At 59.0% G+C, this 230,686-nt stretch carries 196 protein-coding genes, 1 tRNA gene and 1 pseudogene (1 of these 198 cut by a window edge); 119 read left to right on the top strand and 79 right to left on the bottom strand.

Going from position 1 to position 230,686, the window contains the following annotated elements:
• On the top strand, positions 1-365 hold the 3' end of the coding sequence (locus B150_RS0100990) for a hypothetical protein (protein ID WP_020398005.1). It extends 580 nt beyond the left edge of the window; only the last 365 of its 945 coding nucleotides appear in the window; its start codon lies off the left edge, out of view; its stop codon occupies positions 363-365.
• Between the two features lie 25 nt (positions 366-390).
• On the opposite strand, the gene B150_RS0100985 is transcribed toward B150_RS0100990, so the two are convergent.
• Complete coding sequence (locus B150_RS0100985) at positions 391-1,692, bottom strand: hypothetical protein (RefSeq protein ID WP_020398004.1); 1,302 nt, start codon at positions 1,690-1,692, stop codon at positions 391-393.
• 113 nt (positions 1,693-1,805) lie between these two features.
• Here B150_RS0100985 and B150_RS0100980 point away from each other — a divergent pair, with 113 nt between their 5' ends.
• Positions 1,806-2,006, top strand: coding sequence for a hypothetical protein (locus tag B150_RS0100980; RefSeq protein ID WP_155859900.1), 201 nt, complete (start codon positions 1,806-1,808; stop codon positions 2,004-2,006).
• On the opposite strand, the gene B150_RS19130 is transcribed toward B150_RS0100980, so the two are convergent.
• The 7 genes from B150_RS19130 to B150_RS19120 all read right to left on the bottom strand — a co-directional run bounded on the left by B150_RS19130 (position 2,000) and on the right by B150_RS19120 (position 11,583).
• Positions 2,000-3,130, bottom strand: coding sequence for a glycosyltransferase family 4 protein (locus B150_RS19130; RefSeq protein WP_020398002.1), 1,131 nt, complete (start codon positions 3,128-3,130; stop codon positions 2,000-2,002). The two genes, B150_RS0100980 and B150_RS19130, sit on opposite strands and share 7 nt — an antisense overlap.
• A 5-nt stretch (positions 3,131-3,135) precedes the next feature.
• Positions 3,136-4,152, bottom strand: coding sequence for a UDP-2,3-diacylglucosamine diphosphatase (locus B150_RS19125; RefSeq protein WP_020398001.1), 1,017 nt, complete (start codon positions 4,150-4,152; stop codon positions 3,136-3,138).
• A 384-nt stretch (positions 4,153-4,536) separates the two neighbouring features.
• Positions 4,537-5,100 (bottom strand): CBU_0592 family membrane protein, encoded by a 564-nt coding sequence (locus B150_RS0100965; RefSeq protein WP_020398000.1) that lies wholly within the window; start codon positions 5,098-5,100, stop codon positions 4,537-4,539.
• Positions 5,097-6,113, bottom strand: a complete 1,017-nt coding sequence (locus tag B150_RS0100960; protein WP_020397999.1) for a substrate-binding periplasmic protein — start codon at positions 6,111-6,113, stop codon at positions 5,097-5,099. The genes B150_RS0100965 and B150_RS0100960 overlap by 4 nt, the downstream gene beginning before the upstream one ends.
• Positions 6,114-6,115: 2 nt before the next feature.
• Positions 6,116-7,345: a hypothetical protein gene (locus B150_RS0100955; RefSeq protein ID WP_020397998.1), complete on the bottom strand. Its 1,230-nt coding sequence runs from the start codon at positions 7,343-7,345 to the stop codon at positions 6,116-6,118.
• A 232-nt stretch (positions 7,346-7,577) separates the two neighbouring features.
• Entirely contained in the window at positions 7,578-10,211 is a 2,634-nt protein-coding gene (locus tag B150_RS0100950; protein ID WP_035921934.1) for a TonB-dependent receptor plug domain-containing protein, read from the bottom strand.
• Between the two features lie 424 nt (positions 10,212-10,635).
• On the bottom strand, positions 10,636-11,583 hold the full coding sequence (locus tag B150_RS19120; protein WP_162139635.1) for an N-formylglutamate amidohydrolase: 948 nt from the start codon (positions 11,581-11,583) through the stop codon (positions 10,636-10,638).
• A 185-nt stretch (positions 11,584-11,768) separates the two neighbouring features.
• On the opposite strand from B150_RS19120, the gene B150_RS19115 reads away from it, so the two are divergent.
• The 3 genes from B150_RS19115 to B150_RS19110 all read left to right on the top strand — a co-directional run bounded on the left by B150_RS19115 (position 11,769) and on the right by B150_RS19110 (position 15,681).
• Complete coding sequence (locus tag B150_RS19115; protein WP_020397995.1) at positions 11,769-14,057, top strand: patatin-like phospholipase family protein; 2,289 nt, start codon at positions 11,769-11,771, stop codon at positions 14,055-14,057.
• Between the two features lie 121 nt (positions 14,058-14,178).
• Positions 14,179-14,254 (top strand) — tRNA-Val (locus B150_RS0100935).
• A 194-nt stretch (positions 14,255-14,448) separates the two neighbouring features.
• Entirely contained in the window at positions 14,449-15,681 is a 1,233-nt protein-coding gene (locus tag B150_RS19110) for an alginate export family protein (RefSeq protein ID WP_155859899.1), read from the top strand.
• A gap of 62 nt (positions 15,682-15,743) precedes the next feature.
• Here B150_RS19110 and B150_RS0100925 read toward each other — a convergent pair whose 3' ends face one another.
• From B150_RS0100925 to B150_RS0100915, 3 genes are read right to left on the bottom strand one after another with little or no spacing between them, the layout of a single operon-like run.
• Positions 15,744-15,923, bottom strand: a complete 180-nt coding sequence (locus B150_RS0100925; protein WP_020397993.1) for a hypothetical protein — start codon at positions 15,921-15,923, stop codon at positions 15,744-15,746.
• Positions 15,924-15,935: 12 nt separating this feature from the next.
• Complete coding sequence (locus B150_RS23140) at positions 15,936-16,109, bottom strand: hypothetical protein (protein WP_020397992.1); 174 nt, start codon at positions 16,107-16,109, stop codon at positions 15,936-15,938.
• Positions 16,087-16,311: a ChaB family protein gene (locus B150_RS0100915; protein WP_020397991.1), complete on the bottom strand. Its 225-nt coding sequence runs from the start codon at positions 16,309-16,311 to the stop codon at positions 16,087-16,089. Before B150_RS0100915 ends, B150_RS23140 begins: the two co-directional genes overlap by 23 nt.
• A gap of 464 nt (positions 16,312-16,775) precedes the next feature.
• Here B150_RS0100915 and B150_RS0100910 point away from each other — a divergent pair, with 464 nt between their 5' ends.
• Positions 16,776-17,114 carry a hypothetical protein gene (locus tag B150_RS0100910; protein ID WP_020397990.1) on the top strand — a complete coding sequence of 113 codons (339 nt, stop codon included), beginning with the start codon at positions 16,776-16,778 and terminating at the stop codon, positions 17,112-17,114.
• A gap of 242 nt (positions 17,115-17,356) precedes the next feature.
• On the opposite strand, the gene B150_RS0100905 is transcribed toward B150_RS0100910, so the two are convergent.
• Both B150_RS0100905 and B150_RS0100900 read right to left on the bottom strand, forming a co-directional pair.
• A complete protein-coding gene (locus B150_RS0100905; protein WP_020397989.1) occupies positions 17,357-19,021 on the bottom strand; it encodes a SulP family inorganic anion transporter in 1,665 nt (554 codons plus the stop codon).
• Between the two features lie 52 nt (positions 19,022-19,073).
• Positions 19,074-19,721 (bottom strand): carbonic anhydrase, encoded by a 648-nt coding sequence (locus B150_RS0100900; protein WP_020397988.1) that lies wholly within the window; start codon positions 19,719-19,721, stop codon positions 19,074-19,076.
• 163 nt (positions 19,722-19,884) lie between these two features.
• Here B150_RS0100900 and B150_RS0100895 point away from each other — a divergent pair, with 163 nt between their 5' ends.
• From B150_RS0100895 to B150_RS19105, 3 genes are all read left to right on the top strand, one after another.
• Positions 19,885-20,823, top strand: coding sequence for a hydrogen peroxide-inducible genes activator (locus tag B150_RS0100895; RefSeq protein ID WP_020397987.1), 939 nt, complete (start codon positions 19,885-19,887; stop codon positions 20,821-20,823).
• A 129-nt stretch (positions 20,824-20,952) separates the two neighbouring features.
• The gene (locus B150_RS0100890; RefSeq protein ID WP_020397986.1) at positions 20,953-21,297 is read left to right on the top strand and encodes a hypothetical protein; all 345 of its coding nucleotides are present in this window, start codon (positions 20,953-20,955) and stop codon (positions 21,295-21,297) included.
• A 4-nt stretch (positions 21,298-21,301) separates the two neighbouring features.
• Positions 21,302-22,861 carry a methyl-accepting chemotaxis protein gene (locus B150_RS19105; RefSeq protein WP_020397985.1) on the top strand — a complete coding sequence of 520 codons (1,560 nt, stop codon included), beginning with the start codon at positions 21,302-21,304 and terminating at the stop codon, positions 22,859-22,861.
• Positions 22,862-22,870: 9 nt separating this feature from the next.
• Here B150_RS19105 and B150_RS19100 read toward each other — a convergent pair whose 3' ends face one another.
• A complete protein-coding gene (locus B150_RS19100; RefSeq protein WP_020397984.1) occupies positions 22,871-24,127 on the bottom strand; it encodes a PepSY-associated TM helix domain-containing protein in 1,257 nt (418 codons plus the stop codon).
• A gap of 9 nt (positions 24,128-24,136) precedes the next feature.
• A complete protein-coding gene (locus B150_RS0100875) occupies positions 24,137-26,287 on the bottom strand; it encodes a TonB-dependent siderophore receptor (RefSeq protein ID WP_020397983.1) in 2,151 nt (716 codons plus the stop codon).
• Positions 26,288-26,520: 233 nt separating this feature from the next.
• Between B150_RS0100875 and B150_RS0100870 the strand changes: the two genes are divergently transcribed.
• The 3 genes from B150_RS0100870 to B150_RS19095 all read left to right on the top strand — a co-directional run bounded on the left by B150_RS0100870 (position 26,521) and on the right by B150_RS19095 (position 30,002).
• Positions 26,521-27,435 carry a PhzF family phenazine biosynthesis protein gene (locus B150_RS0100870; protein ID WP_020397982.1) on the top strand — a complete coding sequence of 305 codons (915 nt, stop codon included), beginning with the start codon at positions 26,521-26,523 and terminating at the stop codon, positions 27,433-27,435.
• A 98-nt stretch (positions 27,436-27,533) separates the two neighbouring features.
• The gene (locus B150_RS0100865; protein ID WP_155859897.1) at positions 27,534-28,697 is read left to right on the top strand and encodes a DUF547 domain-containing protein; all 1,164 of its coding nucleotides are present in this window, start codon (positions 27,534-27,536) and stop codon (positions 28,695-28,697) included.
• 111 nt (positions 28,698-28,808) lie between these two features.
• Positions 28,809-30,002 (top strand): DUF547 domain-containing protein, encoded by a 1,194-nt coding sequence (locus B150_RS19095; RefSeq protein WP_020397980.1) that lies wholly within the window; start codon positions 28,809-28,811, stop codon positions 30,000-30,002.
• A gap of 32 nt (positions 30,003-30,034) precedes the next feature.
• Here the strand turns inward: B150_RS19095 and B150_RS0100855 are convergent, their stop codons facing one another.
• On the bottom strand, positions 30,035-30,811 hold the full coding sequence (locus B150_RS0100855; RefSeq protein WP_020397979.1) for a type 2 periplasmic-binding domain-containing protein: 777 nt from the start codon (positions 30,809-30,811) through the stop codon (positions 30,035-30,037).
• Between the two features lie 179 nt (positions 30,812-30,990).
• Here B150_RS0100855 and B150_RS22005 point away from each other — a divergent pair, with 179 nt between their 5' ends.
• The 3 genes from B150_RS22005 to B150_RS0100840 all read left to right on the top strand — a co-directional run bounded on the left by B150_RS22005 (position 30,991) and on the right by B150_RS0100840 (position 35,130).
• Positions 30,991-32,913, top strand: coding sequence for an ATP-binding protein (locus tag B150_RS22005; RefSeq protein WP_020397978.1), 1,923 nt, complete (start codon positions 30,991-30,993; stop codon positions 32,911-32,913).
• A gap of 133 nt (positions 32,914-33,046) precedes the next feature.
• On the top strand, positions 33,047-33,712 hold the full coding sequence (locus B150_RS0100845; RefSeq protein WP_020397977.1) for a glutathione S-transferase family protein: 666 nt from the start codon (positions 33,047-33,049) through the stop codon (positions 33,710-33,712).
• Positions 33,713-33,954: 242 nt separating this feature from the next.
• Positions 33,955-35,130 (top strand): pyridoxal-phosphate-dependent aminotransferase family protein, encoded by a 1,176-nt coding sequence (locus tag B150_RS0100840; RefSeq protein WP_020397976.1) that lies wholly within the window; start codon positions 33,955-33,957, stop codon positions 35,128-35,130.
• A gap of 52 nt (positions 35,131-35,182) precedes the next feature.
• On the opposite strand, the gene B150_RS0100835 is transcribed toward B150_RS0100840, so the two are convergent.
• Genes B150_RS0100835 through B150_RS0100820 form a run of 4 tightly spaced genes read right to left on the bottom strand, consistent with a single transcriptional unit; the run spans position 35,183 to position 37,840 of the window.
• Positions 35,183-36,889, bottom strand: coding sequence for an alpha/beta hydrolase family protein (locus B150_RS0100835; RefSeq protein WP_020397975.1), 1,707 nt, complete (start codon positions 36,887-36,889; stop codon positions 35,183-35,185).
• Positions 36,889-37,098 (bottom strand): hypothetical protein, encoded by a 210-nt coding sequence (locus B150_RS0100830; protein WP_020397974.1) that lies wholly within the window; start codon positions 37,096-37,098, stop codon positions 36,889-36,891. The genes B150_RS0100835 and B150_RS0100830 overlap by 1 nt, the downstream gene beginning before the upstream one ends.
• Positions 37,099-37,148: 50 nt before the next feature.
• Positions 37,149-37,361 carry a helix-turn-helix transcriptional regulator gene (locus tag B150_RS0100825; protein WP_020397973.1) on the bottom strand — a complete coding sequence of 71 codons (213 nt, stop codon included), beginning with the start codon at positions 37,359-37,361 and terminating at the stop codon, positions 37,149-37,151.
• Positions 37,358-37,840, bottom strand: coding sequence for a hypothetical protein (locus tag B150_RS0100820; protein ID WP_020397972.1), 483 nt, complete (start codon positions 37,838-37,840; stop codon positions 37,358-37,360). Before B150_RS0100820 ends, B150_RS0100825 begins: the two co-directional genes overlap by 4 nt.
• Before the next feature lie 304 nt (positions 37,841-38,144).
• On the opposite strand from B150_RS0100820, the gene B150_RS0100815 reads away from it, so the two are divergent.
• Positions 38,145-38,828, top strand: coding sequence for a glutathione binding-like protein (locus B150_RS0100815; RefSeq protein ID WP_020397971.1), 684 nt, complete (start codon positions 38,145-38,147; stop codon positions 38,826-38,828).
• A 222-nt stretch (positions 38,829-39,050) separates the two neighbouring features.
• Positions 39,051-39,608 carry a DUF1697 domain-containing protein gene (locus B150_RS0100810; RefSeq protein ID WP_020397970.1) on the top strand — a complete coding sequence of 186 codons (558 nt, stop codon included), beginning with the start codon at positions 39,051-39,053 and terminating at the stop codon, positions 39,606-39,608.
• On the opposite strand, the gene B150_RS0100805 is transcribed toward B150_RS0100810, so the two are convergent.
• A complete protein-coding gene (locus B150_RS0100805) occupies positions 39,605-40,720 on the bottom strand; it encodes a fatty acid desaturase family protein (RefSeq protein WP_020397969.1) in 1,116 nt (371 codons plus the stop codon). The two genes, B150_RS0100810 and B150_RS0100805, sit on opposite strands and share 4 nt — an antisense overlap.
• 308 nt (positions 40,721-41,028) lie before the next feature.
• Between B150_RS0100805 and B150_RS0100800 the strand changes: the two genes are divergently transcribed.
• The 3 genes from B150_RS0100800 to B150_RS22000 all read left to right on the top strand — a co-directional run bounded on the left by B150_RS0100800 (position 41,029) and on the right by B150_RS22000 (position 45,500).
• Complete coding sequence (locus B150_RS0100800; RefSeq protein WP_020397968.1) at positions 41,029-41,943, top strand: glutaminase; 915 nt, start codon at positions 41,029-41,031, stop codon at positions 41,941-41,943.
• 124 nt (positions 41,944-42,067) lie between these two features.
• Positions 42,068-44,308 carry a xanthine dehydrogenase family protein molybdopterin-binding subunit gene (locus B150_RS0100795; RefSeq protein ID WP_020397967.1) on the top strand — a complete coding sequence of 747 codons (2,241 nt, stop codon included), beginning with the start codon at positions 42,068-42,070 and terminating at the stop codon, positions 44,306-44,308.
• Between the two features lie 70 nt (positions 44,309-44,378).
• A complete protein-coding gene (locus tag B150_RS22000) occupies positions 44,379-45,500 on the top strand; it encodes a sensor histidine kinase (protein WP_020397966.1) in 1,122 nt (373 codons plus the stop codon).
• 2 nt (positions 45,501-45,502) lie between these two features.
• Here the strand turns inward: B150_RS22000 and B150_RS0100785 are convergent, their stop codons facing one another.
• Both B150_RS0100785 and B150_RS0100780 read right to left on the bottom strand, forming a co-directional pair.
• Positions 45,503-45,934, bottom strand: a complete 432-nt coding sequence (locus B150_RS0100785; RefSeq protein ID WP_020397965.1) for a group I truncated hemoglobin — start codon at positions 45,932-45,934, stop codon at positions 45,503-45,505.
• Between the two features lie 3 nt (positions 45,935-45,937).
• Positions 45,938-46,822 (bottom strand): DUF3034 family protein, encoded by an 885-nt coding sequence (locus tag B150_RS0100780; protein WP_020397964.1) that lies wholly within the window; start codon positions 46,820-46,822, stop codon positions 45,938-45,940.
• Positions 46,823-46,948: 126 nt separating this feature from the next.
• On the opposite strand from B150_RS0100780, the gene B150_RS0100775 reads away from it, so the two are divergent.
• Entirely contained in the window at positions 46,949-48,847 is a 1,899-nt protein-coding gene (locus tag B150_RS0100775; RefSeq protein ID WP_020397963.1) for a PAS domain S-box protein, read from the top strand.
• Positions 48,840-49,265: a response regulator gene (locus B150_RS0100770; RefSeq protein ID WP_020397962.1), complete on the top strand. Its 426-nt coding sequence runs from the start codon at positions 48,840-48,842 to the stop codon at positions 49,263-49,265. The genes B150_RS0100775 and B150_RS0100770 overlap by 8 nt, the downstream gene beginning before the upstream one ends.
• An 81-nt stretch (positions 49,266-49,346) precedes the next feature.
• Here the strand turns inward: B150_RS0100770 and B150_RS0100765 are convergent, their stop codons facing one another.
• Entirely contained in the window at positions 49,347-50,408 is a 1,062-nt protein-coding gene (locus tag B150_RS0100765; protein WP_162139634.1) for a hybrid sensor histidine kinase/response regulator, read from the bottom strand.
• 436 nt (positions 50,409-50,844) lie between these two features.
• Between B150_RS0100765 and B150_RS0100760 the strand changes: the two genes are divergently transcribed.
• Positions 50,845-52,044, top strand: coding sequence for an acyl-CoA dehydrogenase family protein (locus B150_RS0100760; protein WP_020397960.1), 1,200 nt, complete (start codon positions 50,845-50,847; stop codon positions 52,042-52,044).
• Between the two features lie 17 nt (positions 52,045-52,061).
• Entirely contained in the window at positions 52,062-53,177 is a 1,116-nt protein-coding gene (locus B150_RS0100755) for an acyl-CoA dehydrogenase family protein (protein ID WP_020397959.1), read from the top strand.
• Between the two features lie 95 nt (positions 53,178-53,272).
• Here B150_RS0100755 and B150_RS21995 read toward each other — a convergent pair whose 3' ends face one another.
• Positions 53,273-53,983, bottom strand: a complete 711-nt coding sequence (locus B150_RS21995; protein WP_020397958.1) for an energy transducer TonB — start codon at positions 53,981-53,983, stop codon at positions 53,273-53,275.
• A 374-nt stretch (positions 53,984-54,357) separates the two neighbouring features.
• Between B150_RS21995 and B150_RS0100745 the strand changes: the two genes are divergently transcribed.
• Positions 54,358-56,505 (top strand): methyl-accepting chemotaxis protein, encoded by a 2,148-nt coding sequence (locus tag B150_RS0100745; protein WP_162139633.1) that lies wholly within the window; start codon positions 54,358-54,360, stop codon positions 56,503-56,505.
• Between the two features lie 72 nt (positions 56,506-56,577).
• Here the strand turns inward: B150_RS0100745 and B150_RS19075 are convergent, their stop codons facing one another.
• Together B150_RS19075 and B150_RS0100735 are read right to left on the bottom strand one after the other, a co-directional pair.
• The gene (locus B150_RS19075) at positions 56,578-57,066 is read right to left on the bottom strand and encodes an Hsp20 family protein (RefSeq protein ID WP_020397956.1); all 489 of its coding nucleotides are present in this window, start codon (positions 57,064-57,066) and stop codon (positions 56,578-56,580) included.
• A 148-nt stretch (positions 57,067-57,214) separates the two neighbouring features.
• A complete protein-coding gene (locus tag B150_RS0100735) occupies positions 57,215-58,084 on the bottom strand; it encodes a LysR family transcriptional regulator (protein WP_020397955.1) in 870 nt (289 codons plus the stop codon).
• A 117-nt stretch (positions 58,085-58,201) separates the two neighbouring features.
• Here B150_RS0100735 and B150_RS21990 point away from each other — a divergent pair, with 117 nt between their 5' ends.
• On the top strand, positions 58,202-59,152 hold the full coding sequence (locus tag B150_RS21990; protein WP_020397954.1) for a peptidyl-alpha-hydroxyglycine alpha-amidating lyase family protein: 951 nt from the start codon (positions 58,202-58,204) through the stop codon (positions 59,150-59,152).
• Positions 59,153-59,156: 4 nt separating this feature from the next.
• Entirely contained in the window at positions 59,157-60,053 is an 897-nt protein-coding gene (locus B150_RS0100725; protein WP_081611249.1) for a DMT family transporter, read from the top strand.
• A 151-nt stretch (positions 60,054-60,204) separates the two neighbouring features.
• On the opposite strand, the gene B150_RS0100720 is transcribed toward B150_RS0100725, so the two are convergent.
• A complete protein-coding gene (locus B150_RS0100720; RefSeq protein WP_020397952.1) occupies positions 60,205-62,298 on the bottom strand; it encodes a TonB-dependent receptor domain-containing protein in 2,094 nt (697 codons plus the stop codon).
• 316 nt (positions 62,299-62,614) lie between these two features.
• Here B150_RS0100720 and B150_RS0100715 point away from each other — a divergent pair, with 316 nt between their 5' ends.
• The 3 genes from B150_RS0100715 to B150_RS0100705 all read left to right on the top strand — a co-directional run bounded on the left by B150_RS0100715 (position 62,615) and on the right by B150_RS0100705 (position 66,050).
• Positions 62,615-64,516, top strand: a complete 1,902-nt coding sequence (locus B150_RS0100715; protein ID WP_155859895.1) for a hypothetical protein — start codon at positions 62,615-62,617, stop codon at positions 64,514-64,516.
• 151 nt (positions 64,517-64,667) lie between these two features.
• Complete coding sequence (locus B150_RS0100710) at positions 64,668-65,639, top strand: DMT family transporter (protein ID WP_020397950.1); 972 nt, start codon at positions 64,668-64,670, stop codon at positions 65,637-65,639.
• 6 nt (positions 65,640-65,645) lie between these two features.
• Complete coding sequence (locus B150_RS0100705) at positions 65,646-66,050, top strand: hypothetical protein (protein WP_020397949.1); 405 nt, start codon at positions 65,646-65,648, stop codon at positions 66,048-66,050.
• A 17-nt stretch (positions 66,051-66,067) separates the two neighbouring features.
• Here B150_RS0100705 and B150_RS0100700 read toward each other — a convergent pair whose 3' ends face one another.
• Complete coding sequence (locus B150_RS0100700; protein ID WP_020397948.1) at positions 66,068-66,856, bottom strand: hypothetical protein; 789 nt, start codon at positions 66,854-66,856, stop codon at positions 66,068-66,070.
• A gap of 645 nt (positions 66,857-67,501) precedes the next feature.
• Here B150_RS0100700 and B150_RS0100695 point away from each other — a divergent pair.
• The 11 genes from B150_RS0100695 to B150_RS0100645 all read left to right on the top strand — a co-directional run bounded on the left by B150_RS0100695 (position 67,502) and on the right by B150_RS0100645 (position 76,525).
• Positions 67,502-67,990, top strand: a complete 489-nt coding sequence (locus B150_RS0100695) for a hypothetical protein (protein ID WP_155859894.1) — start codon at positions 67,502-67,504, stop codon at positions 67,988-67,990.
• Positions 67,991-68,003: 13 nt separating this feature from the next.
• Positions 68,004-68,246 carry a hypothetical protein gene (locus B150_RS0100690; RefSeq protein WP_020397946.1) on the top strand — a complete coding sequence of 81 codons (243 nt, stop codon included), beginning with the start codon at positions 68,004-68,006 and terminating at the stop codon, positions 68,244-68,246.
• A 250-nt stretch (positions 68,247-68,496) separates the two neighbouring features.
• Positions 68,497-68,700: a hypothetical protein gene (locus tag B150_RS0100685; protein WP_020397945.1), complete on the top strand. Its 204-nt coding sequence runs from the start codon at positions 68,497-68,499 to the stop codon at positions 68,698-68,700.
• A 212-nt stretch (positions 68,701-68,912) separates the two neighbouring features.
• Entirely contained in the window at positions 68,913-69,425 is a 513-nt protein-coding gene (locus tag B150_RS0100680) for a hypothetical protein (protein WP_020397944.1), read from the top strand.
• 4 nt (positions 69,426-69,429) lie between these two features.
• Entirely contained in the window at positions 69,430-70,101 is a 672-nt protein-coding gene (locus B150_RS0100675; RefSeq protein WP_020397943.1) for a PspA/IM30 family protein, read from the top strand.
• An 86-nt stretch (positions 70,102-70,187) separates the two neighbouring features.
• Positions 70,188-70,838: a YqiJ family protein gene (locus B150_RS0100670; RefSeq protein WP_020397942.1), complete on the top strand. Its 651-nt coding sequence runs from the start codon at positions 70,188-70,190 to the stop codon at positions 70,836-70,838.
• Between the two features lie 133 nt (positions 70,839-70,971).
• On the top strand, positions 70,972-72,765 hold the full coding sequence (locus B150_RS0100665) for a flotillin family protein (protein ID WP_020397941.1): 1,794 nt from the start codon (positions 70,972-70,974) through the stop codon (positions 72,763-72,765).
• Between the two features lie 97 nt (positions 72,766-72,862).
• Complete coding sequence (locus tag B150_RS0100660) at positions 72,863-73,282, top strand: hypothetical protein (RefSeq protein ID WP_155859893.1); 420 nt, start codon at positions 72,863-72,865, stop codon at positions 73,280-73,282.
• Between the two features lie 22 nt (positions 73,283-73,304).
• Positions 73,305-73,931: a LysE family translocator gene (locus B150_RS0100655; RefSeq protein WP_020397939.1), complete on the top strand. Its 627-nt coding sequence runs from the start codon at positions 73,305-73,307 to the stop codon at positions 73,929-73,931.
• A 52-nt stretch (positions 73,932-73,983) separates the two neighbouring features.
• Positions 73,984-74,550 carry a LemA family protein gene (locus B150_RS0100650; protein WP_020397938.1) on the top strand — a complete coding sequence of 189 codons (567 nt, stop codon included), beginning with the start codon at positions 73,984-73,986 and terminating at the stop codon, positions 74,548-74,550.
• A gap of 55 nt (positions 74,551-74,605) precedes the next feature.
• Positions 74,606-76,525 carry a DUF2207 domain-containing protein gene (locus B150_RS0100645; RefSeq protein WP_020397937.1) on the top strand — a complete coding sequence of 640 codons (1,920 nt, stop codon included), beginning with the start codon at positions 74,606-74,608 and terminating at the stop codon, positions 76,523-76,525.
• A gap of 6 nt (positions 76,526-76,531) precedes the next feature.
• Here B150_RS0100645 and B150_RS0100640 read toward each other — a convergent pair whose 3' ends face one another.
• Together B150_RS0100640 and B150_RS0100635 are read right to left on the bottom strand one after the other, a co-directional pair.
• Positions 76,532-77,320, bottom strand: a complete 789-nt coding sequence (locus tag B150_RS0100640) for a hypothetical protein (protein ID WP_020397936.1) — start codon at positions 77,318-77,320, stop codon at positions 76,532-76,534.
• A gap of 59 nt (positions 77,321-77,379) precedes the next feature.
• Positions 77,380-78,129, bottom strand: a complete 750-nt coding sequence (locus tag B150_RS0100635; protein WP_020397935.1) for a class I SAM-dependent methyltransferase — start codon at positions 78,127-78,129, stop codon at positions 77,380-77,382.
• 159 nt (positions 78,130-78,288) lie between these two features.
• On the opposite strand from B150_RS0100635, the gene B150_RS0100630 reads away from it, so the two are divergent.
• Positions 78,289-80,364 carry an alpha/beta hydrolase family protein gene (locus B150_RS0100630; protein ID WP_020397934.1) on the top strand — a complete coding sequence of 692 codons (2,076 nt, stop codon included), beginning with the start codon at positions 78,289-78,291 and terminating at the stop codon, positions 80,362-80,364.
• Between the two features lie 87 nt (positions 80,365-80,451).
• Positions 80,452-82,644: a TonB-dependent receptor gene (locus B150_RS19065; protein WP_020397933.1), complete on the top strand. Its 2,193-nt coding sequence runs from the start codon at positions 80,452-80,454 to the stop codon at positions 82,642-82,644.
• Here the strand turns inward: B150_RS19065 and B150_RS0100620 are convergent.
• Positions 82,641-83,498, bottom strand: a complete 858-nt coding sequence (locus tag B150_RS0100620) for a substrate-binding periplasmic protein (RefSeq protein ID WP_155859892.1) — start codon at positions 83,496-83,498, stop codon at positions 82,641-82,643. The genes B150_RS19065 and B150_RS0100620 overlap by 4 nt on opposite strands.
• A gap of 228 nt (positions 83,499-83,726) precedes the next feature.
• On the opposite strand from B150_RS0100620, the gene B150_RS0100615 reads away from it, so the two are divergent.
• The 4 genes from B150_RS0100615 to B150_RS19050 are packed head-to-tail and all read left to right on the top strand — an operon-like array spanning position 83,727 to position 88,435.
• Complete coding sequence (locus tag B150_RS0100615) at positions 83,727-84,506, top strand: TetR/AcrR family transcriptional regulator (protein ID WP_020397931.1); 780 nt, start codon at positions 83,727-83,729, stop codon at positions 84,504-84,506.
• A gap of 5 nt (positions 84,507-84,511) precedes the next feature.
• Complete coding sequence (locus tag B150_RS19060) at positions 84,512-86,626, top strand: alpha/beta hydrolase (RefSeq protein ID WP_020397930.1); 2,115 nt, start codon at positions 84,512-84,514, stop codon at positions 86,624-86,626.
• Between the two features lie 51 nt (positions 86,627-86,677).
• The gene (locus B150_RS19055; RefSeq protein WP_020397929.1) at positions 86,678-87,487 is read left to right on the top strand and encodes a methyltransferase family protein; all 810 of its coding nucleotides are present in this window, start codon (positions 86,678-86,680) and stop codon (positions 87,485-87,487) included.
• 6 nt (positions 87,488-87,493) lie between these two features.
• The gene (locus B150_RS19050) at positions 87,494-88,435 is read left to right on the top strand and encodes a CE1 family esterase (RefSeq protein ID WP_020397928.1); all 942 of its coding nucleotides are present in this window, start codon (positions 87,494-87,496) and stop codon (positions 88,433-88,435) included.
• Between the two features lie 209 nt (positions 88,436-88,644).
• Here the strand turns inward: B150_RS19050 and B150_RS0100590 are convergent, their stop codons facing one another.
• The 3 genes from B150_RS0100590 to B150_RS0100580 all read right to left on the bottom strand — a co-directional run bounded on the left by B150_RS0100590 (position 88,645) and on the right by B150_RS0100580 (position 90,785).
• On the bottom strand, positions 88,645-88,995 hold the full coding sequence (locus B150_RS0100590; protein ID WP_020397927.1) for a Pepco domain-containing protein: 351 nt from the start codon (positions 88,993-88,995) through the stop codon (positions 88,645-88,647).
• 17 nt (positions 88,996-89,012) lie between these two features.
• Entirely contained in the window at positions 89,013-90,029 is a 1,017-nt protein-coding gene (locus tag B150_RS0100585) for a hypothetical protein (protein WP_020397926.1), read from the bottom strand.
• Positions 90,030-90,098: 69 nt separating this feature from the next.
• Complete coding sequence (locus B150_RS0100580; RefSeq protein ID WP_020397925.1) at positions 90,099-90,785, bottom strand: GntR family transcriptional regulator; 687 nt, start codon at positions 90,783-90,785, stop codon at positions 90,099-90,101.
• Between the two features lie 257 nt (positions 90,786-91,042).
• On the opposite strand from B150_RS0100580, the gene B150_RS0100575 reads away from it, so the two are divergent.
• The 11 genes from B150_RS0100575 to B150_RS0100525 all read left to right on the top strand — a co-directional run bounded on the left by B150_RS0100575 (position 91,043) and on the right by B150_RS0100525 (position 107,784).
• Complete coding sequence (locus B150_RS0100575; protein WP_081611245.1) at positions 91,043-93,280, top strand: TonB-dependent receptor; 2,238 nt, start codon at positions 91,043-91,045, stop codon at positions 93,278-93,280.
• A gap of 141 nt (positions 93,281-93,421) precedes the next feature.
• The gene (locus tag B150_RS0100570) at positions 93,422-94,981 is read left to right on the top strand and encodes an amidohydrolase family protein (protein WP_020397923.1); all 1,560 of its coding nucleotides are present in this window, start codon (positions 93,422-93,424) and stop codon (positions 94,979-94,981) included.
• A gap of 24 nt (positions 94,982-95,005) precedes the next feature.
• On the top strand, positions 95,006-96,094 hold the full coding sequence (locus B150_RS0100565) for a YkvI family membrane protein (RefSeq protein ID WP_020397922.1): 1,089 nt from the start codon (positions 95,006-95,008) through the stop codon (positions 96,092-96,094).
• Positions 96,091-97,725 (top strand): N-acyl-D-amino-acid deacylase family protein, encoded by a 1,635-nt coding sequence (locus B150_RS0100560; protein WP_020397921.1) that lies wholly within the window; start codon positions 96,091-96,093, stop codon positions 97,723-97,725. The genes B150_RS0100565 and B150_RS0100560 overlap by 4 nt, the downstream gene beginning before the upstream one ends.
• 18 nt (positions 97,726-97,743) lie before the next feature.
• Positions 97,744-98,790 (top strand): N-acetyltransferase DgcN family protein, encoded by a 1,047-nt coding sequence (locus B150_RS0100555; RefSeq protein ID WP_020397920.1) that lies wholly within the window; start codon positions 97,744-97,746, stop codon positions 98,788-98,790.
• A gap of 2 nt (positions 98,791-98,792) precedes the next feature.
• Positions 98,793-99,770, top strand: a complete 978-nt coding sequence (locus tag B150_RS0100550; RefSeq protein WP_020397919.1) for a dipeptide epimerase — start codon at positions 98,793-98,795, stop codon at positions 99,768-99,770.
• A gap of 61 nt (positions 99,771-99,831) precedes the next feature.
• Positions 99,832-101,775 carry a serine hydrolase domain-containing protein gene (locus B150_RS0100545; protein ID WP_155859890.1) on the top strand — a complete coding sequence of 648 codons (1,944 nt, stop codon included), beginning with the start codon at positions 99,832-99,834 and terminating at the stop codon, positions 101,773-101,775.
• 24 nt (positions 101,776-101,799) lie between these two features.
• Positions 101,800-102,969: a dipeptidase gene (locus B150_RS0100540; protein ID WP_020397917.1), complete on the top strand. Its 1,170-nt coding sequence runs from the start codon at positions 101,800-101,802 to the stop codon at positions 102,967-102,969.
• Between the two features lie 17 nt (positions 102,970-102,986).
• Positions 102,987-104,282 carry an alpha/beta hydrolase family protein gene (locus B150_RS0100535; RefSeq protein ID WP_020397916.1) on the top strand — a complete coding sequence of 432 codons (1,296 nt, stop codon included), beginning with the start codon at positions 102,987-102,989 and terminating at the stop codon, positions 104,280-104,282.
• An 11-nt stretch (positions 104,283-104,293) separates the two neighbouring features.
• The gene (locus tag B150_RS0100530) at positions 104,294-105,874 is read left to right on the top strand and encodes an alpha/beta hydrolase family protein (protein ID WP_020397915.1); all 1,581 of its coding nucleotides are present in this window, start codon (positions 104,294-104,296) and stop codon (positions 105,872-105,874) included.
• A 2-nt stretch (positions 105,875-105,876) separates the two neighbouring features.
• Entirely contained in the window at positions 105,877-107,784 is a 1,908-nt protein-coding gene (locus tag B150_RS0100525; RefSeq protein WP_020397914.1) for a serine hydrolase domain-containing protein, read from the top strand.
• 86 nt (positions 107,785-107,870) lie between these two features.
• Here the strand turns inward: B150_RS0100525 and B150_RS0100520 are convergent, their stop codons facing one another.
• Positions 107,871-108,623, bottom strand: a complete 753-nt coding sequence (locus tag B150_RS0100520) for a hypothetical protein (protein ID WP_020397913.1) — start codon at positions 108,621-108,623, stop codon at positions 107,871-107,873.
• A gap of 187 nt (positions 108,624-108,810) precedes the next feature.
• Between B150_RS0100520 and B150_RS21985 the strand changes: the two genes are divergently transcribed.
• A complete protein-coding gene (locus B150_RS21985; protein ID WP_020397912.1) occupies positions 108,811-109,413 on the top strand; it encodes a CGNR zinc finger domain-containing protein in 603 nt (200 codons plus the stop codon).
• Entirely contained in the window at positions 109,382-110,299 is a 918-nt protein-coding gene (locus B150_RS0100510) for a cyclase family protein (protein WP_020397911.1), read from the top strand. The genes B150_RS21985 and B150_RS0100510 overlap by 32 nt, the downstream gene beginning before the upstream one ends.
• Here the strand turns inward: B150_RS0100510 and B150_RS0100505 are convergent.
• Together B150_RS0100505 and B150_RS0100500 are read right to left on the bottom strand one after the other, a co-directional pair.
• Positions 110,296-110,994 carry a DUF4336 domain-containing protein gene (locus B150_RS0100505; RefSeq protein ID WP_020397910.1) on the bottom strand — a complete coding sequence of 233 codons (699 nt, stop codon included), beginning with the start codon at positions 110,992-110,994 and terminating at the stop codon, positions 110,296-110,298. The two genes, B150_RS0100510 and B150_RS0100505, sit on opposite strands and share 4 nt — an antisense overlap.
• The gene (locus tag B150_RS0100500; protein WP_020397909.1) at positions 110,987-111,652 is read right to left on the bottom strand and encodes a TetR/AcrR family transcriptional regulator; all 666 of its coding nucleotides are present in this window, start codon (positions 111,650-111,652) and stop codon (positions 110,987-110,989) included. The genes B150_RS0100505 and B150_RS0100500 overlap by 8 nt, the downstream gene beginning before the upstream one ends.
• A 182-nt stretch (positions 111,653-111,834) precedes the next feature.
• Here B150_RS0100500 and B150_RS0100495 point away from each other — a divergent pair, with 182 nt between their 5' ends.
• Both B150_RS0100495 and B150_RS0100490 read left to right on the top strand, forming a co-directional pair.
• Positions 111,835-112,551 carry an FMN-binding negative transcriptional regulator gene (locus tag B150_RS0100495; protein ID WP_162139632.1) on the top strand — a complete coding sequence of 239 codons (717 nt, stop codon included), beginning with the start codon at positions 111,835-111,837 and terminating at the stop codon, positions 112,549-112,551.
• Positions 112,552-112,663: 112 nt separating this feature from the next.
• Positions 112,664-114,040, top strand: a complete 1,377-nt coding sequence (locus B150_RS0100490; RefSeq protein WP_020397907.1) for an aspartate aminotransferase family protein — start codon at positions 112,664-112,666, stop codon at positions 114,038-114,040.
• 101 nt (positions 114,041-114,141) lie between these two features.
• Here the strand turns inward: B150_RS0100490 and B150_RS0100485 are convergent, their stop codons facing one another.
• On the bottom strand, positions 114,142-114,441 hold the full coding sequence (locus B150_RS0100485; protein WP_155859889.1) for a hypothetical protein: 300 nt from the start codon (positions 114,439-114,441) through the stop codon (positions 114,142-114,144).
• Positions 114,442-114,607: 166 nt separating this feature from the next.
• Here B150_RS0100485 and B150_RS0100480 point away from each other — a divergent pair, with 166 nt between their 5' ends.
• The gene (locus B150_RS0100480; protein WP_020397905.1) at positions 114,608-116,338 is read left to right on the top strand and encodes an N-acyl-D-amino-acid deacylase family protein; all 1,731 of its coding nucleotides are present in this window, start codon (positions 114,608-114,610) and stop codon (positions 116,336-116,338) included.
• A 6-nt stretch (positions 116,339-116,344) separates the two neighbouring features.
• Here the strand turns inward: B150_RS0100480 and B150_RS0100475 are convergent, their stop codons facing one another.
• The 5 genes from B150_RS0100475 to B150_RS0100455 all read right to left on the bottom strand — a co-directional run bounded on the left by B150_RS0100475 (position 116,345) and on the right by B150_RS0100455 (position 122,626).
• Positions 116,345-118,063, bottom strand: coding sequence for a hypothetical protein (locus tag B150_RS0100475; protein ID WP_020397904.1), 1,719 nt, complete (start codon positions 118,061-118,063; stop codon positions 116,345-116,347).
• Positions 118,064-118,131: 68 nt separating this feature from the next.
• Positions 118,132-118,806, bottom strand: a complete 675-nt coding sequence (locus B150_RS0100470; RefSeq protein WP_020397903.1) for an SDR family NAD(P)-dependent oxidoreductase — start codon at positions 118,804-118,806, stop codon at positions 118,132-118,134.
• 182 nt (positions 118,807-118,988) lie between these two features.
• A complete protein-coding gene (locus tag B150_RS0100465; RefSeq protein WP_020397902.1) occupies positions 118,989-120,911 on the bottom strand; it encodes an autotransporter domain-containing protein in 1,923 nt (640 codons plus the stop codon).
• Positions 120,912-121,024: 113 nt separating this feature from the next.
• Positions 121,025-122,047 (bottom strand): GlxA family transcriptional regulator, encoded by a 1,023-nt coding sequence (locus tag B150_RS0100460; protein ID WP_040565161.1) that lies wholly within the window; start codon positions 122,045-122,047, stop codon positions 121,025-121,027.
• A 234-nt stretch (positions 122,048-122,281) separates the two neighbouring features.
• Positions 122,282-122,626: a DUF3703 domain-containing protein gene (locus B150_RS0100455; RefSeq protein WP_020397900.1), complete on the bottom strand. Its 345-nt coding sequence runs from the start codon at positions 122,624-122,626 to the stop codon at positions 122,282-122,284.
• Between the two features lie 179 nt (positions 122,627-122,805).
• Between B150_RS0100455 and B150_RS0100450 the strand changes: the two genes are divergently transcribed.
• The 4 genes from B150_RS0100450 (at position 122,806) to B150_RS21980 (ending at position 129,239) form a co-directional block, all read left to right on the top strand.
• Positions 122,806-123,900, top strand: a complete 1,095-nt coding sequence (locus tag B150_RS0100450; RefSeq protein WP_020397899.1) for a bifunctional nicotinamide-nucleotide adenylyltransferase/Nudix hydroxylase — start codon at positions 122,806-122,808, stop codon at positions 123,898-123,900.
• A gap of 48 nt (positions 123,901-123,948) precedes the next feature.
• Positions 123,949-125,349 (top strand): nicotinate phosphoribosyltransferase, encoded by a 1,401-nt coding sequence (locus tag B150_RS0100445; RefSeq protein WP_020397898.1) that lies wholly within the window; start codon positions 123,949-123,951, stop codon positions 125,347-125,349.
• Between the two features lie 120 nt (positions 125,350-125,469).
• The gene (locus B150_RS0100440) at positions 125,470-126,021 is read left to right on the top strand and encodes an NADPH-dependent FMN reductase (protein ID WP_051078119.1); all 552 of its coding nucleotides are present in this window, start codon (positions 125,470-125,472) and stop codon (positions 126,019-126,021) included.
• A 278-nt stretch (positions 126,022-126,299) separates the two neighbouring features.
• Positions 126,300-129,239 (top strand): DUF4347 domain-containing protein, encoded by a 2,940-nt coding sequence (locus B150_RS21980; RefSeq protein WP_020397896.1) that lies wholly within the window; start codon positions 126,300-126,302, stop codon positions 129,237-129,239.
• 61 nt (positions 129,240-129,300) lie between these two features.
• Here B150_RS21980 and B150_RS0100430 read toward each other — a convergent pair whose 3' ends face one another.
• From B150_RS0100430 to B150_RS0100415, 4 genes are all read right to left on the bottom strand, one after another.
• Positions 129,301-129,975: a DUF4386 family protein gene (locus B150_RS0100430; protein WP_162139631.1), complete on the bottom strand. Its 675-nt coding sequence runs from the start codon at positions 129,973-129,975 to the stop codon at positions 129,301-129,303.
• 108 nt (positions 129,976-130,083) lie between these two features.
• The gene (locus B150_RS0100425; RefSeq protein ID WP_020397894.1) at positions 130,084-130,602 is read right to left on the bottom strand and encodes an anti-sigma factor; all 519 of its coding nucleotides are present in this window, start codon (positions 130,600-130,602) and stop codon (positions 130,084-130,086) included.
• Positions 130,599-131,234, bottom strand: a complete 636-nt coding sequence (locus tag B150_RS0100420) for an RNA polymerase sigma factor (protein WP_020397893.1) — start codon at positions 131,232-131,234, stop codon at positions 130,599-130,601. Before B150_RS0100420 ends, B150_RS0100425 begins: the two co-directional genes overlap by 4 nt.
• 1 nt (position 131,235) lies before the next feature.
• Entirely contained in the window at positions 131,236-131,568 is a 333-nt protein-coding gene (locus tag B150_RS0100415; protein WP_020397892.1) for a hypothetical protein, read from the bottom strand.
• A gap of 285 nt (positions 131,569-131,853) precedes the next feature.
• Here B150_RS0100415 and B150_RS0100410 point away from each other — a divergent pair, with 285 nt between their 5' ends.
• Positions 131,854-132,924 carry a S66 peptidase family protein gene (locus B150_RS0100410; protein ID WP_162139630.1) on the top strand — a complete coding sequence of 357 codons (1,071 nt, stop codon included), beginning with the start codon at positions 131,854-131,856 and terminating at the stop codon, positions 132,922-132,924.
• A 39-nt stretch (positions 132,925-132,963) separates the two neighbouring features.
• Here B150_RS0100410 and ggt read toward each other — a convergent pair whose 3' ends face one another.
• On the bottom strand, positions 132,964-134,748 hold the full coding sequence (gene ggt, locus B150_RS0100405; RefSeq protein ID WP_020397890.1) for a gamma-glutamyltransferase: 1,785 nt from the start codon (positions 134,746-134,748) through the stop codon (positions 132,964-132,966).
• A 226-nt stretch (positions 134,749-134,974) separates the two neighbouring features.
• On the opposite strand from ggt, the gene B150_RS0100400 reads away from it, so the two are divergent.
• On the top strand, positions 134,975-135,856 hold the full coding sequence (locus B150_RS0100400) for a TolB-like translocation protein (RefSeq protein WP_025897392.1): 882 nt from the start codon (positions 134,975-134,977) through the stop codon (positions 135,854-135,856).
• Between the two features lie 95 nt (positions 135,857-135,951).
• Here the strand turns inward: B150_RS0100400 and B150_RS0100395 are convergent, their stop codons facing one another.
• The 7 genes from B150_RS0100395 to B150_RS0100365 all read right to left on the bottom strand — a co-directional run bounded on the left by B150_RS0100395 (position 135,952) and on the right by B150_RS0100365 (position 148,426).
• The gene (locus B150_RS0100395; protein ID WP_020397888.1) at positions 135,952-139,218 is read right to left on the bottom strand and encodes a WD40/YVTN/BNR-like repeat-containing protein; all 3,267 of its coding nucleotides are present in this window, start codon (positions 139,216-139,218) and stop codon (positions 135,952-135,954) included.
• A gap of 208 nt (positions 139,219-139,426) precedes the next feature.
• Positions 139,427-141,466 (bottom strand): TonB-dependent receptor plug domain-containing protein, encoded by a 2,040-nt coding sequence (locus B150_RS0100390; RefSeq protein WP_020397887.1) that lies wholly within the window; start codon positions 141,464-141,466, stop codon positions 139,427-139,429.
• 187 nt (positions 141,467-141,653) lie between these two features.
• Positions 141,654-144,116 carry an ATP-dependent helicase HrpB gene (gene hrpB, locus B150_RS0100385; RefSeq protein ID WP_020397886.1) on the bottom strand — a complete coding sequence of 821 codons (2,463 nt, stop codon included), beginning with the start codon at positions 144,114-144,116 and terminating at the stop codon, positions 141,654-141,656.
• 156 nt (positions 144,117-144,272) lie between these two features.
• Complete coding sequence (locus tag B150_RS0100380) at positions 144,273-145,826, bottom strand: serine hydrolase (protein WP_020397885.1); 1,554 nt, start codon at positions 145,824-145,826, stop codon at positions 144,273-144,275.
• Between the two features lie 22 nt (positions 145,827-145,848).
• Positions 145,849-146,511: a DUF4412 domain-containing protein gene (locus B150_RS0100375; RefSeq protein WP_025897903.1), complete on the bottom strand. Its 663-nt coding sequence runs from the start codon at positions 146,509-146,511 to the stop codon at positions 145,849-145,851.
• A gap of 35 nt (positions 146,512-146,546) precedes the next feature.
• A complete protein-coding gene (locus B150_RS21975; protein WP_020397883.1) occupies positions 146,547-147,500 on the bottom strand; it encodes an OmpA family protein in 954 nt (317 codons plus the stop codon).
• A complete protein-coding gene (locus B150_RS0100365; RefSeq protein ID WP_155859887.1) occupies positions 147,497-148,426 on the bottom strand; it encodes a hypothetical protein in 930 nt (309 codons plus the stop codon). The genes B150_RS21975 and B150_RS0100365 overlap by 4 nt, the downstream gene beginning before the upstream one ends.
• Before the next feature lie 186 nt (positions 148,427-148,612).
• Here B150_RS0100365 and B150_RS19035 point away from each other — a divergent pair, with 186 nt between their 5' ends.
• Positions 148,613-149,290: a hemerythrin domain-containing protein gene (locus B150_RS19035; RefSeq protein WP_020397881.1), complete on the top strand. Its 678-nt coding sequence runs from the start codon at positions 148,613-148,615 to the stop codon at positions 149,288-149,290.
• Positions 149,290-150,309, top strand: a complete 1,020-nt coding sequence (locus tag B150_RS0100355) for a hypothetical protein (protein WP_020397880.1) — start codon at positions 149,290-149,292, stop codon at positions 150,307-150,309. The genes B150_RS19035 and B150_RS0100355 overlap by 1 nt, the downstream gene beginning before the upstream one ends.
• Here the strand turns inward: B150_RS0100355 and B150_RS19030 are convergent.
• On the bottom strand, positions 150,306-151,355 hold the full coding sequence (locus B150_RS19030; protein WP_020397879.1) for a LysR family transcriptional regulator: 1,050 nt from the start codon (positions 151,353-151,355) through the stop codon (positions 150,306-150,308). The two genes, B150_RS0100355 and B150_RS19030, sit on opposite strands and share 4 nt — an antisense overlap.
• Here B150_RS19030 and B150_RS0100345 point away from each other — a divergent pair.
• Positions 151,341-152,000: a glutathione S-transferase family protein gene (locus tag B150_RS0100345; protein WP_020397878.1), complete on the top strand. Its 660-nt coding sequence runs from the start codon at positions 151,341-151,343 to the stop codon at positions 151,998-152,000. The two genes, B150_RS19030 and B150_RS0100345, sit on opposite strands and share 15 nt — an antisense overlap.
• A 420-nt stretch (positions 152,001-152,420) precedes the next feature.
• Here B150_RS0100345 and B150_RS0100340 read toward each other — a convergent pair whose 3' ends face one another.
• Positions 152,421-153,332 carry a LysR family transcriptional regulator gene (locus B150_RS0100340; protein WP_020397877.1) on the bottom strand — a complete coding sequence of 304 codons (912 nt, stop codon included), beginning with the start codon at positions 153,330-153,332 and terminating at the stop codon, positions 152,421-152,423.
• Between the two features lie 122 nt (positions 153,333-153,454).
• Between B150_RS0100340 and B150_RS0100335 the strand changes: the two genes are divergently transcribed.
• The 5 genes from B150_RS0100335 to B150_RS0100315 all read left to right on the top strand — a co-directional run bounded on the left by B150_RS0100335 (position 153,455) and on the right by B150_RS0100315 (position 159,289).
• Positions 153,455-154,162 (top strand): pirin family protein, encoded by a 708-nt coding sequence (locus B150_RS0100335; RefSeq protein WP_020397876.1) that lies wholly within the window; start codon positions 153,455-153,457, stop codon positions 154,160-154,162.
• A gap of 138 nt (positions 154,163-154,300) precedes the next feature.
• On the top strand, positions 154,301-155,548 hold the full coding sequence (locus B150_RS19025; protein ID WP_020397875.1) for an alginate export family protein: 1,248 nt from the start codon (positions 154,301-154,303) through the stop codon (positions 155,546-155,548).
• A 178-nt stretch (positions 155,549-155,726) separates the two neighbouring features.
• A complete protein-coding gene (locus tag B150_RS0100325) occupies positions 155,727-156,401 on the top strand; it encodes a hydrolase (protein WP_425311189.1) in 675 nt (224 codons plus the stop codon).
• 66 nt (positions 156,402-156,467) lie between these two features.
• Positions 156,468-158,312 carry an amidohydrolase gene (locus B150_RS0100320; RefSeq protein WP_020397873.1) on the top strand — a complete coding sequence of 615 codons (1,845 nt, stop codon included), beginning with the start codon at positions 156,468-156,470 and terminating at the stop codon, positions 158,310-158,312.
• A gap of 170 nt (positions 158,313-158,482) precedes the next feature.
• On the top strand, positions 158,483-159,289 hold the full coding sequence (locus B150_RS0100315) for an alpha/beta fold hydrolase (RefSeq protein WP_425311188.1): 807 nt from the start codon (positions 158,483-158,485) through the stop codon (positions 159,287-159,289).
• 90 nt (positions 159,290-159,379) lie between these two features.
• Here B150_RS0100315 and B150_RS0100310 read toward each other — a convergent pair whose 3' ends face one another.
• The 4 genes and pseudogenes from B150_RS0100310 to B150_RS23565 all read right to left on the bottom strand — a co-directional run.
• Entirely contained in the window at positions 159,380-160,135 is a 756-nt protein-coding gene (locus B150_RS0100310) for a sulfite exporter TauE/SafE family protein (protein ID WP_020397871.1), read from the bottom strand.
• A 2-nt stretch (positions 160,136-160,137) separates the two neighbouring features.
• Complete coding sequence (locus B150_RS0100305) at positions 160,138-163,167, bottom strand: sensor histidine kinase (protein ID WP_155859886.1); 3,030 nt, start codon at positions 163,165-163,167, stop codon at positions 160,138-160,140.
• Positions 163,157-163,801: a response regulator transcription factor gene (locus B150_RS23570; protein ID WP_026168110.1), complete on the bottom strand. Its 645-nt coding sequence runs from the start codon at positions 163,799-163,801 to the stop codon at positions 163,157-163,159. The genes B150_RS0100305 and B150_RS23570 overlap by 11 nt, the downstream gene beginning before the upstream one ends.
• Positions 163,802-163,942: 141 nt before the next feature.
• Positions 163,943-164,230 (bottom strand): annotated as a pseudogene (locus B150_RS23565) (winged helix-turn-helix domain-containing protein); the annotation flags it as partial.
• A gap of 762 nt (positions 164,231-164,992) precedes the next feature.
• Here B150_RS23565 and B150_RS0100295 point away from each other — a divergent pair.
• From B150_RS0100295 to B150_RS0100285, 3 genes are all read left to right on the top strand, one after another.
• On the top strand, positions 164,993-165,724 hold the full coding sequence (locus tag B150_RS0100295; protein WP_162139629.1) for a TetR/AcrR family transcriptional regulator: 732 nt from the start codon (positions 164,993-164,995) through the stop codon (positions 165,722-165,724).
• A 302-nt stretch (positions 165,725-166,026) separates the two neighbouring features.
• Complete coding sequence (locus B150_RS0100290) at positions 166,027-166,986, top strand: transporter substrate-binding domain-containing protein (protein ID WP_162139628.1); 960 nt, start codon at positions 166,027-166,029, stop codon at positions 166,984-166,986.
• A 105-nt stretch (positions 166,987-167,091) separates the two neighbouring features.
• Positions 167,092-167,883, top strand: a complete 792-nt coding sequence (locus B150_RS0100285; RefSeq protein ID WP_155859885.1) for a type 2 periplasmic-binding domain-containing protein — start codon at positions 167,092-167,094, stop codon at positions 167,881-167,883.
• Here the strand turns inward: B150_RS0100285 and B150_RS0100280 are convergent.
• Positions 167,880-168,467: a hypothetical protein gene (locus B150_RS0100280; protein ID WP_020397865.1), complete on the bottom strand. Its 588-nt coding sequence runs from the start codon at positions 168,465-168,467 to the stop codon at positions 167,880-167,882. The genes B150_RS0100285 and B150_RS0100280 overlap by 4 nt on opposite strands.
• A 423-nt stretch (positions 168,468-168,890) precedes the next feature.
• Here B150_RS0100280 and B150_RS0100275 point away from each other — a divergent pair, with 423 nt between their 5' ends.
• The 3 genes from B150_RS0100275 to B150_RS0100265 all read left to right on the top strand — a co-directional run bounded on the left by B150_RS0100275 (position 168,891) and on the right by B150_RS0100265 (position 170,612).
• Positions 168,891-169,316 carry a hypothetical protein gene (locus B150_RS0100275; protein WP_020397864.1) on the top strand — a complete coding sequence of 142 codons (426 nt, stop codon included), beginning with the start codon at positions 168,891-168,893 and terminating at the stop codon, positions 169,314-169,316.
• Positions 169,317-169,489: 173 nt separating this feature from the next.
• Positions 169,490-170,329, top strand: a complete 840-nt coding sequence (locus tag B150_RS0100270) for a universal stress protein (protein ID WP_162139627.1) — start codon at positions 169,490-169,492, stop codon at positions 170,327-170,329.
• Between the two features lies 1 nt (position 170,330).
• Complete coding sequence (locus B150_RS0100265; RefSeq protein WP_020397862.1) at positions 170,331-170,612, top strand: hypothetical protein; 282 nt, start codon at positions 170,331-170,333, stop codon at positions 170,610-170,612.
• Positions 170,613-171,228: 616 nt separating this feature from the next.
• Here the strand turns inward: B150_RS0100265 and B150_RS0100260 are convergent.
• A complete protein-coding gene (locus B150_RS0100260) occupies positions 171,229-171,642 on the bottom strand; it encodes a hypothetical protein (protein ID WP_020397861.1) in 414 nt (137 codons plus the stop codon).
• A 531-nt stretch (positions 171,643-172,173) separates the two neighbouring features.
• Here B150_RS0100260 and B150_RS0100255 point away from each other — a divergent pair.
• A complete protein-coding gene (locus tag B150_RS0100255) occupies positions 172,174-172,905 on the top strand; it encodes a hypothetical protein (protein ID WP_155859884.1) in 732 nt (243 codons plus the stop codon).
• A gap of 6 nt (positions 172,906-172,911) precedes the next feature.
• Here B150_RS0100255 and B150_RS0100250 read toward each other — a convergent pair whose 3' ends face one another.
• The gene (locus tag B150_RS0100250; RefSeq protein ID WP_020397859.1) at positions 172,912-173,604 is read right to left on the bottom strand and encodes a helix-turn-helix transcriptional regulator; all 693 of its coding nucleotides are present in this window, start codon (positions 173,602-173,604) and stop codon (positions 172,912-172,914) included.
• A 290-nt stretch (positions 173,605-173,894) separates the two neighbouring features.
• Between B150_RS0100250 and B150_RS21970 the strand changes: the two genes are divergently transcribed.
• The 4 genes from B150_RS21970 (at position 173,895) to B150_RS0100230 (ending at position 177,001) form a co-directional block, all read left to right on the top strand.
• Positions 173,895-174,893: a YdaU family protein gene (locus B150_RS21970; RefSeq protein ID WP_020397858.1), complete on the top strand. Its 999-nt coding sequence runs from the start codon at positions 173,895-173,897 to the stop codon at positions 174,891-174,893.
• Positions 174,894-174,931: 38 nt separating this feature from the next.
• Positions 174,932-175,474: a DUF6362 family protein gene (locus B150_RS0100240; protein WP_020397857.1), complete on the top strand. Its 543-nt coding sequence runs from the start codon at positions 174,932-174,934 to the stop codon at positions 175,472-175,474.
• A 125-nt stretch (positions 175,475-175,599) separates the two neighbouring features.
• Positions 175,600-176,352 carry a hypothetical protein gene (locus tag B150_RS0100235; RefSeq protein ID WP_020397856.1) on the top strand — a complete coding sequence of 251 codons (753 nt, stop codon included), beginning with the start codon at positions 175,600-175,602 and terminating at the stop codon, positions 176,350-176,352.
• Positions 176,339-177,001: a hypothetical protein gene (locus B150_RS0100230; protein WP_020397855.1), complete on the top strand. Its 663-nt coding sequence runs from the start codon at positions 176,339-176,341 to the stop codon at positions 176,999-177,001. Before B150_RS0100235 ends, B150_RS0100230 begins: the two co-directional genes overlap by 14 nt.
• 160 nt (positions 177,002-177,161) lie before the next feature.
• On the opposite strand, the gene B150_RS23410 is transcribed toward B150_RS0100230, so the two are convergent.
• The 5 genes from B150_RS23410 to B150_RS0100205 all read right to left on the bottom strand — a co-directional run bounded on the left by B150_RS23410 (position 177,162) and on the right by B150_RS0100205 (position 183,787).
• Entirely contained in the window at positions 177,162-178,313 is a 1,152-nt protein-coding gene (locus tag B150_RS23410) for a flagellin (protein ID WP_020397854.1), read from the bottom strand.
• 284 nt (positions 178,314-178,597) lie between these two features.
• Positions 178,598-180,337 carry a hypothetical protein gene (locus B150_RS0100220; protein WP_020397853.1) on the bottom strand — a complete coding sequence of 580 codons (1,740 nt, stop codon included), beginning with the start codon at positions 180,335-180,337 and terminating at the stop codon, positions 178,598-178,600.
• Positions 180,334-181,245: a hypothetical protein gene (locus B150_RS0100215; RefSeq protein WP_020397852.1), complete on the bottom strand. Its 912-nt coding sequence runs from the start codon at positions 181,243-181,245 to the stop codon at positions 180,334-180,336. The genes B150_RS0100220 and B150_RS0100215 overlap by 4 nt, the downstream gene beginning before the upstream one ends.
• 128 nt (positions 181,246-181,373) lie before the next feature.
• A complete protein-coding gene (locus B150_RS0100210; protein WP_020397851.1) occupies positions 181,374-183,128 on the bottom strand; it encodes a hypothetical protein in 1,755 nt (584 codons plus the stop codon).
• A 92-nt stretch (positions 183,129-183,220) separates the two neighbouring features.
• A complete protein-coding gene (locus B150_RS0100205; RefSeq protein WP_020397850.1) occupies positions 183,221-183,787 on the bottom strand; it encodes a hypothetical protein in 567 nt (188 codons plus the stop codon).
• A 249-nt stretch (positions 183,788-184,036) separates the two neighbouring features.
• Between B150_RS0100205 and B150_RS0100200 the strand changes: the two genes are divergently transcribed.
• Positions 184,037-184,609 (top strand): PAS domain-containing protein, encoded by a 573-nt coding sequence (locus B150_RS0100200; protein WP_020397849.1) that lies wholly within the window; start codon positions 184,037-184,039, stop codon positions 184,607-184,609.
• A gap of 12 nt (positions 184,610-184,621) precedes the next feature.
• Here B150_RS0100200 and B150_RS0100195 read toward each other — a convergent pair whose 3' ends face one another.
• Entirely contained in the window at positions 184,622-185,563 is a 942-nt protein-coding gene (locus B150_RS0100195) for an AraC family transcriptional regulator (protein WP_020397848.1), read from the bottom strand.
• 618 nt (positions 185,564-186,181) lie between these two features.
• Here B150_RS0100195 and B150_RS0100190 point away from each other — a divergent pair.
• Complete coding sequence (locus tag B150_RS0100190) at positions 186,182-186,742, top strand: PAS domain-containing protein (protein ID WP_020397846.1); 561 nt, start codon at positions 186,182-186,184, stop codon at positions 186,740-186,742.
• A gap of 12 nt (positions 186,743-186,754) precedes the next feature.
• Here B150_RS0100190 and B150_RS0100185 read toward each other — a convergent pair whose 3' ends face one another.
• Complete coding sequence (locus B150_RS0100185; protein ID WP_020397845.1) at positions 186,755-188,089, bottom strand: S41 family peptidase; 1,335 nt, start codon at positions 188,087-188,089, stop codon at positions 186,755-186,757.
• Between the two features lie 11 nt (positions 188,090-188,100).
• Entirely contained in the window at positions 188,101-188,613 is a 513-nt protein-coding gene (locus B150_RS21960) for a MarR family winged helix-turn-helix transcriptional regulator (protein WP_020397844.1), read from the bottom strand.
• 513 nt (positions 188,614-189,126) lie between these two features.
• On the opposite strand from B150_RS21960, the gene B150_RS0100175 reads away from it, so the two are divergent.
• The 5 genes from B150_RS0100175 to B150_RS21955 all read left to right on the top strand — a co-directional run bounded on the left by B150_RS0100175 (position 189,127) and on the right by B150_RS21955 (position 193,384).
• Positions 189,127-190,005, top strand: a complete 879-nt coding sequence (locus B150_RS0100175; protein ID WP_020397843.1) for a TIGR02285 family protein — start codon at positions 189,127-189,129, stop codon at positions 190,003-190,005.
• A gap of 183 nt (positions 190,006-190,188) precedes the next feature.
• Positions 190,189-190,650 carry a helix-turn-helix domain-containing protein gene (locus B150_RS19000; RefSeq protein WP_020397842.1) on the top strand — a complete coding sequence of 154 codons (462 nt, stop codon included), beginning with the start codon at positions 190,189-190,191 and terminating at the stop codon, positions 190,648-190,650.
• A complete protein-coding gene (locus B150_RS0100165; protein ID WP_020397841.1) occupies positions 190,598-191,896 on the top strand; it encodes a DNA-packaging protein in 1,299 nt (432 codons plus the stop codon). Before B150_RS19000 ends, B150_RS0100165 begins: the two co-directional genes overlap by 53 nt.
• The gene (locus B150_RS18995) at positions 191,893-192,816 is read left to right on the top strand and encodes a phage portal protein (RefSeq protein ID WP_020397840.1); all 924 of its coding nucleotides are present in this window, start codon (positions 191,893-191,895) and stop codon (positions 192,814-192,816) included. Before B150_RS0100165 ends, B150_RS18995 begins: the two co-directional genes overlap by 4 nt.
• A gap of 49 nt (positions 192,817-192,865) precedes the next feature.
• Complete coding sequence (locus B150_RS21955) at positions 192,866-193,384, top strand: WG repeat-containing protein (RefSeq protein ID WP_025898050.1); 519 nt, start codon at positions 192,866-192,868, stop codon at positions 193,382-193,384.
• Here B150_RS21955 and B150_RS0100150 read toward each other — a convergent pair.
• Positions 193,381-194,283 carry a response regulator gene (locus tag B150_RS0100150; RefSeq protein WP_020397838.1) on the bottom strand — a complete coding sequence of 301 codons (903 nt, stop codon included), beginning with the start codon at positions 194,281-194,283 and terminating at the stop codon, positions 193,381-193,383. The two genes, B150_RS21955 and B150_RS0100150, sit on opposite strands and share 4 nt — an antisense overlap.
• Positions 194,284-194,635: 352 nt before the next feature.
• Here B150_RS0100150 and B150_RS0100145 point away from each other — a divergent pair, with 352 nt between their 5' ends.
• The 11 genes from B150_RS0100145 (at position 194,636) to B150_RS0100095 (ending at position 207,839) form a co-directional block, all read left to right on the top strand.
• Complete coding sequence (locus B150_RS0100145) at positions 194,636-195,187, top strand: PAS domain-containing protein (protein WP_020397837.1); 552 nt, start codon at positions 194,636-194,638, stop codon at positions 195,185-195,187.
• 100 nt (positions 195,188-195,287) lie between these two features.
• Positions 195,288-195,839 carry a DUF6438 domain-containing protein gene (locus B150_RS21950; protein ID WP_020397836.1) on the top strand — a complete coding sequence of 184 codons (552 nt, stop codon included), beginning with the start codon at positions 195,288-195,290 and terminating at the stop codon, positions 195,837-195,839.
• Positions 195,840-195,973: 134 nt separating this feature from the next.
• On the top strand, positions 195,974-197,098 hold the full coding sequence (locus tag B150_RS18980; RefSeq protein ID WP_020397835.1) for a calcium-binding protein: 1,125 nt from the start codon (positions 195,974-195,976) through the stop codon (positions 197,096-197,098).
• Positions 197,099-197,337: 239 nt separating this feature from the next.
• Positions 197,338-199,590 (top strand): M10 family metallopeptidase, encoded by a 2,253-nt coding sequence (locus tag B150_RS0100130; RefSeq protein WP_020397834.1) that lies wholly within the window; start codon positions 197,338-197,340, stop codon positions 199,588-199,590.
• A gap of 141 nt (positions 199,591-199,731) precedes the next feature.
• A complete protein-coding gene (locus B150_RS0100125) occupies positions 199,732-201,720 on the top strand; it encodes a calcium-binding protein (RefSeq protein ID WP_020397833.1) in 1,989 nt (662 codons plus the stop codon).
• 107 nt (positions 201,721-201,827) lie between these two features.
• Positions 201,828-202,577, top strand: a complete 750-nt coding sequence (locus B150_RS0100120; protein ID WP_020397832.1) for a 4'-phosphopantetheinyl transferase family protein — start codon at positions 201,828-201,830, stop codon at positions 202,575-202,577.
• 138 nt (positions 202,578-202,715) lie between these two features.
• Complete coding sequence (locus B150_RS0100115; protein WP_020397831.1) at positions 202,716-203,543, top strand: flagellin; 828 nt, start codon at positions 202,716-202,718, stop codon at positions 203,541-203,543.
• A gap of 123 nt (positions 203,544-203,666) precedes the next feature.
• Entirely contained in the window at positions 203,667-204,509 is an 843-nt protein-coding gene (kdsA, locus tag B150_RS0100110; RefSeq protein ID WP_020397830.1) for a 3-deoxy-8-phosphooctulonate synthase, read from the top strand.
• A 5-nt stretch (positions 204,510-204,514) separates the two neighbouring features.
• Positions 204,515-205,030 (top strand): KdsC family phosphatase, encoded by a 516-nt coding sequence (locus B150_RS0100105; protein ID WP_020397829.1) that lies wholly within the window; start codon positions 204,515-204,517, stop codon positions 205,028-205,030.
• Positions 205,027-205,776: a 3-deoxy-manno-octulosonate cytidylyltransferase gene (kdsB, locus tag B150_RS0100100; RefSeq protein WP_020397828.1), complete on the top strand. Its 750-nt coding sequence runs from the start codon at positions 205,027-205,029 to the stop codon at positions 205,774-205,776. Before B150_RS0100105 ends, kdsB begins: the two co-directional genes overlap by 4 nt.
• Positions 205,773-207,839 carry a capsular polysaccharide biosynthesis protein gene (locus tag B150_RS0100095; protein ID WP_020397827.1) on the top strand — a complete coding sequence of 689 codons (2,067 nt, stop codon included), beginning with the start codon at positions 205,773-205,775 and terminating at the stop codon, positions 207,837-207,839. The genes kdsB and B150_RS0100095 overlap by 4 nt, the downstream gene beginning before the upstream one ends.
• An 83-nt stretch (positions 207,840-207,922) precedes the next feature.
• Here B150_RS0100095 and B150_RS0100090 read toward each other — a convergent pair whose 3' ends face one another.
• Positions 207,923-208,915, bottom strand: a complete 993-nt coding sequence (locus B150_RS0100090) for a sulfotransferase (protein WP_020397826.1) — start codon at positions 208,913-208,915, stop codon at positions 207,923-207,925.
• Positions 208,916-209,126: 211 nt separating this feature from the next.
• On the opposite strand from B150_RS0100090, the gene B150_RS18975 reads away from it, so the two are divergent.
• Positions 209,127-210,236, top strand: a complete 1,110-nt coding sequence (locus tag B150_RS18975; protein ID WP_020397825.1) for a DUF5694 domain-containing protein — start codon at positions 209,127-209,129, stop codon at positions 210,234-210,236.
• 48 nt (positions 210,237-210,284) lie between these two features.
• Here B150_RS18975 and B150_RS0100080 read toward each other — a convergent pair whose 3' ends face one another.
• Entirely contained in the window at positions 210,285-210,698 is a 414-nt protein-coding gene (locus B150_RS0100080; protein WP_020397824.1) for an FAD synthase family protein, read from the bottom strand.
• 197 nt (positions 210,699-210,895) lie between these two features.
• Here B150_RS0100080 and B150_RS23350 point away from each other — a divergent pair, with 197 nt between their 5' ends.
• The 5 genes from B150_RS23350 to B150_RS0100055 all read left to right on the top strand — a co-directional run bounded on the left by B150_RS23350 (position 210,896) and on the right by B150_RS0100055 (position 217,119).
• Complete coding sequence (locus B150_RS23350) at positions 210,896-212,902, top strand: LicD family protein (protein ID WP_211205915.1); 2,007 nt, start codon at positions 210,896-210,898, stop codon at positions 212,900-212,902.
• A 199-nt stretch (positions 212,903-213,101) separates the two neighbouring features.
• Entirely contained in the window at positions 213,102-214,007 is a 906-nt protein-coding gene (cysD, locus tag B150_RS0100070; RefSeq protein ID WP_020397822.1) for a sulfate adenylyltransferase subunit CysD, read from the top strand.
• Complete coding sequence (gene cysN, locus B150_RS0100065) at positions 214,007-215,929, top strand: sulfate adenylyltransferase subunit CysN (RefSeq protein WP_020397821.1); 1,923 nt, start codon at positions 214,007-214,009, stop codon at positions 215,927-215,929. The genes cysD and cysN overlap by 1 nt, the downstream gene beginning before the upstream one ends.
• A gap of 77 nt (positions 215,930-216,006) precedes the next feature.
• Positions 216,007-216,513, top strand: coding sequence for a DinB family protein (locus B150_RS0100060; protein WP_020397820.1), 507 nt, complete (start codon positions 216,007-216,009; stop codon positions 216,511-216,513).
• 48 nt (positions 216,514-216,561) lie between these two features.
• Positions 216,562-217,119 carry a hypothetical protein gene (locus tag B150_RS0100055; protein WP_020397819.1) on the top strand — a complete coding sequence of 186 codons (558 nt, stop codon included), beginning with the start codon at positions 216,562-216,564 and terminating at the stop codon, positions 217,117-217,119.
• A gap of 61 nt (positions 217,120-217,180) precedes the next feature.
• On the opposite strand, the gene B150_RS0100050 is transcribed toward B150_RS0100055, so the two are convergent.
• Positions 217,181-218,134 (bottom strand): pepsin/retropepsin-like aspartic protease family protein, encoded by a 954-nt coding sequence (locus tag B150_RS0100050; RefSeq protein WP_155859882.1) that lies wholly within the window; start codon positions 218,132-218,134, stop codon positions 217,181-217,183.
• A gap of 160 nt (positions 218,135-218,294) precedes the next feature.
• On the opposite strand from B150_RS0100050, the gene B150_RS18970 reads away from it, so the two are divergent.
• Positions 218,295-219,191, top strand: coding sequence for an alpha/beta hydrolase fold domain-containing protein (locus B150_RS18970; RefSeq protein WP_020397817.1), 897 nt, complete (start codon positions 218,295-218,297; stop codon positions 219,189-219,191).
• Between the two features lie 2 nt (positions 219,192-219,193).
• Here the strand turns inward: B150_RS18970 and B150_RS21945 are convergent, their stop codons facing one another.
• Both B150_RS21945 and B150_RS0100035 read right to left on the bottom strand, forming a co-directional pair.
• The gene (locus B150_RS21945; RefSeq protein WP_020397816.1) at positions 219,194-220,777 is read right to left on the bottom strand and encodes an LTA synthase family protein; all 1,584 of its coding nucleotides are present in this window, start codon (positions 220,775-220,777) and stop codon (positions 219,194-219,196) included.
• 38 nt (positions 220,778-220,815) lie between these two features.
• Positions 220,816-222,102: a capsule biosynthesis protein gene (locus B150_RS0100035; protein ID WP_020397815.1), complete on the bottom strand. Its 1,287-nt coding sequence runs from the start codon at positions 222,100-222,102 to the stop codon at positions 220,816-220,818.
• Positions 222,103-222,662: 560 nt separating this feature from the next.
• On the opposite strand from B150_RS0100035, the gene B150_RS0100030 reads away from it, so the two are divergent.
• The 6 genes from B150_RS0100030 (at position 222,663) to B150_RS0100005 (ending at position 230,683) form a co-directional block, all read left to right on the top strand.
• The gene (locus tag B150_RS0100030) at positions 222,663-223,679 is read left to right on the top strand and encodes a KpsF/GutQ family sugar-phosphate isomerase (protein WP_020397814.1); all 1,017 of its coding nucleotides are present in this window, start codon (positions 222,663-222,665) and stop codon (positions 223,677-223,679) included.
• Positions 223,680-223,682: 3 nt separating this feature from the next.
• Entirely contained in the window at positions 223,683-224,495 is an 813-nt protein-coding gene (locus tag B150_RS18960; protein WP_155859881.1) for an ABC transporter permease, read from the top strand.
• A complete protein-coding gene (locus B150_RS21940; protein WP_020397812.1) occupies positions 224,492-225,214 on the top strand; it encodes an ATP-binding cassette domain-containing protein in 723 nt (240 codons plus the stop codon). The genes B150_RS18960 and B150_RS21940 overlap by 4 nt, the downstream gene beginning before the upstream one ends.
• On the top strand, positions 225,211-226,344 hold the full coding sequence (locus B150_RS0100015; protein ID WP_020397811.1) for a KpsE/RkpR family capsule polysaccharide export protein: 1,134 nt from the start codon (positions 225,211-225,213) through the stop codon (positions 226,342-226,344). The genes B150_RS21940 and B150_RS0100015 overlap by 4 nt, the downstream gene beginning before the upstream one ends.
• Positions 226,337-228,031 (top strand): polysaccharide biosynthesis/export family protein, encoded by a 1,695-nt coding sequence (locus B150_RS0100010; RefSeq protein ID WP_020397810.1) that lies wholly within the window; start codon positions 226,337-226,339, stop codon positions 228,029-228,031. The genes B150_RS0100015 and B150_RS0100010 overlap by 8 nt, the downstream gene beginning before the upstream one ends.
• Before the next feature lie 282 nt (positions 228,032-228,313).
• On the top strand, positions 228,314-230,683 hold the full coding sequence (locus B150_RS0100005; protein ID WP_020397809.1) for a calcium-binding protein: 2,370 nt from the start codon (positions 228,314-228,316) through the stop codon (positions 230,681-230,683).
• The last annotated feature ends 3 nt before the right edge of the window (positions 230,684-230,686 follow it).

Raw genomic sequence — 230,686 nt, 5'->3', positions numbered from 1 at the left:
TCTTTGTGCTTGCCGCCGCGATTATTGCGGTGCTCACAAGTATCACGGCTTGCTGCGTGGCGGGTGTGTTGAAACTGATGGCTCCGGAACTCGCGCTTTTTACTGATTTTGAGTTGATACCCAATTGGATGGTGTATGTGTTCCGAATCCCGGTTATCGGGGCAAGATACCGCGTGCATGAACTCGTTATGGACCAGTCCGGTTATGATCCCGCCTTCATTCAGGAAGTTCTGTACTGGACTGACGCCATTATGACCCCGGTCGCAATGTGGTTACTCGTGTTTGTGCACGCAGGTGCAAACGCAACACTATACCGCATGTATCGGCGAGATGGCCTTCCTGTAAGGGGTGGGGTGCCGCGCTAGTTTTGGGCGCTGCTCCTTTCGATACCTACTGGCACTCCTGCATCCCGCGCTCCAGAATCCGGAAAGTCAGAAAGGCATGTTCGGCCCTGACAGCGAATGTCTTTGCTTCCTTTGGGGAAAATTCGAGAAAGAGCCCTAGCTTGAATTCCACCTCGCCATGGTAAAAATCTAAGCGTCCCTTGGCGACGGGGGTATTTAGTTCAATATCTCCGAGCGTCCAATTGCCATAGTCTTCCTTGATCAAGGTGGCCGTAAAGATGCGAGCGTTGATCTTGAAGCTCATGTCATCGTCCTCGAACCCCGACCCAAGGTATTTGAATTGGCTGACCTCGATCTTCAGGTTGCGCATGTCACTGTCAAATAAAGCCTCCACACTGCCGTGGCTGGGCCCGACGGGGCCGGAGGAATAACATGCGAGGCTTGGGCTTTTCTTTTGCGTCAGCGCCTGAGCTAAAGTGGGTTCTACCCGTCTTATGACATCAATTAACCGTCCTCTCTCGCGCTTATTCAAGCTTGGACGATCAGAATTGCTGCGCTTTCGCCCCTCATGATAAGCGAGGGCGGCGACACATGCTTTTGACACCATATGGGTTGGCCGCGCGCTGATGCCCCGCTCCTGAAGGTAGGGGGCAATGCGAAAATGGTCTGCGGGGCCTATGCCTTTGAGGGCGTCAAAGGCGCGGCGGGTTGAGGTTCTGTTGCCGCTTAGGCCGGTCCAGTGCTGGGCGCGGGCAAGGCCTTGGTTCACTGCAATCAGGTAGGCTTTTTCAAGCACGCTATGGGGGCGGTTGTCCCAGCTTGTCAGCTTCCGGAAGGAAAGTTTTGCGGTGAAAAAGCCGCCAGTGGTCACCTCTATATCTATGGCGCTAATGGGCGTCAGCGCGCGGCCACCTGTGCCGATAAGGATAGACTGCAGCTCCATGGCGATATCCGGGCGGTTATTGAGAGGCGGCAGGGGTGCCTTGCGGGAGATGTCGAAAATCACCTCTCGTGCCGCCCGCTTGACCCCGTCGCTCAGGCTTGGGATTAGCGACGAGCCACGAATGGGGGCCGACCTGCGTACTTTATCCGGCACCTTGCGCCGAAGGGCCGCGAACGTGGCATCGCCTGGCCGTAGTGAGCCGTTTGGCTCAAGCCTCTGGTCCACTTGGAACGCCATCAGCGCTTCCAGAGATTCGCGCCGCCTGCCGTCGCCGGTGAACTGGCCATAGGGGTAGTAGGCCTGACCATTTGCCCTCTTGGCGGTGAAAAGAGCGAGTTCGACGAGAGCCACATCTTCAACGTCATTTTGCCCCGCATTGCCGACACTTCTTTTGATATTGTCCACGCATCCACTCCTTCTCAATGTCGAAGGGGAGTTTACATGAAATTACGATAAACGTAAATATTTGATGCTCGATTTTGGCAGATGAGCGCATAATCGGGGCAGGTTGCCGCAGCGTGCTGGACCTGAGCTGCTGGTTTGATATCGCTTGGAACATGACTTATGACGCAGACAAAGCCATTGATTTCAGCTTCCGCCTTCTGGCCCTTGTGTGGCTTGCGGGCGTGATATGTTTGGCCGCCGCACTATACATGGAAAGTGAGGCGGAAGAACCTTGCACCTTCGCTGACCAGCACTTTGGTCGGTGTTCCTATTGAAGTTTGGTGTGGGGTATGCTGTGGCGCGCGAGCGTGGCTGCATCATCCATGTGTGCAGCATTATCATGCGCGTCAGCGGGTAGCGATAGCGCATTCAGGAATTGGTCGGTGACTGTATCCCAATCGTAGGTAAGGGCGAAGGCCGCGCATTCCCGCCGTTCGCACGATAGCGCCCGGTCTGTCGCTACGCTCAGGTCATCATCAAGCGCCGCGATGGGTTGCGGCCAGTCGCCGTTTGGTCCTTTCCCCATGCGACCAACTACATCGAGCGGGCCTTGCACCGGGTATGCGGCAACGGGCGTACCGCAGGCGAGGGCCTCAATCATGACAAGGCCGAAGGTATCCGTCTTGGACGGGAACACAAAAACGTCCGCGCTGGCGTAGGCGGCTGCCAGTTCCTGCCCGAATTTGGCGCCAAGAAACTTCACGTCAGCATACTCGGCCCGTAGGCGTTTGAGCGCGGGCCCGTCCCCCACCACCACTTTGGTGCCGGGCACGGTGGTGCGCAGGAATGCCTCAATATTCTTCTCAACCGCAACACGGCCAACATAAAGCTGGACGGGGCCGGAATAGTCCCAGGCTTTTGGCTGGTCGGGTGAAAACTGCGTGGTGTCCACACCGCGGGTCCAGTTCACGATGCGGCGGAAGCCTTTTTCGCGCAGCAGCGCACGCACAGTAGGCGTGGCGACAAGTACCCCGTCGCTTTTGCCGTGGAAGCGACGGAAGACGGGGTATAGCCAGTCAGCTTTAATCAGCGGCACCCGTGCTTCGATATATTCGGGGAAGGCGGTGTGATAGGCGGTGGTGAACGGCTGGCCGTTCTTGATGCACCAGCGCCGTGCCGCCCAGCCAAGCGGGCCTTCAGTTGCGATATGCACAGCATCCGCGCCCCAGCGTTTCATGATCGCGCCAAGACGAAACGGGATGTTGAGGCTGAGGCGGATTTCAGGATAGCTCGGGCACGGCACGGTGCGAAACAGCTTGGGCGTCAACATATAGACTTTATGCCCGCGTGCCTTCAGGTGGTGCTTGAGCGTATCAAGCGTACGCACCACACCGTTCACCTGTGGGTGCCAGGCGTCCGAGACGATGCAGATTTTCAGCGGCCGGTCCGGCATAGGCATCCGGGCTATTCTGCCGCCACAGGGGCGGGTGCGTGGGGGCCCTTGGGCGCCTTTTCCTTGCGGCCCTTCTTGCCTTTGCCCTTGCCGCGGTTTTTCTTTTCCTCGCGCGCGGCCACTTCGTCGGCCCAGTGCAGGATTTCAAACCGGCCGTCGTCATATTCCACAAGCGCGGTGCAACTTTCGACCCAGTCGCCATCGTTCATATAGTCGATACCGTCAAAGAAGCGGCGTTCAGCGTGGTGGATGTGGCCGCAGATCACGCCGTCCACACCGCGGCGACGTGCTTCGCCCGCCACGGCTTCCTCGAACCGGCCGATATATTCAACCGCGTTCTTGACCTTCTGTTTGAGGTATTTGGACAGCGACCAGTAGCTATAGCCCATCTTGCGCCGCATCCAGTTCACCCAGGTGTTGAGCTTCAGGAGCATCACATAGGCACGGTCACCAACGTGGGCGAGCCATTTGGCGTATTTCACAACGCCGTCAAACTGGTCGCCGTGCAGGACCCAGTATTTTTTGCCGTTGGCGGCCTCGTAAACCATGTCCGGCACCAGTTCGACACCAGCCATATTGTGGCCCTCGAACCCGCGCAGGGCTTCATCATGGTTGCCGGGGATATAGATGACTTCCGTACCCTGTTTGGCCATCTTGAGCACACGGCGGATCACGTCGTTATGCGTGGTATCCCAGTACCAGGTGCGCTTCAGTTGCCAACCGTCGATGATGTCGCCCACAAGGAACAGCTTGTCGCAACTGACGGACTTGAGGAAGTCAAGCAGCAGGTCGACCCGCGCGGCACGAGTGCCGAGGTGTGTATCCGATATAAAAACAGCGCGGTAATGACGCGCTTTTTTCGGAATATCGGAATGTTCACGGGAGCCGGGAGTGGGAGCCCCTCCGGGTGAGGAAGGCTGGGAGGGTGCCTTTCGCCCGAAGGGTTCTGGGGAGATATCCCGGAGGAAAAGGGGCTCGCCCGATGAGGGAAGCACCTGAAGAAGCAAGTTTTCTGCTACCTTTTTCATGCCTCGCTTTATGCGCGCGCATGGTGACATTTGCATTGCACGATTGTGACTGTTTCTTGAAAAGCGACTCTAATTTGATTCGCGCGCGGGATTCCCTAGCCTGAGTAGTCTGGCGCGACTCATATCGCTGAAATCGGTAGATTTTTTTGCTCAGAAAACGCTTGATAAAAGCTATTCTTTACATGGGGTTAGGTTCGATTAACTGAATCTCAAGGTTTCGTGAGCTACCCTACACTTGGAAATTGCAGCCCAAGCAATTATCTTTGTCTGTAGCGGGTAGCCCCGCTAATGCCCTCCGTGGGCGTTTCCTCCCTGAGCCTGGGCCACGCGAAAGCGTGGCCTCTTTTTTTGCGCAGTCTTTGCACACATGCCGCACACAGGCGGCTAGCTGATCAAGTGGATCTCACGGAAGCGCCGCACCGCACCGTAAAGCGAAATAATCCCCCAGCATACCTCAAGTGTGAACACCGGCCAGTTTGCGTCAAGCCACAGCTGCGGCAGCATGGCCGTGCTGGCATAAAGGTTCCAGAGCAGATAATGCCTGAGCAGCATTCTGCCTGCGCTGAACATCAGATAGACAGCGGAAAAGGCGAAGGCCGAAGACCAGCCCATCACGGTAATGCCCAGCCCGCCGTCTGTCCAGAACGCGCCCGCAATCGCAAGGGCAAATAGCGCCATCACGCTGTGGAAAAAGCGCGGGCCGCAACTGAGATGATCAAACTTCACGTCGCGCAAGAGGCAAAAGCTGATAATCGCCCAAAAGCCATTGATGACGATCGCCTGCCATGACTGGGTGAAGGCCGAGCTGATAACAAGCGCGACCGCGGCAAGCAGGTTGCCGGTATAATAGACGCGTTGGCGCCACTCCGCGTTCAGGGAAATATAGGCGTGATTGGCAAGGTAAAGCACCGTGCCAAACCAGCCGAGCACAGTCACAAGCATAGTCATTGCAGTTCAATGTGCATGTTGCGCACCAGCAGCTCCTTGCCTGTGTGTGGGCCGTTCAGCACCACCACACGGCTGACATCCATCATGTTTTTATATATGCGGTCGGTCGCGGACGGCATCCTGATCTTTTCGCTCCATTCCGTGACCAGCACCTTTGTGCCTTGTGGCAAGGTATAATATTCAGCGGCGCCGTTTGTGCCCCGCACCTCACCAAGGATGGCGGGGTAGCCTTCCGCTGACACGAGCACGGCAACATCAACGGCCACAGGCAAGCTGGGGTTCGCCGGTTGCAGGCTATCAAGGCCCAGGCTTGCGGCTTTCTCAAGCGCGCGGTTCACCTTTGCGATGGCCTGTTCCCCCGCCGGTGTTTTGGCCGCGATCACATGCAGGCTTGAAGTATCTGTCATGTCAGGTAGGGGGCGGATCAGTTGCAGCCGGTCCGGATAGTGGCTGAGGAGAAGCGCGGTCATGACGCCCTCTGTCATGGGCAGCAGGTCAATCTCATGATTGAAAAGCGCGGTCAATGCGTCCCGCTCTGACGTGTAGAGCTTGGCATCCACGAGCAGCGTGTCGATTTTGCTGCCGTAGCTATAGCCCGCAACGCGGCCCTTTCGCGCGGTTTGCGGTTTCAGGTCAGCGACCGCCGCATCGGGCGTGTATTGGCGGTTATAATAAAGGTGGCTGGTGACGCTGAAAATGGGTGCGGAGAACAGAACCTTCTCTTCCCGCTCGGGCGACCGGAAATAGGGGAAGGAGAGCAATTCCTCTTTTGCGGACACCTGCGCGAGCGAAAGCTCGTAGGGCAGGTAGCGCCAGTCGGCCTCCACGCCTTCAAGGTAGAGCAGCAGTTCAAGCATGCGTGCGGCGGAGCCAGGCTCGTCACCCTTGGCACTGATATAAGGCGGCCAGATATCGGTGACCACGGTGACGCGCTCATCCGCTGCGTGACCTGCGGAAGATACAAATGCAAAAAGGGTGGCAATGAGCAGCCGGGTTTTGGGGAAATGGGTCATGGTCAGCGCCTTTTTGCGTGCCGGTAAAGAAGGACAAGAACGAGCGTCAGCCCGAAGCCGAGGCTGAACATCACGTCGGCGTCAATCTCTGCAATGAAGCGCAGGAAGATGGAGGTGTTTTCGTCATTATAATCAAGCGCGGGGCGCGACATCATCTCGCGGCTGAATTCGGTGAGGTAGAGCGAGAGCTCGAACACCGCAAAAAAGCTCAAGGTGACGAGCAACAGGTCGGTCAGCACTGAACTGCGTTCGCGGCGCCTGTTCTCGGCTTCCTCAAGCCGGGCGGAGCAGACCTCGATCATACGTTGGCCGTTTTTGACAATGTCGTCGAAGTTCCAGCACTCAAGGATATCTTCCACCATCTCGCGTTTGCGGCGGCTCAGGTATTTCAGGTGTTCGTGGTAGTCAATCTGGTGGAGCCGCGTGGTGACCCGGCTATGCGCCAGCTTTTTCTCGGCATCACTCACACGCCCGCCATTATAGGCAACGTCGATCGCTTCCTTGAGCTGCGCGTTACAGCTGTCCTGCGCAGTGTAATAATACTGCGCCAGCACCATGCTGTCCGTGCAGGCGGGCAGGTCTGCGGCGTGCCGCACCACATAGTTCAGCCATGTCATGGAAAAAGCGCGTTTGCCCGCGATCAGCTCCCCTGCGTCTGACGGGCGGTAGGTGTGTTCCAGCCACTTGCTGACCAGCTCCTGCCAGTCCTTGCGCCTAAGGGCATCGTCGTCCGCATGAATGAAGCGCGAGGTCCAATAGATTTTGGGCTCATGGTCCTGCAAATCCTCGAACCGGAGGCAGCTTTGCGCGCTTGCCGCTGCCACCGTGCGTAGTTCTGCCAGAAAGGCCGGATAAGCACTTTTGATGACCGCGCGGGCTTTTTCCTGCGCCGTTTTGGCGAGTGCGGCTGCATCGGTGCTGAAGGGCAGCGAAAAATGCGCTTCTGCAATGCCCACGCTATTCGGGAAGACATGGAGCCTGAGGGTCGCCCCGTCCGCATCAGCCTGCCAGGTGAAAAGGCGAATGTCGCGCGTGTCGCGCTCTATCACCTCATAGTCGGCTTGTGCAGTCGGTCCCGTGCTACCCCCATTGCCGGAAGGGTCCAGGATGGCGGTCACCCGCGCCATCAGGGCCTGATATTCGGCGGACGCCTGATCTGTGCCGGTCTTGAGCGAAATCGGAATATGGACGGGTGTTACGGTGCGGAAATCTATCTGGTCGGTATTTGTCATCGGCCTGTCGAGGTCATTTGAGCGGAAAAGACGGCAATACGGACTGTCTGTGATCCGCGAACGCCCCCTGTGATCCGTGCAGTTTTGACCGAACGGGCGGTGATGTACACCCCCTCAGCCACAGTTTTTTGGATGTGCGGCCACTGCGCGACCACCGTGCGAAGGCTGTGCGGGATTTGTGCAATAAAAAAGGGGCGCCGGAGCGCCCCAGAGTGCCTGTTGGGAAACGTGCTTAGAAAGAGAAGCGCGCGCGGGCGTAGTAGAAGCCGCCGTTGAAGCCCATCGGTGAGGTCACCGGATAAGCCGCACCTGCTTCGCCGCCCCACGGGTTGGTGTCCGGGTATGCGTCGAAGAGGTTGTTGGCACCCACGACCAGCTCGAGGTTCTCCATCACATTGTAACCGAATTCGAGGTCGAACGTGACTTCAGAGCCTGCGTTGATCGGCAGGTCACACGCGTCAAGGTGTGCTTCGAAGTAGCTGCCATAGTAGTTACCGCGCGCCAGTACACGCCACTTGTCGGTGGAGTGCGTCAGCGTTGCGTTACCACGCCAGTTCGGCAGGTTTTCTTCAAGCAGCTGCACACGACAGCCATCAAGCGTCGTCGGGTTGAAGTCGGTTACTTTCGTCTTCGTGTAGTTACCCGCGAACGACAGGTTCGTCTGGCCGTCATCCGTGAAGTTCAGCGGAATAGTGGCCACAACGTCCACGCCCTGGGTGCGGGTGTCGAAGTCGTTCACGAAGAAGCGGAAGGCAGCGAGGTCAGCCGCGAAGGAAACGCCGGAATCGACAAGCGCGTCACGCTCTGCCTGGGTGAGCGTGATGCTCGCAGACTGCGTGATACGGTCGGTCACTTCAATGTTGAAGTAGTCAACCGTGATGTTCGCGGCGCCGAGGTCAGCGACGAAACCAAGGGTGAAGCTCTTCGATTCTTCCGGACCAAGCGCATCCGCGCCTTTACTGATAGCAACCGGGTTGGTCGGCGGGATCGTACCACGCTGTGCGAGCTGGAGACCGTTTTCGGTCTGCTCGAACACCGTCGATACGTTGATCACTTGCTGTTGACCAACGGTTGGTGCACGGAAGCCGGTGGAGTAGGAACCGCGGAGGCGGAACTCATCCGTCACTTTATAAAGTGCGGACAGTTTGAAGTTGGTGGTGGAACCAAAGTCCGAGAAGTCTTCCCAGCGTAGCGCTGCACCAAGGATGAGGTCTTCGGTCACGTCAGCCTCGAGGTCGAGGTAAAGCGCGATGTTCGAACGGTCCCATGTGCCAGCGATCTGCGGGCCAAAGCCGGAGAAGCCGTTGGAGCCGAGGCCGAAGCCCTGGTTGAAGCTGATCACTTCGCCATCCGCGTTTTCACGCTCGAAAGGCTGAGCGAGAATGCCGATATCGAAGGATTCCGGCTGGCCGGTGCGTACTTCGAACTGCTCTTCACGCCACTCGAAACCAGCAGCCACGTTCAGCGGTGAGTAGAAACCAACTTCAAGCGGGTAGGAAACGTCTGCGTTGAAGTTTTTCTCAAGCTGAATGTAGGAACCAAGCTGGAATTCGGTCGGCGTTGACGGGCCGAGGCTCGGGTTGATGGTGTTCGAGATGAAGAAGTCAGCCTGGTTGCGGCCTGCATGAACGCTCACGTCGTAGGTCATGCCGTTGTCCATCTCACCGCGGAAGCCCATGGCACCAGCGATATCATTGAGCTTGCCACCGAACTGCGGCGTGAAGCCGCCCGGGAACATCTCGTTGAAGATAAAGCAGTTCGGGTCAGCATTGATGGCTGCAAGCGCCGCTGCTTCACCGGCAGAACCGATCACAAGCGGGTTCGGGATCGTGCCTGTGGTGGCTTCGCCTTCGTTGAAGTTGTAGCCGCCCGGGCAGGTCACGCCGTCATCTGGCGCAAGGTCACCCACGAGGCGGGTGGTGCCGCCGTCGTTCGAGTTCACGCCGCCACGGGTGTTCGGGTTACGGTAGAAGAAGCCGCCTTCAACTTCACGCTCGGCATAGTTACCGAATGCGTAAACTTCAGAGTTGTCACCGGTCTCGATGCCGAAGTTCATGAAGACTTTCCAGTCGTTCCGCACTTCAGGCTGGCCCCAGATCTGGGCATAGGGTTCACGAACGTCGGTGTTGCCGGCGTCAATGAGGCCCTGCGCGTCGGTACGCTGTACGCTGCGGCTGGTCGGGTCTTGCTGACGCCATTCAGCCGAGAAGTTCACGAAACCGCTGTCGGTGACCGGCAGGCCGATGTTGCCTGCGAACTGAAGCTGGTCACCGTCGCCCTCATATGTCGAGCCGTATTTGGCTTCAAGCGAACCGCCTTCGTTGTCGTCGCGCAGCACGAAGTTCATCACGCCTGCGATGGCGTCCGAACCATACTGTGCGGCAGCGCCGTCGCGCAGCACTTCAACGCGCTTCAGTGCGATTGCCGGGATAACGCCGATGTCCGGGCCTTGGGCGCCGTCAGACAGGCCGCCGCCAAGGAAGGCGATAACCGCCGCACGGTGGCGACGTTTACCGTTCAGCAGAACGAGTGTCTGGTCAGGCGCGAGGCCACGCAGGTTGGCCGGGCGAACAAGCGTTGCCGCGTCCGAAATCGGCTGCGTGTTGACGTTATAGGAAGGCACGACCGTGCGCAGCAGGTTCGACATATCGCCGTCGCCCTGGTTGGCAAAATCGTCCCCGCTGATAACGTCAACGGGTGCCGGTGTGTCGGCGGCCGACCGCGCTGCACGACGCGAACCGGTTACGACAACTTCTTCAATTGCCAGTGTATCAGTACTGGTATCGGCTTCCTCCTGAGCGAACGTTGCGCCCGTGAAGGATGCAGCTACAGCAACGCAAGACGTGCCAAGCAGCAGTTTTTTCATGATATCCACAGAACCCCTCCGTGTGTTTTGGTATGGTATCAGGTGTTTTTCCCGTGACCCCCCGGTCAGCGGTGAACGCACTCGATACCCCCAAAGACGAATAGCCCGCGGGGCTTGGGAACAAAAAATTCGGAAAATTGCGTTTTTTTGACAATCCCGCTTTCAGATATTTCAAACTGTGCTTTTTGAAACACATGATATGAAAAGCGGTTTCATGTGAAATTAAATTTCCATACAGAGTCTTTATTGAAATAATATGCGCTTCGATAAACCTAAGTTTAATCGCGATCCGACGGAAAATTCTCGTGTTTGTTGTAACAAAAATGAATAGCCAAACTATGATTTGATCCTACCTGTAACAGGCACAGAGAAGCCGAAGCTGACGCTCATCCGCACTCATGAAAAACTTAGTGACGTGAGGGAGTTATTCAGCCGCCCGTGGCAGGTTGCTGCGCTCATGCTGGGGCAGGAAGCGTGCGAAGTCGTGGATCAGCATTTCACTGAACCAGCCGAGCCGTTCTTTCACTTCCGCAAACTCGTTGCGGGGTTCCAGCGTTTCTTCATTCATATAGAGGCCACGGCTCAGTTCAATCTGCAGCGCGTGAATGCCCCGGTTGGGGCTGCCGTAATTCTGCGTCGAGAAACCACCCGAATAGGGCACGTTGCGCCGCACGCTGAAACCGGCGCGGATCAGCAGTTCTTCGGCCAGCGACGTCAGCTCCCGCGCGCAGGATGCACCCCAGCAGTCACCAAGCACAATATCAGGGCCAGTTGGTCGGCCACGCCGCCGTGCGCCTTGCGCCTCAGAGGGCATGGAATGGCAGTCAATCAGCACCGCATAACCAAACTGGCGCTGGCGCGCGTCCAGCAGATCTTGCAGTTTGTTATGGTATGGCTTGTACACACCATCAATACGGCGGAAGGCCTCCCGCGCGGGGAGTTGATTTTTGTAGATCGACAGCCCCTCAGCCACCAGTTTGGGGATGATGCCAAGCCCGGCTTTCACCCGGTGGCTGATATCCAGAAGCCGCTCATCAAGGGGCGGGTTGAACATCTCGGGGTCCAGCTCCATCTCACCACGGTTAAGGTCAAGGAACGCGCGGGCGTGGGTGGCCACAAGGAGGCTGGCGCCGTGGTTGGGCACCGTATCCATCAGGTGGTCGACAAAGGCATCTTCCGACATGCGCAGGCTATGCGCGCCAATTCTGGCGGCGTCAATCATGCCTTGCGGGTAATGCCGGCCGCTGTGTGGTGCGGCAAAAATGAAGGGCTTTGGTGCGCCTTTCGGGGATTTGAGTATATAGGCCGGTGGCGTGCCCTCGCTTGTGGCCGCCAGGCTTGATGGGCCCGGTATGTCCAAATCCTTGGTCATGCGCATACGCTAGCGCCTTTCTCTGACCCTGTCACCGTCAAGTTTGTGTGATGGCGGTCAATAAGGCACGCCCACGTGAAAGCAGTGTGACAGCCGGAGCCTCCGTGCTAAGAAAAGAAAAACGACAGCCCTAAGGGCTTGCGCCGAAGGTGATTTTGGAAACACGGACTTCCTCGGGGGATAGTATGGTTGCGGCACCCGGATATTTGCGGGCCTTCCTTGTCAGTGCGTTTGCGCTTCTTTGCTTGCTTGCGGCAGGCACCGCTTTTGCGGATGAAGCCGCACATTCCCCTGAGGGCGACACACCAGACAGCAAGGCCGAACAGCAGGAGCGGGAGCGGCCACGCATTGGCCTTGTGCTCGCCGGTGGCGGCGCGCGCGGCGGTGCCCACATCGGCGTGCTGAAGGTGCTTGAGGAACTGCAGGTGCCGGTCGACTATATCGCGGGCACCAGTTTCGGTGCCATTGTGGGCTCCTTCTATGCGGCAGGGTATGATGCGCATGAGCTTGAAATCGCGCTCAGCCAGATGGACTGGAACAACCTCCTCAGTGACCGTGCGCCGCGCTCCGGCCGCAGTTACCAGCGTAAGCTCGACGACGAGGAAACCGCGCTTGATTTCGAATTCACCGTGGGGCCGGACGGCCTATCTCTGCCTGCGGGCCTTGTGCGCGGTAACCAGCTACGGCTGATGCTGCGGCGCTTCCTCTCGCGCGTGAGCCACGTACGTGATTTTGATGACCTGCCCATCCCGTTCCGCGCCGTCGCGACCGACCTTGAAAGCGGGGCCGAGGTGGTGATGGGTGACGGCGATATCGCCTCCGCCGTGCTGGCCAGCATGTCAGTGCCCGGCCTTTTTCCGCCACTGAACCGTGAGGGGCAGTTGCTGGTGGATGGTGGCCTCGTGAACAATATGCCGGTCAGCGTGGTGCGCGACATGGGGGCTGATATCGTCATCCTCGTAGACATCGGCACCCCGCTCGCGGAGCGGGATGAGATCACCTCGGTGCCCAAGGTGTTCAGCCAGCTTCTCTCGCTCCTCACGCTCAAAGGGCGGCAGGCGCAGCTTGACCTGATGACCGCGCAGGATTTCCTCCTGCGCCCTGATGTGGTTGAAATCGGTTTGACCGATTTTCACCGCACCATGTCTGCGGTGCCGGAAGGTGAAAAGGCGGCCGATAACGCGGCCGAGGCGCTCAAGGTGCTCGCGCTTGATGATGAAGCCTGGGCGGCCCACAAGGCGGCACGCAAACCCATCAGCCATGTGCCGGTGATTGATTTCATCACAGTGCAAAACAGTTCAAGCCTGCCGACACAATATGTACGTTCCCTCATTCGCCAGAAAGAGGGGCAGGAGCTGAATGAAGCCCGTCTGTCGGACGACCTGACCCGCATATACGGCACCGGCTATTTTGACCGCGTTGAATACCAGTTGGTGGAAGACGAAGGCGATATCGGCATCCGCGTTGAAGCGGCGGAGCGCGCCGTGGGCAAGAAGTTCGTCAAATTCGGCATGTCGCTGAGCGACGATTTCTCCGGCAACAATAATTATAATCTTGCCGCCAGCTACACAGCCCTTGGGCTGAATGACCTGGGTGCCGAATGGCGCGTGCGCGCGCAAGTGGGCGACGAGATGGGCATCGGGACCGAGATTTACCAACCCATCGACCTGTTGCAGCGCTATTTTGTCACCGGCGGTGTCGCGGTGGCCAGCGTAGTGCGCGGCATCACCAATGACCGCGGCATCACAGTGGCTGATGCCCGCGTGACGGACGCGAAGGTGGTTGCCGGTATTGGCCGCAACCTCTCGAACATTGGCCGCCTGACCGTGGGGGCGGAGCGGCAGATCGCCCGCGCCAAAATCAAAACGCCGGAACTGGTGTTCCCGGCTTTCTCCATCCATTCCACCAACTTCTTCGCCCGGCTTGAAACCGACACACTCGACGATGTGAACTTCCCCCACTTCGGCAACCAGTTCTATCTGGACTATAAGGACGGCCGCACCATCCTTGGCGGGGAATCGACGGTGAACACGCTCGAGGGGCTCTATACTCAGACCATTTCCTCCGGCCGTAACACATTCACCGCGCTGGTGAACGGGGGCTTCGCATTTGGTGGCGACGAAACAGAGGCGGATAACTTTTCCCTCGGCGGCTTCCTTAACCTCTCAGGGCTGAGCGCAAACCAGATCAGCGGCAAATATTACGGTGTTGGTGCTTTTGTCTATTACCGGCAGCTCAATGACGGCGGGGTGTCCTCGTTATTTGGTGTGCCGGTTTATGCCGGTTTCTCGCTTGAGGCGGGCAACACATGGAACAATGCGGACGATATCAGCCTCAGTACGCTGCGCTATGGCGGCAGCGTCTTTGTGGGCGCGGACACGCCGTTTGGTCCGCTTTATCTTGGCTCGGGTTACACGCGCGGGCAGGCGAATGACCAGTTCTCCGCCTTCATGTATCTCGGCCGTCCGTTCTAGGTGAACGGCTACCGGGCCATGCATAAAAAAATGGTCTTGCGTGCTTTGTGCCTGCGGTGTAAACACGCACCCGTCCCGCCCAAAACGGCAGCACGCCGGGGCGCGGCCCTTGAAATGGTACGGTCGGTTAGCTCAGTTGGTAGAGCGCATCGTTGACATCGATGAGGTCGTTGGTTCGAACCCAATACCGACCACCATTCAATTCCCTCTTTATAGTTAATAATTTCTAACAGTTCCCGTGATTGGGAATGAAATCATATCATCAATAAATTTTTAGGAATTTCGTCCTACCGTTATCGCAAGGCATTGGGCGAGATGGGAACGGAAGAACCGGCACGCTGTCTCGTAGTGTACATCTGTAAAACGGCCCAGAAGGGGCGGGAGAGTGCACGTGAAGAGATGTATCCGCAAAACGATTGTCGGTCTGGTGATGGGGCCTGTCACAGCATGTTCCGCTTTTGCGGAAGATGTGGACGATCTTTCCGAGCTTTTTCAGAAAGGCGATGCCAGCCTCGATTTTCGTTACCGGCTTGAGCTGGTGGAGGATGACGCCTTCACGCGCGATGCTACCGCTTCCACGCTACTCACCCGGCTATCGTATGGCACCGCAAGCTACCGCGGTTTCAGCGCATTCATCGAGGCGGAGAATATCACGCCGGTGGGGGGCCAGTCATACAACAGCACCACAAACGGCAAGACGCACTTCCCCGTGGTCGCAGACCCTGAGACGACTGAACTCAATCAAGCCTACCTCGCTTACCGTTCGGCGGTGGTGGCGCTCAAGTTCGGCAGACAGGGCATCAATCACGGCAACCAGCGTTTCATTGGCACCGTCGGCTTCCGTCAGAATGACCAGACCTATGACGCGGTGAGCGCGAGCCTCACCCCGCTGCCGAGCCTGAAGGCGGATTACAGCTTTGTCTGGCAGGTGAACCGCATTTTCGGGCACGAACATCCGCTCGGCACGCTTGATAGCAAGTTGCACTTCGTAACAGCCGACTATAGCGGGCTCTCTGTGGGCAAGCTGTCGGCCTATGCCTATCTGTTCGACTTCAATGATATCAGTACGCTCGGGCTCTCGAGCGCCACCTATGGCGTGCGCTTCGCGGGTGAGCAGAAGTTCGCGGACAAGATGACCGTGGGCTATGAGGCGGAATACGCGCGGCAGAAAGACCATGGCGATAACCCGCTTGACTATAGCGCCGACTATTGGCGGCTGGGTGCCAGCTTTGGCAGGGGGGCGATCAAGCTGGATGCCGCGCTTGAGGAACTCGGGTCGGACGGTGGCATCAGCTTCAAAACGCCACTTGCTACCCTCCATAAATTCAACGGCTGGGCCGACAAGTTTTTGACCACGCCCGCCGCAGGCCTCAGAGACCTGGAAGTGGGTGCCACGTTCAAGGTGCCAGGCGAGGGTGCGCTTGCAGGCCTTACCTTTCGCGTGGCTTACCATGACTTCCGTGCCGCAAGCGGCAGTAGCCATTATGGCAGCGAATGGGATTTCCTCATCTCGAAGAAAATCAGTAAGTCTGTCAGCCTGTCTGCAAAAGCCGCCTTCTATGAAGCCAAGAGCTTCGCACGCGACACCAAAAGAATGTGGCTGACAGCGTCCCTCAGCTTCTAAGGCCGCGCAGGAAGCTTTTGATCAGAAAGTCCGCCATTTCCTTGGGGTCAGTGCTTTGGTATTCAGTGCGAACCGTGCTTCAGCTTTTCGCCAGCCATCCAGTCGGCGACGGTTTGTTCAATCACCTCACGCGGGGCGTCGTATTTGGCTTCAATCTCATCGATAAGGGCATCGCCGTCCTTGTGCCTGGCGTCATCGCCTTCCTTTTCGAGGTGCTGCAAAATCTTTTTTTTCACATCCATTGCCTTGGCTCCTTAAAAGTCCTGCCAGTCCATGGTCATGACCTTGAGGGCACCGATGATGGCCCATTTAGGTCGTTTGCCAGTGAACAGCAGCAGGTCCGTACCAGCCTTGGGCTGCGGTTTCGGAAGGCCCCCGTAATGCGGGTGCTGCTCGGTTATACGTCTACTTGCGCTGCCAGTTGCCATTTGTCTTCTCGTATTTCTGTTTCACGGCTGACCATGCCACCTTGTGTGATACTTCTTCGCGGCTCTCGTCGCCTCGGCGGTCGCTCGCATCCTTGTAATCGTCCCAAGCGCTGTTGAACGCTTCCTTGTAAATTTCCTGTGCGTGCTTTGGCAGGTTGTCTTTCACCCCGTCCGGTAGCTCGCTTGTAGATTTGTAGGGCATCGTCCCCTCGTTTCATTCATTCACTCATTTCCAATCGATGAGCTGACGGTAATCCCGACCGCGTCAGCGCGCGATTGGCCGAAATCGGAAAATCATAAATGAAACATCAAGACGGTATTCTTGCCTTCACGCGCTGAAGGTTTGGTGCCCGCTGGGTCGCTAAAATTTTAGTGAATGCTAGGGAAACTGCGGCTTTCAGCTTATGGTTAATAACTTCTTTATGCGAAATTTATGCGTGCAGGCCCATCAACGAGTCGAAACTTTACGGGGCGGCACGTCAAAGTGCATCGTGTCAGGTGCAGGGAATTTGGCCACACGGCACAACACCTTCAGGCCAAAGCACCGGATGACAGCACGAATGTCTGGCGGGGGCTAACTCGTTCCAAAGCAGATTGCTTCGGGTCCGGCCAGGCGGGGTCAACGGTCAGTATGGGAACTGACCTCGGTACTAGAGAGAAATCATCATGTTCTGGAGCGGTCTGGGTTCGGTAGCCTTTGTGGTATTTGCCATCGGCTTCCTGGTTTTTCCGGCATCAGGGCTTGTTTCGGTGCCAGTATATTTTCTGATGGCAGCGCCGGTGATTTCCTATCTCGGCTTTGAACTCAAATTATATTCGGATGGTCTTCAGCTGCGGTACTCCCTTGAGGGTCCGGCGGCAGCAACAAGCCTGCGTGGTCAGATAGAGAGCATGGCAGGGGCGTATGAAGGCAAAAGCCCGTCAGTCCTTTTCATCCCGGTTACCTACTGGGGTCCTATTTTAGCAGTACTCGGTCTTTATTCGGGGGCCAACCTGGGGTTCTAGGGCGTTCTTCCTCACGCCCATGGGCGCCAAAAATCAAAAGCCACTCCGGGTTGGGCGGAGTGGCTTTTTTCTTGCGCGGAACAGGCGCATGTCCCGCACAAAGCCCGCACACTTCTCGCACAGGTTCCGCGCATCTATGACTGGCGGGTCGCGCGGATTTACCTGATTTTAAGAAGCGTGCGGGTAAAAGAAAAACCACCCCGGTTGGGCGGGGTGGTTTTCCCGTTCAGGAGGCCCAGCTCTTATCGAGCAGGCGCAACGTGGGCCTCCATGGGCAGCTGGTTGGTATCGACTTCACTTGACTTGCCGATGTCTTTGAGCGCGCGTTCAAGCGCGTCCTGGCGGTTATCACGCCAATGGTCGCCCGGCAGGTCCTTCGTGACATCAAGCCCTTTGAGAACACTGCGTACCGCGTCATTGACACCGGCGATATAGAGGGTTTTGCCGGCGTCGGTTGCGTCCTCGATGATGGTTTCAACAGCCTTGGCAGCCGAGAGATCGAGGAACGGCACGCGGGAGAAATCAAGGATCAGTACCTTGGTTTCGCCGTCAGCGCGCTCACGCACGTGGTGACCGAGGTCAGCTGCGGCGCCGAAGCTGAGTGGGCCACCGAAGTCAAACAGCGTGATCTTGTCGCCGCCGCGGGCCAGAAGTTCACGCTCAAGCGGGTTCGGGATGTCGCTTGACGCAACATTGAAGTTCTTGAGCTGCACTTCGGAAAGTTGCTTGATGAAGGCAAGCGCCGCCAGCACAACACCCACAGCAACTGCGGTGATGAGGTCCACGAATACCGTCAGGCCAAGTACAACAGCCATCAGGGCCAGATCCCAGCGCGGGCCTTTGTGGGCACGCTTGAGGTAGGACCAGTCGATGATGTCGTAGCCAACTTTCACGAGGATACCAGCAAGTGCTGCGTGCGGGATCAAGGACGCCACAGGTGCAAGCACCAGCGCAACCGCCAGAAGCACAAGGCCGTGAACCATGCCGGAAATCTTGAACTGACCGCCGGAGCGGATGTTCACAACCGTCCGCATGGTGGCACCAGCGCCCGGTACGCCGCCAAAGAGACCAGCGATGGAGTTGCCGATACCCTGGCCGATAAGTTCCTTGTTCGAATCGTGCCGCGTGCGGGTCATGTTGTCAGCCACCAGGGATGTGAGAAGGCTGTCAATGGCACCCAGAAGGGCAAGAAGGAACGCCGCTTCAAGAACGATGAAGAAGGTGTCGCCCGTGAACGTCGGCATGATGAAGGACGGCAGGCCGGTTGGCACGTCACCAAGGATCGGTGCACCGGAGATGATCACGCTTACAATGGTGGCAACCGTCAGCGCTGCAAGCGGTGCTGGCAGGTATTTGCCAATCTTCTTCGGCCAGAAGAAGACGATCGCAAGCGTCATCAGGCCGATGCCGAGCGCAACAAGGTTGGGATTCATCACCGCGCTTGGGACGGCGGTGAGCGCAGGGATGGTACCACTGCCCTCCGGCTCATGCCCAAACAGCCGTGCCATCTGAAGCGCGATGATGATCACCCCGATGCCGGACATGAAGCCCGACACAACAGGATACGGGACAAGCCGGATAAACTGCCCGAACTTGAAGATACCGAAGAGGATCTGGAGAAGGCCTGCCAGCACCACAGCCGCGAACACGAGCGCCGGGTTACCGGATAGGCTTGCGAAAACGCCAGCAAAAACCACGACCATCGGACCCGTGGGGCCTGAGATCTGGCTGCCGGTGCCGCCAAAGAGGGCGGCGAAAAAGCCAACAATGATTGCACCATAAAGGCCCGCAATGGGCCCTGCGCCTGATGCCTCACCGAAGGCGAGCGCGAGAGGAAGTGCGACGATACCGGCCGTCAGGCCGCCCATCACGTCTCCGCGCAGGTTCGATGTGTTGATAAAGCTCATGACTATCCTTTACTGCCCGATAGGGACAATCTGTTTGAGGGAAGCGCGGCGCTTAAGCTGCCGCGGCGTCCGCTTTCAGGGTTTCAGCGAGGGGCGCAAATGCGTCCTCTTTCTCGTCGTATGCGAGGATTTCGCCGTGTTCGATGTCGTAAATCCAGCCGTGCAGGCGGATACGGCCAGCGGCAATGCCAGCTGCTACAAGCGGGTGCGTCTTCAGGTGCTGAAGCTGCAGCAGAACGTTCTGCTCGGTCACCGACTTGAGGAACTCGGTGTTGTCATCCTCGGAGGTTTTTTCGCGTGCCACATGCACAGCGGCCTTCGAATGGGACAGCCAGTTGCACACATGCGGCAGGCTTTCTTTCAGCGGCTCGAGGTTCATAACGCCTTTCATGGCGCCACAATCGGTGTGGCCACAAACGACGATTTCGCTGACCTTGAGAACGCCAACAGCATATTCGATCGACGCGGTCATGCCGCCGGTGTGGTTGCTGTGCGGCGGTACGATATTGCCCGCGTTACGGCAAATGAACAGCTCACCAGGATAAGCTTGGGTAATCATGCCTGGGTCAACGCGGCTGTCAGCGCAGGTGATCATCAGAACTTCCGGGCTCTGGCCCGAGGAAAGCTCTTTGAAAAGGCCGAGGTGTTGGGGGTAAACCTCTTCCTTGAAACGCAGAACACCTTCAACAATCTTCTTCATATAACCCTCTCCATCATGTTGTTTTGGCAAACATGCGCACAAACTTGGGGAGGTGCGCCTTGCCCATCGCCGGGATTTAGGAGGCGGAGGTGATAAAAACAATTGTATGAATTTCGTGTTTTGTGATAGATAAAAGCTATCACATGATCAGGGCGGAAAAGTCATGGCTGTCGGGCACCCGACCTTCAAGCAGTTGCAGTATTTCCATGCCATCTGTGTGGCCAAGAGTTTTCGCAAGGCTGCGCAGCGCCTTGGCGTGTCTCAGCCCACCATCACCGCGCAGGTCTCAGCACTTGAAGATGCACTCGGGCTTATCCTTCTCGAACGGTCTCGTACCGGTGCCTTTCCAACCGCAGCTGGGCGCGCAATCCTTCCGCATGCGGAACGAACCTTGGAAGAAGTGCATGCCATCCGCGATATCGCGCGCTTCTCGCTCGACAGCGCTTCGGGCATTCACCGGCTCGGCGTGCCGTCAACGCTCGGTCCCTATTTCCTGCCCGATGTGATTTCTGACATTCACAGCGAGTATCCGTCCCTCAGGCTATATGTGCGGGAAGAACCGCCGCGCGATCTCGAGAACGGACTTCTGGATGGACGATACGACCTGATCCTTACCACACGGCCGCTCGAGGTGACGGGGATTACCGAAGATCTGCTGTTTGGTGAGCCTTTCCTTCTGTGCGCACCACCCGAGCATCCACTGGCGGCACAGGGCAAGGTGCGGCCGGAAGACATCGCTGGCGAGCGTTTGCTTGCAATTGAAGAACGCCACCGGCTGTTCGAGCAGATGCAGGCCATTGCCAACCGCTATGGTGCCCGCCTGATGCGCGACTATGAAGGCACAAGCCTTGATACGGTGCGGCAGATGATTGGCACCGGCATTGGCCTCGCGTTCCTGCCCGCGCTTTATGTGCGGTCCGAGATCGGGCCACGGAACGATGTCGAGGTGCTTGAGCTTGACGAAACACCGACCGACAGGGAGGTGGTGCTGGCCTGGCGGCCATCGGCGCCGCAGCGGCAACTATACCGTACCATGGCCGCCTTCCTGCGCGCCCAGTGTCGCAAGAAGCTTGGCCACATACTCCATGTGGCAGAAGGCTAAATGTCCCGCCTTGTCTCTATTTCCAATCCGTTAACCAAAGTTGCCGTATAACTGGAGCGGGGTCGAGTCTGACCATACAGGCTGCCGCGCGGGAAGGTTCAGCGGTCTGTGCAGGATTGGATTCGATAGATGAGGGATTTTTATCCCACTTTTGTGCTGACCGCGTTTGTTCTGGTCGTCATCACGGTGCTCAGCCTGATGCCGCCGGAGCGCGGTCCTGTACTGGTGCTTTTTAATCCGCTTGAAACGGAAGATAGCCATATTGGCGCGATCATCAGGGCGGATGCGCTGCTGGTTGGGCCGGGTCGTTTGCCGGGGTCGTTTCTGGTCGCAAGTGATGACGGCAACTTGCCTGCGCGCCTGATGGCGAGTGGTGCCCTCATGGTTGTGAACCCATACGGCGCAGCGGGTTGCGCACCTCGTGTCCGGCGTAGTGGTGCTTTTGCTGCCGCCGATGGTATGGATTTGGAGTAGGGATATGAATTCACTTGATAAATTGCGCTCAAGCGCCGTTGGCGCCTTGGCTCTTGGTCAGTTACTGCATGTGCCGCTCGTTTTGGTGCTTGGCTTTGTAATCGGTGCAGAGGGCACCATCATCAGCGCCCTTCTATCACTTATTATTGCGGGGGCAGGGTACGGTCTGTACCGCGCGCAAGGTATTGCGGCGCCGGTCCGCTACATGATTGCGGCAGGCTACGTGCTGCAGGCAGCGGTGCTTGTGTTTGTCTTTCGCGGCCATCCGTGGCAGATCGACATGCACATGTATTTCTTCGCAGCCCTGGCGATGGGCACCGCGCTGTTTGACTGGCGCGCCATTATTGTGGCGGCTGGTGTTACAGCGGTTCACCACTTGCTCCTCAACTTTGTTATGCCTGCATGGGTGTTCCCGGAAGGGGCCAGCTTCCTGCGCGTCGTGCTGCATGCGGTTATCGTGGTGTTTGAGACCATCGTGCTGATGTGGCTTTCCTTCCGTCTCGCGCGGTCGTTTGAAGAAGCGGACAATGCGCAGGCAGAAGCAATCGCACAGGCACGTCATGCAGAAGATGCCATGCGCACCGCAGAGGAAGCCAAAGCCGCGTCTGATAGAGCGCTTGAGGAAGCCCGTGCCGTCGCGGCGGAAAATGACCAACTGCGTGAGCAGCGCAATGCAGCCCGAGCCCGCAATATTGCGGATGCCCGTGCGCAGTTGAATGCGCTTGCGGATGAGTTTGAGGATGTGATCGGCTCCCTTGCGGGCGATATCATCGAATCCACTAGCGTACTTGAGCGTGAAGGGGCCGAGCTTGATAGTGCCGCAAATCAGGCGCACGGCATGGTCGATGCAGCGGTCAATGCCACCAATAATGTGAACGCAAACGCAAGCGCGGTTGCCGCCAGTGCCGAACAGATGGCGGCGTCAGTGAGTGAGATCAGCCAGCAAGTATCCCGCAGCCGGGATATCGCAGGCAAGGCGCTCGAGCATGTCACCACCAGCAAGGAAACCATCCACCGGATGGCGGAATATGCTGACAAGGTGACAAGTATTATCGACATCATCAGCGATATTGCAGCGCAGACTAATCTGCTTGCGCTCAACGCCACGATTGAGGCGGCGCGCGCGGGCGAAGCGGGCAAGGGCTTTGCTGTGGTGGCAAGTGAGGTCAAAAGCCTCGCCAACCAATCAGGCAGTGCCACGCAGCAGATCGCCGAGCAGCTATCCGCCATGCAGGAAATCAGTGCGCAAGTGGTAAAGCTGATTGAGCGTGTCGCCACAGATATCGAGAAAATCTCCGAGAATTCAGTTGGCATATCCGCCGCTGTTGAGGAGCAGGATGCCGCCACGCGGGAGATTGCCCGCGCCGCCCAAACCGCAAGCGGGGAAACCTCGACCGCCGCCGATCAGGTGAACAGCATCAGCACGGTTGTGTCCGGTGTCGGTAAGTCGGTTGCGTCCACCTTCGCATCCACGCGGCAACTGGCGGAACGCACGGACGAGCTGGCAGCCCGCTGCCAGGACTTTGCAGCGCAGATCCGCGCGCGGGAAATCGTGGTCGAATAGAAAACTTGGCTAGATGGCGGCCGCAATATTATAGGCCGCCATCACAATGCCCAGCAGCGTGAGCGCAAGGGCGGGCAACCGGAACCGCCCCATGCCGCGCCACATATCCCCTATCATGCTTGGGTTTGTGGCATGGGCTGGCCGGTCTGCGGGCCGGAGGCGCATGGAGAAGATCATCACGCCGGTAACGGCAAGGCCCGTAAGCACCGCGCCCGCGAGAAACCAGAAAAGTCGCACCGCGAGACTGTAAGGGTGGCCCTGCGCCCAAGTGCCGAAGTGAAGTGGGTCCGCGCCTTCGGAAATGCGCTGATGCACACTGAGGTCCTCACCCTTCTGGATTTGTACAACCTCGCCTGATTCCGCATCCATCAGCACCGCGTTGGCGCGTTCGCGCACGAGCACAGCCTCGCCTTGCCCCATCACCACTACGCCGCCGCGTTTGCCAGCAGGAAAATAAACCGAGGTAACCTCAAGCGCGGGGTAGGCGGCCTTTGCATCTGCGATGATCTGGTCAAGGGTGCTACCGTCCACATTAGCTTCGGCAACGGGGCGGATAGGCCTTAGCGCAGCAGGTGCGCCGCCGCCGCCCCATTCCACCAGATACCAAAGCCCGGTTATGCCAATCAGCGCAATGAACCACAGGCTCCATAGGCCGGCGAAGCGGTGCAGGTCACCGGTGAAACGGCGGGCGTCACCGACCCTTTTGCCTCGGCCCGGCAGGCGCAGGCGTGGCAGGCGGAAGAAACCGCGCCACCATTTTTTATAGACCCAGAAGGCGGTGATCAGCGATGCCAGCATGGGAATGGACAGGATGCCCACAAAGGGCAGGCCATATTTAACCGGCACCATCAAATGGCGGTGCAGTTCGCGGAACAGGCGCTGAGTGTTGAACCACTGGCTGGTGCCTTGCACCTCGGCCGTATAGGGATTTACATGCACGCGGAAGCGTTCGCCCTCAGTATCGACGGCGATGGCTTCTGCGGCGAAGAAAAAGTCATATGGAGCACTGATGCGTTCAATGCGGGCGTTCGGCACAGTTGTCTGGATGCTTGCATACATCTGCCCCCAGCTTGCGGGGGGCGCATCTTGCTGCGATGCCCGCATTTCAGGGAACAGGAGCCAGTCTATTTCGTGCGACAGGGTCGCAAGCGTGCCGGTGGCGAGCACGAAGGTGAGAAACAGGCTCACCTTCAAGCCGGCCCAGTGGTGGACAACCCACCACCACGACCGTTTTTTCACGCTTTTGCCGGACACAGACTGGCCCATTTCAGTTCCCTAAAGCTTCCACTTAAGTTCGATAAAGGCGGTGCGTGGTTCACCAGGGAAATGGCCGTCCCGCGCAATAAAGCCAGACGCTGCATATTCCTTGTTGAAGATATTATCCACCCGCAGCATGACCGAAACACGGTCCGTCAACTGATGGATCACCGACGTATCGAAAATCGTATAAGCCTTCACGGACTGGCCGTCGATACTTACCCGCTTCGACACATATTCCGCACCGAAAGCGAAGGTGGTATTGATGGGGGCAAACTCATAGCGTGTCCAAAGGCCGGCCTGGTGTTTGGGTGCGTTCGCGAAACGGTCACCGACCGCGTTCGAGAGAGACTGGCCTTCAACCGTGCCGGTGATTTTGGTGTCGTTATAGCCATAGTTGGCGGTCAGTACCCAATAGTCTGTCAGGTCTGCGGCGAGCTCAATGTCGAAGCCCTTGGCAGTGACTTCACCGATGGGAGCCATGTCATCCACGCCGTCTGTGCTGTCGCCATTCGGGTCAAGCTGCAGAAGGTTCTGGCGTTTGATCTGATAGGCGGCGGCACTGGCCTGCAGGCGGCCATCCAGAAGTGCTACCTTGATGCCGGCTTCGATCTGCTCACCCGTGATCGGGTTGAACGGCCCCCCGGCGAGGGGGTCCTGGCTGCTGATCGATTGCGGTTCAAAGCTTTCGGACCAGCTGGCGTAGAGCGAAATATCTTCCTGCGGCTGATAAATCAGGCCCGCGCGGAAGGAGATTTCATTGTCGTCATAGTTTGCGCCGCCAATGGTGTCTTCGTCCTTGTAGCTGTCGTACCGGAGGCCGCCCACAAGCGTGAACTGTTCCGTCAGGCTCAACTGGTCCTGAATATAGAAGCCGTATTTGGTGCTCTGGCTGTCTGTTTCGCGGAGGGGCAGGGCATCAAGGTCATAGAAGTCGGCGCCTGAAAGGCCGTACACCGGGTTGTCGAGCGCGAGGATCGGCACATCGTTGCGGCCCACCGTATGCGCCCAGAAGTTCGCGTTCTCGCGGTACCAGTCACCGCCCACGAGAATCTTGTTTTCCATGCCGCCAATGGTGTGGGCATAGGTTGCCATACCCGAGACAGTGAAACCGTCGGTCTTGCGTTGCTGGTCGCGAAGTTCACGGAGCGAGCTGTCCATCACGCCGTCATCATCAGTATCGATCAGGCCGCGCGGCTCATGGTACTGCTGGCGTTCAAGCGCATCGAAGTAGCGCACGCCAAACTCGGTCGTCACACCCTCGGCTGGTTCGGCCTGGAAGCGCGCCTGATAAACGGTTGCCTTGAGGTCAAGGAAGTCGGTCGCCTCGTTCGCGTTCCAGCTGATGTCTGTGAGGAAGTTGCCTTCGTCGTCCGTCGGTACACCGCGCAGGCGGGCGCCCTGCATGTCCTGGTCATAGTGGGTGACCTGTGTGATGAGGCGTGCGGTCTCGCCCATCTTGAATGTGAGGCCCGCATCAAGGATCAGGGACTGGTCTTCCGTGTTGTTGCGGAACGGGTCCATGGTCTCGTAGAACGCGCCCACACGGCCAAGGATGGTGCCGGACTTGTTGAGCGGGCCAGACACATCACCCGACGCACCGTAACGGTTATAATTGCCTGCGGTAACTGCGGCCTGTGCTTCAAGCTCATCGGTCGGTGTCTTGGTCACATAGTTGATCAGGCCACCCGGCTCACCCGGGCCATAGAGCATGCCGGCCGGGCCCTTCAGCACTTCAACACGTTTGATGTTGAACAGCTTGGGCACCGAGAAGGCAATGAACGGGTTGCCGCGCAGGCCGTCATAAAACACCTGATCCTGCCGGAAGCCACGGAAGGTTACGCCCGAGTAGCTGAAGGTCGTGATACCCGCGATGTTGCGGTAGAGGTCCGTCATGTCGCGCGCGCCCTGGTCGGCAATCAGCGCTTCGTTGATGATGGTCACCGCCTGTGGGATGTCCATCGGGTCACCCGCGCCGCGGGCAACGCCGGTTTCCGATACGCGGTAAAGCGCCTGTGCGCGCCCGGTGACGACGATTTCCTCAACGTCGTCGTCGCTCGCGTCATAGCTTTCTGAGGATTGGGCTTGGGCCGTAATGGGGAAGGCGGCAGCGATAAGCGCAGCGACACTGGCCGAGCGCAGGAAATTCTGTGGTGAATGAATGGTCATAAATATACTCCCTGATTGGGAGTGCTAATAATAAGAATAATTCGCAATTGCAATGAAGATTCTGCGAATGGCTCGCAAAAAAGTGTGATGCGCATGCAGGTTGTGCAGGTGGCGGGGAGGGCGGAAAGCCATACATTCATGAAAATTTGCATGAATATAAGAAAAGAGCGCCGCTGTTTCATCTGGTTTCATGGCCCTATATGGGTTTTATCCCGCCGGCATGACACTGATAAATGAAGAAAGTTCATGAGATGAAAAAGCAAGAGATTGAAATTGGCGTCGTAAACGCCTTTGTGAAAAACGCCGCTGGCGGCAACCCTGCCGGTGTGGTGCTGGGCGCGGATGGGCTGCAGGAAGCGGAGATGCAGGCGCTGGCGGCAGCAGTGGGCTATTCCGAAACTGCCTTTGTATCAAGCCATGCTGATGGTGGTTTCCAGCTCGATTTCTTTACACCGAACCGGCGTATTGCGGACTGTGGGCATGCCACGGTCGCCGCCTTTTCGCATATGGCCGCAAAGGGCATTGTTGCGGACGGTGAAACCATCAAGCACACGGTCGATGGCCCCCGCAAGGTGGTGATCAAGGATGGGCAGGCCTTTATGGAACAACTCGCGCCGCGCTATCTTGATGCGCCGGACTGGAAGGGCGTGACCACCGGTGAAGTTCTCGCGTCGCTTGGCCTTGAAGGCGCGGATTTGCTGGATGGCCACGCACCTGTGGTGGTGAACACCGGCAACAGCTTCATGCTCGTTGGGGTGCGCTGCGCCGCAACTCTGGCCGCCATCACACCAGTGCAGGCCAAGATTGAAGCGATCAGCGATACACTCGACCTCATAGGCTATTATGTCTTTACGCTCGAGGCGGACAGCGCAGACGCAAGCACGCGCATGTTCGCCCCGCGTTACGGCATCCCGGAAGAATCGGCGACCGGCATGGCCGCCGGGCCGCTTGCCTGCCTGCTCCATGACCGGTTGGGCGCAACGGGGCCGGCGCTCACCATTGAACAGGGCCGCTATATGGCACCGTCCTCGGTCAGTGAAATTCATGTGGCGCTCTCGGTCGGTGATGATGGCCATATCACAGGGCTCATGGCCGGTGGGCGTGCGCTGCCGGGTGATGTGAAGGTGGTTGAAGTGCCACACGCCTGAGGGCTTAAGGCAACCATATAGGGAATAAAATACTTCCTATGGTGTAGTTATTGGTGCATCCTTGCTCCCTGCATATCATCTGAACCGGGGGGCGAGGTATGGCACTCAAACATTCAATTTTAGCACTGGGCATAATGTGTGCGGCGCCGTTTGCCGCACAGGCATCTGAGGTGCCGTTTGACCAGTTCCTACATCAGGCCGCGGCGCAAGAAGCGGTGAGCATAAATTACGACGACTGGTCTTATGTGTTGCGTACCACCGTTTTTGAGGGTGGCCGGTCGGACAGAACGCATGCGGCGCCACCTGCCCCGGGTATTGGCCGCCGCATTGTTAAAGGCAATACATCGAGTACTCGGTTCGAGGGTAACCGCCTTTATTTCCCGGCCTTCAAAGGGCAAAATCTTGTCACGCTCAAACATATCAGGGCCGAGCTCGAAGCTATGCCGGGAGCTGTTCCCCTGGTGGAGTGGACCAAAAACCAGCAACTGGCCTATTGGCTGAACCTATACAATATCAAGCTTGTGGAGCTGCTGGCGGAGCACTATCCAGAGCAGGAACTGAGGAGCCTCCTGTATGGTGGCGGTAGTCGTTCTGGCCTTCTTGACCAACCGGCGCTGAAGGTCGCCGGTGTGCGCCTTTCCCTCAACAATATCCACCATGACATCATTCTGGCAAACTGGCAGGACCCCCTCGTGATGTATGAGTTGTTTCACGGCTTTGTGGGCAGCGCAAACATTAGGTCTGAGGCCTACAGGGCGGATACTGTCTGGGACCAGTTGCGCGAAAATGCCGTGGAATTTATCAATTCCAACCGTGGTGCGCGAATGGATGGTGACATCCTCCGTGTGGCCGAAATTTACCGCGAGAATCTGGAGCTTTTTCCGGGCGGCCCCGACGAGCTTAAAGCGCATATCGTATCACTTGCCGATGCAGATTATGCCCCTCGTTTTGCTGCGGCGCGGACAGTCGTCGCGAGCACGCGTGACTATTATATAGCAGACCTTTTTCAGGGGTATGAGCGTGACCTGAACCCCAATGCCGGGAACTCTGCCGCGATTGTGGAAGCGCTGACCGGCTCATCAAATGCGGATGTTGCGGAGTGGATGTCGGCTACCATGGACAGGCAGTACTTCAGCGCAGCACCCGGACATGTGATGGAATATCTCGGCAAGGTCCGTGAACGCAACGAGGCCCGCGAAGGCAATGTGAATGTTGAAGAGTATGAAGGAAGTGAGAAAACAGAAGCACCTGTGCCGGAATGATTTCCTTTACTTTGAAGCATTGAATGAAAGCAAAAAGTGCGTTTTACTACGCACAGAATAATAAAAAGCGCATCCAATTGCCCGAGACCAGCAAGAGACGTGAGGATACAGATGGAAGTCGAAGATAAATCCCGCCTGCAAGCGGCCTTGAGGGGGCTTGCCGTTTCATCCGTGATTGGCATTGCCGTGGCGCTTATCGCCATGCCGTCTGCCCGTGCCGGAGTGCCCGAACCTTTCGCCGCCCACGCCGAGCAGGAGCAGGTGGACATCACTTATGATGACCTGAGCTATATTCTGCGCTCAACCGTGTTTGATGCCGGACGCTCTGACCGTAAGGCGGCGCCAAGGCCCAAGCCTGAAGCCGGGCGTTTGATCGTGAAGGTCAACACCTCAAGCACGCGACTTGAAGGTAACCGGCTTTATTTTCCAGCGTTTGAAGGTAATAACCTCAAAGCCCTTTTCCAGTTGAGGCGTGAACTTGAGGCGCTGCCCGGCGCCGTGCCGATGGCAGAATGGACCAAACGCCAGCAACTGGCTTACTGGCTGAACCTTTATAATGTTACCGTGATGTCGGAACTGGCGGAGCGCTACCCCGAACAGGAAATCCGCAAGGTGATGGCGAAACTGCGCAAACAGAAGATCCTGCGCGTTGCCGGGCGCAAGCTGTCACTTGATGACATTCGCTATGACATTCTTTTTGAGAAATGGCAGGATCCACTTGTAATGTATGGGTTATGGCAGGGTTATGTCGGTGGCCCGAACATTCGGCGCGAAGCCTACACGGCCGAGAATGTTTATGAGCTTTTGGCGGACAATGCGGCCGAATTCATCAACTCGAACCGTGGCACGCGCCTCAAGGGCGACCAGGTCTATATCTCCAGCTATTATGCCGAAAACCTTATGCTGTTCCCGGACGGGGAAGAGGGGTTGAAGCGGCATCTTGTTGAATTTGCAGACCCTTATTATGCCTCCCATGTCCATAACGCGGCTGAGCTATCGATGACGACGGACGATTATTATATCGCCGACCTCTTTGAAGGCGTGCCCAACGATGTGAACCCCAATGCCTCCAACTCCGCTGCACTGCAGACGGCGATGGGTGGGCCTGAATGGTCGGACTTCGCGTCCTCAGGCGCGGCAGCTGCTGCAGGTTGGGGCAAGGTACCGCCGCATGTGCTCAAATACATTGGTGAAATCCGCAAGAAAAAATCCTCGCGCAAGGCCAATGTGGAAGTTGAGGAATATGCCGGTGAGCCTGAAGAGCCGGAAGAGGCCGAGGCGCCAGGTGGCGATACACCCAACTAATGTCATGTCGGGCGAAGGGGGTACCGCGTGGCTTAATAGTCCGGCACCTGGTCGCCTACGATGTCCTTATAGGGCGTTACATATGGCTCAGTCGCTTTGGCGATTGAGCCATTTTGCTGCGCGCGGGCGAGGCAGGCGTTGAACTCGTCGCGCTTTTTCTGGTCACGGAAGTTCATGCGGTCGCCATTTGCATCAAAAAGCGCGGTGAACTTCATGCGCGGCCAGTGGTCATCGCCATATTCGCCGCCGGTTTTCGTTGCGCGCCCCATATAGTCGATCGCGAAGATCAGGCCGTCGGTGATAAAGGCATCTGCGTCACCGTTCACAAGGGCCTGCGTGGTGGCGAAGCCAGGTGGTGCTTCCCAATAGCTGCCGAGTTTTGGCATGGCTGCAGCGAGGCTCGGGAACATGGTGGTCGCCCCGCCAAAGCCGAGAATGCGCAGGCCTTCAAGGTCATCGATCGACTTGATGTCAAAGCCACGGTCTGCGCGGTAGGCGACGCCGTTGCGGCTATGGATATAGCTGTCGGACGGAAAACCACTCACGCCAGCGTCGTCCCACACGAGGGCGACAGCATCGAAGCGTTTATTGTCCTCGAACTCAAGCCAGTGCTGGCCCCAGCGGAATTGCTCAAACTTCACCTTCTCACCGCATTCGGCATAAACTGCGCGAATGGCGGCGGCACTGCGGCCGTCTACTTGCTCATTGAAATGGCCGGAAAGCGTCGGTACCGCAATCGTGACTGTTGCGAATACCTGCGCGGACAGCGCGGATGAGAGAAGGAGAGCAGCTGAGAAGCGCTTTATCATAATTGGAATGCCTGACCTTGCTTTGCCTGAAAGGGACACATTTACAGCTTTAACTGAATTAATGTTACCGGCAGCTTAATAAATGGCAACCATGGCAACGATATGTTTACTGGTTGCGGCAATATTGAAGGACCGCTAGCGTGTCATGACCGCTTCGTAGGGGACTGTGGGAGACATATGTGCGCCTTTTTGGCTCGACACTGAATGACATACCAATTCGGTATTTTGTCCCGTTCGGCTTTCTTGTCGCAGCGCTCGTTACCGCTGTCATCTATGTTTTTGTTGCGAAGCCAGAGGCGGAAGAGCGCGCCTATGATCTGACCGAAGCTTCCTTCAGCCGCGTGATATCTGACATGCAAGGGCGCTACAATACCCTGCTGTCGCAAGGTAACAAATTCAGCGTCAGCCAGGATATTTTCATTACCGCTGATGATCCGTCAGTTTTGGCGCTCGCCGTATTGGATGATGCGGGTGTGGTGCGTTTCTCATCGGACGCCTCCCAAATTGGTCAAAATCTCTCGGTGCTTGGTCACGGGGCGGACGCGAAGCAATACCGCCGCGCACTGCTCACGGGCCAAATCGTCGAAGTGCGGGACGCAGCCAATAAAACCATTACCGGCTATGCTGGCCTCGGTTTCCTCGAAGACGGTCGCATGACCAAAAACGGGCTCGTTTATGTGCAAAGCACGGCGTCACTTGCGGAAGAAATCCAAGACGCATCGCTGCACCTTGTGACCATCATGGGTGTGACGCTGTTTGCGCTCACGCTTGTTATGCTGGTCCTCACCTGGCTCAAGATTGACCGCCGGCTCGTCAAACTGATGGCGGCATCGCGCAAGCTATCGTCCGAGGAGGGCGACATTAATTTTGATATCCACGGGCAGGATGAATTTGGCCAGATTGCCGAACAATTGAAGCTGACATCCCGCATTCTCGCGCACAAGCATGCGCGCATGACGGAAGCCATGGCGAAGGCCAATTCGGCCAATGACGCAAAGTCTGAATTCCTATCGAACATGAGCCACGAAATCAGGACGCCGATGAACGGCGTGATCAGCGGCCTCAATCTGCTCATGAGTTCCAAGGACGAGGATGAGAAGAGCGAGCTTATGCAGGCGTCGCTTTCAAGCGCACAGGCGCTCCTGAATATCATCAATGATATCCTTGATTTCTCGAAACTTGAAGCCGGTAAGCTTGCGGTGCATCCGGCGCCCTTCCTGCTCGCACGCATGCTCCGGGATATTCACATCCTGATGAAGCCAGTGGCAGGCGATAAATCCAACAGGCTGGTGCTTGAAATGGGTGAAGGGTGTGATGCCTGCATCGTGGCGGATGAAGTACGCCTGAGGCAGGTGATCAACAATCTCGTCGGTAACGCCATCAAATTCACCGAAGGCGGCATGGTCACAATTCGTGTGTCGCTGAATGAGGCTGCTGGCAGCCATTCGCTTGAGGTGCGTATTTCGGACACCGGGGCCGGCATATCTGAGGCGGATCTTGAGCGGCTGTTCCGCCGTTTCAGCCAGCTTAAAAATGCGGTGGAGAAACGTGCGGGCGGCACCGGCCTTGGCCTTGCCATCAGCCAGCAGCTTGTGACCCTGATGGGTGGACAGATCGGCGTGGAAAGCGCGATTGGTGAAGGCAGCACATTCTGGTTCCGCATCCCCGTTGAGCTGCGCGAAGTGTGCGAAGTGCCCAAGAATAGCATGGATGCTCTTGCAAAGAGCGAGCGCAAGCTGCGCATCCTGCTGGCGGAAGATGTTGTCATCAACCAGATGCTGATCACCAAAATGCTCAAGACCTTGGGGCATGAGGTGGTGCTTGCTGACGACGGCGAAAAAGCCCTTGCACTACTTGATACAGACCAGCATTTCGACCTTGTGCTGATGGACAACCAGATGCCCAAACTCTCGGGCATGGAAGCCACCAAAATGGTGCGCGAACGCACGGACGCGCGGGCCGAGATTCCAATCATCGCGCTCACGGCTGATGCCATGATGGAGCAGCGCGAAGCCTTCTTCAAAGCAGGCGTGAACGGTTTTGTCAGTAAACCCATCGAGATCGATAAACTCCGCTTCGAGATTGCCCGCGTTATCGCGTAAACTGCACGCCGGATACATGGCTGTTCAGCGCGTGGTGCAAATTTGGATGCTGCCGTTCCATTTTTCTTGCCTTTAAATACGCACCCGGTTGCCGAGATATGTATCTCCCATTCAGATCAAGCGGAGGACAGTTATGGCAATCACCTGTTATTTTGGCAGCGGCAGCCCGTTTTCGTGGCGTGTTATGCTCGCGATGGAAGTCAAAGGCATCGACTATAAGGCTGTGGAGCTGCATTTCTCGAAAGGCGACACCAAGACGGCGGAACATCTGGCGCGTAACCCACGCGCAAAAGTACCGGTGCTGGTGGATGGCGACCTGACGATCTACGAATCCACAGCCATTCTCGCCTATCTTGACCGCGCTTACCCGGATACGCCCATCTTCGGCCGCGACAATAAGGAAAGTGCACTGGTGTGGCAGCGCATGGCAGAAGTTGAAAACTATTTTGGTCAGGCGCTGACGGCAAGCCTGGGGCTGATTTTCCGTGGTGAGGCCAAGGGCCGCGAAGCCGAAATTCAGAGGGATCTCTCCCGACTGGAGAACGAGCTGGATATCGTTGAAGGCTGGCTCGCGGAAAGTGACTATCTCGCCGTTGACGCTATCAGCGCGGCAGACATGACGCTCTACCCCCTTCTGGCGCTACTCGAACGTGTTGGTCCCAGACTGACCGCTGACCATAAAGTTGGTTTCCTGCCGCTCCGCGAGAAATACGGCCACCTTGCGGCGTTCATGAAACGCATTGAGGCAGTGCACGGCTACGACCGCACCTATCCGCCGCACTGGCGCGAAGCAGCCTGATAACACTCTGTTCCCTGTATGGTCGTGGTCGTTTCGCGGCCATACAGGCACGGGCCAGACGGCCCCAATTGTGCCCCCTTCCTCACCTATTCCTGAATGCGCGATTGCGCAGGTCAGAATTTTCGGGCTAGAAATATGCACGAAGGCGCCTAGTTCACCGCCTGTGCCTTATTCTTGCTGTTCTGTGTCACAGGCATTTCACATTCGTTCCCGAAAGTTCCGGAATAAACGAGGAGCACGCAATGAAATCATTCATGCCCCCGAAACGCACGTTGATGGGCCCGGGCCCAAGTGATGTGCATGAACGTATCCTGGCGGCCATGGCGCGCCCCACCCTTGGTCACCTCGATCCTGCCTTCCAGGGCATGATGGAGGAGATCAAAGGCGGCTTGCGGGCACTGTTCCGTACTGAAAACGCCCTGACTTTCCCGGTCTCCGCCCCCGGTTCCGCCGGTATGGAAACCTGTTTTGTCAACCTCATCGAGGAAGGCGACACGGTTGTTGTGATCCGCAACGGTGTGTTCGGTGAACGCATGCGCGAAAATGTTGTGCGCGCGGGCGGCACACCTGTGATGGTCGACGTGGAGTGGGGCAAAGCCCCGGACCTTGACGTAGTCGACAGCGTGCTCGCGGACCACCCGGAGGCAGGTATTCTCGCCTTCGTTCACGCGGAAACCTCAACAGGCGTACGCGCGGACGCCGCCGCCTTGTGCGACATTGCGAAAAAACATGACTGCCTGACCATCATGGATGCGGTCACAAGTGTTGGCGGCATCCCGGTGGAGATTGACGCCTGGGGTGTGGATGCGGTTTATACCGGCAGCCAGAAATGCCTGTCGTGCACGCCGGGCTTGTCGCCTGTCTCCTTCTCGGAAGCAGCGCTTGAGCGTGTTCGCTCCCGCTCCACCCCGGTGGCGAGCTGGTTCCTCGACCTCTCGCTCGTGATGGCATATTGGGACGGCACCGGTGGCCGCTCTTACCACCACACCGCACCCGTGAACCCGCTTTACGGCCTTCATGAAGCATTGGTGATGATCTTTGAGGAAGGGCTGAACGAGAGCTTTAATCGCCACGCCAAAATGCACAAAGCGCTCGCCGCAGGCCTTGAGAGCATGGGCATTGAATTTGTGGTCGATGAAGAACACCGCCTACCGCAGTTGAATGCGGTGAAGGTCCCTGCGGGCGTGGATGAAGCCAGTGTGCGCAAGCACCTTCTGGAAGCGTACGACCTTGAAATCGGCGCGGGGCTTGGCCCGCTTGCGGGTAAAATCTGGCGTATCGGTCTGATGGGCACCTCAGCCCGGCAGGAGAATGTTGAGCTTTGTATCACCGCCCTCGCTGACGCCCTTAATCGGCACCAGCACAAGGCGGATGCCGACAAGGCGCTCAAGGCCGCGCGGGACGTGCTGGCGGCTTGACGCCGAAAAAAAAGGCGGGGTGAGCCCCGCCTTTATCTTATGCCGTGACGCTTCAGAAGCGTGCGTTAATCCACGCGGCAATCATCTCCATCGCCTTGGGACTGAAGGTCTCCTCAATCGCCATATATTCATCAAGGCCGCCGGTCTTGGCGGTCTGGAACATGTGATTGAGGCCCGGTAGCTCAACCACCGTTGCATCACGGTGTTCTGCAAACGCAGCGCGCATACCTGCCAGATTGTCAGCGGCGTCCACCTGTTGGTCGAGGGAGCCATTGAGCGCAAGCACAGGCATCTCAAGTGCGCGCAGGTACGGCACAGGGTCATGCTTCAGGAAATATCTGAACCAGTTGTTTGTCAGCTGGCTGATGGCGGCCTGCTTGCGCTCCGGCGGCATACCCATGGCTTGCATCACCTCAGGCGTCAGCAGAACCTCAAGCTTTGCGTGCGCGTCCTCGGTGCTGCTTGCGGTGGCAACTGCATCGAGCACGCTTTCGGACTGCTCCGCCACGCGCGTGACATCGGCTTCGCTCGCGCCGTTCGACATACTGATCACCCGGCGCTGGGTTACAAGCAGCTCACGCGTGGGCACACCGGGGCCTGCAAGGAACACAATATAGCCAAGGGCATCGTTTGCCTTGGCAGCGATCGGGGCCACAAGGCCACCTTCGCTATGGCCGATGAAGCCGATGGCGCCCGCTTTGATATCCTCGCGCGCCGCAAGGAAGGCGAAGGCCGCGTTGGCGTCAGTCGCGAAGTCCGCTGAGGTCGAGGTCCCATAATCTCCGGTGGAGCGGCCAAAGCCGCGGTCATCGTAGCGCAGCACGGCAATGCCCTGGCGGGTCAGATAGTCGGCCAGCACGGCGAACGGTTTGTGGCCCAGCAGTGTCTCATCCCGGTCCTGCGGGCCCGAGCCGGAAATCAGGATGGCTGCGGGAAAGGGGCCATCACCCTCGGGAAGAGTGAGTGTACCTGAAAGGGTTACGCCTTTTGCCGCCGCGTTCGGCATGCTCACGTCGACGCTTCTGTAAGGGAAAGGTTCCTGTGGCATTTGCGGGCGCTTCACTTCTGCAGCCTTGTCGCTGGTGCGGATGAAAGCGGTCTCAAGCGCTTCCTGCCCCTTCCGCTGCCAAATGCCTGCGATGGGCGCATCTGCCCCGCTAAATGTGCCGGTAAAGCTGCTTGCAACAGCCGGAACGCTGAAACTGAAAGCATCACCGTCAAGGCTGAGGTCAGCGACCGGCAGACCGTATGCCATCATGGCGGGCACGGCAAAAGTGGCGCTTGTGCCGCGCTCGGTGGTCTCGACCGTTAGCGCAAAACCTATGGTTTGGCCGTTGCGCACAATCTCCGCCGTCCATTCACCGTCGAGGCCTTTGAGCACAGGTTTTGGTGCGAGCTCGCCCCGTTTGAACTCAAGCGGCAAAGCCATGCCTTGGTTGAAATCACCCTGCCATGCCTTGCCCGTCCATGTGCCCTTGTAGGTGGCGCCAATGGCGCGGGAGGTGAACTCGAGCACGCCGTCAGTCACGCTAACACTAGTGACCGGGATTTTCTGGCCCGGCGCTTGGTCGGGGCTTTCAAGCACGGCGGCCAAGCTGCCATCCTTGTCCTCAGTGATGGTCAGCACCAGCGACAGCTTGCCGCCCGGCGTTTGCAGCGTGCCAATCCAGTCCCCGGCAATATCCGCAGGCGCGGGGTCGGCGCTCGCGGGGGCGGTCGCCCACACAAGCACCATCAGGCCTATGATGAAACGTTTCATTATTTGCCCTTGCCGCTGAATTTGGCCTTCAGGCAACGCCATTCATTGCGCACGCTGCCGTTCGCCAGCACGCTTGTGCTTGAAAGCACAAGCAGCATCAGGAACACGCTTTCCTTGTTCTCGCTGCCGCGCAACAGGATGGCGGTGCCGATCATGGCGGCGGCCCAAAGGATGGCGTGGAATACGGTTTGTTTGCTGTCGGTTTTCATGATGTTTCCTTTCATGTTTATCGTTTTGGGCTCGCTGTCGTGGCCCGGGTTTAGCCGTCGTTCCTCAGGCTGAAAATCTCTTCGACTGGCACACCGAAATGCTGCGCAAGTTTGAGTGCGATCACGGTGGAGGGGATGAAACGTCCCACCTCGATGGTGCTGATTGTCTTGCGGCTGACGCCGATGGCGTCCGCCAGTTCGCCTTGGCTCATGCGGTGTTCGGCACGGAAGACGCGGATGCGGTTTTCCAGTTCGTCGCTCATTCGCCCGCATCCTCCCAGTCGTCCTCTTCATCGTCGGCGCCGGTCAGTTTGAAGAACATGGCGGCGAAGAAACTCAGGCTGATGAAAAGTGCGATATCGATGAAGAAGTGTACGGGCATGGCGGGTTTTATAGCCTTGGACACGACTTCAAGGATGATGAGCGTGATGAAAGTAGCGGAGAACGCATGATGCGCCGCCTCTTTGAACATCTGCGCCATATAGCTGTTGTCTTCCGCGCTTTTGCAAACGCCGCGCTTGCGCGCCAGCATGAATTTCACAAAGGCGGGGAATATTGTCAGCACCACAAGGATGGACAGCACAAGCTGTGCGGTGTCCACATAGCCGGCCTCCTTGGGCGGCAAAACCACCTCAAGCGCCGAAAGGCCATAGGTCACGCCAACAGCCGCCACACCAAGCCCGACACGCCGCAGGAAGCTGTCAATCATCTGGGCCGGTGATATGTTTTTCGCTTTGGTCATTACAGGTTCCTTTTTGGGTAGCTTAAATACCATATTGATACCCTGAGGTATCATTTAGGGTAATTTGGGTAACGAGTCAAGGGCTGGTAAGAAATATGCCCGTGCAGGATCAGGCATGTTTTGCACAGACTTGCGCATTCAAAGCGGGTGAGGGGCTTCCCATATGCTTTGGGCAAGACAGCCCGGGTTAGGGCAGCGAGAATGACAAATATTCTAGAAATTGCCCCATCAAGGCCAAGAAGGCCGGGCAGCTTTATAAACCGAATTTTGATGATGACAGCGCGACAAAAGGGAATGCCGCACCATGACAGCCAATCTCAAGCCCATCCAGCTTTACACACTCGCCACACCGAACGGCCAGAAGGTCTCCATTGCGCTCGAGGAAATGGGCCTGCCCTATGAGGCGCACCGTATCGAGATCGGTGAGGGTGACCAGTTCAAGCCGGACTTTGTCGCCATCAACCCCAACTCCAAAATCCCCGCGATTGTGGACCCCAATGGCCCCATCGGCGGTGAGGATGCGGGCGATACCGAGCCTTTGAGCGTGATGGAGTCAGGCGCTATCCTGCTGCACCTGGCCGAACGCTCCGGCAAGTTCCTGCCCACCGACCCGCGCAAACGCGCCGAGACCATCCAGTGGCTCTTCTTCCAGATGGCGGGTGTCGGGCCGATGTTCGGCCAGCTTGGTCATTTTTACAAATTTGCCCGCGCCAACTGTGACCACCCGTACCCGGTCGAGCGCTACACCAAAGAGGTCAAGCGCCTGCTTGGTGTGCTTGAAGCGCGCCTTGAAGGCCGCGACTATCTGGTGGACGAATATACCATCGCAGACATGGCCACCTTCCCATGGGTGAATTGCCTTGAAGAGTTTTATGACGCGACCGCGCATGTCGGGCTTGATGATTTCCCCAATGTGCAGGCATGGCGTGCACGCTGTAATGCCCGCCCGGCAGCGGTCAAAGGCCGCAAGGTCTGCGGCTGGGACTAGGCCTCACGGCCCGTCCCGGCACACAAGCTCCTACTTAAGCGAACCCCCGCGGGCCAGGCCCGTTCCTCGCTTAAAGCCCAGTGCGGCACTTCCGTTTCCCTACCTCGCGTTTTAGGGAGTGCCGCCAAACTTTGGAGACCCACCCCGTGTCCCTGCGGGGTGGGCTTTTTTTATTTGTGCGTGGCGCGGGCAATCGGCACTGTGGCGGCAGGGAGAAAACCAATGGCAAAATACGTGGCGCTCCTGCGCGGCATCAATGTTGGCGGCAACCGCAAAATGAAAATGGCGGACCTCAAGGTCGTCGTCGAGAAAGCGGGTTTCTCGGGTGTGCAAACCTATGTGCAGTCCGGCAATATCGTCTTTGAAGGGGCGAGTGAGGCGCCGGCTGATATGGCAGCCCGGCTTGAAGCTTTGTGTGAAAAAGCGTTTGGTTTCCATACCGAATTCATCATCCGGGACGAAGCCACCTTCCGCGCGGAAGCGGCAGCTTGCCCGTATGTGACCGACGCGCTTGAGCCCACCGAGGGGCGCGAGCCGAAGCTGTTGCACATCGCCTATCTGCTGCACACGCCGGATGAGGCGAGGATAGAGGCGCTTATCGACGGCTATGACGGACCGGAGGATATCACCCTTAAGGGAAACGCGCTTTATGTCTATTACCGTGAAGGCTCGGCACGCTCTGACTTCTCAGCACTGCTGACAGCCAAAAAGCTCGGCACCACGCCCACGTCCCGCAACTGGAACACGGTGCTCAAGCTTCTTTCCATGCTGGACGATTAGGCAGCGCGTTTGGCTTCCTTGGCTTCGCGCCAAAGCTGGGCCACAGCCACACCAAGGTTCTTGCGCGTGGCGGCGAGGTAGAGCCGGTTGTCCGGCAGCTCAGCCTTCAACCTTTCATGCGCGATTTCAAGGTTGTGGTAGGGCATGCCCGGGAACAGGTGGTGCGTGGCGTGGAACCTGAGGCCCACAGGCGCCCAGAGCGGCGTGATATAGCGGTTGCCCGGCACGTCCACACTGTCGAGGAATTCTTCCTGCTGGGTCATGCGTTCACGGCCACCATTGCGGTAAGCGTGTGCGGCAAGTGTGCGCAGTGCATTGAGGAGGAAAATGGCCACGGTCACCGCGTACCAAGTGGCAACAATTTCAAGCGGCAGGATGCCCATTACCGTCAGCACAAGTGCAGCGTAGGCGTATATGGCGGTGAACACGTCCTCCAGCAGCCAGTCAGTTGCCTGGCCCGGGCGCGGTTCGGGGCGCAGGTAGCGGTAATCGATCACGAGCGAGCTCAGGCGTTTCCACACATAGTGGCGGATGCCCTTGCTCACCACCATCAGCGGTACAAGCACGATGGAGCGCAGGAACAGAAGGCCCGGCACAAGGAAGGCTTGCGCGACAAAGGCGACAATTTTCCACGGCTCGTCCACAGCGAACGGCAGGTATTCGCCGTCTTCCTCGGTGCCGTAAATCTGCGGCTTGTGGTGGTCGATATGCACATCGGCATAGGAATAGGCAGGCACCTGCATCGGGAAACCACAGGTGACGTTCCACACGCGGCGGAACCACTGGAAGGTGCCGCGGCGCAGGTGCGCCAGTTCGTGCGTGAAGATCACCGCGCGGTACAGCGCAAGGGTGGCTACGATGAAGGCAAGGACCTGCAGGGTGGAGCCCAAGGCCGTCATGGCGGCGACAACAAGCGCGCCCCAACCCAGCGTGTTGGAGAGGAGGAAATCGGTCCAGTACAGGCGCACATTGGGCTGCCACAGGTCACGCACCAGCTTGCGTGCTTCCTTCAGGGGGAAGTCCGCCGCTTCAGGGTGCGCACCTTTCTTGACCAGTGCTTCCTCAGCCACGTCACGCGTGCTGGCGATATCGTTTTCCAAAACAGTCTGCATTGCATTGTGCCTTTTGCGCCGTGGCGGCATGATTGCCTACGCCATAGCGGGTTAGCCTACCCTCTTTTTCTGCGTGCCTGTGTGCCATAAATTGCCCGCCAAGCCTAGCGCCATTTGGCCGCACCAGGCGCATGGCTGCCTTGACTTTGGCTAAGGGCTGACGGCGCAGGCGCGCCTGTTTCACAGAAACTTTGGGCTAAAATGTGGTGAGCGACCACAAAAATACAAGCATTCACCATGGCTTGAATTCCCGGCAAGGGCGGCGTAAGCGTCATAGAGGTAGGCCAGAGGAGAGTTGACCGGTGGCAATGGATTACCAGGCAGTGCTGGATTATATCCGCGAGGCGGTGGAGCCGAAGTTTGGCAAAGGCAAGGTGGCGGACTATATCCCCGCGCTTGCTGGCGTGGACGCGCGCAAGTTCGGCATGGCCGTGCACACGGTGGACGGCAAAAGCTACAAGACCGGCGACGCGGATGAGCCTTTTTCCATCCAGTCCATCTCCAAGCTTTTTGTGCTGCAACTGGTGATGAGCCATTTTGGTGACATGGTCTGGACCCGCGTGGGCAAGGAACCTTCGGGCGACCGCTTCAATTCCATGATCAAGCTTGAGATGGAACACGGCGTGCCAAGGAACCCCTTCATCAACCCCGGCGCGCTCGCGACCCTTGACCTTCTCATGAGCCTGAAGGGGGACACCAAGGCGCGCATCCGCAATTACCTGAGCTTCCTTGCCATGAACGACACGGTGGACGCCGACATGGTGGTCGCCAATTCGGAGCTTGAGCACGCCAGCCTCAACCGCGCCATGGCGCACCTGATGCGCGGTTACGGCAATGTGCATATGGATGTGGAGGAGCTTCTGGCCACCTACTGTTACCAGTGCGCCATGGCCATGAGCTGTGCTGACCTGGCGCTGGCGGGCCTGCCGCTCGCCGCCGGTGGCTATTCGCCGGTGCATGAAACCTCGGTCATTTCCAAAAGCCAGGCCAAGCGTATCAATGCGGTGATGCTGACATGCGGTATGTATGACAGCGTGGGCAGCTTCGCCTACCGCGTGGGCCTGCCGGCGAAAAGCGGCGTGGGCGGCGGCATTCTGGCAGTGGTGCCGGGCAAGATGTCGGTCTGCGTCTGGGCGCCGGAGCTTGACGCTTTCGGCAACTCCTATGTGGGTACGGCGGCGCTTGAGATGTTCACCTCGCTCACCCACACCAGTATTTTCTAGGGCCCCTTTTGCGCCAGCCTGCGTGTGCTTTGCGATAAGCTGACGCGCGCATCGGGCTTAAAACTGTTATAGTATCCGCAAATGCCTTGCCCACGCGCGGGCGTCCTTGAACGGGGAGGGGATCATGACAGCAGGCATCAGCCGCAGGGGTTTCATTCGCTATACCGCCGCACTGGGTGGCCTGATGATGATCGGCCCCACTATAAAGCTCGCCCGCGCAAGCGATGCCGAGATGGGGGAGGGCAGCATCACCCCCATGGTGCAGGTCGGCCCCGATGGCAGTATCAGGATTTACTGCCCCAGCCCCGAAATGGGCCAGGGGGTGCTGACCGCCATCCCCATGATGTTCGCTGAGGAAATGGGCGCGGACTTTGCCCGCGTTGAGGCCGTGACCATGCCGCTTTGGTTGAAGAAGGGCGACGACGGCAACCTAACATGGGCTGTGGTGCCGCAGTTTGCCGGTGGCTCCACCAGCATACCGCGTGCCTGGGGTGGTGTGCGCGAACTGGGTGCGACCACACGCGCGCTGTTCCTGCAGGCCGCGGCCGAGCGCTGGCGCACTACGCCGAACAAATTAGCAGCCAAGGCATCCGTGGTGACAAATACCGAGACAGGCGAGACGCTGCCTTTCGCCATGCTGGTGATGGATGCGGCCAAGGTGCAACTGCCCGCGGACTTCAAGCCCACGCTTGTGGCGCGCGAAGACTGGTCGATCGTCGGCAAGGCGCAAAAACACTTGGGCAACAAGGATGTGGTTACGGGCCGCGCGGTTTACGGCCTTGATGCCCACTATCCGGGTGCCAAGACCGTGCTCATCGCGCGCTCACCCTACCTTGACGGCATGGTGAAATCGCTTGATGACGCGGCCACGCGCAAGGTGCCCGGCGTGCTGGATGTGGTGGTGCTGCCGCGCCCGGACACCGACAAGATGTATACCTATCTGGCCGCGGGCGTTGCTGTGGTGGCGGAGAATTTCTGGGCCGCGAAAAAGGGCCGCGACGCGCTGGTGATTGACTGGGACAAAGGCCCTTATGCTGATGAGAGCACCGAGGGGTTTGACGCCCAGTGCACCGCGCTGCTTGATGGCCCGACCGGGCAGGTGGTGCGCAGTGACGGCGACGTGGACGCCGCGAAACGGAATGCCAAGGTGATCAGCCGCCGCTACCGGCAGCCCTTTGTCTCCCACGCGCAGCTTGAGGTGCAAAACTGCATTGCCCATGTGATGGCAGACAGTATCAAGATCATTGGCCCGATGCAGAACCCATCGGGCGCATCCCGGCTCGCGTCGGACCTCACCGGCATTAACCGTAGCGCGATTGAGGTCGAGGTCACCCGCCTTGGTGGCGGCTTTGGCCGGCGGCTCGCCAGCGACCATGTGGGTGAGGCGGTTTATGTTTCAAAAGAATGCGGCTTGCCGGTTAAGGTGGTCTGGACACGGGAAGATGACCTGAGCCACGACCTTTACCGCCCCGCCGGGCACCATGAAATCATCGCAGGCTTTGATGAGCGCGGCACCATGGTCAGCTGGCAGCACCGGCTGGCCAGTGCCTCCAAATACTATCGCCGTGACGGTGTACCGGAGGAGGAGATGTATACAGCCGAGCTCTATACCGACGATTTCCCCGCGGGCCTTGTGCCGAACCTGCGCCATGAGTATTTCCCCGCCAAGTCGGGCATGCCGCGCGGCAGTTGGCGCGCGCCCGCTCACGTAGCCAACGCGTTTGCTGTGCAATCCTTCCTTGACGAAGCCGCGCTTGAGCTGGACATGGACCCCCTTGAGATGCGCCTGAGGATACTCGGTGACGCGCAGGAACTAGCCTACGCGCAGCATGGCGGCCCGGTTTTTGACACGGGCCGCATGGCCGGTGTGCTGAAGCGTGTGGCTAAAATGGCGGGCTGGGGCAAGGCCATGCCCAAGGGGTTTGCGCGGGGCATTGCCGGGCATTTCACCTTTGGTGGCTACTGCGCACAAGTTGCGGAAGTTGAGAAGCTGTCCGGCGGCGGCTTCAAGGTACACCGGGTTTACTGTGCCGTTGATATTGGCACGGTCATTAACCCGGAAGGTGTGGTGAAGCAGGCGGAAGGCGGCATCAATGACGGCATCTCCGCCGCGTTCGGGCAGGAGATCATTGTCGCGGGCGGGCAGGTGCAAACACAGAATTTCGATACCTACCCCATGCTGCGCATGATGGACGCGCCTGCAGAGATTATTGTGGAGATCATCGATAGCGACAAAGACCCGGCGGGCATGGGCGAAATGTCCATCCCCGTCACAGCACCTGCCGTGCTGTCCGCGCTTGCGCGCGCTGGCGGTCCCCGCATCCGGCATTTGCCGGTATTTTCGGAAAAGAATGGCGCAGCCTGACAAAAGAAAGAAAAATTTTACCAAATTTCCGCATAGTTGATTCTTGGGGGTCCAACTTGGTCGGGAAACTATGCTTGCATATGTATGGCATCCAACACTGCTGCTTTTCCTCAGTATTGCAAGCCTGCCAATTTTCCTATTCTACCGGCGCAAGGCCTTTTCAGAAGTTGACAATGGCTATCACTCCATTTTTTGGGGCGCGGTCACGATCGCGTTCGCTGCGTTTGTCGACTATTCCGAGGAAATGCCATGGGGCCAGCCGGTTTATCGCTGGCTGATCGGCCAACCCAAGCTTGAAGGGGTATGGCTGCCTTTCATCTATTTCCCTGGCATCATCCTGATGGGTATTGGCGTTGCGAAGTGGCTTCCCGCTGTGCACACGGTCGCGCTTGAGGTTCGGCGGCGCGAAGCGGCAGAGGAAGAGCTTAAAAGCCTCGTGAATGAGATGCGCAATCTTGCGCTGCGGGCGGAAGAAGCCAGCCGGTCAAAAGCCGAGTTTCTGGCTACCATGGGCCATGAACTGAGGACGCCCCTCAATGCCGTTATCGGCTTCACCGAGATGCTGCAAACGAACCGCAATTGCCCGGAAGAGAAGTACGAGGAATATCTGGATATTGTCGCCAATAGCGGACGGCATCTTCTCAGCATCATCAACGACATTCTTGATATGTCGCGGCTCGAGGCTGGCAAAATGATCGCCGAGCCCAGCATTTTTGATCTTGATGAAGTGATTGACGAATGTGTTGCCTTCCATCGGCGCACGATTGAGGAGAAGGAGTTGAGCATTCGCCTTGCTTGCGAGGTGGGGCATGTGTGCTCTGACCGCCGCATGACCAAGCAGGTGGTGCTCAATATCCTCTCGAACGCGGTGAAATTCACGCCCAAGGCGGGTGAGGTCAGCGTATCAGCTTCGCTGAAGGCAGGCGGATTTGCGCTGATTGTGTCAGATAGCGGCGTTGGCATGACCGAGAAGGAGTTGTCGCTTGCGATGAAGCCCTTCGTACAGGTTGACCGCCGCATGGCCCGCACCTATGAGGGAACGGGCCTTGGCTTGCCGCTGGTGGATAAATTCTGCGTGCTGCTGGGCGGCAGTATGAAGATCAGTTCCGTCAAATGGCAGGGCACCAAGGTGACGATCGAACTGCCGAGCCTGCCCTACAGCGGCGCTGAGGCTATCCGCGAAGCGGTCTAGGCTTAGCGCTCTACAATGTCCCGCTTCATGGGGGCAAGCAGGGCAAGGAACCGGTTCTGGGTGTGGTAGGGCACATCTTCCGCATCCATCGCGGCCTGCAGCTGTTCCACCATCGCGTTGAACTCCCGCTCGGTGATGCCCAGCTTGATGTGCGACTTTTTCATGTTCACGCCCTTGTATTTGCAGGGGCCGCCCGTCAGCTCGCAGAACTGGTCATTGAGCAATTTTTCCAGCCGGTCGCGCTTGGTTTGCTTGAACTGGGGTGCTGTGCGCGGGTCAGTGAACGTGAGGTCAAGAAGCCGCGAGGTGATGCGCTCGATCTTCGTCATGCCGCCCAGGTCCTCGAAAAGGCTGTCGGCCATCGCGGTTTGTGTGGTGGCGGCCGGGGTGGCGGCAATCATGCCTGCGAGCACAAGGTGTTTGAAAACTTTCATGGTCTAGAACCCGAGCTGGAGGGAAAGATAGAAGCCTTGCTGGCCGCCCTGAAGCGCGATATCGCCAAGGTCAGTGAGCGCGCCGGTGACGGTCACATGTTTGCTGGGTAGCCACACCACATAGGCCGCCATGGCGTCGTCTTCTTCCGCGAAGGCCAGATTATCCGGCTTGGTGCGATAGTCGAAACCAACAGCAAAATCCTGTGACAGCAGGTAAACGGCGGAGCCCTCAAACTGCACGCTATGGCCACCGTTCGGGCCACCAAAGCCGAGCAGGCCAAACTGGTTGGCTTCCGTCAGCCGTGCAGCGGCGGAGACAACAAGGCTTTTATCAAGGAAGATCTTGCTGGCGGTGAGGTAGTAGTCGAACCCATCGTCATCCTCGGCACCCACGGCACGTACAATCGCGCCTTCGCTGGCTTTCTTATATTGAATACCGGCGGATACCTGCGGCAGCCATGTGTCCTGCGCGTAAACGGCGTCACCAAACAGGCGGACTTTTGCACCCACAATATCCTGGTTGAAGTTGAAGCCTTCACCGAGGCCGAGGCGCCCACCTGCGTCACCGGTGTCGAACCACTGGCGGGTGAAGGAAAGTTCCACCCGGTCGAAGAAGCCCACGGTCACGCCGGTTGCGTTCAGGGTAAAATCATCGGTCGTTACATAGGTGTGGTGGGCACTCGCGCCAATCTCACGGTTGGAGCCGTAGCCTGAGATCATCGCCCATGTGGAAAGGCCGGCGCCGCCGGCGCCTTCAACCTGTATCACGCCGGGCGTGGCCAGGAGTTTGCTGCTGCCAAAAAGGCTTTCATCTGCCGCTGCGGACTGTGCAGGAAATGACGAAGTGAGGAGTGCAGCTGATGCGACACTCGCGTACCGGAAAAACATGTTGTGGGTGCCCCTGAACCAATTGCCTGTTGCGCCGAGAGCTTAATCGCCTGATAGTTACTAACCTGTTTACGCTATAGAAAAATATTCGGATCAGGGTAGCGCCTGAGCGCAGCGGGAAGGTTTATGAGCCTGATTGAAAATCTCTTTTCCGACCAGTTCATGCCGCACGGCTATTGCTATATGTGGGCGCCAGAAGTGCTCTGGACTCACGTGCTGTCAGACGCGCTGATTGCCATATCCTACTTCAGTATTCCGCTTAGCCTTGTGGCTTTTCTCAAGAAGCGTGACGATATCAAGTTCAGCAACGTCTTCTACCTGTTCTCCGCCTTTATCTTCCTGTGCGGCGTCACCCATATCTTCAGCATCATCACGGTCTGGCACGGCACCTATGGCCTGTCGGGTATTGCGAAAATCGCCACGGCGATTGTGTCGTTTTTCACGGCGGTTGCCGTGTGGCGGCTTATCCCTGTGGCGGTGGCCATCCCGTCGCAAAAGCAGCTTGAACGGCAGGTGGCGGAGCGCACACGCGAGCTTGAACAGAAAACCGCCCGGCTTGAACTGGTGCTTGGCAAAATCTCCCCCGCGGTGATTGGGGTGGATGGTTATGGCCGCATCAAGCTCGTGAACCCGGCGGCTACCGGCCTGTTCGGCTATTCGGAGGCCGAGCTTATTGGACAGCCGGTCGAGATACTGGTGCCCGCCAATGTGCGCGAACGGCACCCAAGCCACCGGGCGGTCTTCTATTCCGACATGAAATCCCGGCCCATGGGGCAGGGGCGCGAACTATATGCCGAGCGCAAGGATGGCAGCCATTTTCCGGTCGAGATCGGCCTGACGGCGGTTGAGGACGACCCTGAACTTGTGGTGATCGCCACCATCGTTGATGTGTCGGAACGGGTGAAGGTGGCGAGTGAACGCCGTCGCCTCATCGCTACCATCGAGGCCGTGGATGACGGTATTTTCAGTGTCGATATGATGGGCACAATCGAGACCTGGACACCGGGGGCTGAAACCATTTTTGGTATGGGGCAGGAAAAGGCGATCGGTTGGCCAGCCTCCATCTTGCTGCCGGGCAAGGATGGCAAGAAGGGTGGCATCGCGGCTATCCTGGATAGCGTGGAGAAAGGTCATTCCGTGCGGCATCATGAGCTGCGCTACAAACACCCGGACGGGCATGAGGCAGATATCAGCATGTCCTTCTCCCCCATTCGCAACTTGCGTGGTGTGGTTACGGGCGCGGCTGTCGTGGCGCAGGACGTAACGGAAGCCAAGCAAGCGCGTGAGGCGCAGAAGCTTCTTAACGAGAAGCTCGCGCGCTCCAACGAGGCGCTCGATCAGTTTGTCTATATCGCGGCGCACGACCTCAAGGAGCCGGTGCGCGGGGTGCATAACCTGGCCTCCATCCTCCTTGAAGACTGTCTTGAGGAACTGGACGAAGAATATCAGGAAGACCTGAAAACCATCGCCGAACTGTCGGTGCGGATGGAGCATCTGATCGACGACCTGCGCGAATATTCCCGTATCGAACGCCGGTTGGAGAAAGCGGATCGCTGCACGCCGCATCAGGCCATTTCAGCGGTGCTTGAGGAGATCGACCCGTTCATCAAGGAACAAAATGCAGCGGTGACGGTGAAAGGCGCTTTACCCGCAGGCCGTATGTCAGCGGTGTGCCTGACGACCATTTTCCGCAATCTCATCACCAACGGGATAAAATATAACGAGCAGGAAGATAAAATTGTCGAGATCACTGGCGAAGCTAGCGCCCGACATATAGAATTCAGGGTGAAGGATAACGGTATTGGCATCGCGCCGGAACACCGCACGAAAGTGTTTGATATGTTCCGCCGCCTGCACGGTACCGGCGCGTATGGTGGGGGTACCGGCGCGGGCCTTGCGATTGTAAAACGAGTGGTCGAGCATCACGACGGTACGATCACGTTTGAAAGCGAAGAAGGCAAGGGGACCGAGTTTATAATCCGCCTGCCCCTAATCGCCGAGGAAGAGAGCAACAGTAATGAGTGACGGATTGATCCTTCTGGTCGAAGACAGCCCCGCCGATGTGCGCGTAACCAAACGCGCCTTCAAGAAAGCCGGTGTTGAAAACCCTGTTGAGCACTGCGCCGATGGCCGCCGTGCCATCAATTACCTGCTGCTGTCCAAACGGCCGGACGGCGCCCAGCGTCCGTCCCTCGTGCTACTGGATCTGAACCTGCCGGGTGTTGACGGGCGTGAGGTGCTGCGCACCATCAAGCATAGCGACGAATTCCGCAAAATCCCGGTGGTGATCCTCAGCACATCAGATGATGAGCGTGACGTGCAGGACTGTTACGACCTTGGTGCCAACAGCTACCTCAAGAAGCCGCATGACCTCGATGGCTTTGTGACGGCCATGCAGTCGCTGTCCGAGTTCTGGTTCAAGGCGGCGGAACTGCCTGCTTGACCCTGTGAGCATGCGCTTGAAGAAAAGGGCCCGCCATATTTGGTCGGGCCCTTTCTTTTGCCTTGGTAGGTGCTCAGAATTCTAGTCTTCAAGCCTTGGGCGCAGGGTGAAGCGGAAGTAGCTGCCGCCACCTTCGCGCTCGTCACACCAGATTTCGCCGTGGTGCAGGTCCATGATCTTGGTGCAGATGGCAAGGCCGAGGCCCGAGCCTTCCACGCCCTCGTTATAAAGCCTGAGAAGCGGTGTGAAGATGGCGCGGCGCGAATTTTCCGGGATGCCGACGCCGTTGTCCGCCACGGTGATGATGAAATGGTCGCCCTCCTGCGTGGCGGAGATATCAATCTCAGGCGTTTTGTCGCCTGCGTATTTGATGCTGTTGCCAATGAGGTTCTGGAACAATTGCACCAGTTCGGTGGGGTAGGCCTCAACCGTTGGAAGATCACCGACACGGATGATCGCGCCCGACTTTTCAATCGCTTCCGCGAGCACGTTTAGCGCGGTGCGCACACTGTCAGCAACATTCACCACTTCCGGATCATCGGCTGATGTGCCGGTGCGGGCATAGTGCAACAGGTCCATCACCAACTGCTTCATATAAAGCGCGGAGGTCATGGCGTTCTCGAGAAACTCGGGCACACGCTCGGTAGTGCCCTTCTCGAACGATTGCTGTGCGAGGGTCAGGAAACCGATCAGCCCCGAGAGCGGGTTCGCAAGGTCATGCGCGGCGCTTGAGGCGAAGTTTTCCATCACCAGCCGCTGGTGGTCGCGCGTGCGGCGCGCCCGCGAATGTTCAATCGCGCGGTCGAGCGCGACGGAGAGGCGGCGGCCGTCCATCTGCTTTTTGGAGATATATTCGTTGGCACCAAGCTTGATGGCCTGCGCGGCAATCTTCTCATTGCCTTCGCCGGTGATCATCACAACGCCGGTGTGGCCGTTGCCGGGCATATGGTGCATGCCTTCCATGAGCGCGAGGCCGTCAGAATCCGGGAGGTTATAGTCCAGCAGCACGCAGTCGTAATGCTTGTGGCTCAGCATCTCGCGCGCGCCAGCGACCGTCTCGGCGGTATCAACATGGTACGGGCTGCCGCAGCGCTTCAGCTCGCGCGTAATGAAACGGCGGTCTGCGCGGCTGTCGTCAACCAACAAAATATCCATAAACCGGGTTGGCATCATATACCTTCGGTTGTCGATTGGTCGGGCGGTCAGATTACTCGACCTCGAATCGTCGCCCCAAGTAATTCATACCGAATTCAGGAAAGAAAATCTAGTTTATTTATTTGAATAAAACTATTCTAAACGAATAATGTAAAATTTTATACAGTTATGGTTAATGATTAGTAAATAACGTGGTTTCTTTGTTAATTGATTTTCGAATACTAGAGGCTTTAGCCTTAATTCTGTGCGGTGTGCGCAATGGCTTGATGAATATTTGTTTTTCACCGCTTTTTGGGCCGTTCTAAAGCCTGCGCTTATTGCGAGTGTGGTTTCCGCCAAGATTCCTTGCTGCCAAGCCTTGAAGCCCGCGTTCGTCGGCCTAGTTTGAGCCATGAACAAGGCTAACAACTGTTGGATTGGTACAATGCGTCTCGACTATACCGAAGAAGACAAAGCCTTCCGTGAGGAAGTGCGTTCGTTTCTGGCAGAAAAACTGCCGGCCCATATCTCGAAAGCTGTGAAAGCGGGTCGCATGCCTGCGCGGGAAGACTATATCACCTGGCAGCGCATCCTGAATGAAAAGGGCTGGTCGGTGCACAGCTGGCCGAAGGAATATGGTGGCTCCGGCTTTACCCCGTTCCAGAAGCATATTTTTGAGGAAGAGTGCGTGAAAGCGGGCGCGCCCGAGCTGCCGCCTTTCGGCCTTAACATGCTTGGGCCAGTGCTGATCGCTTTCGGTTCGGAAGAACAGAAAGCACATTACCTGCCGCGTATCCTCAACTGCGATGACTGGTGGTGTCAGGGTTATTCCGAGCCGGGCTCCGGTTCCGACCTCGCGAGCCTCAAGACCAAAGCCGTGCGTGAGGGCGACCATTATATCGTGAACGGCCAGAAAACCTGGACCACCATGGGCCAGTATGCGGACTGGATCTTCTGCCTTGTGCGCACGTCCAATCAGGGCAAGCCGCAGGAAGGCATCAGCTTCCTTCTTATTGACCTCAACACTCCCGGCGTTGAAATGCGCCCGATCATCACGATCGAGGGCGGCCATGAGGTGAACGAGGTCTTCTTCCAGGACGTGAAAGTCCCGGTCGAGAATCTCGTGGGTGAAGAAAACAAAGGTTGGACCTACGCCAAATACCTGCTGCAGCACGAACGTGTGGGCATCGCCGGTGTGGCGGCGGCCAAGGAAGGCCTCAAGAAACTCAAGCGCATCGCGGCCGAGACGGATGCGGGCGACGGCACCAAGCTCATTGACGACCCGGCCTTTGCCGAGCGTATCGCCAATGTGGAACTGGACCTGATGGCCATGGAACTGACGAACCTGCGGGTGCTGGCGCAAGCGCAGGCCGGGGGTGCGCCGGGCGCGGAAAGCTCCATGCTCAAGATCAAGGGTTCGGTGATCCGTCAGGAAATCAGCGACCTTCTGCGCCGTGCGGTTGGCCCATACGCGCTGCCGTTCATGCCAGAGCTTGAATTGCCGGGCGCGAATGAGGAGCCGATTGGCCCAGAGGGCGCCAACTCCTATGCCGGTCACTATTTCAACCGCCGCAAATATTCCATTTATGGCGGCTCGAACGAGATTCAGCGCAACATCATCTCCAAGATGATCCTTGGGCTTTAAGGGAAGGGGTTTGCATCATGGATTTTAATCTGAGTGAAGATCATACCCTCCTCAAGGACATGGTCGCGCGTTTCGTGCGCCAGAAGTATGACTTTGAAACCCGCGACAAGATCATCAAATCCGAAGCCGGTTATTCGGCTGAGATCTGGGGTGAGCTGGCGGAGCTTGGCCTTGTGGCGGCGGTATTGCCGGAGCGTGTTGGCGGCCTTGGCGGCACCGGCATCGACATCATGGTGGTGATGGAAGAACTGGGTCGCGGTATCGTGGTGGAGCCTTTCCTCGCAACCGCTGTGCTGGGTGCTGGCCTGCTCGCGGAAGAAGATGCCAAGGGCCGTGGCCCGGCGCTTCTGGATAACGTAGTCGCGGGTGAGCACCTTCTTGCCTTCGCGCATTATGAGCCGGGCGCCCGCTATAACGCTGACGTGGTGGAAACTGCGCTCACGGCTGACGGCAGCGGCTTCAAGCTTTCGGGCGCCAAGTCTGTTGTGATTAACGGTGGACAGGCGGATACACTCATTGTCTCTGCCAAAGGTCCAAATGGTCGTGCGCTTGTGCTTGTATCCCGCGACGCCGCTGGTGTGAGCCTCCGCAACTACAAAACCCATGACGGGTTCTCGGCTGCTGAAGTGCAGTTTGAGGGTGTAGCGGTTTCGGCGGACGATATCCTTCTTGAGGGTCAGGCTGCGGAAGACGCAACGTCCCGCGCTATCGCCCGCGCAACCTTTGCACTCTGTGCGGAAAGCCTGGGTGCGATGGAAAACGCGCGCGATGCCACGCTTGAATACCTGCGCACGCGCACCCAGTTCGGTGTGCCAATCGGCAAGTTCCAGGTTCTCCAGCACCGCATGGTGGACATGTGCCTCGAGATCGAACAGGCGCGCTCCATCGTGCTGCTTGCAGCATCAAAGCTCGAAAGTGACGAGCGGGAGAAACACCTTTCTGCTGCTAAAGCCCTCGTGGGCCGCATTGGTCGCATGGTGGCCGAAGAAGCTGTGCAGATGCACGGCGGTATCGGCGTGACGTGGGAACTGTTGCTCGCGCACGTGGCCAAGCGCCTTGTGATGATTGACCATTATTTTGGTGACACCGATTATCACCTGAAGCGTTTCCAGAAGCTGTCGCGCGCCGCATAAGCGCCTGCGGATAGGCCAAAAAAAATCAAAAGCCCGGCGGTTTCCCGTCGGGCTTTTCTCTTCTCTTGACGGAAGAGCATCTGTCGTGGCTCGGACTATCCGCGGCGGCTGTTGCTCGCCAGGCGGTAATTGAGGGGGATGGTCAGTGCGATACTGTCCCGGCCCTCAGGTAGTGGCGGGAAACTGATACGGCGCATCAGGTCGATGGCTTCATCGTCCAGAATGTCGCTGCCGGAACTCTCGACAACTCTTTGGCCCATGATGGTGCCGTCCGCGCCCACATTCACACGCACCTTCACGGTGCCTTCGATGCCTTCCTCAATCAGCTGGGTCGGGTAACCCTGATTGCGGGCAAGGGTGCGCTGCACGTCACGTTGCCAATCTTTCCATGTGGCGGCGGGGCCAGCGACTTCAACGTTTGCCTCCATGGTTGTTGCCGTATCGTCCATCTGGAAGCGAAGCGGCACCTTGAAGACATAAATATCCTTGCCTTCCGGCAGCGGTGGCAGTGGGTTGATCCGGTCAAGAATGTTCAGCACTTCGGCGTCCAGCACCTCATGCCCTGATGACCGGTTGATGGCGAAACCGACGATGGAGCCGGATTTCGCGACCGTCACCTGCACCTTCACAGTGCCTTCAAGCTTTTGTTCCACAGCCTGGCGCGGGTAACGCTGCCCGGCGGCAAAACGGTCATAAACCTTCACGCCCCATGACTGGAGCTCATCTTCATCTGCATAAGTGGGAGCTGATATGGCCGCGGCGAATGTGGCGCCAATCAATAGTGCTTTGGTGTGAGTAAGGATCATGGGTCCCCTCCTTCGTGTGGCAAAGCAAAATCGAAACAGAACTGATTACTGGCCGCATGTCCGGCCCTTCCCCAAGACGCCTACGGTAATAAACATTCGTTTAAAACAGATTAATGAAACGGGCGTCACCGCAAACGACTGTAAAGATTCGTGCTTACGCGCGAAAGTGATTTCCAATTAACCGAAATTTCACAGTTTGCACAGCACCTTAGGGCACGCCCACCCTTGGTGAGTGTGTTGGCCGTGTGAATTTGGCGGTGAAATACGAAGCATGCTCGCTTTCGAAAGTTTTCAGGTACTACAGGCGATAGTTACAGGCCACGCTAAAGGTTTCGCTGATCTAAACGCACGATTTGGGGTGAGTGGAGATGAACGTGATCAAGTTTCTTAGTGCATTCAGTATTCGGTCCCGCCTTCTTGTCTTCGGGCTGGTTCCGCTTGCCTTCATGGTGTGGTTCATTATCGGCGAATATCTGGTGCTGGAAGCCGAACGCCGTGAAGCCGATGTCGCAGCCGACCTGACCGTGGTGGGCGAGGATATCAGCGAATTCATCCACGAGCTTCAGGTCGAACGTGGCCTCTCGGCGGGTTTTATCGGCTCACAGGGCGGGGTGAACTTCGCCAGTGCGCTTGAAGAGCAGCGCAAAACGGTGGACAGCGCGCTCACGACACTGAAAGCCACGCTCGCGTCAGAGGACATTCAGCGCATGTCTGATGCCGTGCTTGGGCCAGTGCAGGCCTTTGCGGGTGAGGCCAAAGCCCTCGGTGATTTCCGCGGCCGGGTTGACGACCTGAAGGTAACCGTGCCGCAAATGGCTGCTTATTATACCGGCATCATTGAGGCTGGCTTGGGCTCGATCGATAATATCGCCGCCAATACCGTTGCCGCCTGGCTCGGGCAGGAACTGGTGACCATCAACGCACTCTCCCGCGCCAAAGAAGCCTCGGGGCTTGAGCGTGCTGTGGGCGCGGCTGCCGTGGGTGGCAAGCAGTTCAATGCGGCGCTTTACCAGCGTTTTATTGGTCTGATTAACTCACAGGAAAGCTATGTCGCCCAGATGCGCCGCTATGGCGGGACGGAAGTGGCCAAAAGCTTTGACCGGGTGGTCGCGGGCAGTGCTGTCAACGAATTCCTCGCCAAACGAGAAGCGTTGATGGGTGCGGGTGTTGGCCCCCTGGATGTTGGCTTCAGCGGTACAGAATGGTTCGCGTCCTCCACCAAGCGAATTGAGCTGATGCGGGAGGTTGAAAGCACGCTGTTCCGCAAGCTTGAGACCAGCGCGGAGCAGCAGTATGAACGCATCGCAGCCAAGGAAACGGCCATGCTGATGCAGGCAGTGTTGGCGCTTGTGCTGGTGACGGTACTTGGCATCGCCATTGTGCAGAGCCTGTCCAAACCCATCAACCGGCTCATTAGCACCATGGGCGACCTTGGGGAAGGCAACCTTGAAGCAGAAGTTCCCTATACTGACTTTGACAAGGAAATCGGCCGCTTCGCCCGCGCGCTTGAGGGCTTCCGGGATGCACTTGTTGATCGCCAGCGCATGGAAGCAGAAGCCCGCGAGGCTGAGAGCCAGCGCAAGGAACGTGAAGCCCAGCGCGAGCTTGAAAAACAGCAGGAGCAGATCGAACGTGAAGCCCAGCGCCGCGAGGAAGAAGACCGTATTCAGGTCGAGCAGCGCCGCGCGCGCCGTGCCATGGCGGACCATTTTGAAGAGATGGTGTCCGGCATTATCGCGCAGGTGATTGAACGCACTGAAATCCTCAAAGAATCATCCCGCATGGTGGGGGCGTCCGCCAACGAGACCGCGGCCAAATCGTCCGAAAGTGTGGAAAACTCACAGGAAGCGGGCACGAGCGTGCAAACCGTTGCCTCAGCGGCGGAGGAAATGGCTGCCTCCATCGCGGAAATCAACAACCGCGTTCAGGACGCTTCCTCATCCACCCGCACGGCGACTGAGGCCGCAAACTCGGCCGTGCATACGGTAGACACGCTGGACGGCGTGGCTCAGCGTGTGGGTGCCGTCGTCAAGCTCATCAATGATATCGCGGAGCAAACGAACCTTCTTGCCCTTAACGCCACCATTGAGGCCGCGCGTGCAGGGGACGCGGGCAAGGGCTTTGCTGTGGTAGCAAGCGAAGTGAAGTCGCTTGCGAACCAGACAGCGAGTGCAACGCGCGAGATTGAGGAGCAGATCGAAGAAATGCAGGACGCCACTCGTGCCGCAATCGAATCAGTGCGCGGTGTCACGAAGCGTATCTCGACCATCGATGAAATCTCCGCCAGCATTTCCGCCGCGGTCGAGCAACAAACCGCTGCCACGCACGAGATCGGCCGCGCGGCTTCCGTCGCGTCTGACATGACGGCCAAAGTGTCTGAAAGCATTGACGGTGTGGGCCTTGCCGCCCGCGCCAATGCGGTGACCATGAGCTCGGTGGACGAAGCCACCATCGAGCTTCTGACCATGGTGACCGACCTACAGGCCAAGGTGAATGACTTCGTGGACGAAATGCGTAGTTAGACGCCGGTAGAATTCAGAATAACACAAAGGCCCGCCTATATTTGGCGGGCCTTTTTCTTTCAGCTGCTGTTATCAGGCCGCTTTCTGGCTCTTGTCCGAGAGCAGTTTTTTCGCCTTGCCGATCAGGCCGTCAGGCGTGCCTTCGCGGATTTCAATCCGGCGAGGTTTCATCTCCTCCGGTACCTCGCGCATGAGGTCGATGGTCAGAAGCCCGTTCGAGAGGTTGGCGCCCGTCACGCTCACATGGTCGGCGAGCTGGAACTCGCGCCGGAAATCGCGCGTCGCGATACCGCGGTGCAGGAAGGTGCTGTCTTCCTTGCGCTCTTTTTTCCTGCCCGTGACAACCAGCGAACGGTCCTGCTGTTCGACCGTCAGGTCATCCTCCGTAAAGCCGGCGAGGCTCAGGGTGATGCGGTAGCGGTCGTCGTCCGCTTGCACGATGTCATAGGGTGGATAGCTGATATCGCTATCTGCCGTCTTCATCGCGGCATCAAGCAGGTTGGCCATGCGGTCGAAGCCGATGGTGGAACGGAAAAGCGGGGAAAAATCATATCTGCTCATAGCTAACATCCTCCTTTGAGCAATGTTCACTTTGGCAATTCTGCCGCCGGCCCTTTGAGGCACCGGCAAAAAATATCTAGGAAGCCATTTTCGCTGTTCAAGAGGCGGGGGGTGAAATTTTTAATCGTTATAAAACAGTGGCTTGGTGTCATTTTTCCGCAAGAAAGTCGATGAGGGCACGGGCCGCTACCGAGAGCGGCATGTCGCGCCGCCAGCAGGCGTTGATGGTGAAATGCCGCCCCTCATTCTCACGGATCGGGAGGGCCACGATGTGATCACCCAAAGGTTTCGCCGCTTCCATCAAAAGGCCGACGGCGGTGCCAGCCTCCACGGTTTTGGCCAAGAGGCCCATGGCGTCACTTGCGAGCACAATGTTCGCCGCCCGCGCGTGCCGCCGCGCTTCCATCAGCAAGCGGGCATGGAGGGTGTAACCACGTGGCAGTGTTGCCACACGCTCCTGCAGCAGCTCGTCCCAGCTGATGTCCTTCTGTCCGGCGCGCGCATGGTCCGCGCGCATGCACACGGCAATCTGGCTCTCAAACACCGGGACTTGCTCAAAACTTGCGTCAAGGTCGTGCATCGCGAAGCCGATCTCTACCTCGCCAAGTTTGAGCGCGCTTTCAACCGCCGGCCCACCCATCTGCATGAGGGAGAGGGAGACACCGCTGTGCGCGGCGAGGAAATCCCCAAGCGGGGCGGGCAGCACATGGTTCGCCACCATGCTGGTGGCCGCGAGCGACAGTTCCGCCACCTCAAGGTTCGCAAGCGCCCGCATTTCGGACCGGGCTTTTTCCGCGCCCGCCAGCAGCGCACGGGCATGGGCATAAAGCCGGTAGCCTTCGCGCGTGGGCTCTAACGTGCGGCCCGCGCGGGCAAACAGGCTGACACCCAGCGTGTCCTCAAGCTGTTTCACGGCTGCCGTCAGCGCAGGCTGGCTTACGTGCAGGCCATCAGCCGCGCGGCGCATGCCGCCTTCATCGATGATGGCGGCGAAATATCGAAGCTGTTTCAGGTCCATGGCAGTATCCAAATATGATCAGATAAATCTATCATATAGATAAAAATACGGTATTTGAATTATCGATAACGCTACGCAATCTTCTGCGCAATCACCATGCACAAAAGGATGCGTCAAATGACATTCAGAAAACTGATTTCGGCAGCAGGTATCTTCACCCTCTCTCTGGTGGCGGCAGTCACGCCCACTCAGGCGGAAGGCGCGCACTGGGTGGCCTCAACCCCGAAATTGCAAATGCCGGAAGGCTGGTTCCTGATTGAGGTGCCCGCCGTGCTGCAAACCAGCACCAAGGCAGGCAAGCCCGGTCCTATCTATGTGTTCAACCGTAGCGACCACGCGCTTCTCAAATTCAAGGCGGATGGCAGGTTTGACTATGAGATCGGCCATGGCCTTTTCAAAAACCCTCATGGCCTCAGGGAAGATGCGGACGGCAATATCTGGACCACCGACAGCGGCAATCATCTGGTGCTCAAGTTCAGCCCGGAAGGTGAGCTCTTGCGCGTTTACGGCCGGCGGGACTATGCGAGCCCCGGCTGGTTCGACCGCGACTATAACTATATGTTCCTCGACAAGCCGAACGATGTCGCGTTTGACGCAGGCGGCAACCTTTATGTGGCGGACGGCGGCAATTTCCGCATCGTCAAGTTTGGCGTGGATGGCAATGTCATCAAAACCTTTGGCGAGAAGGGCAGCGAACCGGGCCAGTTCAACTTCCCGCATTCCGTGGTGGTGAAGGACGACACACTTTATGTCACCGACCGGGAGAACAGGCGCATCCAGCTTTTTGACCTAGACGGCACCTTCAAGGCCGAATGGACCCACGTGGGTTACCCCTACACGCTTGCCATCAACCCCGAAGGTGGTTTCCTGATGACTGACGCACGGGCGGAGAAACTGGTGTGGCTGTCGGACGAGGGGGAAATCCTTGGCAGCACCGGCGAGGCGGGCAAGGAGCTTGGGCAATATGTATCGCTGCACGGTGTCAGCCCACGGCCGGGCGGCGGCCTGCTGGTCAGCGATATTTTCAACTGGCGTGTGACCGCGCTGGACCGCGCCAATAAGCACTAGTGCCATGACAGCCAGCCCTATGGTGATGGGCGGGCAGGGGAATTTGCGCGGGGTGGCCTATATGGCCACCTATGCCGTTTTCCAGTCGCTCGTCTGGGTGCTTGTCCGTCTGCTTTCAGACCGCTACGCCCCTGAACTTCTGGTGTTTTATCGTAACTTTTTCGGCCTGCTTGCTGTGCTGCCGCTTCTTTGGCGGCATGGCAGCATGGTGTTCGCGACCAAGCGGCCATGGCTGCATGGCCTGCGGGGGCTGATTGCCTGCGGCGGTGTCTACAGCCTTTTTTATGCGCTTACAAACGCGCCGCTTGCCACCGTTGTGGCCATCACTTACCTCGCGCCCCTGCTGTCTGGCCTGATGGCCGTTCTGGTGTTGGGGGAGCGGGTGCAAAGGCTGCATGTGTTGGCCCTCGCCCTTGGTTTCACCGGCATGATGATCGTGGTGCAGCCCGCCTGGGCGGGCGGTTTCACCTTTGGCATTGCGGCAGCGCTTCTGGGCGCGGTGCTGACGGCGGCGGCCTTTGTTACCGTCAAGGTGCTATCGCGCACGGAGGCGCTGCCTGCCATGGTGGCATCCCAGTTTCTGCTGCTCGTGCCCGTCAGCCTCTATGGCGCGCTTGACCACTGGGTTTGGCCGACAGCCCATGATTTTGCGCTGATGGCGCTGATGGGGCTTGGCTTTGTGCTGGCGCAGGCGGCCATGGCCCGCGCCTTCACGTCCGCGGACGCTACGGTGGTGCTGCCGGTCGATTTCCTGCGCCTTCTGGTCGCCACTTTGGCGGGGGTAATCCTTTTTGGTGAGGTGCCTGAAAGCATGGTCTGGCTCGGCGCACTGTGCATTCTTGTGGCGGCGGTTTTGGCGGCTGTCCGCGCCCCGCGCGCGGGGCCGGTCAACAAGTCGTGAACAAAGTGTCGCACCCCCTTAAAAGCGCCACATTGCAGACCTATCTATAGTCGTGCCGGGGAACCCCATTCCTCCCCCTGAATACCCCGGCCATAGCCCGTGCGTCACCCCCCTTGGCGCACGGGTTCTTCCTTTTTAGAGGCTTGTGTTTTTAGAACTGGCCGCTGACCACAAACCGCACGCCGGTGTCGCGGGTGCGTTCCGACAGTTCGGTTCCGATGGAAGCGCCCGCCCGGTTCGGGGCATATAGTTCGCGCATGCGGTCGAAGTGACCACCGAACATATCGTATAGGATCAGGCTGGTTTTCACGCCAAAGAACTGGGTGGTCTCCACAAAGGCGCCGTACCGGTTGTTGGACCGGTAGTCCTCATGCTCGTTGGTGTAATAGCCGTTCCAGTGGTTGGCGGAATTATATTCAAGGCCCCACGCCCAGTTGGTTTCCGGAATGTCGTGGCGGAAGTCGATATAAACCTCCGATGGGCGGAAATCATGCAGGTAACGAATGTCACCGGTCATGGGGTCAAGGAATTCGGAATCCTTGAGGTAAACGTCAACTTCCAGAAGCCCACCCTCAATCACAAAATCAAGTGGCAGGTTGGCGTTTGCGTTCATGCCCCAACGCCGTGCGCTGCCCGCGTTCGCGAGGCCCTCACCGCCTGACGGCAGCACGGTTTGTTCGAGCACGTCGTCCTTCCACTCGTAAAACACGGTGGTCGACAGCGCGCCGCGCTCGCCAAAGGTATAGTCCACCTTGGCTTCAAGCCTGTCGGTGCGGTCTGGCTTTAAATTGGGGTTGCCGGCAAACTCCCGGTCATCGACCGCGTTGGCCGATGCCGCGAAGTCGGAGAAATCGAGCTGGCCGACGGAGCGTTCCGCCTTCACGCTCACCTGCATCTGCTCATTCACCGCGAGGGTGATACCGGCAGACGGTTTGAGGAATTTGAAGGTTTGTGCGTCGCCCGTGCTTGTTGAAATGCGGGAGATTTCGGCCTTCGCACCAATGTCGGCGGTCAGTGCGCCGGTGGCTTGCCACACAAGGGTGCCAAAGGTTTCGGCCCGCACCTCCTCGACATGCGTGGTGGTGGGGTCCATCTCCTTGATGGTGGCACCACTGCCGTCCAGCACCACAACGGCGAGGGTACTATCGAGCGTATTGTAGGCTCCTTCAACGCCAAATTCGGGCCGAATGCCGCCATCGGTGCGGCCATAGGTGGTGCGGAAAATGGTTTCGCTTGTGCGCGCTTCCTGCACGATCTCCCCGTCTTCGACGAGGGTCTCGTAAGGTGCCTCGAGGAAGAAATCGTCGGTTTTGGTGTCGTCCTCAAAGGTGCCGAGGGCAATTAGCCGCCATTTCCAGCCGCTTCCGTACGTGCGCGCCCAGTCAGCGCCGAGCTCGCCGCCATATTCCTCATGGGTATAGCCGTTGAAGAAACGATCATCCGGATCGCCGCTCAGGTCGCCGTCATCATAGCCGGGGCGGTCGGTGTCCTCGGTGCGGTACTTCACTTTCATGCGGCCGTTCAGTTGCAGGCGGCCACCAAAGGCATTGCGCCCGGCATCAAACGAAAGCGCGCCAAAACGTTCTTCTTCCTGCCGGTCCTCGATCGTCAGTTTGATCAGCCTGCCGTCAGCGTCGCGGCGGCTGATGTCCGCGTCGCGGCTGTTTGATATCAGGAAAGTGTCCAGCTGGAAGCTGGTGTCCCAGCCCATCAGCTTGGTGGCGAAGGTAGCGTCCAGCATGGGCAGCACCTTGTTCGGCCCCACGCGGCGCATCTCCACCGTCCAGGTGCCGCTGCTTTTGCCCTGATAGCGCACCACATTGGCAACCACGCTTTGGCCCGCCGCTTCGGCGCTGATATCAGCGCCGCGCTGCAGTTCAATACGCATCACCTGGGTCGCCGGAATGCGGCGCAAGGCTTCCGTCAGGCCGCCGGATTTGGAGGTCGGGCGCGCCCCGTCAATCAGCACATTACCGGCGGTGCCGCCAAAGCCGCGCGCTTCTGACCCGGTGCTATATACAAAGCCGGGCAGGCGCTGGATCATGTCATAGGCGTTCTGGGGGGCGTAGGGGTCAAAGAATGTGGCGTCGAAAAACTCACCCAGGCCTTCACCGGCGGGTGTTGCGTCCGCTGTTTCCTGCGGGCTTTCGGTCGCGGCATCGTCGGCGCTGTTCGCGCTCGCCAATACATCGGAAGTCATGAGCGCGACTACGCTCAGCGTGGCAAAAAGCCGTGCCCTCGTCATAAAATACCCCTCAGCGCCCTGCCGACCCCTCGGCAGTGAAATACTCACACATGTGCAATACGCTTGTCCGCCCGGTGGCCATGCTGGTGCCGCCATCCCTGCATGGAAGGCACCGGCCACAAAAAAGGCGTTCCTTCCTCAGTAGTAACGCTGCGACTCGGCGTCAAGCCGCGATTTGCGGCGAACCGCACGATTGGTGCGACGGACAGAGATTTGCACCATGAGGCATAGCAATGTGAAACGAGCGTTTGGCATCTGCGCTTTCTTTGCTACAACTCATCAACTGGAATTTTAACGGCGCGTGCGGGAGGGGAATTTGCGGCAAATCAGGCTGATGGCACTGTTGTTCCTCGCGCTTTCTCTCGGCCATGCGGGCGCGTTTGCTGACGCGCGCTATGACGCTGGCCTTGCCGCTTTTGCCAAATTTGAGGTTGATGAAGCCGTGCGCCAGATGGAAGCGGTGGCGACAGATGGCAACGCGCGCCTCAGCGCCCGCGCCGAAGCTGCCGCCTTCCTTGCCGATATCGCTGTCCGGATCGACCGGGACGCTGAGGCCGCCACACGCTGGGCGGCAGCCGCCAAACAATATGGCTTGCCGGCTGCTGACGCGGCGGCGCTTGAGGCGCGTGCGCTGGTGCTGTCGGGCGAGCCACGGAAGGCGGTTCCGGTCGCGCTCGCCGCGCTTGAAAAAGCGACGGAGGATGACGCCAAACACCGCTATACGCTTCTGTACGCCAACAGCATGATCGAGGCTTACGATAGCCCCACGGCACAACTGGCGCGCCGGGCGCTTGCCATCAATGCCCAAACCCTTAGGTCGCATCTGGACGATAACCCAAGCTCGACCGAGACAGCGATGATGCTGCTCGACTTCTCCGTCCGGCTTGGCGACGGTGACACCATCCTTCATGCGGTGCGCGCGCTGATCCCCGGTGTGGAAGAGGGGACGGGCGATGTGGCGGAAGCTTATAAAGCGCTGAAGGCTGACATCGGCGGCTGGCTTGGTTCCACCCTCGATACAGACCGCAGGCGGCGCATTGTGCTCGCGCTTGCGCGGCTTCATCTGGCGTCAGCCGCCGCTTATATCGCGAAGGAGCACCCGTCCCGCGGGCGCAAGGCGTTTCTGGCGGAGCCTGATGTGGTGCGCGTGGTTGCCTATGCCGATTTCCTCAAGGGACTTGAGGCTGCCATCGCGGATAACTACCGCGAGCGTGCCCATGGCCGGGGCAGCGCAATGCTGAGCAACAGTTTTGACAAGTTGGCGGCCGCTTTTGTGGCCCAAGTGCCTGCCGCCACGGGCGGCCGCGCCTATGAGCGCGAGGCCTTCACCACGTACCTCGCCACCACATTCGGCACCCGACTGCACTGGGCTGACGGCGGGCGTGACCTGCTGCTCGGCCATGTGATCGGGCGGGAAGAAAATGAGGTCAGCGGTTATGGCATCAGCACGTCGGTGGAGACCGAACACGTCGCCTTCATGACCGCCAAGGGCTATGACGCCTTCATTCTGGGCGAACGCGCGGCGGCGCCCTCCGGCTGGTCGGATGACGAGGGTACCGTGGTGCGAACGGCTGGTAGTGGGCAAACCGCCATGACTGGCGCCGCGCTTTGGGCGCGCTGCGGTGCCAAGGGCGTTGATGCTGTGGCCCGAGGACGCGAACTGCAGGAAGCGGCCAAGGCTGACCTGCCGCTTGTGCTGTCGCATGAGATTGTGTTCTTGCCCGGCCTCAGGTCCCGGCTGGAATGGCAGGCCTGCCAAAGCCTTATCCATATGCTCAAGCGCTCCGGCATTGAGAAGGACCGGCTTGAAGGCGCCTTCATTGGCGAGATGGATTTTGCGATCTCCGAAGCCACGGTGGCTGGCTATCAGGCGCGGCTCGCGCTCGACCGCGCCCGCCTTGGGGACGCCTGGGCCGAGCGCGGCGAGGTGGAGCATGAGTATCACGCCCGCCTCGCTGAAATTCTGGCCTCGCCGCGCCCGCGCCTGACGCTTGCGGCCAGTATCATCACCCCCGGCATTGCGGGGGAAGGGGCGGACGCTGAGGCGCGCGCGAGGGTGCTGCGCGGCATCATGAAATGGATGAATGCCCACAAGTCAGAGATTGTCGCTTTCGATTTTGAGCTGCCCTTCATGATACAGATCGACCATTTGAGCGATGATCAGATCAAGGCGGCGTGCCGGGCGCAGGACCCGTTATCGGGTGAAAAAACGGGCTAAAAGCAGTGCGCAGTTTCCGCGCATATCCCGCACACTTTCCGCACAGTGTGCGTGCGGAGAATTTGGCCGCAAGAAACAGGGTGCAGGCTTTCCGGCCACGCTGTAATAATACCATAAATCAAACGCTTATGCGACGGCAGAGGATGAAAATATGACGGCTGATACGCCCGCCCCCGTGCAGATGGGCCTGAAGGAATGGTCAATGCTCGGTTTCCTGGCCGTGCTTTGGGGCGCGTCCTTTTTTGCCATTGAAATTGCGGTTACTGAACTGCCGCCCGTAACCATTGTAAACATCCGTGTCGGGCTCGCCGCCCTTGTGCTTTATGGCTACCTGCGCGTTGCAGGCATCGCGCCGCCCTTCAAAGGGAGGTCCGATAAAGCATTGGTTTTGCTAGCCTTTGTACTGATGGCGATTTTCAATAACATCATCCCCGCCACGCTGATTGTGTGGGGCCAAACCCATATTACCTCAAGCCTTGCCTCCATCCTCAATGCCACCATGCCGCTTTTCACCGTGTTCATGGCGCATTTTTTCGTGAGCGGCGAACGGCTTAGCCTCAACCGACTTGCGGGTGTGCTGGTTGGTTTCTCCGGCGTTGTGTTCATTGTTGGCCCCTATGCCCTTGAAGGCATGTTGTCTGGTGTTGCGGGGCAGGTGGCGATCCTTGGTGCGGCGTTCAGCTATTCCATTGCCGTTGTCATCGGGCGGCGTTTTGTGCGCCTTGGCATAAAGCCGGTGCAGATGGCGCTGGGGCAAGCTGGCACTGCGGCGATTATCCTGCTGCCGGTCACCCTCATCTATGACAAGGCCTATCTGCTGCCGGTGCCGTCCTGGCATGTGATTGCGGCGCTTGTATCGCTCGCCACGCTTTCGACCGCCTTTGCTTATCTCCTGTATTTTCGTCTGATTGCGGAGGCCGGTGCCACCAACGCGTCGCTCGTCACACTTCTGATCCCCGTTGTTGCCACATCGCTTGGGGTCAGTTTCCTTGGCGAAGTTTTTGAGCCAGCGCACGGAATTGGACTGCTACTGATCGCGTTTGGGCTTATGCTGATTGACGGACGTTTGGGTAAGCGGCGGCCGCGCCTGCGTGCCGAAGCCGTGCCGCCGGAAGGGAGGTAAAGCTATATGAGGCCAGCAGAATTCATCACTCTCATGGAGGGACTGCATCTCACGCCCAAGGATGTGTCCATGCTGACGCTTGTGCCGGAAGCCACGCTCAAGACCTGGATGGTAGGCCAAGATGACATCCCGGACGGCGTCGCAGGCCTGATGCGCGATATCGAGCGGGAGGTGGAAAGCCGCCTTACCCGCGCCGCCGCCAAGGCTGAGGGCCGGGCCGATGTCACGCTCATCCGCTTCAAGAACCCGGTGGATTTCAAGAAAGCCGGACCGGACATGGCGCCGATCCCACCCATGCTGGCTTACCGCTGCCACGGGGCGCTCATTTCCCGCCTCTATGCATCGCTCAGGCGCGCAGGCACTGAGGTTACGGTCAAATTTTGGCAGGCCGATGAGGGGCAGGACGGTTAAAATCAGTGCCTGAGCGCCTAGTCCTCGGTAATATACTCCATCGCCGACAGACCGCGTTCCTCAAGGAATCTTTTGAGCTTACCGGTTTGCTGCAGCATGACCTTGCGGCGGTCAAGCTGGGTGAGGAAAAGCGCATTCTCCGGCGTGTTGTGGCACACGATGCCAATGCCTGATCCCGCGATGACAAAATCCGGGTCATAGGGCGCAATCTCTGCGCCCAGGCTGTCGAACACAAATTTCACATCCGGCATCGCGGCGGAGATGATATCCACCCGGCCTGTCAGCAGCATTTCCGCCTTGTCTACTTCATCAGCCACGGCAATGAAAAGCGCCGTAGTGCCTTGTAAAGCATAGGGGATTTTAGACCCCATGGCATAGGCCACCCGTTTGCCGTTCACATCTTCCTTGGTGCGCGGCGCAGGTTTGCCGGGGGCCGCGAACAAGTGGATACGGTTATTGAGCATGCTGCCGCTCTCGATGAAGTCCGGCGCGTTCACCATATCGCCTGTGGTGGTCAGATACTCCATTGAGCTTGGATAGAAGCAGGCGCCTGCCTCCTCGAAAAAGTGCCGTTTGGCGCGCCGGTAGGGCAGGATTTCATAGTCGATCGGCCCAATATCGGGCGAGAAGATAAGTTGTGCGAGGTCGTTGTAAAACCCTGTGCCGTCACCCTTTAGGGTAAGGCCCCAGTCGGTCGCGAAAATATGGGTTGGCTCGGTGATCGGCCCATCCGCGTGTGCGGGCAGGACGGCGAAAGCGAGGACCGCCGCACTCAGGATCAGGTTGCTCAGACGCTGGTGTCTCATGGGTGAATCTCCGCGCCACTTCGTGCACAATCATACACAAAATTTGTGTCGCCGACAGCCCAAGTTGCCAATTTGGCGCGCGCCCTTCAGTCTGAATTAACTTTTTATTTCCTGAACTTGAAATTAAATTACCATTCCGTGCAGATTTCTTGTTGACAGTTGCGCGACCCTCCCGTATTTCGGAAAACAGTGACGAAGCCCGTAGTGGGCGAACGCAGGATTTGAGACCGATGTATACCCTTTGGAATATTGCAACAGCATCCGTGAAAGGCGCGAAGTTTATTCGCGTCCGTCAGATGCTTGCCATGCCAGAGGGAGGGAAACTCTAGAGCCGATAAGTAAGGCCAAAAGAGAATAAAGGTTCAGGGAACCCCTCCGAAGCAAGCGCTCCGGAGGGGTTTTTCGTTTAGGCCCAGATAAAAGCCTGGGCCAGAAAAAAGACAGACCCGAGTACGACAAGTTTCGAGTGAGAAAAGCGAGGACGAGTTGGACCCCCCGGACGGTTCCCCCGGGGCAGACAGGGCGAAAAGCCCGTCACCCCCGGGGGAACAGGCTACGGCTCACAAAGTTGCAAAATACCCGCGCTAGGATTGGCGCATCACCGCCCGAGATGACCGGGCACAGTTGAAAACGAAGGACAAGACGATGTCAGCACTTGTTAATATACGGCCGGGAGAGACCGGCGATGAAAGGTTCGCTAGTTTCCGAGAGGCATTGCCGCTGAAGGTGGCCCGTGCGCGGCGGGGCTTTGGCGGCTTTATCACGCTCGATCTCGGGCAATCCTGCGCAGATGACGCGGTCACGGGTGAACCGCAATGGGAATGGCACCTGTGGGTTTATAGCTGCGACTGGGATCTTTACCTCGACGACGCGCGCCTCCTTTGGCGGCGTGAAAGCGACAACGCCCGGGCGACCCATATCCTCTCGAAACTCGAGGGGGAAACCTTGATGGCGGTTGAGTATGCGGAAGCGGATGATTGCTTCCTCCTCACCTTCACTGGCGGGTTTCAGCTTCATATCGACCCTGATTTTTACGGTTTCGACGGTGATGCCGACCTCTTCATGCTGTTCAAGCATGGGGAAAGGGATGTGCTGTCGTATTCACCCAAGCGGCGCTTCTACAAGGCCGCATAAGGAGTTTGGAAAAATGCAAAAGTTTCATGATGTTATGTTGCCACGCGATGAGATGCAGTTCGGCCTTAAAAAGGGCGCGACAGGTGCGATCATTGGTGTGAACAAGCTACGGAAACGTGTCTATACGGTGGAATTTCCGCAAGTCGGCACCAGTGCATCCACGCTTCTAGATCTCGACGCGGACATTTTCGATATGACCGGCGAAACCGTGATTGTTGCTGGCTGGCGCCAGGCACAGGGCGCGCTCGCGCGCTAAAAAATTCTGCGGGGTGCGGGTTTGGCTGACATCGGCCCGCCCCTCGCAGCCCACCGCCATATTCCGCGGTCAGAAGTATTTGTTATTCCATTGCTTACACAGTTTTTGCCCCTGAACCTTTAGCCGGTTCTTTCTACCCTAAGCACCGTTTCTCCCCTTATACGGTGCGCCCCTCTGCCCCACGGTCCCCACCGTGGGGCTTTTTTTTTGGCAACCACGCGCTATATTCGCCTGCGGGACGGGGAACACTATGACTGAACATTTGTTTAAATGGCTGGACTGGAGCTGCGACGCTTTCCTCAAGCTTGTCGTCGCGGTGCTGTTTATCGGCAGCGGAATTTATCTCTCGGTGGCGGGCGGCATGTTCGGTCTGTGCCTTTTCCTTATTATCGGCAGCTTCCTGCGCTGGGCCTTCACCGACAGCACACCGCGCACCCGGGACGAAGAAGCCTGATTCCTTTGCCAATCCTCTGACCCATCGTGGAGATGCCTTTTGCCAGGGTGAATGCGCCTTCTGGCGGATGCGCTGAATTGCCTTCTGCAAAATTCGGATTCTTGCCCTTGAAATGATGTATGCAAATGCATACATCTAGCATAGGTTAGTTTATTTCACTCATTAGGCGAATGTCTGATGGTGATTCGGCCAAAACAAAAGGGGGATACGCCATGGGGGCGAAGTCGGTACCGTTAAGCGTACGCTTGTCGCGAGAGGATGCGGCCTATATCGCGTCCCTCAAAGCAGGTGACGCGGTAACGATGAGCGAAAAGGTGCGGCATCTGGTGAGCCAGGCCCGCATCGAAGCCGAGCGGGGAGAAACCTTCGAGGGCGTGGTTGAGCAGACGGAAGACACGCTCGCACCACTCAAGCAGGCGCTTGACTACCTTGAACAGGAACAGGGCAAACGCTCCGCACTTCTAAGGTCGCTCATTGTCGCTCTGCCTCGCATTCTTGCTGAGCTTGAAGCCGCGGATGTTGACGGCGACCCACCAGTTTTTGAAAGCCTGCGCGATCTTGAAACCTCGGTCGCGACCCGGATCAGGGACCTTCTGGACCAGTTTGCGCGCTTGAGCGTGACCCGCGAAGCGCCGTGCCTTGATCCCAGTATCATGCGTAAAACGACGGAGCCTCTTATGGAGCTTCTCGACATCATCAAAGCCAACCCTTCAACTGGGGAGTAGTATCATGAGCAACATAGCATCACGTGTCAGCCGCCTGATTGCAGGCAGTGTCAACGCAGCGCTCGACGCTGTTGAGAACATGTCACCGGAAATGGTGATGGAACAAGCTATCCGTGAAGTGGAAGGCGCGATTGCTGAAGTGCGTGCCGAGATGGGCAAGGCGACGGCGGAACGGCACCTTGCATCCAAGAAACTCGCCGACAACAGCGGCAAGCACGAAGAACTTTTGGAGCAGATCGAGGTTGCGGTTTCAAAAGGCCGGGACGATCTCGCATCGGCGGCGATCAGTCGTCAGATGGACCTTGAAGCCCAGGTGCCCGTGCTGGAACAGACTATCGCTGACGCGGCCGAGCGTGAGAAGGAGCTGGAAGGCTATGTTGATGCCCTCAAGGGCAAACGCGCAGAGATGCTGGAAGAACTGAAAGCCTACCGCGCCCGCATCGCCGAAATGCCGGAGAATTCGGTGATTGACGCGGCTGGCAATCCGTCTGCCAGCCATGAGATCAACAAGTCAGTTGACCGTGCAGCAGCTGCGTTTGACCGCGCATCGGGCCACGCCGCTGATATGCTTGGTGGAGGCATGAAGGACGCGGCACAGATGGCAGAGCTTAAGGACCTCGCGCGCCAGAGCGAGATCGAGAAACGCCTGAAAGCGATGAAGGAAAAAAGCGCGTAGACGGGGGTCGCGCTGCCTGCCGGGTGCATCCGTTTCCATCCGGCAGGCCACTTTCCCGTCACATACACTGAACCATGGGGGCTACCATGACCGACTTTATGTTCTCCGACGCCAATATACCCTTTGCGGTCGCACTTCTGATCATGCTGTTGATCGCGGCAATTGAGGGTGTGGGCATGCTGGTGGGCTTTGCCTTCTCAAGTCTGCTCGACAACCTGATGCCGGACGTCGACCTCGACGTGGAAACCGGCGAACTGGGTGACCATGGCGCCTTCGGGGAATTCCTGACCTGGCTGCGGATCCGAGAGGTACCGGTCATTGCGGTGCTGATCGCCTTTCTTACCAGCTTCGCGATCACCGGCCTTTTGATGCAGCAACTGCTGGCCGGTCTTGCTGGTTTTATGTTGCCTGCCCTGGTGGCGGCACCCCTGGCCATCTTCCTGTGCTTGCCCGGCATACGCCTGTTTGCTGGCGTGCTCGGGCGTATCATGCCCAAGGACGAGACTGAGGCCGTTTCCGCCACAAGTTTTATTGGCAGGACAGCCCATGTAACACTTGGTGTTGCGTCCCGAGGAAATCCTGCACAGGCGCGTCTTAAGGATAAATATGGGCAAAGCCACTATGTAATGGTGGAGCCCGACAATGATGATGAGAGTTTCCCGCAAGGGACGCAGGTGCTCATTATTTGCCAAGTTGGTAGCACCTTCTACGCGATCACCGATGACAAGCAAAATTGACGGCATGGCCGAATGGCCGCCGCGCAATGTCAGACACGGGCAGGCACGCCTAACAGGACACCTGTGCCTGCTGAAGCAAAGACAGAATTGTAACCCTCCTCAGTTCGTTGGGGAATAACAGAAGGGGGCATACATGCCACAAAACCTTACCATTATTGCAATATATGCCGGCATCGCCGTTGTCGGCCTCCTCACCATCGGGCTGATCTTCGCTCGCCTTTACACTCGCGCCAGCAAGGAAATTTCCTTTGTGCGCACGGGCTTTGGCGGCCAGAAAGTCATCATGAACGGGGGCGCGCTTGTGTTCCCTGTGCTTCATGAAGTGATCCCGGTGAACATGAACACCCTGCGCTTGCCAGTACACCGCGCCAACGAGCAGGCGCTCATCACCCGTGACCGTATGCGGGTTGACGTGGTGGCAGAATTTTATGTGCGTGTGCAGCCAACGGCAGATGCCATCGCGAACGCTGCGCAAACCCTCGGCTCCCGCACCATGCAGCCGGAGAAGCTCAAGGACCTTGTTGAAGGTAAGTTCGTTGATGCCCTGCGTTCGGTCGCGGCAGAAATGTCGATGGAGGAACTGCATGAGAAGCGCGTGGAATTTGTGCAAAAGGTGCAGCAGGCGGTGTCCGAAGACCTGCTCAAGAACGGTCTTGAGCTTGAGACCGTGTCGCTTACCGGGCTTGACCAGACTGGTATGGAATTTTTCAACCCGAACAACGCGTTCGACGCTGAAGGTTTGACCCGTCTCACGGAAGAAATCGAACAGCGCAAAAAAATCCGCAACGATATCGAGCAGGACACAGCGGTTCAGATCAAGAACAAGAACCTCCATGCGGCCAAGGAAACGCTTGAGATCGACAAGCAGGAAGAATACGCGCGGCTTGAACAGCAGCGTGAAGTTGAAATCCGCCGGGCGGAGCAAGCGGCCGAGATCGCCAAACAGCAGGCAGACCGCCAGCGGGACGCGGAGCAGGCGAAAATCATTGCCGAGCGCGCGGTTGAAGAAGAGCGGATCGAGAAAGAGCGCCTGGTCCAGGAGAAGGACATCGCCAAGAACCGTGCCGTTGAAACGCAGGATATTGAGCGCCGCAAGGCCGTTGAGCTTGCCGAACAGGAACGCGATATCGCCATCAGCGTGAAGTCGAAGCAACAGTCCGAAGCCGCGGCTGAGGCCGATGCTGCCCGCGCCATCGCGGTGAAAGCCGAAGAGCAGGTGGCAACGGCCCGCGCGACCGAGGTTGCCGACCGTCAGAAGCAGATTGAGCTTATCGAAGCCGCGAAGGAAGCCGAGCGTGAGGCCTTAGCTATCAAGATTGCGGCTGCGGCAGAGAAAACAGCCGCGAGCGATATCGCAGAAGCGCTGCGTGAAAAAGCCCGCGGTGAGGCCGACAAGGCCCGCATCGCCGCCGAAGCCGAGGCAGAGGCAGAGAAACTGCGCGCTGCCGCCGCGGAGATCCGCTATGCGGTTGAAGCGACCGGTAACAAGGCGCTCAACGAAGCCGCGAACCTGCTCTCGAACGAGCAGATCAACATGGCTGTCAAACTGAAGCTCATTGAAAACCTCGAAGCCATCATCCGCGAAAGCGCGAAGCCGATGGAAGCCATTGATGACATCAAGATCATCCAGCTTGAAGGCCTGAACGGCATTACGGCTGCCAGCGCTGACGGTGCTCATGTCGGCGGCGGCGACGGTAACCTCGCTGACAAAGTGGTCTCCTCTGCGCTCAAATACCGCGCGCAGGCACCGCTGATCGACAGCCTGATGGCAGAAGTGGGCCTGAAGGCGGGCGACTTCAATGGCCTCACCGAAAGCTTCAAAAACATGAGCAGCGGCGCTGTTGCAAACGGGGCGGTAGGTGATGTCCAGTCAAGTTCAAAGATGACGAAGAAGGCTCCGGCAAAGTCGGCTCCTCCTGCGGAATAAGCAAAAAAATCAGGCGCGCTTATATTTTCATAGGCGCGCCTCGCGACCCCAATGTCAGAAGTTGAAGTTATTTCTGCTATCGAGAGAAATATGAACAATGGCTGATCAAAAAAGCATCTGGCGAGCATGTGTAAATAAATGGAAATCCATCCGCTTGTTTAGTCGTGCAGTCAATGCAAGTGCAAGGCGCGACTTTGCGACAAGCAACCGTCTTCTCGCCTTGATGCCTCGCTACGGGAGGGCCGATGTTCAGGCTCTGATGCTTGCCAGCGCAAATCATTTCAACCTGCGAGAATATGAAGAGAGTTTTGATTTCTTGAAAGCGGCCGTCGGCTGTTTGATAACTGAGCGCAGCATTCGGTTTGAAAATCGGCAATATATGTTGGAGTATGCGTGCCTGCTCCGATCAAAGTTTGTGCAAACAGGTGAGGTTGAGCACTTCATTATCCCGGTTCCGAAAGCCTACCAGAAATCTCGGGTCTCGGGTCATTTGCGAGCGCACTTTCCGTTGGGGTAGTGGCAAGAGAGAAGGGAACATCATGCCAACTGTCGATACCATGCTTGCCTTCACCCTTGCGTCTGTTGTACTCGCCTTTGCGCCGGGGCCGGACAATATTTTTGTGCTTACCCAAAGCGCCATTCGGGGCCCAAAGGCCGGGGTGGCGGTGACCTTTGGGCTTGCGACCGGGCTGATTGTGCACACTGCGGCGGTGGTGCTGGGCCTCGCGGCGCTGATTGCCGTGTCGGAACTGGCCTTCACCATCCTCAAGATCATTGGCGCGGCGTATCTTGTCTACCTCGCCATCGGGGCGTTCCGCGCCAAGCCGGATACGATTGAAGCAAAAGACGCACAGGTGCGCGGGCTCGTGCAATACTATCGCCGCGGCATCATCATGAACGTTACGAACCCGAAAGTATCCATATTTTTCCTGGCTTTCTTGCCGCAGTTTGTTGACGCGAGCGCGGGTGACACCACGCTTCAGATGCTCTCCCTCGCGCTTATATTTTTCATTGTGACCATTATTGTGTTCTCAAGCGTTGCGCTTCTCGCGGGTAAAATCGGCAGTGTGCTGATGGGCTCGCCGCGTGCGCAAGTCTTGATGAACCGCATTGCAGGCACCATATTTTTAGGACTGGCAGCAAAACTCGCACTCTCCGAAAGGTAGAGGCGCACGCTGCCCAAACGGCCCCAAAGGGCCCATAGGTGGGGGATATCCTATGACAGCGATTTACGTGATCCTTGGCATTGTCATTCTGTTCGTGCTCTATGCCATCAGCGTTTACAACAAGCTTGTTGGCCTGCGGGTGCGCAAGAACGAGGCATGGTCGGACATCAGCGTGCAGATGAAACGCCGCTATGACCTTGTGCCCAACCTTGTGGAAACCGTGAAAGGCTACGCGAGCCATGAGAAAGAGACCCTTTCTCGCGTGATTGAAGCGCGCGCTGCTGCGGTCGCCTCAACCGGCAGCCCGGAACAGCAGGCGGTGTCCGAGAATATGTTCACCCAGGCGCTCGGCCGCCTAATGGCGGTGAGCGAAGCGTACCCCGAGCTGAAGGCCGACACCAACTTCAACAACCTGTCGCGTGAACTTGCCGCACTTGAGGATCATATCCAGAAATCGCGCCGCTTCTATAACGGCAACGTGCGTGAACTCAATATGGCCGTGCAGGAGTTTCCGTCTAACGTGGTGGCCAATATGTTTGGCTTTGACCGCGCGGAATTCTTTGAGCTTGATGAAGCGGAAGAAGCCGCGGTCAAGACCGCACCCAAGGTGCAGTTCTAGCGCCGGGGCGCATCACCGCAACCGCAACCACTATTAGAGCGACCGGGGGATGGGAATGAAGTTCCTGACGACATTGACCACACTCGCAATCATGTTGTGCATGACTGCGGGCGCCATAGCCGCCGAGACCATCACCAATTTTGATAGTGATATCGAGGTGAAGGCAAACGGCACCCTGCGTGTGACCGAAGACATCACCGTGAATGTGGAGGGGCGCGAGATCAAACGCGGCATCTTCCGCGATTTTCCGACCGAATATAAAGACCGGCGCGGCAACTGGGTGTCGTTCGGCTTTAACGTGGTGGGCGTGTGGCTTGATGGCGGGCCGGTGCCCTATCAGGTATCCGATTACCAGAACGGCAAACGTGTGCGCATTGGTGATGCGAACCGTACCGTGAGTCGAGGCGAACATACCTACACCATCACGTACGAGACCACGCACCAGATCACCTTCCTTGACGCGACGGACGAGCTTTATTTCAACGTGACCGGCAATGGCTGGGCCTTCCCGATTGACGCTGGCCGCACAACAGTGACCCTGCCCGAAGGCGCGGTGCTGGGCCGGGTAGAAGCCTACACAGGCGGCTACGGTTCCAGTGCGCAGAATGCGGATATTGTGCGCCGGGCAGCGAATGAGATTGAGGTAACGCTCACCCGTGGCCTTGGCCCCAAATCGGGCCTGACGGTGTTGATGGAATGGCAGGCTGGCATCATCACCCGCCCGACCGCGACTGAGAAAGCCACGCGCCTCGTGCGGGATAACGGCTGGATGGCCGTTGGTGCGCTGACCGTGCTGATCACCTTCCTCTATGGCTACAAAGCCTGGCAGGCAGTGGGCAAGGACCCGGTCGGTCGTCCCGTTGTGGCGCAATATGGCCCACCAAAGGGCGCAGACGGCAAACCCATGTCGCCCGCGCTGTGCCGTTTTGTGCAGAAGATGGGCACGGACGAAACGGTGTTCACTGCCGCCATCGTCTCCATGGCCGCAAAAGGCTATCTGATCATCGAGGAAAACCCGGGAGATACGGTTACCTTCCGCCGCACGGGCCGCGGTGATATCGCACTTTCCGCAGGCGAGCAGGCGATTGCCGATCATCTCTTGGGCCGGGACGACGCCTTCACCATTGGAGGTGCCTATAACAAGTCATTCGCGCTGGCCCTCAAGCGCTTCTTTTTCGCGGTCGAACGCGGTGAGAAACATTATTTCCAGCGCAACAGCGGGGTTGCTGTCTCAACCTTCGCGGTCGCCTTTGCCGGTATTGTCGCCATGGTGGCGTCCAGCGGATACCTGCTGGTGGGGCTTGCGGGCCTCGCCCTTACCGGGCTTGTGGCTTGGTGGGGTACGTCGGCAATAAAGAAAGGCGAACGGGCAGAGCGTGCAGGCATCGTGACCGCAGCGGGGTTTGCGCTTGGCCTCCTGCTGATCCTTGCGGCTGCCATGATGCAGGGTGATGCCTATTTTGCGCCCTTCATGGTGCTGCCGGTCATCCTGTGCATGGTCGCGGCGATTGTGTTTGCGGTGCTGATGCCCGCGCGCACGCCGTTTGGCCAGTCTGTGCATGACGAGATTGAAGGCCTGAAGCTTTATATGAGCGTGGCGGAGAAGGACCGCATGAACTTCCATAACCCGCCCGAACGCACGCCTGAGCATTTCGAGGAGTTGTTGCCCTACGCTATCGCGCTTGGGGTGGAAAACCGTTGGGGTGACCAGTTTGATGATGTGCTGAAGGCCGCCGCCACACGGCAGGGGCAGGATGAATACCAGCCCGGCTGGTATCATGGCAGGCACCGGCACGGCTATGGCATCGGGCGGCATTTTGCCTATGGTGCCATCGGCGGCGCGATCGCGAGCACCGTTAATTCCAGCATTGCGGCGGCGGCAAGTCCGCCATCCTCAAGCGGGTCATCCGGCTTCTCGGGCGGTGGTGGCTTCTCGGGCGGCGGTGGTGGCGGCGGCGGTGGTGGCGGCTGGTAAGCTTGGCTATTCAGCCACCGGCGTATAGACCGCGCCGTCGAGGCCATAACTTTCCATGAAAGACTTGAGCGCGCCGGAGGCGATCAGGCCGTCAATGCGTGCGTTCAGCCGCGCGACATAGGCACGGGTGGCCTCGCTGTCATGGCATGTGATACGCACGGCGGTGTCGTTCAGCATATAGTCGGTATTGTGCGGCGGTAGCGGCGCGCCCAGTTTGTCGAACACAAATTTGGCGTCGGGCATCGCGGCGGACATCAGGTCCACCCGGCCCGAAAGCAGCATCTGTGCCTTCGCGACTTCATCGGCGACCGCGATATAATCAGCCGTGGCATGACGCAGGAAATAGGGCACGCGGGAGCCCATGGCGTATGCCACCGCCTTGTCGTTCACATCTTTCAGTGTGGCGGGTGGCTGCGTGCCGGGTTTGGCAAACAGGAATACTTTCACGCGCAGGAAGGCGTGGGTTTCAATTAGCCCGGAAGCATCACTGATCTCCCCACCATCCAGTAGAAGCTGGACGTTGCTGGGGTAGAGGCATGCTTCCTTTGCGTGCAGGAAGGCGGATTTGGCGCGGCGGTAGGGCAGGATTGTATAGGTGCCTGCGTCCGACGTACCCTCAAGGATATAGCGTGCGAGGTCATTATAAAAACCGGTGCCGTCCCCCTTCAGGGTTAAGCCCCAGTCGGTCGCAAATACCGGGAAACGGGCGGGTGTATCCGCGCTTTTTGCCGGGGCGGCAATATGCGCGAAAAGGGCCAAGCCCGCCAATAATGTCAGCACGCGGTGGATACTCATAAACCCGTATTTCCTCAATCCGTGATGTGAGGATAGCGCAAAATGGTTAACGGAAAACCTTATGCGGCAGGCTTCAGCCCATAGCGCATGAACATGGGCCAATTAACGGTGCGCACCTCAGTCTCACCCCACACGGCTTTCAGTTTTGGTGCAAAGTCATGCAGCGGGTTGTGGCCCAGCGCCTTGGTGGCGCGCCCCACGGCGGACCAGGTGTCCAGATAGCCGTAGAACTGCGCGCAGGTCCAGTTGATGCGCATGGTATAGCTGCCGGGGGTCATCTCATCATAAGGGAAGGTGAAGTCGGCATAGGCGGTGTCCATATGCACGCGCTCGGGCGGCCAGTATTGGCCCACGACACCTTCATAAAAATCATAGACCGCGGCATCAATCTCCGGCGTGATTTGGGACAGGCCGTAACCGACAAGCGCAAGCGCACCACCCGGTTTCAGCGCACGGTCCGCGACCTTATAGAACGTGTCGCGGTCGAACCAGTGTGCGGCCTGCATGACGGTGATGAGGTCGGCGCTGCCGTCCTCAAGCTCAAGCGTTTCGGCGGTGGCAACGCGGTAGTCGATATTGGGCCGTTTGTCCGCGGCTGCGATCTGGCTTTCGCTGCCGTCGGCTGCAATCACATGGTCGAAGCGTTCAGCGAGCAGGGTGGAAAGCTGGCCGTTGCCGCAGCCCACATCCACGGCAAGCCCGCGCCCCTTGAGGGGGGAGGCGAGGATGTCCACAAGCTCAACATCATAGCGCGGACGGTTGTCGCGGTAGGCGGCACTGTCGCGCGAGAAGTGGTCCTTGAAAGCCATGTTCATTCTCCCTGTCGCAGATATGGTTCACATTACCGTTTTTACCTTGGCATGATAGCGGTTCCATATCACAGTGTCGCCTTCATTTACCAAAGGGTGCAGGCCAAAGGGGCGATGGGCCTGCCAGTCGAACGATCAGACTGCTAGGGAGTTAATACAATGAAATATTTAGGTAAAACATGCGCGAGCGTGGCGCTTTTGGCTGTGATGGCTGCGCTGCCTGTATCCGCGCAGGACGCGGCGGCAGATGCCAAGCCCGCAGTGGCGGCAGCCAGCAAGAAATTTGAAGCACTGGACGTGTTCGAGCTTGAATATGCCGCAAGCCCGGCCGTGTCGCCGGACGGCAAGTGGGTCGTATACGTGCGCCGCTCGAACGATATCATGACCGACAGCACGCGGTCGAACCTCTGGATCGTGTCATCTGACGGGGAAGATCACCGCCCGCTCCTCTCCGGCACACATGCTTATTATAGCCCCTCATGGTCGCCGGACGGCAAACGCCTCGCGTATCTTTCAAACGAGGAAGGCAAGACCCAGCTGTTTGTGCGCTGGATGGACACAGGGCAAACCGCGCTGGTGACCAACCTGCAATCAAGCCCCTCGGGCATCACCTGGTCGCCGGACGGGGAGACCATTGCGTTTACCATGAGCGTGCCTGAGAAGGACAAACCGCTGAAGGTGAAAATGCCGTCCGCACCCAAGGGTGCCAAATGGTCACCTTCGGTGAAATATGTGACGAAAGCCCGCTATCAGGCTGATGGTCGCGGCATTCTTGAGCCTGCCTATACCCATATTTTTGTGGTGCCAGCGCTTGGCGGTACCGCACGCCAGATATCGGACGGGAATTATAACCACCGTGGCCCGCTCTCGTTCACGCCGGACGGTAAGGAAATCATCGTATCTGCCAACCGCAGCGACAACTGGGAATATGAAGGCCGGGAAAGCGACCTTTATGCCTTCTCGCTCGATGGTTCCATGCGCCAAATCACGAGCGCACCGGGCGCTGAGTTCAGCCCGGCTGTGTCGCCTGACGGCAAGCTGATCGCTTACCTCAAGATGGATGACCAGAAGCTCGCGTACCGGAACGATTACCTGCATGTGATGAAGCTTGATGGCACGGACGACAAGAACCTCTCAGCGGATATCGATAACTCGGTTGGTTCCCCGAAGTGGGACGACAAGGGCAAGGGCCTTTACTACCAGATGACCGTACGCGGTGTGGACCAGGTTGGCTACGTGACGCTTTCAGGCGGGCACCGCACTGTGGCCATGGGCCTTGGCGGCACGTCGCTTGGTCGCCCCTATTCAAGCGGGGACTATGACGCCGCTGGTGGCACCGTGGCCTTCACCAAGGGCAGCGACCAGCGCCCGGCCGACCTTTATGTCGCCCGCGGCGGCAAGGCCATGCCGCGCCAGTTGACCGCACTCAATGAGGATGCGCTTGGCCACAAGGACCTCGGCAAGGTGCATGAGGTTATTTACAAATCCTCCATCGACGGTGAGGAAATTCAGGGCTGGTACCTGACCCCGCCGGGCTATGAGGAAGGCAAGAAATACCCGACCATCCTTGAAATTCACGGCGGCCCGCACCTGAGCTATGGCCCGCACTTCTCGGCCGAGATGCAGCGTTTTGCCGCTGAAGGTTATGTGGTGTTCTACGACAACCACCGGGGCAGCACGTCCTATGGTGAGCGTTTTGCGCTCCTGCTGCAGAACAAATATTCAAGCGAATATGACTTCGCTGACCATATGTCGGGCATCGATGCGCTGATTGAAAAAGGCATTGCGGACGGTGACCAGCTTTACATCACCGGCGGCAGCGCGGGTGGCATCGCCAGCGCCTATGCCATTGGCCTGACGGACCGTTTCCGCGCGGCAGCGGTGGCGAAGCCGGTGATCAACTGGATTTCGAAAGTGCTGACCGCAGACAGCTACCTGGGCCAGATCCCGTTCCAGTTTCCCGGCATGCCGTGGGACAATGTGGAACACTACTGGAAACGCTCGCCGCTTTCGCTTGTGGGTAATGTGACCACGCCAACCATGCTGATCATCGGTGAAGCTGACCGCCGCACTCCGATCTCGGAGACTGAGCAGTTCTATCAGGCGCTCAAGCTCCGGAAAGTGGACACCATCATGGTACGCGTGCCGGAAAGCCCGCACGGCATTGCCGGCAAACCGTCCCGCCTGATCGCGAAGGTTGAAAACATCCTCGCATGGTTTGATAAATACAAATAAGATAGCGCATGCCGCCGGGGTGAGACCACGCCCCGGCGGTGCACTTCAGTAAGCACGATCACCGGTACCGACATGGCAGGGGGCAGCATGACGGATCAGGCCAGCATCCGCCGTATCTCATATTTTTCGCTTGGGCTTTTAGCCTTGCTCGCAAGTGCGCCCAGCTATGGCGCGGACGGCGGCGTTGAGGAAATCATCGTCAGCGCCCAAAAGCGCGACGGACGGCTGACCGACACGCCGGTTTCCGTAAGCGTGGTTGGTGAACGCTGGATTGAGGACAGCAACCTCACCGCGCTGCCTGACCTTGCGGAGGCAGTACCCAACCTCACCATCTTCTCCGATTTTCTCTATAACAGCACCATCACCATGCGCGGCGTGGGCTCCTATAGCCGTAACATCGGCTTTGATGAGCGTGTGAGCCTGTATCTGGACGGTATTTACCTCGGCCCGTCCTATGGTCTTAACCAGAACCTTCTGGACCTTGAGCAGGTGGAAGTGCTGCGCGGACCACAGGGCACCTATTTTGGCCGTAACGCCATCGCGGGGGCCATAAACCTCAAGTCCAAACGGCCGGGGGATGAGCGGGTGGTGAAGGGCCGGGCACGTTACGGCAGCCATGATACCCTCGCGCTGCAAGGTTTTGTCTCGCTGCCACTCTATGAGCGCTGGGCGGTCAGCCTTTCCGCGGGCCTGCAGAAGCGGGACGGCCTGACGGACAATCTGGTGACTGGCGAAACGCTCGGCAACCATGACCGCAACGCTGTGCGTGCGCAGGCGCGCTACCGCGGGCCTGCCTTTGAAGCGAACCTCAGCCTTGACCGTAGCGCGGCGAATGAGCGTGCGCTGATTGGCGACCCACTCTCTGACACCTTTGGTGTTGCGCCCGATAGCTTCGCGCCTGCGTATGGCGAGGTGATGTTCAACACTTCGCCCGCGCAAAGCCTTGAGGCCGTGGGCACGGGGCTGGACCTTGAGTGGACGCTTGCAAACGGTGGCACGCTCACTTCCCTCACCGGGCTTCGCGCCACCGATGCCGCGATGAAAAACGATACCGATTATTCGCCCGCTGATCTTCTCCACGTGGATTATGAAGAAGACTATAGCCATTTCACACAGGAGCTGCGCTATGCGTCGCCGGTGGGTGATGCGTTCCGCTATGTGCTGGGGGCTTCCTTCCTTGACCAGAAGGCGCTGACGGACCGCGACGCCATTGCGGGTGGGGATGCCATGGCCCTTGGCATGGTGCCGGGCAGCAAGGTCAGCAACGTGGGCCGGGTTGACACCACGGCGTGGGGGCTGTTCGCAAGTGCGGACTATGACGTAAGCGAGCAATTGACTGCGAGCGTGGGCCTGCGCTGGTCCCGTGATGAAAAATCCGCCGACTGGATGATCGACGGCTCCGCCGCGCCTGCCTTCGGTCTCGCCACCGGGCTGGTGGATGTGAAGCGGGCGGATGAAGATTTCTCCCCCACCGTCAGCCTAACCTATGCGCTGTCGGACGAGATCAGTGGTTTCGCGCGCTACGCCGAAGGTTTCAAAAGCGGCGGCTATAACCTTGATTTTGTAAACGCGGGCATTTTCCCCGGCGGGATTGAGTTCGATAAGGAAAGCGCGCGCAGTTATGAGGCTGGCCTCAAGGGTGCGGTCATGGGCGGCACGCTCTGGTTCTCAGCCACGGCTTTCTGGGTGGATTATGATGACTTTCAGGTCAACCAGTTCCGTGACTTGGGCGGTGGGCGTACGGCTATCGTGATCGCAAATGCCGCAAAGGTACGCACCAAGGGATTGGAGCTTGAAACGCGCCTCGCGCCCACCGAAGGGCTTGACCTGCGAGCATGGGGCGCGGTCCTCGACGCCCAATACCGGGATTTCGCAAGCGGCGGCATTGGCGGCAGTGACGTGTCCGGCAACCGGCTTGAAGCGCCTGAGTTTGAAGCTGGCTTCGCGCTTGATTACAGCACTGCGCTGTCGGACAGGCTTGACGCCTTTGTGCACCTGAGCTTCAGCCACGCGGGCGGATATTTCATCACGCCCGATAACATCAAGGCGCAGCAACTGCTGGGTGGTGGCACGGTGCCCTTTGGCCATATTGGCGCGCGGGACATGCTGTCGGCCAAGCTGGGTATTGCCTCAGGTGGCGGCTGGCGCGTGGCGCTTTACGGGGAAAACCTTTTGGACGACCGTTCGGTCAGTTCAAGTCTCAGGGACTTTTTCGGCACCATCAGCGAAGTGCGGCGCGAAGGACGCACCGTGGGTGTGGAACTAGCGTTTGAGTTTTAGGGTTTTTCGGGCTGACCCTCGTCCTCAGCCTCCGGCAGTTTGGGTAGGGGCGGCGGTGCCACGCCAGTATTCTCGGAGCGGGCCCATTTATCCCAATTGCTTTTGAGGAAACTGTCCACCACGCCCGTTGCGCGCATGCTCTCCACCTCTGCCGAGATGGTCTCAAGAAGTGCCACGCACGGTGAGCGTTTGGAGATGGCCATATAGGATGTCTCCTGCGTCAGCGGCGGGATAAGTGTGCGCACCCGTGCGCCCATGCCCATCTTGTGGGCTGTCACCAGCACGGGGTACAGGCCGTGCACCGCATACTGGATGCGCTTGTGGTCGAGTAGGTTAAGCAGGTGTTCAACCGTCGGTACGGTATGAAGCTTCAGGGACTTGCTCGCATAGGCATCAAGCTCGTCACCGAACGAGTCACCAATCACCTTGCCGCCCTGGAAACCTTCAAGGTCTTCGCGCTTGCGGTAGTGGAGATCGGTGTCTGTGAGGGTGATGGCGACCACAGGTTCGCTGGTGACCGGGCTGGTATAGTAAAGCCGTTCGGCCCGCGCCTCAGTGAAATAGAGGGCGAGCAGCAGGTCAACCTCGCCAGTGAAGACTGCCGCCTGCGCGCGCTTCCATGAACCGGAATGCACAACACGTATGGGCTTGCCAAGCTTGTGGGCAATAAGTTTCGCGATATCGACGGACGCGCCATCAAGGCTGTCGCCGCTTTTCCAGGAAAACGGAACATAATCAGGGTGGCCGGTCGCGACAATCTCGTCGCACCGATCGGCTGCGCTTGCCGCTGTCCAGAGACCCGCGAGCATGAGGAAGGGCAGCACAAGCGCATGTGACGCAACACGTTTCGTCATGGATTCGAGCCCTTCAGCCAAGTGTTCAGACTATACCTGCCTGCCATGTCACGCCAGAAAAACACATTGTCTGAATAGACTAAGTATCGGATTTCTTTCGCAAAAGTGAGCATTGCTGCCGTTTTTGGCTGCTCAGGCATAAATTATTCTTGACCGAATGGGCAGTTTTTGACATTAAATCGGTCGACCGACCGAAAATATGAGTCGGATAAAAACAAGGATGATGCGGTGGCGACTGAGCTTGATAGAAAAGCGAGAGGACCTGAAAGCCCGGTTGGGCTTGAGGACGCGCACCGTATTGCCAAGCATTCCCCTGAAAATGGGGAATTGCCGGAAGGGCGGGCGCAGATGTCTGGCGGGGCTACGCACCTCCCTTCCGGCAAGTCAAATGGTGGGGCAGTCAAGGCGGAAGAACGCAGCGCAAAGGCGGAAGCCGCGCGGGCGTCCCTGCTCGCGGCAGCAAAAACCTGCCTGCTGGAGGTGGGCTTTGCCAATCTCTCCACCCGTAAAGTGGCGGAAGCGGCGGGCGTGCCGCTTAGCCAGATCCACTATCACTTCGGCTCCAAGTCCGGCATGGTGCTCGCGCTCCTCAAAGCCGAGAACGACCGGCTGATTGACCGGCAACGCATCATGTATGCGGAGGACAGGCCACTGTCCGCGCGCTGGAAAAAAGCTGTGGAATTCCTCGAGGAAGATATGGCGTCCGGCTACGTGCGCCTGCTGCATGAAATGATGGCGGCAAGCTGGTCTGACCCGGAGCTCCTTGAGGACATGCGCGAGGTGATCGGCACTTGGCAGCAGGTGCTGACCGATGTGGCTGAAGAAGCCGAAGAGCTTGTCGGGGGCTATGGCCCCTTCAGTCCAACAGAAATTGTTACCCTTGTGGGCGCTATTTTCATCGGCGGGGAAGCCTTCCTGCTGATGGGGCTTGATGCGCACCGCATGGCAGTGTGGCCCGCCTTGGAAAAAATTGGCCAGCTTATCGAGGCCTACGAGACAAAGGCGTAAATGTCATGAGTTTGATGCTGAAAACCGAGCCGCGCTTCCTTGAGCGCGACGGGCACCGGATTGGCTACCGCGTGATGGGCGAAGGGGATGTGACCCTTCTGTTCCTGCCGTGCTTCCAGATTGTGGACAGCCGCGTCTACCGCGCGCAGGTGGACTATTTCGCGACCCGATGCCGCGTGGTGACCTATGACGCGCGCGGTTGCGGGCATTCCAGCCGCCCGGAAGCGCATGAGGCCTACAGCGTGCCCGAGATGGTCGAGGACGGCAAAGCGATCCTCAATGCACTTGGGATTGAGAAAGTTGTTGCGACCGGGGTGTCGCGCGGTGGGCATATGGCGGCGCTGTTCGCGGCCTACTACCCGGAGATGACAGCGGCCGCCTTTATCATGGCGCCCACGGCCCCTTTCGGCCCCGAAAACCCGGCCGTAACGCCCGAAAGCATGATGGCGGTGCGGGACGAATACCACGACTGGGAAAAATACAACGTTCATTATATCCGCAACCATTTCAAGGACTTCGCTGAGTTCTTCGCCTATAAGGCGCTGTCGGACAAACATAGCGAAAAGCTGATCACGGACGGTGTCAGCTGGTCGGATGCGACAGACGCTGAGGTGATCATCAAAGTCTCCACCCTGATGCCGGACATAGCGCGGGAAGGGGAGGATATCTACCGCAAGGTGGCGTGCCCGGTGACGGTAATCCACGGCGCGGATGACATGGTGGTGCCGGTTGAAAAGGGCGCGCTGGTGGCAGAAATCCTCGGCGTCCCGCTTGTTCGCATGGAAGGGGTGGGGCATGTGCCCTGCAGCCGCTACCCGGTGGAAGTAAACCGTATGCTGGAGGACTTCCTGAGTGAACACGGCATCCTGCAGCCTGTGCAAATACCCCATGAAACTGTGCGGAAAGTGCGCAATAAGCGTGCGAAACGTGCGCTCTATCTGTCGTCCGCCATCGGGCTTGGCCACGTGCGGCGCGACCTTGCGATCGCAACCGCGCTCCGTGACCGGCACAGCGACCTTGAGGTCGACTGGGTGACACAAGACCCGGCCATCCGTTTCCTTGAAGGCGCGGGCGAGGCGGTGCATCCGCTATCCCGGACGATGGAGGCGGAGACTGCCCGGCTTGAAGCCGACATGGGCGAGCATGACCTTGATGCGTTCAAGGCGCTGCAGAACATGGACACGCTTTTGGTGAATAATTTCCTTCGCCTCCAGCGTCACCTAGAGAGTGAGGCCTATGACCTCGTGATTGCCGATGAAGCGTGGGAGCTGGACCGTTTCTGGCACGAGCACCCAAGCCTCAAGACCGCGAAGCTGGCCTGGATGACAGACTTTGTTGGCGTGCTGCCCATGCATATGACAGACGCCACCGAAGCCCGCCTCGCGAATGATTATAACGCTGAGATGATCACCCTTGTTGAAGGCAACAAGAAGCTGCGCGACGCCGCTATCTATATTGGGGACGAGGCTGACCTTGTGGATGCGCCGATGGGCAAGGGCCTACCAAGCGTGCGGGACTGGACGCGCGGCCACTTCGAGTTTGGTGGTTATGTCTCCGGCTTTGATGCGGGCGCCTATGCTGACACCGCGTTCTGGAAACAGAAGCTGGGCTATAGCGGGCAAGAGAAACTGTGCCTTGTGGCCGTGGGCGGCACCATGGCGGGCAGTGCTTTCCTCCGCCGCTTGATGGACGGCGCGCGGGACCTGCGGGCCGCACTGCCCGGTGTGCGTTTTGTCATCGTCGCGGGTCCGCGGGTTGACGTGGGCAGCCTGCCCAAGGTTGACGGCGTGGATATCCACCGCTTCCTGCCGGACTTTGTATCCTATGTGGCGGCGTGTGATATGGCTGTCGTGCAGGGTGGGCTGACCACCGGCATGGAACTGACAGCCCTTGGCAAACCTTTCGTCTATGTGCCGCTTCAGAACCACTTTGAACAGCAGGTGCATGTGCACCACCGCCTCAAGCGTTATGGCCTTGGTCGGCGGCTTGACTATCAGGATTTGAGCGCGGGCCGCCTGGCGGCTGAGCTCAAGTCCATGCTGGCGCGCGTACCCCATCCGACCGCCAGCGTGGACAACAACACCGGCCGGGTTGCAGACCGTATCGCAAACCTTCTGTAACCCCGCCAACCCCGAAAAACCCGCCACAACCTTAAACGACGGACATTTGAGATGACCGATATTCAAACACCCTATGAAGGGCAGGGCCGCATTGCGGGCTTCACGCTCTTCCTGTTTTCGCTTGTGGCGTATGGCCTGTTTATTGGCTGTTTTGGCCTTTTTGTCAGTTTCCTGGGTAACTGGGGCTGGCACGAAGCCGTCACCGGCGCCTTGCCGCTTGTGGCCCTTACGCCGAATGAACATGTGCTGGACGGCATCGTCTATGCTGTGTTCATCAACATGGCGCTGATCGCGCTTTTTGGGCTGCAGCACAGCCTGATGGCCCGCAAAAGTGTGAAGGCCGCCATCGCGCGTGTCTTCCCCAAGGGCGGCATGCGTATCCTTTATGTGTTCTCCTCGAGCGCGCTTCTCATCTTCATCATGCTGTTCTGGCAGCCGCTGCCGGGCGTTATCTGGCATGTGGAAGGCGAAGGCTTGCGCACGCTGATGTGGGCCGGGCACGTGTTTGGCTGGCTGCTGCTGATGGCATCAACGATGGAGCTGGATTACCTTGACTTTACCGGCCTTGCGGAAGGCATTGCCGCCCTTCGCGGGCAGGAACGTGAGACAGGCGGCGAGTTCCGCACGCCGTTCCTCTACCGCTTTGTGCGTCACCCGCTGATGACCGGACTTCTGATTGGCCTGTGGTGCATCCCCACCATGACATCCAGCGTGTTCGCCATGGTTGTCGGTTTTACAGCCTATATTTTCATCGGGCTGGTTTACGAGGAACGGGACCTTGTGGCAGAGTTCGGCGACAAATACCGGGCCTACAGATTAACCACGCCCTCCCTTTTGCCAAACCCCTTCAGGAAAGGTTGATACTTTATGCGTTTGCATCACCTCTGTGCTGTGCTGATGGCTGCAATTTCCAGCGTCAGTGTAACATATGCCGAGGACGACGTGGCCCTTGAGGCTGCCACTCTCGCAAGGCCGGAAGGCGCGCGCAGCTACCAGCTGTTTGTGCCGGAAAAGCTCGGGGATGCACCCGCAATTGTGTTTGCCCTTCATGGCTCCCGCGGGAATGGGGACCGGGTGCGCAGGCTGACAGCCCGCGCACTTGAAACCCACGCGCGGGAGGACGGCTGGGTTGTGGTCTATGCCGACGCCTATAAAGGCAGCTGGAACGGCTGCCGCAAACCGGCAGTCAACCCGGCCAAGCAGGAAGGCATTGATGATGTGGCTTTCCTCACCGCACTGTCGCATGAGCTTGAGGGCCGCTTCGGTGACCTGCCGCTTTATGTGGTTGGGTTCTCTGGCGGTGGCCATATGGCGTACCGGCTGGCGGCGGAAGCGGGTGCGGACGCGCCTGATGCGGTCGCGCTGCTATCCGCTCAGGTGCCAGAGGAAGAAGACAGCCTGTGTGGCAGCCTGAAGGCCCCGGTAAACGCGCTCCTCATCACCGGCACCGATGACCCGGTGAACCCTTATGGCGGCGGCAAGGTGATGCTGGGTGACCTATCGCTCGGTGCCGTGATGTCAGCGGGCGAAAGTGCGGCTTACCTTGCAGGCAAACGCACGGCAGGGCCAAACAGCCTCGTGGATAGCGGCATGGACGGCGCGGACATCAGCGTTTGGCAGGGCGTTGGCGATACGGAAGTGCGCCTTGTCACGCTCAAGGGCAACGGGCACCTGATTTCAGGTGGCGGTGTGGAATACCCGGCCAAGTTCGGTGTGGAAGCAGTGCCGTACCCGACTGTTGATGCCGTGTGGTCCTTCTTCCACACGGTGCAGGACCGGGCTGGGCAGGGCCGGAAGACCAAACACTAGACACGATCAACAACAGAGATACGTGGTTCACACGTGCGCATGGAATGGGGGAGAGGCATCTCCTTCCAACAAGCCCCCTTGTGCCTGCTGTCCGGTTCCTTCCCCATGGCCCGGTGGCGGCACGCCTCAACCCCCACCACTTTCGGCAGCATTCGACTTCCTCATACGAATGCTGCCTTTTTCTTTACAGGCATTGCGTGCCCAAGGGGTCAGTCGTCATCCACCTTGAAGGTGAGCGTGAAGCTGGCGCCCGCTTCGACAGACGCGATCATGATTGAGCCGCCACCGCCCAGCGATAGCCCTACAGAAACAGTATCCAGTTTCAGTTTTCCAACTGGACTGCTGCGGATTCCCTCGACTGCGCGCGCAAGCTTGTCGGAAACATCTTGCAGGTTGCTCTCAAGCGCCGAAACGCTGATCTTCTCGGTTACCCGGTCAAGGAAGGGTGTGCCTGCCTGAAGTTCGGCACCTTCTTCTGCGCTGCGTACATGTCGGGCCTTCTGAACCGCGACCGCAGGCACAAAGGAGAGCGTGTCGTCGCTCGTTGCTTGCTCACTCATCAAGGGTCTCCTTCCAGTTAGATATATAGTTTGGCTTCAAGGAACCGGCTGGCTTGAAACAGATCCTGACAAACGCCCACATGCTGGCCTTGCCCTCCCGGGATTTTGCCGCAATACAGGCCAACGCCTGCACCGGTTCGCGCTTCACGAACCAAGCCGCCACTATCGCCGCGCTGACCGTGTTCATCCATGATCAGCCGTTGGGGTACCATCGCGCCTTGATAGTGCGGCAGCGGGTTGTGGCTCAGAACTTTGGCGGGCGTACCGCTCATATACCTGCTATCGATGGTCAGGTCGTCACCCGGCGCAAGGGGATGTTGATAAGGGCCGGCCATGGGAAGGCGGGCGAGGTTGCTGGGCCATTCCAAGGGGTCCAGCCCGATAATGGCTGCGTCAATTCCGCATTCGCCTGCGTCTGCCAGATATCCCGCCACGGGCGATGCGTGGTGTTGGCTGGGCGTCAACTGGATGGGGGTGCCTTGAGCAAGCCGACTTGTCACATGGCGCGCTGTCATGATGCCATAGTCCCAGCCCTGCTTTTGCGGGTTGTCGGCGCGGGTCCAGCAGGTGCCTGTGCCGGTACCGCTTGGGTGTCCGGGCAGGGGTGGCATGCCGTCGTGGCTGATGGTGCCCGCGCTGGCGATAACCGGGAAAGCCAAGCCTGCAATCGGGATGGCGTTCACTACGCGCTGTAAATCTTCATCCAGGACGCCGGGCGGAGTGCGAAACCGCACATCAATACCGAAGGTGAAACGGTCCAGTGAACCGACACCGGATGGGATATCTGACACTACCTGTTGTGTTCGCTCGTTAAGCGGGATGAAGCCATAAGTAATTTGCGTGGGCAGGAAGGGTAGCGGTGGCGCGGTGCGCACGTCTTCCATCAGTTGCTGCAGGCGCGCAGCAAGCAGGAACAGCCTTCGGCGCGAGCTGTCGCCCATTTCGGCGCCCATGCGGTCCAGCAGCTCGTCTGTGCTGCCAATGTCGGGCAGGCTCTCCGCAAACGTGGCAACTGTTCGGTCATCAAGTTTCATGGATAGTCTCCCCCTATTGGTGGAAGACTATCTCATTTTACGCGAAAAATGCAGCCCTTACGATAAGGGTCAGACCTTCAGGTCCTGGGTGTAGAATTGCTCGTTCGAGAAAATGGTGTTGAGGATGCGTTCCTCGGTTTGTGACAGGATGTCGTGAATGACGGTTTTGATTCGGTGCGGTTCGTCCGTTTTCATTACGTCGATGGTCATGCCCTGCTGGTCCGGTGAATAGGGGAAGCGCTTCTGGGTTTTGAGGTACAGCCAGTAAATGCGCATGGCGGTATCCTCGAGCTGGCGTGCCCAATCCATCATCAGTGGGTAGCCCGCGTTTTCACATAGCAGCAGGTTCAGGTCCTTGTTCTTCTTCAGAAGGGCGAGGGCCGTGTCGTCGTCGAGAATCGGCTGCATCGCCTCAATCTCTTTATTAAGTTCACGCAGGCGCGCGAAGTCCACGTTCGCGGCGGTGAGCGAAAAGATCGCAGGCAACAGCACCTTCCGCAGTGTGAAGTTCTGTTTGATGTCGAGAAGCGTGAGCGGCGCCACAATCGTCACCCGCGGCGAGACAGACACAAGGAACTGCTTCGCGATCAGACGTTCGATCAGGTTTCTCGAGATTGTGCGGCTGATGCCGAACATATCACTGAAGATATTCTCGGACACCTTCTGGCTTGGCGCCAGTTTCTGCGTCACGATCGCATCCATGATCAGCTCTGCCGCTTTGCGCGCGTCGCTGTTTTGCAGGTCTTCTATTGTCATTCTTCGCCCTTGAACCGTTGTCCCTCATGCCTCGCGGCAAGGCTGTCTTATGCAGCCTTTCTTCACATTTAGACTGTTTAAACTGTGATTTCAACGCAACAATCTCGTTAATCACAGCTTAATTCAGGTCTAATATAAATTAAGGCAGCCAAAAAATGCTTGTAATGCACATTAAGGCAGTTATAGGATCGAATCAGTAAGAACAGGATAAAAGTCCGGCGCGGGGAGCGCATTGTGGGAATTACAGGGAGGTGAGAATGCCTAGAAGCATTTTCCGGAAGTCTTCAATACTGAGTGCCGTCTCTTTGGCCGCTGTTACCGCAAGTGTCGGTTCGACCGGGGCGTTCGCCCAGTCTGCTGATACCGATGGTGAAATGGTGCTGGAAGAGATCATCGTAACCGCAGGCCGCCGTGAGCAAAGCCTGCAGGACGTACCTGCGGCGGTTACCGCCATTGATCCGGGTGACTTTACCGCCAAGGGTCTCAAGCAGGTTGGTGAAATTCTGAACTATACACCGGGCGTGACCTTCACGGACATCGGTACCAAGGGCTTTGGTAATATCTCTGCCCGCGGTGTACCGCAGTCTTCGGCCATTCCGGTGTTTGGTGTCTATCTTGACGATACGCCCATCTCCACCAACACCACCTTTGCCGGTGGCAGCACGGTCATGTTTGACGCCATGCTGATGGACGTGGAACGCGTTGAGGTGATCAAGGGCCCGCAGGGTACGCTTTATGGTGCCACGTCTGTGGGCGGCATGATGCGCTATATCTCGCGCGATCCGGCGCTTCAGGAGCTGCGCGTGACCGCAGGTGCCGATATCGCCACCACCAAGGACGGCGAAATCAGCCAGGTTTACAATGGCCGCGTCAGCGTTCCGCTGATCAAGGACAAGCTTGGCATCACCGTATCCGGCTTCTGGCAGGATGCAGGCGGCTATGTGGACCAGATGGACCCGGCGACCGGCAATCTCGTTGAAGAGGATGTGGACGGTTCCGAGAACCTTGGCTACGCAGCTGACCTCCTGTTCACGCCGACGGAAGCGCTCAGCATCCGCCTCAAATACATGAAGCAGGAAACCGATTATGGTATCGACAGCGGTGTCCAGCTTGCGACCTATACGTCTGACGAGTCGCTGATCGACGGTTACACCACCATCAGCGCGCCGGGTGAAAACTATCTCGACTATGAGATCATGTCCGGCAGCATCAACTATGACTTCGACAGCGTTACCTTGACCGCAACGTCAAGCCACGTGGAATACAAGTTTGGTGGCGTCAGCGACCTGACGGCAGCTTATGGCCCAGCGATTGACTTCTTCGATGGTCGCGCGCCAGGCACCACCACCAGCGTGCTTCTTGACCTGCTCGCAGGCTCCAAGAAGTTCGTACAGGAAGTGCGCCTGACGTCTGAACGCATGGGTAACTTCGAGTGGATCGCCGGTCTCTACTATTCCGACGAAACCTCGCAGAACAACCAGGATGTGATCGCCACACCGGCGTTCGACCTGCTGACCATCTCCTTCCCGTCTGACTATAAGGAATTCGCGGGCTTCGGCGACGTGACCTATTATTTCAACGAGAAGTTCGATGTGACCGCGGGCATGCGCCTGAGCAAAAGCAAGACGACACTTTCCTATGTGTCGACAGGCCTTTTGCTTGGTACCGCAGACTTCACCAGCGACCCCATCAAGGATACGGTTGATACGTATCTCTTCTCCGCGCGCTACCGTCCGACGGACAATCTCTCGCTCTACACTCGTGTAGCAAGCGGTTACCGTCCGGCTTCGGCGAACCTGCCGATCCTCGATCCGGCAACGGGTGACAACCTCGCTCCGCCGATGATCGACCCGGATAACGCCTGGAGTTACGAAGTAGGTGTTAAAGGCTCCACCGAAGACGGCGTATTTGGTTACGACGTTGCTGTGTGGCGCATTGACTGGTCCAACTTCCAGTCCTTCACGTCCTTCTCGGGTGTGAACACGGGCGGCAACGCGTCCGACGGCCTCAAGGCGCATGGTTTCGAGGGTTCGTTCCTCCTGCGTCCGACCACTGGCCTGTCGCTGACGGCAAACGTGGCTTACTCCCGTTCGAAGCTGAACTCGGACGAGCCGGGCTTCGGTGGTGTTGAAGGCGAACAGATCCCTGACCTGCCGAAATGGAAGGGCTCAATCCTCGCTGACTATATGTTCGACGTGACAGACAGCTGGAGCGGTAATGCAGGCTTTGGCGTGCGCTACACCGGCAAGTTCATGTCGAGCTACGGCGCATCCACCTCCACCTATCCGGTTGAAGTGGAAGCCCGCACCCTCGTGGATGCCAACCTGTCGTTCACCAACGGCAACGTAACGCTTGGGCTTTACGCCACCAACCTGTTCAACAAGCGTGCGCTGCAAACGCGGTCGGACACCATCCTTGGTGGCGGCTCCAGCGACAGCAACGGCATCTTTGAGCGTCCGCGCACAGTCGGCGCGAACATCAAGGTAGACTTTTAAACTCTGCTCAGTGCGACTGCCGGGGTGCCCTGTATGAGTAACGGCACCCCGGCCTTTTCTGAGCAGAACGGTGAAGGGCTACGGCCCTTCACACTAACGCAAAAACCTGCTGTCATGCGGGAACCGTCGGGGAGGACGATCATGCACAAATTCACACGCCAATTGGGCCGTATTGCCGCCGCCTGTGTCATCACACTGGGCACCATGAACGCTGTTATGGCGGAAAGCTATGAGCTCGTGATCAAGGGTGGCCGCGTGGTTGACCCGGAAACCGGCCTTGATGATGTGCGCAATGTGGGCATCTCTGACGGCAAGATCATGGCAGTGTCCGAAGGTGCGCTTGACGGCGCCCGCGTGATTGACGCCACAGGCCGCGTGGTCAGCCCCGGCTTTATCGATATGCACGCGCATGGGCAGGACATTCTCTCCGCCCGCATTCAGGCGCTCGACGGCGTGACCACAGGGCTTGAGCTTGAAGCCGGCATGCTGCCGATTGCAGATTATTACGAGCGTTCGGCCAAGGAAGGCCGCCCGATCAACTACGGCGCTTCGGTCAATTGGGCCAATGCGCGTATCGCCACGTTCCTCGACCTCAAACCGAAGGACGATGTTGAGTGGTTCTTCGAGGCTTTTGCCAAAACCAACTGGCAGGAAGAGGTGGCAACACCCGAGCAGCTAGAGGAAATCCTCGCTTATGTGAACAAGGGCCTTGATGAAGGCGGTCTTGGCGTTGGCATCCTGATCGGCTATGCGCCGGGCACGGGCCACAAGGAATTTTTCGCCGTCAATAAACTGGCCGCTGAGCGCGGTGTGCCCACCTTCACCCACGCGCGTTACCTTTCCATGCTGGAGCCCAAGAGCTCGTTCGAGGGCATGGCCGAGGTGGTAACAGCTGCGGCAGGTACCGGCGCACATACCCATATTGTGCACCTCAATTCCATGAGCCTGCGGGATATCGAGCTGATTGCCCCGATGATCAAAACCGCGCAAGCGCAGGGCCTGAAGGTCACGACCGAAGCCTACCCCTATGGCGCGGGTTCCACCGGTATCGGCGCGGCCATGTTCCGCGGTGACCGCTGGCGCGAACGTGTGGGCGGTGTGGACGCCTCGAACTTCGACGTGGGCGGCAAGCGCCTGACAGAAGAAGAGCTGAAATATTACCAGACCGAGAAGCCGGAAACGCAAACTGTGATCCACTTCCTTGAGCTCGATGACCCCAAGGACCGTGAGTATCTGGATATGTCGGTCCTGTTCCCGGGCGGCGTGATCGCGTCTGATGGCGGTAACTGGCTGGTGGACGGCAAAATGGTCGAACAGCACACCTGGCCGGTGCCAGAAAATGCCTGGAGCCACCCGCGCTCGGCCGGCACCTTCTCCCGCTTCCTCGGCACTTATGTGCGCGAGCGGCAGGAAGTCAGTGTGCTTGAGGCCATCTACAAACTTTCCTACGGCCCGGCCAAAATCCTTGAGGATGCTGTGCCTTCCATGAAACAGAAGGGCCGCATTCAGAAGGGTGCTGACGCCGACATCGTGGTCTTTGACCTCGCGACCGTCGCGGACAAGGCAACCTACGCCATGCCTGCTCAACCCTCCGTCGGTTTTGATTATGTCATCGTGAACGGCACTGTGCTCGTGGACGACGGCGAGATGCAAACCGACGTACTGCCGGGCAAGCCCGTGCGCAACCCGGTGAAGAAATAACGGCGGCGGGGCTTGAGACAGAGCATGGATTTCTTCCGTAAATATCTGCTGCCGGGTTTTGTGTTCCAATCCGTTGTGATTGGCGGCGGTTACGCCACGGGGCGTGAGCTGGTGGAGTTTTTCTTCACCTCAGGCCCCCTCGGTGGAGTGTTCGGCCTTCTGGTGGCGGGCCTTGTGTTTGGCCTTGTACTTGCCGCAGGTTTTGAGTTCGCGCGCGTGACCGGTGCCTATGATTACCGGCACTTTTGCCGGGAGCTGCTGGGGAGGGGATGGGTGATTTTTGAAGTCGCTTTCATTATCCTTCTCCTCCTCATCCTCTCGGTCATTGGGTCCGCTGCGGGCGAACTGACGGCTGCGAGCTTCGGGCTGCCGTCCATTGTCGGCACCTTGGGGCTGATGGGACTGATCGCTGTGCTCACTTTCTATGGCTCGGAGGCTATCAAGAAGGTGCTCGCCTTATGGTCCTTCCTTCTCTACGTCACTTATGCCGCGCTTTTTGTCCTTGCGTTCATGCACTTTGGCGATGCCATCTCCGGCGTTTATGAAGGTACCGCTGTGGGCGAAGGCTGGCTTAAGGGTGGAGTGCTCTATTCCGGCTATAACCTTGCGGTGCTACCCGCCGTGCTGTTCGCAGTGCGCGGCCAGGCATCCCGTCGTGAAGCCGTTGGTTCTGGCCTGTTCGCAGGCGCCATTGCGGTTATCCCGGCTGTCCTGTTTTTCATCGCCATGATGGCGCTTTACCCCGAGATCGGCGCGGCCCCTGTGCCTGCCGCCATGCTGATGAGTGCGCTTGAAATTCCGGCCCTTGGCCTTCTGTTCCAGATTGTGGTGTTCGGCACCTTTGTGGAAACCGGTACCGCGCTTCTCCATGCCGTGAACGAACGGCTGCAAGCCAACTTTGAGGAAGTAGGCCGCGAGATGCCGCAGTTCATGCGCCCACTTGTTGCGGTCGGCATTCTCGCCATCGCCATCATCGCCGGCACCTGGTTCGGCATGATTGAACTGATCGCCAGCGGCTACGGCATGCTGACCCTTGTGTTCATCGCGGTGCTTGTGCTGCCGCTCCTGACTTACGGTGTATGGCGTGCCTACCGCGCGGAGGTAACACCATGATAAAACGTTTTGCAGCTGCCAGCCTTATTGCCCTCGCGTCCATCACTGCGCAGGCCGATGATGCAGCCTATGATGTGGTGATCCGCCACGGTCGTGTGCTGGATGGTGCCGGTAATCCATGGGTGCCCGCTGATGTGGCCATCAAGGATGGCTATATCGTCAAGGTGGGTGAGGTGCCCGGCAAAGGCACGCGTGAGATTGACGCGACGGACCGGTACGTCAGCCCCGGCTGGATCGACATGATGGACCAGTCTGGCGAAGCGCTCCTCAAGGTTGGCCTTGCGCCCAACAAGATCAATATGGGTGTCACCACGCTCATTGGCGGCGAAGGCGGCACGCCTGTGGAAGCCGCTGAGATCGCGGGCTATTTCAACCAGCTTGAGACGCAGGGCATCTCGGTCAATTTCGGCACCTATTATAGCGCGACACAGGCCCGCATGGCCGTCGTGGGCGAAGAGGATGTTCCTGTCACGCCTGCCCAGCTTGAAGAAATGAAAAAGCTGGTGAGTATCGCGATGGATGGTGGCGCCATGGGCATCACAACGGCGCTTATCTACCCGCCGTCAGCCTATCACCGCACCGATGAACTGATTGAACTTGCCAAAGTGGCAGGGTCAAAGGGTGGGCTTTATGCCAGCCATATCCGCGGGGAAAGCGCTGAGTTTCTGGACGCGGTGACGGAAGCTATCCGTATCGGTGAAGAAGGCGGCGCAGGTGTGGAAATCTTCCACATGAAAGCGGCCTATTACCCGAACTGGGGCAAGGATATGGCTTCTGCCATCGCCCTTGTGGACGCTGCCCGCGCCCGCGGCGTGAATGTGGCCGCGGACATCTACCCCTATGTGGCAGGTGGCACCGGCCTTGAAATCTCTGCCCCGAACTGGGTGTACGCTGACGGTGTTGAAAAAGCGCTGGAGCGCCTTCGTGATCCAGAGACCCGTACAAAACTGAAGGCCGAGCTTGCAGCTGGCCCCACAGACAGCTGGACCAATATGGTCTATGCCTCGGGCGGCTGGAAGAATGTGGTGCTGGCGAACTCGCACCTCGCGGACTATGCCAAATTCCATGGCCAGAATTTTGAGGCCATTGGCAAAGCCCTTGGCCGTGACCCGGCTGATGTGGCCTGGGATATCATGCTTGCCGCATACCCGGAACGCCCGTTCGCGCTCTATTTCATGATGAGCGAGGATGACGTGCGCCTTGCCATGCAAACCCCTTGGGTCAGCATCGGCAGTGACGCGGCAAGTGCGCTCAAGGAAGGCGATTTTGACGCCCTTGGCCTGCCGCACCCGCGGTCCTACGGTACGTTCCCGCGCATTATTGCCAAATATGTGCGTGACGACGCGGTGCTGAGCCTGCCTGACGCTATCCGTAAAATGACTTCTTGGTCCGCAGCCCGCATGGGGTTGATGGACCGCGGCCTGATCCGGGAAGGACTGAAGGCCGACATTACCGTCTTTGACCTCGATGAGATCAAGGACGTGGCGGACTGGGACAACCCCACCGCAAAACCCACTGGTATTGATTATGTACTCGTGAACGGCCGACTTGTGCTCGACGCTGGTTCACATACGGGTGCAACCCCCGGCCAAGTGCTTCGTGGTCCTGGCTACCACGCAGACAAGCGCTGAACATAAGGACTGATGATTATGAAAACGATCGAGTTAAGGGCGCCATACCTCATTTTCCTCGGTAGCGAGACAAGGTTGACCTACGCGAAAACCGGCGCAGGGCTCGTGGAGTGGCGGAAGGAGCTTTGTAAAGGTCAGCTCAATCTCGCTGGTGGTGACCTCGACCTCGGCTTGCCGCAAATGTCGGTCGCGGAAGCGAAAGCCGCAGGCATCCAGTCGCTTGTGATCGGCACCGCAACAGTGGGTGGCAGCATCCCTGACGAATGGATTGACGTGCTTGAGGAAGCTGTGCTTCTGGGCCTTGATATTGTGGCTGGCGTGCATACGCGCCTCAGCGATATTGACCGTCTCACCGCGGCTGCCGCCAAGTCCGGCGCGAAACTCATTGACGTTCGCGTACCACCGAAGCGCCTGCCGGTTGGCACGGGCCGCAAACGCACCGGCAAGCGTGTGCTGATGGTGGGCACTGACTGTGCGGTTGGCAAAAAATATACCGCGCTCCAGATGGAAAAAGACATGAAGCGCCTTGGCTGGAACGCTGATTTCCGTGCCTCTGGTCAGACCGGTATCATGATCGCGGGCAGCGGCCTGCCGATCGATAGCGTGGTGTCTGACTTCCTTTCAGGTGCCGCCGAGCTGCTGTCGCCCGATAATACGGATGACCACTGGGATGTGATCGAAGGGCAGGGCGGTATTTTCCACCCGGGCTATTCGTCGGTGACCATGGGTCTTCTCATCGGTTCGCAGCCTGATGTTTTTGTGGTCTGCCACGAAGCGGGACGCACCCATATTTCCGGTTGGGAGGACTTCCCCCTGCCGAGCATTGAACAAGTAATTGAGCGCACCATCGCGATCGGTGAACTGGTAAACCCGGATATCACCTGCGTTGGTGTGAGTGTGAACACGTCTCGCCTCAAGGCGGACGAGCGCGAAGCCTATTTGGCTGAACTATCCTCCCGGATTGGCCTTCCTTGTGTTGACCCCCTCCAAGGTGGCACAGACAGCATCATCGCCCAAATTTCCGCTGTCATGGCTTCGCGCAACCCTAGTGCACGGAGCGCCTGAACATGCGCATGATTGTAGAGAGAGTAAGTTTCCCGCTCGCGGCACCGTTTGTCATCACGGGCTATACCTTCAATGACACTGATACAGTGAGGGTTACCCTTGAGGCAGACGGTGTCAAAGGCCGGGGCGAAGGTGTTGGTGTTTATTACCTGAACGACACAGCGGACGTCATGTACGACCAGCTGGTTGAGGTGAAGCCGGAAGTGGAGCGCGGGGTGGATTTCGACACCATCCAGCGCCTGCTGCCACCGGGCGGTGCGCGGAACGCGCTTGATTGCGCCTTCTGGGACCTGCAGGCCAAACGCTCCGGCGTGAGTGTTTGGGAACGCCTGAACATGACGCCCAAAACGCTCAAGACCGTATGCACGGTTGGCATTGGCTCCGCTGAGAAAATGGCAGCCACGGCCGCCAGCTATTCGAAATACCCGAACCTCAAGATCAAGCTGGATAACGACAATCCGGTTGGCAAGCTGGAGGCAATTCGCGCTGCGCGGCCTGATGCAACGCTCGTGATCGACGTGAACCAGGGCTGGACCATTGAGGAACTCAAGGAATATGCCCCGGCGTGCGAAAAGCTTGGCATCGCCATGATCGAACAGCCGCTCAAGCGCGGCACGGATGAGGAGCTGGACGGCTACCGGTCGCCTGTGTGGCTGGGTGCCGATGAAAGTTGCCTTGACGCCAGCGAATATGAAGCGGCGGCAAAACGCTATGATGTGATCAACATCAAGCTTGATAAATGCGGCGGCCTGACGGCTGGCCTCATGCTCGCGAACCTTGCGCTTCGCGACAAAAAAGCCCTGATGGTGGGTAACATGACCGGCTCATCGCTTTCGATGGCGCCTGCTTATGTTATCGGCCAGTTCTGCCATTTTGTTGATATCGACGGCCCGCTTCTGCTGGCGCACGATGTTGAGGATGGCCTGTTTTACGGCACCGGCGGGATCGTGGAAGTTCCGAACCGGGCGCTGTGGGGATAATAAAACAAAACTGAAAGACAGCGAGGCGATGACCGCCTCATAAAACGTGGGAGTGAGGAAAATGATACGGAAACTGATGGCGCTGATGGCAGTGCTGATGATGGGTGTGGGCTTCGCCGCCCATGCACAAGACGATACGGCCCAGCCCGATGCTGCGGTTCAGGCGGACGTTGCGGCCACAATGCCGGACGCCGCGCCCGGTGGTTATGAAGGTCTTGACGCCTTTATCGACGGCATGGTGGAAAGCCACCGCAAGACGCTCGATATCTCTGGCGTGACCGTGTCTATCGTCAAGGACGGCGAGCTGATTTTTGCCCGTGGCTACGGCTATCAGGATATCGACAAGGATGTCCCGGTCGACCCTGAAACATCGCTTTTCCGTATCGGCTCCACCTCCAAGCTCTTTACCTGGACATCGGTCATGCAGCAGGTCGAGCGCGGCAACATCGACCTTGATGCCGACGTAAACACCTACCTCAAGACGTTCCAGATTCCGGACACCTATGACGAGCCGATCACCATGCGCCATGTCCTCACCCATACTGCGGGGTTTGAGGAAGGCGCGCTTGGTTACCTCATCAATTATGACCTCAACAACATCACCCAGCTCCGGGACGCGATGGCAACCTATGTGCCGGCGCGTATCAACCCGCCGGGCAAATATTCGTCCTATTCGAACTATGCCACCGCGCTTGCGGGGCTGATTGTTGCCAATGTCTCCGGCATGCCGTTCAACGAATATGTCGAGAAAAACATCTATGAACCGCTCGGCATGGTGCACTCCACCTTCCGTGAGCCGCTGCCGGAAAACCTCGCTTCTGGCCAGACCATGGGCTACCTCAACGAGGCTGGCAAACAGGTGGCACAGCCCTATGAGCTGATCACCGGTTTTGGCCCGGCGGGCGCCATGGCGTCTTCAGCTACCGATATGGCGAAATTCATGCTCGCGCACCTGAACAGCGGTTCGCTTGACGGCAACAGCATCCTGTCGCCGGAAACCACGGCGCAGATGCATTCAGTGTTGTTCCAGGGTGATGATCGCCTTGGCGGCATGGCGCATGGTTTTTATGAGGAATATGTCAACGGTCACCGCTTGATCGGCCATGGCGGCGACACCTTCCAGTTCCATACCAATCTGGTGCTGGACCAGGCAGAAAACCTTGGCATCTTCATCTCCTACGCCACGTCGTCGGATACCAAGGGCCGCGATACTTTCGTGGAAACCTTCTACGACCATTATTACCCGGTCGAGCTTCCGGCCATCACGCCGCCGGCCGACTTTGACGAACGCGCGGCCAAATATGCCGGTACCTACAAATTCTGGCGTCATAACCAGACCACGATCGAGAAAGCCATGGGCCTAATGGGCAGCGGGCTTGAGGTTGCGCCGTCGGGCGAGGGTACGCTCATCTTCGCGGGCTTTGGTGGTCCGAAACAATATGTGGAAGTGGGTGAAAACCTGTTCCGTCAGGTGGACGGCCCGCACATGATCGCCTTTGGCGAGAATGAGAATGGTGAGATTGTCGATCTCTACATCGACGGCCTGCCCTTCATGAACGCAAGCCGGGCCCCGGCCTTTGAAAGCGGCCTCTTCAAGATGCTGCTGCCGCTTGTGTCCTTCATCCTCTTTATCACCGTATTCCTCGGCTGGTGTTACCGCCGCAAGGAATACAAGACCATGGACGCGCCGGAGCGCATGGCCATCCGTCTCTCGATGGGCATGGCGGGCGCGAACCTGCTGTTCTTCATCTTCCTTGGCCTGATCATGGCGGTCTACAAGATGGAGCTGTTCCAGGACATTCCGTTCGTCTTCGACCTCAACCTCGTGCTGCCGATCATCGCAAGCCTCCTGACTATCGGTGTGCTCTATCACGCGGTGCAGGCATGGCGCGAAGGCTACTGGCGCAAGGGGCGGCGCGTTCACTATACGCTCGTGGCGCTCGCCGGGCTCTTCATGGTGGTGTTCTACTGGTACTGGAACATCCTTGGCTTCCAGCACTTCTAAGCGCAAAAGAAAGGACGCAAGACAATGACACAGTCAAAGTTTAATCGCCGGTCTTTCCTTCGCGGTGTGGCAGGTGCGGGTGCAGCGGCAGTTGCCATGCCCATGGTGAACTTCGGTTCCTTCAAGGTGTTCGCGGCTGACACGGCCTACAGCACCAAGGTTCTGGATGTGGTGAACTCCGTGCAGGTGTTCGACATGCTGTCGATCCTGTCGCCGTTCAAACACATGATGACAGCGGCGTTCAGCCCGAACCCGAAAATCTCTGACGGTCTTGCCGTCAGTCGGGAAGAGCTGGATCTGCTGCTGGCCTCAGGGGTGGATGTATTCCACCCTGCGGTGGGCCTCGGGGCGGAGGATGCCGCCCCTTTCATCGCGCGGATGAATGCCTATGCGGCAGAGTATCCGGAGCATCTTCAGCGTATCGATAGCATCGAGGACCTGAAGACCCTCAAGAAGGGTGAGCGCATCGGTTATATCCTTGGCATCCAGAACTCGGACCATTTCCGTAGCGTAGATGATGTGAATCAGTTCTACTATATGGGCCAGCGTATCAGCCAGCTTACCTACAACAGCCAGAACCTCATTGGCTCCGGCTCCACCGACCGGGTGGACGGCGGCATCAGCGACTTCGGCGCGGCGGTTGTGGCGCGCATGAACGAGCTGGGCATGGCTGTGGATGTGTCCCACTGCGGTGACAAGACAACGCTCGACGCATTTGAGCTTTCCACCAAGCCGGTTCTGATAACCCACTCGAACGTGCGGGCGCTGGCTGAAGGTCATGTGCGCTGCAAGTCCGATGAGGCGATCAAGGCCATGGGCAAGGCGGGTAGCGTGATGGGTATCACTGGTGTCAGGAACTTCCTCTCCGCCAAGGAACCCACCACCATTGAGAACCTGATTGACCATATCGACTATGTCGCCAAGCTTGTGGGCATCGAGCATGTGGGCGTCGGGTCCGACATGGACATGAACGGCTATGATGATATCCCCGAGCCCGCCTACAGCGCGCTCAAGGCGGGGTATAAATCCAGCTATGGCTTCCGCGGCAAGATCGACGCTGACGGCTTCGATCATCCGAAACGCATCTTTGACCTCACCGACCGCATGCTCGCACGCGGTTACTCGGCGGATCATGTTCGCCTTGTGCTGGGTGAGAACTTCAAGCGGGTGCTGGGCGACATCTGGGTCGCATAAAAATTGCCGGGGGCGACATGACAGGACTGACAATCAAAAACTGGTTTGGCGGTCTTGCTGTCGCCCTCTCGCTAACAGCTGCAGTGGGCGCGTCTGACGCGCCCTTTGCACCGCCGGCACCCACCGGGCCTTACGGCGTAGGCTACAGCCGCGCGGTACTGGTGGACGAAAGCCGGGGCGAACCCTCAACCGAGGATACGTCGGACCACCGCGCGCTTGCGGTGCAAGCATGGTACCCGGCCACAGTGCCCGCGGGTGCCGAGCCGCTGCCACTGGTGCCGGAGCCCGCGCAAGCCGCGCAGATGATGGCCATGAACCTCGGCCTCCCGCTTGACAGTTTTGACTATGTGGAAGCCATCAAGGGCCACAGTTTTGCGGGCGCGCCTGTCATCGCTGACAAGCGCTTCCCGGTGCTGGTTTACAGTCACGCCTTCGGCCTCTTCAGTGCCGAGAACGCGCAACTGATGGAACATCTGGCGAGCCATGGCTACATCATTTTCGCGATCGACCACCCCTTCCAGGCCGCGTGGGTGAACCTCGGCGGCGGCGCTTCCGCCACCTTCAGTCCTGCCGCCTTCCGTGACCCGGACATGACCCCGGAGAAGGGCAAAGCGCTTGAGGAAGCGCTCATTGGCATGCACAAGGCCGAGGATTACGAGAGCTACCTGAGCCTCGCGCGCGAATTCATCCTTGGTCAGCAAAGTTATGTGAAAGGCATCAGCCTCTGGATTGATGATACCGACTTTGTCATCGACCAGCTTGAAGCCAAAAGCATCCCCGCTTTTGCGTCGCTTTATGCTGCCATGGACATGGGCAACCTTGGTGTGTTCGGTATGTCGTACGGTGGGGCCACGGCGGGCATGGTGTGCTTGCATGACAGCCGCTGCAAGGCAGGCATCAATATGGTCGGTGTGCAGTTCGGCGAACATGACATGAAGTTCCCCATCAAGGTGCCGTTCATGATGCTGAACTCGGACCAGAATTATTACACGGGTGAAACCGGCCGCGGCGTACCGGTGAACTTTGAAGCCAATGATTTTGTTTTCCACGAGGCTGAAGGCCCGGTCTACAGCCTGACGGTCGGCGACGCCAAACACATGAACTTCTGTGACCTCGCGCACCTGATGCCTGCGGGCAAGGGTGAGGCGTTCTTTGGTAGCGTGTCGCCCACGGCCGTTGGCGGTGTGGTGGACACCTATGTGCTCGCCTTCTTCGACCGTTACCTGAAGGGTGAAAGCGCACCCGTGCTGGACGCGGATACACCAATTGCTGCGCCGGTTATTGAATTTATCCAGCGCAACACGGCGGGCTGAGGGAGTGTGGCATGACGGGACCATTTGAATTCATCGTCTACGGTATCCTGCTCATCGCGCTTGTGCTCAGCTTCCTGCCGAAAAAGCAGTTTGGTCAGGCGGCGTTTATTGCGTCCGGCCTCGCATTCGCGGGTTTTGTGGCTGTCTCAACTTTCGGCACACCGCGCGGGCCGCTGGTGCCCGGTGCACTCCTGGCGCTCATCCTGCCGTTTGTCACCTTCTTCCGCATGGAATACCCGAAGCCTAACAATTGGCGCCGCAAGACACTCTTTGGCGGCTATATCGTGCTCACGTCGCTGCTGGCAGCTGTCGCGGTGATCTTGCCGCTCAGCTTCCCGGTGTTTGAACCACCAGCGCCTTCGGGCCAATACGGCGTTGGTTATACCCGCACCGTGCTGACGGACGACGAACGGCTCGACATCGTCACCGGTACCGCGCGGGAGCTGCCGGTGCAGGTGTGGTACCCGGCGACGGTGGGGGCTGACGCAACCCCGCTTCCCTTTGTGCCGGATGTGGACCAGGGCGGCCACCTGATGGGGGACAACCTTGGCCTGCCGCTTGAGTTTTTCGACTATCTCGCCGACATGAAGGGCCATAGCTATGGTAATGCGCCCGTCGCACCCTTGACGGCTGGCCGCGGCCGGTTCCCTGTGCTGGTGTTCAACCACGGCTTTGGCTCCATCGGGGCGCAAAACGTGCTGCTGATGGAACATCTGGCAAGCCACGGCTATGTGGTGTTCTCCATTGAGCACCCACACCAGAACGCTTGGGTACGCCTCAATGCCGGCAAGTCAGCCTCCTTCAATCCGGTTGGTTTCCAGTTCGACGAACTGACGCCGGAGAAGACGGCAGAGCTGGAAGCCATCCTCGTGCGCCTCGTGACTGCGCCAGACTATGCCGCGCACCTCCAAGAGCTTCAGACCTTCATGAAGGCGCAGGAAAGCTTCGCCACAGGCCTCAAGCTCTGGCTGGATGATACTGATTTTGTGCTCGACCGCCTGCAGGCGGAAACCATTGGTGCGTTTGACCCGCTGTACGCAAGCATGGACGTGGCCAACCTTGGTGTGTTTGGTATGTCCTATGGCGGGGCGGCGGCGGGCATGCTGTGCCTTGAAGACGCACGCTGCAAGGCGGGCATCAATATGGACGGCATGCAATTTGGCGAACATGACATGAAGTTCGCCCTAAAAAGCCCGTTCATGCTGATGAACTCGGACGGTAACCTGTTCCTTGAGCCACCACACAGCGGCAAGGCGACCAAGTTCAAGGTCAATGAATTTGTCTACCGGCAGGCAGTGGGGCCGATATACAGTCTGACCGTCGCAGACGCCAAACACATGAACTATAGCGACTTCGCATTCCTGATGCCGGTGGCGCAGCACCTTGGCATGTTCGGCCCGGTGGATGCGCGCGCCATGAACGACGTGATGAACGACTATGTGCTGGCGTTTTTTGACCGTTACCTGAAGGGCGAAGGGGCGCCGCTTCTGGACCGGACGGTCGCCGGCGAGGGCGCTATACTGGAATTTACCCACCGGAACGTGGGTGAGGGGACACTTGCCCAAAGCGGGCAATTGAAGGAGGGAGAATAATAATGTTCAAGTGGGGACAGAATACATTCGGCAGGTGGGCGGCAACGCTTGGCCTTGCCACCATGATAGGCGTGGGCACTGCGGGCGCCGACACGCCAGACGTTACAGATGCAGCCCAAGTGGAAGCCTTTGTGGACGGCGTTGTAAAGCCGCTCATGCAGAAAGAACACAGCCCGTCCGGCGTTGTGGCCGTGATGAAAGACGGCAAGGTCATCTTCCAGAAGGGCTATGGCTACATCGACGTTGAAAAGCGCATTCCGGTGGACGCGGCAACCAGCATGTTCCGCCCGGGTTCCATCTCGAAACTGTTTACCTGGATTTCCGTCATGCAGCTTGCCGAACAAGGCAAACTGGATATCGACACGGACGTGAATGAATATGTCACCCAGTTCAAGGTGAAGGATACCTTCCCCGGCCAGCCGGTCACGCTGCGCCATATCATGACCCACACGGCGGGTTTTGAGGATGGCGCCCTCGGCTACCTCATCAACAACGACCCCGATGTGATCATGCCGCTCGCAGAAGCGCTGGAGAAATACCAGCCAACACGGGTGGTCGCGCCGGGAACGCGTGTGGCCTATTCCAACTGGGCAACCGCCCTTGCAGGCCTGATCGTGGCCAACGTGTCGGGCGAGAATTTCAACGACTATGTGCAAAAACACATTTTTGGCCCGCTTGGCATGACCCATTCCACCTTTGTGGAGCCGCTGCCAGCGGATCTGGAGCCCTATATGGCGAAGGCCTACACCTACGGCGCCGGCAAATACAAGGAAACGCCGTATGAGATCATCGCCAACTTCGGCCCGGCCGGTGCGTCCGCCGTGTCTGCGGCAGATATGGCCAACTTCGCCCGCGCACTGCTGAATGGTGGCGAATATAACGGTGCCCGTATTCTGAAAGAAGAGACCCTCCAGCAGATGCTGACCGAAGGTTTCGCCCACGACCCGCGTGCGCGCGGCATGGGCCTTGGTTTCATCAAGCGTGATTTTGGCGGCCCGGCGTTCGAGAACTTCGGCCACGACGGCGGCACCACCATTTTCATTTCGCACTTCGGGCTTTCGATCCCGAATGACTTCATGCTGTTCTCAAGCTTCTCAGGCCCCGGTGCGGGCCCTGTGCATCAGGCATTTGTGGAAAACTTCTATGACGAGTTTTTCCCGCAAGAGCTGCCCTATGTAGAACCACCAGCCGACTTCCAGACACGCGGCCAGAAATATGCTGGCAGCTATGTGACCTCGCGCAGCAGCTATACCAAGGTGGAAAGCATTCTGCGCGGCCTTGGCAGCACCGATGTGGCTGTCATGCCTGATAACACCTTGTTGATTGGTGAGACCCGCTATGTGGAGGTGGACAAGAATGTCTTCCGTCAGGTGGATGACAATGACCAGATCATCTTCACGGAAAACGACAAGGGCGAGATTACCGGCTACGTGATGGACGGCATCGGTGTGATGAAGTTCTACCCGGCCAAATTCTATGAGACCAAGGGCTATATCAGCCTCGTGCTCGGCGTGTGCCTGACGGTGTTTGTCTTTGTGTTTATCCGCCTCGCGCTTCAGTGGTCGCGCTACCGCGGGCTTGAAGGGCAGGCCAAAAACGCTTACCGCGCAACCCTTCTGGTATCGGCGGCGAACATCCTGTTCTTTGTCTTTATCGGGATAACGCTGGCTGGCGGAATGCAGCCGCTCTTCTACTCGATCCCCGGCACACTCAAGTTCGCGTTTGTCTTCCCGATCATCGCAGTACTTGCGACGCTTTACCACCTGTACACCACCTTCCTTGTCTGGCGTGATGGCCTCTTCGAAGGGGTGTGGGCGCGCGTTCGCCACACCATTGTGGCGCTTGCCGCAGTCTGGATCCTGACGTTCTACCAAGCTTGGAACCTCATCGGGTTCAACTATTTCGCCTGATAATCCCGCCAGTATCCGGCGAAAGGAAAGCCCGGCACCATATGGTGTCGGGCTTTCTGCTATTCTGTGGCGCTGTCGCCGATCGGTCAGTGTGCCGGTGTCCGGTCTTCCGCGCCTTCGGCGTTGGCGGTTACCTTGCAGGTATCAACCGCATCCTGAAAACGTTCGATAAAATCGGGCTCACGCTCCGCCAGCGGGCGCGACACCTGATAGGCGACCGGGAAAGACTTGTAGAGCGCGAGGTCCATGTGTTTGGCCACCAGCCTGTTGGTGGCCGTCGGCAGCTTCCAGCGGAAGTCGACCGCCAGCACGGCATCAACGGTACCGGATATCAGCAGGTGCACAAGGCGCATATGGTCCGCGCTGCCCGGCACAAGGCTGTAGCCTTCGTTCTTGAGCATCACCTCGGTGCGGGAGCCGGTATAGGCCGTGACTTTGGCGTGCTCACGGAAACCTTCGTCAGACGGTTTGTATTTCGCAGTCTTGGGGAAATACCACATCAGTTCCACTTGCGAGACCGGGCCCACAAGGCGTGCCATGCGTTCTTCGTCACCGGCGAGGATGCTTGGGTACCACACCGCGTGGTCCTGCGTGCTCATCAGCTCTGTCGCGCGGGAAAGTGGCGCCAGTTCAAACACGACATCCTGCCCGAGATTCCCGAACGCGCAGGTGGCAACATCGATGGCAATGCCTGAAATGCCGCCCTTTTCGCTCCACTGCGCGGGGTAGGTATCACCGTGGGTATATAGGCGAATGGGGGCATCGTCGCCGTGCGCACTATGAGTCGCGCAGGCAAGTAGAGCAGCGGCGATAAGCCGTTTCGCTGCACCTGAAACCATAAAAATCCTGCCTCCGGCAAGGTTAGATGTTGCGGAGCCCCAACTTCCGCCGCCGGGTTTTTGGCCCGAGCGCGCCAATTGTTCAATAGTGAACGTTAACAAATTGCTACCAACCTTTCATTTGATCACATTTTCCGACTTTATAACGCACTTGTGTTATAAACGGCACTAGTATAACTAGTGCCGTATGAGAACGTTTGAATTCAAAGGCGGCACCCTTGCCCTAAACTTCGTTGACACCGTGGCGTACCGCCAGGGTCCGTGTGTTGATTTGCTGGGCGAGCCAGCGGACCTGGCCACTTGGGCGAGCCTCGCGGGCTATGAGATCGGCGGCGCACCAAGTGTCGCCGCGCTTGAAGGCGCGCGTACGCTGAGGGAGGCCATATGGCGCTCCCTTGGGGCGGCGATGGAAGGCCGCGGCCCTGAGAAGGGTGATGCCGAGATTATCAACGCGGCTGCAAGGCAAACACCGTTCCGGCCCCAGTTTACTGATGATGGCATGACGCACACCGCGGAAAAACCGGTCGACGCGCTGCTGTCCGGTGTCGCGGCGGACGCCATTTTGCGCCTGCAGCCTGAGGCGCGGGCGCGCCTTCGCCGCTGCCCCGGCTGCCAGATGTATTTTTTCGATACCTCGCCGCCCGGCAAGCGGGTGTGGTGTTCGTCTGCCGTTGGGTGCGGGAACCAGTTCAAGAAAAAGCGACATTATGCGCGCACTAGCAAAACCAAAAACAACACAAAAGCCATGGAGACAGGGCATGACAGACAAGCGGGTTTGTTTCGACTTTGAGGTGGATTTTTCAAACGGCGGCGGCATTCAGGGGCAAGGTTTCCGCCTTGATATTGATGGTGACGACATCAGTGACGACGCGCTTGCCGCCTATATCATTGCGGACCTGCGCCTGTTGATGGTGAGGGAGGTGCGTATCCTCAACAAACGCATCATTGAGGAAGCGCACAAACGCGGCGAGGCCGTGGGCACACAAACGAAAGCCCGCCCGCGCCATATTGACCTCAGCCATACTATTGAAGACGGTATGGTCACCTACAAAGGCATTCCCGCGCCGCACATTTGCGACCATATGAGCCACGCGCAGTCTGCCGGGCTTTATGAGGAGGGGACGGAGTTTCACTTCGGCCGTATTGATATGGTCAGCAACACCGGCACCTATATCGACACCCCGTTTCACCGCTTCAAGGACGGTGACGACCTTGCCGCCGTTGGCGTGCACCGGGTCTCCGGCCTGCCGGGCGTGGTGGTGCGTCTTTCCGGCATGGAAGGCCGCGCGATCGACTGGATGAGCTTTGCCGCGACCGATGTGAAAGGCCGCGCGGTGCTGGTTGAAACCGGCTGGTCCCGCCACTGGCGCACGGACCAATATTATGAGGGCCACCCGTTCCTCACCGAAGCGGCGGCCAAATACCTGCGTGACCAAGGCGCGGCGCTGGTGGGCATCGAAAGCCTGAATATCGACGATACGTCAGGTGGCACACGCCCGGTGCATACCACGCTACTCGGTGCCGGTATCCCGATTGTGGAACATATGACCGGGCTTGATGCACTACCGCTTGAGGGGTTCAGCTTCTTCGCCGCACCGCCCAAGGTGAAGGGCATGGGCACCTTCCCTGTGCGCGCACATGCGATCATCACGGATGAAGCGGCGGCTTCGGCTTAGTCGAGCCACGACAGTACGCGCCTCAGGAACGCCTGGCCGCCTTCACGCTGCCAGGTGCCGTGCGCCATGATCACGCGCTCTGTCTGCCAGCTTAAAATCACGTCCCGCGCGCGGCGGGCTTTGCTGCGCTGCCAGAAGCTCATGCGCCAGTCGAGTGGGGTTTTGGCCTTGCCTTCCACCACGCCCGCAACGCGCGCCAGCCAGCGCTGCCATGGTTTCCAGTTCTTGCGCAGGAAGTCGTCACTGAAGTTTTCCGACAGGTCGGCAAGGATGGTGGTGCGGCTGGGCTGGTGGAAGAACACCAACTCGTCCATGACGAGTGAGCCTTGCATGTGCGCCATCTCAAACGTGCCGTGCCATGCTTCCGGCATGCCATCATCCAGCGTGCCGGTGAACGGCAGGTCAGTTCGTTTTTCCGCCGTGGAGCGTGGGCCCCAAATCTCCGCGCCGGGGTAAGCGGCTTTCCAGTCACCAAGAAACAGGTGGTGGATTTTATTGGGGCTGATGAGCCAGCCCACGGTGCCCAGCGCCTCAACCGCGGCCTGAAGCTCGGTTGTCAGCGCGATGGGTGACCATATCCAAAGCCTCCCGCCTGACAGGCGCACCACCACGCTGCGGGTGGGATAGGGCAGGCCATGGAAGTCCACGCAGGTGCCCTCGGCAATCCAGATGTTGTCGTCTACCTGTTCAAGCATTGCTCACGTCCGGCGGGCTGGCGGCGGCGCGCAGCATCTGGAAGGCGGCGCGGTTCATGGCTTCAAGCTGCGGCCGCGAATAGTCCTCGCAGTTTTTGCTGAACCAGCGGTCCATTACACTCAGAAGTCCCAGAAGGGATGTTTGCAACAGCTCGTCCGGCAGGTCAGTACGCACGGCACCTGAACGCTGGCCAAGTTTGATCCAGTCGGTCAGGTAGGCCTCAACCCGCTTGATGAGGGGGGCAAGCGCCGCCTCACTTTCCGGGCTCTCGTACACGGTGCGGCCAAGGTCCGATATGGGGCCGGTCTCCTGTCCAAGCACTGACATTTTTTCAATCAGGCCCATCACTTCAAGCCAGAAGGTGGCGGCGTCAGGCAGGGTGCCCGGCACAGGGCCCGCAACCTCGGCAATCGGGGCGAACGCGCGTTCGCAGGCGGCGAGGTAAAGGTCCGCCTTGCCGGTCACATAATAGTAGGCCTGTCCCTTGCTCATGCCCGCGCTCGCCAGAATGCGGTTGAGGGACGCGCCGGTGTAACCATGGGTGCTGAATTCTTCGGTGGCGGGGTCCAATAGTTTGGCTGCCTTCTCCGCCGACAGCGCCAGAAGCCGCCTGCGGGCGGCTTCTGCTCTCTCTGTGGGATTGGCTTTATTTGCCATAGGGTCGCTGTCGTTTTCTCGGGCCGTTTTTTGTAAATTAGACCAGTGGTCTAAAATCGTCAAGCGCAAAAAAAAACCACACCCGGTGCACCGGCATCACCACCCGGCGCGTGCTTGGCCTCTCCCGCCGCCGCATGGGCCTTGGCATGTTCATGCAAACTGGTCAGGGAAAGGGCTTGAATATGGGTAGTGGTGACAATGAGCCAACAGCGCTTGCGCGTACGTGGGATGATGTGGGCAGACAGGGCTTTGTGCCCGCGCACTATGAATTCGCGGATGAGGGCGCGCTATATGACTATATCGCCGCGCACCCCGTGGCGCAGGTGTTCACCACGCATGACGGCGACATGCATGTGACGACCGCGCCCTTCATTCATGCGCGCGGCACTGTGGGCGCGGGGCGGGGCCTGTCGGGCCATATCGCCGGGCGCAATACGCTGGCGGCGGTTATTCGCGCGGGCGCGGATGCGCTGCTGCGCTTTGAAAGCCCGGGGGCTTATATTTCCCCGCGCTGGTTCAGGGTCAACAATACGGCGGCCACATATAGTTACGTATCCGTAACGGTCAGGGGGCGTTTTGTGCCCGTGTTGGACGCGGGAGAGACTGCCCTCATCCTCGCGCGTACCACCGACCATCTCGAGGCCATCACCCCGCTCGCGCCCGGTGAGGAAGCATGGTCGATGGCAAGCCTCAGTGAAGCGCAGATGGAACGTTACCTCACCATGGTGCAGGCCTTCCATTTTGAGGTCACGCACATTGAGGGTATCGCCCGCCTCAATCAGGAAAAGGCGCGCGGGGACATGGCCAGCATCATCGCTGGCCTTCGGGCACAGGACAGCGCGGGCAGCCGCCATATTGCCAAGCTGATGCAGGCGAACCTGGACCGCGTAGGCAGCTAGGCACGGGCGCGGTGCGTTCTGGTCACCGCCTTATGCCTGCTTCGCACCTTCCGCGCACACCCCCCGCACACATACCATCAGGGCAAATAAGGAAAAGAGAAGGGAGCGGCACATGCCGAAAGTGGAGAGAAATTCGAAGGAGTGGCAGGCGCTCGATGTGGCGCACCACCTGCACCCTTTCACCGACCCCAAGTATTTTGACGCGAAAGCCCCCCTTGTGGTGACCCGCGCCGAAGGCTCCCACGTATGGGACGCAGATGGCCGCAAAATCCTTGACGGTATGGCCGGCCTTTGGTGCGTGAATGTGGGCTATGGCCGCAAGGCGCTGATTGAGGCTTCTCACGCGCAGATGAGCGAACTGGCCTACTATAACGTCTTCTTCCAAAGCGCGACGCCGCCGCAGATCGAACTTTCGCGCGTGCTGGCGGAACTGACACCAGCGGGCCTCAACCATTTCTTCTTCACCAATTCGGGTTCTGAGGCGAATGACAGCATCATCCGCATCGTGCGCCATTTCTGGGCCACCGAGGGCCAGCCGGAGAAGAACATTTTTATTGGCCGCACGCTTGGCTACCATGGCAGCACGCTGGCGGCCACTGCACTTGGCGGCATGCAGGCCATGCATGACATGGGCAATTCAACCCTGCCGAATTTTGAGCACATCATGCACCCGCACTGGTGGGCGAATGGCCGTGATATGACGCCGGAGGAATTTGGCCTCAAGGCCGCCCGCGCGCTTGAGGACAAGATCCTCGCGCTCGGTGCTGACCGTGTCGCTGCTTTTGTGGCGGAGCCGGTTCAGGGCGCGGGCGGCGTGATTGAGCCACCCTCAACCTACTGGCCGGAAATCCAGCGCATCTGTAAAAAATACGATGTGCTTCTGGTGGCGGATGAAGTGATCTGCGGTTTTGGCCGCCTTGGTGAATGGTTCGGCAGCCAGTTCTACGGCATTGAGCCTGACCTCATGCCCATGGCGAAAGGGCTGTCATCCGGCTACCTGCCCATCGCGGCGGTGGCGATCAGCGACCGGGTCCATAACACGCTTTATAAGGGCGGCGTCTTCTCGCACGGCTTTACCTATTCGGGCCATCCGGTTTCCTGCGCTGTGGCGCTTGCCAACATCCAGCTCATGAAGGACGAGAAGATCATCGAGCGCGTGCGCGATGACATCGCGCCCTATTTCCGCGCCCGGCTTGAAGATGCGCTCGCTGACCATCCGCTGGTGGCGGAAGTCCGGGGTGAGGGCTTGCTTGCCGGTGTGCAACTGGTGAAGAACAAGACGACGGGTGAGCTGTATGATCCCGCGGAGGCCGTGGCGGTGCGCTGCCGTGACCACTGCCTTGAAGGGGGGCTGATCATGCGGGCTGTGGGCCAGTCAATGGTGGCAAGCCCGCCGCTCATTATCACCCGGCAGGAGGTTGATACGCTCGCAAATGTGCTGGTGGAAAGCCTTGACCGCACGATGGCGGACATGCGCAAGGCGGCCTGAGCGACCTAGAAGTTGGCATGGTGAAGAGTAGGCACGCGGGGCGGGTGGGATGTATTCCCTCGCCCCGCATGTCTGCCTGCTTTCAGTCAACTTGCAGGGCGTTAGTCAGCCAACTGTGCGCAGTCGCGCTTATAGGGCGGACGGCTACGGTTCTGCTGGTCTTCCGTCGTGCACTGGTCATCTTCCGCCATCAGCTTGACGGCAGGTGCTTCGTCACACATGCGCAGATTGCGCTTGTATGGCGGGCGACCGACAAGGCGGAGCTTGCAGTCCTGCGTGTTGTTTTCGCTTGCCTTGATGGGTGCACCGGTGGGCGCATCAGCAAAGGCGAGGGTGGGGGTTGCAGCCAGCATGAAAATGCCAGCCATCGGCGCGCAAAGGCGAGCCAAATGCTTCCGCATCGGGTTCATTGTCCTTCTCTCCAACTTTATTTTTTCAGTTCTTATTGCGCCTGCAACATATGTAGGGATTTTCGGCCGGTTTTTCAACCCAATCCACGCTATACAGCACCCTCTTTCTGGCCTATGGTCAAGGCGGCGGGATCACCAACCGATCAAGGGGGAAAAGATGAAATCTTTCAAACACCTGCTGTCTGTCGCGATGCTGACAACAGCACTTGTCGCATGCGAAAAAAAGGATGAGCCTGCCGCACCAGCTGTACATGAACTTATTATCCGCGGTGGCACCATTGTGGACGGCACCGGCACACCGGGATTTACGGGCGACGTGGTCGTTGACGGTGACCGTATCGTTGCAGTAACGCGCGGCACCAGCGACGCGAAAGCCTTGCGTGAACTGGATGCCACCGGCATGACCGTGACACCCGGTTTTATCAATATGCTGTCTTGGGCACCGTTCAGCCTGATGGAGGATGGCCGCGGCATGTCTGACGTGCTGCAGGGCGTCACCCTTGAGGTGATGGGCGAAGGCTCTTCCATGGGGCCGCTCAACGACGCTATGAAACAAACCTACATTGACCTGCAGGGCGATATCAAATTCCCCATTGAGTGGACATCGCTGGGTGAATATTTCGCGCATATGGAAATGAAGGGCATCAGCCCCAACATCGCATCCTTCGTGGGCGCTGAGACCATCCGCGTGCATGAACTGGGCGAAGACGATGTTGACCCGACGCCCGAACAGCTTGACGCCATGCGCGCGCTTGTGCGCGCCGCCATGAAGGACGGCGCGATGGGCGTTGGCTCGTCGCTGATTTACGCACCCGGCACCTTCGCTGAAACTGACGAGCTGATCGCGCTGACGACAGAAGCCGCCAAATGCGGCGGCATGTATATCAGCCATATGCGCTCGGAAGGCGGAAAGCTCCTGGAGGCGATTGATGAGCTGATCACCATTTCGCGCGAAAGCGGCGCACCAGCCGAGATTTACCACTTCAAACAAGGCGGTAAGGACAACTGGGACAAGATCGACGGCGCGATTGAGCGCGTTGAAGCGGCGCGGGCCGAGGGCCTGAAAATCACCGCTGACATGTATACCTATGCGGCCGGCGCCACCGGCCTTGATGCGGCCATGCCCACATGGGTGCAAGCGGGCGGCTATGAGAAATGGCGCGAACGACTGCAGGACCCGGAAATCCGTGCCCGTGTCGCGGAAGAGATGAAACACCCCGGCGACGGTTGGGAGAACCTTTATGCCGACGCTGGCGGGGCCGACAAAGCGCTCCTGATGGGTTTCAAGAACCCGGAGCTGAAAAAATACACCGGCATGACACTGGCCGAGGTCGCCGCTGAACGCGGCACCAGCCCGGAAGAAACAGCGATGGACCTCGTGATTGAGGATGGCAGCCGCGTGGGTGTGGCCTATTTCCTGATGAAGGAAGAGAATGTGAAACGCGCCGTTGGCCTGCCGTGGATGAGCTTCGGCTCAGACGGCGGTGCGCCAGCGACCGAAGGTGTGTTCCTCAAATCCGCCACGCACCCGCGCGCCTACGGTAATTTCGCCCGCCTGCTTGGCAAATATGTGCGCGACGAAGGCGCAACCACGCTTGAAAGCGCGGTGCACCGCCTGACTGCATTCCCGGCAGGTAACCTTGGAATCAAGGACCGGGGCACACTTGCCGAAGGCCAATATGCCGACATTGTGGTGTTTGACGCGGCCACCATTCAGGACCATTCAACCTATGAAAAACCGCACCAGTATTCCACGGGCGTGCGGGACGTGTTCATCAACGGTGAGCAGGTGGTGAAGGGCGGCGAACACACCGGTGCCAAACCGGGCCGCGCGGTCAAAGGTCGCGGCTGGACCGGCTGGCCAGACGGCGGTGCCTGCACCGAATAACCCGGGTTAGCGTTCTTCCCAGCTTTCACAGAGGTCAATGGTTCTGACTTCTTTGGGCTGGTACATGCGATTAGGGTGCGAAACGCTTGTGAAAGCGATTTTGCACCCGGTCGCGCTGACATCCCCCGTAAGCGGATAGCCCTCCCAAATCTTCACCCAGTCGTTGTTCTCCAGAAGGTAAAGCCCGCCCGGTTTGTCGCCTACCACTGTATTGCGGCGCGGCATCAGCCTGACGACACCGCGTTTGGTCAGCAGTGTTTGTGTCGCGCCGCGCTCGCCGGGTATTTCACTAAAGGGCCGGGTTTCAATCTCGGGCTCACCGCCCGTCAAGCGCAAGAGCGAGACATTCATCAGGTCCCGGTTTATGGCATCACCATTCCTGCCCACATAGAACTGCGGGCAAGCGACCATTTGAATCGCATCAAGGAACGGCACGTATTTCATGCAGCGCAGTGGGAACTTTGTGTCTGAAATCTGAACCGCTTTGCCGTCAAGCGAGGTGTGCAGATAGGTGCCGCCATCGACCGATTCCAGGTAGCCGCGCCCGTCGCCCAGGTCCATCAGGTAATTGGCGTTCAGAGGAACGTTGCCGTCGTCCGGGGTCTTGATCCACTGGCAGGTGAGCGAGCTTTGGCCGATACGGGAGAAGATTGGGGTCTCAGCCGGGCGCATGTGGAAACCGCCGCGTGAAACGTCGCGGTCAGAATATTCAATGCTGTAGATGCGGCCCTTGCCTTTGAAGCTGCCTTCCTTGATACGCAGTTCCCTTGGCCCTTTGTGGGTGTATGGCTGCACCTTCACCTCGTCGTTTGGCTGGTAGGACATGAAGTTGCCGGCAAGGCAGAAAGTCGAGGCATAAAGGTCGGTCTGCAGCGTTTCAACGCCGTCACCGGTTGCGAGCAAAAGGTGAGCAGGCTCCGTGAACTTGAATTCCTCAATGAGCAGGATGTCATCCTGAAGTGACCAGAAGACATTACGAATGTTGCGCCCCTCGGTGCCTGGCACAGTGGGTGCGTCCATAAGCTTCATGGTCAGCTGTTCGTCAGTGGGCTGCGTGAGCTTTTCAAACATCTCGCGGCTGCCATCCAGAATTTGGGCATAAAGCTCAACGACTTTTTCTTTCTCGTTGAGCCATGGTGTTTCCTTGGGTGCCGGAATTGCCGGGTTTGCGCCCAAGTGTTTCTGCACGGCCTTGTTCATGGCCTTCACACCGTGTGCGCAAATCCACATCGGCGATGCCTTGCTGGCTTTGAGATCATCCCGCGCCATTACCTGAAGGCCAATTTCACCGGCTTCTTTTGGGTTGGCTTGCGTATATGCATATACCGACCGCGCAAAACCGGGCAGGTAAAGCACGCCTTGTGCCGCAGTGGTATCCGCACATAGCACTGCATCCAGACGTGCGCGGATATGGCCCAGCCAGTACCACTGTACCGCCTCAGCCGGGTCATGCGGGAATGTCAGTTCAGCAAGCAGATAGAGAATAGGCGGCGGGAGTTCGTCTTTGTTTGCAATCAGCTCCTGCCTGAGCGTGCCATCATCCTCGGCTGCCGCCTTGATGGTTGCGGCTAGGTCCTGAAGACGCTTGGAACCGGCCTCCGGTTGCTCAGCATAGAAGCTGCGCCCCACGCTTTCATAGGTGATCATCGGCGCATCATCAGCAGCGACGATGCCGCTCAGTAGTGCTGCAAAAAGCAGTGTCCAGACTGTCAGGACATATCTCATCTACCGCCCCCTTCGGTTTATGGATGTCATGGCCGGGGCCCATGGCCCCAGCCTATATACTAACCGGCTTAGGCGCCGTTTGTCACTGGCACGCTGGCGCCGTTGATGGCGCGGCTGCGGTCGGATGCGAGGAAGGCGATGGTGTCGGCGATCGCGTCCGCGCTCGTCCATTCGCTATAGTCTGCGTCCGGCATGTCCTTGCGGTTGGCGGGCGTGTCGATGATGCGCGGCAGCACAGCGTTCGCGCGGATTTTTTTGCTCTTGAGCTCATCCGCCACGCTTTCCATCAGCGCGCGCACGCTGGATTTGGATGCCGCATAAGCGCCCATGCCGTGGCCTGCGGGCTGTGCAGCCGCCGCACCGATATAAACGATGGAGCCGCCGTCAGTGAAAGCGGGCAGCAGCGCCTGCGTGGTGTTGAAGGCCGTCATCACGTTTATGCTGAACATGCGCTGCCATGTGTCGGGCGAACCGGTGGCCACTTCTTCCCACGCGAAAGTACCCGCGATGTTGATGAGCACATCCACATGCCGGAAAATGTCTTTCACGGCTTTGGCTGCGTCCTTCGCAGTGTCCGGGTTCGTGAGGTCAAAACCGCCAAGGTAGTGCACATCTTCTGGCAGGTGCGCGGGCCGTTTGGCCGCGGCATCCAGTGCCACAACGGTGTTTTTAGGGGTATTGAGCGCGGCAACAACCGCGGTCCCGAGCGCGCCGGCGGCCCCGGTAATAACGATGTTTTTCATGATAAAACTCCCTTGGCATCGGCGACTTGAGCGCCAGTTGCAGGTTTTCTAACGCAAATTCGGGCGTTTTACCATCGCTGTAACAGGAGGAATTTTACCATTTGGCAGGGACGGCAAAGGCGGCCTTTCTTCAGGGGGAGGGAAGAGGGAGCCGACCGCCTTTGCCGTGGTGTGTCGCTTACCTAGAAAGCGACACGGAGCGAGACGTTGAACGCGTCACCTTTGTTGATGTCATCCGCCCAGGTGCGGCTGTAGCGACCCGTGATGGCCCAGCTTTCCGCGACCTTGAATTCAAGGCCTGCGATGGCGCTCAGCCGGTCGCGGGCGAAGCCTGCGGTGCTGATGGTCACCGGGTTTGCGGTGTTACCCGTGAGCTGGGACGTTACGTCATGGCCGCTGTCGCCAAGGGCGCGGCGCAGGTGTGCGCCTACAAGCGGGGTGAGGCTCATGTCCTTCTTGTGGCCGAGGCGAATTTCAGGGCCGCGCACGTCTGCCTTGAAGTCAAGCCACTGGCTTTTCTTCGTCTGGTCCGCGTAGGTGAGTGCGAGGCCGGTTGCGCCGGTCTCCGTGTAACCCTCAAGCTCCACCTTGCCGTAGTGGTATGCACCTTCCGCCTTCACGCTGAATTTGCCGATATGGAAGTTCGTGGCAACGGACGCCCCGATATCCCAGAACTCGCCCGAGGTATCGTTTTGCGCGGTGGTGTAAAGCGGCACGCCGGTCACGCGGGTGATGTCTTCCACATCTGTTTCGCCGTATGTACCGATAACGCCGAGCGATAGCGGGGCGATCTGGTACCCTGCCCACGCGTGCAGCGCTTTGGTTTTGGTTTTGAACTCACCACCCGTGAGCACATCCGCGTCCGCCTTGGTGAAGCTGAGCGCACCACCCACATGCCAGTGATCGCCAAGCCCGCTTTCCGCGCCGATCACGCCGCCTTTGAGCGTGAGGTCAATGTCCGCGTCGCGGCCCATGCCCATCAGGTCCGGGGTCTCGTAAATCACGTCAGCGAACAGGCCGTCACGGTCACCGGACATGCGGCGCTGGCCGTTGCCGAGGCGGTTAAGCACAGCTTCATGGCTATACTGGATGACGTCCGGCATGCGGGCGGTCTGGCGGGAGGCGTTGCCATTCGCGCCGTCAAGGGTGGCGCGCCACCAGCGGGCGACGAGGGCATGGCCCTTCTCGGTCATGTGCAGGTCATCAAGGTAGAGGTAGCGGTTCTGGCCTTCAAGGTCGTCCGCGCACAGGGTGCCAGCTTCGCCGTCATAGCAGGGAACGTCCACCTCATCGAAGCCAAGCTCAGCGGCATTCGCGGTCAGATACTGCTTGAGGTTTTCATATTTGAGCGTGACCACATTCACGTCATCGCGCACGCCTAAAGCGTCAATCGCCGCGAACATGGCCTCGTTGGCGGCGTTTACCATCTCCGCCAGTTCGGCTTTGGTCTCGTCATCACCACGGAAATAGGTCGCATACTGAAGCGGCTGCACTTCGGAGATGATCACCGTTTTGATGCCCGCATCACGCAGGTTGGCGATGTTGGTGGCGGCAGCGTCCGCCACATCGGCGATGATGGTGCCTGCGTCCTCGCCTGCATCCAGCCGGTCGAAGAAATCATTGGCGCCTGCGATCATGAAGGCAACATCCTCGCTACCGACCGAGAGCGCGTCTTGCGCGACGAGGTCACGGAAGGTTTCGGTTTGTACCAGCACGCCGGTCTCGACACCAAAGGGTACAAGGTCACCGCCACGGGTCATGTGCGCGCCGGAGATGCCGAAATTGATGTTGCCGCTATCGAGGTCAGGGTCGAGGATGATGTCCACGTCGCGGCCCATCAGTTCCGCCCAGATAAGGCCGTTCGAATCCCGCTCAAACCCGTTATTGGAGGAGTTCGGGTAAAAGTCTTCACCGCGTGAGCCAACGATGGCGCTGAAGTTGCCTTGGCCCACATTGCTGTCGCCAAAGAAATACCAGTTGCCGTCACCGGCGTCAGCGTTTGCTGCCGCGGTCGTCAGCGCCATCAGGCTGCATGTTGCCACAAGGGTTTGTTTGACCGTTTTTTGAACGAGCGAAGCCGTTCGCAGAAAGTGCCTGCGTTCCATAACCGTTTCCTTTTTGTCATGTCTCGGGCCGGATCAGGGTCCGGGATGCCGTGGTGTTTTCACCTTTTTGGCGCTTATGCGCCGGTTGCTGTCGTGTTTGTTTGTGTCTCTCGCTAGTTATTATTGCCGTCTACAAGGCCAAGGCTGAACCTTGCCCGGTAGTCGGAGGCTGAAATGCCGAGGTGCTTGATAAACACCCGGCGCATGCGCTCGGGGTTCATGAACCCCACAGTGCGCGCAATCTGTTCCACTGGTGCGCTTGTCTGTTCAAGCGCCACGCGGGCTGCCTGGAAGCGGGCGGCTTCCACATATTGTGCCGGTGTCATGTCTGTCTCGTCCGCGAATTTGCGTGCGAATGAGCGCTCCGACATGCAGGCCCAAGCCGCAAGCTGGGTCACCGAAAGCGGTTCCCTGAGGTTATTCAGAATATAGTCTAGCACCTTGGCGATGGAGGCGTCCTCCGCCTTGCTTGCCACAAGGTGCGCACTGAACTGCGATTGCCCGCCCGGGCGCACCATATACATCACGTTATAGCGCGCCACCTGCAGCGCCACGTCATGGCCCCAGTCCGCATCCACCAGCGCGAGGGCGAGGTCCATGCCCGTCGTTACACCAGCGGAGGTCCAGATGCGGCCATCGCGCACATAAATCGCGTCGGCGTCCACTTGCACCTTGGGGTATTTCTGCGCCATCACCGGGCACCACCACCAGTGCGTGGTGGCGCGGCGACCGTCAAGGAGGCCAAGCTCCGCCAGGACCATCGCACCCGTGCAGATGGAGATGATGCGCCGCGCACCTTTGGCGGCTGCGGCTGCAAAGGCCATCAGTGCTTCGTTTTTCATCGCGTCCAAAGTGCCGTGGCCGCCTGCAATCATCAGGGTGTCCACGTCATCCGCGAAGGCCATGGCGTCCCTGAAGCTATGGTCGGCATTCAGGGAAAACCCGCCTGATGTGTGCACGGGGCCAGCCCTGTCCGCTATGATGCTGATCTCATAGGGAGCGGCGCCTTGCGGCAGGAAAAGCTTGGTGCCCGACAACACCTCCAAGGGGCCGACCACATCAAGGATATGAGCATCCTCATAGGCGATCATCGCAACCCGGCGCGGTGTTTGGCAGATATCGTGTTCGTTCGTCATATTCGGAAAATACATGCGCCCGACAAATTCGGTAAGGTCAAATACCCCTCAATTTCTGCCAAAGCCAAAATGCGAGGCAGAGTGTTCGGGACATGAGACACCGGAAAGTCGGATATCCCCTATTGCTGTCAGTCGTTATTTTCAGGCGGTTTTGTTTTTTATCAAGCCGCTTCAAGGGCTTGACTGATGCTGAAATAGGGCAGCAATAGGGCAATTTGCTACTTTTTTAGAAGTTTATTTGCCCGTGTCCAAAATTGCCTGCAGGTCAGCGGGAATGGGCATGGGCTTGATGGCCGACACATTGGCGCCGCCGGTATTGCCCACCGGCACCCAGCCGAACACATAGCCCGGCAGGGTGGCCACGAGCCGCAGCAACTGCCCGCGTATTTCGCGCCCGTCATGGCGGCGCAGGCCGACTTTCAGCATCCACCAGTGCGACCGCCAGTGGCGGATCAGGTGCTTCTGGCCAAGGATGTGGGCACGCTCAAGATGATAGAAGGCGCTATCATATGCGCCGTGCAGGTACAGCGCGCGGGCGCTTGCCATCTCGTGTTCGAAGGCGGCGGCCAGTTTGTTCATCAAAAGCCTCCCGGTTTGTGGCGGTGGGATGTATGGTGGCATGAGTGTGCAGCCCGGACCATGGTCCGGGGTCAAGCGATTTTAACAAAAAGCTTGATTTTATGAAATTGTTACTGTAACACTATCTATGTGAGCGGACAGACCGCTTGCACACAATCGCCAGCAAGGAGTTTGCGGCAATGAATACTCAGACCTTGGGCCTCCGTGCCAAAGTCCGGTCGGAATACGAGTATGATTTCCTCGTGTTCATCGGGCGTTTCCAACCCTTTCATATTGGCCACAGAACCGTGATTGATGAAGCGCTGAAGCGCGCGCGTCACGTTATTGTGCTTATCGGGTCCGCGCGGGAAGCGCGTTCGATCCGCAACCCCTTCAGCTGGGAAGAGCGCGCGAGCATGATCCGCGACGATTTCACCGCTGAAGAACAGGGCCGCATCCATTGCACCCCGCTGCTGGACCTGCCGTATGCCGAACAAAGCTGGATACGAAATGTGCAGATGAGCGTGCAGGGCATTGCCTGCCAGTATCAGGTGACGGGTGAAACCCGCATCGGCCTGATTGGCCACGCCAAGGACCACACCAGCTATTACCTCAAGATGTTCCCGCAGTGGGGCAGCGTGAATGTGCAGCAGTCCCACAAGATGGACGCCACCACCATTCGCCAGACCTTCCTGCGCCTCGACGGCAGCTTTGACGCTGACACTTTCCGCGCCCTTGGTGCGGCGGACAGCACCACCGCGTGGCTCGCGGAATTTTTCGGCTCGCCCGCGCACCGCGCACTCCAGCATGAGCAGGCGGTGACGGACGACTATCACGCGGCGTGGAAAAACACGCCCTATATTCCCACCTTCGTGACCGTGGATGCAGTGGTGGTGCAAAGCGGGCATATCCTGCTGGTCAAGCGCCGCGCTGCGCCGGGCAAGGGCCTGTGGGCACTGCCGGGCGGCTTTGTTGACCCGCACGAGAAACTGCGCGACGCCGCCATCCGCGAACTGCGGGAGGAAACCAAAATATCGGTGCCTGCGCCGGTGCTCTATGGCTCCATCAAGGCGCGGGAAGTGTTTGATGACCCTTACCGCTCTTCACGCGGCCGCACCATCACCACCGCCTTCTTGATTGAACTGGTGGGTGACGAGAAGGGCCTGCCGCGCATCAAGGGCGCGGACGACGCGGAGAAAGCCCGCTGGGTCCCGATCGCGGACCTGGAGAGCGACCGCCTGTTCGAGGACCATTTCCATATTATCCAGACCATGCTGCGGGATACGCTGGCATGACGAAAGCCCGGCAGACAGACGGCCGGCACTAGGGTCAAGGAGGATCTCATGACCAATATCATTCTCGATACCGACAGCTATAAACATAGCCACTACCTGCAGTATCCTGCGGGCACCACGGTGGTGAACAGCTATGTGGAAAGCCGCGGCGGCAAACATGAGCAGACGCTCTTTTTCGGTTTGCAGGCCTGGCTTTACAAGATGCTGAAAAACCCTGTCACGCTTGAAGATGTGGATAACGCCGCCTGGATTTGCCAGCAGCACGGCGTACCCTTCAACCGGCAGGGGTGGGAGCATATCGTGCATGCGCACGGTGGTTTCCTGCCGCTTGAAATTGAAGCGGTGCCCGAGGGCAGCGTGGTGGACACGCACAATGTGCTTGTGCAGGTGCGCAACACCGACCCCGCCTGCTTCTGGCTCACGAGCTTTATTGAAACCTCGCTGCTGCGCGCGATCTGGTACCCCACCACAGTGGCGACCAACAGCTTTTTCGCCAAACAGGTGATGCTGGCGCACCTCGCACGGACGTCAGACCATGACGCCGAACCCATCGCGCAGTTCATGCTGCATGATTTTGGTGCGCGCGGTGTGTCGTCGGAGGAAAGCGCGGCGCTGGGCGGGCTCGCCCACCTTGTGAACTTCCGCGGTACTGACACCATGGGTGCGCTGCTGGCGGCCAAGCAGTATTACCGTGAACCGATGGCGGCTTTCTCGGTCCCGGCGGCGGAACACAGCACCATGACCAGCTGGACCCGCGACGGGGAAGAGGCGGCCTACGCCAATATGCTGAAGCAGTTCAAGGGATCGAACATCATCTCTATTGTCGCGGACAGCTACGATATCTTTGGTGCGGTTGATAACCTCTTTGGTGGCTCGCTCAAGGATCAGGTGCTTGAGAACGCCAAGGCCGGCTCGCGCCTTGTGGTGCGCCCGGACAGCGGCGACCCCGTGGATACACCGATTGAGGTGATCGAACACCTGATGGACCGTTTTGGCTTCAGCACCAACACCAAAGGCTTCCGCGTGCTGCCCGATTATGTGCGTGTGCTGCAGGGGGACGGCATCACCCCCACCATGGTGGACACCATCCTGACCCGCATGGCGGAGAAGGGCCTGTCAGCAGAGAATATCGTGTTCGGCATGGGCTCGGGCCTATTGCAGCAGGTCACGCGGGACACGCAGCAGTTCGCCATGAAATGTTCGGCCATCGAGGTGGACGGCGAATGGCGTGACGTGTTCAAGGAACCGGTGACCGACATGGGCAAACAGTCGAAGCGCGGTGTGCTGGCGCTGACCGCTGACTTTGAAACCGTGCGGGCTGAGGACCTGCGCGGCCCCAATATGCTGCGCCCCGTTTACCGGGACGGCCAGATTCTGGTGACCGACAGCCTTGAGGCCATTCGCCACCGCGCAGACGGGCTGGTGGCCGAAGCCGTGGCCGCCGCGTGAAAAATTGCCAGCCCGTTTGATGTGGACTGGCATCGCGCGTACAATTTCCTCCACATTCGTCACTTAAAGTGATGGCTTGGGCGCGGCGATAGGGCCGCGCCATGCAATTTTGAGGAGGACATGATGAAGATTATGGCTATCTCCGGAAGCCTCCGGGACAGTTCTTTCAACACAGCAATCCTGCGCACGATGGCGGAGCGCGCGCCTGAGGGGGTGGAGATCACCCTCACCGATATCAGCGCACTGCCCTTTTATAACGAGGACGCGGATGTGGATGGTGGCCCCAGTGTGGTGCAATCCTTCAAGGCGGATATCGCCGCGGCTGATGCGCTGCTGATTGCAACGCCCGAATATAATTATAGCGTGCCCGGCGTGCTCAAGAATGCGATCGACTGGGCTTCACGGCCTGGCTACAAGTCGGTCCTGAAGGATAAACATGTAGCGCTACTCAGCGCATCCATGGCAGGCACTGGCGGCGTGCGGGCGCAGCAGCACCTCAAGAATGTTTTCATGGCCACCCTGTCGCGCGTCTATACCGCGCCGGAAGTTGTGGTGGGCCGCGCACAGGACATGGTTGAGGACGGCCGCGTCACCGATGCCACCACCCTCAAATTCCTGGACCGCTTGCTCACCGGCTTTGTGGCGGAAGTGACCGCTGGAAAAAGCGTGTGACGAGGTGAAAATCTGCCACCAACCGGACGCCCGGAGAAGCTGCGGCTATGGAGGGTAATGGGAAATTCTCTTAAAATTTTAAGGAGTTACTATTGAAAAATTAACCAATTTGGTTAGTACTGATCGAATTGCGCTTCCGATGGGGGAAGTGGCGGTCCGGGCGCAATGTCCGGGCAAAAATTCCACTTAATTCTTGCCCTGTGCGGTTGTTTGCAGTGTCTGCGTTCGGGGCTTCTACAGCCAATTTCAACTGGCTGGCAGTCATACAGGACCAGGCAATGACGAAACATTATTCCCGCACGACCGACACTCACCATAACATGCTCAACACCTCGCCGATGCTGGCAACCGCTGATCGCGCAGCGGCGGTGCAGGCGCAGGAACGCACTGTCGTGCTGGTAGACGATAAGGTTGAGGATTCGCATATTCTTCTTGAAGGCCTTGGGTATGGTACCGAGGTGTTCCGTGTGGGCACCGCTGGCATTGAGGCCTTGGCTGCACAACTGAAGCACGCGGGCCGCGCTGACGCCCTTCATATTGTGACCCACGGTGAGCCGGGTGCGCTGCACCTTGGCGGTGCGCGTATTGACGCGGCAAGCCTTGAGGACGGCAGCACTTTCGCGGCCGCGCTCAAGGATGTCATGGCATCTGGTGCGCGGCTCGCGCTGTGGGCCTGTTCGGTTGGCGCGGATGCAGTTGGTAAAACCTTCACCGAGACACTTGGCGCGCTTACGGGTGCGACAGTGTTTGCAAGCGACCGACCAGTGGGCGCGGGCGCGCTTGGCGGTACGTGGAACCTTGGCACTGCATCGCCATTTACGGGCGCAGCCATGGAACGCTATCCACACACACTTCCGGCTTCGAACGAAGACTTTGATGGCATCACCGCGCAGATCGTCAGCAACACGGACCATTTCAACAACGACAGCACCACGGATTGGAATTTCACCCAAGGCACGCAAGCCCAGATTGCCATTGCAGGCAATTCGAACGGCGGTACCTTCACCAATGGGCTCTCGAATGACGGGTCGGGTGACCGGATCATCTTCCTGAACTACAATGGCCTGACATCCGACCACACCGTCTATAATTTTGAGCAGTCGGACGGTGATCATTTCCGCCTCGAATCCTTTGAGCTTGGTAACAACCTCGCGGGCTATAGCGTGGACGTTACCATCACAGTCCTGATGGATGATGGCGAGGTCGGTTCCGCCACCTTCAACCTGAACACCTCGAGCTCGTCAAACGGCATCACCTATACCTATGGCGGGGACAGTTCCTCGGGCAGCGCTCGGCCCTATGGCACCGTGACGTTCGATGCCACGCAGTACCGAAACGTGGATGAAGTAAGCCTTGTGTACACTGGTGCTGCGACACCGATCATGGACAATATTGTCGTGAGCGCGCCGGTGCCGAACGAAGTTCCTGTGGTCAACACCATCCCGACGGATATTACGGTCACCGAAGACGTTGTCTCCAACTTCTCGCTTACCACGCTTGATCTGACTGATGACAATGATGACGAACTGACGGTTACCCTGAGCATCGACACCGGCACTTTTGTATCGGTGGCAGATGGTGCCGCGAGCGGTGTGACCGAAACGCTTGTCAGCAGCACAGAGATCACCCTCGTCGGTAACGCGGATGAACTGGAAGCCTACCTCAGTGACGCTTCAGTCATTCAGTATCAGGGCGCCAACAATGATAACGGCGACGACGCGGGGCAGTTGACCGTCACCATTGATGACCAGTTCGACACGGTTGGCGCCACGGCCAATATCGATATCACACCAGTGAATGACCTGCCTACCTTTGGCGGCACCCTGAGCGCCAACATTGGTGAAGACAGCGACACGATCGGCGGCACGGCCACGGTTGCGGACGTAGACGCAGGCGAAGACAGCTTTGATGCCAACACCGACACCGGCACCTACGGCACGCTCACCATCGCCGCGAACGGTGACTGGGTCTATGACCTTGATGAAAGCAACACCGACGTGCAGGCGCTTGGCGCCGGTGACACGCTCGGTGACACGCTGACCGTATCGTCGGCTGACGGCACAACGCAGGACATCACCATCACCATCGTCGGGGCCGAGGAAGTCAACGCGCCCTATGATATTGAACTGGCGACAGGCGGCGTGACGGAAAACCAGTCCGGCGTGTTTGTGGGCACCCTTAGCGCGACCGACCCGCAGGGCGACGCGGTCAGCTATTCGGTGAACGACAGCCGCTTCCGCGTTGAAGGCGACAAGCTTTACCTCGCTGTCGGCACCTACCTTGATTATGAGGATGCTTCCTCGCTCACCATCCGTGTTTCGGCAACCGATACTGATGGCTATGTCGGTTCGGCCTTTGTCGAAATTCCGGTGCTTGATGTGGCCAGTGAGACCGGCAGCACCGTCGCGGGCTCGTCCGGCGGTGACATGCTTGGCGGTTCATCGGGCAACGACATCATGGTTGGCGGCCAGGGCAATGACCATATCTCGGGCGGTGACGGCAATGACTTCATCGTGGGTGACGGCGCCAGCGACGGCAGCACCCAGCAAACCCTGAATGTGAACGGTGACCCGAACGAGACCGGCTCTGACACCATTTATGGCGGCGCGGGGGATGACACCATCCTTGGCGGCGGTTGGGACGATGACCTTGTGACCGACAACGGCGCTTACGACGACGGCGAAGAAGTTGAAACCGACGGTAATAACAACTTCATCTGGGCGGGCGCGGGCGATGATGTCGCCGCAGGCTCGGGCGGAAGCGACGTTATCGGCGGCAGCAGCGGCGCCGACACGCTCAAGGGCCTTGGCGGCGATGACACGCTTTATGGCAATGACGATGATGACGTGGTGATGGGTGGCGCTGGCGATGACGTGCTTTATGGCGGCGCGGGCGACGACATGGTGGACGGCGGCACCGGCGATGACCGGCTGTGGGCAGGCGCGGGTGATGACATTCTCACCGGCGGTGACGGGGCTGACACCTTCGCCTTTGGTGCCGCGGCAGGCAATGACACTGTTACCGACTTCAGCGTGGACGATGACATCCTGCACCTTGCCGCGCGTGGTTTTGCCGATGTGGCGGCGGTGGAAGCCGCAGCAAGCAATACCACGGTGGACGGCGAAAGCGGTCTCCTCATCGACCTCGGCAGTGGGGAGAGCGTGTTCCTCATCGGCCTGTCGCTCACCGACCTCGCGGCGATGCAGATCACCGTTTAGGTTTGATACCCATCCAGATGCAAGAAAGGCGACCCTCGGGTCGCCTTTTTTATTGAAGGGTTCAGGCGCGGACGCCCGCCCGCGCACCAAGGCCGCGGACGATGAAATAAAGCGGCAGGATAAGCTGCGCGATCGCAAGCGGCATCAGCATGGGCAGCGGGATACTGTTGCCAATGAAAGCCTGCGACACCGCGCAAACCTGCGTGGCCGCCGCCAGCACACCGTAACCGGTGAGGAGGCGCGGGGCGACCGAGGCGCGGAACAGCATCAGGTAAAAGATGAACAGGCTGAAGCCCGAGGTGCCGATGGCCATGAAATGCGCCCAGTTGCGGCTGGCAGCCACCACCGGCTTCAGGGTTTCAAGCAGCGCTTTTGTCTCAGGCGTTGCGGCTTGATACTGCTGGCTATAGGACACCAGCTCGAGCACGCGGGTATATTCCACTGCCGTCAAGGTCAGGCCCACGGCGGCGAAGGCAACGGCCAGCAGGGCAAGTACGGGGCTGGTCGCATTGAAAATCCGGTAGCTGATTGAGGCTACAATCAGGTTCACGCTCGCGCTCGCTAGCGCCGCAAGGGCGGCAATGCCGAAGGTGACGCTACCGGCGGCGCCTGTGTGCAGGAAGCCGGGTTCGCCTGTCAGCGGCTGCAACAGGGAAAAGTTGATATAGATGCCCACCAGCATCTGGCACAGGAACAGGGTGCCGACAGTGATGCCGGCCACGCGGGGTGTATTCATTTTTTCTCTCGCTATCGTTTTGCCCATGTTTGGCTTTTGGCCTGTGGCGTGCCGGTTTCTCCCGGCTTGTTGCCTGCATGGGGCGGGTTGTTGTTTTTAGTCGGTCAGTCAGTTTTGTTGGTCGGTGCTACTCCTTCCCAATTGGTTGCCTGTGCTGAGGCGCAGGAAAGCGGCGGTCACCAGCAGCATGCCGATCACCATGGCCGAGCCATCTGCGCCAAGGGTTGCGATCTCGCTAAACTGGGTCAGGCGGCTGCTCACCAGGCTTTCGGGTACAAGCGCGGCTTGCCAGGTACCGTTCAGCATCATGCCCACTGTGGCGGCAAGCGTGACGGCGGTGCCAAGGCTTGCGGCAAGCCAGGGCCACCGCACAGATTTCGCACGCTTTTCGCACACCTGTGCGGGCGTGCCCACAGCCATCGCGGCAATACGGGCGGCAACGGCAGCCTCAAACCCCTCAGGGCTTTCCGGCAGCTCAAGCGCTTTAAGGTCAGCGGCAAGGGTCATATGGGCTGTGTAGGCTTCCCGGCAGGCGGGGCAGATTTCCATGTGCTTTGCCGCCTCGCTGTTGCCCGCCATGTCAGCATGGCTGTTCATCAGTGCGGTCATCTGCTCGCAGGTCATCATGGTGTTTGCTCCTTGTGTTCTGGGGCGGGAAGCTCAGTCAGTTCCCCGCGCAGGCGCAGCCGCGCCCGGTGCAGCAGCGTTTTCACGGTGCCTGCGGTGACGCCAAGCGCGGTGGCCACTTCCACAATGCTCATGTCGTCGCGGTAGAAGAGGAAAGTGGCGGTGCGCTGCGCTTCCGGCAGCGCGCTCACCCGCGCCCATATATCTTCACTGGCTTCCTGCCGCATCATCGCCGCAAGCGGGGTGTCGGGCGCTGAGGTGCTATGGGTGGGCTCGTCCACATAGGCCGTGTCGCGGTGCATGTCCTGTGCCTGTTTACGTAGCCTGCTGTTGGCAACGCGCACCGCAATGGTGGCAAGCCAAGGGTAGAAAGCGCGGGAGGTGTCGAACCGGGCGAGGTTTGCGTAAGCGCGCACAAAGGTGTCCTGCGCCACTTCCTCCGCCTCGGCGTGATTTTTGGTTACCATCAGGCACAGGGCGAAGATACGGCGTTCATATAGGTTCACCAATGTGCCAAAGGCCTGGTGGTTGCCGCCCAGCACCGCCTGTATCAGCGCGCGGTCGGTCGGGCAGGGCTGTTGCCCTGCCGTTCCAACCTCGCTGTGCGTGCTTGATGGCTGCCACGTTTCCATATCAGGCGCCGGTGTGGCCCGTGTCGTCCATGAAGCCGAGGCCCATGGTGCTGTAGCCCACCTTCCGGCCGCCGTAATACAGCGGGAAGATCCCGATGAGCAGAAGCGGCGGGAACACAAACCCGAGCACACAAAGCACCACACCCTGCATCGCCATCTCTACCGCTTCGCGCTTCTCCGCGTCGCTGCGCGGGGCGGCGCGCAGGTAGTCGCCAAGTGTGGCGTAGCCTTGCGCTGCCGCTGACTGCCGGTACCCTTTCACCGCGCGGGCGATGAAGATGAGGATGGCCCCAAGGACGATGACCGCAAGCGTTGCTGCAACCATGATAAACATTGTGTTTTCCTTTCAGCGTTCTGTTGCTGGCCCGGTCTCGTGCCGGGCTTTCAGAAACAATACCGCGCCGCAGCCCAAAAGGTTGACACCCATGACAAGATTTTTTGGAGAACGGCGATCTTGATCAAAATATGGAATATTATATTCGGTAGTTCTCCATGTTTTCTGCCATTTTTATCGCGATAGTTGCTGCATGATGCTTGATTTATAATGTGTGATAATATTTTATTCCTTTGAATTGAAGGCAACCAAACGGGCGCTTTGACTGCAGGGAGTATGATGGCAATGGTTGAACGGCGGGATTTTCTGAAGGGTGCGGGGCTGGCGGCGGTAGCTGCACTGGCGAGCACAGTGGGCGGCACGGCAGGTAGCGCGCAGGCGGCTGACAAGGCGTTGCTGCCATCCACCATCAAGCCGAAACGCCTGAAGCGCGGGGACACGGTTGCCATTGTCGCCCCTTCCGGCGTGACGTGGGAGAAATTCACGCTGCAGCTATCCATCGAAAGCCTTGAGGTTCTGGGCCTGAAGGCCAAGGTGTTCCCGCACGCGATGGACCGGCACGGTTACCTCGCGGGCACCGACGCTGACCGCGCCGCCGACCTGATGGCGGCGTTTGAGGACCCTGAGGTGGACGGCATCTTCTGCCTGCGCGGCGGCTGGGGCGCGGCGCGGCTGTTGCCGCTGCTGGACTATGCCATCATCCGTGCAAACCCGAAGGTGCTGATCGGCTATAGCGATATCACCGCGCTTCACACCGCCTTCGCCGCCAAAGTGGGCATGGTCAGCTATCTCGGCCCCAACGCGGGCTCGGCGTGGTATGAGTTCGAGGCCGAGATGATGACGAAGCTGCTGTTTGACGGCAAAAAGCTTGAGTACCGCACCGAGCCAAAGAACGACGGCACCTTGGTGCCGCGCAAGAACCGTAGCCAGACCATTGTGCCCGGTACGGCGGAGGGCTGGCTTGCGGGCGGCAACCTGACGGTGTTTGTTTCCCTCATGGGGTCACCCTATTTCCCGAACCTTGACGGTGCGATCCTGTGCCTTGAGGACATTGGCGAGAAGATTTACAGGGTCGACCGCATGATCACCCAGATCGCGCTCGGCGGTTACCTGAAGGGCCTCAAGGGCATCGTGCTCGGCGGTTTTACCGACTGCGGGCCGGATGAGAGCGAACCCTATGGTGGCTTCACCCTTGGCGAAGTGTTCGAACAGCATTTCGGTGCGCTCGGCATCCCGGTATGGTCCGGCGCGCAGTTTGGCCACATCAAGGACAATGCCACGCTTCCGCTTGGTGCCCGCGCCCGCATTGATGGCGGCAAACGCACGCTCACGCTACTGGAAAGCGCTGTCGCCTGAGCGGCAGCGCCCTTGTTTGATGTGGCGGCTTGATGGGGCCTAGTAGCCGATGGCAGCGCCGTCCTTGCGCATTTCACTGGCACCCCAATAGACCCCGGTTTCAGGGTCGCGGTAGATGGCCTGATAGCCACCGAACGGGCCGGACGTGATGCGGATCTTGTGGCCCTTGGCCTGAAGGGCGGCAACGACTTCTGGCCGCATACCGCTTTCAAGCTCAAGGATGCCGCCGTCTTTCATGCGGGCTTCCCATGTGGGCTCGGTCGAGCCGTCATGGTGGAAGCGGGCGGCGTCACCGGCGTCCTGTACCGTGAGGCCAAAGTCCACCATATTGACCACAATCTGCGTATGGCCCTGCGGCTGCATGGCACCGCCCATCAGGCCAAAGCTCATGAGCGGCTGGCCGTCCTTGGTCATGAAGGCCGGAATGATGGTATGGAACGGGCGTTTGCCGGGCGCGTAAACGTTGGCATGCCCTTCCGTGAGCGCAAACTGTGCGCCACGGTCCTGGAAGATGAAACCAAGGCCGTCGGGCGACAGGCCGGACCCCATGCCGCGGTAGTTGCTTTGAATGAGGGAGACCATCATGCCGCTTTCGTCCGCCACGGTCATATAGATGGTGTCGCCCTTCCTCAGTTTCGGGTCGCCGTGGTCAACCTCCGCCATCGCCTTGTCGGGGTTGATCAGCTTGCGGCGCTCAGCCGCATATTCCTTCGACAGCAGGCCATCAAGCGGAATGTCGGTGAAGTCGGGGTCGGCATAGAATTTGGCGCGGTCCTCGAACGCCAGCTTCTTGGCTTCGACCATCAGGTGAAGTGTCTCGGCAGAGTTCTGGCCGAGGGAGGCGAGGTCATAGCCTTCAAGGATATTCAGCATCTGGAGGGCCGCAATGCCTTGGCCGTTTGGCGGCAGTTCCCAGATGTCATAACCGCGGTAGTTCACTGATACCGGCTCAATCCAGTCGCTGTGGTGGGCTTCAAAATCCGCCTTCCGGAGCGGCCCGCCGATGCGCTTGAAATAGGCGTCCATCACATCCGCGAGCTCGCCTTTATAGAAAGCGTCGCGGCCGCCCTTGGCCAGTTTCTCATAGGTGTTTGCCAGTGCCGGGTTCTTGAAGATGTCACCTTCTTCTGGTGCTTCACCATCGATGAGGTAAACCTTGCGGTAGTTGTCGATCTCCTCGATCACGCCGTCGGCATGCAGTTTCTCGAACGCGGCTTGGCTGCGGCCCATATAGTAGGCGACAACTTGCGTGACCGGGAAACCTTCGCGCGCGTAAGCAATCGCGGGTGCGAGGTTCTCGGCCATATCAAGCTTGCCGAATTTTTCATGCAGGCTGAACCAGCCGTCCACCGCACCCGGCACGGTGACAGACAGGCTGCCCCAGTTGGGGATGATGTCTGCGTCCGCGCCAATGCGGGCCTTAAGCGCCGCAAGATCCTGCCCCATGGGCGCGCGGCCTGAAGCGTTGAGGCCGTATAGCTTTTTGGTCTTGGGGTCCCACACGATGGCGAACAGGTCGCCACCGATGCCGGAGCCTGTGGGCTCCATCAATCCAATGGCGGCGTTGGCGGCGATGGCTGCATCAACAGCCGTGCCACCTTTCTTGAGGATATCAATCGCCACCTGGCTCGCGAGCGGGTGCGATGTTGCGGCCATGCCGTGACGGCCCAAAACTGCGCTTCTGGTTACCCACGGGTTACCGACCACGCGGTCCCCCCGGTTATCGCCCCTCAGCTCACTCATCTTCGCATCCTCCGCATAGGCGGTGCCAGCGCCCGCAAGCATTAGCCCGGCGCCCACAAGCGCCCTCATATGTTTGATCATGTTATACTCCCCTTTATAGGCCCCAAGCCTTTGGGTCTGATCATAAAGCGGACAGCACATTCTTCAAGGTGCGTGCGACGGGGTGCGCAGCATGTGGGGTGGGTTGATAAATTGTTATAGTATATCATTTTGTCCCGACCATAGAACGTTTCACCTCAGGCGCGTTGTAAATCGCGCGGCCTATGCCTTGATGCAAGGGGACTGAAAAATGAAAACAGGGGGTGACATGAAATCCATATCCTTGGCTGTTGCAGCCATCCTTTCCGCCAGTGCGGGCGTTCATGCGAATGGTGGGCATGCGCTTGGTGACGGGCCTTACCTCGGTCAAACGCCGCCGGGTAATAAAGCGCAGGTATTTGCGCCCGGCGTTGTTACCACGCCGGAGTGGGGCGACGCTGGTCGTTTCGCCCCCGATATGAATACATTTTACGTGCAGCGCTGGCGACAGGTGGACGGCGAGACCAAGCGGAAAGCCCTGAAGTTTGAACGCACTGACACGGGCTGGCGCGAGGTTGCGCTGCCGGGCGAGGCGCGGATGCCCTTCTTTGCGCCGGACGGCGAGACCTTGCACTATGGCAAGCGCTACAAGGTGCGCACGGCGGACGGCTGGTCCGAGATGCGCGACCTTGGTGCGCCCTATAACGACATTCGCATCATGACCATGTCGGTCTCCGCGCGCGGCACTTATGCCTTTGACGAGGTGGGCACAAACGGCAACGGCATGTTGCGCTATTCTGAGGTGGTGGACGGCGAGCGGCAGGAGCCAAAACCCTTCGGGCCGGAGATCAACACCGGCACATGGAACGCGCACCCTTTTATCGCGCCTGATGAAAGCTACATCATGTGGGATGGTGAGCGCGAGAGCGGTTACGGCGGGTCCGATCTTTATATCAGCTTCCGGCAGCCGGACGGCACATGGGGCGAGGCCATCAACCTTGGTGACAGGGTAAACACCGCCGCGGAAGAGGGTGGGCCGCACATCACGCCGGACGGCAAATACCTTATTTTTAACCGCGTGGTTACGCCGGCGGACGGCCAAGGTGGCCCGCAGTCTGACCTGTTCTGGATTGATGCGGGTTTCATTGAAGATTTGAGGCCGAAGCAGTAAGGCTGCTCCACCAAGTAACCGGCACACCCCAAAAGAAAAGAACCACCGGGCGTACCCGGTGGTTCTTGATTGAATGGCCAGTTCTACGCCCCAGCTTAGTCGGCGTCTGGCAGGGTTGCTGCGCCGCGTACCCACGGTGCGCCCGCGTCCAGAAGTGCCTGCTCGAACGCCGGGATGGTGGTGCCCATCAGGGTTTCAAGCCGTGCTTTCACACCTTCGAAGGCTTCCAGCGCATAGCCCAATTGCTCATGGCTTTGTGGTGTCGGGCCATAGCGGGTGGAGCTGCTGAACTTGGCGAAGCCCACGCGGCTGGAGATGGTTGCTGGTGTGGCGCCCATCTGGTCCTGCGCGCGTTTGCCGTCAAGCGCTTCATCAAGGCTGAAGAGCTCCGCACGGATTGCAGCAAACTGTGCCTCAAGCCCTGCGCGGTCAGACGTGCGGTCAAGCGCGGTGCGGTAGCCTTCGAGCTGCTTCTGCAGGTCGCCGATCGTGAGGCTGGCTGCGGTTACAGCGGCTTCCGCCTTGGTCACCTTCTGCTGGAACGCAAGGATTTCAGCCGGTGTGGCTTTCTCGATCGTCTTCTCGATACCCTTGGTGACCGTGAAGGTTACCGGGGCCGCAAGCTCACGGATGCTGCCGTTTTCGCGCACGTTCAGCGTCGCACTATACTGGCCCGGCAGCGCCATCGGGCCGCGTGCTTCACCCATCCAGTCAGGCCGCGGCTCGTTGGTGACCGGTTCCTTCAGCATGTGGTGAAGGTCCCATGCCACACGGTGCACACCTTTTTTGTTGGCAGCTGCCACATGGCGCACCACATTGCCCGCCGCGCCACGGATGGTGACAAAGACCGCGGGCTCTTCTTCGCGGCGCTCAGCCTCCAGCACGTCCCACGCCGGGAACAGTACAGCCTTGCCGTCCTTCACTGCCTTCTTGTCAGCTTCAACCCGCTTTTCCTTCGCGGATTTGATGCTGTCCTTGAGGTAGTAGGTGATGAGGGTACCATAGGGCGGGTTGTCGGCCACCCACTGGTCGTCACCCTGGCTGTCGCTATGGAGTTCATCTTCCACATAAAGCAGGGTTTCAGGGTCTGCGAACAGAAGGGCTTCTTTCTCGAGTGCCGCGGCATCAATGCTGCGAAGCGGGGTATAGTCATCAAGGATGAAGATACCACGGCCGAAGCTGCCTGCCACAAGGTCGTTCTCACGGCGCTGGATGCGCACATCGCGGAAGGAGATGGTGGGCACACCGCCCGTCAACTCAATCCACTCCTTACCGCCATCAACCGTGAAATACAGGCCGAATTCGGTGCCGAGGAACATCAGGTCCTTGTTCACATGGTCCTGCGTGATGCGCCACACGAGGTTCTTCTCGCCAAGGCCGTTTGTCATCAGCTGCCACGACTTGCCGCGGTTCGTGCTCTTGATCAGGTAAGGCTTGTAGTCGCCTTCCTTGTGGTTATCGAGCGCGGCATAAACCGTGTCAGCGTCAAAACGGTCAGCGCGGATGTCGTTCACATAGGCATTCGCCGGCACGCCTTTGATCTTGCCGATCTCATAGCGCGTCCAGTTCTTGCCGCCGTCGGACGTTACCTGAATAAGGCCGTCATCGGTACCGACATAAAGGATGTTCTCGTCCACCGGGCTTTCCGCCACGTTCGCGATGGTGTGGAAGTCGGACATGGCGTAAAGGTCCCAGCCCGCTTCACGGCTCCAGGTACGGTCCATCATCGGCATGTGCAGGCGGTTGCCGTTCCGCGTCAGGTCACCCGAGATCGCGGTCCAGCTGTCACCACGGTCATCCGACCGCCACAGGCGCTGCGATGCGTGGTAAAGCCGTTTCGGGTCGTGGTGCGATACGTTGATCGGCGCATCCCAGTTGAAACGCTCCGCCGGGTCACCGGGCTTCGGTTGCGGCTGGATGAAGGTGCTTTCGCGCAGTTTGCGGTCATGCCGGGTCAGGCTGCCCTTTTGCCACTGTGCATAAAGGATGTCCGGGTTACCCGGTTCGGTCGCCGGCTGGTGGCCGTCCGCGCCGAGCACAAGGAACCAGTCGGAGTTCTTGATGCCGTCTGCGCGTTTGGTGCGGCTTGGCCCGCCCTGGGTGGAGTTGTCCTGCGTGCCGCCATAAACATTATAGAAGGGCAGGTCGTCATCCACCGCGATCTTGTAGAACTGGGTGACGGAAATGCCCTGCATGAAACGCCATGTGGCCATGTCGTCCCGGCTTTCATAAAGCCCACCGTCCGAGCCGACGAGGATGAAATCAGGGTCCGTCGGGTGGAAGGCGAAGGCATGGTCATCCACGTGGCGGTTCTTGAGGTTCATGGTGGTCCATGTCTTGCCACCGTCTTTCGACACCGCGCTCGCGTTATTGGACATATAAATGGTGTCGAACGTGTGCGGGTCAGCGAAGATTTCCTGATAGTAGTGCGGGCCAGTGCCGCCTGCCACCTTGTCGGACATTTTCACCCAGCTTGCGCCCTTGTCTTCCGAGCGCCAGAAACCGCCCTTGCGTTCATTGAGCTCGATGGCTGCATAAACCACATTCGGGTTCATCGGCGAGACAACGATGCTGGATTTGCCCATGTCTTCCTTGGGCAGGCCGTTTGTCATCTTCGTCCATGTCTCACCACCGTCGTCGGAGGTATGGAGCGCGGAACCCGGCCCGGTGTTCACAAGTGCTGCGATGGTACGCTGGCGCTGCCATGTGGCGGCATACAGCTTGTCAGGGTTTTCGGGGTCGATGGCGACCGAGCCAACGCCGGTCCATTCATCACCGGGAAGCACGTTGCGCCAGGTTTTGCCACCGTCTGTGGTTTTGAAAAGGCCACGTTCGCCACCCTTTGACCACAGCGGACCTTGGGCCGATACCCAGACGGTGTTCGAATCTGTCGGGTGTACAATGATGTCGCCGATATGCTCGGACGCCTTCAGGCCCATGTTCTTCCAGGTCTTGCCACCGTCCATGGACTTGTAGACACCGTCCCCAAAGGCGATGTGGCGGCCCGCGTTATTTTCGCCGGTGCCAACCCAGATGATGTTCGGGTTGCTCGGGTCGATGGTGACATCGCCGATGGAGTAGACGGCTTCATTGTCAAAAATCGGTTTCCAGGTGGTACCGGCGTTCACGGTTTTCCAAACACCGCCAGAGCCGATGCCCACATACCAGATGTTTGGGTTGGTCTGGTCAACGGCGATATCCGCCACGCGGCCTGACATATAGGCCGGGCCGATATTCCGGACCTTGAGGCCGTCAAACGTTTTGGCCGACATCGGCTTGTCCTTGCCTTTGTCATTGTCGGCGCTCATGGCTGGCGTGGTGGCCAGCATGATCGCAAGTGCAATATTTATCCCGAATTTCATAGGTTTCCCCCTTTTGTTGGCTCCGGTCTGTAACGTTGCGACAGTCAAGCGGCAGTTGCGCCCTCCCGTGAACGCTGCATTGCCCGCTTGTTTTGCCAGCCTCCTGTCAGTGGCTGGCGGTGCCCCAACAGGCCCCGGAAAATGTGGGGCATATCGTGGCAGTTTTTCCCTCATGCGCACTTCACATATTCGCGAGGTGCGCGGCTGTTCAGTCGCCGGTGAGGCGGATGCCAAGCTTGAAAGCGCGCCCTGCGTCGGGCAAGCCAAGCTGTGGCAGCACCACCGTATCGGTGATGTTATTGACGGCACCATAAAGCTGCCAGACACCGTAACTGGTGTGTTTCACCGGCACATAAAACTTGAGGTTCAGCTCGGTTGAGCCGCTGAGGCGCGCAACGCTGCCGTCCTCATTCTCGTCAAAGGCGTGGCCGGTGTGGTTTACTTCCGCGCGCACGCTGGCCCCGCTCGTGAAGCTATAGTTGGCCGCCAGCAGCAGTTGGCCTTTGGGGCGCTGATAGAGCGTGGGGCGGTTGCCGTTCTCGTCCAGCTCCGCCTTCAGGTCCTGCCAGAAGGCGCTGGCCTCAAGGGTGATGGCCTCGGACGCGTGCCACACGGCAGCGGCTTCAATGCCAAGCCCGCGGGAGCCGTCCAAATTATAGCGCTGCCGAAGCGACACACCGTCCACACGCACATTGCGCTGCGACAGCGTGTCATCAATGCGCGTGAACCAGGGGGTGATGGTCAGCTCAAGCGGCAGGCTCGCTGGTGTCCAGGCGAACGTCACGTCCCCCACCATGGCGGTCTCGGGCTTCAGGTCCGGGTTGAGGAGGAACCGGCCAAGCGCGGTGCCGTACAGCTCCCGCATGGTCGGGAAGCGGGTGCGCAGGCCAAGGGTGGCGGTGATGGTCAGCTCGTCTGACGCCTGCCATGCGGTCGCACCGCTCGCCGCCCAGTTGGAGATGGCGGGCTGCGATGGCCGCCCGCCGGTAAGCGGTGTGGACGCACGGTCATAGGCGAGGGAGAGGGAGCTTTTTATCTTCTCACTCATGGGGATATCAACTTCGCCACCAATACTGAAGAGCCGCTGGCGGAACTGCTCCGGCGTGCCAGCCTCACCCGCGATGAGGTCAGTTTCTGACTGCGTGTGCGTGCTTTCCTGCAGGGAGGTCACAAGCCGTGTGGTGACCGCCTGCCAGTCATGCGACAGCACCATGCGCCCACCATACGTGCGGTCACGGTCGTCCTGCCTGTCCTCGGCCACCGAATAACTGATGTCACTGTAGGAGACGATTTGCTGCTCGAACCGCTGGTGCCATGCGTTGAGCCTGAGGCCCGTATCGTCCCCAAGCGCGATATCACCGGCGAGGCTAAGCTGCGTCATATGCCAGTCCGGGTAGCGCCAGAAGCGGGGGCTGCCGTCATCGGGGTCAATGTGCGCAGCCGCTGCGATGCCCTTGTCGGCATCGATATCAATGGCGGACAGGCGGAAAGTGCCCCAGTCTTTTTCGAGCGCGGCGGCAGCAAAAAAGCTTGTGCTCGTGAGGTCGGTGTTGGTGCGGCCTTCGCCTTCAAGCGGGTCGAACGGGATAGGGTCCCGGCTCGCGACCGTTAGTGCATCGCGGCTGAAATGGTTGGCACCAAACTGCAGGCCGAGGTCGCCCGTGGGCACATATACTTCGCCTTCCACAAGGTAGGAGCCATGGCTGCCAAATTCGCTGCGCGCGTTCACGCGGGCCGGCCCGCCACTTTCAAGTGTGGAGATATCCACCACGCCGAGCACAGCGTTTGCGCCAAATTCAATCGGCGCCGCGCTTTTGATGACGCTGACATTCCTGATGAAACTGGCGGGAAACAGGGAGAGGTCGGGCCTGCCGTCCCACGGTACACTGATGGGCGCGCCGTCAATGAACACCTGCGATTGCCGCTCCTCCGACCCACGCAGGCGCAGCACTGCCTCGCCTCGCGAATTGGTGCGAATGCCCACACCCATGACGGAGCGGAACACCTCGGTAAAGTCGGTCGGCAGCAGGCGTTCGATCTGCTCTTCATTCAGGGTTGTGGCGGGCTGCAGGGCACGGTCCTCGCTGCGCGCGGCCGTAACGCTGATTTCCTCAAGGCTGCCTGTTGCCACCTCTTCCCCCAGTGCTGCACCAGCTGAGAGCACGGCGAGCATGCTCAAGCTGCTCGCGCGCATGCTCATGCGCAAACGCTGGCGCGTGCCACCTGAATGGTGCGGTGGTGGTGTCATATAGGCCCCTGATCCGTAGACGTAATTCCCCCGAAGTGCGGAGGCCATGCCCCAGCACTTTAAACCAAGCCTTGTCGCAAGAGAAAATGTAATCCGTCCAGCCCTGTGCGATGGAGCGAGGGTTTGGGGCGCTGATCCGAATGCTCGCGGGCATGTGATCGAGCCGCAAAACGCGACGGTATTCAGGCTAGGTGCCGCGTGGTTTGGCGCGCGCGGTGGCGGCTGCGACCGACGGATCTTCCGGCCAGAAATGGCGGGGGTAGCGGCCTTTCATGTCCTTCGCGACCGCGGCCCATGAGCCCTGCCAGAAGCCCGGCAAATCACGGGTCATCTGGATAGGCCGGTGCGCGGGCGACAGCAGGATGAGCAGCAGCGGTATCTTGCCGCCCATGATCGCCGGGTGTTTGGTGAGACCAAACAGTTCCTGCACGCGCACCTCAATCGCCGGGCCTGTTTCATGCCCATAATTGATGGGAATGCGTGAGCCTGTCGGTGCCTCGAAATGGGAAGGCAGCAGGTCATCAACCTGTGATCTCAGCTCCCATGGCAAAAGGGTTGCGAGTGCGCCTTCAAGCATGTCAGGCGTGATTTTGGCAATGGCCGTCACGCCTGACAGGCACGGCAACAGCCAGCTTTCGACATCGTCTTGCAGCGCGCGGTCGCTGAGGTCCGGCCATGGCTCACCAAGGTTTTCATGGAGGTATGTCACCCGCGACCGGAGCGCGAGCTGCCCCTTGCTCCACGGCAGCACATCAAGGCCAAGGTCCTCGATGCCGCCGCACAGCAGCTCTGCCGCCGCGTCCATATCGTCAACCTTCGCGGTGGCCTCCGCCAGAATAACCTGCCCGATGGCCCGCACACGGCGCGCGCGCACGCTCGCTGACGTGCGGTCAAACTCAAGGCGGGTTTCTTCCGTGATGTGCGGCCCAAAACCCGCTTCAATTTCCTGAATGTCTATGGCGGCTGCGGCGCGGATGCGCCCGTTCGCCGCCTGGCCTGTGATGTCTGTCACCACAAGGAATTTTTGCCGCGCGAGGGCGTCTGTCTCCGGCAGGGTTGCCGCGCGACCGCCCGTCAGCCGGTACCGGCCGGGTTTGCCCGCTGCCTGCGCCAGCCGGTCCGGGTAGGCGTAGGCGAGCATTTGGCCGGTGCTGATGGGGTGGCGCTCACGCCCTGTGCTGGCCGCCAGTTTTGCCCAGCGCGCGGCAAGCGCCTTCGCGTCCTTCGCACGCGGGCTACCGTCGGCGAGGAAACGGCGCAACCGCTCTTCAAGGTCTATGGCGTCACCGCCCAGCCCATGCTCTGACACCAGCGCTGCAAGCTCTGCGGCTTCTTGCGCGCACCCGCTCTCGCCCGCGCGGTGGATCATATGCGCGAGGCGGGGATGCAGGGGGAATGCCGCAAGTGCGCGGCCCTCAGCAGTGATCTGCCCACGGCTATCGGTGGCGTCCAGCTTCTGGAGGAGGGCAGTTGCCTCCGCCCATGCGGGTGCGGGGGGCTGGTCGATGAACTGCATCTGCGCAGGGTCACTAACGCCCCATGCCGCGAGGTTGAGCGCCAGCGGGGTGAGGTCAGCGGCCAGAATTTCCGGCGTATCAAAGGCTGGCATCGCCGCCGTTTGGCCCTTGTTCCACAGCCGGTAGCATACACCGGCCTCGGTGCGGCCCGCGCGGCCCTGCCGCTGCGTGGCGGCGGCTTGGGAAATTTTGCGTGTCTCCAGCCGGGTGAGCGCGGTTGCCGCTTCATAAACCGGCACGCGGGCGAGCCCACTGTCGACCACGATGCGGATGCCCTCAATCGTGAGCGATGTTTGTGCGATCGTGGTTGCCAGCACCACTTTGCGGCGGCCCGCCCGCGCAGGCGCAATCGCGCGGTCCTGCTCCTGTGGGCTGAGGCGGCCATATAGCGGCGCGATATCGGTGGTGTCGTCCACCTGTTTGCCCAGCCGTTCCGCAACGCGGCGGATTTCCGCCTCACCCGGCAAAAATACGAGGGCGGAGCCATGCTCCTCCCTCAGCGCCATCAGCACGGTCGCGACCACATGGTCTTCAATATGGCTGTCGGGTTTTGCGGGTACATAGCGGGTTTCGACCGGGTATGCGCGGCCTTCGCTCATAACAGTCGGCGCGCCCGCAAGCAGGTCGGACATGCGCGCGCTATCAAGCGTGGCTGACATGACAAGGATACGCAGGTCCGGCCGCAAAATGGCGGTGTCGAGCGCAAGCGCAAGGCCAAGGTCACCGTCCAGGCTGCGCTCGTGAAACTCGTCAAAGATAACTGCTGCAACGCCGTTCAGTTCCGGGTCATCAAGGATCATGCGGGTGAACACACCCTCGGTCACCACCTCGACCCGCGTGTTTTTGCCAACGCGGGTATCAAGCCGCACCCGGTAGCCGACCGTGCCGCCCACCTCTTCCCCCAGCGACTTGGCCATGAAGTGGGCCGCCGCCCGCGCGGCAATGCGCCGGGGCTCGAGCATGATGATACGCCCATCCGCCCGCCAGTCGGCGCGCAGGAGCGCAAGCGGCACCCGCGTGGTTTTACCGGCACCCGGTGCCGCCACCAGAACCGCAAACGCACTGTCCCTGAGCGCAGTTTCAAGCTGCGGCAGCACATCATCAATGGGAAGCGAGGGGCGATCGTGGCTCATAGGCATTTCATAGGTGAAACGCCTGATGGTGAAAAGCGATATCCTGCGAAATTGATGATGGGTTTGCCGTACTGTCCCGAGGCACAATTCTTCTGTCCCTCGGGTAGGTGGGCGTCGCACGCCCGGCAGCAAACACCGTTGCTACCGGGCGTGCTGTTATTCTGCCGGGCGCTGTTTTTTCAGGTCCAGGTCATGGAAATCATAGGAGAAATCCGTTTGTGGCGAGACTGCTTTCATGCGCGCACCGGTGACTGAGCCATCCGTGTCAACCGCGAAGGTAATGTAGGCGTCGGCATTCAGGCTGCGGTCGAACCACTGCACAACGAAGGTGCCGTTGCCGTGATAGCGAAGTGCGCCTCGCATCAGTTTCGACCGGCTGAACGACAGCACAAGCCCTTTGTCTTCCTCCGTGACAGTCACAGCCCCGTACCATGGGTCCTGATAGGTGCCCACGAAAGCGGAGAGCGGCAGTTCAGGCGAGCGTGCTGGTGCTTCTTCAGTCGCTTCTTCGACTGCTGGCTCCGGTCCGCCTTGGCCACCCGCCATTTCCTGGATGACAGCGATCATGTCATGCGCGTTGTCGCCGGCAATTGCCATCAGGCTGGCCTGATGCAGGGCGAATACCGTGGGCGTGACATCGTTGCTCAGGACAATGACGGCTGAGTTGAGGTCGGGCAGAAGGGAAATGTCCGCAAGGCTGCCGCGGGTGGCACCGTTATGGGTGACCACATAGTCTCCCCAATAGTCCTGCACCGACCAGCCGAGGGCATAACTCTTGAAGTGTGTGCCTTCGAATTGCCGCTCGCCATCACCAAAGCGGACCGGGGTGACAGGGGACCACATTTCGCGCACTGTGCTGGACGCCAAAATGGTGTCCCCAGACGCTGTCTTGCCGTCGTTCAGTAGAACTTTGGCCCACTCCGCAAGGCCGGAAACGTTGCACATGATGCCGCCTGCCATGCGCACGGGGCTGACCGGGTCGAAGTTGGTTGCGGCGACCTTGTCGCCCGTGCGAGCGTGGGGCAGGGCAATATTGCGTGTGCCTTTTATGCGCTCATGGGTCGCGCGGCAGCCCTTCATGCCGATGGGTTTTAATAGCCGTGTCTCCACAAACTCTTCCCAAGACTTGCCCGAAACCACTTCAACAATGTGTCCAGCCACGACATACATCAGGTTGTCGTATGCAAATTCGCTCCTGAAACCGGAGACCGGCTTCAGGTGGCGCAGGGCGCGGATGATGTCCTGCACCGAGCTTTTGTTGTCGGGCCAGAAGAGCAGGTCACCCGCGCCGGGGCCGAGGCCGCTGCGGTGGGTCAGCGCGTCGCGGATGGTAAATTCACGCGTTACCCAAGGGTCATGCATCATGAATTCAGGCAGGTATTTGATGACAGGGTCATCCCAGCCGATGCGGCCTTCGTCCACAAGGGTCGCCAGCGCGGCCGCCGTGAACGCCTTGGTGAGCGAGCCCACCTCAAACAGGGTGTCCTCATTCACCGCGTTTTTCTTGCCTGCTTCAAGCACACCGTAGCCTTTGGCCAGAACAGTCTCGCCATCCCTGACATAGGCAACGGCCATGCCTGTTGGGCCAAAGGCATCAAAGCCACGCTGCATCAATGCATCCATCGCGCTCGCGTCCGGCAGGTCGGTTGCCGCTGCACCTGCAATTGGCAGGGTTCCCAGCATCACGGCAGCAATCAATTTTGCTTTCATGGTCTTGCTCCTTCCCATTTGCCTAAAAGCCGGTGTCCAGGCGGTCATATTCCGCCGGAACAATGAAGCGGGCCGCGGGAATGTCGTCATGGGAGATGGATTTGAGCGTGGTTGTGATGCCCTCGTCATCCTTCATGATCACCGGGAAGCCTTTGATGCCATGTTTGCTGAGGTCGCCGATCGTGTTGCCAAAGGACATGGCAGCGCGGACGGCAGCGACTTCATCTTCATCGAGATTGAGTTCATCTTCGTCCGCGAGGCAGAGTGCCGCGACAGTCACCGAAGCGAAGGAAAGCTCAGCCCAGCGGCAGTTGACACCAGCGGGTGTTTTACCCGTTTCGGTCCAGCGTGCTTTCAGCTGGCTGGCTGCGGCACTCGGCTTTTCTCCCATCCCCTGCATGGCTGCGAGGCTGGCGCCTTGCAGGTGCCGGTATGCTTCGTCCTCGGGGAAAACAAAGGTGAAGGCAGGCGTGTCTGCGTCATAGAGCATCCATGTCGGGTCCTCGCCTTCTGCTTCATCTCCAGCCATGTCGATACGGACCTGCGGCCCGGCCACCGCGACCTGCATGACGGAATGGTCGCCTCGCTCGAACACGAGCGTGACATCGGCGGATGCGGTCGTTGTTGCGGCCATGCCAAGGCATGCACTGGCAACAAGAGTGTGGGAAAATCGTTTGGAAACCATGATTTTATATATCCTCGCTTTACTGTTTTTATGTGTTACGGCGTTTGGTTTGTTTCACTGCTTGCGGGTGACGCCAGCACCCTCAAGGTTACCCGGCGGTTCTTGGCGCGGCCCTCATCCGTGGTGTTATCAGCGACCGGGCTGTCGGCCCCAAAGCCTTGTGCCTCAAAGCGGTCCGGCGCTACGCCCATGTGGACAAGGGCCGCGACAACCGCTTGCGCGCGCTCGAGCGACAAGCGGCGGTTATAGTCAGGGTCGCCGACCGAATCCGTATGGCCCTCCACCACATATTGGCGGCTTGGTTCTGTCCGGTAGAGTGCCAGGATCTCTTCCAGTATCGGTTTGCTCTCGGCGCGCAGGCGCGCGCTGCCAAAATCGAAATAGAGGCCATACAGGTCCGCCCGGCCGTCAGCCTTCAGGCGGGAGGCGATATCGTCAGCCGGCTTCTCTGCGCTGAGGGCGCGGGTATAGCCTAGCTCGGTATACCAGGGGTGGCCCCAGTTGCTGGTGATCACGAGCTTCAGGTATTGGCCGGTTGCCGGTTCGATACGCACGGATTGCCCGGTCTCATTGCGCGCCAGTTCAAAGGCGGCAGCTTTGGTGAGGCTGTCCGGTTTATCCCCGATCCAGAGTTCAATGCCGCGTGCTGAAATGCCGGGGTGGCTCTCTTCGTCCTCCAGCCAGTTGTCGAACACAAAGGTCTCGAACGACTGGGGCTCATCAAACGCGAACAGTATCCAGTGCGGGAATGGCGCGTTGGTGGCAGAGCTCCAGACCTTGTTCTCAAGCGGCTTGCCGTCGGCGGCAAAGGCATCCTTGGAGAGAACAAGGTTGGAAGCTTCCCAGCCAGAGCCAAATTCGGTGCTGAAAGAATGCACGCGGGCGCCAGCTTCTGTGGTCAGGAGGGGGTGTTGCTGTGCTGTTTCCTGTGCGGAAAGTGGGCAGGAGAACAGGATGCCACACAGGGCCAAAGTGCGTAGAATCTTCATTTCAGCCGCTCCTTCAGGAAGGTGAAGTCGCGCTCATGCAGCCATTCGGTCAGCGCCTGATGAAGCGCTGGATCATCCTTGTAGAGATCAATGGACACGGTCATGAACCGTGCGGTCATGGGCTTGGCCTGTTTGAGGGCCGGGCTCAGATAGACCCGCGGGCGTGTTCCGTCGCCGCTCGCCAGCCCATAGGCCCACATGGCCCCTTCGGGTTTCATCTCGGACGTGAAGGCAGTCTGGCGATCGAGGTCCGCGGCGCCCTCTCCTTTTTCATGGGCATTGATAGCGTCCAGCTCCGGTTTGGCAAAGTCGCCGCCGCCATTGTCTGCGATTTCCTGCAGTCGCGTTTTCCATTCATCAAGATGGTCGCGCAACAGATAGGGTTTGAGCACAGCTTGCCCCGAGGGCGCTATGAGGAGCAGGCGCTGGTCATAAACCGGTTGGCCGTGGTTGGTGCTGGTTGAGACTGGCTCCGGGAACGGCGCGAGCGCTGTGTCCTCCGGCGCGTCGGCGACCGCGAGGATCGCGTTCATGTCATTGATGGTGATACGCACAGCAGCATCGGGGGCGGCGTCTGCCGCGTCCTGGTCAATGTCGCAACCTGCCAGCCAGACATCAGTGCCGTGAAAGCCCACCCAGACTTCTGCATAGTTGGGGCTGTTGTCGTCACCGGCGGGAAAGCCGATGAAGCTGTTGAGCTGCAGGCGGTAGCCGTCTATTGCCGCCAGCTTGCGGTCAGACTTGAGCGCTGCGCCGATGGCAGCAACGTCTGCGGCCAGCGAGCCCTTCCTTGCCGCGGGAACCAGTTCATCACTGGCGTAGCTTTCTCTGTCCCCCGTCCAGCAGTCAGCCAAAAGGGGAGAAGCCTGCGCTCCGGCGATAAACAGAGCACAGGCTGCGAGGTTAACCCTCAGGAGGTCTGTCATGATTTTTTCTTCGCTGTCTAATTGTTTTTGTTGGCCTGAAAATCGGTAAATCGCTGAGCCCGAACAAGGCGCGATTTCGCAGTATCATTCTGCGTTTTTGCAGAACGATACTGCGTTTCTCCTGCTGGTCCCGCCGAGCAAGCTGCCTTAAAAGCCGCTGATCAAAAAATCAGAGGGACCAAACCCATGACTACAGCGAGACCGAACCTTTACATGCCGATCCACAAGGGCCTGCGGCTTGGACACTGCCAGATACTGCACCGGCTTGGTGCCGTGAATTGGCTGGATGACAAGGCGACATCGGGGATGCTTGGCGACCTGCGTGTGCATCTTGTGCTTTGCCGCGAGCATCTCGACCATGAAGACGCCAGCATGCACCCTTGCCTTGTGGCGGTTGCGCCTGATGTGCTGGCAATGCTTGAGCATGATCACGCGGATCACCTGGCGAGTTTCGAGAGGCTGAATGCGCTGATCGCGAAGATGGCCATTGCCGCACCGGCTGAACGCCCCGCGCTCGGCTACCAGCTCTATCTCATGTTCACGCATTTCATGGCCGACGACCTCCGCCATATGGAGCGTGAGGAAACGGCCGCCATGGCAGCGATGTGGCAGCATATGAGCGACGCCGAACTGATGGAGGTTCATGTCCGCATCGTGACTGCGATCCCGCCGATGCGCATGATTGATTATATGCGGTTGATCCTGCCCGCCGTTGACCCGCAGGAGCGGCTCATGATGCTGCGTGGCATGCAGGAAAGTGCACCCGAGCCCGCGTTCCTGCAGGTGCTCGAACAGGCTGCAAGGCCGACCTTGCCGTCACACGAATGGCAAAGCCTGATTGACGAGCTTGGGGTGGCAGCCTGATGCGTTTTGCCACCCTTCTATCGGTTGCTGCGCTTTGTGCACTACCTGTGCACGCGGTAGACCCTGACCGGGCCGAGCAATTCTACATGCAGGTGCAGGAGAGCAACCTGCCAACCGGCCTTCAGACAGAGATTGTGGTGATGTTCAACCCGGTCAGCGGTTGCACCGAGACCGACACTGACCCGGATTGCCTTCTGACCCCACTAACGACGTCGGACCTCCTCACGCCATTGACCACGCCTGACGTGAAAGCGGTGAAATGGAAGGTCAATGGCATCCTTGGTGGCAACAGCAAGGTTGGCACCATTTCAGGCAGCGGTGCGCACGTTTATTACACCGCACCCTACACAGCGCCGAAACGCAACCCGGTTGCCATCTCCGCCGAGGTCGAGGGCGAAAGAGGCCTGACCCTTGTGGGGGAAATCACCGTCGTGCCGGGTAGTGGCTGGCGCGGTGAACTGAGCTGGCAATTCGCGGGCGAAAGCGAAGAGGGTACGGCAGGCTCACGCGGGCACAAGCAAGTGAAGATCAGGGCGAATGCGACCTACAAGATCGCGGGCCTTATCACGGATTCATACAATGACGACGCGTCCGGCATGGTCTACCTGAACCTGATACCGACAGATGCAGACTATAGCTTCACCAGCACCACCAAAGGGGACTGCACGGATGCCGTCCACTGGGAAGGCAACTTCGAAGCGGACGAAAGCCATTATCCCTGGATGGTGACCGTGGACCTGACAGCTGACCATAATTCCGGCTTCCGTCATGTGCTTTCCCCGACCTTGGTGATGAGCGGCTATAGTGACCGTTCAGCTTGCGTGCCGGGCCTCAAGCCGGAGCGGGCGGTGCTTGAGACATATTCCGATGTATTCCCCATGTTCAACGGGCCATTTGCCGGTGAGGCGGGCGACGCCCGGACCTTCAAGGGGGAAGTGACGAGCAAACAGGAAACCACTATCCAGGGCGAAACCGTTGCGGGTGAGTTGACTGTGCGCTGGCACTTCGTAAGGGACTAGGCGTGGGTAGGCTGACGGTGAAACGCGGAGACAATGTGGGCTGAGAAAAAGTCGATAAAGGCGCGTATGCGCGGCAGGTGGCGCACGTTTTCCCGGATCAGCAGGAAGAAGTCATAGTCCGAGCCCGGAATGGGGCCGAAGGCCCTTACGAGGTCAGGTGCACCGACCCCCAAGGTGTTCGGCAACGCCCCCACGCCAAGCCCCGCCTGAATCGCGACAATGGCGTTGGCAAGGCTTGACGAGACATTGCCAATGACAGCATCCGGCGCTGCGGCCTTGAGCCATTCCATCGCCGGCATATGGCCGATGGTGCCTTCACACAGGACAAGCGCATGCCCCTTCAGGTCTGCTTCACTCAAAGGCATCCCTTTGCGTGCCGCATAGGCGGCGCTGCAGTATAGTGACCATGAAGAACTGAACAGCTGCCTCACGGCGAGGCCTGCTGTGTCCGGCACACGTCCGGCACGAATGGCAATGTCAGCCTCGCCCTTGACGAGATCAAGCCGCCGGTCGTCAATCAGCATCTCAATACGGATGTCGGGGTATTGTTCGTAGAAGGTTGAAAGCGCCGGGGTAATCATCTGGTTCGCAACCGATTCCGTCAGTGTCAGCCGAATGACACCCTGCAGGGTTCTGCGTTGCTGGTCGACCTGACCGGCGAGGTCAGTTGCCACCGCCGCCATGCGCCGGGCATGGTCGAGCGCCATCTGGCCGTCTTCGGTGGGAACATAACCCGACTGGCGGCGCTCCATCAGTGGCAGGCCAAAGGCAGCTTCGAGCGCGGCAATCCTGCGCGCCACTGTGGTCTGGTCTACCTTCAGGGTGCGTGCGGCGGCCAAGGTTGAGCCCGCTTCGGCAACGGCAAGCAGGAACTTCAGGTCATTCCAGTCGAAATTTTCCGGCCTTGGTGTCATGCCCGGGTCTTGCCTCATCGTGTTGATTGTCTTGCCGCCAGTTGTCAGGCATGGTTTGACTTTACCCTCAAACGCGAACTTTAGATCATCGTTGTTCCCCGTCAAGGATGTGCCGCCATGCTGCGTCTTCATTTTGATCCTGCCTCAACAACTTGCCGTGCCATTGTGCTATTTGCCCGTGAGGAAGGGCTGGAAATTGAATACAAGCCCCTCAGCCTTCAGGACGGTGACCATATGCAGCCTGACTTTGTGGCGCTGAACCCGAACCACGCTGTCCCGGTGCTTGAACATGATGATTTTGTGCTGACGGAATCGTCCGCCATCCTCAAATATCTGGCAGATCTGACAGGTAGCCCGGCATATCCCCCAGGTCTTCAGGCCCGCGCCCGGGTGAATGAAGCAATGGATTGGTTCAACACTGGTTTCTACCGCGATTTCGGGCACGGATATGTCTACACGCAGGTGATCGACATTTATCATTGGCCTGACCCGGAACAGCAGAAAGTGGCGCTTCAGCGCGCCTTGTCGCGCGCCGAGGAAAAGCTGCACATACTGGACGGGAAACTCGCGGCAACCGGTGCCTTTGTTTGTGGCCCCGACATCAGCCTCGCGGACTATTTTGGCGCTGGTTTTGTCAGTCTCGCCTTGCTCATCAATTATGACCTCGCGCCCTATGCCCATGTGAGTAAATGGTTTGATCGCATGATGGCTTTGCCGGCATGGCCTGCAACCCACGAAGCTTTCATGGGCTGGTGTGCCGCGGTGCAGGCAGGTTAATTCACCATCTGGCCAGCTGAGATCAGCCGCGGGTTCTGCCTGAGCATTTTGCAATGGCAATCGACAGCGGCAGGCACGCCACAACATCCCCCCAATTTCATGCGCCTCAAAATGGTGCAGGGCTTTCCAAAAAATTCAGGTGATCTCGCTATCCGGAAACTGTGACGCAGAATCCGGTGATTTGTGACGCGCGACAACATCTGTCGCGTTCCAGAAAACGCCGGATTCCAGACCCTTATAAAACAATGAATTAGCCTCTGCCAGATATCAGAGATATCTGCCTTTTCGGAAAATTCGCGTCACAGAATGCCGGACAAAATTCTGTCCGGCATTCTTTAAATTTTAGTATCACGCCACATGCCTCGGTCATCTGTTTTTGCACCGGCGCACCCATATGGGAACGCCCTGTGTAGTCGGGCCCTATTCAATGAGGTCCCAATAAGGCCGCTCGCCAAACCGCTTATACAAAAACTCGATCAGATATTTTATTTTGGGCGTCAGGTGCCTGTTTGGCGGGTAAAGGATGGTGAGGTGGATGTCAGGCGGCACAAGGTTTGGGAGCACACGCACAAGCGCGCCTGACTGCATTGCCGGGCCAACGATAAAGGTGGGCAGCATGGCGATGCCAAGGCCTGCCTTCGCGGCCTCCGTTAGTACCTCACCATTGTTGGCCGACATGACGCCGTTGACATCCACGGTAATGGCTTTGCCGTCATCAAGCAGGCGCCAGACATGGCCGCGCCCAAGCGCACCATAGTGCAGGCACGGGAGCGACTTGAGCTGCTCCGCGCGTTCAATAGGGCCATGTGATTTTATGAAACCCGGTGAGGCCACAAGGTAGCGGCGCACGAGGGTGATCGGGTGCTCAATCAGCGCACTGTCTTCCCGCAGTTCGGCGATCCGTAGCGTGGCGTCATAGCCTTCCTCAACCACATCAACAAAACGGTCATTGAGCGACAGCTCAACCTTCAGGTCAGGGTAGGCTTTCATGAAATCCGCGAGTGCCGGCCCCAAGTGCAGCGCACCAAAGGACATTGGCGCGTTGAGCCTGAGCGTGCCTCTGGGTTCCTCCGTGTCTTCCCGGACCGCGCGTTCCGCAACCTCAAGGTCGGCAAGGATGCGGGCGGCATGTGTGTAGAAGGCCTCCCCGCTTGAGGTTGGGCTGACCTTGCGCGTTGTACGCACCAGAAGCTGGACCCCCAGTTCCTCCTCAAGCGCAATAACAGCCTTGTTGACCTGAGAGCGTGAAAGCCCGGCCTGCCGCGCGGCTTCTGCAAAGCTGCCGTGCTCCACAACACCAAGGAATGCCCGGATATGGCTGAACTTGCCCATGACCTTGCCTCTTTATTGTATCCATTTTGGCGACAGTATGTCGTGAGTTATGCAAATTGTCTCCTGAAAAAGAGAGGGTTATCTTGAGTTCAACAGAGACACCCCACTCAGGAGTAAAAAACATGATCAAAGTACGACACAGCGAAGAACGCGGCCACGCCAACCATGGCTGGCTCGATAGTCACCACACCTTTTCCTTCGGTCACTATTATGACCAGCGCTTCATGGGCTTTGGCCCGCTGCGCGTTATCAATGAAGACCGGGTTCATCCGGGCCAGGGCTTTGCCCCGCACGGCCACCGCGACATGGAGATTATCTCCTACGTGATCAGTGGCGCGCTTGAACATAAGGATTCGATTGGCACAGGTTCGGTGATCCGCCCCGGTGAAGTCCAGCGCATGAGCGCGGGTACCGGCATTCGCCACAGCGAATACAATCATTCCCGCGGTGAAAAAGTGCACTTCCTGCAAATCTGGATCGAACCGGCAAAAGAAGGCCTGAAACCCTCCTATGAGCAGAAGTTCTTTGACCCCAAAAAACGCCAGAATGCGCTGAAGCTGATCGGCAGCCCGGACGGGGCAGAGGGGTCGGTCACCATCCATCAGGATGTGAAGCTTTATGGTGGCCTACTGGAGGCGGGTGCAAGCGTCACCCACGCCACCACACCTGACCGCCTGATCTGGGTGCAGGTGGTGCACGGCACGGTCACGGTCGAGGGCAAGACCCTCAAGGCCGGGGACGGTGCCGCGCTTGAGGATATGGACGAAGTCACGGTCGCGGCGCAGGCAAACGCTGAGTTCCTGCTCTTTGATATTACAGCGGCCCACTAACGCCCGAGCGCGGCGCGGGGAGAGGGTTTCCTCCCCTCCCTCTCCCCTTCCGCTCACACGAATTCACAAGCCTTAACGCACAGAGCGCGAAAGTCCGCCCGACAATGGGTGACTTCCGCGAACAGGAAAGCTCGTCCCATGTCGAAGCCACTGCCTTCATATTGCTCTGCCGCCCTTGCCGCCCTGATGGGGCTTGCACCTGCTGCTCATGCTGACGTGTTTGGCCATGTGCGGGCACGGGCCACGATGCAGCAGAATGCGCTTTGGGGCACAGAGCATGAGGGCGCGGACTGGTATGTGACCCACCGCTACCATCTGGGCGCTGAGCACAGCGGCACCACGTGGGGCGCGGGCTTTGAGCTGGCCGCCGCCTATGACCATGGCGCCGCTTTCGGCACCAGCCCGGTGGACGAGAACCGCCTTGACCTGCACCGCGCCTGGCTGGACCTCAGCCTCTCGGATAGCGTGAGCCTGCGGCTCGGGCGGGACGAATGGAAACTGGGCTCCGGCCGCCTTGTCGCCACCCGCGACGGCACCAATGTCAAACGCCGCTTCGACGGCGCGGTGCTGCGGCTTTCAGCCCCCGGTATCACCATAAAAACCCTCGCGGGCTTTGAGGTTGAAAACGACCCCGGCGTGTTTGACGACGGCATCGGCAAGGGCAAGGCGCTTTGGGGCACATACGCTACAATCGCAAGCGCGCCCGGCACGGGTATTGATGTCTATTACCTGGGCTACCGTGCGGGAAGTGCGCGGGATGTGCGCAGCGCGACCGAGGTTCGCCACAGTATCGGCGCCCGCCTGTTTGGTGACACCGGCATATGGGACTGGGACGGGGAAGCCGTCTATCAGTTCGGCCGCCAAGGCGAGGCCACCATTGCCGCATGGACAGTTGCCGCCACGGCTGGCCGCGCCTTTCGTGACACCACGTTCAGCCCGCGCATCGCGCTCTCCGCCAATATCGCGAGCGGTGACCGCGATGGCACCGACAACAAGCTGACAGCCTTCAACGCCCTGTTCCCGCGGGGGAGTTATTTCTCGGACCTCGCGCATCTGGGGCCGCGGAACTTTTATAACCTCAACCCCTATCTGACACTTGAACTGGCGGAGCGGCTGACCGTCACCATGGACGTGAACATGTTCTGGCGCTTTAGTCGTGCGGATGGGGTTTATGCGCCGAACGGCAGCCAAATCCTCGCCGCCGACAGGAGCGCCCCGCGCTATGTCGACACTGCCACATCGATTAATTTCGAGTTCACGACCAGAGGCGGAGTTTTCCTTGGCGCGGTCGCGACAAGGAGCGCGCCGGGGGCCTTTGTCCGCCACGTAAAGCCGGACGCCCGCGCCATCACTTTCATAGAGCTGACCGCAAGGCTGGATTTCTGACATGGCCGCGGATTCACAAAGCTTCACAGCGTTTCACACCACCCGGGCCAACGCCGGGACCATAGTGAATGCAACGGGACGTTGGCACCCGTCGCCCTCTCAACTCAAGAAACGGAACCAGACTATGACCAGCTTCAAGAAACTCATGAACATCGCCGCGACGGCAGCCGCCGCGATGATGATCACCACAGGCGCGATGGCGCAAAAGGCCAAACCGGTACCGGCTGACAGCATGCTGAGCCCGACCAACCACACGGTTATCCTGATTGACCACCAACCGCAGATGGCCTTCGCCACCAAGTCGATCGACATTGTGGAACTGCGCAACAACGTGACAGGCCTCGCAAAAGCCGCCAAGGCCTTCAACGTGCCGACCATCCTGACTACGGTTGCGGAAAAAAGCTTCTCCGGCCCGATGTTCCCGGAACTGAAAGACGTGTTCCCGAACCAAAGCCCGATCGACCGCACCACCATGAACACGTGGGAAGACAAACGCATCACCGATGAAGTGAACAAGCTTGGCAAGAAGAAGATCGTTATTGCCGCACTCTGGACCGAAGTCTGTGGCGTAGGCCCCGTGCTGTCGGCCATTGAGCAAGGCTACGAGGTCTATTTCGTGACCGACGCTTCCGGCGGTGTATCGGAAGACGCACACAATATGGCCGTCCAGCGCATGGTGCAGGCTGGCGCACACCCGATTACCTGGCTTCAGTACATGCTTGAACTGCAGCGCGACTGGGCCCGCGGCGAAACCTACGACGTGGTAACCGGCATCGCGAAACAGCATGGCGGTGGCTATGGCCTCGGCATCATCTACGCCAAGGAAATGTTTGGCGCGAAAGAGGGTCACTAGACAGCCCTTCGGTGCCGGGCGCTTCTGCCCGGCACCGCCCTTACTGCAATGTGAAGAGGCGCTAAAATGACCAACAATTCCATGAACCGCCGGCTGTTCCTGAAAGCCGGAACCTCCACAGCCCTCGCAGGCGGCGCAGCCCTGATGTTGCCCGCACGCCTGTGGGCCCGGCAGGGCCAAAGTGCGGACACTGTCCTTCTTGGTGGCAAGATCGCTACCCTCGCGCCGCACAAGCCTTTCGTCACCGCGCTTGCCATCAAGGATGACCGCATCCTTGCCGTCGGCAGCGACAGCGAAATGCGGGCGCATATTGGCAACAACACCCATGTGCTTGACCTTAAAGGCCGCACGGTCATTCCGGGGCTGAACGACAGCCACCTGCACGCGGTGCGCGGCGGGCGCTTCTATGCCGCCGAGCTGCGCTGGGACGGGGTGCCAAGCCTTGAACAGGGCCTGAACATGATTGCAGAGCAGGCCAAACGCACACCTAAGGGCCAGTGGGTCCGTGTGGTTGGGGGCTGGAGCGAGTTCCAGTTCCGCGAGAAACGCCTGCCCACGCCGGAGGAGCTGGACCGCGCTGCCGGTGATGTGCCGGTGTTTGTCAGTCTCCTCTATTCGCAAGGCTACCTGAACAGCGCGGGGCTTAAGGCATTAGGCATAACGTCGTCCACCAAAACGCCAGATGGCACCCGCTATGAGCAAGGGCCAGACGGTCGCCTCACCGGGCGCATCATGGCTGAGCCATACCCGACGCTTCTCTATCAGACCATCGGCAAGCTACCGCCCTTAAGCACGGATGAGCAGGTGATCTCCACCCAGCACTGGTACCGCGAGCTGAACCGGTTTGGTCTCACAAGCGCGATTGACGCTGGCGGCGGTGGTCACAGTTTCCCTGATGATTATCAGGGCACGGCCGGGCTCGCGAGCGCAGGCGCCATGCCGATCCGCATCTCCTATTTCCTGTTCCCGCAGCGTCCCGGCAAGGAACTGGCCGATTTTGAGAGCTGGACCACACTTTACGGTGCCGACAGCAACAGCGCGTCGATGGCCAACGGCTATGTGCTTGAAGGTGTCGGCGAACTGCTGGCCTACAAGGCAAGCGACTATGAAAACTTCCTCTCACCGCGCCCGGATTTTACCTCAAGCGACGGCTGGGACAAAGACCTGCATGCCGTGGTGCGGCACCTGGTGCGCAACCGTTGGCCCTTCCGCATTCATGCCACCTATGACCAGAGCGCGAATGCGATGCTGGATGTCTTTGAAGCGGTACACCGGGCAGAGATCCTTGCGGGTAGGGCTGGCTTCACCGGCCTGCGCTGGGCGTTCGACCATGGGGAAACCTATATCCCGGCCACCATCGCCCGTACAAAAGCACTGGGCGGTGCGGTCGCCGTGCAGGCGCGCATGGCATATGGCGGTGAATATTTCCTCGAGCGTTATGGCCGTGAGGCCGCAAGCAATGCGCCGCCGCTGCGCGCGCTTCTGAATTCCGGCATGCCCATCGGCGCAGGCACGGACGGCACACGGGTCGCCAGCTATCACCCATGGTCTTCGCTTTACTGGATGGTGTCAGGCAAAACGGTCGGCGGCACGCGGATCGCGAGCGATGAGAACCGCCTGAGCCGCGACGAAGCCCTCACGCTTTATACCCGTGGCAGCGCCTATTTCTCCGGCGAGCAGGAGGTGAAAGGCCAGCTGGTGCCGGGCCAGTATGCCGACCTCGCGGTGCTGAGCGACGACTATTTCAGTGTCGGAGAGGAAGCAATCCGCGGGATCGAGGCAGTGCTTACGATCACCGGTGGCCGCGTGGTGTATGGCGCGGATGAGTTCAGCGCCCTGGCGCCAGCTTTGCCAGCCCTCAAACCGGACTGGTCTCCCGTTCATCACTATCCCGGCTATTACAAAGCCTGAAGGAAATCATCATGACAAAAGATACACCAAACAATGTATCCACATCATCCCGTCGCGACCTGCTGCTTGGCACTGTCGCGGTAGCGGCGGCGCTACCAGCCGCCACCATGGTCAGCGCACCAGCGGATGCATCTATGAAAAGTGCAAAGGCACCATCCAGCACTGTGACCATGGCAGATGGCACCTCAATCTTCGTCAAGGACTGGGGTAGCGGGCAGCCTGTTGTGTTCAGCCACGGCTGGCCGCTGACGGCTGACGCCTGGGACGACCAGATGATGTTCATGGCGGAAAACGGCTTCCGCGCCATCGCCCACGACCGGCGCGGGCATGGCCGGTCCTCCCAGCCGTGGCATGGTAACACTATGGACCAATATGCCGACGACCTTGCCGCCGTGATCGAAGCGCTGGACCTCAAGGATATCATCCTTGTCGGCCATTCAACGGGCGGCGGGGAGATCACGCGCTATATTGGCAGGCATGGTACAAAACGGGTGGCAAAGCTGGTGCTGATGGGGGCGGTTACCCCCACGATGGCGCAGTCGGGCCGCTATCCGAACGCCCTGCCGATGAAGGTGTTTGACGGCATCCGTGCGGGTGTTCAGGCGGACCGGTCGCAGTTCTACAAGGATATCACCACCCCTTTCTTCGGTGCCAACCGGGAAGGTGCGACAGTAAGCCAGGGCACCCGTGACAGCTTCTGGCTTCAGGGCATGATGGGCGGGCTGAAGGGGCAGTATGACTGCATCAAGGCTTTCTCCGAAACTGACTTCACCGATGACCTGAAGCGAGTGGATGTGCCCACCCTCATCATCCACGGCGACGATGACCAGATTGTACCCATCGATATTACCGCGCGGGTCGCGGCGACGCTTGTAAAGGGCGCGACACTGAAGGTTTACGAAGGTGGTGACCACGGTCTGCCGGTCACCCACAAGGACCGCATCAACGAAGACCTGCTCGCGTTCGCGCGGGCTTGAAGGGACTACCCCCAGGCAGGCAAACCCGTCTGGCTCTCGCCTGCCTACCCCGGCCGCCTTCACACCCCCCATTCGTGGGGGCGGCCACCCCTACCAGACCAGCACATCACCGATGAGTTTAAGGCCAGAGAGGAATACCGCGGCATAGATGACGCGGTAAAAAATCGCATGCGGCACCACGCGATTGAGCCAAAGGCCAAGCCAGAAGCCGACAGGCACAAGCGGCGCCAGTATCAGCGACAGATAGAGCGAATTTGATGTCAGTTGCCCGGCATACATATAGGCGGGCAATTTGGCGAGGTTGACGAGCGCGAAGAACCAGACCCCGGTGGCAGCAAAGGTTTTTTTGTCGAGGTTCTTGGGCAGGATATAGGCGTGATAGGGCGGTGAGCCCGCGTGGGCAACATAACTGGTATAGCCCGCAACAGCACCCCAGAACACACCGGAGGGGTGCGGCGGTTTTTCAAGGTGTGCGTCCGCATGCTGTGTGCGGCGTGGCCACCAGCGGTACGCGCAAAAACCAACAGCAATCACCCCAACCAACAGGCGGATAAAATCCTCCGCCACATAGCTTGCGGTGAACATGCCGACGAGCACACCAACGGCCGCCCCGGGCAGCAGCACACCAAGGTGGCGCCAGTTTGCCTGCCGCCGCCATGCCAGAACACCAAACAGGTCCATCAAAAGTAGGAGCGGCAGCATGATGGCCGCCGCTTCCACCGGTGACATCACAAGCGACATCAGGGGGACGGCGAGCAGGGCGATACCGCCAAAACCGCTTTTGGACACCCCGGTCAACACAACGGCGGGAATAGCGGCAAGGTAAAACAGAAGGTCGGTTGGCAAATCTACTCTCCGTGCCGTGTATAGGCGGTTTTTGCGGGAAGGCGGAGGCATACTGCCGTGCCGCTTGGTCTGTTGTTTGTTATATCCATATCGCCGCCCAGCTTGCACGCGCGTTCACGCAAGCCCACGAGGCCATAGTGACCGTCAAGGCTTCCCTTCGCCATTACGTCAGCGGGCATGCCGATGCCATCATCAATGACGGAAATTTCAAGCCGAAGCTTGCCGAAATTGATGTGCAGCCTCAGCTCGCTCGCGTGGGCATGCTGGAGGGCATTTGCTGCCGCTTCCCCACAGAAGGGTGCGATTTCCTCCGCCACCTGCGCATAGACAGAACGTGGCACACCCTCGGTCTCGATGTACCACGGGAGTTGATCGCCAAGGATATTGGCCACAGTGGCCTTCAAGACAGCAATCAGGTCAACCGGGTCGGAGCCTGAGCGCAGCCGGCGGACCTTGTCCCGGCCTTCCTGCAACACGTCATCCGCGCGTTCGAGCGCGGCTTCCAGTGCGTCCCGGTTCTCGCTGCCTGAAGGCAGCTTGTCCAGCACACTTTGGAACCGGAGCACAAGCCCCTGAAAGCCCTGCAGCAAGGTGTCGTGCAGTTCGCGGGCAATGCGTTCGCGCTCATTCAGCCGCTCTTCCATGCGGGTCTTGATCCGTTCCGCCACCTGCCGAAGGTGATAGAGGTATCCGATAAAGCCAAGGCACAATAGGACTGCGGCGCAGGTCAGCACAAACCAGGGTGACTGAATGAATGTCGGCGGAATACGGAAGGTCAGTTCCGTCGTTGGACCAAGCCATGTGCCCGGCTCGCTGCTTGCCTCGATGCGAATGGTGTAATCACCGGGTTTGAGGTTGGAGAACTGGATCACCCGCGCGGTGTCTACCTCGACCCAGCGTTCGTCTGCGCCGCCGAGCATATAGCGGAATTGTGTACGGTCAGGCGAGACAAGGTTCAGCGCCTGATAGGACAGCGACAGCCGCGTTGTATTGGCGGGCAGTATCATGCCCTCAGTCGGCTCCAGCACTGTACCGTTGGCGCTGAGGGACTTGAGGCGCACGGGCGTAAGCGAAGGCGCAATCACCTCATAACTCAGGTCATGCCATGCGAGGCCGTGGTTGGTGATGAACCAGATGCGGCCATCGGCGGAGAGATTGACAGTCTGCAAGGTGGATTGCTGGGCCACGCCCGGCAGTCCGTCCCGCGCGGTAAACAGTTCCAAGCCAGGGCGGTAGCCGGGGTCCTTGAATGCCCGGTCCAGCTCTTCTTCGCTCAGCCGCACCACGCCGGAGATGGTATTCATCCAGACTTGGCCGTCCTCGGTGCGGGCGAGGCCGGTTACGCCGTTCGCCGCCGCAATCTGTTTGCTGGAAAGAGTGCGGAAACGGTCCCCCTCAAGACGTGCGATGCCAAAGGCACCCACGGCATGCAGGTGGCCTGCAACATTGTACACGCCCAGTACCTCACCGATATCAAGGCCCGCGGCGGCGTTAAAAAGCTGCCGTTTCACGCCGTCGATCATCAGCAAACGCCCGTCCCTGAGGCCAAGCCATATCGCGCCGCGCGGGTCAGCGAACAGGCTGTTTGGAATGGCGTCCAGCACTTCAGCCGGTAGCGAGACCCGGTCCCAGCGTCCGCCCACCAGGCGAAACACGCCAAGGCGGCGGATGATCACCCAGATATTGCCTTCACGGTCTTCCGCAAGTGGGCCAACACGCAAATTCTCGGCGCCTTCGGGCAGGTCCACCTGTGTGAAGGCAGGCCCACTGCTATACCGCCACAGCCCCTGCCGTGTGCCAACCCAGACCGTGCCCTTGCTGTCGGTCATTCCGTTTGTGAGTTGCGGCGGCATGGCTGCAACAGTGGTGATATCCCTGTCGGGGCTCAGTCGGTACAGAGTGGTGCTGTCGAGGATATAGTCCCCATGGGGTGAAAAAAGCGCGCTGTATCCATAGCGTGATGTCGCTGGCACCCGCGGTTCGGTCACAAAAAACTGCCGGCTCAGGCTATCGAGGCCCAGGTTGGTGCCCGCCCAGACCTGCCCCTCGCCATCTTCGAGAAGCGGCACGGAGATATTGGAGGAAAGGCCGTCTGCAAGGGTGAAGGTTTCCACCGCGCTGAGGAAAGCGTCAGGCCCCGCGCCCTGAACGTCAGAAGGGTTTGCGATACGGAAAATGCCGCCACGGGTCAGGTCGCTGCCCCAGACCGCGCCGTCCTTGTCTACCATCATATAGTTGGGGTCAAACCGCTTGGCTGGCGTTTCGCCGCGCTGTTCGTGCAGAAGTTCCCGGCTGTCAACCGAGATCGCGAACAGCCCGTGGTAGGAATCCAGCACCCACAGCGTGCCGTCTGGCCCTTCGGCAAAAACGGCGCGCCCGGCCCGCACGGGCAGGGCCTTGAACTGTGTCGCGCCCGGCTCAAGGTAAACAATACCCTCGCCGTCGGCCACCCAGAGCGAGCCGTCCTGTGCCACATCAACCCATGTTGCGCTTTGCCCGGTATAACTCCATGCCTCGCCGACAATCTCCCACGCGCTGCCGTCAAAACGCATGAGACCGCGGTCGGTCGCGGCCCAGACAGTGCCTTTCTGGTCCTCGACAATGCGCAGCACCATCCATGTGGCGGCGCTATTGTCGACCTCGAAGTTCTCAAGCACACCATGCCGCAGCCGGGAAATGCCGCCGGGCGAATAGCCAAGCCATATATCGCCGGACGGTGCCGCATAGAGCGCCGTAATGTCGATGGAGGGGAACCGGTCGCCCCCCTCGGGCTCGATGCGTTCAAACTCCGACCCGTCGAACCGGTAAAGCCCCGCCCCGGTCCCAAGCCAGAGGTAGCCGTCAGGCCCCTGATCAAGCGCCCAGACATCCGCTGGCGCGCCATGTTCGATGGTCCACTGGCGGTGGTGCAACTGGGCCAGCCGTGCCGTGGTCGGCAGGGCCTGAACAGGGCTGCCGTCCAGCACCAAAACCGCGGCAGCAATAAACATGGCGAACAGGATACGGCGCACAGCGCGGGGCCTAAAGTTCAATCAGGCCGCGCTTGGCGGCGATTGTGACAGCGTGGGTGCGGTCGGTGGCGCCCAGCTTGGAGAAGGCCACCTTCATATAGCCCTTCACCGTCTCTTCGGAGATATCGAGTTTGCGGGCAATCTGCTTGTTGGTGTTGCCCCACGCGGCAAGCGAAAGCACATCGACCTCACGCTCCGTCAGCGCCTCATCCAGCACATGCAGCGCGATATCGGACGCAATGGCCGCGTCCAGATGTTTGCCGCCGTGGAAGACCGACCGGATGGCGCCCAGAAGCTCGTTCCTGAGGCTCGCTTTCACAAGGTAACCCATGGCGCCTGCGCGCAAGGCCTTGAGCGCGCGCCCATCGCCGGTGTAGGTGGTGAGCACAATGATCTTGGCATCAGGATCGGTGCGCCGCAGCTCGGTGATGGCATCGAGGCCGTTCATGTCCGGCATCTGCAGGTCCATCAGCACCACGTCCGGCTTGAGGGCGCGGTAGGCATCAATGGCGGAGCGCCCGCTTTCAGCTTCGCCCGCCACATGAATGTCATCCTGCGCGGAAATGACAGCGCGAACACCCTCGCGCAGCAGCACATGGTCGTCCACGATCAGGACGGTAATCGGACTGTCTGCACTTGCCTGCGCTTTATGCATGGGGGCCTCTGGCTCGGGGACAGGAACATCCTCAGGGTCTTCGCCCACTATAGGGTCAATTTCGTCCCACCGTCCAGCGTCCGTGTCCACCTGAGATCGTGGCACGGTAAGGACCTCGGCCTCGGCTGCGAAATAGTAGCCTTGCCCCGGCACATTCACGATATAGCGGTTTGCCTTGTCATCCAGCGCGCGCCGAACCTGCGCAATGGCAACACGCAGGTTGCTGTCGTCAAGCCAGCGGCGCTGCCAGACTTTCGATGTCAGGGTTTCATGGGACTGCACCACACCCGGCTCTTCAAGGAGGGCGATCAGAACACCGAGGGCGCGCCCACCCAGCTCAACCGCTTCCTCTCCACGCTTGAGCTTTCGGCCTCTCGGCCACAGCGAAAACGGGCCAAAATGGATACACTCTGGTGCCGTACCGATCATCTGCATGGCCTCTCCAGCCCGGCTGCGGGCATCAATTTCGATCGTGTCTTGAGGAGGTCACAGGAAACCAAAAACCAGCATGGTTGAACAAGCCCCATTCAGGGGGGAGCATCAGCCCCTAGATGGGGGCAAGCAATGGCACTGAAAATGGCGCGCGAGCAATCTCTTCGACGACTGGTCCCAAGTCCGGTTTGTCGGGAGACAGGTGGCGATGGAGATTTCGCCTTGGTCGTGAAGCAGGGGCCTGCGGCCGGCGTGGGCATGTGCGGGGGAATTATATTTTCCCCTAGGCAACATTCATAAAGAAATGCCCCAATTTGATGCGCCTCAAAATGGTGCAGGGCTTTCCAAAAATTTCAGGTGGTTGAGCTATCCGGAAACTGTGACGCGGAATCCGGTGATTTGTGACACGCGACAACATCACCCTCTTTTCACATTTCAGCAACCTTGGATTTTCATGCAATTTTCATTTGAAAACGAATTATAATTCTGATTCTATTATTATCACTAAAGTTTTGATTATATTTGATATCGCTGGACAGGGGTGTCTGGCGGTGGCGCTGCCATCGTTCATGTGGCGGTGATGAGAGGTGCATGCGTGCGGCCTTTTGGTAGCGGGTGTGGGCGGCAGATTTTGCGGCCTTGCCTGCGTGCCGGGGCGCTGGCGCATGTTGGGGCAACTCGGGACACGGGTGCGTTCGGCGGATGGGGCATATCCGCGTGGGCAAACCGGCCCAAGGCCAATTGGCCGGGAGGATATTTATGGCTGCAATGACATCGGGCATTCCTGCAGGGGGAATGTCATCAAATGCCGGGCATGGGCATGGCCGGGCGATGGGCGCCCGTGCGGCGCTGCCGGGCACGCCGGGCGGGCCGTGGCTTTATGGCCGCTGGGCGCATGTGCCAGCGCAGAAACGCAGCGCGCGGTCTTTCCTGCGCTTCCTGGATGCGGCGGAGGACCTGCTCGATGGTCGCCACTGGCATGACCTGTCAGTACAGGACATTGTGCGCAGCGCGAAGGCGTCCGTCGGTTCCTTCTATAACCGCTTTTCCGACAAAGACGCCTTGCTGCACTGCCTTGATGACCGCCTCTCGGAGGAGGTGGAGCAAACCTTCTTTGCGCTTATGGGCGAATGTGACGGCGCGCCGGCGCTGGTCGCGGATGTGCCGGGTATTGTGGTCAGCCTCTTTATGCGGCTGTGTGAACGCCGGGGCGGGCTTATTCGCGCGCTGGAGCTTGCGCACAAGATGAACCCTGACCATGGACCGGGCCGACTTGGCGCGCGCTTCGATATGGCGCTTGAGAAGCTGGCCGCCTACCTTGTGACCCATGATGACGCGCTGCATGCCGCGGATGCGGACCGTGTGGTGCGTGCCTTCCATGAGGCCTTCTCGCTGGCGCGGGAACGCCTGATCCATGGTGGGCCACGGGCGGGGGCTGAAGGGCTGCACCGCATGCTGCTGGCGCATTACCGCGCGAGCCTCGCGGCTTAGGGCTGATTCTCAGGTCTCTTTTGCGCCGCGAAATAATGTTGCGTTTGCAATCGTTGTCACGAAATTCGGGCAAGGGCGGCTGATACGCGCGGGGGCTGTGTTTCCTATCCAACGCGGGAATAATGGGTAAAAAAGGCGGAAAATGGGGAAAAATGTCCCATTCTTCCGCCTTTTCCGTTGCGCGATCACACGTTCGTGAATAGCTTCACCCCTTCAGGCACAACGGGGGCGGCCTTGGGTCCGGGGGGATCGGGGAGCCGCAGAGTGTTGGGTAACCCGTTGAATAGTGTTGGGTGTATATAGTGTTGCGTAAGATTTTTGCCGTGGGATCGGGGGTGACCGCGCTTTTGTTCCTTGGCCTTGCTTTTATGGAAGCAAAGGCGGAAACACCGCAGGCGGCCCCAGAGTCAGTCTCTGAGGCAGCGCCGGGTGCAGCGCGCGAGCATGACAGGGTAACCATATTCGGGACCGTGTGGGGCATGACCCTCGCACAGGATGGTTCTGGCTTTTATAATGAGCTGGCGGCCGATCTGCTTGACGGTATGGAAAGCACCGCCCACTACCAGTTGATGCCCTACCGCCGGGCGAAGGCGCGTTTCCTTGATAGCGAGAGCAGCTGCATTTACCCGAGCGCCATTGGCGTGCTGACCGCGGGCGAACATGTGCAAGATGCCAGCACGCTTGTTGAAACCAACCCGCTGTTCCGCGCCCGGACCCATATTTTTGCCCGCCGGGGCGAACATGCGCCCTCAAACCTCGCTGACCTCAAGGGTCGCACCATTGCCGTGCCGTCAGGCTCTGTGATGCAGATGGTGCTGGCGGACACGGGCGCCGATGTAATCAGCGTGTTTGATGAGACCGATAAGGCCCGCATGCTGTTGACCGCGCGGGTCGATTATATCACCGCCATGCTGCCGGATGCTGTGCTGGTGTTTGATGCGCTCAGTGAGCCACTGCCTGCGTTCGATAATGAACTTGTGTTCCTTGAAAGTAACATCGGCTTTGTGTGTCACCGGTCACCGGCGACTGAGGCTTTTGTTGAAGCGCTCAATAGCCGGGCAAAAACCCTGGCCGCCAACCGCGACTATCAGGTGCGGCTTGAGGATGCCGGTATCTGGCACGTGCCTGCGCGGCCTGGCCACGGCGCAATTGACGAGCATAATCTGAATGATATTGCACCGGCCGCAGGCGGTAGCGTGGCGCGTGCGCATCCGCGGCCCACGGGGCTTGGCTCTGGCAAGGCCGGCAACACCAATTATTAAGAAAAGCCCGTTAAACCGGGTGGTGGGTGTGCCGCGCGGGTATGTTCCAGTCCAACCATCAGGGGTGCACACCCCAAACCGAGGCGAACTTTATTGAAGGGCAGGGTGTTATCATCTGTTGTGGCAATGGCGCTGGCAGGCGCCTTGAGCACACACGCGCCCGCTGCCTCGCAGGAGCCGGAAAACGCCGTCTTTGGTAGCGGTTGGGGAATGACCCTCGCGCTTGATGGTACCGGCTTTTATAACGACCTCATCCATTTTGCGCTGAAGGCCAGCGGGACGGACAAGCCCTATCAGCCGCTGCCCTATAAACGCGCGAAAATGGAATTCGCCAAGAATGAGCGCAGCTGTCTTTACCCCGCGCGTATCGAGCATCTCTCCCGTGGCGGCGACATTGAAAACGCCGACGACTATGTGGAAACCCTGCCGCTCGTGTTTGTGGAAAGCCATATTTTCAGCCGTCCCGCGCATGACCCGCTTGGCAGTTTCGAGCATCTGGACGGCAAGATGGTGGCCTACCCCAATGGGTCAGCGCTGCCGAATTTCCTTGCCGACTATAACGCCACCTTTGTGCCGACGACGGACGAAACCACCAAGGCCCGCATGTTGATAGCAGGCCGGGTGGACCATATGTCCGGCTCGCTGCCGGATAATATTTTTGTCTTCAAGTCGCTTGGCGAAGAGCTGCCGCCCTATAACCCGAACCTCGCCATCCTGCGTATCGGTGTTGGTGTGGTATGCCACAAGACGGCGGAGAACCAGGTGTTTGTGAACACGGTCAACGCCACGCTCGCCAAACCCGCTACACGTGCGCAACTGGTGGCGCTATACCGCGCGCTGGGCGTGGAAGACCGTTTCCTGCCGCGCCACGGCGGCGGGGAAGTGGCCGAGCCTTAATCGTCGAGCCAGTAATCAGCGCTGGTGCCAGTGTTGTCGCCGCCCGTTTTTGCCAGTTCCCTGTCTGCCCCTCGCACATGCTGCCGCGCAAGCGTCCGGACAAAACCGTTATAGCCGATCAGCACCGGCGACACCTTGATCACCTCACCGTCCTTGAGCCGGAGGTGAGGGCCACGGAAGAAACCGCGTTTGAATGCGCTGACCTCCGCCCAGGGAATGAAGCGGCTGTGGTGGCCCTTGCCCGCCATGATGCCGTCCCGCTTGTAGGCAAGGCTGCGGCGAAACACCGCCCAGTAAGACGAGATCATGATGAAAGCGAGGAAGCCGCACGAGAGCGCGATCACCCCGTCAGGCCAACCGCTGTAGCCGAGCACTGTCTCCACCCCATAGGCGATGAGCAAGATGCCTAAAACCACGCCTATGATGCTGAGGAGCTTGGCGGCACCGCCGTGGCTCAGCGTGGTCCAGCCGTCTGTCGTGCTCACCGGTTCACGCGCGGCGGACCGGTGCAGGATCACGGCCAGAATGATACTGAGCGGCAGGGTCCAGACAAAATTGGGGATATGTGTGAGGGTGTCGAGCAAGCCTTGCCTCAGTGCGGTAGCGGGTAAATCTGCCCAGAGCCTAGCGGGCCGCGCGGCATGCTCAAAACAGTTTCATCTATAACCTTCCGTTTACCGCAGCGCCGGTGCGGTCTGTCGCATGGGCGTAGGTGGTGCGGCGCTTTGTCGCTACGGTCAGAATCACCAAGCACCAAGCTGTGACGCGAGCACAGCAAACACGAGACCCGGCGATGCCCGAGTGGCGACAAAAGGGCGAGGATAGGGCGGGCAAAGCACCCGCAGGCGTTTCTTTTTCTCGAGGCGGCATCCCCCCGGTGCCGCTTTGATTTTTTCAGTCGCCCAGCAGCGCTTCGCCTATCGCCGCGCACACGGGCCGTTGTAGTCGCCGTGCGAAGTGTTATATTTGGAAGGCGCAATCAGGCGCAGGCAGTTGTCAGGGTAACCGTGCAAACGCACCAGCAGACAGAAAGTGGCCGTCCCGGTTTCATCATGACCCTTGTGGTGATGATGCTGATGGCATTTGTTTCGCTTGCCAAACCCTACGACACCCCTGCGCTACACTATGATGCGGGCCTGAGGGCGCCCACAAGCCCTGAGCAGCGCGCGATCGACGTGCTGAACGCCACCACCAAATTCCTCGCGCGCCAGCAGCAGTCCGCCCCCAGTCGGGACCTGTCTAACCTGAACGGCATGGAGCCGGAGGAAAGTACCGGCGAACCGGGCTTTGACGTTGCCACCCTGCCTGCCGCGCAGGACTTTGATTTTGCCGCGCGTTTGGCGGCAGCCGTCGGCAACCCGTCTGACAGCACGGCGCAAAGCCTTGCGCTGACCTCGCGCCACCCGCGCGCACCCCCCATTACCCCTGTTTGAAAGACTGTCGCTGTACTGATGGCCGCCTGACGCCCGTTTGAGGGTGATGGCATATGCCGCAGTACCCCGTTCCTTTCGATCATGGGGATTGCCATGACCTCTATCCTGATAAGCGGGTGCCGTGTGTCCCGCGTGTCGCACTGCCGGATGGCTTCAAGCCGCGGGAGGCGCGTATGAGAAACATCCTGCTCGCGACCGATCTGACGGCCCGGTGCGAAACCGCCTTTCACCGCGCGGTGCAGTTGGCCCGCCAAACCGGTGCCATGCTGCATATCCTGCATGTGGCTCCCCTGGTGCCGCTGCCGGAGTTGCGCCGCTTTGGCCCCACCCCTTCGCAAACAGCGGAGGAGAATATCACCGCCATGTTGCACCGCCTGCCGGACAGCGTGCGCCCGAACTTCCGCTCCCATGTCATGACCCATGGCCGTATTTCGGACCGGGTGGTGGAATGGGCGGATCTTGTGGCCGCGGATGTTGTGGTACTGGGCAAACGCGAAAGTACGGTGGAGGCCCCCGTCTTCGGCCCCAGCATTCTTGACCGGGTGCTGACAGCTTACCGCGGTGCTGTGCTGCTGGCGGGCAGTGAACGCCGGCTCGTGCATCATGTGCTCCTGGCGCTCAAACCACGGCGCATGCTTGAAGGTGTCATGCCGCTTGTGGCCGCGCTTGGCCTGTCGCCGCACGCGCATGTGCTTTACCGCGTGCCGGATAGGGCGCGCGGGCGGTCAGCCGTCCGTGCCATGGGACGCATGCGGTTTGCCGCGTCCAGGTTCCTGCTGCGCTGCTCGCTCTCGCGCGTGCGGCGGCATGCCTTTGATTCCGGCATTGGCCGCACTGCGCTGCACTTCCGCCCCGTGGAAGACGGCAGCCTTGAAACCGTGTCCCTGCACGCGCGGGAAACCCAATCGGAAATCATCGTCCTTGACCGCGAAAGCACGCGCCCTGCCGCACCCGCTTTCGGTCTCAACCATATATTGCCCACCGGGCACGACATCCTTTTTGGAGGGATTTGAAATGACTGTAGCAACCACCACTCAAGAACAGACAAACGCCGCGCCGCGCCGCATCAGCCCATCGGCCGCCTTTGGCGCGCTGATCATGACCGTCTTCCTCGGCGCGGAGGCGGCGGTCATCATGGTCGCCATGTGTTATTTCTTCACCAGCGGCTGGGTCCAGACCATCGCTTATGCGCTTGCGGGCATCATTGAAACATGGGTGCTCTACGCCTGTTGCAAGCGGGCATATACCATGGAGGTCGACCTGATGGCTTCACACGCAAATGCTACTAATGATTGAATAATCATTTTCACCTCCCCATGCCAAAAGGGTGTGGGGAGGGCGCGCCGCCTTTGCGGTGGCCAGCGGGTGCCAATCGTTAAAATTAACCATATTCCGGGATATGGGGTTTTGGCCCCTCATCGCTCGGGGGCTGGGCTGTTCCGGGCCCAAGCCCCCTGGCGCCATTGCTTTCGCGCGCGCAAGCGCCAATCGGGCCGGCGTTGCGATGATGGGGTAATTGCCGACCCGGTCTGCAGTATGTCGTAATGTTTTCGCGCTTGCAAAGGGATGTTTGAACACAATCACAAATATGTGACGCTGCTAAACCAAAGATGTAGTGGCTTGGGAAAATATTCCACTAATGCGGCACGGGTAAGCCGAGGGTTTCGCGGGACGAGGATCCCATGTCACCCCCGGCTTTTTCACCAGCCGATCGCTCGGCCCGCCACATCCCCACTGGTGCCGGAGTTTATCGGGCTCCGTCCAAAGGGTGGGAGAATCAGGGCCCGAAAAGTACCAGCAGGGGTGCACCGGGTGCGGCTAAAAAGGGGGAAAAGCCGACACTGGTTTTAGTCCTGTGTTTCCTATGACGCGCGGGCAGCGGAATTTGGGAATGGGGATGATAAAATTGTATCTAACTTCGGTGCTGCGGGGTTTCACCGGCCTCGCTTACCGGCATACCTGCCACCTCGCTATGACCGTCATGGCTGTATGCCCCGCCGATGCGCTTTCGGCCTTCCAGTTTGCGCCGCACGCTTTTCAAACGTTTGAGCCTGAGCGCCTCCCGCCGGATGGCCGCGCTGGCCATGAGTGTGCCGAGGCTGTCGCGGCTTCCGCTGAAGCCCGCGCGCACTTCAACAAGCCATAACATACGCCGGCGCGGGCATATGGGCAGGCGCTCCCCTTCCATGAAAAACCGCATAAACCAGCCTTTCAGCATCAGGTCTGTCACCGTGTCCGCCATCATGTCCGCCAGCCGCCAGTGGTGCCGCCTGCCTGCTTTCCCTGCCGCGAGCTCGGCTTGCCTGAAGGCGGTCTGGTCGCGCATGGCGGCTCCTTCGCACTCGTGCGTCCCGAAACGGGTGGGGTGGGAGGAGGGCCCCACCCGCCGGGATGCCGCAGTTGGCTGCATCTTCATCCGCCCCTCTCGCCTGACCGGCCAAGTGCGCTGGCGCGGCGGGGAGGGTGGTTCGCGGATACCATCACCAGATGGTGCAGTGGGGTGATACGGCGCGACCGTGCGCCGTAACCGCGAGGGGGCTGGCCTGTGCCTGGGGGCGGCAGCCTGGCCATTCCTCGGGGATTTGGAGAGGGGCCAGCACCCTATGGCGGTGGCGCCAGCCCTTGTCTTCCGGGCGGGGAGGTGTGGGCCAAATGGCCTTACCGTCCCTTGATCGCCTTGCTCCTCACCCCACCGTGTCCACCGGTGTTGGTGAGATAAAGTTACGAATAACGTAATCAGTGGTCAAGTAATAAATTACGAAATATGTAAATTATGGCGTTAAACGAATGGTAACCACTGTGCGTTATGGTAACACTTTCTGAGGCATTGCTACATTTGGCGTATTGGGAAGGGTTCATGCTGGCTCGCATCCGGGCATGGCTGGTTGGTGGAATAGGATTGGCGGCACTTGTGTCACCGGCCCTGGCTGCCATGCAGGCTGAGGACAGTGATGCTGAGGAAACCATCCTCCTCTATCGCCCCATCAGCTACTATAAGGGCGGTGCCGACAGTTTCACGGGCAAGGAAGTTGCCGATATTCCGGCAGAGCGTGTCCTGTCGAGGCTGCTGGCTCAGCTTGAACAGCCGGTGGTGGTACGTTACCTGCCGCTCAAGCGCGCGATCAGCCAATATGGCGCCAGCCGTGACGACTGTATCGTGGCACCCCGCAATGGTGAGGGTGAGCCCGACGTGGTCTCTGACGTATTCTACGCCAGCCCGTTCTGGATTTATGTGCTGGCAGACAGTCCGGTGCAGAAGCATGAGGATATCAGAACCTTCGGCACCATTGACGGTGCTGACATGATGACTGGCAAAGTCATTTTTGGCGCGGCTGAGCGCACCTTCGCCCCCAATTTCCAGAGCCTCATTGCCATGCTGCTTTCCGGCCGGGTGGAGGCGATCCCGCTTGGGGAGCTGGCGCTATCAAATGAGCCGGATCTGGCCCCCAAAGTCCGCCGCCTGTCGGACGAGCCCTATGTCACCATCGACATGCGTATCCGCTGCAAACGCACCGCGCGCAATGAGCGGTTCGTATCCATGGTCAACGGTGCCATCCGTGCCCGCGAGGGTACGGCAGCGGACGAGTGAGGCGCGTCAGGCTTCCTTGAGCATGGGCGTGTGAACCCACATCACCACACCGGTGATATCCCCGACACCAAGCCGCCCTTTAGACGCACCCGCCAGCGCTTCGGGCAGCAGCGAAAAGCTATAACTTTCAGAGGGTTCCACCGCGTCCGCCCCACCGCGCAGCATATCCTGCCCGCCGGCGGTTTTCACATATTGGCGCATCACCTGCCGCCCGTCCCCAAGGGCCAGCACAAACACCTGCCCCGGCACAATGGGCGCATAATGCTGGCGCGGGTCAGCGGTGATCACAAGGCTGCCTTTTCGCACCAGGCTGCCCATGGTGCCGTCTGCCATCACATAGCAGGCCAGTCCTTCGCTGGTGGCGGCACCGGGCGGGGCCGCAACTTCGCTGTAGGGGAAGTCTTCCTCAAGGGGCGCAAGGGTGCCATCACCATAGAGCATGCCCGCGAGCGGTACCGGCGGCGCGCCTTCGTCCCCCGGCACGATGGTGCGTTTGCCGTCCTCGAGGCTGCGGAGCAGCGAGCGCGGGCTGAGGCCCAGCATATCGGCAAGGCGTTCCACCTCGTCCGCCTGTACGCCGCGCTTGCCGCCCAGAATGTCGGTCACCCGTGGCGGCGGGATTTTGAGCGCGGCTGCCACGTCCTTCAGTTTGAGGGAGCGTTCCTTGAGGGTGGCTCTGATCCAATCCTGTTTCGGCATGTTGCTTCCTGTATTACACGGGCATAACCCGGGTTGAGTTACGTTAAGTGTAATTTTCCTTGCATTAAGTTACGAATAACGTAATCATATAAACATGATCGAGTCAAACAGAATTGTGCCAAAGGGCAAAACCCGGCGCGTTGCGGGTGGCCATGGCCGAAAAATTGAGCAGGGGAGTGAGCCGCGGGCGCAGGGTCGTGCGCTGGCACGCACCTGTGTGCAAAGACTGTGCGGCATGTGTGCGGCCTTTGTGCGGAGAGCCACCCCGTCCGCCACGGGGGCATATCGCCTTGGCTGAATTCCCCGCGCTCCCCCTTTTCACGGACGCCTATCTCGCTGACACCCGTCACCTGACGGCGGAGGAGCATGGCGCTTACCTGCTATTGCTGATGTGTGCCTGGCGCACCCGCGGCTGCGCGCTGAAGGACTGTGACCGAACGCTGGCGCGCATTGTGGGCGTGACCCGACCGCGCTGGAAAAAACTGCGCCCGGTACTGGCCGAATTTTTTGATACAACCGGGGGCCAGTGGCGGCAGAAGAAACTGACCGAGGTGTACCGGGGCGTTGAGGCGCGGGTGGCCAAAAACCGCGCCAACGGTGCCAAGGGTGGCCGCGCCAAGGCGGTCAGGTCTGCCAAAGTGAGCCAGCCCGCTAGCGTTGGGGCTAGCGATGGGGATGGCGATGGGCTTGGCGATGGGCTTGGCGCGGGCGTGCCAACCAAAAGCCAAAACCAGACTCCAGAACCAAAGGCGGAAGCAGGAGCGCCGGACGGTGGGTTAGACGACGCGCTTCTCGCCCGGCTTGCTGCGGCTGCCGGGCTTGATGAAGGCAAATCAGGGGACGCCGCTGTGGTCGCCAGCTGGCAAGCTGCCGGCGCTGACGAGGTGGCAGACATGCTGCCCACCATCGCACGCTTGCGGGCACGGGAAGAGGGCCGGGTGGGCCGGGCGCCCAAAAGCCTCGCCTACTATGGCGCGGCGGTGCTGGAGGCCCGCGACGCCCGCTTGGGCGCGGTATCCCGCGGCAAGGCGCACGCGAGTGCCCACCCCGCCGCCCCGCCCAAACGGGTGTTCGACCGCGACAGCGTGGCCGACTGGCGGGCCTTCCTTGGTGACGCCACGAGCCGCTTCAGGGGTGACTACGTGAGCGCCAATTGGGTCATAGGCCGCGACCACCCGGTCTTTGAGGCCACAAGCCTGGGGCCAGACCCCCGGTGCAGCATCAACCACCGTATCCCCGATGCGGTGATGAATGAGTATGCCGCCGCGTGGGGTTGGCGGCGCCCCTGATGGGGCAGGTTTGAAGCTATGAGCGAGAGAGGACAGCCATGATGGAAAACAGCAAGATGAGTGCAGCGGGCAGTGAGACACTGACAAGCGGACGCTTGGCGCTCAGGTTCACAGCAAAGGCGCTGGCGCGGGAGTTTAGCGCCCGGCCAGACAAGGCGGCGCTGTTGCCGGTTCTCGAGGCACGCTTCGTGGCCGCCACATGGACCCTGCGCCGCCTGCCGGACCGTGAAAGCGCGTTCAGCCGTATGCGCGGCAGCCTGTGGCCGGAGATGCTGGCCGACGGCGGCACTTATGCGACAGCGGGCCTGACCAGCTTTCAGGCACGCATGCGGGCGCGCCCGACCGCGGCGGAGATTGACGCCATGCAGCCAACGCTTGACCTATTGCTGCTGCTGCCAGACGTGGAAGACCGCCGTATCCTCTTTTACGCCTGCCACTTCCAGGACGGGGAGACCGGCGGGCGCATTCCATGGGCGAAAGTCAGGCGCGCGACAGGGCTTAACCTCTCCCGCTGGACCTTCAAACGGCGCTTCGAGGCGGGCCTGCGCTGGCTCGCCAGCCTAATTTTTTTACAGATTTAATAAAATGGCATCTATAGCCAGAATGGGCTATGACAAAAGGTGAGAGGGGCAGCTAGGGTACGCCTGTACCGACGGGTGCGGGCGTTCTGAGCGAAACGCTGAAACTAAAGGGTGGGGTAATTCAGATGAAGGTGTTGGGTGTAGTTTTTGCGATGCTGGCGTTCGCGCTGCCGGTGTCGGCGCAGACCGGTGCGGCTGTCAAACGGGCTGAGCCGCCGGCCATTTCAGAACTGGCGCTCCAGCGCAGTGAATATCCGGCGAGCTTGTCTGCCTCCTGCACCTATGTGGGGCAGGATTTCGACATGAACTGTGCGTTTTTTGTCTCCCGCGTGGCGGCGCGGAAAAGCGACAAGCGCGTGAACGACATGCTGCTGCGCATGTTCTCAAGCCGCACGGCGGAGGAGTGGAAAGACCACCCCATGTGCACCACGCCCGAGGTGAAGGACATTGAACGCCACATCAAGGTGATGAAGGTTCAGAACAAGCTGAAGGGCTTTGAGGAACAGCTGATCCGCGAACAGGCGGCCCCGGCGATCGCGTTTTGCGCTGACCCCACGATGACGAATTATAAGGCGTACCTGAGCTCGCTCGACGATGCCACCAGCTGCACCATCGACACCACGACCGAGACAGCCTTCATGAAATACCATGAGGATACGCAAAGCTGGACCGGTACATTCTCACCCAAAAATCCGTCGAAGCCGACGAGCGAATATACCATCAAGCTTGACGCGGCCACCGGCAATGTGGGCAAGCGGCTGATTTTCATGGTGGAACAGATGATCCGCCCCAGAAGCGGCGGCGGGCAGGGCATCCAGCTCGTCTACCGCGCCACCCGCTCCGACCAGAAGCTCTTCTGCGGCTATGTTGAGTGGTAAGAAGCTAAGGCACGCCCTACCGTTTCTGCTTCTTTGCGCCACGCTTTCAGGTGCCGTCCCTGCAATCGCCGGGGACGGGCCGTGGCCGGTTATCACCGAATTCACCACCGCCGCTGATCTGGACCTTACGGGCGCGGGCATGACCTACGAGCTTCCGCTCGCTGACGCTGCGGGGCAGGTGCATTACCGCCTTGTCTGCCGCGGTGCCGCGGAAGACCTCATCCAAATTGCCGACAAGCCTGATGACCAGTCATGGGCGTTGCCGCCGCTGACCTGCGCACTTTATGAGGGCGATAGCTCACACGGCCGTTCGCTCCTTGACCCGGCACCGGTACATCCGCTCCTGTCCCGTGGGTATTTTGACAGTCGCGCCTTTGTTGGCGACTGCGTGCAGTATCCGGAATACGGGCTTGAGCGGCATTACCGGCTGCGCGGCTTCACACTTACCCTCGTGGCCGAGGACGTGAAAATGCAGCTGGATGACAGCACGCTGTTGCGCGGGGAATATGCGAACCCGGTAACGCGCCTGCGCCTTGTGGTCGCTCTACGGCATGATGAAGCGGCGCAGTCCGCCTTCGCCGAAGCACCAGATGTGCCCGACCCGCGCCATAGCGATCGCGGGTGCAACCGTTCAGATGGTCGGTGGTAACTGCAGGGCAAAAGCAAGAGGGGGCGCCACGCCAAGCGCGGCACCCCTTCTGTGGAGAGATAAGGACCGCACTTTCTGTGCGTGAGCCTCACCGAAATAAACTCTCCTGATTTTTACACGACCCCCCGGTCTCGTATAATTCTCGTCTTTTCTCCGCGTGTTAGCGGAACAGCGACAGCACGCTTTGTGGTGCCTGGTTCGCGATACCAAGGGCTTGAAGGCCCAGTTGTTGTTTGGTCTGGAACGCCTGCAGGTTGGCGCTTTCGCGCGCCATGTCTGCATCCACAAGGCTGCCGATGCCCACTTCAAGGCTGTCACTGAGCTTGCCAGCAAACTGCTGCTGGATCGCGAGCCGGTTTGATGTCGCGCCAAGGTTCGAGAGCATATCATTCACCGTGCTGATCGCGGTCTCAACGGCGTCCACGGCAGCGGACGCACCGCCGCTTGACGATGTGGGCGAGCTTGAGAAGGTCGCGCTGGCGCCCGAGCCTTCCACATACAGTGTGCCGCTGAACAGATAGAGCGCCATGCCCGGCCCGACGGTGTTGCCTGAGGTGTCGGAGCCGAACTCGGCATCAATGGCGTTTGACGCGGCAACCGCGTTGGTGAGCTGGTTTGCGCCGATAAATTCGCCGGTCGACTGGTTGTAGGCTGTGCCGTCATTGTAGACGCTGGCAAAGTTGGCAGCCATATAGTTGTTCATGGCATCAAGCGCCACGCCGTCATCAAAGCGGTTGGCCGTGCCGGTGCCGATCAGCGTGTTGGCACCGCCCGCGCCCGCAGACGAGATATCCGCCGTATCAAGGCTGAGCGACGACAGCGTGAGCGTGTTGCCGCTTGTGGTAATCGCGCCTGAGCTGGTGCCTGTGCTGTCAGTGATGGCGGAAAGCGTGTCACCGGCCAGCAGGTTCTTGCCGTTGAAGGTTGCGTTCTCGCTAATCGTGGTGACCTGCGCGGCCAGCTGCTGGAAATCCTTATTGAGCGCCGCGCGGCTGGCGGTATCAAGCCCGCTGTCCTTGGCGGCAACGGCCTTTTCCTTCATTTCAATCAGAAGGTCGGAAATGGCTTCGGCGCCCGCGATGGCGACATCAAGTTCGGATTGTGCACGAGAAAGCGAATTGTTGACCGCACGGTAGCCTGCCACGTCCCCACGCATGTTTTGCGCGATGGCGTAAATGGCAGCATTGTCTTTTGCGGAAGAAACCTTGAGGCCCGTATTCACGCGCGACTGCGTGATCTCGAGCGAACGCCCGGTCGCGTTCAGGTTCTGGAGCGCTGCGAACGCGCCCTGATTTGTGTTCACCGAAAACATCGTTCTGATGTCTCCCCCATCTTTCAGTTGTGCCTGACCTTCTGTCCAGGCGGTGCCTTTTGCACCAAGTCCCTATGTGCATGAAATAGGCCAGTTTTAAGGGATCGTTAAAATTTTATCTTTTTCGCAGAGCGCTGCGGCATACACCAATTTGGTGTGCTTGATATAGTCTCGACCTGATGTGGAATTTTTTGCCCCATGCGGCAATATTTGCCGCATGATCGCGTCATAAACCTATGAAAGGCGGAATCTTTTGCCGCTGTCCCGTCGCGCGAGCGCCTTTGCTACTGCGGGCTCGGGTTGGGTACACACGGATGTTCGGATATCGGCAACAGGCGGAGCTCATCCGCGTCATAGGCGATGATGGGGTACACGCCGTTTACCTCACCCTTCTCGGTCAAGGCTTTGCACTGTTCTTGGATGAAGCCCATTTTATTGTGCGAAATCCAGTCTGCGCGCGGCGCCATGTAAATAATATGTCGCCCGCTGAGTACAGCCTCTTTCGGGCTGTCGATAAACTGGTGGCTGCCGATCCTGTTGATGGCAAAAGTGTCGTCACCGGGCCGGAGGGTGCGGTCGACCACCACGCGGTTTTCACCGAAGGAATAGATTTGCAAGGTGACGCTTCTCTGGTCTTTTGCAGTGTCCATGAATGTTGTCAGGCCCGCCTTCTCGGAGAAATGATGCCAGCTTCCAGTGTAAAATCGCTCTTTGCCGAGCGGGCGCAGGTTGCTGTCGAGGATGCTGTAGTAGTTTCGCTCGGCGAAATAATCGAACCGTTTCACATAGATGTCATATTTTTTTCCGCTGCGGCCCTGAAGGGGCGCATAAGTGGTGTACTGTTCGGGCCGGACAGCCCAGCCGCCGGTCCTGTAGCCAAGCCCTTCGCCTTCGGGTCCAACTATGTACCTGTGTTCCGCGACGGCATATTTTGCCATCGGGTCCACCCGTTCCTTGGGGTCGGGCAATTGGGGCGCGTCCTTCGCGGCCTCGCGCAGGTCAGCCTCATAGCGGGCCATGGCGCTGTCCATCCTGCTCAGGGTCTCGTCCACCCCGCGCACGCGTGTCAGCTGATTGCCGATCATCTCCCGGTCCTCAGCCTGCCAGCTTTCCTGCATGGCGTCGCGTTCGCCCTTGCGGGCGGTATCAAGTTCCGCCAGCGCGCGCTCAAGAAGGGTGTCATAGGTTTTCACGTCCGCGGCCGAGGGGGTGCCCACCACCCGGCGCTCAAGCGCCTGCGCTTCGGCCCCGAGGCCAGTGAACCTGACCCAACTGCTTTGCGGCAGCGTGTCATAAAGCCGGGTCATCACGCCCTTGAACTTGGTTTTGGTACGCGCGAAAGAGGTTTTGCGCCATGCCATTTTCTCGGCCCGGCGCAAGGTGTCGCTGTTGTTGATCTCGAACCCGTGCACCTGCACGTCTGTGATCTCGATATTCCCGGCGGCGACTTTCCGGGCTTCCTCGCGCGTGAGCCATGTGCCGCGAACGGAGGCGCACAGATCGCGCTCCTGCCGGTTGATGGCGTTCATGCGGCTGGTGTCGAGGCGGTATGGCGTGGCGCACAGGAACTCGTCCCAGTTCGGGCTGCCGGACACATTGAAACCGTTCTTGCCGTTTTGTGCCACAATGCCCGCGTCACAGAAAACACTGATGAAAGCGCCGCCACCATTTGTGTGCCGTGCGGCCCCCTTCAGTGGGTTCGGGAACTGCGCCACGAGCATCAGGTTATAAAGGTCTTCCTCCCCCACTTCAGCGAGGACGCGGTTGCCGCCCTCTGTCTCCACCTGGCTGACACCGGGGTTGAGCCAAAGCGCCGTGCAGCCCACCACCGGTTCGCCCATCAGGTAGCGGATATTGAAATTGCCGCGCAGCTTGAGTCTGGCGTATGGCTGCAGGCGTACGTCACGTACGTCGACCATCTGGTGGCTGATCTCGAACGCTTTTTTGGCCCCCGTACCCGGCGCGGCATGGGCTGGCAGGCAGAGCGTTAGAAGGACCAAAAGGCCCGTGAGTAACGCTTTCATTCCCAGCCCTCCATCAGCTCGTTCATCTCTTTCTGGGATGTATTCTTTGCCGTGCGGCCCTTAAAATGGCTGTCTTCATCGCCGGTGCTGGCGGTGAGTGTACCGAGCTCATCCAGCATGCCGTGCTCCCGCAGTATGACCACACCGTAGGGAAGGCCGAGGATCAGGAAGAAGGTGACGGTGGCCGAAGCCTTGGCCGAGAAACGGGTGATGCGCTTGACCGCGCCAAAGACAAAATAGGGCACAAGAAGGCTCAGGATAATGGCAACAGGGGCCCAGATTTCATCCTCAATCGCGGCGGTAAAGCACCAATTGGCACCGTAGGCGGCACCGGCGGCCAGCAGCAGCCAATAAAATCCGGCGCTGCGAGGTTCCGGCCCTTCGGGGCTGATGGGGGAGTGCGCGGCCTGTGGCTGCGGGCGTGGCTGGGCCTTAGGGGTTTGCTGGGGCGTTGGTTGGGGATTCGCTTGCGCCTGCGCTGCAGGCTGCGCCGTCACACCGCCGAAAATGCCGTAGCTCTGGCGACGTGCCGCACTGCTGTCCGCGGCGGGGGGCGACCATTCAAGCTGGCTGCCGCAACCGCTGCAATTGAAGCGGATATGCCCGCGGTCGGTCGGGAAGCGCAACTGTTTGCCACAGTCAGGGCAGTTGATGATTTTCATCAGGCCGCCACCGGGGGCTGCCGCTTGCGCTTTTGGCTGGGGTTCGGGTTTTGGCTCCGGCTTCGGCTCGGCCTCCGCCAGCACTTCAACCTTGTCGGGCGTGCGGCGCCGCCAGCCAAGCTTCACGCCGCAGCCGTCGCAGCGGACGGCAACAAAGCTGCCGCGGGCGGGCGGCGTGTGCGCATGGTTGCAGCGCGGGCATGTGATCATGCCGCCACTGGGTGTATTCGGTGAACCTTCCGCCATAAAACCTCCCCCATCTTTGAGGCTGGCCCACGCGGGGGCCGGCAAAACGAGCTATGTGTAGTCTGGAACATTAAAAATCTACGCTTCACTCTACGCCCGTACAAGCAAAACCGGCTGCTGCTGCCGCCTCAGTTCGAGACGCAGGGAAACTCCTCTACCGTCAGGTACCGTTCGGCCAATATGTCATAGACGTAGGTGGGGTAAATCCCCGGCTCGGTGGTGCCATTACCATGTGTGCTTTGGCATACGGGTTTGGGCCTGTTGTATTGGCTGCCCCAAGGCTTTGAATAGGCGTAGAACCGGTCGCCGATCTTGCGCACATAATATTGCGGGTCGGCGAGTTTGCTGGTGCGGTCAAGGGTGCCGCCGTTCATCATGGCGAGGGGCTGCGAATTCACCTCCGCGCCTGAGGGTCGGTTGGTGAAGGGGTTCAGCACCACGCGTTCCTCGGGCAGGGAATAGATGATTGGCAAATGGCCCTCAACAATAAAGGCTAGCATACCGCCTGACGCCTCAAACAGCCCAATGCGCGCAAGATGCGACGCGGGGAAGCGGGGGGTGAGGCGTTTGCCGTCCGGCCCCGCGACCCATGTGACCTTGCGTGAGCCATACCTCACGCCGCCAAGGTCGAGGTCATGTGCGAGGTCGCGGTTGTCCTGCACTTCATAGAGGTCGAAATAGCCGCCTTTTGCTTCCCCAAAGGGGCGGATGTTTTTAAAGCGTGCTTCAAGCACAAACCGGCCGGACTGGTCCTTGAGGCCATAGTCATACTGGGTTTCCCGCCCGCGGTAGGCGGTCAGGCTCTGGCTGGGTTTGATATAGTTCTCAAGCGGGTTTTGTGGCCCTGCAGGTGCATTCTTCGCGCGTTCGTCCAGCATCGCCACATAGGCGTCCACCTCGGCGTCGCGCTGTTTGATCGCGGTGTCTACCTTCGCTACACGCTCAAGCTGATTGGCCACCAGTGCCTTGTCGCGCGCTTCCCAGCTTGCGGCTACTTCTGCGCGGGCACCTGTTTGCAGCGCCTCGAGCTCGGCATAGGCGGCTTCGATATAGTCGTCCATTTTCCTGAGGCCCTCGGCGCTCAGGCGGCTGTCGCGCTCCTTCGCGCCATAGAAGCGGCGCTGCAGGTCATTGGCGACATAGGTACCTCTGTCCCCCGTGGCGCGGATGCGCTCCATGATGCTGGCGGCCTTGGCCTCTTTGTGCTCATAGGACTTCATGCGCCACAGATGTTTCTCGGCCCGGCGCAGGGTGTCGCCGTTGCTGAGCTCGAAGCTGTGCACCATCACGTCCTCGATTTTGATGCCCGCGAGCGCGACCTGTTTCGCCGCAGCCGACGGCAGCCATTCACCGCCAACGGACGTGCAGAGGTCTTCTTCCCGCCGCTCAACATCGAAGGTGTAATTGGTGTCTATCTTGTTCGGTGTCGCGCAAATGAACTTGTCCCACGAGGGGCTGCCCGCCACGTTGAAACCGCCCCGGCCGTTTTGCGCCACAACGCCTGCGTCACAAAACAGGCTAAGGTGCGCGCCGCCGCCATTATGCAGCCGTCTGGCTTCCTTGTTCGTGTTCGGGAACTGCGCCATCAGCATCAGCTTCCACAGGTCCTCCTCGCCCGGTTCGGCCAGCACGCGGGTGCCGCTATCCAGCACCACCTGGCTGATGCCGGGGTTGTTCCACGACGCGGTGCAGTTCACCACCGGCTCACCAAGCAGGAACCACACCTTGAAGGTGCCGCTGATCTCAAGGCTGGAATTGCTCTGGATAATGCGGTCGAGGGTTTTGTGGCGAATGTCGAAGCTTTTGCTGGTGCTCATCGGCCCCGCCGCATTCGCGGTGAGGGAGGTGAGCGAGAGTATGAGCGCGATCAGTAGCCGGGTCATCACCAGTCCTCCATCAGTTCGTCCATCTGGGACGGGGTGGTGTTGGCGGCGCTGCGGCCTTCGAATACGGTATCCTCGAGCGAGGGGCCGTCTTAGGATGGCAGCTTGAATGATGTCACCGCGGTGATAATGAACGGTATGGTGAGCGAGATGATGATGAGGGTGGTGACGGAGCGGCCTACGCCGAAACGGGTTGCGATGCGCACCGCGCGGAACGCCAGATAGTAGGTAAGCGCCACACAGCCGAAAAAGGCGATGTTCAGCAGGGTGTCCTCCCCCGCCGTCTGGTTCAGCTTTTCAGTGGCAAGGCCCGCGAGTACACAGCCCGCGATATAAAGGAGGGCCATCTTGCGTGGCGGTTCAAGCTTTGGCGCGGCGGTTTTTGGCCTTGCCGGTGCGCTTGGGGGTGCAGCCGGTGCTGCGCCCTGATCTGCAGGCGGCAGGCTGGCCTTCACTGCGTCATAGAAGCTGGCGGTGGTATCGGCCGCCGGTGCGACTTCAATATCCCCATCTTGGGGGATATGCTTGCCGTCAGGTGACCACTCAAGCCCGCCGCCGCAGCCCGGGCAATTGAATTTGATATGTCCACGATTACCGGGGAACCGCACCGCTTGCCCGCAGTCCGGGCAGTTGGCTGTCAGTTTCTCGTCCGTCGCCATTGTCTCCCCCCATCATGAGAGATGGCCAAACGCCATATGGTTAATTTGGAACACTGAAAACGCTACTGCCGCGCGCATGCCGGAACAAGCAAAAAGCGCCGGGACGAGCCAAGGTCAGCCCTCGGCTAAGCTTTTGTTTAAGGTGGGAAACGCGACTTTTTTGGGGCGATGGGTGAAAAAGATAAAAATGATTTACCCAGTACGATAATTTTCACCAGTTATTAACACTCTCCGGCTGAAAGTTAACCCATGGTTGATTTTGCCCTGCCGAGAGCGGACCACTTCGCGGTCTTCCAGAACTACTACAAGCGCCTCGCGGCTGATGCGGGTGGCGTACCCAAACGCACGGCTTTCAACCCGTCTGAAATCAAGGACCTGCTGCCCTTCATTTTCATCATCGAGTTTCGCTCGAAGGATGATCTCTATGTGCGGCTTGCGGGCACCGCGATTGAGCAAGTGCTGCGCATGAGCCCCACAGGCCAGAACTATCTTGATCTGGTGCAGGAGGGGGAGCGCGAGTTTTTCCGTGAAGCCAGCGCGAATATCATGAGCGTACCGTGTGGCGGTTTCTTCCGCCGTATCGTCGCACTCTCGAACGGGGACAAACATGAGCTGCAAAGCAAGTGCCTGCCGTTCGCTGACCGGGACGGCCGCCTGCGTTACATGATCGGCATGACCTCAGTGCGCGCGGATCTGCGCCTCACGCACTATGACCCACCGGTCAAGGATGTGTCTGAAATCACCGGCTTCCACTATGAAGACCTTGGCTACGGCATCCCCGAGGATATCCCGCCGCTGCCGGAACGCACGCTCAAGTCCTGAGCGCGCTATGCGCTAATACACATATTCGGGCTGGGCGTTCCTGATCTCGCGGCTGGGCGGCGCGCCAAACAGGCGCTTGTATTCCCGGCTGAACTGGAACGGGCTTGCATAACCCACACGGAATGCGGCGGTGGAAGCATTCAGCCCATCATGCAGCATCATGTTGCGTGCCTGATGCAGGCGAATGTTCTTGAGGTATTGGAGCGGCGTCATCGACGTGATGGCCTTGAAGTTCGAATGAAAGGCCGTGGCGCTCATACCCGCGATGGACGCCATGTCACCGACCGAGAAGGAGCGGGTATAGTCCGTATGCAGGGTGCGCAGCACTTCCGCCAGCTGGTGGAACTTGCCGCCCCGGCGCGCGGCGGCCCGCAGGCAGGCACCACGTTCCCCCACCAGCACCCGGTAAAGGATTTCGCGCATGATCTGGCGCGCGAGCACCTTGCGCTCGGTCTCATGGTCCATGGCTTCAATCAGCCGCACGGCGGCACCGGCGATATGGTCCGACAGGGGCGCGGCATGGATCGCCTGTTCCATCGCAACCGTGGTCTCACCATAGCCGCCATCGTCGAGGCAGAGGTCATCCTCATCAAGGTCGATCAGCAGGTCACCCAGCATCACGGGGTCCACCGATATGCACATGGAGAGGAAGGGGTTCTCGGGGCTGGCTTCTTCCACCCGCGCCACAAGCGGCAGCGGCACGGAAAGCACCAGATAGTTATAGGCATTGTATTCGTAGCGGTTGTCGCCCAACAGGCCGCACTTGCTGCCCTGCGCCACAATGATGATGCACGGCTTATAAACCACGGGGCGGCATTCGGTCGGCTCTTCCGCGCGGTAAAACTCCACGCCGGGGATGGCGCCTTCCACCTTGCCCGGTGTATGGGCGTGGCGGGCGATAAGGTCCGTCAGCCGGGCCTTGGTCTCAAAATCGGGGCGTGCAGTATCAAGCATGGTTCCGGTCCGTCACAGCTGTCTTCTTTGATGGGGAGGGCGGCATCAAGGGCCGCTTCTTCTTGACGTCCATCATGCCGCGTGGCTCATGCGCGCGTAAAGGCCAATCGGACCCGCGCGCAGGATCAGGCATGAAACGCGCACGAATATATATGGGTGGGCGGTGGCCGGGTTAAAAGGGGAGAAATGCGCGGGGCAGAAATGAACAAGGGCCCCATGGGGCCCTTTGGTCTGTCTCTGGTGATCCTGAAGATCTGCCTTACCTACCACCCTACATGGTAGCGGCGATGCTCCAGTAAAATGCGACACCGATGATGCCGAAAAACGCAGCCATCCCTAGGAGGCAAATCGCACCCTGGCGGGGCTGCGCGTTTGCACAGTGTTTTTTCATTTATCGCTCCCAAATGCCCCTATGGGCCGGACTATACCGAAACGGTACTATCCTGAAAAGGGTTAATTTCACGGAAGCCCTAAAGCTTTTCCTGATCTTTTTACGTGGCCCCGTGATCTTTTTACGTGACCAAACTCAATTCACCTTCTGCCTTTCCAAAAAAATATGTATCCTCCCGCTGCCGGAGGGGTCCGGCGAGACCCGGGGGTCAGGTTGGGCGAGGGTGTATGCCAACTGGCGACAAGATTTTCAGGAAGTTCCTCGAGCTATGGCACGCCATGCCGCGCGAGGAAGGCAAGATACCGTTCCGTCGGGATGTTGGACCATCGCTCGCGCCCGCGCTGATGCCGCATGTCTTTCTTGGCCGGGTAAACGGCAAGTTCGATATCGAGATCCGCCTCATGGGTTCGGCGCTCGAGGACAGCACCAATTTCCGCCTCACCGGCACCAATTATTTTGACCAGCTTCACCCCAGCACCTGGCCGTTTTATGAACGCTTCATCTTCGCTTACCGTGCGCAGCCTTGCGCCGGGCGAGTGACCCGCCATGTCGTGGGTTCGGACGGCCTGACCTACGACCTTCACACCCTTGCCGCCCCACTGGCGGACGATGACGGCACCGCGCGCTATATCATGGGTGTCAGCTATATGGCGACAAACCACGCCAAAAGCGCGGAGCGCCACGTGCGCGGGTTCGGCGCGACCGGGCTTGGGAATGCCCAGATTGTCGATGTACGGTACCTTGACCTCGGTTTCGGTGTGCCGCCTTCCCTGCCGCCGCGCGAGTAGGCCGGCGGGCTTTCACCTCTCATTGCTACCGCTCAGCGGGATGCGGACTGCCTCACCATCATAGGGCCGGACCGTGATGGCCGCATGGGGAGCTCGGCCTTCAAGGCTGATCAGCCGCGGGATGGAACGGTCGTCAAGCCATGCGCCGTCCGCCGCGCGGCTCAGTCGCACGTAAGGCGCACCACGGAAGGAAAGCCACAAGCTGTCCTTTGTTCCCTGCAAGGCGAAGTCGCCAAAGCGGCCAAAGTCCACAGCGTCATCACCGGGGGTGGTGGCCTCGCCCGCTGCCGGGGGCAGGGCAGCCAGCGCCCATTCGGCGGCGTCACACGCCTCAGTCTCCACATCAGGACTTGCCGCAAGTCTGGTCAGGGCGGCGCGGTAGGCTGTGTCCTGTGCGGCGGCTGCGGTCGCAGCGACATCCGGGCTGATGCCCACATGTTCGGTATAAAGCGTGCCGGTTTTCGCGTTCGTGAAGGCAAGGCGTGGTAGGCGCAGGTAAAAGCGGTCATCCAGCACCACAGGGTCCCAGCCGTTGCCGCCACCAAAGGTGCGTTCACCTACCACGGTCGCACCCGCGAGCGCGCGCAAGTGGTAGGTCACATGTTCGGCAAGGCTGTAAGTAAGACCGCTCGTGAGGATATAAAGTGGTTTGCCGTGATGGCGCGCGCCCGCCATGTCGGTGCGGGTGACAAGGGGGGCTGCGTCACCCTTCCAGCGTTCATGCCGTGTCGCAAACGTGACCGCATCGGGCCCAAGGAAATAGCCCAGGAACAGCGGCAGCAGGCGGCTGTTGCCGCCGCCATTGTGCCTGAGGTCAAGGATGATGGCCTTAGCGGGGCCAAGAAGGGTCATGACATGGGCGAACATATCTTCGCTTTCTGTCACCTGGCCGTAAAACTCATCAAGCCGCAGGTAACCCACACCGCCGGGCATGAGGCTGACGGCGCGAATGCCAAAATTGTCCGCCGCGGCCTCGGCCGCCTTGCGTGCCTTGTTGGCCGTGTCACGCTCCCGCGCGGCATCGTCATGGGTGGCGGCTTCACGGGCGCGGAACCGGCTGACCGCCGCGGGGTCGTATGTTACGCCGATATGGCTGTCGCCGGTCACCGCGCGCAGGTCGCGGGTGATGGCGTCGGCCAAGGCTTCAGGGCTGCCATGGTCATCATAGCTGCCCGCAAGCGCGCGCACCTTGGGCGCGGAAGCATGGGCGATATCCTCATCCACAAATTGATCCTCGATGAGCGTAGCGATTTTGGTCATCAGCTCAGGTGGTGTGAGTGCCGTATCATCCGCGTGGGCTATAGGCGCGAGGGCAAGCAGGCCGAGTGCAATAAGTGTGCACCGCATTTGACCGCCTCTCATGATTGCACCTGCGCAGTCTGATCGCCGCCCATGCCAAAACGCGCCGCCAGTGGGGTTGCCTCAAGCGCCATGCGGGCACGCGGCAATATAGTGGCGAGGTCCACACCCAGCTCAGTGGAAAGGGCGGTGAATACCCGCGCTGCCTCGGCGCGGTAGGCCAACAGCCGCTCGCCTTCCGTCGTCCCGGTTGCTGTCAGGTGGAATAGGGTACGGCGGCCGTCGTTCGGGTCACGCTCTGTGCGCACAAGGCCAAGTTTTTGCAGCATGTCCGTGCGCTGCTTCACCAGCTGGTGTGAATGGTCCAGTCCGGCGGCAATCTCGGTCAGTGATGCGGGGCCGGCCTCGACCAGATACAACAGGGTTGACGATACGATCACCGGGAAGCCCATGGCCCGCGCTTCATAGACCGCTTCGGCCTGCCGCGCGATCAGGGTCGCAAAATCGACCGCCATTTTGCCCATGAAGGCGGGGTCGTGATCCAGTAATTCCTTGAACTCATGTGGTTTCATTGTGCTGCCATTTCTATTTATGTAATTTATTGCGCAATATATTACATAAATATGCAATAGGTCAAGTGTGACGGAACGCTCATGCGCCGTTCGCAGCCTCACGTTTCCGTAAGGGCAGCTATCTCAAAGACTAAGGGAAACATCAGAAAAATTAATAAAAAAAGACTTGCTTCCGCCATGTCCGTAATGCACCATGGCCCTAGCCATAGTGACCGAATAGGCCCGTCTCAAGGTTCAACGCCTGAGGCGGGCTTTTCTTTTTATTCGACCGTCACCGCGCGGCATTTCACGCCTTGCGCCAAACTTTCGTTTATATGGCTGTAGCCACGCTTGATTGTGCCCTGTATCATGTCTAATGCTTGTATGGCGCGGCTTTCTTGGGCCGCGAAGCAGGATTTCGCGGTGGGGGCCCGGACCTGTAGGTGAAGTGCCGGCACTGTGGTTACCCACTGTTCCGGCGTTGCTGGGATTTGGACCGACGTGGTGATAATAAGGCAGTTTTGCCGAGCATTAATGGGGAGTATCGCCTTTCTGGGGCTGAGCCTGCCCACCCTTGCGCACGAACACCGCGACAAGCCGATCATCCGCTGGTACTACCAGAGCTTCCCGCCTGTTCACATCACCGATGGCCCGCGTGCAGGACAAGGCTTTGCCGACAAGGCGTTATCGTACCTCCATGCCCAGATGCCGGACTATAACCACCTCAAGGTTTTCTCCTCGCTTTCGCGCGTGCATGGCGAGTTGAAGGCGCGCAAAAATGCCTGCCACCTGGGCCTTTTCAAAACGCCGGAGCGTGAGGAATACGCCTATTTCTCCGACCCCGTCATTGAGGTGCTGCCGAACCGGCTTGTGCTGCTGAAAGAAAACCTTCCGAAGTTTGAACCCATCCTGAACCCCGCGCGCGAGGTGGAGCTGGACCGGCTGTTTGCCGCCCGTGACCTGATGTTCGGCGTGGAGGTGGACCGGGTCTATAGTCCGCGCATCAACGCTTATGTGGATAGCCGCACCAAGGCCGAAGGCAAGGTGGAGCTGCCAAACCCGCGTTTTGCCGCATTGCTGCTGCATGGCCGTATCGACTATGGCTTTGCCTTCGCGTTTGAAGCCACCTACCGGTTCAATATTCTCGAGCGCGGTGACGAGTTCACCACCCTACCAATCGCGGGAGAGCCGGACCTTTTGATGAATTATGTCGGCTGTTCGAAAACCGAATTTGGTGCGCAGGTGATCGCGGATGTGAACCGCCTTGCAGGTAACCTCAAGGAAGCGCACCGCACCTTCTATGAAGAATGGCTGGATGACCGCGCGATCCAGGATTTCCGCGCCACGCTGAAGGCGCATGCGGAAACCACCAACACCGCAGAAACCCGCGCCCCGGCCGAGTTTGAGAAATAAATTACGAAAAACGTAAATTAAAGCTTGCACCCTAATCGGGGTTTTGGCATAGTTATATCCATCAAATGGGGAATTGGGCGCAGGGACGCGCCGCCATCTCCCAAGCACAAGACTGCACACGAATTCATCATCATGCACGCCGCGACGCACCAGCCTCGCGGCGCCTTTCATTTGGGATACGCCATGCCTGACGGGGCTGACACCAATGCGACCGTGAAAGCCACTGAGCGGGCAGCGCGCAAGGAAGCGTTCCTGCATGCGCTTTATGACGGCGCGAGCGTGGCTGAGGCCGCTGCGATCGCCGGCATTGGCCGCCGCACAGTTTATGACTGGCGTTTGAAAGATGTGCATTTCGCAGCACTTTGGCGCGCGCAAGAAGAAGCGGGCGACGACCCGGTGGAAGTGGAAGCCGTGCGCCGCGCGCTGATGGGCACCAAGAAACCCGTTTACCGCGGCGGTACCCTTGTGGGTGAGGTGACCGAAAAATCAGACAGCCTTCTCATGTTCCTCCTCAAATCCCGCCAGCCAGCCAAATATGGCGGCAAGGCGGAAGAGGGGGCCGTGGAAGACGACAAATTGAAAGGCGCACGGGATGCACTATTCAGCAAACTTTGTGCGCTCACTCGGCCCCGCGAAAAAGGCTGAGTTCATTGAAGGCCTCACGGACCGTGAGGCGGCGGTGCTGCTGTATGACTGGGCCTTCTGGGCGCGGGCAAACCAGCTTGCACCAACCACTGACTGGCGGCGCTGGCTGATCCTCGCCGGGCGCGGTTTTGGCAAAACCCGCACGGGCGCTGAGTGGCTGCGCGGCGAGGTTGAGGCCGGGCGGGTAAGCCGCGCCGCGCTCATTGGTCCCACGCTCCATGACGCAAGGGCGGTGATGGTGGAGGGCGAAAGCGGCCTTTTGGCCATCTCGCCGCCATGGAACCGCCCGCATTATGAACCGAGTAAAAAACGGCTGAGCTGGCCCAACGGTGCCTGCGCTTACCTTTATAGCGCGGAGGAGCCGGAGCGCTTGCGCGGCCCCCAGCATGATGCCGCATGGTGTGATGAGCTGTGCGCCTGGCGCGAGGGCGAAGCCACGTGGGACAACCTGCAATTTGGCTTGCGGCTGGGCGCGGACCCGCGTGTGGTGATCACCACCACGCCAAAGCCGCAAGCGCTCCTGAAGGCCATCATGATGGCCGAGGGCACCCATGTCACCAAAGGCTCGACCTACGACAATATGGCCAACCTCGCCCCCGCCTTCGCCGACGAGGTGATCAGCCGCTATGACGGCACGCGCCTCGGGCGGCAGGAACTGCTGGCTGAAATTCTGGAAGACGTGCCGGGGGCCTTGTGGTCCCGCACGCTCATTGAGGAAACCCGTGTGCGCCGCGCGCCTGAGCTTGGCCGCATCGTCATCGGTGTTGACCCGCCTATGAGTGCGGGCGCGGACGCTGATGAATGCGGCATTGTGGCCGCAGGCCTCGCATCGGATCACAGCGGCCACGCCTATGTGGTCGCGGACGAAAGCGCGAGGGGGCTTTCCCCCCTTGGCTGGGCGCGCCGGGCCGTCACGCTTTATCACCGGCTTCAGGCCGACCGCATCGTGGTGGAAGTGAACCAGGGCGGCGCGCTGGTGCCGGGGCTTATTGCCCAGGTGGATGAAAGCGTGGCGGTCACGGCAGTGCACGCATCGCGCGGCAAACACGCCCGCGCGGAACCGGTGGCCGCCCTTTATGAACGCGGCCTTGTGCACCACGCGGGCGCATATCCCGCGCTTGAAGACCAGATGGCGACCTATACGGGCGAGGGGGCGGCAAGCCCCGACCGCATGGATGCGCTTGTCTGGGCGCTCACAAACCTGATGCTCACACGCGCCACACCACCACGGATAAGGACCCTATGACCATGGCCTTTTGGGACAAATTCAAACCTGCCCGCCCGGCACCGGTGACGGCGAAGTCCGCCAATCGCCCGGTATTCTCCCGCGTCGGGCCGGGGCAGGCGGTTGCCACCCCGCACCGCTATGACCGGCTGTCGGACGAAGGTTACCGCCAGAATGTCATTGCCTACCGCGCGGTGGGGCTTGTCGCCCGCGCCTGCGCCAGTGTGCCGATGCGGCTTTACCGGGGTGATGACATGCTGTCGGATCACCCGGTCCTCTCCTTGCTCGCGCGGCCAAACCCGCGGGTGCGGGGGGAGAATTTCATTTATAACCTCGTTGGCTATCACCTGATTGCGGGCAACGCATATGCCCTCGCCGTGGGCCCGGATGGCCGCGCGCCGAAGGAACTGTGGCTCATGCGGCCCGACACGGTGAATGTGCTTGAGGGGCAGGACGGCCTGCCATCGGGCTTTGAGCAGAAGGTGGCAGGCAAAACCCAGCGCTACGGCGCGCGCTCGGTCCTGCACTGGAAAACCTTCAACCCGCTCTCTGACTGGTACGGCATGGCACCATTGGAAGCCGCAGCACTTTCCGTCGATGCCTTCAATGAAGGCAGCCGCTGGAACCTCGCGCTCATCCAGAACGGCGGCGCACCCTCGGGTGTGCTGTATTCCGAGGCAGGCGATGCCCCGCTGACGGACGAACAGTTCAGCCATTTGAAGGCGGAGGTGGAGCGGCGCTACACAGGCGGCAGCAACGCCGGTCGCCCGCTCCTTCTCGAAGGTGGCCTCAAATGGCAGGATGTTGATGGCGGGTATGGTCGGTACCGTTGCACTTATCCTGGGGGTGTCGTTCTGGCGCCGAAGCTGGCAGCTCAAACTGTTTGTCTTGTTACTGGTACCGATGGCTTGGGTCGCGATTTTTCCTGGCGGCTCGTTTGATGCTCTCAGAGGGGCTCTCGCAAAGTAGGCTTGGTTTCATAACGCCGTGATGCCTTCCCCCATTCCGCTTGGCGAGGCTGGAACCTGTGTGCAGGGTGAAGCCATGTATGTCATCGAGGGTGGCGAGAGCTATGGTTTTTCGGCAGGTGACGGCTCGGTCCTGCTTTCCCCTAAATACACGTTAGCTATGGATTTTGACGGCAAGCCATATGCCTATGCTGACGGATACTATATCGACGCAACAGGCACGCAGCTTTTCCGGGCTTTCCATTATGACAATGGCCCGGACTATCTGGTGGAAGGGCGCAGACGGTATATTGACGGCGATTTGGTTGGGTTTCTTGATGAATGCCTGCGCGTTGCTGTGCCAGCCCGTTTTACTTTTGCTGAACCTTTCTGGAATGGCTTGGCCCTTGTGTGCATCGGCTGTGTTGTTGCACCCGGTGGCGAACACCGGAGAATGGTGGGCGGGCAGTGGGGCGCTGTTGACCGCCACGGACAGGCCAGGATTCCCGTGGAGTTTGACGAAGCCGAGGCGCGCAGGCGCATCGCCGCGCTCAGGCGTTAGCCCATATTCTGCATGATTACATATTTTTTGCGCAGCACGCGCTGTGTGCGCTCATAGGCGATGTGCAGTTCGTTGAAAACAGCGGGCGCTTGAAGGGTGTCACCGTGTTTGCCCATGATCTCAAGCCGGGCCGCGAGGTCGGCCACGCTGTCGGCACCAAACACCTGTGCGGTGGATTTGAGCTTGTGGGCAAGGAACTGGATCTGGGAGGCGTCATCCTCCATCACCACGCTTGAAATCTCGGCCAGCATGTCGGGGCCTGCGGTCAGATAGTCCTTCAGGAAACCCGCGAATTTGTCGCCCAGAAGGGCGCGGTATTCGTTGAAGGTCTCCCAGTTGAGGGCATCAAGGTCATCTTCGTCATAAATGTCCGACGCAGTCTCAGCCCCGGTGTCGCCGGTTTCCTCACCAAGGTCGAGGAATTCAAGCAGCACGCCCGACAGGTTCACCTTGTTGATCGGCTTCTTGATGACGCCTGACATGCCTTCCGCCAGATATTCTTCCACATCCCGGTCAGAGACCCGCGCGGTCACCGCAATGATGGGCGCATTTTCATAGTGCTCGGAAATTTTGCGGATTTCGCGTGTGGCCGTTACCCCACCCATTTTCGGCATCATGATATCCATCAGGATAAGGTCATAGTCCGCGTTCGACGCGGCAGCGATGGCCTCCTTGCCGTTTTTTGCAAAATCATAGCCCACATCAAAGCGCGACAGCAGCTTCCCGATGATGCTGCTCATCACCGGGTTGTCCTCAACCACAAGAATGTATTTGGAGGGTGCACCACCGGCCTCGACGGTATCCACGTCCTGTGCTTCGCCGCTGTTTTCGACCGTGTTATTTGCTTCGGTCTCGGCGTTTTCGGCTGGGATCGGCTCTTTTCGGGTGTTTTCAGGCATGGCTATTCTGGCTTGCTTGTTTCTGGCTTCTGTCACTGCGTGTCGGAAACTATAGCGACAGCATTATGTGCTGTCATGCACATAAACACGCACTTTGGTTGGCCCCAGTCATATGCGCCAGCATGCAAAATTTCCGTTAATGCAGGTGTGCTTATTCATGGTTTTTATCACGCAGTCCGTGACATTGGTCAAATGGCATAAGCGCGGTTTTCCTAAAATTTTAGCGGTCGCTGGACTCTCGGGTCCAGAAATGACATAAGCGCCGACGCTGCCGGTATATGTGCACTCATGGTGGTGCCGCAGGATGGGGGTCTTGCTGCAGACCGGCTCAGAAAATGTATGGAGTTTGCTATTGAAGTTGCAGAAGAACCTCGGGGGAGGGGCAGCGCGTCTTGCTGCCATCTGGACAGAATTTTACTCACCCGATGCTCTGCCTGATCGGCGCGATTTCACGCTTTCGCGCCTTGGTGCGGTGGCATCCTGTTTCATGGCGCTTAGAAAAGACGGCGCGGGCGGCCTCGTGGTTGTGCAGTCTGGCACCGCGATCGACCACCTTTGGGGCCGTAACATGGTTGGCGCTGGCAGCCAGAATATGGCGCTGATGCAGGACGTGAACCTGGCGGACGAAAAAGCGCTGGCGGCGCTTGACCAACCTTGCGGTATTCACGTCGGGCGCAAATTGCGCAAAGCGTCAGGCGTTGAACTCAAGCACGAAACGCTTTACCTGCCGGTTGAAAGCGACAAGGGGCGGCTTCTCCTGTCTGCCACGGACTTTGAAGACAGCAACTACACGCGCGGCATGCTGGGGGATAGCAGCCCCATTGTGGGCGGCGAGATGTATTTTGTGCATTTTGTCGACCTCGGATACGGCACGCCGGAAGCTGAGGTGCGCGCAGTTGCGTGACGCCGGTGCGGGTAAGCGGCATATAGCCATTCTGGTCAAAAGCTGAATCATTTCATTGGTTTCTAGCCCCAAAGTGTTATTTATGGGGAAAGGAGATGCCATGATCACTGCAGCCAGAAATGCGATTGCCGCTTGCCTTTTCCTTGGCCTCGCGGCCTGTGGCGGCACCACCGGTGACGATACACCCGTGAGTGACCTGCCGCGTGACCCAAGCCCGATGGAATATGTGAAAATCACCGAAGGTCCGTGTTTTGGCGCGTGCCCTGTCTATGATTTCACGCTGCGCGGCGACGGGCAGGTGACCTTCCATGGCAACCGGTTCACCAAGGAAAGTGGGCAAAGCCTCGGTTTCCGCAGCGTGGGCACATTCCTTGACGCCATTGAAACCTTGAAGGCCCATGATTTCGACACGCTCAAGGGCTTTTATGACCGGGGCAGCGAAGCCTGCAAGATGGCGACGACCGACCACCCCACCATCACGGTCGAGGTGAAGTCAGAAGCACTTTCGGGTACGCTTCACTGGTATACCGGCTGCCGCGGCATGGATAACCGCATCAAACTTGAACGCATGGTCGATGAACTCAAGCGGGTTGTTGACGTGGAAGAATATATCGGCACCGACGCGGACCGGGCGGCCATGCGCCGCCGCTGACGCGCTTTTCCGCCACAAGCGCATTATTTCCACTTGTGGCGGTTTCCTTACAATCGTGTTCATTTTCGGTTCAGCCGTGTGCTGCCAATGTAGCCTCACAGACAAAAACCGAGACATGATCTGCGGGGGATAAAATGGCTTTCTACAATCTAATTGACGGTAACTATGTTTTTAACGGCTCTGGCGAGAATAGTTTCTTCCGGGCTGAAGGCTTCGGCCACGACTTCCTGCTGGGCGGCAGCGGCAACGACACCCTGATGGGCGGTGCGGGTGATGACTTCATCATCGGCGGCGGCATGGATGACGGCTACTACTACGACATCGACTGGTACGGTGATGACAACTTCTTTGTTGCCATTGTGCCGGATGGCCCATGGGCGGAAGGCTCTGACCTGCTGCTGGGCGGCTCGGGCAACGACACCATCCTTGGTGGCGGCTGGGATGACGGCCTTGTGGATGACAACGGCTGGTACGACCTAGGCGAAGATGTATCGGCTGATGTCAGTGTCTATAATTCGGTTGTCGGCCCCTTCTACTGGGAAAACGAAATCTGGGCCGGTAGCGGCGACGACCTTGTGGTTGGCGGCAACGTGAACGACACCATCGGTGGCGGCGAAGGCCATGATGAAATCTACGGCCGTGGCGGCTGGGACGATATCTATGGCGGCTCCGGCGATGACACCATCGATGGCGGATATGGCGAAGACTATATCTGGGGCGGTTCCGGCTGGGACGATATCTACGGCGGTGACGACGACGACATGCTGGGCGGCGGCACCGGCACCGACTTCCTGAACGGCGGCTGGGGTGACGATACCATCTATGGCGGCACGCAAGGCGACGCGGTCGTCGGTGGCGAGGATGACGACATCCTTTATGGCGGCACCGGCAACGACACACTTTGGGGCGACAATGGCGCCGAAGGCTACGGCCATGACATTATCTATGGCGGCGCTGGCCACGATGATATCTGGGGCGGTGCGGGGGATGACATCCTCTATGGTGGCTCTGGCGAAGACTATTTCATCTTCCAGGAAGGGCATGGCTTCGACTTTATCGAGGACTTCGATATCTGGGATGACCGCCTGATCCTTGACGGCTTCAATGACATTCAGGACTGGGACGACCTCGCCTACTATTCCTATGAGGCAGTGGTAGACGGCACTTTCGGTCTGATGATTGAAACCACAGCAACAGACAGCATTTTCCTCACCGGCATAACCTGGGATGACCTCTATGGCATGGACGTGACGTTCTGATACGTCACCAAGTCCGGTGAGGCTTGGTCATCCCCCTTAAGAGCAACTGACGCCGCCCGCCTGGGCGGCGCTTTTTTTGTGCCCTGTGGTGGGCGGTGGCAATGACCTAAATTTTGTCGCACTTGGCAACAAAATATAAACCCGTTAGCGATTAGTTTGGGGATTGGATAAATTGCCTTATAGGTGGTTAATTGGTGGTGGCAACGCGGGGGCTGTTGCGTCGGATTTGAGGAAGTAACGTGGTAGATATTCCGAACAATACGAACACGACAGCGACGCTGTCTTTTGGTGGATCCTATTCTGGCGAGATTGAAACCGTCGGGGATGAGGACTGGGTGGCGGTAACCCTGCAGGCGGGGGTGACCTATTCCATCCAGATGCTGGGCTCAACGGTCGGGCAGGGTACGCTTGTCGATCCCTTCATCAAGGGTCTTTATAGTGCAAACGGCACATCCCTTGGCCGCAGCGATGATGACGGCGCGGGCAACCGTAACAGCCAACTGGTGTTCACACCCAGCACAAGCGGCACCTATTATGTCTCTGCTGGTGCGTGGGAGACCGAGACCGGCACCTACACCATGACACTTTCCGAATATAGCGCCGATGCGCCCACAGTGACCTCCGCCCCGGTGGTGGATAATGTGGACGTTACGGGCGTAACGGAAGTGGACGCGCTTCTTGACCTGTTCCGCTACCAGAATGTGGAGGGGGCCGCGACCACCCATGTCACCTTCAGCATACCGGGTTCCGGCAGCAGCTGGTCGACCGCGGACAATGTGGGCTACGGCGCCGACGGCGGTGACGGCGAACCATGGAACGGTATTTCCTATCTGACCGCAAACCAGGAATTGCTGTTCCGCGATGCGCTGTCGGAGATTGAAAGTTTCGCGGCGGTCACCTTCGACGAAGTGCAGGAGACCGGCAACGCGGCGGGTACCATCCGCATCGCCTGGACGGGCCTGTCGGACGACGATGCGGCAGCGTGGGCATACACACCCTCAGCCACGGCAAAGTCAGGTGATATCTGGCTCTTGAGCGAAAATCTCGACTCAGGTGGTTATGGTTCCTATTTCCACCTTGTGGTTATTCACGAGCTTGGCCACGCCATGGGCCTCAAGCACCCGTTCGATGAGGATGGCTCGGGCGTTATCATGCCGTCTGAGTATGACGGCCTCGACTATACGGTGATGTCCTACAATACGATTGGCGGGAACCCGGATGTGCTGGGCGCGTCCTACTATCCCACAACGTACATGTATTACGACATCCTCGCGCTGCAGTATCTCTATGGCGCGATCGAGAAGGAGGCGGGCAACACCGTCTATACCTTCACCGCAGCCAAGCCGTATTTTGAAACCATTTGGGATACGGGCGGCACGGATACTTATGACGCCAGCGCTGTCAGCAGCGGTGTCACGCTCGACCTTACGCCCGGCACATGGTCGGATGTCGGCTCCACCATCACGCTCTATACCGACACGCGCAACTTCTTCAAGTCAGATACAGTCTTCACCCCGCCGGAGATCACGATTGAGAACGCCATTGGCGGCGCAGGCAATGACCGGCTGATCGGCAATGATGCCGATAACCGCCTGACGGGTGGTGGCGGAGATGACATTGTCTCAGGCGGTGACGGCAACGACAGCATGTTCGCTGGCGGCGACGGTGACGACACTGTGCGCGGTGACGGCGGCAATGATGTGATTGGTGGTGCCGACGGTAACGACCTGATCATCGGTGACGGCACCACGGCCACAATTTTCGGCTCAAACACGGTTGGTGAAGTCGGGTCTGATACGCTTTATGGCGGCAGCGGTGATGACACCATCGTGGGTGCATCATGGAACGACAACGGCGACCGTATTGTCGCCAAGTCAGAAGTTGTTACGAGCGGTGCGGACGGCGGCAATGTCATCTGGGCTGGTACGGGCGCGGATGAGGTTTATGGCGGCGGCGCACGCGACACGCTTGGTGGCGGTGTCGGCGGTGACGAAATCCACGCCTTTGGCGGCAATGATGTCATCTATGGCGGTACCGGTTCGGCCAGCCAGTCAGCCGATACGCTGGACGGCGGCGCGGGCAATGACGCGGTCTATGGCGGTGCGGGTGACGACAGCCTCGTGGGTGATGCCGGCAACGACACGCTTTATGGCGGTGATGATAACGACATCATCTCGGGCGGTGCTGGCAATGACCAGATTTTTGGTGGCTCGGGCGATGATGTGCTTTCGGGTGGTGCTGGCACAGACCGTTTCGCCTTCGGCGCAGGCCATGGTGACGACATCATCAACGACTTTACCTCGAGCGAGGATATCCTCGTGCTCGCGAACACCGTGACGGATTTCACCAGCGCTGCTGACGTGCAAGCCGCCGCAAGCGCCACCACAGTTGACGGTGTTGACGGCGTGCTCATCAACACCGGCGGCGGTGACAGCGTATTCCTCATCGGCTTCACCGTGAACGGCCTCGCGAGCATCGATTACGTCTTCTGACGCGCGTCAAATGCGAAACCCAAAACGCCTCGCCTACCCGGCGGGGCGTTTTTATATGTGACACGCATCCAGGCTTGAAGGCATGCAACCATGGCGCTATGACGGGTATCAACTTTATATCTACATCCGATTGGGGGATTTATGGCGACCATCACAGGCACCGACGGGGATGACCTCCTTCAGGGCGCAGATACAGCTGATTCAATCTCAGGCGACGCAGGCAACGATACATTGCAGGGTGGTGCCGGGGCCGACACCCTCTCGGGCGATGAGGGTTCCGACATACTTTACGGCGACGAAGGTGACGATCGTCTCAATGGCGGTGCATCGCCGGATACGCTTTATGGCGGTGCGGGCAACGATAGCATGAGCGCCAACGGTGGGGGAGCATCGGACGGCGGTGACTATCTGGATGGTGGCGACGGCGATGACCGTTTGACTGGTGGTTATGGGCAGGACACCCTCATCGGGGGCGCAGGGAATGATCGAATTTGGCTCGAGGACGTTGCCGAGGGCGTTGTTGTCATCGCAGGTCCAGGAAATGACAGTGTAGGGTATAACGGACTCTATGGTGGGCCGGTCGAATATGGCCTTGGGCCAGGTGCCGATTTGGCATATGTCGGGGATCGGCGCACCGAAGAAACTGTAGACCTCGGTGTGGACAATGATAGCGATTGCCTGTGGGCGCAAAACCTCAGGCAGGCAGATGGGGATGTCTACCTCAATTTCGGCATCAGGGATTATATCTATTTCCGCGGCGGCGGGATGTACGAGGGTCTGGAGCTGGAAAGCACCATAGTGGACGGTAATACCCTCCTGACAATCATAGATGTTGCCACTCGTGAAAGTGCAACGGTCACGATTGGGGGAGAGGGACATAGTTTCGAAACCGTTCTTGTCGGGCATGCGACCTACCGCATCGTCGAAATGCCCGCCGAAAGGACTGCGCTCAATTTCAACGGAGGGACGGACTTTTACGGCACCTCCGGCCGCGATACGTTCACAGGGACATCAGGCAGCGATGTGGTATTTGCGGGTGCTGGCGACGACAAACTTGTAGGCGGCGACGGGTATGACAGCCTGTTGGGCCTTGACGGCAACGACTTCATCACAATGGGCAACGGTAGCGATGTTGCAGAAGGCGGCGATGGGAATGATACCATCTTTGCAGCTGGGGACGGCAATGACGCTGTCCGTGGCGGGGGCGGTGATGATATAATTGGCGGCGGTGATGGCAATGATGTCCTCGTGGGTGACGGTACCGCAGAAGGCAGTGTTTTCGTCGGTATGGATAGCATATACGCCATTCTTCGCGAATTTTCATCGCGCAACGTAGATGCCTACGGCGCGGACACCATATATGGCGGGGCGGGCGACGATACCATCGTTGGTGCAACATGGTATGACCGGAATAACGCTGCTGTCGATAAGTGGGAACTCGTTACCAGCGCCGCCGACGGCAAAGATGTGATCTGGGCCGGTGATGGCAATGATGATGTCTATGGTGGCGGTGCGCGGGATACGCTTGGTGGTGGAACTGGCCGCGACGAGATCTATGGCTTTGGCGGTAACGATATCATCTATGGCGGCAAAGGTGCTGCCGGTGTCTCGGCCGATACACTCGATGGCGGCGAAGGCGCCGACAATATCTTCGGCGGCACAGGCAATGACAGCCTGATGGGCGACAGTGGCAACGATACGCTATACGGCGGGGATGACAATGATCGGGCCGAAGGTGGCGACGGCAATGATATCCTCTATGGCGGCACAGGGAATGATACCCTCGCCGGTGATGCAGGCGATGACAGGCTTGTCGGCGGTACTGGCAATGACAGCATCTTTGGTGGCAGCGGTAACGACACGCTCATCGGTGGTGACGGCGTTGACCGTTTCACCTTCTACGACAGTCACGGTGATGATGTGATCAGCGACTTGAGTGCCGATGACGACATCCTAGATCTCACGTGGACGTGGACAGATTTCACCAGTGCAGCAGATGTGCAGGCCGCCGCAACAGAGATAACCGTGCACGGTGAAACGGGTGTGCTGATCAACACTGGCGGTGGTGACAGTTTGTTCCTTGTCGGGCTCACGGTCGGTGACCTCGCGAGCATCAATTACGTCTTTTAAGATCGCGAAGGGCAGGCTTGATGTCTGCCCTTTGCGCTTGATCCTTGGCAAGTGCCTCATATATATGGCAGAATCAGCGAAACAGGCAGCAGGTTCGGGCGATAATAGTGGCAGAGACTGGCAACAAGCCGGAAAAGGTAACCCTTACCATACGGGCGGCAGACATGGCGCTCGGCGGTCAGGATGTGCTCTCGGCTGCTGAGCATGAGCGCTTGGCGGGCATGCATGAAGGCGCGCGCCCGTCGTTTGTGACCGCACGCCAGATGCTGCGCTACAAGCTGGGTGAGTATATGGGCCTGCTGGCCCCTGCCGTGCCGCTTGTGCAGGAAGGCGCGGGCCGCGTGCGCATTGAGGGGTTCGAGGATGACGAGCCGCCTTTCTTCTCTGTCTCGCACACAGGTGCCGCGGAAGCAGGCATTGCGGCCGTTGTGGTCTCCGAGACTTCAGCCATCGGTATCGATATCCAGCAGATTGACCCGAGCGTGGACTGGCGCCGTGTGGCCGAACGCCGCTTCCCGGTGGAAGACTGGGCGCTCTTGAGCGCCATGTCGGACGAGATTGGCCGCATGCTCTTTTTCACGCTGTGGTCTATTCGTGAGGCCTTTGTGAAAATGGAAGACGGCAAGCTGATGCCGTATCTGCGCAACATCAGGGTGGACCTCACCGCGCGCCCGCCCAAGCTCGCCGCGCCCACACCGGCAGGGCGGGAAAATGCGATGATCTATTTCAACTTTGTGCCCGAACACCAGCTGATGATCGCCCTAGTCGCCGAGGCGAGCGTCGAGGTGGAGCTTGATTGCAAGATCGAGGAACAGTTCCGCAGGCCCGACCCCCTCGCGAATGTGGCGGGTGCCTGAGGCCGCCTCAATTTCCCACTTCTGCCACAATGGCAATATATGGTAGTATATGCACTGGGTGACAGTTGTACCGGCTGCGTGCAGAAGCGCGCGAGCATGCACACGATAGAATTTTGGGTGTAAAAAGGCAGAAGGCTCATGGCTTTTTCCGTGAACACAAACAGAAGCGCGTTCCTCGCGCTCCAGAACCTGTACAAGACCAACAAGGAACTTGAACGGGTTCAGACACGCATCAACACTGGCCTCAAGGTATCTTCCGCCAAGGATGACGCGGCAACCTACGCCATTGCGCAGCGCCTGCGCGGCGACGTGGCGGGGCTTAGCGCCGTGTCCTCATCGCTGGACCGCGCGAGCTCGTCCCTTGATGTGGCGATTGCAGCGGCTGAGGCCGTGTCCGACCTTCTGATCGAGATGAAGCAAAAAGCCGTGGCCGCCAAGGACACAGGGCTTGATACCGCAAGCCGCCAGTCGCTGAGCCGCGATTTTGCCCAGCTCCGTGACCAGATTACCTCCATCATCGAGAACGCTGAGTTTAACGGTGTGAACGCGGTCAAATCCGGCGGGCGCGATATCAGCGCCATCACGAATGCAACAGCCAGCAACTCGCTCGTTATCGCGGCGCAGGACCTCTCGCTCGGCGGTTCGAACATTTCCATCAGCGCGGGGCAAACGATCGATACAGCCTCCGGCGCTTCCTCAGTCGTGGACATGATTACCGCGGCGATCGACAATGTGAACGCCTCGCTTTCCACGCTCGGCGCCGGTGCCAAGCGCATCGAGGTACAGCAGTCTTTCGTGACCAAGCTGTCGGACACCATTGAGGTGGGCATCGGCAACCTTGTGGACGCGGACCTCGCGCGCGAAGCCGCAAACCTGCAGGCGCTGCAAGTGAAGCAACAGCTTGGCCTTCAGGCACTCGCCATCGCGAACCAGACACCGTCCGCCATTCTGGCGCTGTTCCGTTAAGGTCACAGCGTGTGCGTGCAAGCCTTTAAAAGGCTTGCTGCGACCAATCATTCCCTTGCGCTTTTGGCCCTGTCGGGGTAGCCATTGTCACATTCTGCAAACTAACCGGTACCGGGGAAAGTTATGGTTCGCTCCGTTAGCATTGGCGGCTCAATCCGGGTGGCGAACGACGCCCCCTTTGTCCTTTTTGGTGGTTTGAATGTGCTCGAAAGTCGCGACCTCGCGTTCGAGGTGGTTGAGCATTTTGTCGCTGTCACCAAAAAGCTGGACATCCCATATGTGTTCAAGGCGTCGTTCGATAAGGCGAACCGCTCCAGCATCCATAGTTTCCGGGGGCCCGGGCTTGACCGTGGCCTTCAAATCCTCGCGGACCTCAAATCCCAGTTCGGCGTGCCGGTGATTACCGACGTGCATGAGCCGCATCAGGCAGCGCCCACGGCGGAAGTGGCGGATGTGATCCAGCTTCCCGCCTTCCTCGCGCGCCAGACAGACCTTGTGCAGGCCATGGCCGCAACAGACGCTGTGGTCAATGTGAAAAAGCCACAATTCCTCGCACCTGAAGAGATGCGCCATATCCTCAAGAAATTTGCCGAGAGCGGCAAAACCGACGTGATGCTGTGTGAACGCGGTAGCTGCTTTGGTTATAACAACCTGATCGTCGACATGCTGGGCATGGACGTGATGAAAGCCTTCGCGCCCGTGGTGTTTGACGCCACACACGCGCTGCAGCGCCCCGGCGGGCAAGCAGACAGCGCTGGCGGCAGGCGCGCGCAGGCGGCGGCACTCGCACGTTCCGGCATGGCGCTTGGTATCGCGGGGCTGTTTATCGAGGCACACCCGAACCCGGATGAAGCGCTCTGTGACGGCCCGTGCGCCCTGCCGCTCGACAAGCTTGAAGGCTACCTCGCGCAGATGAAGGCGATTGATGAGCTGACCAAGAGCTTCCCGCCACTGGTGACGGAGTAGGAACCATGGCCATTCGCCTGCTTGCCCTTGATGTGGATGGTGTGCTCACAGACGGCACGCTTTACTACACCGCCCACGGTGAGGAGATGAAAGCCTTCCACGCCCATGATGGCCTTGGCATGAAGCTCCTTCATAAGCTCGGTGTCGAGATTGCCATTATCTCTGGCCGCAAAAGTGCCGCGCTTGAAAAACGCCTTGATGACCTCGGCATCACGCACCGCCGCCTGCGCTGCGCGGACAAGGTAACCGCGCTCGCCGAACTGGCGGCTGAGCTTGAACTCCCGCTCGAAGATGTTGCCTTCATGGGGGACGATATCATCGACCTTGGTGCCATGAAGGCAGCGGGCTACGCCCTCGCGCCCGCAAACGCGGTGGCGGACGTGAAAGCCGTGGCGGACTATATCAGCGAACACACCGGCGGCATGGGTGCCGTGCGCGACGCGTGTGAGCATATCGCCGCGATGCTGGGCAGCAGCCTGCTGGCCGCGGCTGATGGCGAAACACGGATACTCGTGCAATGAAAATTGTGATCCCCGCGCGTTATGCTTCCACCCGGCTGCCGGGCAAGCCGCTTGCTGATATCTGCGGCAAACCGATGATTGCGCACGTGTGGGACCGCGCGGCGGAAGCTTTGGGTGCTGCTGATGTTTGTGTTGCCGCGGATGATGAACGCATTGTGGATGCTGTTAAAGCCAACGGCGGGCAGGCGGTGATGACCCGGCCTGACCATGCCTCCGGCACTGACCGTATTGCGGAGGTGGCGAGCCTTCTTGGCTGGGCCGATGATGAGATTGTGGTCAATGTGCAGGGTGACGAACCCTTGATGCCGCCCGCGCTCATTGGCGTGGTGGGGAATGCGCTGGCTTCAGCGAACGGCGCCGCCATGGCGACGGCCAGCACACGCATTCATGTGGGTGCCGATGTGCTCAACCCCAACATCGTCAAGGTAGTGACGGACGCCAGTGGCCTTGCGCACTATTTCTCGCGCAGCCCGATCCCGCACCTGCGCGGCGCGGACCTACCAGATACCGCGGCCTTCAATTACCAGCGCCATATCGGCATTTATGCTTACCGGGTCTCGACCCTGAAGGCGCTTACGGCCCTGCCGCCTGCACCCTTGGAGGAAGCAGAAGCGCTTGAGCAGCTGCGCGCGCTTTATAACGGCCTTGCCATTCAGGTGGTGGAAATCGCGGAAGCACCGCCCCACGGGGTGGACACGCCGGATGACCTTGAAGCCGTGCGCGCATTGATGGGGGCGACAGCATGACCGATATGCCGGACAATCGCCGCGCGCTGACCACATCAAACGGTATCGCGACCGGCTTTGGTATGCAGGCGCTGCTTGGCCGCCCGATCAAGCGTGGCCTGAAAGGCGCGCGCGAAGGTGATGTGATTGTCGGCTGGGGCCAGAAAGACAATACGGAAGCCGCACGCAACTACGCGAAAAAACATGAGCTTGAGTATTGGCGGCTTGAGGACGGCTTCCTTGGCTACCTTAGCCACCCAAGCCGGGATAAACGCCGCCTCTCGCTCGTGGTGGACCATACGGGCATCTATTATGATGCCCACACGCCGTCAGACCTTGAAGCGCTCCTCAATCGCGATGATTGGGTAACGCCTGAGCTCCTGTCCCGTGCCCGCGCGGCCATGGCGCGTATCCGCAAGTGGCGGCTCTCGAAATATAACCACGCGCCGTTTGACCTGCCGCCGGCGCTTGAAGCCAAGCTTTCAACCTTCAAGGGACCGAAGGTGCTGCTGGTGGACCAGACGTTTGGTGACAAGTCCATCACCTACGGCATGGCGTCTGACGCCATGTTCGCCGATATGCTGAAGGCCGCGCTTGAGGAAAACCCAACCTCGCTCGTGCTGGTGAAAATCCACCCTGATGTGCTTGCGGGCAAGAAGCAGGGCCACTTTGATATCGAACGCCAGCATGACCGCGTGCTGTTTGTGGCGGACGATGTTGCACCGCTCGCGCTGATTGAGCGGGTGGACCATGTGTATGTGGTCACCTCGCAGATGGGCCTTGAAGGGCTGATCGCGGGCAAGAAGGTCAGCTGTTTTGGCCTGCCGTTTTATGCGGGCTGGGGCCTCACGCATGACCGCCAGCTCTGTGAAGCACGCATCGCGAACCGCACGCTTGAGGAACTGTTCGCTGCCGCGTTCATTGTCTATAGCCGCTATGTTGACCCCTTCTCGGGCGAGCGGGTGGAGATGGAACGCATCATCGACCTTCTGGTGGCTGAACGCCAGATGCGCCGCCCACGCGGCAAACGCGCGGTGGCTGTTGGTTTCTCCTTCTGGAAACGCAAGTTTGTTGGCCGTTTCTTTGGCCCGGCCGCTGGCCCCGTGACCCATATCAAGGCGGCGGATATCGGCAAGTTTACTTTTGAGGATACGGACTGTGTGCTCTCCTGGGGGCGCAAGAATGACCTCAGGCTCGATGACGTGCCGGACCATATCCCGGTGTGGCATCTCGAAGATGGTTTCCTGCGTTCCGTGGGTCTTGGCGCGGACCTCCGCCGCCCGTCCTCCCTCGTGCTGGACCGCCGCGGCATTTATTATGACGCCACGAGCCCAAGCGATCTTGAGCATTTCCTCGCGCACCACAGTTTTGATGAGGCGGAGCTTGCGCGCGGTGCCGCGCTCAGGCAGGCGATCCTGGCCTCGCGCGTCAGCAAATATAATGTGGGTGAACGTGGCACGCTTGATTTCCGCACCCGAGCCGGGGGCCGCAAGGTCATCCTTGTGCCGGGGCAGGTGGAGGGTGATGCCTCCCTCGCTTACGGCTCACCGGATATGATGAGTAACACGGCGCTACTTGAGGCAGTTCGGGCAAATAATGCGGATGCTTATATCGTCTTCAAACCGCACCCGGACGTGGTGACAGGCAACCGTGAAGGCGCGGTATCTGCGGCGGTGCTTGATGATTGCGCAAACGAAACGATTGTGACAGCAGATATCATCGACTGTATCGAAGCGGTGGATGAGGTGCATGTGATGACGAGCCTCACAGGGTTCGAGGCGCTCATTCGCGGGGTGGCAGTCACTTGCTATGGCATGCCGTTCTATTCAGGCTGGGGCCTGACAACGGACCGGCTGGGCACGCCCGAGCGCCGTGGCCGCAGGCTGCCACTTGACGGCTTGGTATACGGCTTGCTGTGTGTTTACGGGCGTTATGTCAGCTGGCCGGAGGGGCTTTCCACCTCGCCCGAAGCGATTGTGGACGCTATCGCCCGCGAAGCCGCGGCCACAGGCGGCAAGAAACCGTCCCGCATCAGCAGCCTGTTCCGCAAGCTGCGTTTCCTCATTGAGGCACTTATCCGCTAAGGGAGAGCCCGCACGCCCAGTGCTTGGGAAGTGTGCGGGAAGTGAGCGAAACCTGTGCGAAACCTGTGCGGGATTTGTGCGGCTTAGCCCGCCTGCATCAGTTGCACGTAGCGGAGGTCGGCAATGCCTTCCTCAGAGACGGACGGGATCACGGCAATGCGCCGCAGCTTGCCATTTGTCTTCACCTGAAAGCGGTTCACGCCGGGGATGGCATCAACCTTGGCCGCCATATTGTGGGAAAACTGGCCGTCATAGTCGAACAGCAGTTTGGTGAAGCTGTTTTGCTGCGTGCGGTTGTTGAAATGCACGACAAACTCTTCCGGGAAAAACTCTTCTTCAACATTGAAGATGAACGCGGGCGCCGGCCCCCGAACATCGACACAGAGGTCTTTGTCGTTGATTTCAAGGTCCCTCAGCCGGCGCGGCGCGATAAGGTGATCGAGCTTATGGCGGGTGCTGATGCGCCAGGCTTCATAATAGGTTTGGGAAATCTGTTTATAGCCGGTGTCAGGGTCGATGAAGGCATGGCAGTTGCCGCGCATCTCATCATCAACTTGGATGTCGAGAAACTCGGCCAAGGTGTCGATGAAACCGTCCTTGTCCGCGATCGCTTGCTCGTAGTTGATGAGAAGCGACGGGTATTCCACCTTGTCGATCGCCTCTTTCATATGCATCAGGCGGTGCGCGGCAAAATGAATACCTTCATAGATGTCGGCGTCGCTGTGCTTGGTTTGGCTGATGGCGGCAGCAAGCGAATTGCGCCACACAAAAATGAAATGCGGGTTCCTCAGCTCATGCTGCAGGTCGGCGATATAGTCGATGCTGTGGGGCATCTTCCAGCCCCAGGTATCAAGCTCGGCATTGCGCTTTGCGATCACCGCGCGCAGGTGGTCAAACTCGGTCGGCAGGAACTGCGGGTCCTCATGGTTTTCACCAAGTCGCGCCCCAAGGTTGATGCCCATCTCGCGCACCGTGCCAGCCACAAGCGATGTACCGCCGCGGGCGACACCCATAATTACAATGGTTTTCGGGCCGGTATGGTTGGGTGTGCCAAGGGTGAAATGATGCTTCGACATTAAGGGTAATCTTCCTGAATGATCTTCGCGAAAGGACCTAGCCCGTTGACGCGCATAAGTCAATCTGACCGTGGTCGGCAAGCGCTATCAGGGCTGCGTATCCGCCGTGCCGTGTGAATAATTTCCTGTTTGCATTGCGGGACGGGCCGTTCAATAATCGTGGCACAAGAAAGCGAGCCACAAGGCCGCACTATACAGCGAGAGAGAACCCATGATCACAAGTCTTTTTGTGTCTGCCGCGCTTATGCTTGCGGCTGACGTGCCCACAGACCCGAAGCCCGTGAACGCGGTAACCGAGGCTGCCAAGGCGGTCTATATCGCCGATGCCGCCGCGCGTGAGCGGGGCGACCGCAGCCAACTGCTGGTGCTTGGCACCACACACCTTTCAGGCCTGCCTGACAGTTTTGACCGCACCCGCTTTAGCCCGCTGCTGGACAAGCTTGAGGCATGGGCGCCGGACCGTATCGTGATTGAAAGCCTTTCCGGCGCGCAGTGCGACTATTTGCGCACCTATGCCTTTGCCCATGAAGGCACGGCAGACGGCTATTGTTATGACCCCACAGCCGCCCGCGCTGCCCTCGGCATGACCGGCGCGGAAGCTGAGGCGGAAATAGAAGTAACGCTTGCCATGCCCGCCGCCGACAGGCCCGCACCTGAACGTCGCCGCTTGGCGCTCTTGTTCCTTGCCAGTGGCAACCCGGCTTCCGCTGCGGTGCAGTGGTTAAGGCTTGGCGCTGATGAGCGCACGGCCGGGGATGGGCTGACTGAAGCGCTGAAGGATGAGCTTGACCGCCGCGTCGCGCGCAAGAATGAGAATATCATCATCGGTGCCACACTAGCCGCGAAGCTGTCGCACGAGCGGGTATACCCGGTTGATGACCACACCGGTGACCGCGCCACGGGCCCGGTCGACGACAAGCTATATGATCCGGAAATCATGGCGGCGTGGGACAATGAATTCGCCCATAAGCGCCGCGAAGCTTATGACAGCTGGAACGAACGTGTGAAGTCAGACCCGGACATGGATGTGATTGAATGGTACCGCGCCAGCAATGCGGCCGAGGAGGCGCGGTTTGCTGTTGCCGGGGATTTTGGCGCGCAGGCGGGGGCGAAGGGGCCTTACGGCGCAGGCCGCAAATATCTCGCCTACTGGGAAACGCGCAACATGCGCATGGCTGCAAATATTCGCGAAGTTCTCGGCCCGAAGGGCAGGGTGCTGGCGATCGTAGGTTCGTCACACAAGCCCTATTACGAGCGGTATCTCGGCGTCACAAGTGATCTTGAGATTGTCGATGTGAATGAGGTTTTGAAAGCCGAATAGCTTAAAGGGTTGCAAGCCCGGCCTTGTCCTGGGCCGGGTGACGCCCGATCAGATGCCGCCTGTGACGGCCTTGCGGTCAGAGATGCTGCTGATCAGGTAGGTGGTGGAAATACCTTCGGTGCGGGGCAGGTAAATCACTTCGCACAGGTCCTTGAACATGTCGAACCGGCCTTCCCAGTCATCGCCCATCACAAGCGCATCTGCTTTGTGTTCAAGGATATAGTCGCCCTTCGCTTCAAGCGAATGCTCGACAAACACATCATCCACGCAGGCGAGGGAGCGCACGATTTCCATACGTTCCGTGGTGGAATAAACTGGCGCACGACCTTTTTTGGAGATGTTCAGTTCATCGCTCGAGACACCGACAATCAGATGGTTACCAAGAGCCGCCGCGCGCTTGAGAAGCCGCACATGGCCGACATGCAACAAATCATAGGTGCCGAACGTAATAATACGTTTCATGATGAACTCGATATCCTCGAAAAATACACGTTCTAGTGCTGTGTTTATTCACACAGCTTGTAATGAATGTGCCATATAATGTAAACGAGAATGTCATTTTAAAGGTAGAGGCGCGCTTGCCCGAAACGACAGATTTGTCAGGGTGAGCGCATTTTTTTGCCGCTTTTTTTTTGCCAATGGGCGAACGGGTTGATCAAATGACGGCAGACAAAGCCAGCGCAGCAGTAGAGGGCGCAGATGTGCAGGCAGCGACAGAACGCAAGGTGAAGCGCTTCATCCGCAAGGCGAACTTGCGCGAGGTGAAGACGCTGCTGCCGGGCGCGCTGGCGGCACGCGGCCACAACCTTGTGCCCATCAGCATCAGCGTGCCGACACGCTACGACAGTTTTGTCATCCGAGGTATGAGCGAGCGCGATGAAGTGCTGCGCTTCTGCTCCGTCACCTTTATCGGCACGGTTGCGGGCAAGCCCGGCCTTCAGGATGTCTCCAAACTGGCGGTATGCAGCCAAAGCAGCTTCTTTGGCCGCATGACGGATGCGGGCGCAGCAGTGACCGGCGCACGCCTGACGCAGAATATCCACACCCTTAGGGAAGAGGCGCCTTGGTGGCGTGCCGATTTCCCGGCGGAGGTGACGGTCTGCCACATTTATTTTTACCGGAGCCCCGGTGCGGCCCACACGCCGGTGCAGCCCCTGCAGTTCCAGGCGCTGGCGGCGGACGGCACCGTGACCGTGCTGCATGATACGGCCGTGAAGCCAAAACTGAAAATTCGCGGCCGTATTGAGGATGCGCTTGCAGCGCTTGCGCCCCTTCGCAAAGCCTGCCCGGAAGGAAGCCAGCACGCGTTTGACGGGCACATCATCCGAGCGCTCACCCTGTTAGGTGACGCGGCGGCCACCACGTCAGTGGGCCGTGAGGGTTTGCCCGGCATGGTGAGGCGTGCAGCGTCGCGCCTGCGGGTTGCCCTTGCGGGGAAGGGTGCGCAGTCCCTTCAGGCTGACAGTGCAAGTGCCCTTCTCGATGCCTGCAATCTGGTGCTCGACGGTGTCAGGGACTTCGGCTACTCGGCGGAAGACGGTGTCACCGCCCATATTGGCTCGTGCGCTGCGCGTTATGTTCGAGTGCGCACGTTCAATACCGTGGGCGACGGTATCGGCGGCCTTAGCCTCCACGAAGGCGACGCGCTTGTGCATATGGCTGAGCGCGCGGATATCAAGAACGATCACTGGACCGAGGGGTTTGCTGACGAGGCCTCCTTCGCCATCAACCTGTTTGGTCAAATTGGTGGCCGGGTCATTGACCTTGGGCAGCAGGCCCGCTTTGACCGCATCACCTTCTGGAACCTGAATCAGGCCCGCGCCAATGGCACCATGTTCACGGAACTGTCGGTCAGCGATGACGGGAAGGTGTGGCGCACGGTTTATGACCACGGTGCCGCTTACCGCGCAATCATGGGCGTACGGCCTTTGATTGACCTGCTGGTCGGTGATGCGTGGCCGGTGGGCTACGCCCGCATGATGGCGCGGCTCTATACGCTTTTCCGCTGCCGTCCGCTCTCTCGCCCCTTTGTGCAAACCATTCGCCATGACGCGGATATGGTGAAGGAAGTTGTGGCGGGTTCGCGCGCGGCGGGCGCACAGGTCTCCTACGCGCAGCGGCTGCTTTTCACCAAACACGGCATGCATGTGCCGCTGTCCGAACAGGACGAAGACAAAATGGTCGCCGACCTTGTGGTCTTCCGCGACCGTATGGCCGAGCTTGGGCTGAAACCCTTCCTTCTTTATGGCACGCTTCTGGGTGCGATCCGGGAGAAGGGGTTTATCCCCCATGATGATGACCTTGATACCGCCGTGATTGTGGAAGGCGCGGGGCCGGATGATCTGGTGCCGGAGCGGGACCGCATCGCCGCCTACCTCATCGAGAATGGGGTGAAGTGCAAGGCTGCGCTCCATAAAACGCCGCTTATTCACTACAACCAGTCCACCGTGACGATCGATATTTTTGTGCTCGGCCACAAGGACGGCACAATTTACTGGCCCCATGACCGCCTTGCCATCCGGGAAGTGAACGCTGACATCTTCCTGCCGATTGGCGAACTGGAGTTCAAGGGTGAGATGTTCCCGGCGCCCAAGGACCCGGCAGCGGTGAGCGAGGCACGCTACGGCGAGGGCTGGCATACACCGCAGCCTACTTTTGGATTCTAGACGGCGATTTTTCGCCCTTTCGGTGTGGAGTGTTTTGTGAGGCTAAATATATTGGATTATTTTTCCAATAAACTTCGTCTCATGGCGTGGAGAAGAAAAAATAATTTCCCAATACTCTTCTCCTTGCGCTAAACCCCTCCCATCTTTAAAACCCTGAGGTTTAAAGGGCCCAAAGAATTTTAACATTGGTGCGGATTTCATGACAAAAACGCTTACTCACCTGAAGCGCCTGGAAGCGGAAAGCATCCAGATCATGCGCGAGGTTGCGGCAGAGGCCGAAAACCCGGTGATGCTCTATTCCATCGGTAAAGACAGTGCGGTGATGCTTCACCTGGCGATGAAGGCTTTCTACCCAAGCCTGCCGCCGTTCCCCGTGATGCACGTGGACACCACGTGGAAGTTCCGCGAGATGATTGAGTTTCGGGACAATCTCACGAAAGAACTTGGTCTTGAGCTCATTGTGCACACCAACGAGGAAGGCGTGAAGGAAGGCATTGGCCCCTTCACCCACGGTTCTGCCTACCATACCGATGTGATGAAAACGCAGGCGCTCAAGCAGGCGCTGGACAAATACGGTTTTGACGCAGCCTTCGGTGGCGCGCGGCGCGACGAGGAAAAATCCCGCGCCAAGGAACGTATTTTCTCCTTCCGCTCCGCTCAGCACCGCTGGGACCCGAAGAACCAGCGTCCGGAACTGTGGAACATCTACAATACCCGCAAAGCGAAGGGGGAGAGCATCCGCGTCTTCCCGCTCTCGAACTGGACGGAACTCGACATCTGGCAATATATCCATCTCGAGAATATCCCGATCGTGCCGCTTTACCTCGCGAAAGAGCGCCCGGTTGTGAAGCGCGACGGCCAGCTCATCATGGTGGATGACGACCGTATGCCGCTCCGTGACGGCGAGACGCCCGAGATGAAGATGGTGCGCTTCCGCACGCTTGGCTGCTACCCGCTGACAGGTGCGGTGGAAAGTACCGCCGATACGCTTGAAGACATTATCCAGGAAATGCTGCTCACCAAATCGAGCGAGCGTCAGGGCCGTGTGATCGACCATGACAGCGCCGCCTCGATGGAGAAGAAAAAGCAAGAGGGGTATTTCTAATGAGCCACCAGTCTGACCTCATTGCCGAAGACATCACGGCATACCTCAAGGCGCAGGAAGAAAAATCCATGCTGCGTTTCATCACCTGCGGCAGCGTGGATGATGGCAAGTCAACGCTCATTGGTCGCCTGCTGTATGATAGCAAGCTGATTTTCGAGGACCAGCTTTCGGCGCTTGAGAATGACAGCAAAAAGATGGGCACACAGGGGCAGGAGATTGACTTCGCGCTTCTGGTGGACGGCTTGGCTGCTGAGCGTGAGCAGGGTATCACCATTGACGTTGCTTACCGCTTCTTCTCAACGGACAAGCGCAAGTTCATCGTCGCTGACACGCCGGGCCACGAGCAATATACCCGCAATATGGCAACGGGCGCCTCGACCGCGGATCTCGCGATCCTGCTCATCGACGCGCGCAAGGGTGTGCTCACCCAAACCCGTCGCCACAGCTTCATCGCCTCGCTTCTCGGCATCAAGCACATTGTGCTTGCCGTGAACAAGATGGACCTTGTGGACTATGACCAGAAGGTTCTGAACGCCATTGAGGCCGAGTACCGCGAGTTTGCGAAAGACTTCGGCTTCAGCGATATCACGCCCATTCCGCTTTCGGCCCTGCGTGGCGACAATATCCTCACCAAGTCGGAGAGGACTCCGTGGTATGAGGGCCCGACCCTTATGGCGCACCTTGAGACCGTTCAGGTGGATGATCAGGCAGCGTCTGCGCCCTTCCGCCTGCCGGTCCAGTGGGTGAATCGCCCGAACCTCGACTTCCGTGGTTTCTCAGGCACCATCGCTGCCGGTACCGTCAAGCCGGGCGATGAGATCAAGGTGCTGCCAAGCGCTGAGGTCAGCCGCGTTAAATCCATCGTCACTTATGATGGCGATCTGGATGAAGGCGTGGCGGGCGAAGCTGTGACCATCACGCTTGAGGATGAGATCGATATCTCCCGCGGGGATGTGATCGCGGGCAAGGACCATCCGTGTGAAGTGGCAGACCAGTTCGAAGCCAAGATCATCTGGATGTCGCCGGAGCAGATGCTGCCGGGCCGCCCCTATATTTTCAAAACCGCGAACAAGCTGGTGCCGGGCCAGGTGACGGACCTTAAGTACAAGGTCAATGTCAACACCATGGAACATACCGCCGCCAAGCAGCTTGAGCTCAATGAGATTGGTGTGTGCAACATCTCGCTCGACCGCCGCATCGCGTTTGACCCCTATGCGGTCAACCGTGAAACGGGTGCGTTTATCATCATCGACCGGCTGACCAACAACACCGTTGGCGTGGGCATGATCGACTTTGCGCTCCGCCGTGCGTCGAACATCCACTGGCAGGCGCTCGATGTGAACAAAGCCGCGCGCGCTGAACTGAAGCACCAGCGTCCGGCGGTTCTGTGGTTCACCGGCCTTTCCGGTTCGGGCAAGTCGACGATTGCAAACATCATAGAGAAGCGCCTGTTCGCCCGGGGTCGTCACACCTATGTGCTGGATGGTGATAACGTCCGCCACGGCCTCAACCACGACCTCGGCTTCACCGACGCCGACCGGGTGGAGAACATCCGCCGTGTGGGCGAAGTGTCGAAACTGATGATCGACGCGGGCCTCATGGTCATGACCAGCTTTATCTCGCCGTTCCGGGCGGAGCGCGACATGGTGCGTGGCCTCGTCGAGGACGGCGAGTTTGTTGAAGTGTTTGTGGACACGCCGATTGAAGTCTGCGCGACCCGCGACCCCAAAGGCCTTTATAAGAAAGCCAAGGCGGGCGAGATCAAGAACTTCACCGGCTACGACAGCCCGTACGAGGCACCCGCAAACCCGGACATCCACGTAAAAACGGCGGAGATGAGCGCAGAAGACTGCGCCGACCAGATCATCGCCTATCTGGAGAAGAATGGGTACCTAAGCGCCAACGGCAACGGGAAAGCCTAAGCCGTGAGGGCATCAAGCAATATAGGAAAGGCCGGGGTTCTCCCCGGCCTTTTTGTATTGATAGCGAGGAGAGAAGAATGAGCCTTAAAGACACTGTGGTGATGATGACGCGCTACCGCGCCTGGGCCAATGCGCGCACCTATGAGGTGGTGACGCGTGCGCCAGCGGAAGAGGTAACGCGGGAGCGCAAGACACACTTCCGTTCCATCGCCTTTACCCTCAACCATGTGTATGTGATTGATGATATCTTCCGCGCGCACCTGACGGGCGGCACACACGGCTACACCGGGCGCAACACAGCGGAGTGCCCACCCCTCGCGGAGCTGTGGCAAAAGCAGCAGGCGCTCGACGCATGGTATGTGGACTATGCGGAAGGCGTGAGCGACGAGGCGCTTGATGAACTGGTTACATTCGACTTTGTCGACGGCGGGCAGGGCGCGATGACACGGGCGGAAATGCTGCTCCACCTCGCAACCCACACGCAGTATCACCGAGGGTTCGTGGGCGACATGCTGAACCAGATCCCCTTGAAGCCCATTCCTACCGACCTACCGGTTTATCTTCGGGAGGTGCGGCGCGCTTGATTTGTGTGCCAAAGCCTACAAGAATGAGAGCAATACAGCCGGGGGCATATGCGGGTATTTCTCATCATAATATTGGTTGCAGTTGTCGCCTACTGGCTAGGTGGTGTTGGTACTTTTGTGTGGGCTATGGCCGGGTTAATAGCGCTCTATCTGTTTGCGCTTTTTGCCTTTGGTTCCGTGTATAGGTATCCCAACCTTCGGCAGCCCCGAAACTATGCCGAAGCGTCTATCTTACTCCGGCGCGTATTGAGTATCTCCGAACATCCGGAAGACCGCCATTGGTCCGACTTCGAGTTGCCGATGATATGGGGTGTCTTTCTTCATGCAGACGAACCAGACGTAGCAGAGCTCAGCCAAGCCAGGCAGGAGGTTTGGCTCCTGCTGGAGAAGCATGGCGTCGTCCCGACGGATTTCGATTATGACACAGGGCCTGTGTACTCTGGTCCAGACCTTAAAATGGAACTCTCCGCGCTCGCGGAAAGCTGGCGCGAGAGGGCAGCGCAAACCGAGATCAATTCGGGCGAAACCAATTCCTATCTCAATGATAAGCGGGTAGGCAAAGGCTCCTTTGCCTACCAAGCGTGGTCGAAATTACGTGCCCGATAAGCCAAAGCTGCTAAAATTTTAGAATTCAGCGGGGCTGACAAACGGGCTGGGAGTGGCGGAATTACTGGCTTGCGGTGTGCTGAATACCCTCAGCTGGTGGTACCCATAGCTGGTGGGCGCGGGTGTCGAGGGCGAAGTCCTTGTGTGCGAGGATATCCGCGCCGAGCATGATGAGCGGGGCGTCAATATAGCCTGTCTGGTCGCGCACGGGCAGGGGCGCGACCGCCACTTCCACATCGCCAAGCGCCCAGCCGCCCACATGAAAGTCCGTGAGCAGCAGGGTCTCATAGGTGCGTTCACGCGCGACGAGGCCGATGTTTGATGGAATGGTGTCATGGGGGTCCGTGACGAGCACATTGCGCGGGTTGTTGGGGTCAGTTTTAAAATGTTCCGGCATCAGGCGGCGCGCGGTGGCAAAATCCATCATCGAATGTTTGAGGCCAGTGGTGAGCATGACGGTGACCTGCTGGCCTTGATAGCTGGTATCGATCATCAGCGCGCCCTGGTTGTTGTATTCGGCCGTGATGATGCGCCAGCCCGCGCGGGCAAGGTTGCCGGAGTGCGCGGTGAGCTCCAACCGCTTCTCGGGCCCATTCAGACGCATGACATAACCATGGTAGGCGTCAAAGCCCACAAGCCCGCAGGAGATTACGCCCGCCTCCGCGCGGTCGGGGAAAATGGCGGCGTAGCCGGTTTCGATCTCGTGGTCGCCAAAGCGGATGCGGTGCAGTTTCGCGAGCGGTAGCCGCAGCTTGCCGCCGGAGGAGATATGGTTGAGCGTACCTTCAAACACCCGTTCGGCCCAGTGCCGGTTCGCCATCTGGTTGGTGACACCAAAACGGCGTGTCGCGGTATCAAGAATGAAACACGGCGCCTCCACCCCGCCAATCTCGAGCGGCACGGTGATGTAACCGTCCTCGGTGAGGGTGAAGGGAATATTGCTGGCCATGGCGCGCGGTGCGAGCGTCAGGGCAGCGAGTGTTAAAAACATTACGGACACGAAATGAGTTAGCATGCGCGTATTCTCCCCAACCTTGCCGCGAACTTGTACAAGTGTGTCACCTCAGGCGTTTACTGTAAATTTAAAATTGGCATGTGAAACTACGGGCGGAATTACTTGCGCGTGACGTGAAGTGGCGGCAACTATAGGTGGGAATTTCTTTTGTGGGGGATGTATGGCGAGTTTGAAATACCGCTTTTGGGTGATGATGTTGGGGCTGATGGGCAAAAAGCGCAACCGCGCGACTGTCGAGGCCTTTTATGAAGATGTGAAGAAGCGGCGCGCCAGCGACAATTTTGAACCGCCCAAGGAACTTGCCTCCCACTTCACCGTCAAACGTGAAGAGATTGACGGTTTCCCTGTGATCTCGCTCAAGGAAAAAAGCACCAGCGTTCGGCAGTATCTGTTTTACCTGCATGGCGGGGCCTATGTGGGTGAGATATTGCCGCAGCAGTGGGAATTTATCGCGCAGCTTGCCGCCCGCACGCATTCGGAGGTGATGGTGCCCATCTACCCGCTGGCGCCTGAACACAAGGTGGAGGAGGTGCTGTCCTTCACGCGCAAGGCCTATAAGGCGCTTGAGGCGCGGGTGAACGGCCTGCGCATCCGTGTGGTTGGCGACAGTGCGGGCGCGGGGCTTGCCGTGGCGCTCGCGCAAACAGAAATCGCACAAGCGGGTACGTTCAGCGCGCACCAGCTTGTGCTTGTGAGCCCATGGGTGGATGTGACGATGGAAAACCCGGGCATTGCCGCGCTTGAGGAAGCCGACCCGTGGCTGACCCGCGTTGGCCTGATTGAGGCGGGCAAATGTTATGCGGGTGACGTGGATGTGCGCGATGCGCGCGTGAGTCCCACGTTCGGCAAACTTGAAGGCCTGCCCAAAACCGACATCCTCATCGGCACGCGCGACATTCTGCTGCCGGATGCCAAAGCGTTCGCTGACAAGCTTGCCGCGGCTGGCGTGCAATTCTCCTACCGGCAATACCCGGACATGTTCCACTGCTGGGTGATGCTCGATATGCCCGAAACGCGCCGCGCGCGGGAAGAGATTGTAGGGCTACTGCAAAGCTGAGATTAGTGGCGGAAACCGGCGAGGGCAAGCAGGCTGTCCGCCAGTCCTTCCACGCGCAGGCGGCCATGGTCGCCCGCATGAGCGTGGCTGTGCCACAGGATATAATCCACCGTTTCATCGGTGAAACCGTGGCGGTCAAACAGGTCCCTCAGCGCGGGCTGGTGGTCACCATAAAGCGCCAGCACACGGGGGCGGATGTCGCCTGCGGTGACTGCATCGGGGCCAAGTGCTTTAAAGAGCGCAAGGGCATTATCCATATGTTTGCGGTATAGCGCGAAGGAACGGTCTGCGCTTGGGCAGGCCTCTGTCAGCGCTTCCTCGTCCAGCCAGCGGCTCAGGCGGCCGGCGTCCCATGGGCCGTGGCTTTCGATCGTGATGGCAAACACAAAAAGCGGTTGCTCGCTTGCCTTCTTGTGGCTGTCGATCACCGCCTGCATGCGTGCGCCAAGGGCGGCGTCCGCGACATAGGGGCCAAGCCGGTCACTGTCATCGAAGGCTTCAAGGCCGATAAATTCATCAAAGCCGAGCAGTGGGATTACGGTACTGCGGCGGAAAAATTCCTTCTTCGCCGGGTGCACGCAGATGGTGCGGTAGCCTTGAGCGCGCAAGCGCGTGGCGATGGTCTCAACACCCGTATAGGCGGCACGCTGGTAGGGGTTGATGCGGTCAATGCCCAAAGTGTGGTTCGCGATGCCGGTGAGGAAAGCAAACTCGCTTTTCATCGTGTTCGCGCCCCACGCGGGTACCTCAAGCGTGCCGGTGGCGGCACCAGCGGTGCGGAGGGCGCCCAGCGCGTCCCAGCGATGATCCTCAAAGCCTTCGATCCTCTGGTAAAGCCGGTCGATATCGAAATAGCTTTCAGCTTGCAGCGCGATGATGTCGGGCTGCACGTCGCCCGAGTGCTTGAGCGGCGGGCGGCTGTTATCCGGCGCGACCGGCTGGCTTTTATCAAGCAGCAGCACGGCATAAAGCGCGATCAGCGGGAAGAAGCCGAAGCGGGCGGTGTCTCGATTGATGTCAAAAGTGATACCCAGTTTCGCCGCCCGGCGGTGGGTGAGGATGCGCGACGCGCCCTTGGCCAGAAGGATCATGAACCCGACCCAGGCGGCGGCGAGAAGCGGGCCAGCAATCCAGGGCGACAGCCACGGCTGATAGCTTGCGAACGAGGTCTCGAAAATGAAGCTGGCGGCGATGGAGGCCGCGAAGCCCACGAGGATCGAGACAAAACGCACACGGCCGACATAATCCACGTAAAATTCCGGGTAGATCAGCAGGTGGCGTGTGGTCTCCAGATCCGGGGCGACAAGCGGTTCACCCAGAATTCGGTTCTTGATGTTGGAGACCGGCGTCAGCCCGCCATAGACGAAGAACCAGCCGACAAGTGCGATGATCGGATGCCCGAGCACAGCGGCGAAGGTGAGGTACACGAGTGTGGAGACAACAGGCGTTAGCACATAAAAAAGCGCATGGCGCTTGAGCGGCTGACGCTTGAAGCCGATGCGGATCATAGCCTCAAGCACAAAGGGCACCACGAGAACGGTGAATACTGTCAGGACACTGAGCACGGCCGTTTTGTCGCCTATCAAGATTGTTGCCGCCCACTTGCGGCCGATAGCGTGGCCGGTCAGTCGGCGGGCAGGCGGGGTGTCTCGCCCTCAATGACCTTGATCGCTTCGCTGATCGCGAGCTTGATGCCTACGTCAGAGAAGAAGTCACCCCGAATTTGCGTATATGTCCTTACAACGGTGAGGAATTCATTCGCAAGCCTTTGTTGGGGCGGCATCGGGTTTTGCCAGAAACCGTCAAGCGGGCGCTGGTCAGTGAGGCCCTGCATGTCATAAAGCGCCTTGCCCATCACCTTCATGGGCGTGCCGAGGCGAAGGGTGGCATAGCCCACGGTGCTGTTGATCAGCACCACGCCGCGGGCGCGGCTGATCATGGCATCCAGGTCACCACCGGAGGCAAAGAACACGCGGCCTTCAAGCCCCAGCGCTTTCACTTGGCCAGCGATCAGGCTGCGGTAATCAATCAGTCCGTTATCGAGCGGGTGGTTCTTGAAGAACAGCGTTTGGTCCGCGCCTGCGTTTGCTGCGAAAGAACTGATCACCTCGCTGATAAAAGGCATGATGCCGTCATAGTGCGAATGCATGCGGATCTGATAGTCGCTGTTAAGCTGCAGCGGCACGAGGAAAAAGGGCTCGTCCGTCAGTTCAAAGTGTGCGGTGGTCCGTTGGTCGGTGCGCTTGTATTTAAAAGTCCGCAGGATGCGCAGGAACCAGCCCTTTGCTTCCGCGCTCAACGGCGCTGGGCGGTGGCCGCGATAGTGCGGGAACGCGCGCTTCATCACCATGTTGGCGCCGTGACCCGCGATATCCATGAGCGCGCGGCGGCGCATGTCTGTTCCCACCGGTGGGTGGTCTGCGTGGTCCAGCGCTGGTGCGTTCCTATATAGCTCGCTCACGCCTGCCGTAGTGCCGGGCATATGGGAGAAGCCGTTGCTGCCGCCTGCCTCCATCGTCACATTGCCGGGGCGGATGTACCCTTCATCGAACACATAAACCGTGAGGCCAAGCTCTTCCGCGACCGCGCACGCCTCGCGGTGGATGGGACGGCAATCGCCAAACAGCAGAAGGGTATCGATACCCTCGCGCGTAACAAGATCACGGTAAAAGTCGGCAAGGGCGCCGGGGCGGTCGGTGAAGCGGTGCTGTTTCACCCCGTCCTCGTCCTTTCCGCGAAAGATATGGTCTGCGCCGCAGAAGTTCAGCCGGTGGGCTGAGTGTCCACGTGCGACAAGGGCGGCGCCAAGCTCGGCAAAGAAGGGGGTGGCGAGGCCTTGGAGAAACAGTATCGTGCGGCGCGGTGGCAGCTCCGGTCGGGTCGCGGTGTCGGCTTCAGTACCTGCGGCCATGGTGAATACTGCCTCTTGGGGTGAATGTTTGGTGAATGACTGTTCATCATAGGTTCATGCCAGCCGTAGCAAAAGCAACCCCGCGTTTCAAACGCTTTTGGATGGGGCAGTGACCGTTCGGAACTGTGCTGTTGGTGCATCAAAAGCGATAGGAATGCAGAAAACCTAAAAAAAATATTAAGTAAAATTTGATATGGAAAATTGACCTTAGAGGAAAGTGTGTTTAATCATATATCGCTGATTATGCGAAAGAATTTTTGTTTTTCGAGTATGTTGTGAAGTGGTCTTGGTTGTCTGCAAGGCATTGTTTTCATTGCTATGAAACAGAATACCAGGGCTTAGGGGGGTATCGACCGGTTGTATCGGGCTTGCGCTGTCAGTTAATAAACTGTAAAAGGCCGCCGTTTTCGGAGTTGTGCGAAGCGGGGTCTGCAAAGCCTCTTCATGCTATTCCGGTGACACCTTAAAAGCACCAAATTGCCACATTTGTATCTTGTAGTGCTTCGCGTTGGCAATCTGGTCGGGCAATAACAAATACTAAAAGAGCTTGGGGATTTTATATGAAAAGCTCCGCGGACGAGACAAAATCTCGCGAGAATATTATTGACCTTCCCAATAGCGTGAAGGCGGATCTTAAAGATACTCTTGAGAATATTGGTTCCAGTTTTCTGAAGCAGGGTCAGGCCCTTGAGCGGCTTTCCCAGACCTATGACGAAAATTCCTACCGCGAAGCTATCAGGCTTGCCCTGCAGACCCGCGGCCACATCATCGTCATCGGTATGGGTAAGTCGGGACACGTAGCGCGTAAGATTTCCGCGACGCTGGCCTCGACCGGCACGCCTTCCTTCTTCTTGCATCCGGCTGAAGCATCGCATGGCGACCTTGGTATGGTCACGGCGGACGACACGCTTCTCCTGATCTCCTACTCAGGCGAGACGCAGGAAATTGTTCAGTTGCTGCCGTCCCTCAAGGCTTTTGGCAACAAGATCATCGGCATCACCGGCGCCAAGTCTTCGACGCTCGGTCGCGCGTCCGATGTTGTGCTTGAAATTCCGATCGCTGAGGAAGTGTGCCCCAACAACCTTGTGCCGACGACCTCGATCGTTGTGACGGTTGCCATTGGTGACGCGCTCGCGATTTCGCTGATGCAGCTCCGTGATTTCCACGCGAAGGATTTTGCTCGCTACCATCCGGGTGGATCGCTTGGCCGTCGCCTGCTGATGAAGGTCGAGGATGTGATGCTCACCAACAGCGTGCCGGTGGTAACGCCAGGCATGGTGCTCCTTGAGCTTGCGGCTGAAATGGCCGGTGGCCCGGCGGGTGTTGCTGTGGTGGTGGACGAAGACAAGAAGCCGATTGGTGTTGTGACCAAGGGCCAGCTCGGCGTTGCGCTCCGCGTGACACGCCGCGTGCGTGAAGTTGCCGCACACCAGTGTATGAGTAAAGAGTTCTCGGTTATCCGTAAGAATGTTATCGTTGACGAAGCAGAGAGCATGATGCGCGCCGACGAGGTGAAATTCCTTGTGGCGGTTGACGAAAACGGCCGTTACGCCGGGATCTACAAACACGGAGACTGATAATTGGCAACGCGTGAGCGAGGACAGTTAGGACGGCACGTCCGGTCTGCTTTCGCGGTGCAGTCGGGTGTCGTGTTTGCGCTTGCGGTGCGCGAGATGTACCGCAGGTTCGGCGAATACAAGCTCGGTGTCTTGTGGGCGCTTCTCGAGCCCATGTTGATGATTATCGTCTTCATGTTGCTGTTTGGTGCCCGCGGCCGTGGCGAGTTTGGTTTTATCGAACCGCCCCTTTTCATTCTTGCTTCTTTCCTGCCGTTCAAGGTTCTTTTCACCAAAAGCCTGCAAGCGGTGAATACGGCTGGGCGTGCCATGGGGCCATTTTCCATGCTGCGGCAGGTTGGTCTTTTTGACCTTATGGTCGCGCGGGTGTTGCTGACCGGGGTGACGGCAGTTCTTGCGCTTGTTATCATTATGCTTGGCCTTGCGTGGTTCGACTACGACCCTATCCCAGACCATATGCTTGAGACCTTCGGCGGATTTGTGATGATCACGCTGTTCGGCTTTGCCATTGGCATTATCTTCTGTGTGGCGGGCTCGTTCGCGAAGGAAATGGACAAGGTCACCGGGCTTATCAACCTGCCGCTTCTTTTCTTGTCGGCTGTGTTTTACCCAATGACCATGGTGCCGGAACCGTACCGCAGCTATCTTGCCTACAACCCGCTTGTTCATGTGATGGAATGGATTCGCGAAAGCTGGTTTACCCACTACACCAGCCCTGTGATTGACCTTGAATATACCACCACCTGGCTCATTTGCCTGTGGGCTTTGGCCATGGCGAGCTACCGGGTGCGTTGGCGCAGGATTATTGCGGCATGATTACTGCCGAAGGCATTACCAAGTCTTATGTGCGCAAGAGTGGCCGGAAAACCATTTTCCGTGACCTGTCATTTGAGGTGCCACGAGGCGAGAACCTTGCCATTCTGGGCGGCGCGGGCACGGGCAAAACTTCGCTCATCAATATGATCGGCGGCATCGATTTTCCGGACCGCGGCCGCATCCGGCGCCATGGTTCCATTTCCTGGCCCTTTGGCCAGATGCGGTACGAGCGCGGCATGACGGTTTCGCAGCACATCAGGTTCCTGTGCCGTGTGGTTGGCGAAAAGGATTTTGCCCGTGTTGAGCGCGAAGTGCGGGAGCTGACCGGCTATAGTCGTGAATTTCTGCACCCAGCCAGCGAGCTCAATCAGCCTGACACGCGGCGCCTGTCACTGGCGCTCAGCCTTGCGTTTTCTTTTGATATTATGCTGTTTGACGGCAAGCCACTTTTCAATCAGGTTGAAAACGGCGAGGCCTATGAGGCCAAGCTTGAGGAAAAACTGAAACAATCTGCTGCTGTTATTGCCACCAAGGCCCCGCAGCAGGTGGACGCATCCTATAAGTATTTTCTGGTGCTGGACGGAAGCTCCGGGCAGTTGTATGACAAACGGAAGGTTGCCGTTGAGGCATACAGGGGAATAAACAAAGATATTGTTGCCGAGGAAGCTGGAGTGGAACCAGCTGACGAAGAGCAAGATAAAGCTTGGGGGCTTTCGTGAATTTACCAACTAAGCCGGTCAATCAGGCGGCCGAATTCCTTCGGGCGCAGAAACCGTTCTTCTGGGTTATCGCAGCCTGGTTTATATGTTTCCTGTATTTTGTGCTGATCGCCTCCAACCGCTATGCGCCTGAGGTGCAGGTTTATGTGAAATCGGTAAAGATGCAGCAGTCGTCTGAGCTAAGCGCGCTGTCAGTGCTGACGGGTGTACCAACCACCACATCGGATATTGCGCTCCTGCAAAGCTACATCCATTCGCACGACCTTCTGACGACCCTCGATCAGAAGATCGGCCTCAAGGCACATTACCAGTCGGACGAATGGGACATGATCTCGCGCCTTTCATCAAGCGCGACCGAAGAGGACTTCCTCGACTATTACCGTGATCATGTGACGCTCGATCTTGACGACCATTCGGGTATTCTCTCCATCAAGGCGGAAGCTTTTACGCCTGAATATGCGCTCGAGCTGACGAACCAGATTCTTCTTGAGGGCGAAGCTTTCATCAACAAGGTGGGGCAGGACATTGCCGTCAAGGAAATCCGTTTCGTAGAAGGGGAACTGAGCCGCGCCCGTGCTGACCTTGAAGAGCGTGAACGCGCGCTTCTTGCCTTCCAGTCCCAGTATCAGATGCTGAGCCCGAAGGCGGAAGGTGAAGCTTTCCAGCAAGTCATGACCAGCATGCGCTCTGAACTCGTGCGCCTGCGCGCCGAGGAAAAGGTGCTCATGAGCTACCTCAATGAGAGTGCGCCGGAAGTTGTGGCCGCCCGCGCCCGTATCAAGGCAATCGAGGATCAGCTCGCCACCGAACAGGGCAAGCTGAGCACCAGTGGATCCGGGGCCGACAGCAAGACAATCGGCGAAGTGAACCTTGATTACCGCGAACTGGAAATGCGGCTTGAATTTGCCACGCAGGTATACAAGTCAGCTTTCGCAACGCTGGAGCAGACCCGGGTGGAAGCATACCGCAAGCTCAAGCACCTTGTGATCGTGCAGGCGCCCACGCTGCCAGATGAGGCAGCCTATCCGCGCAAGATCTACCAGCTTCTGACCATCTTTGTATTTATGACGCTCGCATACGGCATCACTGCACTTATTATTGCGACGGTAAGGGAACACCGCGATGTATAGCACAGCCAAAGAAGCCTCACAGGCACTCCGCTTTTCCGTGAGCGCGCTCAAAGACTTCTGCTTTGTGCTTGCGCTGACCCTGGCAGCCGCTCTGTTCCTGGCCGGCAACGCCTCAGCCCAGATGAACACGGTCAGCCAGGAAGCTCGCCCGGCGGCGACCGGGGAAACCCGGGCGCTTGAAGGGCACCGCGTGTTCGGTGACTGGATTTTCGACGGCCAGTTCTCGCAGCAACAGTTCACCGGCTTCAACCCGGACTACCGGGTGGCAACAGGTGACCAGATCAACATCCAGCTTTGGGGTGGTTTCAGCTTCCAGGGTGCGGTGCCGGTGGATAATCAGGGCAACATCTTCCTGCCCAAGGTTGGTCCGGTGAAAGTGCGCGGCGTGCGCAACGCCGATGTGAACGAAATGGTGACCGAAGCGGTTCAGACCGTCTTCAAAAATAACGTGGGTGTATACGCTGCTCTTGCGGAAGCCGAGCCGGTAAAAGTTTTTGTGACAGGCTTTGTGCTGAAGCCGGGGCTTTATGCCGGTCACTCGTCGGACAGTATTCTGCGCTTCCTTGACCTTGCCGGCGGGATTGATCCCGCACGCGGCAGCTACATCTCGCTTGAACTGTTGCGGAACGGTGAGCAGATCAAAAGCTTCAACCTCTATGACTTCATCTTTGCCGGCCAGTTGCCGTCGCTTCAGCTTTTTGACGGTGATACCTTGCTGGTGAAAAGCGTGAAGGCGCAGGTTGGTGTGCTTGGTATGGTGCAGAACCCGTTTGTGTTTGAATTTGCTGAAAGTCCCGTTGCTGTCAGCGATATTCTTGACATGGCGCGCCCTACCTCGCGGGCGACCCATATCCGCATTCACCGCAATAACCGCACCAAAGAGGAAGTGGATTATTATTCGCTTTCCAAGCTTGATGGTGTGGTTGTTGAAGCCGGGGATGTGATTGAAGCAACGTCGGATAAAATGCCCGGCACCATTGCCGTGCGTGTGGAAGGCGAGCACCTGAGCCGTCAGGAATATATCCTGCCTTATGGTGCCAAGCTTTCTGACGTGCTGTCCCAGATCGATCTGTCGCCAAATGCGGAGGCGGATGCCATCCAGCTTTTCCGCCCCAGTGTGAAGGCGCGCCAGAAAGAAATGTTGATGGCGCAGCTTCAGGCGCTTGAAAGCAGCGTGCTGACCGCGCGCTCCAAAACCAATGAAGAGGCGCAACTGCGCCAGCGCGAAGCGGAACTGGTGCTGCAATGGGTGGAGCGTGCCCGCAACATTGAGCCGCGTGGCCAGGTTGCGCTTGGTGGCTCGCGCCAGGTCAGGGATGAAATTCTGCTGGAATCGGGCGACATTATTCGCATCCCGCGTCGTAGCAACCTTGTAATGGTGCATGGTGACGTGCTGTTCCCAAGCGCCATGGCGTTTGAAGAGAAGCGCACAACACAGGATTATATCGATATGGCAGGTGGCTTCGTACAAGGAAAGGGTGACGCGAACGTGCTGATCCTGCACCGCGACGGCACCTTCGATAAACTGGACAAGGGTGACCTTGATAGTCGCCGCATCTCCATCAATCCAGGCGATGAGATTTTTGTGCTGCCGCGCGTGCAGACCAAAGATTTCCAGCTTGCGAAAGATGTGGTGGGTGTACTGTATCAGATCGCTGTGTCGGCGGGTGTACTCCTGCGACTTTGATGCCGCAGGATATCAGGTGTGAACAATTTGTGTAGAATGTCGCATAATCTGTAACCTTTGTGACACGCTATTCGAAATAAGGTGCATCTGACCCCCGGTGACGGGAGTGAATACTTGTTATTGAGTAAAAACGTTTGGTTTAATTGCACAGTATTGCTCTGAAACAGGTGTTTTGGTGCGTATCTGGTTGACAATGTGCAACTTATATAGTTAGCGAGTGTCTTGGGGGGTGGATACATGCACCCATGAATTGGACCTCGAAGGGCTTTTAGGAGGAACACTATGGCTACAAATATTGAGTTCGGTACGACCGGTAACGACTCGATGTTCGGTACGGACGCTGACGACATCTACACGGGTGCCGGCGGTAACGACCAGATTTCGGGTGGTACGGGTAACGATACCCTTTCGGGTGACGATGGCAACGACACTGTAGACGGCGGCGCGAACGATGACGTTCTGTCCGGCGGTGCAGGCGATGACCGCGTAGTTGGCGACGATGGCAATGACAGCGTTTCCGGCGGCGACGGCAATGACACAGTTTCCGGTAACGTTGGCGACGATACTGTCTCCGGCGGCGCTGGTAACGACGAAGTTTATGGCGCTGGCGGTGCAGACGTTCTGACCGGCGGCGACGGCAACGACACGGTAGACGGCGGCGACGACGCTGACGACATCTCCGGCGGTAACGGCGACGACACCCTGATCGGTGGCGAAGGCGATGACACGCTGGACCCGGGTCTTGCTTCTTCTGCTTCTGCAGTAGAAATGATCGACGCTGGTAACGGCGACGACGTAATCTACGACGGCTCTGGCCGTGACAGCGTAGACGGCGGTGCTGGTGATGACACCTTCATCATCGACGACGAAATCAACTCGGTATCTGACGTAACCTCTAACGGTACGGTTATCGACACTGATGGCGACGGCAACACCGACGTTCTCGCAAACGTAGAAATCCTTCAAGCTGACAACGTCACGATCGACATCACCGGTGACGACGACGTGTTCTTCGGCTACACGCACACGCTGTCTGCAGACGCAGGCGACGATGCAACTGGCTCGAACTACAACGACGACGTTCTGGTTTGGGACGCTGCCAACTCTGACCTCGTGACCACGGGCACCTACGGCGCTGAGTGGGGCATCACGGAAGTTGATGGCACGGCAGTTGATTCGAACGGTGACACGGTTGCAGTAAACAACGGCGTTGTAACGGTTATCGATACCGACAGCGACGGCAACCTCGACAGCGTTATCTTCACGGCTGACGAAGACCTTGCGAACGAGAACGATGACGTTGAAGACAGCTTCTCGATCACGCTCGCAAACGTAGCGAACGACGACATCACGGTTTCGATGGATGTTGAGACGACGGTTACGGAAGACCAGGTCTATGACGCTGCTGAAGGCGGTTCGACCCTCACGGGTGACGCAGACGCAGAAACGTTCAACGGCGGCAACGGCGACGATCGCTTCATTGGTAACAATGGCGACGACACGATGACCGGTGGTAACGGCGACGACACGCTGAACGGCGGCAACGGTGCAGACAGCCTGATGGGCGGTTCTGGCAACGACAAGCTGTGGGGCGGTGCAGGTGCAGACAGCCTTTCGGGCGGTACGGGCAACGACGAGATCGGTGCTGGTGCAGGCGACGATACGGTTGATACCGGCACGGGTTCCGACACCGTATACGGTGGCGACGGCAACGACGACATCACCGTTGGTGGTGGTGGCAACTCGGTTGTTTGGGCAGGCGCAGGCCTCGACACGATCGTAGCTGGTAACGGCGACGATGTGATCGGTGCGGGCGACGGCAACGACGACGTGACTGCAGGCGCTGGCGACGACACGATCTACGGCGGTAAAGACAGCGGTCTTGACACGCTGCGTGGTGGTGACGGCGACGACCTGATCTTCGGCGGCAAAGGCAACGATGCTGTATCCGGTAACGCCGGTGATGACGAAGTCTACGGCGGCGACGGCGCAGACAGCGTATACGGCGCAGCAGGCGAAGACACCCTCTGGGGTGGCGCAGGCAACGACACCGTATGGGGCCAGGAAGGCGACGACACGATCTGGGGTGGCGCAGGTAACGACGACCTCTCCGGTAACGACGACGACGACTGGATCAACGGCGGTGACGGTGTTGACACGCTCTCTGGCGATGCTGGCAACGACACGCTCGACGGTGGCGCAGGCGACGACGAAGTTATGGGCGGTGCCAACGACGACGTGGTATCCGGTGGCGCAGGCAACGACGATGTTGACGGCGGCGCAGGCGACGACGAAGTGAACGGCGATGCAGGCGATGACACCCTCGCAGGTGGCGCAGGCGACGACACCATCAACGGCGGCGACGGCGATGACTTCATCGTTGGCGGCACGGATGATGACGCTCTCTGGGGCGGCGATGGTGCGGACACCTTCGACTTCACGACCGGTCACGGCAACGACGTTGTCTACGACTTCAACGTGGACGAAGACACGCTCGACCTGAACGGCATGGTCTCGAACTTCGCTGAGCTTGACGCGGAAGACTCGACCCTGAACGGTGAAGCAGGTGTGCTCCTGAGCACGACAACCGGTAACACCATCTTCGTGGTCGGTGTATCCGCTGCTGAAATCGCTGCGGCGATCGAGCTCTAAGCC

The sequence above is a fragment of the Kordiimonas gwangyangensis DSM 19435 = JCM 12864 genome (genome assembly GCF_000375545.1).
Lineage (GTDB): Bacteria > Pseudomonadota > Alphaproteobacteria > Sphingomonadales > Kordiimonadaceae > Kordiimonas > Kordiimonas gwangyangensis.
Note: the sequence above shows the minus strand (reverse complement) of the source record. Positions and strands in the feature narration are given on the sequence as shown.

What these genes read in the sequence shown, in the direction of transcription:
- B150_RS0100775 (WP_020397963.1), top strand. Translation starts at nt 46,949, where the DNA reads ATGAGCCTGATTGAAAATCTCTTTTCCGACCAGTTCATGCCGCACGGC.
- B150_RS0100240 (WP_020397857.1), top strand. Translation starts at nt 174,932, where the DNA reads ATGATGGAAAACAGCAAGATGAGTGCAGCGGGCAGTGAGACACTGACA.
- B150_RS0100915 (WP_020397991.1), bottom strand. Translation starts at nt 16,311, where the DNA reads ATGCCCTACAAATCTACAAGCGAGCTACCGGACGGGGTGAAAGACAAC.
- B150_RS0100640 (WP_020397936.1), bottom strand. Translation starts at nt 77,320, where the DNA reads ATGAGTATCCACCGCGTGCTGACATTATTGGCGGGCTTGGCCCTTTTC.
- B150_RS0100820 (WP_020397972.1), bottom strand. Translation starts at nt 37,840, where the DNA reads ATGACCAAAGCGAAAAACATATCACCGGCCCAGATGATTGACAGCTTC.
- B150_RS0100250 (WP_020397859.1), bottom strand. Translation starts at nt 173,604, where the DNA reads ATGCCGAAACAGGATTGGATCAGAGCCACCCTCAAGGAACGCTCCCTC.
- B150_RS18995 (WP_020397840.1), top strand. Translation starts at nt 191,893, where the DNA reads ATGACCATGGCCTTTTGGGACAAATTCAAACCTGCCCGCCCGGCACCG.
- cysD (WP_020397822.1), top strand. Translation starts at nt 213,102, where the DNA reads ATGACAAAAACGCTTACTCACCTGAAGCGCCTGGAAGCGGAAAGCATC.
- B150_RS0100400 (WP_025897392.1), top strand. Translation starts at nt 134,975, where the DNA reads ATGAAATCCATATCCTTGGCTGTTGCAGCCATCCTTTCCGCCAGTGCG.
- hrpB (WP_020397886.1), bottom strand. Translation starts at nt 144,116, where the DNA reads ATGAGCCACGATCGCCCCTCGCTTCCCATTGATGATGTGCTGCCGCAG.
- B150_RS19130 (WP_020398002.1), bottom strand. Translation starts at nt 3,130, where the DNA reads ATGCCTATGCCGGACCGGCCGCTGAAAATCTGCATCGTCTCGGACGCC.
- B150_RS19065 (WP_020397933.1), top strand. Translation starts at nt 80,452, where the DNA reads ATGACGGATCAGGCCAGCATCCGCCGTATCTCATATTTTTCGCTTGGG.
- B150_RS21960 (WP_020397844.1), bottom strand. Translation starts at nt 188,613, where the DNA reads ATGAAACCACATGAGTTCAAGGAATTACTGGATCACGACCCCGCCTTC.
- B150_RS19075 (WP_020397956.1), bottom strand. Translation starts at nt 57,066, where the DNA reads ATGAGCAGATATGATTTTTCCCCGCTTTTCCGTTCCACCATCGGCTTC.
- B150_RS0100165 (WP_020397841.1), top strand. Translation starts at nt 190,598, where the DNA reads ATGCACTATTCAGCAAACTTTGTGCGCTCACTCGGCCCCGCGAAAAAG.
- B150_RS0100825 (WP_020397973.1), bottom strand. Translation starts at nt 37,361, where the DNA reads ATGAGCGACGAACTGGAAAACCGCATCCGCGTCTTCCGTGCCGAACAC.
- B150_RS0100565 (WP_020397922.1), top strand. Translation starts at nt 95,006, where the DNA reads ATGGATTTCTTCCGTAAATATCTGCTGCCGGGTTTTGTGTTCCAATCC.
- B150_RS21995 (WP_020397958.1), bottom strand. Translation starts at nt 53,983, where the DNA reads ATGATCCTTACTCACACCAAAGCACTATTGATTGGCGCCACATTCGCC.
- B150_RS0100080 (WP_020397824.1), bottom strand. Translation starts at nt 210,698, where the DNA reads ATGAAACGTATTATTACGTTCGGCACCTATGATTTGTTGCATGTCGGC.
- B150_RS0100530 (WP_020397915.1), top strand. Translation starts at nt 104,294, where the DNA reads ATGACGGGACCATTTGAATTCATCGTCTACGGTATCCTGCTCATCGCG.
- B150_RS0100705 (WP_020397949.1), top strand. Translation starts at nt 65,646, where the DNA reads ATGAGGCCAGCAGAATTCATCACTCTCATGGAGGGACTGCATCTCACG.
- B150_RS0100865 (WP_155859897.1), top strand. Translation starts at nt 27,534, where the DNA reads ATGGCACTCAAACATTCAATTTTAGCACTGGGCATAATGTGTGCGGCG.
- B150_RS0100010 (WP_020397810.1), top strand. Translation starts at nt 226,337, where the DNA reads ATGTATAGCACAGCCAAAGAAGCCTCACAGGCACTCCGCTTTTCCGTG.
- B150_RS19000 (WP_020397842.1), top strand. Translation starts at nt 190,189, where the DNA reads ATGCCTGACGGGGCTGACACCAATGCGACCGTGAAAGCCACTGAGCGG.
- B150_RS0100560 (WP_020397921.1), top strand. Translation starts at nt 96,091, where the DNA reads ATGATAAAACGTTTTGCAGCTGCCAGCCTTATTGCCCTCGCGTCCATC.
- B150_RS0100035 (WP_020397815.1), bottom strand. Translation starts at nt 222,102, where the DNA reads ATGGCCGCAGGTACTGAAGCCGACACCGCGACCCGACCGGAGCTGCCA.
- B150_RS19025 (WP_020397875.1), top strand. Translation starts at nt 154,301, where the DNA reads ATGTCGAAGCCACTGCCTTCATATTGCTCTGCCGCCCTTGCCGCCCTG.
- B150_RS0100770 (WP_020397962.1), top strand. Translation starts at nt 48,840, where the DNA reads ATGAGTGACGGATTGATCCTTCTGGTCGAAGACAGCCCCGCCGATGTG.
- B150_RS0100680 (WP_020397944.1), top strand. Translation starts at nt 68,913, where the DNA reads ATGGGGGCGAAGTCGGTACCGTTAAGCGTACGCTTGTCGCGAGAGGAT.
- B150_RS0100950 (WP_035921934.1), bottom strand. Translation starts at nt 10,211, where the DNA reads ATGAAAAAACTGCTGCTTGGCACGTCTTGCGTTGCTGTAGCTGCATCC.
- B150_RS0100835 (WP_020397975.1), bottom strand. Translation starts at nt 36,889, where the DNA reads ATGAAACGTTTCATCATAGGCCTGATGGTGCTTGTGTGGGCGACCGCC.
- B150_RS0100805 (WP_020397969.1), bottom strand. Translation starts at nt 40,720, where the DNA reads ATGCAGACTGTTTTGGAAAACGATATCGCCAGCACGCGTGACGTGGCT.
- B150_RS18980 (WP_020397835.1), top strand. Translation starts at nt 195,974, where the DNA reads ATGGCTTTCTACAATCTAATTGACGGTAACTATGTTTTTAACGGCTCT.
- B150_RS0100910 (WP_020397990.1), top strand. Translation starts at nt 16,776, where the DNA reads ATGTTCTGGAGCGGTCTGGGTTCGGTAGCCTTTGTGGTATTTGCCATC.
- B150_RS18970 (WP_020397817.1), top strand. Translation starts at nt 218,295, where the DNA reads ATGGCGAGTTTGAAATACCGCTTTTGGGTGATGATGTTGGGGCTGATG.
- B150_RS0100720 (WP_020397952.1), bottom strand. Translation starts at nt 62,298, where the DNA reads ATGACGAGGGCACGGCTTTTTGCCACGCTGAGCGTAGTCGCGCTCATG.
- B150_RS22000 (WP_020397966.1), top strand. Translation starts at nt 44,379, where the DNA reads ATGCTTGCATATGTATGGCATCCAACACTGCTGCTTTTCCTCAGTATT.
- B150_RS19095 (WP_020397980.1), top strand. Translation starts at nt 28,809, where the DNA reads ATGGAAGTCGAAGATAAATCCCGCCTGCAAGCGGCCTTGAGGGGGCTT.
- B150_RS0100905 (WP_020397989.1), bottom strand. Translation starts at nt 19,021, where the DNA reads ATGAGCTTTATCAACACATCGAACCTGCGCGGAGACGTGATGGGCGGC.
- B150_RS0100440 (WP_051078119.1), top strand. Translation starts at nt 125,470, where the DNA reads ATGATGAAGATTATGGCTATCTCCGGAAGCCTCCGGGACAGTTCTTTC.
- B150_RS0100795 (WP_020397967.1), top strand. Translation starts at nt 42,068, where the DNA reads ATGACAGCAGGCATCAGCCGCAGGGGTTTCATTCGCTATACCGCCGCA.
- B150_RS0100205 (WP_020397850.1), bottom strand. Translation starts at nt 183,787, where the DNA reads ATGGCGACGGACGAGAAACTGACAGCCAACTGCCCGGACTGCGGGCAA.
- B150_RS0100395 (WP_020397888.1), bottom strand. Translation starts at nt 139,218, where the DNA reads ATGAAATTCGGGATAAATATTGCACTTGCGATCATGCTGGCCACCACG.
- B150_RS23350 (WP_211205915.1), top strand. Translation starts at nt 210,896, where the DNA reads ATGACGGCAGACAAAGCCAGCGCAGCAGTAGAGGGCGCAGATGTGCAG.
- ggt (WP_020397890.1), bottom strand. Translation starts at nt 134,748, where the DNA reads ATGATCAAACATATGAGGGCGCTTGTGGGCGCCGGGCTAATGCTTGCG.
- B150_RS0100645 (WP_020397937.1), top strand. Translation starts at nt 74,606, where the DNA reads ATGAAGTTCCTGACGACATTGACCACACTCGCAATCATGTTGTGCATG.
- B150_RS0100490 (WP_020397907.1), top strand. Translation starts at nt 112,664, where the DNA reads ATGCCGAAAGTGGAGAGAAATTCGAAGGAGTGGCAGGCGCTCGATGTG.
- B150_RS0100800 (WP_020397968.1), top strand. Translation starts at nt 41,029, where the DNA reads ATGGATTACCAGGCAGTGCTGGATTATATCCGCGAGGCGGTGGAGCCG.
- B150_RS0100150 (WP_020397838.1), bottom strand. Translation starts at nt 194,283, where the DNA reads ATGCCTGAAAACACCCGAAAAGAGCCGATCCCAGCCGAAAACGCCGAG.
- B150_RS19105 (WP_020397985.1), top strand. Translation starts at nt 21,302, where the DNA reads ATGAATTCACTTGATAAATTGCGCTCAAGCGCCGTTGGCGCCTTGGCT.
- B150_RS0100500 (WP_020397909.1), bottom strand. Translation starts at nt 111,652, where the DNA reads ATGGCAAATAAAGCCAATCCCACAGAGAGAGCAGAAGCCGCCCGCAGG.
- B150_RS0100965 (WP_020398000.1), bottom strand. Translation starts at nt 5,100, where the DNA reads ATGACTATGCTTGTGACTGTGCTCGGCTGGTTTGGCACGGTGCTTTAC.
- B150_RS0100420 (WP_020397893.1), bottom strand. Translation starts at nt 131,234, where the DNA reads ATGGAAACGTGGCAGCCATCAAGCACGCACAGCGAGGTTGGAACGGCA.
- B150_RS0100175 (WP_020397843.1), top strand. Translation starts at nt 189,127, where the DNA reads ATGGGGAGTATCGCCTTTCTGGGGCTGAGCCTGCCCACCCTTGCGCAC.
- B150_RS0100465 (WP_020397902.1), bottom strand. Translation starts at nt 120,911, where the DNA reads ATGGAACGCAGGCACTTTCTGCGAACGGCTTCGCTCGTTCAAAAAACG.
- B150_RS0100525 (WP_020397914.1), top strand. Translation starts at nt 105,877, where the DNA reads ATGTTCAAGTGGGGACAGAATACATTCGGCAGGTGGGCGGCAACGCTT.
- B150_RS0100685 (WP_020397945.1), top strand. Translation starts at nt 68,497, where the DNA reads ATGACTGAACATTTGTTTAAATGGCTGGACTGGAGCTGCGACGCTTTC.
- B150_RS0100355 (WP_020397880.1), top strand. Translation starts at nt 149,290, where the DNA reads ATGCGTTTTGCCACCCTTCTATCGGTTGCTGCGCTTTGTGCACTACCT.
- B150_RS0100125 (WP_020397833.1), top strand. Translation starts at nt 199,732, where the DNA reads ATGGCGACCATCACAGGCACCGACGGGGATGACCTCCTTCAGGGCGCA.
- B150_RS21980 (WP_020397896.1), top strand. Translation starts at nt 126,300, where the DNA reads ATGACGAAACATTATTCCCGCACGACCGACACTCACCATAACATGCTC.
- B150_RS0100670 (WP_020397942.1), top strand. Translation starts at nt 70,188, where the DNA reads ATGACCGACTTTATGTTCTCCGACGCCAATATACCCTTTGCGGTCGCA.
- B150_RS0100505 (WP_020397910.1), bottom strand. Translation starts at nt 110,994, where the DNA reads ATGCTTGAACAGGTAGACGACAACATCTGGATTGCCGAGGGCACCTGC.
- B150_RS19115 (WP_020397995.1), top strand. Translation starts at nt 11,769, where the DNA reads ATGGTTGCGGCACCCGGATATTTGCGGGCCTTCCTTGTCAGTGCGTTT.
- B150_RS0100190 (WP_020397846.1), top strand. Translation starts at nt 186,182, where the DNA reads ATGCCAACTGGCGACAAGATTTTCAGGAAGTTCCTCGAGCTATGGCAC.
- B150_RS0100555 (WP_020397920.1), top strand. Translation starts at nt 97,744, where the DNA reads ATGAAAACGATCGAGTTAAGGGCGCCATACCTCATTTTCCTCGGTAGC.
- B150_RS0100895 (WP_020397987.1), top strand. Translation starts at nt 19,885, where the DNA reads ATGGCTGTCGGGCACCCGACCTTCAAGCAGTTGCAGTATTTCCATGCC.
- B150_RS0100425 (WP_020397894.1), bottom strand. Translation starts at nt 130,602, where the DNA reads ATGATGACCTGCGAGCAGATGACCGCACTGATGAACAGCCATGCTGAC.
- B150_RS0100620 (WP_155859892.1), bottom strand. Translation starts at nt 83,498, where the DNA reads ATGACGAAACGTGTTGCGTCACATGCGCTTGTGCTGCCCTTCCTCATG.
- B150_RS0100570 (WP_020397923.1), top strand. Translation starts at nt 93,422, where the DNA reads ATGCACAAATTCACACGCCAATTGGGCCGTATTGCCGCCGCCTGTGTC.
- B150_RS0100415 (WP_020397892.1), bottom strand. Translation starts at nt 131,568, where the DNA reads ATGTTTATCATGGTTGCAGCAACGCTTGCGGTCATCGTCCTTGGGGCC.
- B150_RS0100585 (WP_020397926.1), bottom strand. Translation starts at nt 90,029, where the DNA reads ATGAAACTTGATGACCGAACAGTTGCCACGTTTGCGGAGAGCCTGCCC.
- B150_RS0100345 (WP_020397878.1), top strand. Translation starts at nt 151,341, where the DNA reads ATGCTGCGTCTTCATTTTGATCCTGCCTCAACAACTTGCCGTGCCATT.
- B150_RS0100455 (WP_020397900.1), bottom strand. Translation starts at nt 122,626, where the DNA reads ATGAACAAACTGGCCGCCGCCTTCGAACACGAGATGGCAAGCGCCCGC.
- B150_RS0100535 (WP_020397916.1), top strand. Translation starts at nt 102,987, where the DNA reads ATGACAGGACTGACAATCAAAAACTGGTTTGGCGGTCTTGCTGTCGCC.
- B150_RS0100675 (WP_020397943.1), top strand. Translation starts at nt 69,430, where the DNA reads ATGAGCAACATAGCATCACGTGTCAGCCGCCTGATTGCAGGCAGTGTC.
- B150_RS0100485 (WP_155859889.1), bottom strand. Translation starts at nt 114,441, where the DNA reads ATGCGGAAGCATTTGGCTCGCCTTTGCGCGCCGATGGCTGGCATTTTC.
- B150_RS19055 (WP_020397929.1), top strand. Translation starts at nt 86,678, where the DNA reads ATGACCGATATTCAAACACCCTATGAAGGGCAGGGCCGCATTGCGGGC.
- B150_RS0100510 (WP_020397911.1), top strand. Translation starts at nt 109,382, where the DNA reads ATGACAGACAAGCGGGTTTGTTTCGACTTTGAGGTGGATTTTTCAAAC.
- B150_RS0100060 (WP_020397820.1), top strand. Translation starts at nt 216,007, where the DNA reads ATGAGCCTTAAAGACACTGTGGTGATGATGACGCGCTACCGCGCCTGG.
- B150_RS19035 (WP_020397881.1), top strand. Translation starts at nt 148,613, where the DNA reads ATGACTACAGCGAGACCGAACCTTTACATGCCGATCCACAAGGGCCTG.
- B150_RS0100235 (WP_020397856.1), top strand. Translation starts at nt 175,600, where the DNA reads ATGAAGGTGTTGGGTGTAGTTTTTGCGATGCTGGCGTTCGCGCTGCCG.
- B150_RS0100590 (WP_020397927.1), bottom strand. Translation starts at nt 88,995, where the DNA reads ATGAGTGAGCAAGCAACGAGCGACGACACGCTCTCCTTTGTGCCTGCG.
- B150_RS19050 (WP_020397928.1), top strand. Translation starts at nt 87,494, where the DNA reads ATGCGTTTGCATCACCTCTGTGCTGTGCTGATGGCTGCAATTTCCAGC.
- B150_RS0100540 (WP_020397917.1), top strand. Translation starts at nt 101,800, where the DNA reads ATGACACAGTCAAAGTTTAATCGCCGGTCTTTCCTTCGCGGTGTGGCA.
- cysN (WP_020397821.1), top strand. Translation starts at nt 214,007, where the DNA reads ATGAGCCACCAGTCTGACCTCATTGCCGAAGACATCACGGCATACCTC.
- B150_RS0100635 (WP_020397935.1), bottom strand. Translation starts at nt 78,129, where the DNA reads ATGGCTTTCAAGGACCACTTCTCGCGCGACAGTGCCGCCTACCGCGAC.
- B150_RS0100735 (WP_020397955.1), bottom strand. Translation starts at nt 58,084, where the DNA reads ATGGACCTGAAACAGCTTCGATATTTCGCCGCCATCATCGATGAAGGC.
- B150_RS19125 (WP_020398001.1), bottom strand. Translation starts at nt 4,152, where the DNA reads ATGAAAAAGGTAGCAGAAAACTTGCTTCTTCAGGTGCTTCCCTCATCG.
- B150_RS0100220 (WP_020397853.1), bottom strand. Translation starts at nt 180,337, where the DNA reads ATGAAAGCGTTACTCACGGGCCTTTTGGTCCTTCTAACGCTCTGCCTG.
- B150_RS0100325 (WP_425311189.1), top strand. Translation starts at nt 155,727, where the DNA reads ATGATCACCACAGGCGCGATGGCGCAAAAGGCCAAACCGGTACCGGCT.
- B150_RS0100340 (WP_020397877.1), bottom strand. Translation starts at nt 153,332, where the DNA reads ATGGGCAAGTTCAGCCATATCCGGGCATTCCTTGGTGTTGTGGAGCAC.
- B150_RS0100655 (WP_020397939.1), top strand. Translation starts at nt 73,305, where the DNA reads ATGCCAACTGTCGATACCATGCTTGCCTTCACCCTTGCGTCTGTTGTA.
- B150_RS0100810 (WP_020397970.1), top strand. Translation starts at nt 39,051, where the DNA reads ATGGCAAAATACGTGGCGCTCCTGCGCGGCATCAATGTTGGCGGCAAC.
- B150_RS0100380 (WP_020397885.1), bottom strand. Translation starts at nt 145,826, where the DNA reads ATGAAAGCAAAATTGATTGCTGCCGTGATGCTGGGAACCCTGCCAATT.
- B150_RS0100450 (WP_020397899.1), top strand. Translation starts at nt 122,806, where the DNA reads ATGAATACTCAGACCTTGGGCCTCCGTGCCAAAGTCCGGTCGGAATAC.
- B150_RS19060 (WP_020397930.1), top strand. Translation starts at nt 84,512, where the DNA reads ATGAGTTTGATGCTGAAAACCGAGCCGCGCTTCCTTGAGCGCGACGGG.
- B150_RS0100430 (WP_162139631.1), bottom strand. Translation starts at nt 129,975, where the DNA reads ATGAATACACCCCGCGTGGCCGGCATCACTGTCGGCACCCTGTTCCTG.
- B150_RS23410 (WP_020397854.1), bottom strand. Translation starts at nt 178,313, where the DNA reads ATGTTTTCGGTGAACACAAATCAGGGCGCGTTCGCAGCGCTCCAGAAC.
- B150_RS21940 (WP_020397812.1), top strand. Translation starts at nt 224,492, where the DNA reads ATGATTACTGCCGAAGGCATTACCAAGTCTTATGTGCGCAAGAGTGGC.
- B150_RS0100755 (WP_020397959.1), top strand. Translation starts at nt 52,062, where the DNA reads ATGGATTTTAATCTGAGTGAAGATCATACCCTCCTCAAGGACATGGTC.
- B150_RS0100575 (WP_081611245.1), top strand. Translation starts at nt 91,043, where the DNA reads ATGCCTAGAAGCATTTTCCGGAAGTCTTCAATACTGAGTGCCGTCTCT.
- B150_RS0100115 (WP_020397831.1), top strand. Translation starts at nt 202,716, where the DNA reads ATGGCTTTTTCCGTGAACACAAACAGAAGCGCGTTCCTCGCGCTCCAG.
- B150_RS21975 (WP_020397883.1), bottom strand. Translation starts at nt 147,500, where the DNA reads ATGAAGATTCTACGCACTTTGGCCCTGTGTGGCATCCTGTTCTCCTGC.
- B150_RS0100265 (WP_020397862.1), top strand. Translation starts at nt 170,331, where the DNA reads ATGACTGTAGCAACCACCACTCAAGAACAGACAAACGCCGCGCCGCGC.
- B150_RS0100480 (WP_020397905.1), top strand. Translation starts at nt 114,608, where the DNA reads ATGAAATCTTTCAAACACCTGCTGTCTGTCGCGATGCTGACAACAGCA.
- B150_RS0100195 (WP_020397848.1), bottom strand. Translation starts at nt 185,563, where the DNA reads ATGCTTGATACTGCACGCCCCGATTTTGAGACCAAGGCCCGGCTGACG.
- B150_RS0100105 (WP_020397829.1), top strand. Translation starts at nt 204,515, where the DNA reads ATGGCCATTCGCCTGCTTGCCCTTGATGTGGATGGTGTGCTCACAGAC.
- B150_RS19100 (WP_020397984.1), bottom strand. Translation starts at nt 24,127, where the DNA reads ATGGGCCAGTCTGTGTCCGGCAAAAGCGTGAAAAAACGGTCGTGGTGG.
- B150_RS0100210 (WP_020397851.1), bottom strand. Translation starts at nt 183,128, where the DNA reads ATGACCCGGCTACTGATCGCGCTCATACTCTCGCTCACCTCCCTCACC.
- B150_RS0100960 (WP_020397999.1), bottom strand. Translation starts at nt 6,113, where the DNA reads ATGACCCATTTCCCCAAAACCCGGCTGCTCATTGCCACCCTTTTTGCA.
- B150_RS0100855 (WP_020397979.1), bottom strand. Translation starts at nt 30,811, where the DNA reads ATGATAAAGCGCTTCTCAGCTGCTCTCCTTCTCTCATCCGCGCTGTCC.
- B150_RS0100550 (WP_020397919.1), top strand. Translation starts at nt 98,793, where the DNA reads ATGCGCATGATTGTAGAGAGAGTAAGTTTCCCGCTCGCGGCACCGTTT.
- B150_RS0100375 (WP_025897903.1), bottom strand. Translation starts at nt 146,511, where the DNA reads ATGGTTTCCAAACGATTTTCCCACACTCTTGTTGCCAGTGCATGCCTT.
- B150_RS21955 (WP_025898050.1), top strand. Translation starts at nt 192,866, where the DNA reads ATGCCTTCCCCCATTCCGCTTGGCGAGGCTGGAACCTGTGTGCAGGGT.
- B150_RS0100295 (WP_162139629.1), top strand. Translation starts at nt 164,993, where the DNA reads ATGGCTGCAATGACATCGGGCATTCCTGCAGGGGGAATGTCATCAAAT.
- B150_RS23140 (WP_020397992.1), bottom strand. Translation starts at nt 16,109, where the DNA reads ATGGCAACTGGCAGCGCAAGTAGACGTATAACCGAGCAGCACCCGCAT.
- B150_RS0100445 (WP_020397898.1), top strand. Translation starts at nt 123,949, where the DNA reads ATGACCAATATCATTCTCGATACCGACAGCTATAAACATAGCCACTAC.
- B150_RS0100055 (WP_020397819.1), top strand. Translation starts at nt 216,562, where the DNA reads ATGCGGGTATTTCTCATCATAATATTGGTTGCAGTTGTCGCCTACTGG.
- B150_RS0100955 (WP_020397998.1), bottom strand. Translation starts at nt 7,345, where the DNA reads ATGACAAATACCGACCAGATAGATTTCCGCACCGTAACACCCGTCCAT.
- B150_RS0100315 (WP_425311188.1), top strand. Translation starts at nt 158,483, where the DNA reads ATGGCAGATGGCACCTCAATCTTCGTCAAGGACTGGGGTAGCGGGCAG.
- B150_RS0100470 (WP_020397903.1), bottom strand. Translation starts at nt 118,806, where the DNA reads ATGAAAAACATCGTTATTACCGGGGCCGCCGGCGCGCTCGGGACCGCG.
- B150_RS0100475 (WP_020397904.1), bottom strand. Translation starts at nt 118,063, where the DNA reads ATGAGATATGTCCTGACAGTCTGGACACTGCTTTTTGCAGCACTACTG.
- kdsB (WP_020397828.1), top strand. Translation starts at nt 205,027, where the DNA reads ATGAAAATTGTGATCCCCGCGCGTTATGCTTCCACCCGGCTGCCGGGC.
- B150_RS19120 (WP_162139635.1), bottom strand. Translation starts at nt 11,583, where the DNA reads ATGACCAAGGATTTGGACATACCGGGCCCATCAAGCCTGGCGGCCACA.
- B150_RS0100095 (WP_020397827.1), top strand. Translation starts at nt 205,773, where the DNA reads ATGACCGATATGCCGGACAATCGCCGCGCGCTGACCACATCAAACGGT.
- B150_RS0100215 (WP_020397852.1), bottom strand. Translation starts at nt 181,245, where the DNA reads ATGGCGGAAGGTTCACCGAATACACCCAGTGGCGGCATGATCACATGC.
- B150_RS21985 (WP_020397912.1), top strand. Translation starts at nt 108,811, where the DNA reads ATGAGAACGTTTGAATTCAAAGGCGGCACCCTTGCCCTAAACTTCGTT.
- B150_RS0100815 (WP_020397971.1), top strand. Translation starts at nt 38,145, where the DNA reads ATGACAGCCAATCTCAAGCCCATCCAGCTTTACACACTCGCCACACCG.
- B150_RS0100495 (WP_162139632.1), top strand. Translation starts at nt 111,835, where the DNA reads ATGGGTAGTGGTGACAATGAGCCAACAGCGCTTGCGCGTACGTGGGAT.
- B150_RS0100725 (WP_081611249.1), top strand. Translation starts at nt 59,157, where the DNA reads ATGACAGCCAGCCCTATGGTGATGGGCGGGCAGGGGAATTTGCGCGGG.
- B150_RS0100390 (WP_020397887.1), bottom strand. Translation starts at nt 141,466, where the DNA reads ATGACACCACCACCGCACCATTCAGGTGGCACGCGCCAGCGTTTGCGC.
- B150_RS21950 (WP_020397836.1), top strand. Translation starts at nt 195,288, where the DNA reads ATGATCACTGCAGCCAGAAATGCGATTGCCGCTTGCCTTTTCCTTGGC.
- B150_RS0100890 (WP_020397986.1), top strand. Translation starts at nt 20,953, where the DNA reads ATGAGGGATTTTTATCCCACTTTTGTGCTGACCGCGTTTGTTCTGGTC.
- B150_RS0100260 (WP_020397861.1), bottom strand. Translation starts at nt 171,642, where the DNA reads ATGCGCGACCAGACCGCCTTCAGGCAAGCCGAGCTCGCGGCAGGGAAA.
- B150_RS0100365 (WP_155859887.1), bottom strand. Translation starts at nt 148,426, where the DNA reads ATGACAGACCTCCTGAGGGTTAACCTCGCAGCCTGTGCTCTGTTTATC.
- B150_RS0100900 (WP_020397988.1), bottom strand. Translation starts at nt 19,721, where the DNA reads ATGAAGAAGATTGTTGAAGGTGTTCTGCGTTTCAAGGAAGAGGTTTAC.
- B150_RS0100780 (WP_020397964.1), bottom strand. Translation starts at nt 46,822, where the DNA reads ATGTTTTTCCGGTACGCGAGTGTCGCATCAGCTGCACTCCTCACTTCG.
- B150_RS0100090 (WP_020397826.1), bottom strand. Translation starts at nt 208,915, where the DNA reads ATGTCGAAGCATCATTTCACCCTTGGCACACCCAACCATACCGGCCCG.
- B150_RS0100760 (WP_020397960.1), top strand. Translation starts at nt 50,845, where the DNA reads ATGCGTCTCGACTATACCGAAGAAGACAAAGCCTTCCGTGAGGAAGTG.
- B150_RS0100650 (WP_020397938.1), top strand. Translation starts at nt 73,984, where the DNA reads ATGACAGCGATTTACGTGATCCTTGGCATTGTCATTCTGTTCGTGCTC.
- B150_RS0100050 (WP_155859882.1), bottom strand. Translation starts at nt 218,134, where the DNA reads ATGCTAACTCATTTCGTGTCCGTAATGTTTTTAACACTCGCTGCCCTG.
- B150_RS0100230 (WP_020397855.1), top strand. Translation starts at nt 176,339, where the DNA reads ATGTTGAGTGGTAAGAAGCTAAGGCACGCCCTACCGTTTCTGCTTCTT.
- B150_RS23570 (WP_026168110.1), bottom strand. Translation starts at nt 163,801, where the DNA reads ATGCATAAAGCGCAGGCAAGTGCAGACAGTCCGATTACCGTCCTGATC.
- B150_RS0100410 (WP_162139630.1), top strand. Translation starts at nt 131,854, where the DNA reads ATGGTTGAACGGCGGGATTTTCTGAAGGGTGCGGGGCTGGCGGCGGTA.
- B150_RS0100255 (WP_155859884.1), top strand. Translation starts at nt 172,174, where the DNA reads ATGCTGGCTCGCATCCGGGCATGGCTGGTTGGTGGAATAGGATTGGCG.
- B150_RS0100845 (WP_020397977.1), top strand. Translation starts at nt 33,047, where the DNA reads ATGGCAATCACCTGTTATTTTGGCAGCGGCAGCCCGTTTTCGTGGCGT.
- B150_RS0100875 (WP_020397983.1), bottom strand. Translation starts at nt 26,287, where the DNA reads ATGACCATTCATTCACCACAGAATTTCCTGCGCTCGGCCAGTGTCGCT.
- kdsA (WP_020397830.1), top strand. Translation starts at nt 203,667, where the DNA reads ATGGTTCGCTCCGTTAGCATTGGCGGCTCAATCCGGGTGGCGAACGAC.
- B150_RS0100545 (WP_155859890.1), top strand. Translation starts at nt 99,832, where the DNA reads ATGATACGGAAACTGATGGCGCTGATGGCAGTGCTGATGATGGGTGTG.
- B150_RS0100460 (WP_040565161.1), bottom strand. Translation starts at nt 122,047, where the DNA reads ATGACGAACGAACACGATATCTGCCAAACACCGCGCCGGGTTGCGATG.
- B150_RS0100870 (WP_020397982.1), top strand. Translation starts at nt 26,521, where the DNA reads ATGAAGAAAGTTCATGAGATGAAAAAGCAAGAGATTGAAATTGGCGTC.
- B150_RS0100520 (WP_020397913.1), bottom strand. Translation starts at nt 108,623, where the DNA reads ATGGTTTCAGGTGCAGCGAAACGGCTTATCGCCGCTGCTCTACTTGCC.
- B150_RS0100270 (WP_162139627.1), top strand. Translation starts at nt 169,490, where the DNA reads ATGAGAAACATCCTGCTCGCGACCGATCTGACGGCCCGGTGCGAAACC.
- B150_RS0100840 (WP_020397976.1), top strand. Translation starts at nt 33,955, where the DNA reads ATGAAATCATTCATGCCCCCGAAACGCACGTTGATGGGCCCGGGCCCA.
- B150_RS0100630 (WP_020397934.1), top strand. Translation starts at nt 78,289, where the DNA reads ATGAAATATTTAGGTAAAACATGCGCGAGCGTGGCGCTTTTGGCTGTG.
- B150_RS0100710 (WP_020397950.1), top strand. Translation starts at nt 64,668, where the DNA reads ATGACGGCTGATACGCCCGCCCCCGTGCAGATGGGCCTGAAGGAATGG.
- B150_RS0100690 (WP_020397946.1), top strand. Translation starts at nt 68,004, where the DNA reads ATGCAAAAGTTTCATGATGTTATGTTGCCACGCGATGAGATGCAGTTC.
- B150_RS0100185 (WP_020397845.1), bottom strand. Translation starts at nt 188,089, where the DNA reads ATGCGGTGCACACTTATTGCACTCGGCCTGCTTGCCCTCGCGCCTATA.
- B150_RS21990 (WP_020397954.1), top strand. Translation starts at nt 58,202, where the DNA reads ATGACATTCAGAAAACTGATTTCGGCAGCAGGTATCTTCACCCTCTCT.
- B150_RS0100005 (WP_020397809.1), top strand. Translation starts at nt 228,314, where the DNA reads ATGGCTACAAATATTGAGTTCGGTACGACCGGTAACGACTCGATGTTC.
- B150_RS0100785 (WP_020397965.1), bottom strand. Translation starts at nt 45,934, where the DNA reads ATGAAAGTTTTCAAACACCTTGTGCTCGCAGGCATGATTGCCGCCACC.
- B150_RS0100665 (WP_020397941.1), top strand. Translation starts at nt 70,972, where the DNA reads ATGCCACAAAACCTTACCATTATTGCAATATATGCCGGCATCGCCGTT.
- B150_RS0100830 (WP_020397974.1), bottom strand. Translation starts at nt 37,098, where the DNA reads ATGAAAACCGACAGCAAACAAACCGTATTCCACGCCATCCTTTGGGCC.
- B150_RS18975 (WP_020397825.1), top strand. Translation starts at nt 209,127, where the DNA reads ATGATCACAAGTCTTTTTGTGTCTGCCGCGCTTATGCTTGCGGCTGAC.
- B150_RS19030 (WP_020397879.1), bottom strand. Translation starts at nt 151,355, where the DNA reads ATGAAGACGCAGCATGGCGGCACATCCTTGACGGGGAACAACGATGAT.
- B150_RS0100660 (WP_155859893.1), top strand. Translation starts at nt 72,863, where the DNA reads ATGGCTGATCAAAAAAGCATCTGGCGAGCATGTGTAAATAAATGGAAA.
- B150_RS0100695 (WP_155859894.1), top strand. Translation starts at nt 67,502, where the DNA reads ATGTCAGCACTTGTTAATATACGGCCGGGAGAGACCGGCGATGAAAGG.
- B150_RS0100030 (WP_020397814.1), top strand. Translation starts at nt 222,663, where the DNA reads ATGAAAAGCTCCGCGGACGAGACAAAATCTCGCGAGAATATTATTGAC.
- B150_RS0100200 (WP_020397849.1), top strand. Translation starts at nt 184,037, where the DNA reads ATGGTTGATTTTGCCCTGCCGAGAGCGGACCACTTCGCGGTCTTCCAG.
- B150_RS0100925 (WP_020397993.1), bottom strand. Translation starts at nt 15,923, where the DNA reads ATGGATGTGAAAAAAAAGATTTTGCAGCACCTCGAAAAGGAAGGCGAT.
- B150_RS0100580 (WP_020397925.1), bottom strand. Translation starts at nt 90,785, where the DNA reads ATGACAATAGAAGACCTGCAAAACAGCGACGCGCGCAAAGCGGCAGAG.
- B150_RS0100700 (WP_020397948.1), bottom strand. Translation starts at nt 66,856, where the DNA reads ATGAGACACCAGCGTCTGAGCAACCTGATCCTGAGTGCGGCGGTCCTC.
- B150_RS0100320 (WP_020397873.1), top strand. Translation starts at nt 156,468, where the DNA reads ATGACCAACAATTCCATGAACCGCCGGCTGTTCCTGAAAGCCGGAACC.
- B150_RS0100335 (WP_020397876.1), top strand. Translation starts at nt 153,455, where the DNA reads ATGATCAAAGTACGACACAGCGAAGAACGCGGCCACGCCAACCATGGC.